A 229,029-nucleotide genomic window follows, 5' to 3' on the forward strand; every position below is an offset into this window, starting at 1 on the left:
TCGCACGGGCAGGTGCGCTCGCTGGCGGTCTCGATGTCCGTGAACGGCGGCGCCTCGTGGACGCGGGTCCCGGTCGAGAACGGCGCCGTCACGATCCGCAACCCGCAGGCGGGCACCGGGGTCTCCTTGCGCGCCGACCTGACCGACACCGACGGGAACACCCTCACCCAGACCGTCATCGACGCCTACCGCACTCAGTGACCCGTCGTCCGGGAAGGTGAACGGGCGATCGGGCCGACCCCACTGCCCGATCGCCCTCACTGCCGGATCGTCCCCACCGGCGGGCGCGCCCGATCGTGTATAACGGCAGGGAGCAGCAAGGGAGTTACCAGTCTTACCACTCGGGGAGGAGAGGCCGATGATCCGGTCCTGGACGAGACTGCGGCCCACCGCCGTGCTGCTGCTCCTGCTCCTCCAAGCCGTCGTCCTCGACACCGGCAGCCTCACCGCCGCCGTCGCCTTCGCCGCGACCGCCGCGGTCGGTTCCGCCCTCGCCGTCTGTGCGTTGATCGCCGCGTGCAGTGTGCCCGCCGTGGCCCCGACCCGCGTACGTACGGCTCTTCGCGACCGTGCGCATCGCACCGCGTTCCTGCCGCAACGGGACCCCGACGCCCCGGGCCGCAGGCGACCGCGGGCACCCGGACACGCCCTTCAGGCGACCGCCGCGTAGGCCACACACCGGTCCGTTCCCGTACGTACGTATCGGCGTACGCACGTTACGTATCCCGTACGCACCCACGTACGCACCGCCGTACGCCCACAGCCGAGTACGTGTGGCCCACGCGGGTCGTCATGCCGACAGCTCATCTCACCACCCCGGCACGACGAGACCCCGAAGGGCTCCCCATGTCCACGTTCCTGTCCGCGTTCGCAGGCCTGGTCGAGCGGCTGGCCGATCTGCTTCAGCCGCTCTTCCACGCCTCCTCGGCCGCCGCCGCGATCGTCCTGTTCACCGCGCTCGTACGACTCCTCGTCCACCCGCTGTCCCGGGCCGCGGCGCGCGGTCAGCAGGCGCGCGCGCAGCTCCAGCCGAAGATCGCGGAGTTGCGGAAGAAGTACGGCAAGAACCCGGAGAAGTTGAACAAGGCCGTCCTCGAACTGCACGCGGAGGAACGGGTGTCGCCGCTGTCCGGCTGCCTCCCCTCCCTGCTCCAGATGCCCGCGTTCTTCCTCCTCTACCACCTGTTCTCCAGCACGACGATCGGCGGCGAGAGCAACGGCCTGCTCGCGCACACCCTGTTGGCCGCGCCGCTCGGCGGCCGATGGGCCGACGCCCTCGGTGACGGCGGCCCCTTCGGCGCGGCGGGGCTTGTCTACCTCGGGCTGTTCGCACTCGTCGTGGCCGTCGCCACGTTCACCTACCGGCGTACGAAGCGGATGTCGGCCGCGAACCCGGTCCCGGCCGGTGACGGCACACAGGTGCCCGGCCTCGGCGCGGTCGCCAAGGTCATGCCGTTCTTCTCCTACTTCACCCTCGTCACCGTGGCGGTGGTGCCGCTGGCCGCCGCGCTGTACGTGGTGACCAGCGCGACGTGGAGCGCGGTCGAGCGGGCGGTGCTGTACCGCTGAACTCGGCTGCCGCTGAAGGGAGTCACAGCGTCACCGTCACACCCTCGCGTGCCGAGCGCCGGGCCGCTTCGAGGACGTCCAGGGCCGCGGCGGCCTCGTGCGCGGTGACCGGGTTCGGGCCGCCCTCGCGCAGGGCCCGCGCGATCGCCGCGTAGTACGCCGGGTAGTCGCCGGGCAGGGTCGGTACGGGGGTGCCGCCGCCGGTCAGCGGGGACTCCCCGGCGCCCACGCGGCCCCACAGCGGTTCGGGCTCCTCGCCCCAGCCGGGGCCGGGGCGCCCGCCCTCGCGCAGCGCCGCCTCCTGCGGATCGAGGCCGTACTTCACATAGCCCGCCTCGGCGCCCAACACCCGGAAGCGCGGCCCGAGTTGGGCGGTCGTCGCGGAGACGTACAGATGGGAGCGGACCCCGCTCGCGTGAGTGAGCGCGAGGAACGTGTCGTCGTCCGTCTCCGCACCCGGACGGCGGACGACCGTCTCGGCGTACACACCGGTCACGGGGCCGAAGAGCACGAGCGCCTGGTCGACGACATGGCTGCCGAGGTCGTACAGCAACCCCCCGATCTCCGCCGGGTCGCCGGACTCGCGCCAGCCGCCCTTGGGCCGGGGGCGCCAGCGCTCGAAGCGGGACTCGAAGCGCCAGACCTCGCCGAGTTCGCCCTCGGCCAGCAGCCTCCGCAGGGTCAGGAAGTCGTTGTCCCAGCGGCGGTTCTGGAAGACGGACAGCAGCAGGCCGCGCCGCTCGGCCAGTGCCGCGAGGCCGCGCGCCTCGGCTGCCGTGCCCGCGACCGGCTTGTCCACCACGACCGGCAGGCCCGCTTCGAGCGCGGCGGTCGCGAGGGGGACGTGTGTCCTGTTCGGGGCGGCGATGACGACCAGGTCCAGCTCGCCCGCCCGCGTCCACAGCTCGTCGGCCGTGGCGGCGAGGCGCACGTCCGGGAACTCGGCACGGGCCTGCTCCTGCCGCTCGGGCCGCGAGGTGACCACCGTGTCCAGGACGAGGCCCTCGGTGGCGGCGATCAGCGGCGCATGGAAGACGGAGCCCGCGAGGCCGTAGCCGACGAGGCCCACGCGGAGAGGGGTGCCAGTGCGCGGAGCAGGGGTTGTGCCAGTCATGGCTCTACTGTCGCAACCGCGGCGCGCGAGTGTGCCACCGGGTATTCCCTGCTGTCGCTTTCGGTGTCGATCCCCTGGCGATTCCCCTGTCCGTTCCACTGCGCTGATCGAGGGGACTTGGGCCGCCGACTCCGGCCCTCAGGGCGTGGCGTGCCCAGGGCTCCGCCACCCATGGTCGGTCATATTTTCATGCGACTGCCTAGAACCCTTCTCCCGTCCCGGCTCTCCCATCTGCCCCGCACCCTCCTGCTGCCCCGGCTGCCCCTGTTCCTGGCCTGCGCCCTGGCCGCCGTCGTCTTCTTCCTCCAGGCATCCGTCGCAGCGCTCCCGGCCGACTCGCAGCCCACCTGCGCCGCGCCCACCGGCAACGCCTTCCCGCTCACCACCCACATCCGCGGCGGCCCGGACCGCTACCGCGCCGGAGGCGACGACCACACCTGGTTCATCGACCTCAAGAACACGACCACCCGCTCCTGTGCGCACATCCACCCGGTGGTCGTCCTGGTCGACACCCATCACGCGCTGACGGCCGAGCAGCCCAAGCTGGAGTTCTTCGAGGGCGACCGCGCGCATCCGGTCGCCCTGCGCCGCACCGACCGCAGCGAGCTGGTCGGCGCCTTCGACGACGGCTTCGCGGGCTTCACCGTGGCTCCGGGCAAGACCGTCTCGGTGAAGGTGCGGCTCGCGCTCGCCCCCGACGCCCGGCAGAACGACGTCGTGGCGAACGCCGCGATCGTGCAGCGGCGCGGGGACGACGGCAGTTGGGTCGGCGAGTCGAACGAGTACCGCTTCCGGATCGAGCCCAAGGACGACGAGCCCAAGGACGACGAGGCCGACGGACACGACGCGCACAAGAAGACCCCGCACAAGAAGGGCGCCGGGAAGGAGAGTCCGGGCACGGCGAGCCCGGGGACACCGAGTCCGGGGACGGCGAGCCCCGGAAAGGGCGGCGAGGGGAAGAAGGGGGCCGGAGCGCAGCACAAGCAACCGGGGACGGCCTCGCCGAGCCCGCGGCCGAGCCCCTCCGGCAGCGCGCCGGCCCACGCCGGGCAGCGCGTCGCACACCGCCTCGACCCGTTGATCGGGGGGCTCCTCATGGTGGCGGGCGGTGTCCTCGTGGCGGGCTCCCCCTTCCTGCTCCACCGCGCGCGCCGCTGAGGCCCCTGCCGTCACCGCACCCACCGCCGAGCTTCCGGTGCCCGGTGGGATCAGGGCCGACCCGTGCTGATTACGCTGGGGCCGGGTGCACGCCGCGCACGCGGCATCCCCGTCGTTCCGGCGTTCCCGGTTCCCATGCGCACGGCAGGAGATCACAGATGGCAGAGCGCAAGCCCATCGAGTCCTGGCTCACCGACATGGACGGTGTGCTGATCCACGAGGGCGTGCCGATCCCCGGTGCCGACGCGTTCCTCAAGAAGCTGCGCGAGTCCGGCAAGCCCTTCCTGGTGCTCACCAACAACTCGATCTACACCCCGCGCGACCTGCACGCCCGCCTGACCCGGATGGGGCTGGACGTGCCGGTGGAGAACATCTGGACCTCGGCGCTGTCCACCGCCCAGTTCCTGGACGACCAGCGGCCCGGCGGCACCGCGTACGTCATCGGCGAGGCCGGTCTGACCACGGCCCTGCACGACATCGGCTACATCCTGACCGACCACGAGCCCGACTACGTCGTCCTCGGCGAGACCCGCACGTATTCCTTCGAGGCCATGACCAAGGCCGTCCGGCTGATCAAGAACGGGGCCCGGTTCATCTGCACCAACCCCGACGAGACCGGCCCGTCCGTCGAGGGCCCGCTGCCCGCCACCGGTTCGGTCGCGGCGCTGATCACCAAGGCGTCCGGCAAGCAGCCGTACTTCGCGGGCAAGCCGAACCCGCTGATGATGCGCACCGGACTGAACACGCTCCAGGCGCACTCCGAGACCAGCGCGATGATCGGCGACCGGATGGACACCGACATCCTCGCCGGGATGGAGGCGGGGATGCAGACGTATCTGGTCCTCACCGGGCTGACCACGCGGGACGAGGTCGACCGCTTCCCGTTCCGCCCGTCCCACGTCGTGGACTCGATCGCGGACCTCGTCGACCTCGTCTGAGGCCGGAGGCCGGGCAGCGCCCCCGCTGCCCGTACGGCGCAGGGGTCGCCCCCCGGACGGAGTAGCCGACGTCCCGTCCGGATGCGCCGGAGTGTCCGCGGAGAGAGCCTCCTGGTATCGGAGGTTCACCATGGGTTCACTACGGCTCACGCTCTGTGTGATAGCCATCATCGCGTCCGTCCTCGGACGCTCGGCGCTCAAGTCGGACGGACAGGACGTCTCCCTGACCCCCGCGTCTCCCGCGCCCGGCGGCGAGGTGCGGCTGACCGTGCGGGGATGTCCCGGTACGGCTACGACGGGCACCGCGACGTCGGACGCCTTCGTCACGGACGCGCGGCTCGTCGGCAAGAACGGCACGCTGACCGGTGACACGGTGGTCCGCGCCATGCTGGCGCCGGGGAGCTACGCCATCAAGGCTGACTGCGGCGGGCACAAGGCCGACGGCACCCTCACCGTCGACGGGGCGACAGCGTCCGGCCCCTTCGCTCCGACGGGCCCGGACAGCCCGGCGGGCTCCGCCCCGAGGGACGCGGGCAACCCCGTGGGATCCGCCCCGACCGGCCCCGACCGTCCGGCGGCCCCGTCCCTGCCGCACGCGCTGACCGATCTGCTCCGCCCGGCGGCGCCGCCCAGCGACCCGGCCTCCCGGCTCCGCCCCTCCTCGCCGACCGCCCCGGCCTCGCCCGTGGCGCCGGTCCACGCGGGCGGTGGTGGTGCGCGCCAGGCGGTGCTCTCCGAGGCCGAGGAGGCCCGCGACAGCAGCGGGCCCGGCGCCCGGGAGGCGGTCATCGGCCTCGTCCTCGTGAGTATCGCCGCCGGTGTGGTCGTCGTCCGCGGTGTCCGCCGAAGCCGGGGCAAGGAGTGAGCCGTGTCCGAGCGTGAACGTTCCTGTGGGACCGGGCGTCTGGTGATGGGGGTCATCTGGGTGGTTCTGCTGCTCGGGCTGTGGCTGTGGGGCCGCGAGATGACCGGCGTGCGCGAGGGCGTCTCCGGTCCGGCCACCGGGGACATGGCCGCCGCGGGCCGACCCGCCGACGTCGAACTGCCCTCCACCGTACGGCCGTTGGGGAAGGCAGCGCCGCGCCGCGTCGACATCCCCGTGATCGGGGTGCACGCACCGGTCGTCGCGCGCGGTCTGGACGCGCAGGGCGCGATCGAACCGCCGCCCTTCGAACAGCCGGGCGCGGTCGGCTGGTACGCGGCCGGCGTGCAGCCCGGCTCGGCCGGAACCGCGCTGTTCGTCGGGCACGTCGACACCCGGACCGGACCCGGGGTCTTCTACCGGCTCAGCGGGCTGCGGCCGGGCGCCACGGTACGGGTGGTCCGACAGGACGGTCAGGTCGCCGAGTTCACCGTGGAGGACGTCCAAGTCCTGCCCCGCGACGGCTTCGACGCCCGCCGGGCCTACGGGCCGCGCCAACAGGGCCGCGCCGAGCTGCGGTTGATCACCTGCGGCGGCACCTACGACGGGACGAGTCACGCCTACTCGGCGAACGTGGTCGTCTCGGCGTATCTGACGGGCAAGGGGGCGTGACAGCTCACGTGGGGAGCGGGGAGCGGGGAGCGGGGAGCGAGGAAGCGGGGCGGCGGAGGAGCGACGGACCGGCGCACGCGGGCCCGCGCTGTAACAGCTCGTCCACAACAGCCGGATCGCTCGTGGCGACGGTCCTGGTATGTCAGGCTTGGACCATAACGCGGTACACCCAAAGGGGAGTTGGATGTACGGAACGAGGGGCGCGGGGACACGGGCCGCCTTGGTCGCGGTGGGGGCCGCGCTGGTGCTGGCCGGTTGTTCCTCCTCCAAGGACGGGGACGGCAAGGACGACGGCAAGGACACCGCGATCACCCAACGGCCCAAGGACTCCACCCCGTTCTGGGTCAACCCGGACGGGAACGCGGCCCGGCAGGTCGCCGCCTTGGAGAAGGCCGGGAAGAAGACCGAGGCGGACCAGATCAGGAAGATCGCCCGGCAGCCGACGGGGGAGTGGATCGGCCCGGAGAACCCCGAGGCGGAGGCGCGGGGCTTCACCGAGGCCGCCGAGAAGGCGAACCGCACCGCGATCCTCGTCCTCTACGACATCCCGCACCGCGACTGCGGCCAGTTCTCGCAGGGCGGCGCGGCGGACGGCAACGCGTACCGGGCATGGATCGACGGCGTGGCCCGAGGCATCGGGGACCGTCACGCGACGGTGATCCTGGAGCCGGACGGGGTGCTGCACATGGTGGACGGCTGCACCCCGGAGGAGTTCCACGAGGAGCGGTACGACCTGCTCAAGGGCGCGATCGCCAAGCTCAAGGCGCTGCCGCACACCAAGGTCTATCTGGACGCGGGCAACGCGGGCTGGCAGCACCCCGACCAGATCTTCGAGCCGCTTCAACGGGCGGGCGTCGAGCGGGCGGACGGCTTCGCGGTGAACGTCTCCAACTTCTACTCGACGCGCGACTCGCTCGCGTACGGCAAGCAGTTGTCGGCGAAGATCGGCGGCAAGCACTTCGTGATCGACACCAGCCGCAACGGCAACGGCCCCTACACGGCGGGGGATCCGAGCCAGCGCTGGTGCAACCCGCCGGGCCGGGCCCTGGGCGAGCCCCCGACGACGAAGACGGAAGACCCGCTGGTGGACGCCTACTTGTGGATCAAGCGCCCCGGCGAGTCCGACGGCACCTGCAAGGGCGGCCCGAAGGCGGGCGACTGGTGGGCGTCGTACGCGCTCGACCTCGCGAAGGCGAAGGGCGCGTAGCCCTTCGTACGAACGCAGGGGGCGCCCCTCGTGGCGGAGGGCGCCCCCAACACGGCCCGGACTACGGCACCTTGATCCACTGCGCCTTGCTCGGCGTGCCCTCGTCGTCGTCCGCGAACAGCATGTACCAGCCCGACTGGACGAGGTTGCGGTTCTTCGGCACGGTCACCGTGAGCTTGTCCCCCTTCGTGGCGAAGTCCAGGGCGATCGAGCGCTGGTCGACGTCCGTGACATGCGTGGACGCGCTCGGGCGGATCAGCCGGACCTTCCTGATCGCCGACGCGTGCCGCGAGGTGAACGTGCCCGACGCGCCGCGCGCGATGGTCTGCGGGCCGCCGGACAGGGAGGGCCGTGCGTCCCGGTACAGATACGGCGGCTTGTAGATCTCCAGGCGCTGCTCGAACGTACCGGCCTTGGTGTTGGCCTTGTCGCCGTACAGCGAGTCGGAGCCGAAGAACAGCACGCGCCCGTCGGGCAGCAGGATCGAGCCGGAGTGGTAGTTGCGGCCCACCAGCGGATCGGCGACCCGCTGGAACGACTTGCTGTCCGGGTGGTAGAGCCGCGCCTGGTGGATGTTGGAGTCGCTGCGGCCCCGGTAGTCCTCCGAGCCGCCGGAGACCAGAACCGTGTCGTCGGGGAGGACCGAGGCCTGCGGGTAGCGGGTGCCCTTCTCCAGCATCGGGCCGTCCATGAAGCGCGGGTTCGGCGGCCGGAGGTCGATCAGCCGCGTCTTCTTGCTGGACAGCTCGGACTCGCCGACCCCGCCCCCGCCGATCACCAGGTACTTCTCGTCCTGCGCGGGCGGCAGCAGCACGGTGGCGGAGGTCTCCAGCCGGTCGGGGTCGCTGAGTCCGGGCAGCTCGGTGAACTTGTTGGTGTCGAGGTCCCAGATACCGGGGTCGCGGCCCACGTTGTCCGGGCCGTAGCCCGCGTTGGACCCCGAGTAGAAGATCTTGCCGTTCTGCATCAGGAACAGCGCCGGGTAGGTCGGGAACTGCCGGATCTTCGGGGTGTACGTCCACTTCCTGGTCTTCGGGTCGAAGATCTCGTTCTTGCCCGGGACCAACTGCCCGATGTCGTCGAGCCCGGAGACGCTGAGGACCTTGCCGTCGCTCAGCGTGGTGAGCGTCGGGTACCAGCGGGCCTCGTGCATCGGGTCGACCTTGATGTACTTCTCGGCGACCGGGTCGAACTCGAAGGAGTCCCGGATGCCTTGGAAGTCCTTCTTGTCGAGGCCGAGCTTGTTGGCGATGCCGTACGTGTTGCGCGCGTCGGCCCCCGTGAGGCCCCGCACGCTGTAGTTGTCCTCGGTGCCGGTCTCGTACTTCCGGCCGCTGCGCTGCGCCTCGACGTAGATACGGCCCACGCCGGGGTCGTTGCGCAGCCACTTGCCGGTCGCGGCGAAGACCTTCTTCGCGCGGGGCACGAGGACGGGGTCCTTGGAGACGAACGTCTTGCCGTTCACCTTGCCGGTGAATCTCGTCCCGGCGGGCAGCGTGATCGGCTTGTCCGGGTTCTCGTTGTGGACGATCATCAGGCCGCCGGCCTTGGTGACGTCCCCCTTCAGCTTCTCGTACCGCTTGGTGCCGCCCGCGATCAGCAGGTTGCCGCTCGCGAGTTGGGTGTGGCCGGTGCAGAACAGGTCGCTGGGCGTGGGGATCTTCTTGATCGTGCCCTTGTCCGGGTCCCAGAGCCGGGTGTCGAACTGCTTCTTGTCGAAGTTCTCCTGGTTGTTGCCCGACCCCGCCACCAGCAGCACCTTGCCGGTGTGCAGCAGCGCGGCGTGGATCGTGTCCTGCCGGTACTCCTCGGGGAACTCCAGGATCTCCCAGTGCCCGTTGTCCGCCTTGTACTCGGGCTTGTTGATCGTGTACTGGTGATACCGCTCGCTCCCGAACCGGTACAGCCACGGCCCGTTCATCCCGGCCAGTGCGAGGACCACCACCGTGCCGATCGCGAGACGGCGAGCGCGACGAAGGCCGGCCTGGTCTTTCACTTCTTGTGTCCTCCCGCGACGATCTGCATGGTCTGCTCGGTGCCCGCGTGTCCGGCCCAACTGGGCCGCCTGACCGGGGCGTGCGCGGCGGTCTGCGGCGGCGGCACCGCCGTGTCCCGCGGTTCGTCCGCGATGGCCGGGGCCGGGCGCTTCTTCTCCTGCCGCAGCGTCCAGCGCCAGACGAAGACGGGCGAGGCCGTGATCAGCAGGGCGAACGAGGCCCAGGTGATCATCGCGGGATGGGAGTGGCCGAGCAGGAAGCCCACGACGATCGAGCCGCCGAAGACCAGGATGAAGAACAGATGGATCCGGAAGGTCCCGAACAGGGTGTCGGGGCTCGTCGAATCACCCTTGGGCGTCACCACGAACCCGCTCTTGCGGCGCAGCACGGCGTCCATGAGCGAGCGGGCGTAGACCGGCGCGGACAGCGCCGACATCACCATGCCCGCCACCCCGCCGGAGCCCTCCGGCTCGTGCGGGGAGACGTTGTGCCGGCGGTTCCAGATGTACAGGCCGATCTGGAGCGCCGAGGCGTTGCCGTAGAGCATCAGCCAGACCGTCGGGTCGATGTTCACACCCGAGGCGCCGAGCCCCAGGAACAGCGCGCAACTCAGCGCGGCCAGCATCCAGTTGAGGGCCGACATCGGGTAGAAGACGATCATCATCGTGTAGTTGAAGAGCTTGCCCGGCGGCAGCGAGAAGAAGCCCTTCCAGTACTGCTTGAGGATCGTCTCGTAGGTCCCCCGCGACCAGCGCAGTTGCTGGGTGAAGAAGTCCGTCCAGGCACCGGGGCCCTCGCCGACCGCGAGCACGTCCGGGGTGTAGACCGACTTCCACTTCCGCCCGGTGAGCGGGTTGCGGTGGCGGTGCATCTCGAAGCCGGTCGCCATGTCCTCGGTGATCGAGTCGTACAGACCGCCGATCTGCTGAAGTGCCTTGATCCGTACGGCGTTGGAGGTGCCGACGAACATCGGGGCACCGTAGCGGTTGCCCGCCCGCTGGATCAGCGCGTGGAAGAGGAACTGCTGCGACTCGGCGGCCTTGGTGACGAAGGTGTCGTAATTGCCGTAGACCTGCGGGCCGATGACGAAGCCGACGTCCGGGTCGCGGAAGAAGCCGAGCATCCGCTCCAGGTAGTTGGGCAGCGGCACATGGTCGGTGTCGACGGAGGCGAAGTAGTCGTACGCGTCGCCGTGCGCCTGGAGCCAGGCGTTGTAGTTGCCGTGCTTCGTCCTGGCGCGGTGCGGGCCCTTCGGCTGGTTCCACCGCGCGACGCCCTTGCGGGAGAAGTGGTGGACGCCGAGGCGCGCGCAGACCGCCTTGACCTCGGGGTCGTCGCCCTCGTCGAGGAGCCAGACATGCAGCAGCCCCCGGTGCCGCAGCCGGACGGCTGCCTCCAGGGTCTTCGTCACCATCGACAGCGGTTCCTTGCCCGGGACATAGGTGGTGATGAAGGCGACTCGCGTGCCGCTCTCGGGCACCACCGGGATCGGGTCGCGGGCGACCAGCGTCGCGTGGGCGTTCGACAGGACGTTCATGCAGCGGAAGAACTCGATCAGGCCGATCGAGACGAGCATCACGATGTCGAGGGCCGGCAGGAAGCTGTAGGTGGGGTGGTCGCGTTCGGTCCAGTGCTCGGGCTGGAGCAGCCAGGCGAACAGCACCAGCGAAAGGAGCGGGGCCGCGCCGAGCATCAGCGCGGCGCGGATGCGGTGCGGCTCCTGGGAGAGCAGTGAGCGGTAGCGCACCCGGTACGGCTTGGTCGGGTCCGGCTGGGTGAGCGGTCCCGCCAGGCGGCTGTAGTGCTCGTAGTCGTATCTCGGCAGCGTCGTACGTATCCGGCGGAAGGCGCCGGTGTGGCCGGTGCGGTGCGATGGCCTCCTGAGCTGGGTCGTCTCTGACGGGTCTGAGTTCGGCCGGGCGCCCGTCGGCGTCATGAGCTGTCCCCCCGCGCGCACAGCGGCGCGTGTTCGTCGGTCGTTCGTCCGCGGTGGTCCTGCGTCGACCAGAGCGGACGGGTCAGTGGTGGGTCGGCGTCACGGTGTCCTTTTCCCCCATACCGACACAGAAACCCCACCTGCCGGTTGCAGTGGTGCCCCCCTCGGCATCCGTCAGGCGGGGCCCCCATCCCCACGCTGCGCAACCGGCCCGGCCCCCAACTGCCGTGCAGCGGTGGCCGCTTGCAGCCCAGGGTTCTACGGGGTCCGGCATGATCGCAAGACGCGAAACACGGTGTTTACCGGTCATACCGGTTCATTGGGGTGGTTGTTGGCGTCATTTGGTGCGGTTGGGGTCGCCCGTGTGTGCGGACGAGGGGGATCTGTTCCCTTACGGGTGCCTGGGGTACGTGCGCGTACCTGCGCGTGGGCGCGCCCCTCGGTCCGTACGACGACATGCGAGAAGGCCCCTCGCGTATGCGAGGGGCCTTCTCGGTCGTGCGCCGCCAGGGACTCGAACCCCGGACCCGCTGATTAAGAGTCAGCTGCTCTAACCAACTGAGCTAGCGGCGCCTGCTGACCTGCATAACTCTACCCGACGCCGAGGGGTGCTCCGAACCAGTGGGGGGACTGCTCCGGGCGGACGGAGCCTGTCCGTCGTTCGTGCCGTCGGCGGGCGGTTGCGGTGGCCGGGGCGGGGGGCGACGGATACGTACAAAGCAGGACGAATCCAAGCGGTGCGTTCGTTCGGTTGTGGACTCGTGGACTCGTGGACTCGTGGGCTTGTGGACGTGAGGGGCGTCATATGGGAGTGCCGGTGTTCGAGGGGGTCGGTCGCGCGAGAGGGCGTGGTCGTCCGGGGCGCGTTCTCCGGCGATGCCGTGGGGCCTCGGCGCTCGTCGTCGTCGCGGTCCTCGGTGCGGGTCAGGCGGCGCCCGCCGTCGCGACGGTGCACGGGCCGCCGCTGCCGGGCGCCCCCGCGGGCGGGGAGACCGCCGAGACCCCGCAGGGGCTTCCGGGGGCGCTGTTCGGGGGTCCGGGCGGGGTGCCGGGCCCGCCGCGCTCTCCCAGGACGACCCGCGCGGAGATCATCAAGCGGGCCAAGAGATGGGTCGCCGCGAAGGTCCCGTACCGCGTGGACGCGTACTGGCGGGACGGGTACCGGCAGGACTGCTCCGGCTTCGTCTCGATGGCCTGGAAGCTCGGCGCCAACGAATGGACGGGCAGCCTGGCCGCGCTCGGCGTGCGCGTCTCCAAGGCGAAGCTCCAGCCCGGCGACATCCTCCTCTTCCACAACCGGGCCAACCCCCGGAAGGGGTCGCACGCCGTCGTCTTCGGCGGCTGGACGAACCGCGCGCACACCTCGTACACCGCCTACGAGCAGACCCCACCGGCCACCCGACGACGCTCCACTCCCTACCGCTACTGGAACAACTCCGCCCGCTACGTGCCCTACCGCTACAAGTACGTCGTCGCGAGCAAGAGCGCCGAGAACGGCGGGGAGTGAGCGGTTCGCCGTCGACCGTCATTGGTATGGACATGGTCAACCGACGGTCCTACTCTGGGCCTTGGTCTAGACCTGCACGGCTCGATGAACCTCCCCCACGTTCTCCAGGAGCGGCAGTATGCGTACAAGGACCAAGTGGTACGCGGCCATGGTGGGCCTCGCCACCGCGGCTACGTTCGCACTCTCCGGCGGCACCGCCAGTGCCCATGGCTACACCGACCAGCCCCTGAGCCGGCAGAAGATGTGCGCCGCGGACGGCGGCATCGTCAGCGGCTGCGGCGCCATCCAGTGGGAGCCGCAGAGCGTCGAGGGCCCCAAGGGCTTCCCGGCGCTGGGCCCGAGCGACGGGCAGATCTGTTCGGCCGGGCACACCGAGTTCGGCGTCCTCGACCAGCCGAAGACACCCTCGGGCGCGGACTGGCCCACGACCAAGGTGACCGGCGGGCAGAGCTACACCTTCCGCTGGCAGTTCACCGCCGCGCACGCCACGACCGACTTCCGGTACTACGTCACCAAGCCGGGCTGGAACCAGGACCACGCCCTGACCCGCGCGGATCTCGACACCACGCCGTTCCTCACGGTCCCGTACAACGGCAAGCAGCCGCCGTACACGTTCAGCCACACCGGCACCCTGCCGACCGGGCTGAGCGGCCACCATCTGATCCTCGGGGTGTGGACGATCGCGGACACCGCCAACGCCTTCTATTCGTGCGCGGACGTCACGTTCTGAGCACTTCTTGAGTGGTGTCCGCACCGCGGGGTACGTTCACGCATGCCGTCATGATCATGACGGCATGCGTGGCGTCATGCCGACCGGGGGAACCATGGACATCGTCTTCTACGTGTTGCCGGGCTTGATCATCGCGGGCGCGCTGATCGTTGCGGCCCGGGTGGTCGGCCGCTCGCTCCAGCTCAGGAACAACTGGACCAGCGGCCTGACCGCCGAGGCGCGCTGTGTACGGACGTACACGAGGAGGGTCGACCTCGACCCGAACGTCCGCATGGCGCGGAGGATGCGGCACTACGTCTACGAGTTCACCACGCGCGACGGCCGCGAGATCAGCTTCGAGGAGGCGAACGGGCCGGGGGCGGAGGTGGGCGACAGCGTCACCGTCCACTACACGGCGACCCGCCCCGAACGCGCCACCGCCTACGCCCCCGCCCCGGGGAAGGCCCTCGTGGGGATCGTGGGCGTCATGATGTTCGTGGCGGTGCTGATCGCGTTCTGCGTCGCGTTCATGACCTCGTACACGGAGGTCTTCGCAGGGGACGACCTCTTCGCGGGGCTGTCGTAGAAGGGACCCACCGCCCACCCATGGGTATCCGCACCGGGCCCAGCGCCCACCGCGCGAAGTTGTCGTAGAAGGGGCCCAGCGACACCCAACGCCCACCGCGCGAAACCTGAAAGGGGGTGTGGGTGGCGAAGCCCCCACAACGCGCGGCGAAGCCGCGCAGAAACAGAAGATGGCGACCCGGTTCGCGCTGTCCGCGAACATGGGTCGCCATCGTCATCGTGCGCCGCCAGGGACTCGAACCCCGGACCCGCTGATTAAGAGTCAGCTGCTCTAACCAACTGAGCTAGCGGCGCAGACTCTGTCGCTTTCGGCTCTCGCGTTCGGCGACAAAAGAAATACTACCTGGTCCGCGGGGGTGGTTGTGACAGGGTTCGGCTTCACCGTCCGCGGTCAGAGCACCGCGCTGAGGAACTCCCGGGTGCGGGCGTGCTCGGGGTCGTTGAAGATCTTGTCCGGGGAGCCCGACTCGATGACCCGGCCGGAGTCGAACATCAGGACCTCGTCCGAGATGTCCCGGGCGAAGTTCATCTCGTGGGTGACGCAGAGCATCGTGATGTCCGTGCTGCGGGCGATGTCCCGGAGGACGTCGAGGACCCCGGCGACCAGTTCCGGGTCGAGCGCGGAGGTCACCTCGTCCAGCAGCAGCACCTGCGGGCGCATGGCCAGGGCGCGGGCGATCGCGACGCGCTGCTGCTGGCCGCCCGAGAGCTGGCCGGGGTACTTGTCCACGTGGTCACCGAGCCCGACCAGGTCGAGCAGCTCGCGCGCCCGCTCCTCGGCCTCGTCCTTCGACAGACCGAGGACGGTGACCGGCGCCTCGGTGATGTTGCGCAGCACCTTCATGTTCGGGAACAGGTTGAACTGCTGGAAGACCATCCCGATGTCCTTGCGGATCTCCCGGATCTGCTTCTCACCGGCCGGGAAGAGCTGCCGCCCGGCGACCGTGATCGTGCCCTCGTCGGGCTTGGCCAGGGTCATCAGCAGCCGCAGGATCGTCGTCTTCCCGGAGCCCGAGGGGCCGATCAGCGTGACGTGCTTGCCCGCGTCGACCGAGAAGCCGAGCCGGTCGAGGACCGTGTGGTCGCCGAAGCGCTTGGTGACCTGGTCGAAGCGGATCAGCTCACGGGTGGCCGCGGCGGGACCGGCCGGGGCGTCGGGTTGCTTCATGAGGGGAGTATCAGCGGACAAGACGTCGCTCCAGGGCTCGCAGGAGGAGGGAGGCGGGGTAGGCGATCAGGACGAAGGCCACCCCGATGACGGTGAGCGGCTCGGTGAACTGGAAGTGCTGCTGCGAGAAGAGCCGCGCCTCGCCGAGCATGTCGAGGACGGTGATCGCCATCAGCATCGGCGTGTCCTTGAGCATCGCGATCACGTAGTTGCCGAGCGCCGGGACGACCCGGCGGATCGCCTGCGGCAGGATCACCGCGGTCCAGGTGCGCCACGGCGACAGGCTCAGCGCGGTGGCCGCCTCCCACTGCCCGGCGGGCACGGCGTCGATACCGGCGCGGTAGACCTGCATCGTGTACGTCGAGTAGTGCAGACCGATCGCGACGACACCGGTGGTCAGCGCGGAGAAGGTGAGCCCCCACTCGGGCAGCACGTAGAAGAGGAAGAACAACTGCACCAGCAGCGGGGTGTCCCGGACGAACTCCGTCACGATCCCCACCGGCCAGCGCACCCACCGGGTGGGCGTGCGCATCAGCACCGCCCAGACCAGCCCGAGCGCGAACGAGATCAGCGAGCCGAGCGCCAGCGCCTGAAGGGTGACGAGCAGACCGTCCCAGAAGTGCGGCATGAAGTCGCGGACGGCATTCCAGTCCCAGGTCACGAGACACCACCTCCGACGGGCTGCGGAACGAAGACACGGGCCTGCGGCGCCTTGCCGGCCCGCACCTTGAGCCGGTGTTCGAGCAGCCGCATCAGCCGGGTGAGCGCGAAGGCGATCACGAAGTAGATGAGCAGGACGTACGCGTAGATCTCCGCGCTCTGCTGGAGCGCGAGCCGTACGAGGTTGCCGCTGAAGGCCAGGTCGCCCATGCCCATGACGGAGACCAGCGCGGTGCCCTTGAGCAGCTCCACCAGCAGGTTGCTGAACGACGGGATCATCTCGGGCACCGCCTGCGGCAGCAGGATCTTGCGCATCCGCTGCCAGGGCGTGAAGCCCAGCGCGATCCCGCCCTCACGCTGCGCCGGGTCGACGGAGTTCAGGGCGCCGCGCACGATCTCCGCGCCGTACGCCCCGTAGGTCAGCCCCAGCGCGAGCGTGGCCGCCCACATCGGCACCAACTGCCAGCCGAAGGCGAGCGGCAGCACGAAGAACACCCAGAAGATCATGATCAGGGTGGAGGTGCCGCGGAACACCTCGGTGTAGACACCGGCGACGAAGCGGACGATCCACAGCCGGTGGGTGCGCGCCATGCCGACGGCGAAGGAGACCGCCGTGGCGAGCAGCGCGCCGAACACGAGGAGCTGGAGGGTGGTCCAGACCCCCGAGAGTACGAGTTGCCACAGTCCCGAGGTCATCCGCCGCACAGCTCCTTCGCGGTCATGTCGGTCATCTCGGCCGAGGTGAAGCCGAACGGTCGTAGCACGCGCAGGAGTTCGCCGCTCGCCTTCATGCGCTTCAGTTCGGCGTTGAAGGCGTCCCGCAGCGCGGTCTCCGCGGAGCGGAAGGCGAACCCGCCGCCGTCCACGTGGGGTCGGCCCTTCACCAGCGGTGCGAACGGCTTCGTCGCCTCCGTCTTACGAGAGCCCCGGACGACCTCGCGGGTGGTGAGCGCGGTCCCGGCGAACGCGTCGACGCGCCCGGCCTCCACGGCGTTCAACCCGGCGACCTGGTCGGGGACGATCAGGATGTCGCTCTGCTTGTAGCCGGCCTCGACGGCGTACTGGATCTCGGCGTACCCGGTCCCGGTGGCGAACCTGGCCTTCTTCTCGACGATGTCCCGGTAGTCGTGCAGGCCCTTCGGGTTGCCCTTGCGCACGATGAAGGAGTCGAGCATCTGGTAGTCCGGGTCGGAGAAGATGACCTGCTCGCAGCGCTCCTGGTTGATGTACATCCCGGCGGAGACGACGTCGAACTGCTGGGAGTTCAGCCCCGGGATGAGCGAGCCGAACTCGGTCGGCACGGGCTGGACGCGGTCGACCCCGAGGCGCTTGAAGACGACCTTGGCCAACTCCGGTGCCTCGCCGGTGAGTTTGCCGTTCTTGTCGATGTAGCCGAACGGGATCTCCCCCGCGATGCCGAGGCGGACCACCCCCTGGGCCTTGAGCCGACTCAGCAGATCGCCGCCGTGCGTGCTCGACGCGGTGGCCACGCGGCTGCAGCCGGCGGCCCCCAGCGCACCGAACGCCGCGACACCGGCGAGCAGCGACCGGCGTGTGGCGCCGGGTTTCCCTACGTCATTCGTCCGTGGTGGAGCCATGGCCGCGCGGCTACCCGGGACCATGCGATGTATGCGGGGCGGGCGGGAATATCCGCACGGCGCCTTCGGTTGCCCGCGGCGGGAGCTACGACAGCCCCCGCAAGGGGCGAGCAGGAGGCATGGCGGTGGACGAGACGGCCGAGGTGGACGAGATCCGGGGCACGGTACGGGGCACCGCTCCCGTTCCCCTCTCGGTACTGGACCTGGTCACCGTGGGGGCGGGCAGTACCGCCTCCGACGCGTTGCGCACGAGCGTGGCCCTGTCCCGGCTCGCGGAGGCGCGGGGCTTCCACCGCTACTGGGTCGCCGAGCACCACTCCATGCCGGGCGTGGCCTCCTCCTCGCCCGCGGTGATCCTCGCGCACCTCGCCGCCCACACCGAGCGCATCCGGCTCGGCTCGGGCGGCGTGATGCTCCCGAACCACGCGCCGCTGGTCATCGCCGAGCAGTTCGGCACGCTGGAGGCCATGGCCCCCGGCCGTGTCGACCTGGGTCTCGGGCGTGCTCCGGGGACGGACGGCGGTACGGCCGCCGCTCTGCGCCGCGCCGACCGACTCCACGAGGGCGCCGAGGACTTCCCCCAGCAACTCGCCGAGCTGACGCGCTTCCTCGACGACGACTTCCCCGACGGCCACCCCTATGCCCGGATCCACGCGGTGCCGGGCCCGGTCCAGGGCAGCTCGCCCGGTGGCGTCCAGTCCCCGCACCGCCCGCCGATCTGGCTGCTCGGCTCCTCCGGGTTCAGCGCGCGCCTGGCCGGCACGCTCGGCCTGCCCTTCGCCTTCGCCCACCACTTCTCGGCGCAGAACACCGTTCCGGCGCTCGACCTGTACCGCGCGTCCTTCCGCTCCTCGCCGGTCCTCGACGCCCCGTACGCCCTCATCGGTGTCGCCGCGCTCGCGGCCGACGAGGAGAAGGAGGCCCGGCGGCAGGTGCGGGCCGCCGCCCTGAACATGATCCGGCTGCGCAAGGGGCGGCCCGGACTCGTCCCCACCCCCGAGGAGGCGGAGGCGTACGCGTTCGACCCGCTGGAGGAGGAGTTCCTGAGCAGTTGGACCGCCAACGTCGTGCACGGCACGGCGGACGAGGTCCGCTCCGGCCTGAACGACCTCCAGAAGCGCACGGGCGCCGACGAGCTGATGCTCACGTCCAACGCCCACAGCGGGGACGCACGCCTGCGCTCCTACGAACTGATCGCGGACGCCTACGAGTTGCCGACCGCGTGAGGTGTGAGGGTGCCGTCGGGGGCGGCACCCTCACGAGATCAGTTCCTGCGGCATGCCTCCGCGTCCACCAGCGCGGAGATACGATCCGGCGGCACCGGCCGTGAGTACAGCCACCCCTGGCCGGTGTCGCAGCCGATCCGGCGCAACCGGCTGGCCTGCGCGGAGGTCTCCACGCACTCGGCGGTGACCGTGAGCCCCAGCCGGTGGGCCAACTGGATCATCGCTTCCACGACCACCTCGTCCGCGGGGTTGGGATGTGCGTCCGTGCCCTCGTACTGGAAGCCGCGGACGAACGAGCCGTCCAACTTCAGTACCGACACCGGCAGTCGGCTGAGATAGGCGAGGTTGGAGTAGCCCGTACCGAAGTCGTCGATCGCGATCTGCACCCCCATGTCACTGAGCGCCTGGAGCACTTGGAGCGGACGCCCGGCCGAGCCCATCACCGCCGACTCCGTCAGCTCCAACTGGAGCAGATGCGGGGCGAGTTCGGTCTCGGCGAGGGTCCGCGCCACGTCCGCCACCAGGTCGGAGTCCCAGACCTGACGCACCGCCACGTTCACGCTCACGAAGATCGGCGGCTCGTCCGGGCGCTCCAACTGCCAGCGGCGCGCCTGTCGACAGGCGGTCGTCAGCACCCAGCGCCCGAGCTGCACGATCGAGCCGTCCTCCTCCGCCAGACCGATGAACCGATTCGGCGTCAGCGTGCCGAACTGGGGGTGATGCCAGCGCACCAGCGCCTCGACCCCGCGTACCCGGCCGTCCTCCAGACCCACCAACGGCTGGTACTCCAGGGCGAATTCACCCCGTTCGATGGCGGGCCGCAGACCGGAGGACAGGGCCTGGCGGGTCATGCGGTGGGCGTTGCGCTCGGGGTCGAAGAGGGTCCAGCGAGCCTTGCCGTCGGCCTTCGCCCAGTACAGCGTCGTATCGGCCGCCTGCATCAGACCGGTCGCCGTGGTCCCGGCGGCATGCCGCTCGACGACACCGATGGAGGCGGACACGGACAGACGCTGCCCGGACAGGTCGAACGGCGCCTGGAGCGCCGCCAGTACCGACTCGGCCAGTTCGGCGAGTTGATCGGTTCCGGTGGAGGCCTCGACGAGCAGCGCGAACTCGTCACCGCCCAGCCGGGCCACCAGCGGTGTGGTGGGCCGGGTGCGCCCCGCCTCCTGCGCGCAGTGCGTCAGACGCTCCGCGACGGCCGTGAGCAGCCGGTCGCCGACACGGTGCCCGAGCGTGTCGTTGACCGCCTTGAAGCCGTCCAGGTCCAGATAGCACAGCCCGATCCGGCCGGTGCCGCTCTCCTCGTACGCCTCCGCCTCCAGCGCGGCCGACAGGCGTTCGAAGAACAGGGTGCGGTTGGGCAGCCGGGTCATCGGGTCATGCATCTGCACATGCCGGAGCCGGGCCTGGAGTTCGCGGTGCGCGCTGATGTCGGCGACCGAGAGCAGGACCGGCTGTTCGGCCGCGGGCAGCGGGGTGGCCGTCACCCGCACCCACAGGGAGTGCCCGTCGGGGTGTTTGAGACGGCGTGTGCTGCGCAGCCGGGCCTGACGGCCGCGCAGCATCTCGTGGTACGCGTGAACCGTGCGGGCGTCGGAGGACAGGTCCAGCAGATCGGCGGCGACCTTGCCGACCAACCCGTCCGCACCGGTGCCGAGCAGCGAGCCCATCGCCTCGTTGGCGGTGGCGATCAGGCCCTCCCTGCTGACCACGGCCATGGCGAGCGGCGCGACCCCGAACACGGCGCCGTACGCGACGGGTTGAGGATCGGGGGCAGGGGCGAGCGAGAGCGGGTGCACCCCGGCGGGGGGCACCGGCGCGGACCTGCCGATCGGGGGATGTGTATGACTCTCTGTGACGGCCGGGCTGACGGGGTCTGCCGCGGGCGCCTGCCCTTCGGACGTTCCGCTCACCGCTCGCTCCCGGAGTGCACTCGTTCTTCGTACGGTTCTCGTGGGTCTCGCCGGGGCCGACGGCCGCGTGGTGAGTGGCCGTACCAGCCGTGTCCGTGCAGGAAAGTGTGCCGATCATAGAGGCTGACTCGGAGGCCTTCCAGCCACCGTCCAGTCTCCCGGACCGGGCACAGGTTCTGACAGATCGTTTCTGCCCGGACCTGGCCAGGTTCCTTCCGGCCACGATTGACTGTGACGTTCCGTGAGCGTTCCGGGCATCGGCCCATGTCGGCCGCCCCTCTCGATGCTCCAGCGTCATCCTTCGCTTCCGCTCCGTACCGCCCCCTCGGCGGCCGACGCGGCTCCCTCTGCCCTTTCCCCCGAGTGAGGCCATCTCACCCTTCTGGGGCAGGCAAACAGGGCATCGTAGTACAAGTACGACAAGGCTGGGTGGGGAGTTCCCTGAACCGCACCCGGAGGTCGCCGTGCTGCCCTTGCTGCGCACCGCCGCGGCCGTGTGCGCCGCGATGGCCGCGCTGGTGGCGACCTCGCTCGTCACGGGCCCCGCGCTCGCCGACTCCCCGGCCGCGCCCTGCGAACTCACGCGCAGTCAGGCCCATCACTCGGAGGGCCTCGACACCTGGAACGGCACATACACGCGCCCCACCCGCCCGCTCGACGCGGTCCTGGTGTTCCTGTCCTTCCCGGGCTCGGCGCCGACGACCACACCGGCCCAGCTCACCGCGGACTACTTCCCGGCCACCAGCCGGTTCTACGCACGCGCCTCCTATGGCCGATTCGCGCTGCGCCCGCACCCGGTGGGCCACTGGATGCGCATGCCGCACTCCGCCTCCTCCTACGCCATACAGCGCGACTGGGACCCGGAGCACCGGGACGCGTACTTGCGTGACGCGTTTGCCGTCGCGCAGAAGAAGGTCGACTTCTCGCGGTACGACATCGTGTACTTCGTGGCCGACCCGGACGCACCGGGTGTCGACTCGGACGCCACGAAGGTGGTCAACTTCGAGACGCCGCGGCGGGTGAGCGGCAAGGACGTCCACCGGGTGGTCACGGTCTTCGAGAAGCATCCGCCGGACCGGCTGGTCCTTGCGCACGAGACGGGCCATGTCCTCGATCTGCCCGATCTCTATCACCGCCCCATGGACGGCAAGGGCGACTGGGACACCTATGTCGGCGACTGGGACCTCATGGGCAGCCAGTTCGGCCTGGCGCCCGACCTGTTCGCCTGGCACAAGTGGAAGCTGGGGTGGCTGGACGACCGCCAGGTGGCGTGTGTTCGGGGTGCGGCGGGCGCCCGGCTGACATTGGAGCCGTTGGAGGCGGCGGCGACCGGGGCGCGGCAGGTGCCGGTGGCCGCGGGCGCGCCGCCGCCGGCTCCCGGGGTGCAGACGTTCGGCTCGGGGCGCGGCACCAAGCTGGCGGTCGTACGGACGGGGCCCGACACCGTGATCGCCCTGGAGGGGCGCGCCGCGCTGGGCAACGACGTGTCGGTCTGCAGGCAGGGGATCCTCGTCTACCGCGTCCACGGCGAGACGGAGTCCGGCGGCGGCCCGATCGAGGTCCTCGACGCCCACCCACACTCTGAGGCCTGCCGCACCACCTCGGTCTACCCCCAGCTCGGAGACGCCCCGGTGAGCGTAGGGGAGACCTTCACGGTCCCAGGAGACGGAGTCCGCGTAACAGTAGAGGACCGCACACCAACCGGAGCCTGGACAGTGAAGATCAAGAGAGGATGAACGACACACACACCTTCACAGGCCCACCGCGATACACCCGGCTCCAGGGCAGCGCCCTCCGCCGCCCCCAGAACACCAGACGTCCACCGCGATACACCCGGCTCCAGGGCAGCGCCCTCCTCCGAGCCCAGAACACTTGACGCCCACCGCGATACACCCGGCTCCAGGGCAGCGCCCTCCTCCGAGCCCAGAACACTTGACGCCCACCGCGCCATGCCCAAGGGGGTGTGGGTGGCAAAGCCCCCACAACGCGCGGCAAAGCCGCGCAAAACACGAAGATGACGACCCAGGTTCGCGCAGTCCGCGAACATGGGTCGCCATCGTCATCGTGCGCCGCCAGGGACTCGAACCCCGGACCCGCTGATTAAGAGTCAGCTGCTCTAACCAACTGAGCTAGCGGCGCCTGCTGACGTCGTAGACCTTAGCACTCTGGTCGGGGGGAGGAAAAATCGAAATCTGTGGGGTGGGGGAGGTGGCTGCGCGGGCCGCGCGGACGGCTGCCCACAGGACGACTTCCGGGCCCGGGAGCCAGGGGTGGCGGGTGTCGGGGGCGACGAGCCAGCGGGAGGCGAGCGGGGGCCGGTCGGCCGTGGTGTGGACCGCGGGGAGGGTCACGGCGTCGCCGGTGCCGTGGCACAGGAGCGGTGGCAGCGCGTGGGCGCGGGTGGTTCCGGTGGGGCTGCGGTGGTCGTTCCATTCCTCCCAGCCGAGCAGGGTGGGCAGCCGCTGGGCCGTGCCGGGCGCCGCGAACAGCAGCATGCGGCCCCGGTGGACGGCGACGGGCCCGGAGCCGGGACCCTCGTCCCAGAGCCGGTCCAGCATGCGGCGGCCGAAGATCGCGGGCGCGTTGACGATGTCGAACGCGGTGCCGCAGGGCAGTACGACCGCGGCGCCGGGGCGCTCGGCCCAGGAGTCCAGGGCGGCGCGGGGGCGCGCTTGCGCCGAGGCCAGCCATGCGGCGCCGTCCGGGGTGACGCCCATGAGGTCGTACCCCTCGGGCAGGGGCGTACGGACGGGGGCGGGGGACGGCGTTCGGCTGCTCATGCGGTCAGATCTACCGGCGGTGTGCGGCGGGCTCGCGAAAGTCGCGGAAATCCGGGACAGGAGGGGGCGGGGCCGGGTACCTTGCCGCCCGGTATATGCCGGGTCCGGTCCGTGTACCTGCCGTGTACCTGCCGGTCGGGTTCGTGTATATGCCGGGTCCGGTCCGGGCTCAGCCCAGGTTCTCCGGGCCGCTCGCGTCGCCGCCGCGCTGCAGATCGCGGCCGAACTCCACCATCTTCAGCGCGTAGTCCTCGGTCCACTCGGCGTGATCGCCGATGGCCGCCGGGCTCAGCCGGTCCAGGCGGCGCGGGTCGGCGAGCTGGGCCGCGGCGATCGCCTGGAACTCCACCGCACGGTCGGCGGCGGCGCGGAACGCCTGCGCCAGCTCCGTAGCGCGCGCCAGCAGGGTCCGTGGGTCCTCGATCGACTCCAGGTCGAAGAAGTGCTCCGGATCGGAGGCCGCTTCCGCGGGCTCGAAGAGCAGGGGCGCGGGGCGTAGCCGCGGCTCGTTCCGACGCGGCGTGGGCTCCGCCATGTCTTCTCCTCCTCGTACGGTTTCGGTGGCACCCTCGGGGTGCCACCGTCCATTGTCGCGCGACCGCACAAGGGGGCACCGGCGAGCGGGCGCGCCGGTCAGGGGCGCCAGGGCACCCGGTGCTCCGACCACTGGTCCCAGGTGGACATCATGGCCTCCCAGCCGTCCGGGAACTTCACCGTCACCCCCAGTTGCACCGGCTCCGTCGAGGGGTGGTCGTCCAGGAGCCGGGTCACCCCGGCGCGGCAGACCACGATGCACGCGTGCCGGTGCCGGGAGGCGAGGACGCACAGGCGGCCCGTCTCCAGGTGGAACGCGGTCGCGTCCGGGCGGCCCGACAGCGGATGCAGCACCACGGTCACATCGAACTCCCGGCCCTGGAGCCGGTTCGCCGTGTCCACCGTCACCTCCGGCACCCCGAGGTCCGCCAGTGCGGCGCGCACCGCCGCCGCCTGGTCCCGGTGGGCCGTGCCGACGGCGATACGGTCCGCGGTCAGCGCCACCGGCTCCGCGGACCGCTCCGAGGTCGCCGCCCCGCCCCGGTCGAGGAGCCGCCGTACGACCTGGGCCACCGCCCGTACCGCCTCGGGGTCCGTCCGCGGGGTGTGCCGGGCGGGCAGTTCCAGCAGCCCCCAGCCCGTCTCGGCCGCCTCGTCGATCACGCGGTCGGGGCCCGAGCCGTCCGAGGCCACCGCGAACGCGAGTCGCCGGTCCCCGTGGTCCGTACCGCTGCGGAAGCGCGTGTACGGATAGAAGGCGTCCGACACCAGCGGCGCCGCCGACGCCGGAAGCCGCCAGGACACCGGCAGCCGGTGCTGCGGCAGCTCGGGGTTGTGGGCCAGGAGCGTCGAGACCGCGGACGCCGACGGGTCGTACGACAGCCCGGCCCACTGCTCCGCGCCCACGATCGCGAACGGGTCCAACTGGCCGGGGTCGCCGACGAACAGCGCGCGTTCGAACAGCCCGGCCACGGCCAGCAGCGCGTCCGAGCGCATCTGGTACGCCTCGTCCACGATCGCGTGCCGCCACGGCTCGACGCCCTTGACGTGCGCCCACTTGGCCGCCGTCGAGATGACGACGTCCAGGCCCGCCAGGTCGCCCGCCTTCGCGGACTTGCGGACGTTCGGCAGCGCGTCGAGCGCCTTGTCGTACGGGTCGGGGTCGCTGCTGTGCAGTCGGCCGACCGGCAGGTCGGGGTTCTTCTCCGCCAGCCGCAGCACCAGATCGTCGACCTGCGCGTTGGTCTGCGCGATCACCATCAACGGGCGCCCGGCAGCCGCGAGTTCGAGCGCGGCGCGGACGACCAGCGTCGACTTCCCGGCGCCGGGCGGGGAGTCCACGACGACCCCGCGGTGGGTGCCGTGCAGCGTGTCGCGCAGGATCGCCTCGGTGGCGCGGGTGGCCTCGGCCCCCGGGTCGAAGGCACGGCCGCGGTCCCCGTCCGGCGCGTACAGCGTGGTCACAGGAGGTCCTCCTCGGTCACCGGGTCCGGATACGCCGTCGCGTCGGCCTCGCCCGGTGGCCCGCCGTGCGTCCACGGTGTCTCCTCCGGGTCGGGCAGCTTCGCCCCGCCGCGCTGCTCGTGCTCGAAGAGCGTGAAGCAGAGGCGGTCGCCCTTCTCGGGGACGGACCCGGCCTCCGGTTCCTTGCCGCGGCCCATCTTGTCGAGGACGCGCAGGACCACGAGCACGTCCGCCCCGTCCCCGCCCGGTCCCGCCGATCCCTCCGTGCCCTCGTATCCGACGAACTCGGCCGCCTGCGGCTTGCCGTTCAGCGACCGGTACACCTTCGTGCGCTCCCCGAGATGCGGCCGGTCCTCGGTCCGCAGGGTCACCAGGGGGCGCGGGCTCGGCCGCTTCCCCTCGCTGTAGGTCATCACCACGTCCAGCACCTCGCCCGCGAACGCCTCCCCGGCGAGCCGCCGTCCGGCCATGACGAGCGGGTCGTCCAGGGCCTCCTGGGCTTCCAGCCGGGCCTGTTCGCGCTCGCGCGTGGCGAGCTTGTTCGCCGCGGTGACCGCGTCGTCGCGGCGCGGCTGCGGCGGCTCCCCGGCGGCGACGCGGTCGCGGTGCATGGTGAACGACCAGCGGTCGCGCGTCCACCGGTCCACGACATGCTCCCCCTCGGGCAGCGCCCGCAGCAGATCGAGCCCGCGCCACACCGCGTCCCAGGTGGGGCGCGTACGACTGGCGACGAGAGCACGGATCTCCCGTTCGGCGGCGGTCAGTTCACCGAAGCGGTCGTCCGCCTCGACGCCGTCCTCGGCAGCGGCGAACCGGGTGCGCGCCCGGTCGTAGCGCTCGATGGCCGGGGCGAGCAGCTTGTTGTCGAAGGCCGGGTCGGTGGCGGGCCCGGCCGGTGGGCACAGCAACTGCCCGTCCGCGTCCCGCGCCAGCTCGGCCCGCACCGCCGCGTCCGCGCCCGAGCCGCCGTCCGGCGGGTCGATCCAGGCGAGCAGGGCGCCCAGATGCTGGTCCTCCAGGCTGGACTGGCCCGTCGCCCAGTGCCGCGTCAGCACCTCGGTGAGGGCGAGCAGCAGCGAGGAGCCGGGGACGCGGGCGCGCTCGCCGTAGTGCGTGAGCCAGCGGCCCAGCAGCGGGACGCGCGGCGGCGCCGGATGCGCGGTCTCGGGGTCCTGCTCGGCGGTGCGGCGAAAGCGCATGGAGCGGCCGAGGAGCCGTACGAACTCGATGCCCGCCCGGCTCGGCACGATGATCTGCGGGGCGTCCGCGCACAGGTCGACCTCGACCTTGACCCGCTTGCCGGTGGTCGGGTCGGTCTCGCTGCGCTCGGCGGTCTCGACCGCGTCGGCGTACGCGTCGACACAGGGCAGGACGATGTCCGCGAGGTCGGCGAGGAACGCGAACCGCAGGTCGCGGTCGCGCGGTTGGGGCACCACGAGCAGCCGGGGCGCGTCCCGTTCCGTGCCGACGAGCGCCCCGAGCGGGGCCCCGGCCTCGCCCGCGGTGGTGAGCGGTACGAGGACGAGAGGTCGCTCGGACAGATGCCGGTGCCGGACGGTGGCGGCGGGCTGGGCGCGGCCCGAGCGGACGGCCTCCAGCCGGGCGAGGGCGGTGATCAGCGACATACGGCGACCTCCTGGCCCGCGCGGGCCTCCGCGCCGCTCGCAAGGGCCTCCGTGCCGCTCGCGAGAGCTTCCGCGCTGCCCGCGAGGGCCTCCGCGCGCAGTTCGGCCGCCCGGCGCAGCGCCGCCACCGCCGGGTCGGCCGGGTCACCGGCCTCGCCGTGGGCGGCGGCCAGGACCTCGTCGACCGTCGTCAGACCGCCCAACTCGGCGCGCAGCGACCGCCCCACGGCCGTCACCGCACCTTGGGCGCGGGAGCGGGCGCGGCAGTGGAAGGCCAGTTCGCAGGCGGAGAGGCACTCGGGCGCGTACGCCGCGGGGACCGTCTCGACGGCGGCTTCCAGCGCCTCCTGGGGGAGGTCGGGCGCGAAGCACATGCCCTCGGGGAGGGTGTCGGTGATCTCCTCGATGCGCGTGAGGCGGGCCAGTTGGCGCCGGGTGACCGCGCGTTGCTTGCGGACGTCGACGGGGGAGGCCGTGGGCAGGTTGGAGAAGTCCTTGGGACAGACCAGCAGGACGCGGTGGCGGACCATGGACTCTTCGGCGGGACCGTCCTCGGTGCGCGCGCCCAGGCGGGCGGCGACCTCCTCCAGCGCCAGTACGTACACCGCGGACTGGCGGGCGGCGGCCCCTACCTTCGCCGGGTCGGCCGAACCGTCCAGCAGCGGGAAGGACTTGATCTCCACCACGCTCCATCTGCCGTCCGGATGGACGACCACCGCGTCCGGCTCCAGGAACGCGGGGGAGCCCGCCACGTCGAGGGCGAGCATGGGGTGGTCGAGCAGCGCCCAGCGGCGCGCCTCCGTGGCCTCGCGCAGCGCCAGTTCCGTACGGCCCGCGCGGCCTTCCGGGCCGACGGCCGTGAGGTCGGGGACGAGGGCGTCGGTGGGGGGCTCGGCGGTCGGGTCCAGCTTCTCGTGCACCAGGCGCAGCAGTTCGGCGCCGCCGTCCGCCTTGACCCGGGCCTCGAACGCGTTGCCGCGCATGAAGGCGAACTGCGACTGCCCGAACGACGAGGGCGCGCCCAGCGCGTCCGCCAGCGCCGCCTTGTTCACCCCCGCGCCGTCCAGGAGCGCGCGCCGTCTGCACCCGGGGTTCGCGGCGAGCGCGGCGAGGGCGCGCGCGTCGAGCGCCTTGAGAGGGACGGACGGGCCGCGCAGCTCAGCGAGTCGGTGCCGCAGCGTCGCCCGCGTCCGCGGGGGAGGCACCCGGTTCGGCTCCCTGCTCGTGGTCGGCGACGCGCTGTCGGGGAATTCGCTCACCCGTCGAAGTCTGGCATCCGCCACTGACAACGGGGGAACCGGCGGCCGTTGAGGGGACCGTGACGGGGGTGGACCGCGCCCGCAGCCGGGCCCTGAGCACCTGCTGCGCCCGCATCACCGGGCGGGTCAGCAGATAGCCGACGCCCATCACGGCACAGCCCGCGACCGCGTCGAGGAAGTAGTGGTTGGCGGTGCCCATCACGATGACGGCGGTCAGCAGCGGATACAGGACGCCGACGGTCTTGGCGGTGCGCGTGCCGCCGTGGCGCCACAGCATCACCCCGCACCACAGCGCCCAGCCGACGTGCAGGCTCGGCATCGCCGCGTACTGGTTCGTCATGCCGCCGAGGCCCCGCGGCGCGCTCGCCTCGCCGCCCCACCAGCCGTACGAGCTGTACTGGGCCATGGTGTCGACGAACCCGTGGGTGGCGTCGAGCAGGCGGGGCGGGCAGGTCGGCAGCAGGGTGAAGCCGATCAGGCCGATGAGCGTGGACGTCATCAGCCAGGTGCGGGCCGCGCGGTAGACGGCCGCCCGGCGTCGGTAGAGCCAGACGAGCACCACGGGGGTGACCAGGTAGTGCAGGGACGCGTACCAGAAGTCGGCGGGTATGCCGAGCCAGGCCTCGCGGGTGAAGAGACGGTTCAGCGGATGCTCCGCGTTGAGGCGGAGCGCCTGTTCTATGCGCAGGATCGCCAGGCCGTGGTCGACGGCGGTGGAGACATCGCCCCGCGCGAGGAGCCGCCCCGCGGAGTACGAGGCGTACACCACGAGGATCAACGGCAGCTCGGTCCACCAGCGCAGCAGGAGGGGTGGGCTCGCCCCGGTGCCCGGTGTCTCGGCCTGCGGCATCCGATTCCGCCCTCCCCCTCGCTGCTGTGTGTGACCCGGTGGTCCGGTCGTGCCACCTTACGGTCTGCGCGCCCACCCCCGTGGGGCGCCCCCGGACCTCATAGACGCCACATCGGCACCCTGGGTTGCTCTCTGGTGTCCCGGGCTCAGGAACGGCCCGACGCCTTCGCCGGTGCCGGGACGGTCGCGGAGGCGGTCCGCACGTGGGTGCGCGGCAGCGAGGTGTGGCGGTCCAGGAACGCCGACACTCCCGTCGCGCGGCGGTGCGGCAGCAGTACCCGGGCCGTGCCCGCCAGCATCGTCCGGATCCTGGACGACTGGACCTCCTCCAGCAGGGCCAGGACGCGCAGTCCGGCCGCCGCCGCCTCGTCGGGGTGGCCGCCGCGGGCCAGGTCGTCGGCCAGCTCCGCCGTGAACAGGGCGGTGTTCCGGGTGAAGTGCGGGTCCAGGAGCTGGGTGGCGCGCAGGGCGTGCCGGGCCGCGCGCGTCCAGTCGCCGAGCGTCGACCAGCACTGGGCCTCCAGCCCTTCCAGTTCGGCCTCCCCGAAGAAGGTCATCCACTCGGGGTCCGCGTCCGAGGAGCCCCGCCCGAAGAAGGCCTGCGCCCGGACCAGGGCCCGCTCGCAGCCCGCGCGGTCCGCGAGCCCCGCCCAGCCGCCCGCCTCGCGCAGCGCCAGCAGCGACAGCAGGCGGTGCGAGCCGAGCGGGCGGGCCGCGCGCTGGGCCGCCTGCGCCGCGCGTACGGCCTCCCGCGGCCGGCCCGCGTCGCGCGCGAGGAACGCCGTGTTGCAGAACGCGTGCGCCTCCAGGGCGGCGTCCCCGCACATCCGGGAGGTCGCGAGCGCCTCCGCGTAGTGCGAGCGGGCGTCGTCGAAGCGCCCCGAGTCGTGCGCCAACCACCCGACCGAGATGGCCAGTTCGCCCGCGCCCGCGTACAGCCGGTCGGTGACCTTCTGCCGGGTCGCCCCCGCGTCGAGCAGGGAGTACGCGGTACGCAGCGGCGCCGCGGCCCGCCGGTAGAGGCCGTCCGCGCCGTGCCGGTCGTCGAGGACGCGGATGCTGCGGACGGCGTCCTCGAGGGCGCTCGCCTCGGACGAACCCGCGCGGTGGACGGGACGGTCGGCGGCCGTCGCCGGGTCGTCGGACAGGAGCCCGAACGGGCCCAGGGAGACGGCCGCCACGGTGGCGGTGCCGCCGGTCATGAATGCGCGACGCCGCACGTCGCTCTCCTCGTGGTTCTGGTCGTCGTACGTGTGCTCGTCGTACGACGCGTGCGTCTCGTAGGTCTCTTGTGTGTCATACGTGGGGGGTGCCGGGGCGGTGGCGCGTGCCCCTCGGCCACGGACCGCGGAGCGGGGAGCGAAGCCCAGGTCCGCGAGCGTGTGGTCGGGGAACATATGCAGGAACACCCGTTCGTAGGCGTAGTTGGGGCAACGGATCTCTCCTGCCTCGACGCGTCCGATGTACCGCGCGTCACAACTGACCCGCTCGCCGATCTCGCGCGCGGCACGTCGTACGGCCGCGGCGAACTCGCTCGGGGAGCGCTGTCCGCGCAGCCGCCGGAAGGCGGGATTCGGCCGTGGTGGCCGGGGTGAAGGGGACGAGGTCATGGCCGGGCCCTCTCGTGCGAACCGTCGAACCACGCCGGATTCGGGATGAGTCGTCCGCGAGGTGCGTGGTGCCGGTGGCTGGAGGGCCACCGGTGGGTTCCCTGCGTCCGGCGGTGCAAGAACGTACCTGCCTCGCGGGTGTCATCATGCGAGGTTTAGCTACAAACCGGATATCTCGCGCGTGATCTGCCATGAACTGCCATCCTTTGCGGCAGTGTTGTGCCGTAGCCCTTGACGTCCCCGGGCGTTGGACTCCATGGACCGGGAGCCACCCGAACTCCCGACCCAGCTCACCTGTCGAGGAGGAGTTCAGTGTCGGACGCCGGGATGCAGACCAGGCAGAGCGCGCAGTTCCGTGTCCAGCCGTCGAGCGCGCGGCAGGTGCCGCAGCGCGGCGCACCTCCGCAGCAGGGCCCCGACCTGGTGACCGTACCGGCCCGGCAGGGCCTCGAAGCCGTCGACATCCTGCGCCGCGGGGCGGCCGACCGCGTCGGGCCCGTCCTCCACGACGACGACTGCGACACCCTCGGCTTCCTGGTCCCGCCCGGCACGGCGGACGCGTGGGACGTCCCGGGCAGCACCTGCACCCGGACCCAGGGCCGCGGCATGAGCCTCGTCGCCCCGGAACCCCCGCTCAAGGGCACGGGCTGGCTGCTCCCGCCCGGCGACGCGGACACGGCCACGGACCCGGCGATCCTGCGCGAGGCCCTCGGCGAGGCGGCCCGGCTGATCCGGGCGGCGGACGACTGCTGGTAGGCCTTCGGCGGTCCGGGCCTCACGAGCCGAGGTCTGCGCCGCGTGTGCCGGGCGACTTCGTACGGTCCCAAGTCCGGTTGCCCCACCCCCGGTTGACTGATACAGAGCAACTGTTCATCACCGGGGAAGGACAGCAGCGTGAGTTTCGGGGGACACAACCCGTATCAGCAGCCTTGGCCGCCGAACGGCGGTGCGTACGGTCCGTACGGACCGTACGCACCGCCCCCCGCGGGACCGGGGCCCTATGCGCCTCCGCACCCGTACGGTCCGCCGCAGCCGGGCCCGTACCCGTACCCGTTCCCGTATCCGCCGGCGCCGGGCCTGCCCCCGTACGGGCCGCAGCCGCCGTACGTTCCTCTCCGGCACCGGCTGCGCGACGAAGAATGGCCGACGCTCGGCGGGTTGCTCAGGGGCGGGCGGCAGCGGATCCACGGCTGTGTGTGGGCGGCGCTGCTGTTGCCGTGCACCTGGGGGCTGTTCATGCCGTTGCTGATCGCCTACCCGTTGGCCCGGTCGGCCCGCAACAGGGCCCGCCGGATCTTCCCGGCGCGGGCGCACCGTCGTATCGAGGACCCCGAGGTGATGCGCGTCCAGAAGGCGCGCGCCTGGAGCGCCGGTGTCATGTCGCTCCTCATCCTGGCCGCGTACGGCAAGCCGGGAGACGTGACCGAGGCCCAGGAACAGTTCTTCATGCGGCTGACGGTGACCCCGTGGCTGCTCCTGCTCACGGCCCCCGTCGTGGTCGCGCTGCTCTTCCGCTGGGCCCCGCCGCACGTGCGGCACGCCATGCGACCGCAGGTGCGCAGAGCGGGGCGATCGGCGCTCTGCTACTTCGGCGCCCTCTTCCTGATTCCCCTGCTCGGGTGGGCGACGATCCAGGCCATGCCGTGGACGGTGGCGCACGTCCGCTCTCCGCTCCTCCAAGCGCCCGCCGTGGCCGCCATGTTCATCCCCATGACCTGGTTCGTACTGTTCGTGGCGTTCGCCTCCCGGCCCGCCGTACGCAGCGCCTTCAACACCTCCGAGGTGCACGCCGCGCTGCCCGCGCTGCTCACCGGGGTGCTGGTGTGGGAGTTCATGATCATCGGCCTGTTCGCGGGTGGCCTGCCGCCCGGTCCGCCGTGGATCCAGACCGCGACGGTGATCGGCGGTCCCGCGTCCGTGACGGCCATCGCCTGGTGGGAGATCCGCCGACTGCGCACCCGCCACGGAGTCGTGCTGCGGGGCTACTGACCGGATGTGCCGTGACCGCCGACGCGCCCCGATAATAGGGAGATGGGCAGGTCACGGAACACACGGCGCAAGGAAGCCGTCGAGGTCGTCGTCGAAGCGGTGGACGGCGGGCTCGCGGAGCTGGTACCCGACCGCGACCGTGCGCGTGCCTGGACCCTCCTCATCGACGGGGCCCCGCAATCGCACGTCGACCTCGACGACCCCGCGTATCTGAGCTTCGAGTACCAGCGCCGCCTCGGCCATGTCATCGACCTGGCCGCCCCGCCCGGCCGTCCCCTGCACGTCGTGCATCTCGGCGGCGGCGCGTTCACCCTCGCCCGCTACACCGCCGCCACCCGCCCCCGCTCCACCCAGCAGATCGTCGAACGGGACGCCGCGCTGGTCCAACTGGTGCGCCGCGCCTTGCCGTTGGACCCGGGCGCCCGGATCAGGGTGCGCTCCACGGACGCCCGTGCGGGGCTCGCCAAGGTGCCCGACGGCTGGGCGGACCTGGTCATCACCGACGTGTTCAGCGGGGCGCGCACGCCGGCGCATCTGACCTCGGTCGAGTTCCTCACGGACGTCCGCAGGGCGCTGAAGGACGGCGGTCTGTACGCGGCCAACCTCGCCGACGGCCCGCCGCTCGCCCATCTACGGGGTCAGATCTCGACCGCGGCGGCCGTCTTCCCCGAACTCGCGCTCGTCGCCGACCCGGCCGTGCTGCGCGGCCGACGCTTCGGCAACGCCGTGCTCATCGGCTCCGGCCATCCGATCCCGGTCGCCGAACTGACCCGCCGAGCCGCCTCGGACCCGCACTCCGCGCGCGTGGAGCACGGCAGGGCGCTGACCGACTTCACCGGCGGCGCCCCGGCGGTCACGGACGCCGGGGCGGTGGCCTCCCCGGTACCCCCGCCCTCGGTCTTCCACTGACCCACCTCCCCATTGGCCCCACCGCTGGGGCGCGGCGGCCGGTCACCCGCGCCGCGCCCCGAGCGCTCAGCCCTCCAGCGGCGGCAGCTCCCCCGTTCGCGCCGCCCGCCCGTACCACCGCGCGCTCGCCTTCGGGGTCCGCTTCAGCGTCGCGTAGTCCACGTGCACGATGCCGAACCGCTTCGCGTAGCCGAACGCCCACTCGAAGTTGTCCATCAGGGACCAGAGGTAGTAGCCGCGCACATCCGCGCCGTCCGTGATCGCCCGCCGGATCGCGGCGAGATGGCCGTGCAGATACGCGATCCGCTCCGGGTCGTGCACCTGTCCGTCCGGGCCCGGCTCGTCCACGTACGCCGCGCCGTTCTCCGTCACGTACAGCGGCAGGCCCGGCGCCTCCTGGCTGTAGCGCATGAGCAGCTCGTGCAGCCCGGTCGGGTCGACGGTCCAGCCCATCTCCGTCTGCTCGCCCGGGGTCTGGTGGAACGCCACGTCGTCCGCCCCCGGCCACGGCGAGTACGCGCTCGCCCCGTGCCCGTCCGCCCGCGGTCCGTCCGGGTCCGCGTTCGAGGCCGCCGACACCAGCGCCGGGTGGTAGTAGTTGAGGCCCAGCGCGTCCAGCGGCTGGTGGATCGCCTTCAGGTCCCCGGCCTGGACGTAGGACCAGTCGGTGAGCCCCGCCGTCGAGTCCAGCAGGGTCTTCGGGTAGGCGCCGTGCAGGATCGGGCCGTGGAAGACGCCGTTGGCGAGGTCGTCGATCTTCCGGGCCGCCGCGAGATCCGCGGGCTCCTGCGAAACGGTGCGCACCACCGACGAGTTGAGGCTCACGGCGACCGTGTTGCGGGCCGGCATCACCGACCTGAGCGCGGTGGTGCCGAGCCCATGGGCCAGGTTCAGATGGTGCGCCGCCCTGAGCGCGGACACCGCGTCCGTACGGCCCGGCGCGTGCACCCCGGAGCCGTAGCCGAGGAACGCGCTGCACCACGGCTCGTTGAGCGTGATCCACTGCTCCACGCGGTCACCCAGCGCCTCGCCCACCATCTGCGCGTACTCGGCGAACCGGTACGCCGTGTCGCGCTGCGGCCAGCCGCCCGCGTCCTCCAACTCCTGTGGCAGGTCCCAGTGGTAGAGGGTGATCGCGGGCTTGATGCCATGGGCGAGCAGCTCGTCCACGAGGCGGCGGTAGAAGTCCAGGCCCCGCTGCACCGCGGGCCCCCGGCCCATCGGCTGCACCCGCGGCCAGGAGACCGAGAAGCGGTACGCCGTGAGGCCCAACTCGGCCATCAGCGCGACGTCTTCGCGGTAGCGGTGGTAGTGGTCGACGGCGGTGTCACCGGTGTCGCCGTCGGCCGTCTTGCCCGGCGTATGGCTGAAGGTGTCCCAGATGGAGGGGGTGCGGCCGTCCTCCCGCACCGCCCCCTCGATCTGGTACGCGGAGGTCGCCGCGCCCCAGAGGAAGGAGGAGGGAAAGGTCACCGGGGTAACGTTGTCAGACATGGAAGCGCTCCCATGGGTGGTCGTGGATAGCCGACGGATGGCCGGACAGGGGGGCGGACAGGGGGATCGCCGGACTGGGAATGGCCGGACTGGGATGGGCGGACAGGGGAGGGGCGGGGCCGGGGCGCCGGGGCCCAGCGCCCTGGCGGGCACCAGGCCCCGTGGATCGGATCAGGGCGTCAGCCCTTGACGGCGCCCTGCATGATGCCGCCCACGATCTGCTTGCCGAAGATCGCGAAGACCAGCAGCAGCGGCAGCGTGCCGAGCAGCGCGCCCGCCATGATCAGGGACTGGTCGGGGGTGTAGCCGCGGCCCAGGCCCGCGACCGCCACCTGCACGGTCGGATTGCCGTTCTGGGTCAGGACCAGGAACGGCCACAGGAAGTCGTTCCAGGTCTGGACGAACATCAGCATGCCGAGCACCGCCATCGCGGGCCGCGCCGCCGGGAACACCACGTGCCACACCACGCGCCAACTGCTCGCCCCGTCCACCCGGGCCGCCTCGATGATCTCGTCCGGCAGCGCCTGGATCAGATACTGCCGCATGAAGAACACACCGAACGCGCTGACCAGCGAGGGCAGGATCACCGCCTGCAACTGGTCGCTCCAGTCGAGCTTGGCGACCATCATGTACAGCGGGATCACGCTGAGTTGGGGCGGCACCATCATCGTGCCGATGACGATCAGCATCAGCGCGCCCCGGCCTCTGAAGCGCAGCTTGGCGAAGGCGAACCCGGCGATCGTCGACAGGAACACGATGGTCACGGCCGAAATGCCCGCCACCACCGTGGTGTTGAAGAACGCCTCGCCCAGATTGGCGTCCGACCAGGCGATCTTGAGGTTGTGGAACAGGTTCGCGCCGAACCAGAAGGGCGGAGGTGTCTGCGCCAGCCGGTTGTTGTCGCGCGAGGCCGCGATCGCCGACCACACCAGCGGGAACAGCGAACCGACGGCGAACAGGACCAGTACGACGTACGTGAGTGGACCGGCGTGGAGCTGCCCGCCGGCACGCGACGCCTTGGACCGGCCGACCCGCCGGGGCCGGGGCACCGCGTCCCCGCGTCGGGCGTCCTCGGGCTTCGTCAGGGTCCTCGTCACGACCGGTTCTCCCCACTACTGGCGCGCAACCGGCGCGAGATGACGTAGTTGACGATCCCGATCACGATGAGGATCAGGAACATCGTCCAGGCGATCGCGGAGGCCCGGCCCAGGTGCTGGTTCACCCAGCCCTGCTCGTACAGATACAGCCCCAACGTCTGGAACTGGTGCTCACCGCCGCCCGACGCGCCCTTGTTCGCGTCGAACAGCAGGGGCTCGCCGAAGAGTTGGCTCGCGCCGATGGTCGACACGACACAGGTGAACAGGATCGTCGGCCGCAGCGACGGCAGCGTGACATGGAAGAACTGCTGCCAGCGACCGGCCCCGTCCAGGGCCGCCGACTCGTACAGATCCTGCGGGATGGCCTGCATCGCCGCCAGGTAGATCAGCGCGTTGTAGCCCGTCCAGCGCCAGATGACGATCGAGGAGACGGCGAGCTGGGAGGGCCACTTGTCGTTCTGCCAGTCGACGGCGTCGATCCCGGCGAAGTGCAGCACCCAGTTGATCATCCCGTAGTCGCGCCCGAAGAGCAGCACGAACACCAGCGAGGCCGCGGCGATCGACGTCGCGTACGGGGCGAGCAGCACGACGCGGTAGAAGGTCGAGCCGCGCAGCTTGTAGTTGAGGACGTGGGCGAGACCCATCGCCATCAGCAACTGCGGGACGGTCGAGATGATCCCGATGGTCAGGGTGTTCTTCGCCGCGTTCCAGAAGAAGTCGTCGTCGAAGATCCGGGTGTAGTTGCGCAGCCCCGCCCACTCCATGTCCGTCGGCGCCGTCAGCTCCACCGTGTGCAGCGAGGCCCACGCGGTGTAGAGCAGCGGGAAGAGGCCGAAGGCGAGGAAGAGCAGGAAGAACGGCGAGACGAACGCGTACGGGCTGAAGCGCATGTCCCGACGCCAGCGGCGGGAGAGCCGCGCGCGACGCCGCAGTTCTGCCTCGGTCGGTGTCCCGGGCGAGCGGCCCGGGGCCGCGCCCCCCTTCGCGGGGGGCGCGGCGGACTCGTGCCGGGTGGACATGCCGGTCACTTGTCCAGGTTGTTGTCGATGGTCTTGGTGGCCGTCGCCCAGGCCTCCTCGGCCGACTTGCCCTTGGTCACGAGGAAGACGCCGTTGTCGGTCAGACCCTGCTGGATGATCTGGTCCTTCGGGCCGATCGGCTGGACCGGGCTGGACTTGGCGGCCTCGGCGAAGATCGTGCCGATCGGGGCGTCACCGGTCATCTCGTTCTTCGCGCCGGTGACTTCGGGAGAGCTGTACGCGCTCTGCGCGCTCGGGAAGCTGCCCTGGACACTGAACAGCTTCGCCTGCTGCGCGGGCGCGGTCAGCCAGGCGGCCAGCTCCTGGGCCTCCTTCACATGCTTGCCGGTCTTCGGCACGGTCAGGAAGGAACCGCCCCAGTTACCGGACTTGGGCGCGACCGCCACGTCCCACTTGCCCTTGGCGTCCGCCTGCGACTTGCCCTTGATGTAGCCGAGCATCCACGGCGGGCAGGCCATCGCGGCGAACTTCACGTTGGCGATCGTCTGGTCCCAGGTCGGCTGGAACTGGGTCTGGGAGCCGACCAGCCCCTCCTTGGTGGCCTTCGCGGTCAGATCGAAGGCGGCCTTGACGGCGGGGTTCGTCTTGTAGACGACCTCGCCGGAGGCGTCGTAGAACTTCTCCTTCTCGCTGCTGAGGATCGCGTTCAGCATGCCGCCGGGGGAGTCCATGAAGGTGGTGCCCTTCGGCGCCTTCTTCTGATACGTCTCACCGACATCGACGAGCTTGCTCCAGTCACCGGCCCACATCTTGCCGAGCTGGTCACGGTCTGTGGGCAGACCGGCCTTCTCGAAGAGGTCCTTGCGGTAGCAGATGGCCATCGGGCCGACATCGGTGCCGAGGCCGACCGTCTGTCCGTCCTTGGTGGTGGCCTGCTGCCACTTCCAGTCCAGGAAGTCGCTCTTGTCGACGCCCGGGGCCTTGGAGAGGTCCTCGAGCTTGGCCGCCTGGGTGCCGACCACCTCGGCGATGTTGCCGACCTCGACGCCCTGGATGTCCTGGAGGCCGCTGCCGGTGGTGAGGTGGTTGACGAGCGCCGGGTAGTAGTTCTCGTTCCGCTCGGTGACGTTCTCGGTGATCTTGATATCGGGGTGGGCCTTCTCGTACTCCGCGTAGAGTCCGGCCTCCTTGAAGCCGAAGGTGCCGAAGAGGCCGAGGCTGATCGTGGTCTTCCCCTTGCCGCCGCCGGAGTCGCCGTCGCTGCTGCTGCCGCTGTCGTCGGCGCAGCCGGTCAGCAGACCGGCGCCCAGCGCGGCGATCGCCGCGAAGGCCAACGCTCTGTGGACCGAGCGAGTACCTCGCATGTCGTCCTCCTGTTGCCCTGACGTACCGACCCCCCGGCCAACTACTGTGCTGCGCCCGTGAGTTGTCGCTGCGGCTCGGGCGGGGAACGTGCGGGATGTGTATGTGTCAGACGCTGTGGGAGCGCTCCCATGAGTGATGTGTTGAAGGGTCGTTGGTCAGAGCGGGGGTGTCAAGGGACCGGACGAAGCGAACTGCCTTCAGTTACCGGAACGTTGGCAAGCCCGGCCCCGAACGCCGGTCGCTGTCCCGCGAGTTGCCGCTGACGCCGCGAAGCCGTCCGGGCCCGCCCGCCGATCCGGCCGGGCGGCGGCCTCGACGCTGCTGTTACATTCCAGGCCGGCGGAGTGCGTGCGGTGACAGGAGGCGGCCATGGCAGGCCACGGAACGCGGGGCCGGAGTGGCCGGCGGCCGACCCTGGAAGAGGTCGCCGTGCTGGCCGGTGTGGGCCGTGGCACGGTCTCCCGGGTGATCAACGGTTCGCCCCGGGTCAGCGACGCGACCCGCGCGGCGGTCGAGGCGGCGGTCGCGGAGCTGGGGTACGTCCCGAACACGGCGGCGCGGGCGCTGGCCGCCAACCGTACGGACGCGATCGCCCTCGTCGTCCCCGAGCCCGAGACCCGCTTCTTCGCCGAGCCGTACTTCTCGGAGATGCTGCGCGGCGTGGGCGCGGAACTGGCCGAGACGGAGATGCAGTTGCTGCTGATCTTCGCGGGCGGCGACCGTGAACGGCGCAGGCTGGCGCAGTACCTGGCGGCGCACCGGGTGGACGGCGTCCTGCTGGTCTCGGTCCACGCGGCCGACCCGCTGCCGGACCTCCTGGCCCAACTGGACATCCCCACCGTGATCAGCGGCCCGCGCTCGGAGCGGGAGACGCTGCCGTCGGTGGACTCGGACAACCACGGCGGCGGACGCTCGGCGGTCGAGCATCTGATCGCCCGGGGCCGCCGCCGTATCGCCACGATCACGGGCCCCTTCGACGTCTACGGCGCCCAGCGGCGCATCGACGGCTACCGGGCCGCTCTGCGCGACGCGGGCCGCGAGGTGGACGAGGCCCTGATCGTCCCTGGTGACTTCACCGAGGAGGGCGGTCGCCGGGCGATGGCCCGACTGCTGGACCTCCGCCCGGAGGTGGACGCGGTGTTCGCGGCGTCGGACGTGATGGCGGCGGGTGCGCGCCAGGCGCTGCGCGCGGCGGGCCGTCGGATACCCGAGGACGTGGCGCTGGCCGGGTACGACGACTCGGTGATCGCCCGGCACATGGACCCGCCCCTGACGAGCGTGCGTCAGCCCATCGAGGAGATGGGCCGGGCGATGATCGACCTGCTCCTGGAGGAGATAGCGGACCACCGCCCGGCGGCCTCGCGGGGCCTGGACCGCCGCCAAGTGGTGCTGCGTACGGAGCTGATGGTGCGGGCGTCGTCCTGAGCGCGAGAACCGCACGAAGGTTGCCCACGTCATCGACACCGCGTAGCGAGACCCGGACCGGATGTGCGAACTGCCGTGCGAGCGTGGTGAGTTGGATCTAGGTTGGCCCCGAGACCCATTTCGCTCGGCTGAGGAGAGTCCGCCCATGACCGACCACGCGCCCCTGTCCGGACCGGTGGAGAGCCGCACGATCGACACGTCGATGCCGCATTCGGCGCGGGTCTGGAACTACTGGCTGGGCGGCAAGGACAACTACCCGGTCGACGAGGAGGCCGGTGACGCCTACGCCGCCGTCTTCCCCGGCATCGTCGACGTCGCGCGCGGCAGCCGCGCCTTCCTCGGGCGCAGCATCCGGTACCTGGTCACGGAGGCGGGCATCCGGCAGTTCCTGGACGTGGGGACCGGTCTGCCGACGGTGGACAACACCCACGAGGTCGCCCAGCGGCTCGCGCCCGAGTCCCGGATCGTCTACGTCGACAAGGACCCGCTGGTCCTCGCCCATGCCCGTGCCCTGCTCACCTCCACCCCGGAGGGCGCGACCGCGTATGTGGACGCCGATCTGTACGACCCGGAGCGCATCCTCGCGCATGCCGCCGAGACGCTCGACCTGACCCGGCCCACGGCACTGATCCTCAGCGGCATCCTCGGTCATGTCGCCGACTACGACGAGGCGCGCTCCATCGTCCGCCGGCTGATGGACGGCCTGCCCTCCGGCAGCTATCTGTCCGTGAACGACGGCTCCCTCGGCATCGACCCGGAGTACGAGCGGGCCCAGGAGGCGTACAACAAGAGCGGCGCGATCCCGTACATCCTGCGCACGGTCGAGCAGATCACGGGCTTCTTCGACGGCCTGGAGCTGGTGGAGCCGGGCGTCGTGACCCTGCCGCAGTGGCGGCCGGAGGACGGCGACGGGACCGCGACGGTCCTCGGTGAGCACGGCGGACTCGGCCGCAAGCCCTGACATCCCTGAAACGCAGATCAGCCGGTGACCCGTACTGCTCGGGTCACCGGCTGACTACTCAGGGTGAGTGACGGGACTCGAACCCGCGACATCCTGGACCACAACCAGGTGCTCTACCAACTGAGCTACACCCACCATGACCGGCGTTCTTCGGTTTCCCGTACCGGCCGAGAAAAAGTGTACAGGGTCCGAAGGGGTGCTCGCGCATGCGTTTCCCCGCGGCCCGTCCGGACCCTGCGCGGGACGTCAGTGCGCGCGCACGACGTGCTTGGCCGCGATCGCGCGGGCCGTCTCCGAGTCGGGGCCCGGCTGGGGTACGAAGATCGCCTCACGGTAGTAGCGCAACTCCGCGATCGATTCGCGGATGTCGGCCAGCGCCCGGTGGTTGCCGTTCTTCTCGGGGCTGTTGAAGTACGCCCGCGGATACCAGCGGCGGGCCAGCTCCTTGATGGAGCTGACGTCCACGATCCGGTAGTGGAGGTAGTCCTCCAGCGTCGGCATGTCGCGGCTCAGGAAGCCGCGGTCCGTACCGACGGAGTTGCCGCACAGTGGGGCCTTGCCCGGCTCCTTGACGTGCTCCCGTACGTAGGAGAGGACCTGCTCCTCGGCGTCGGCGAGCGTCGTGCCCGCCGCCAGCTCCTCGAGCAGCCCCGAGGCGGTGTGCATCTGGCGCACCACCTCCGGCATCGTCTCCAGCGCGGCGTCCGGCGGGCGGATCACGATGTCCACCCCCTCGCCGAGTACGTTCAGCTCGGAGTCGGTGACCAGCGCGGCCACCTCGATGAGCGCGTCGTCGGACAGCGAGAGTCCGGTCATCTCGCAGTCGATCCACACCATGCGATCGTTCATGTGTCCCACCTTATGGCCCAAGGGGTCCGGGCGGACCGGCCCTGCATGTGGGGAACATCGCGGACGGCACGCCGAAAGGGCGGGATCCGTGGTCCGCACCACATCGTGGATCCCGCCCGTGCTCGCGTGCTCGCGTTCTCGCTCTCTTCGGCTACGGCGCGCTGCGCTGGCCGGGCAGGCTCGGGCGGCCCGTCGAGTACAGCTCCGGCACACCCTTGCCCGGGTGCTCCGTGGACATGGACGCCGTCGGGCCGAGCGCGCTCGCCGCCGCCGTGCGGCGGGACTGCGCGGGGACCGGGGTGGCCTCCGGTACGACCTGCGGTGCCGCGGGCCCGGCCGGGCCGTCCGCCTCGACCGGCCGTTCCCCCTGCGGGCGGCGCGCCCGGTAGGCGGCACGGTAGGCCGCGGGCGAGGAGCCGAGCTGGCGCCGGAAGTGCCCGCGCAGCGCCACCGGGGAGCGGAAGCCGCAGCGCCCGGCCACCTCGTCGACCGAGTACTCGGAGGTCTCGAGGAGCCGCTGCGCCTGGAGCACCCGCTGGGTGATCAGCCACTGCAGCGGGGCGCTCCCGGTGAGGGAGCGGAAGCGGCGGTCGAAGGTCCGTCGGCTCATGTACGCGCGTGCGGCGAGCGTCTCCACGTCGAACTGCTCGTGGAGGTGCTCCAGGGCCCAGGCGACGACCTCGGCCAGCGGATCGGCGCCGATCTCCTCGGGTAAAGACCTGTCGAGGTAGCGCTCCTGGCCGCCGGTGCGGCGCGGCGGGACCACCAGACGGCGGGCGAGCGCACCGGCCGCCTCGTTGCCGTGGTCCGTGCGCACGATGTGGAGGCAGAGGTCGATTCCGGCCGCCGTGCCCGCGGAGGTGAGCACATCGCCGTCGTCCACGAACAGTTCGCGCGGATCGACATGCACCGACGGATAGCGCTTGGCCAGCGTCGGCGCGTACATCCAGTGCGTGGTGGCCGGGCGTCCGTCCAGCAGCCCGGCGGCGGCCAGGACGAAGGCGCCCGTGCACAGCCCGACTATGCGGGCCCCCTCGTCGTGCGCGCGGCGCAGGGCGTCGAGCGCCCCCTCCGGCGGCGGCGAGGTGATGGATCGCCAGGCCGGCACGACGACCGTGCCCGCCCGCGAGATCGCCTCCAGGCCGTGCGGCGCGGTCAGTTCCAGGCCCCCCGTGGTCCGCAGCGGGCCTTCCTCGCCTGCGGCGACCAACAGCCGGTAGCGCGGAACTCCCGCGTCCTGGCGGTCGATTCCGAACACCGAAAGCGGTATGGAACTCTCGAAGATGGGGCCGCCGCTGAACAGCAGCACCGCGACGATCTCCTTGCGGCGTCGCCCGGATAGCTTCCGGGCCGCGGCATCCGATGCGGCAGTGGAGTCGTGGCTCATCCTGCTAAGCCCCCCTCGGTGGTCGCGGCTCCTCGGTTGTGTCGCTCCTGCACGTTTCCCCTCGGTCCTGCACGAGTTCCCCGCCGTAAGACAGTCATGATCGAATCTACTGTGTCCCGTGGCGCCGGCGTGGCCAGTTCACGATCCGGCACATTGTCGACATGGCAACTTGGCGTGAAGCATTCGATCACGAAGCGTTGCACTCGCGCGCCGCGCAGGGAAGTGCGCCTCGTCCTCATGGCCAATCCCCGTAGGGTGCGCGAGCCCTTCGGGACCCTTTCAGTGCAGGTCGAACGGGGGGTAGGGGGCCGTTCGACCCTAAGTTGCAGGGGGGTGAGAACTTGGCTGAAAAGAGGCGGGGGCGTGCGCGGAAACCGGTCAGGTACGCGGGGTGCTTCTCTCGTTGCGCCTTCCGCTCCCGTGCGCTCTTGCCGCCGCGCCGCCCTGCCGTCCGCGGTATCGCGCCGCGCGCTCCGCGGCTCTCAGTCGGGCCGCGCCCCGCTCGGACTGGAGCAGCAGCAGACGGCACGTCCCGGTGACGGCCGCGAGCCCGAGCGTGGCGCTGATCGCGGCGGGGAACGAGATGCCGCAGCAGACGAGGATCACCGGAACCAGGCCGCAACTGAAGGCGGCCCAGCGAACCACGGCGTCCGCGGCGTTCGGCACGGGGTGTTGCCGGGATGCGGTGCGGGATACGGGCACGGGGTGCTCCCTGGGGCGTCGGTTCACCGGAGTCAACGGGCCCTCTCGCGGGCCGGTCACTCCCCGCCTCCTCGGTCGCGGCCATACCCGAAGTTTCGTCCTGTTCCTGGGTGAACACGGTGCAATCCACCACTACGAGGGGACGAGCATTGCGTTACGGGTCACCCTCGGGCATGCTCCCTGGAACCCCTGTGCGGTGTGCGCGGGATCTGGGCTGGGGATGCGTGCCGCCGTACCCTTGGGGGTATGGGGTTGGGAAGATGATTCCCGGACACAGCTCCGCCGCACACCGTTGCCCCCACCCATGAGGATCACAACGCCGAGACACCCATGGCCGGTCACGAATTCTCCGATCCCGCGGACCGCAAGCGCCCCGTCGCCGATCCCACGGCGGCCGAGCCCTTGGCGGCGGAAGAGTCACGCCCGTCCTGCGACCCCGCCTTCAAACACGGCGTGGTCGTCGGCTTCGACGGCTCCACTTCGAGCGAACGCGCCCTCGCGTATGCGATCGGCATGGCCTGTCGCTCGCGTACGGGCCTGATCATCGTCCATGTCGCCAACCGACTGCCCACCACGGTCTGGGCGGGCTGCGAGCCCCCCGTCTTCGTCGACGTCCCCGACCACCGCACGGAGGTCCTCGGTCTCGAACTGGCCTGCGCGGACCATCTGTCCGAGGTGCCGTGGATCCTCGTCGAGCGCGGCGGCGACATCTGCCACGAACTCGAAGAGGTGGGGCGGGAGTACGAGGCGGACGCGATCGTCGTCGGCTCCACACACGGCGTCGTGGGCCGCATCTTCGGCTCGGTAGCCGGCCGCCTGGCCAAGCGCGCGAAGCGGCCGGTGGTCGTCATTCCGTGAACTCGCCCTCGCGCGCGAGGTGCTGTGGCGTTCACACAGCAGGCACCCGCGGGCTGCGCCTTACTTGCTGTGCATGATCTGGATCAGGTTTCCGCAGGTGTCGTCCAGAACCGCGGTGGTGACCGGGCCCATCTCCAGGGGTTCCTGGGTGAAGTGCACCCCGAGCCTGAGCAGTCGGTCGAACTCCGCCTGTACGTCGTCCACGGCGAAGGAGGCGGCGGGGATGCCATCCTTGACCAGCGCCGTCTTGTACGGCTGCACCGCGGGATGGCCGGAGGGCTCAAGCAGCAGTTCGGTCCCGTCGGGATCCTCCGGCGAGACCACGGTCAGCCAACGGTCCTCGCCCACCGGGACGTCGTGCTTCTTCACGAAGCCCAGCACGGCGGTGTAGAAGCGCAGGGCCTTCTCCTGGTCGTCGACGAAGACGTGGGTGAGATGGATCCTCATGGGGTGCCCTCCGGTGTGTCGGGCCTGAGCCACCGAGTGACGATGTGCTCAAGGGGCCGGGTGTTCAGCTCGTGGAACTTGTAGCGGCCCTCGCGCCGCGAAAGGACCAGACCCGCGGATTCGAGTACAGCCAGATGCTGGCTGATCGCCTGGCGGGACAGGCCCAGATCGTGCTTGATCGCCAGCCGTGAGCAGATCTCGAACAGGGTCTGGCCATCGCGTTCCGCAAGCTCATCAAGGATGCGCCGACGTGTGGGGTCGGCCAGCGCCTTGAAGACATCCTCCGTCATGACCCCCACTATAGGCAAGTAGCGACTTGCGTATGGTGGGGGTACGCGGGTGACGTGCTGGCGACGCACCTCACGAGCGTCGAGGCAGTCATGGGATCCAGTGACATCGTCGCGTCAACGGCCGCAGCGGGCCCGGCAGTCGATAGCGTCACCGCAGTGAACACCGACATGCTCGCCGCGTACGAGGCCGACGCCGAACGGCTCCGCGACGCACTCGTAGACCAGATCCGGGCCAACGGCCACGCCCACATCGCCGAGGTCGAAGCCGCCCTGCGCACGGTGCCCCGGCATCTGTTCGTCCCCGACTCCTCCTGCCCGCCGGGCCGCTGGCCCTTCTCCTGGCAGAGCACCGCCCCGACGCAGACAGGGTGTCCGCGTTCGCTCTGGGACAGGCGAACCGGACACCCTGCTGAAGGACTTCGGCGGGGGAGTGGCTACTCCACCGTCACCGACTTCGCCAGGTTGCGCGGCTTGTCGATGTCGCGGCCCAGGGCCAACGCCGTGTGGTAGGCGAGGAGTTGCAGCGGGATGCCCATCAGGATCGGGTCCAGCTCGTCCTCGTTCTTCGGGACGACGATCGTGTGGTCGGCCTTCTCCTGCTCCTGGTGGGCCACCGCGAGGATCTGGCCGCTGCGGGCCTTGATCTCCTCCAGGGCCGCGCGGTTCTTCTCCAGCAGGTCGTCGTCCGGGACGATCGCGACCGTCGGCAGGGCGGGCTCGATCAGAGCCAGCGGGCCGTGCTTCAGCTCGGAGGCCGGGTAGGCCTCGGCGTGGATGTACGAGACCTCCTTGAGCTTGAGGGAGGCCTCGCGGGCCACCGGGTAGCCACGCACGCGTCCGATGAAGAGCATCGAGCGGGCATCGGCGAACTGCTTCGCCAGCTCCTTGATCTGCTCTTCCTGCTTGAGGACCTCGGAGATCTGGCCGGGCAGCTTCCGCAGGCCCTCGATGATCCGCTTGCCGTCGCGCACCGACAGGTCACGGGTGCGGCCCAGGTGCAGGGCCAGCAGCGCGAAGGCGACCGTCGTGTTGGTGAAGCACTTCGTGGAGACCACGCACACCTCGGGACCGGCGTGGACGTACATCCCGCCGTCCGCCTCACGCGCGATCGCCGAGCCGACGACGTTGACGATGCCCAGCACCCGCGCGCCCTTGCGCTTCAGCTCCTGGACGGCCGCCAGCACGTCGTAGGTCTCACCGGACTGCGAGACCGCGACGTACAGCGTGTCCGGGTCGACCACCGCGTTGCGGTAGCGGAACTCCGAGGCCGGTTCGGCGTCGGCGGGGATGCGCGCCAGCTCCTCGATCATCTGGGCGCCGATCATGCCCGCGTGGTACGAGGTGCCGCAGCCGAGGATCTTCACCCGGCGCACCGCGCGCGCCTCACGGGCGTCGAGGTTCAGGCCGCCGAGGTGCACGGTGGAGAACCGGTCGTCGATCCGGCCGCGCAGCACGCGGTCCACGGCGTCGGCCTGCTCGTGGATCTCCTTGTGCATGTACGTGTCGTGGCCGCCCATGTCGTACGACTCGGCCTCCCACTCCACGGTGGTGGGCTCGGCCGTCGTCCGGGTGCCCTCGGTGGTGTAGGTGCGGAAGTCGTCGGCCTTGAGCGTGGCCATCTCGCCGTCGTCCAGGGTGACTATCTGACGGGTGTGGGCGACCAGCGCGGCGACGTCGGAGGCGACGAACATCTCCTTCTCGCCGATGCCGAGGACGACCGGGGAGCCGTTGCGGGCCACCACGATCCGGTCCGCGAAGTCGGCGTGCATCACGGCGATGCCGTACGTGCCCTCGATGACCCGCAGCGCCTGGCGGACCTTCTCCTCCAGCGTCTCCGCCTCGGAGCGGGCGATCAGGTGGGTGAGGACCTCGGTGTCGGTCTCGGAGAGGAACTCGACGCCGTCCGCTTCCAGCTTCTTACGGAGGTCGGCGGCGTTGTCGATGATGCCGTTGTGCACGACGGCGACCTTCTGGTCGGCCGACATGTGCGGGTGGGCGTTCACGTCGGACGGGGCGCCGTGGGTGGCCCAACGGGTGTGCGCGATACCGGTGGTGCCCTTGAAGCGCGCCGGGACCTTGGCCTCCAGGTCGCGGACCCGGCCCTTGGCCTTGACCATCTTCAGACCGGCTGTCTTCGGGGAGGTCACCACGATGCCCGCGGAGTCGTAGCCGCGGTACTCCAGCCGCTGCAGGCCCTCCAGCAGCAGCGGTGCCACATCGCGCTTACCGATGTATCCGACGATTCCGCACATATGTTTCCTTATGTTCCTTGTGTACTCGTGAGCGTGAGGTGTCCGCCGGGCGCGTCTCAGCCGTAGACGATGCGCCGCAGTTGCCGGAGCGTGAGCTCGGGCGGTGCGACCGCGCGGTACTTCAGGTCCGCCTCGATCCGCTCGAAGATCGTCGCGTTCACCAGGCCCCGGGCCTGGAGTTCGCGATGGCGTCGGCGGACGAACTCCTCGGTCGTCTCGTCGAAGAAGGCGAGCACGTCCTGGACCACCCGCAGCGCCTCGCCCCGGCTGAGGGTCGTGGACCGCGTCAAATGATCAACAAGTTCGTCGTGCACCCGGTAGATCCTGGGGGACCGGCGACGGTAACGCAAGGAGCTTGCCCGATTTCGGGCAGATCGCCGCTGTAACTCTTTGTAAGTCTTATGGGTTCTTGTTCGCCGACCGGACATGCTGTGTCTTGCGGCACGTCGCCCGGGTGGGAGAACTTCGGGCGCCATCTGCTCCCTTTCGAGGGGATCACCGGCTTCAGTCGGTGGGGGAATCGAATCGGTCGCTGCGTCGCGGAGTGGCGCGGTGTCTCGCGCCGCAGGCGACTGCTCCACTCAGAGGGCAGAGTATTAGTCACGCGGCGCCTGTATAGTGATGGCGTGGCCGTGACCAGGAAGGTCCGCCGGTTCTCCGGCGGCATGTGCGACCTCGGACTCCACGTGGTGTGGTGTCCGAAATACCGCCGTCCGGTACTCGTTGGCCAAGTAGCCGAACGCCTGGACGAACTGATCCAGCAGAAAGCTGATGAGCGCGGGTGGGAGATCATCGCCCTGGAGGTGATGCCCGACCACGTGCACCTGTTCGTCAAGCACGACCCGAAGTCGTCGGCGTCGTACGTGGCGAACCAGTTCAAGGGCTTCACCTCGCGCGTGCTGCGGGAGGAATTCCCGCACCTGAAGTCGAAGCTGCCCACGCTCTGGTCGTCGTCGTACTTCGCCGCCTCGGTCGGCGCGGTGAGCGCCGAGACGGTGGAGAAGTACATCAACACCCAGTGGGAGTGGCCCTGGAAGAAGGCGAAGGGGGAACAGCCGTGATGCGCGCCTACAAGTTCCTCCTGCGCCCGACCCGGCGTCAGCAAGCGGCTCTCGGAGAGATGCTGCGGGACCACTGCTCCCTCTACAATGGGGCCTTGCAGGAACGACGCGACGCCTACCGGCACGCCTCCATGACATCGGTCAAGTACGGGCAGCAGTCCGCGCAGCTCAAGGAGATCCGCGCGTTCGATCCCGAGCGGCAGGGCCGCTGGTCGTTCTCCTCCCAGCAAGCCACTCTGCGGCGCCTGGAGGCGGCGTTCGGGGCGTTCTTCCGGCGTGTCAAGGACGGGCAGAACCCGGGCTACCCGCGTTTCAAGGGCATCGGCCGCTTCGACACCGTTACCTTCCCCAAGGACGGTGACGGCTGCCGCTGGGACTCCACCCCGCACGACACGCAGACCCGCGTACGTCTCCAAGGCGTCGGCCACGTCCGCGTGCACCGGCACCGCCCGGTCGAGGGCCGTGTCAAGACGATCTCGGTGAAGCGCGAGCAAAACCGCTGGTACGTCGTCCTCGCCTGCGACAACGTGCCCGCCGAGGAACTGCCGCCCACCGGGGCGATCGTCGGCATCGACATGGGCACCACCCACTTCCTGACCACGTCCGATGGCGGGCACGAAGCGAACCCGCGCTTCCTCGGGTCTGTGGCCGAGGAACTGGCCCAGGCCCAGCGGCACCTTGCGACATTCCCGAAGCGGACCCGGCAGCGCACCAAGCGGCACCGCGCCGCCGCGCGCAGGGTCGCCAAGCTGCACACCAAGGTGCGCAGAAAACGCCTCGACTTCCACCACAAGACCGCAAGCGCGCTCATTGCCGAGAACGACGTGATCGCGCACGAGCGGCTGAACACCGCCGGGATGACCAAGAGCCCGGCACCCAAGCCCGACCCCGACAACGACGGCGCGTTCCTCCCCAACGGTGCCGCTGCCAAGGCCGGGCTGAACAAGAGCATCCTCGACGCGGGTTGGGGACAGTTCCTCGGAATCCTGGCGAACAAGGCTGAGAGTGCCGGTCGCCTCGTGATCCCGGTGGACCCCCGCAACACCTCCCGCACGTGCCCGCCCAGCCTCGGCGGCTGCGGGCACGTTGCGAAGGAGAACCGCATCACCCAAGCGAAGTTCCAGTGCACGGCATGCGGATTCACCGCGAACGCGGACCACGTCGGCGCCTCGAACATCCTCGACAGGGCCGGGCTGGCCCTCTGTGCGGCGGCTTAGCCACCGACACAGGAAGCCCGCGCGTTCACGCGTGGGTGGAGTCACGGACACACCTCGCATGGGGCGTGCATGGGGCGTGGGGCGCATGGGAGTTGGGAGTACCGCAGCAGTTCGGCGCCCGGATGAGCATGGCGGAACAGCACGAATACCTGTGTACGAGATTCTCGCGGCGCACGGTGATCAGGGCCGGGGCCGTCACGGTCGGCGCGGTCGTGGGCGGCGCGTTCGTCGCCGGTGCCACCGCCCAGGCCGCGACCCCGGCCCCGAGCAAGGCTCCTTCGGCCGAGAAGGTCGACGGCGCCCTCGTCGCCCCCTTCGGCCGCCACCTCGCCTACGGAGGGCCAAGTAGGGCCACGCAGGGCCATGACCGCCGCGCCCGGTACGGGGCGCGGCGGCGGGCGGGGGGCCTCACATGCGCTTGAGGACCGCCTGCTTGGCCACCGTGAACTCCTCCTCCGTCAGCACGCCCGCCCGGTGCAGCTCGCCCAGTTCGCGCAGCCGACGCAGCAGGGCGTCGTGATCGCTCTCCGCGTCCGCGCGCTCAGCCGTCGGCGCGGCGGACTCCGGCACCGGCGGGGCGGGGGCCGCGGGCGCCGCGGGCGCCGACGGGTGCGGCAGCCGGGCCTGTACGGCCGCCGCGACGAGCGCCATCAGCGGGTCCTTCTTGAAGCCCCACAACTCCACCGCGTGCGGGTCGTACTTGGCCGGTGCCTCGGTCTCCACGCCGCGCACGGTGAAGCGGAGGAAGCCGTGCTCCAGACCCGCCGACGGCTGCCACCGGACGGCGGTGATGTCGGCCACGGGCAGCGTGCGGGCGCCCGCCGCCGCCTTCGCGTCGTCCGTCTTCCAGCCCCAGGTCAGGCGTACGTTCTCGCCGTCGAAGCTCACCGCACCGTCCCCGGCGGACACCGAGAGCGGCACCGCCGGTCCGGGCAGCAGATAGGTGTCGACCGGGTCGGACGGCACCTGGTTCAGCAGGAGCGCGGTACGGACCTCCTCCACCAGGTACTCGGCGACGCCGAGGCGGTCGGACTCGACCGTCAGCCGGTACGGGTCGTCGCTGTCGGAGAGCCCGCCGCGGGTCGCCTGGATCAGCGGGTCGGCGCCGTCGCGCAGCCGTAGTCTGAGCCGCCCGTTCCTCCGGCCCTGTTCGAGCGATATGCCCGCCAACGCGGCGAGCGGGACGGTGAGTTCACCCAGGGTGGCCCGTAGCAGCCCAACGCCCTTGTCCCGTCCGGGAGTCAGCCGCAGCGACTCCCCGTCGAAGGTCCATGTGCCGTCCTTCTGGATGATCTCCGCCATGGGAGTGATTGTTCCATCCGCGCGGCGGGCGCCCCGGTCGACCGTGACACCGGGGCGCCCACCCGTTCTTGCGGCGGATATGGCGGATATGGCGGGTGTGGCGGACGTGGCGACCGTGGCGGCTACCGCCCCGCGATCGGGTTGCGCAGGGTCCCCACGAGTTGCAGCGCCCCCGACGGATCGGTCAGGTCCACCATCTGCCGGTTGTCACGTAGTTGGAGCCGGTTGAGGCAGGACAGCGCGAACTCGGGCGCGAACAGGTCGTACGTCCGGAACCGGTCGGCCAGTTGAGGGTTCGCGTCCTGGTACTCGTGGGCGACCTCGGCGACCGTGCGCCAGAAGTCCTCCTCCGCCAGGGTGCCTTCGGCGGCGAGATGCGCGGCGACGAAGCGGAAGAAGCAGTCGAAGACGTCCGTGAACAGGGACAGCAGCCGCTGCTCCGCCGGGACCTCCACCCGGATCCGCTCGACCTCGGGCGGCAGTGCCGTGTCCGCTTCCATGACCGCGATCTCCTCGGCGATGTCCTTGAAGATCGCGCGCTGGACCACCCCGTCCTTCAGGACGAGGATCACGTTCTCGCCGTGCGGCATGAAGACCAGGCCGTAGGCGTAGAAGCTGTGCAGCAGCGGGGTGAGATAGGCCCGTAGGTAGCCGCGCAGCCACTCGGTGGGCGCGAGCCCCGACCGCTCGATCAGCGCCCCCGCGAACGACGCGCCCTCGTGGTCCACATGGGCGAGGGACGCCATCGTCGCCAGGGTCTCACCCTCCTGGAGGCGGGTCACCGGGCTCTCCCGCCACAGCGCGGCGAGCATCTTGCGGTACGGGGAGGAGCGGTCGGTGGCGGCCTCGTACTCCAGATGGCGATAGCCCACGGCGGCCCGCTCCCGGAGGATCGTCAGGCCCGTCGCCTTCAACACCGGGTCGGTCTCGATGAGTTGGGCCAGCCAGTCGTTGATCGCCGGGGTGGCCTCCATGTACGCGGCCGAGAGCCCGCGCATGAACCCCATGTTGAGGACCGACAGGGCCGTCTTCACGTAATGCCGCTCGGGGTGCGAGGAGTTGAAGAACGTCCGTATGGACTGCTGCGCCAGATACGTGTCGTCGCTCTCGCCCAGACAGACCAGGTGCCGACGGGCGAGCTCGGCGGCGAAGGTGACCGTGAGCTTGTTCCACCACTGCCAGGGGTGGACGGGGACAAGGAGGTAGTCGGCCGGGTCCAGGCCCTGATCGGTGAGCACACGGTGGAATCGCTCGACGGTCGCGTCCCCCAACTCCGCCCGTACGAACGGCTCGTACGCGATCCCCGCGCCGCCCGTGAACGCTGCCCGAGAGCGGTGCGCGGCCAGCCACACCAGCCGGACCGGGCTCGCCGTCTCCGGTGCGTACGACAGGTATTCATGGATGCCGAAGCCGAGGCGCCCGTTGTTGGCGACGAAGCACGGGTGGCCTTCGGTCATCCCGGTCTCGACGTCCTGGAACCCGCGCCGGGCCAACTCGGCGGAAGTGACCGGCGGCTTGGTGAGCTTGTAGCAGGTGCTGGAGAGCGTGGAGGAGATCTCCTCCAGATACACTGGGAGCACCTCGTCGCTCAGCCCGAGCTGCTTGCGGAACTCGAGGAAGAAGTCCAGGGCTGACAGGGGGAGTTGACCGCCCTCGCGGTGACGGCTGATCGAGTCGGGGTCGATCTCCCAGTGGTCGAGGGCGCGGACGGTGGCGGTGAACCGGTAGTGCGTGAGCCTGTCGTCGCCGCGGACGACGTACGCGCCCGGGTCCTCGGACCGCGGTGTGATCAGCCGCTCGTGGGCGAACTCGGCGAGCGCCTTGCGGACGAGGAGGCGTTCGGCGCGCTCCCAGTGCTCGGGGGAGAGATGGGAGACGGCGGCGGTGAGGCTCATACGGCGACCGCCTTCTCGAACCGCTCGCGGGTGCAGAAGCTGAGCAGCGCCGTCTTCTCCGGCTTCCGGATCTCGCGCTCGGGCACGAACCCGACCGCCGCGTTCAGCGCGTGCACGGCCGTGTTGCGCACATCGGGCTCCACGACGACGCGCGCGGTCGTCGGATCGGCGAACAGGCGCCGCATCACGGCGGTGATCACGGCCCGGGTGAAGCCGTGCACCGGTGTGTCGGTCGGTGCGACGAGGAAGTGCATCCCGACGTCACCAGGCTCCGGCTCGTACAGGCCGACCAGTTCGCGGTGCGCCGGGTCGTACGTCTCCATCAGGAAGGCGGGGACGCCGTCGCACAGCCCGAGGAACGCGTGATGGTGCTCGTCGTCGGCTATCGCCCCGTAGGCCCGCTCGACGTGTTCCGGCCGGGCGTCCCGCATCATCCAGAACGCGGCCTTCGGGTGGGTGACCCAGCGGTGCAGCAGCGCGGCGTCCCGGGCGGGGTCGACCGGGCGGAAGGCGAAGGCGCCGAGGGCGGCGGTACCGGTGCTCATACGGCGAACTCCTGGAAGGCGATGGACTTCTCGACGGGGTAGTACTCGCTGCCGAGCAGCTCCCGGATGATGGACGCGTTGCGGTAGGGGCCCATGCCCAGGTCGGGGCTGGTGACGCTGTGCGTGTGCACGCCGCCGTTCTGGAGGAAGACGCCCCGGCCCGTCACGTCGATGGCGTAGTTGCGCGCCACGTCGAAGTTGCCGTGCGCGTCGTAGCGCAGCCGGTCCCGGACGGGCCTCAGGAACTCCGGCTCGACGAAGGTGTAGCCGGTGGCGAGGACGAGGGCCTGGGAGCGCAGCTCGTAGCCCTTGTGCTGCTCCTCCTGGTGGAAGCCGAGCGTGAAGCCGCCGTCTTCGTGACGGGCGCTGGTGAGCGCCGAGTTGGTGAGCAGCCGGGTGGGGACCGGGCCGTCGAGGTTCTTCTGGTAGAGCAGGTCGAAGATCTCGTCGATCAGGGCGCTGTCGATGCCCTTGAACAGGCCCTTCTGCTCCTCGACGAGGCGGTAGCGGGTCTGCTCGGGCAGCGCGTGGAAGTAGTCGATGTACTCGGGAGAGGTCATCTCCAGCGTGAGCTTGGTGTACTCCAGCGGGAAGAAGCGCGGGGAGCGGGTCACCCAGTTCAACTGATAGCCGTGGAGGTCGATCTCGCCGAGCAGATCGCGGTAGATCTCGGCGGCGGACTGGCCGCTGCCGACCAGCGTGATCGACTCCTTGGCCTGGAGCGCGTGCTTGTGGTCCAGATAGCGCGAGGTGTGGATGACTTCGCCGTCCAACTCGCGGCAGAACTCGGGGAGATGGGGCGTGGTGCCGGTGCCGAGGACCAGATGGCGGGCCCGGTGGACGTCCCCGGCGTCGGTCCGTGCGACGTACAGCTCGTCCTCGTACGTCACCTCGGTGACCGTCGTGCCGAAGCGGACGTTGCTCAGCTTCGAGGCGGCCCAGCGGCAGTAGTCGTCGTACTCGACGCGCAGCGGGTAGAAGTTCTCGCGGATGTAGAACGAGTAGAGCCGGCCCCGCTCCTTGAGATAGGCGAGGAAGGAGTACGGCGACGTCGGGTCGGCCAGGGTGACGAGGTCCGACAGGAACGGGGTCTGGAGGTGGGCACCGTCCAGGAACATCCCGGCATGCCAGGAGAAGGACGGCTTCGACTCCAGGAAGACGCCGTCGAGTTCGGTGATCGGCTCGGTGAGGCAGGCGAGTCCGAGGTTGAACGGGCCGAGCCCGATCCCTACGAAGTCGTGGGTCCTGCCGGGCATTTCAGGAAGCGCGGTCAAGAGACTCTCCCAGGTACTGCTCGGCGTGGGCGGCGATCAGATCGAGTACGGCGGCGATGTCGTCCACCGTGGTCTCGGGGTTGAGCAGGGTGAACTTCAGGTAGTGGCGGCCGAGGACCTTGGTGCCCGCGACCACGGCGTCACCGGAGGCGAACAGGGCACTGCGGGCGGCGCGGTTGGCGCGGTCGATCTCCGCCGGGTCGGTGACGACCGGCGGGAGGTAACGGAAGACCAGCGTGGACAGTCGCGGCTCCACGACCACCTCGAAGCGCGGGTCGCCGGCCAGCAGCCGCCAGCCCTGCCACGCCAGGTCGCAGACCTCGTCGAAGAGCGCCCCGATGCCGTCGGCGCCCATCGTGCGCAGGGTCAGCCACAGCTTGAGGGCGTCGAAACGCCGGGTGGTCTGGAGGGACTTGTCGACCTGGTTGGGGATGCCCTCCTGGCGTGCGCGGCGCGGGTTGAGGTAGTCCGCGTGGTAGGTCGCATGGCGCAGGGTGGCGCCGTCCCGGACCAGCACGGCGGAGGAACTCACCGGCTGGAAGAAGGACTTGTGGAAGTCGACGGTCACCGAGTCGGCGCGTTCGACACCGGAGAGGAGGTCGCGGCGGCGGGGGGAGACGAGCAGTCCGCAGCCGTACGCCGCGTCCACGTGCAGCCAGGTGCCGTGGCGGGCGCACAGCTCGGCGATCTCCGGCAGCGGGTCGATCGACCCGAAGTCGGTGGTACCGGCGGTGGCCACGACGGCCATCGGCACCAGCCCGTCCCGCGTGCAGCGCTCCAACTCGTGGGCGAGAGCGACGGTGTGGAGGCGGTGGTCGCTGTCGACGGGGATCGTGACCACCGCGTCCGGGCTCAGCCCCAGCAGTTTCGCCGACTTGCGGACGCTGAAGTGGCTCGCCTCGGAGGCGAAGGTCCGCAGTCGGGCGAGGCTCGCCGGGTCCGCCCCGCCGGGGAGCGCCTCCTCGCGGGCCAGCAGCAGCGCCTGGAGGTTGGACTGGCTGCCGCCGCTGGTGAACACGCCGTCGGCGCCGGGGCCGAAGCCGATGCGCTCGGTGGTCCAGTCGACGATCCGGCGTTCGATGAGCGTGCCGCCCGCCGACTGGTCCCAGGTGTCGAGGGAGGAGTTGACGGCGGACAGGACCGCCTCGCCCACCAATGCCGGGATGACAACGGGGCAGTTGAGGTGGGCGAGGTAGCGCGGGTGGTGGAAGTAGACGGCGTCCCGGAGGTAGACCTCCTCCAACTCGTCCAGGGCTGCGGTGATCTCGCCCAACGGGCGGTCCAGGTCGACCCGGTCGAGGCGGGCGGTGAGGGCGTCGACCGTGACTCCGGTGAACGGGCCTTCGGCGGCGGCGAGTTGGGTGGCCACCCGCTCTACTCCTTCGGTCACGGAGCGGCGGTAGCCCTCCGTGGTCAGGTCATTGAGCAGGTGCGAGCGCATAGGGGGTCCTCCCGGTGGGGACGGTCCGTGCGGGACGGGGAAGCATCGGGGAGTTCAACTTAGGTAAGCCTAACCTAACTTTGATCTCTGTGAAGTTCGCCGGGCCGTGGCCGCCGTCACTCGATCCGGCCGCTGTCACACGCTCCGGCGGCCGTCTCTCGCTCCGGCCGCCGTCACGCGCGGGTGCGCAGCTCCTCCTCGCTCAGGCCCTGCCGCCAGTAGCCGACGAAGGTGACGCGACGGCGGTCGATCCCGCGCTCACCGACGAAGTGCCGGCGCAGCTCCTTGATGCGGCCTGACTCGCCCGCGATCCACACGTACGGGGCCCGTGCCTCGGGGAGTGCGGCGTCCCGCAGTGCGCTGAGCGCCGTGGGGGAGCCGGTGGAGCGGACCAGCCAGGTGATCTCGGTGGCGGAGCCCGTCGCGAGATCCTGGACGTCGCCGGGGCGACCGGCCTCCAGCCAGGCGCGGACGCGTGTGCGCGGGGGCAGCGAGGTGAGGATCGCGGAGGCGGCGGGCACGGCGGTCTCGTCGGCCCACAGCACCACGAGGTCGGTGTCCTCGGGCGGACGGAAGCGGATCGCGCGGTTGTCCTCGACCGCCGGTCCGAGCAGGACGACGCGGTCGCCCGCCGTGGCGCGGGAGGCCCAGCGGGAGGCGGGTCCGGCGGGAGCCTTCGAGTCCGGTGCCACGCCGTGCAGCACGAAGTCGATGTCGATCTCGTCGGGGTCGCGTCTGAGGGCGCGGAGCGTGTACGAGCGCATCACCGCCCGTACGTCGTCGGGCAGTTCGCGCCATTCCTGCCACCACCGGTCGCCGCGGTCGATCGGGACGACGGGCTCGGGCTGGCCGGGGTGCGGGAGGAAGAGGGACAGGCTCTGGTCGCGTCCCTCGGAGTGGAACGTCTTGAGGTCGTCGCCCGCGAAGGTGATCCGGACCAGGGACGGCCCGAGCCGCCTCGTCCGTGCGACCTGGAGGGAGAAGAAGCGGAACGGGGCGGCTGTGGCCGTCGTCATGGGTACTCCTGAGAGGGCGTCAGGGGGTCGACAGGGGGAGGTGTCAGCCGACCTTCTTGGCGTTCTCGATCGCCTGGGCCAGGTCCTCGAGGAGCGGCGCGCACTTGTCGTACGAGAGGATGGGCTCGGTGGTGCGGGCGACGACCTGGCCCGCCTTGACAGCAGGGAGCTTCTTCCAGGTCGCCTCGGTGATGTCGGCGGGCTGAATGGCCGAGGTGCGGTTGTCCATCAGGATGACGTCGGCCGGGTACTTGTCGACGTTCTCCCAGCTCAGGCTCTCGTACCAGCCGCCGCTCGCCTTGAGGGCGGAGGCGGAGGGCTCGACGATGTCGACGCCGAGCGCCTTGAAGTACTCCAGATCGATCGAGAGGTCGGAGCCGGAGACGTAGAACACCTCCTGGCTCGCGGAGCCGACCAGCACCCTGATGCCGGGGTTGGCCTTCGCGGCGGCGCGCAGCCGGGCCGCCGCGTCCTCGAACCGCTTCTTCGCCCGGGTGATCTTCGCGGACGAGGGGTCCGCGCCGAGCCCCTTCGCGAGCTGGAGCATGCGCTGCAGCGGCTCGGTCAACTGGCGGTCGTAGACGGAGATCCCGACGCTCGGCGCGCCGACGGCGAGGATCTTCTTCTTCGACTCGTCGGGCACGTACCAGAGGGTGCCCGCGTCGTCGAACATCGTGGTGACGAGCAGATCGGGGGCGAGGGCCGCGTACTTCTCGATGTCGAACTGGCCCCACTCGTTGCCGAGCAGCGTGAGCTTGTCGATGTCGAGGTCACCGGCCTGGACGTCGGCTTTGCCGGACTTCGTCCTCGTCGGCCCGAAGACACCCTTCACCTCGACCCCGTAGTCATGGAGCGCGGCGGCGACACTCACGAACGCGACGATGCTCGACGGGGTCCGGTCCGCCGTCGCGGTCTGCCCCCGGTCGTCCTTGAAGGACCAGGGCCCGGATGCCGCGGCGGTCGCCGAGCCGCTGCCGTCGGACGACTTGCCGTCCCCGCAGGCCGCGAGTGCGGCACCGAGGCCGAGGGCGCCACCGGCGGCGAGCAGACCGCGGCGGGTGGGGCGGAGGGCACGGATGTGGGACATGGGTGTGGCCTGCCTTCGAACAGGGCGGAGCGTCCGCCGGATGAATCCGAAGGAAGGTTAGCCTAACCTTAGTTATAGTCCCAGGGGTGGGGCGTTCCAGCCCCCCGCACGCACAAGGGCCCGCGCCAAGCGCGGGCCCTCGCACCGTACGGTCCCTACGGACTCAGTCCGTCAGCCCCAACTCCCGCGCGATCAGCATCCGCTGCACCTCGCTCGTGCCCTCGCCGATCTCCAGGATCTTGGAGTCGCGCCACATCCGGGCCACCGGATACTCGTTCATGAAGCCGTAGCCGCCGTGGATCTGCGTGGCCTCGCGGGCGTTGTCCACCGCGATCGTGGAGGAGTGGAGCTTGGCCAGCGCCGCCTCCTTCTTGAAGGGCTCGCCCGCGACCATCCGGGACGCGGCGTCACGCCAGGCCAGCCGGGCCGTGTACGCCTTCATCTCCATGTCCGCGATCTTGAACTGCACGGCCTGGTACGAGCCGATGGGCCGCCCGAAGGTCCGGCGCTCCTTGGCGTACTTCACCGACTCGTCCACACAGCCCTGTGCCAGACCCGTCGCCAGCGCCGCGATGGCGATCCGGCCCTCGTCCAGGATGCGCAGGAACTGGGCGAAGCCGCGGCCCTCCTCGCCCACCAGGTTCGCCGCGGGCACGCGGACGTCCACGAACGACAGTTCACGGGTGTCCGACGCGTTCCAGCCGACCTTCGAGTACGGGGCCGCGACCGTGAAGCCGGGGGTGCCCGACGGGACGATGATCGAGGAGATCAGCGGTCGGCCGTCCGGCTTGTGGCCCGTCACCGCGGTGACCGTCACCAGGCCCGTGATGTCCGTGCCCGAGTTGGTGATGAAGCACTTGGTGCCGTTGATGACCCATTCATCGGTCTCGGGGTCCAGCCGGGCCGTCGTACGGGTCCCGCCCGCGTCCGAGCCCGCTTCCGGCTCCGTCAGACCGAAGGCGCCCAGTATCTCGCCGGAGCACAGCCGCGGCAGCCACTCCCGCTTCTGCTCCTCCGTACCGAAGAGGTGGATCGGCATCGCGCCCAGGGAGACACCCGCTTCGAGGGTGATGGCCACGGACGAGTCGACGCGGGCCAGCTCCTCCAGCGCGAGGCCCAGCGCCAGATAGTCGCCGCCCATGCCGCCGTACTCCTCCGGGAACGGCAGCCCGAACAGGCCCATGCGGCCCATCTCGCGGACGATCTCGTACGGGAACTCATGGCGCTCGTAGAAGTCGCCGATCTTGGGGGCGACGACGTCGTGGGCGAACTCCTCGACCGTGCGCCGGAGTTCCTCCAGCTCGGGGGAGAGGCGGTGGTCCATGGGGATCACTCCTTGTGGGAGAGGGCTCGGACGGTACGGGACGGGCTGGGGCGGTCGAGGTGCGCCGCCATCCACACGCTGGTGGCGACCAGTCGGTCGAGGTCGACCCCGGTGTCGATACCGAGGCCGTGGAGCATCCACACCAGGTCCTCGGTGGCGAGGTTGCCCGTGGCGGACTTGGCGTACGGGCAGCCGCCGAGGCCGCCCGCGGAGGCGTCGACGGTCGTCACGCCGTGCTGGAGCGCGGCCAGGGTGTTGGCGAGGGCCTGGCCGTAGGTGTCGTGGAAGTGCACGCCGAGCGCGCTGGTCGGCACGCCCTCCTCGTTCAACTCGGAGAGCAGCTCCAGGACATGGCCCGGGGTCGCCACACCGATCGTGTCGCCCAGGCTCAGCTCGTCGCAGCCCATGTCCATGAGGGCCTTGCAGACGCGGACGACCTGATGGATCGGGACGGCGCCCTCCCAGGGGTCGCCGAAGCACATGGAGACATAGCCGCGCACCCGCGCCTTGCGGTCCTTCGCGCGCCGGACCACGGGGTCGAACATCCCGAGGGCCTCGTCCACCGTGCGGTTGAGGTTGGCCTTGGCGAAGGACTCGGTGGCGCTGGCGAAGACGGCGATCCGGCGGGCGCCCAGCGCGAGGGCCCGGTCCAGGCCGCGCTCGTTCGGCACGAGCACCGGAAGCTCCACCGGAAGATCGGCGACGAGCGGGAACAGCTCCTCGGCGTCGGCGAGTTGGGGCACCCACTTGGGGTGCACGAAGCTCGTGGCCTCGACGGTGGTCAGGCCCGCCTCGGCGAGCCGGCGGATGAAGTCCGCCTTCACCTCGACGGGGACCGTGCGCTTCTCGTTCTGCAGGCCGTCGCGCGGGCCGACCTCATGGATCCTGACCCGCGCGGGCAGGTCCTGGGCCGGTACGACCATGGGCAGATGCCGGTCGGTCATCGCTGCGCCTCCGTGGTCCCGGGGTCGGTCTCGTCCTCGTGGGGTGCGATCACGGCCAGCACCTGGTCCATGGCGACCGTCGTGCCGGGGGTGACGTCGAGTTCGGCGACGGTGCCCGCGTGCGGGGCGGAGATGACGTGCTCCATCTTCATCGCCTCCACCACCAGCAGGCTCTGTCCCGCGGTCACCTCGTCGCCCACGGCCACCTTGACGACGGTCACCGTGCCGGGCATGGGGGCGGTCAGCGAGTCCGTGCCCGCACGGGCCGCACCGGCCAGCGAGGCGGCGACCGGGTCGTGGTCGCGCACCTGCCAGGCGTCGCCGTCCCGGCCCAGCCAGGTGCCGTCCGCCGCGGTGGCGAAGGTGTGCGTCACTCCGTCGAGCGCGAACGTGAACCGGGACTTCGCGGCGCGGCCCGACGGCAGGACCGAGGGTCCGCGCAGCGGCTCCTTGCCGTCGAAGAGCACCTCGACGGCGCCGTTCGCCGTGCCGCGCACGCGCACGGTCACCGGGTCCTGGCCCGGCACCCGCAGCGGGTGGACCGTCCAGGCGCGTTCGCCGCCGAGGCGCCAGCCGTCGGGCACGGAGAACGGATCGACCCAGCCGCGCTCCTCGGTGCCCAGGGCGGCCTGGCGCAGCAGCGCCGCCGCCGCGTAGACCTCCTCGGGCACCTCGGTCGGCACGAGGCCGTCCATCTCGCGCTCCACCAGCCCCGTGTCCAACTCACCGGCCACGACCGCCGGATGGGCCAGCAGACGGCGCAGGAAGCCCGCGTTGGTCGGCACGCCCAGGGTGACGGTCCGGGCCAGCGCCGCCCGCAGCTTGCGCAGCGCGCTCTCGCGGTCGGGGCCGTAGGCGATGACCTTCGACAGCATCGGGTCGTAGAGGCTGCCGACCTCGGTGCCCTCGGACAGCCCCGAGTCCGTGCGCACCCCCTCGCCCTGCGGTTCGTGCAGCGAGAGCACCGTGCCGCCGCTGGGCAGGAAGCCGCGGGCCCCCTCCTTGACCGACACGGTCTCGGCGCAGATACGGGCCTCGACCGCGTGCCCCGTGAGCGTGATGTCCTGCTGTGCGAAGGGCAACTGCTCGCCCGCCGCCACCCGCACCTGCCATTCGACCAGGTCCAGGCCCGTGATCAGCTCCGTGACCGGATGCTCCACCTGGAGGCGGGTGTTCATCTCCATGAAGAAGTACGACGACGGGTCGCCGCCGGGCACGATGAACTCCACCGTGCCCGCGCCCCGGTATCCGCACGAGCGGGCCGCCTGGACCGCCGCCTCGCCCATCGCCGCGCGCGTGTCCTCGTCGAGGAGCACGCTCGGCGCTTCCTCGATGAGCTTCTGATGGCGGCGCTGGAGGGAGCACTCGCGCTCGCCGAGATGCACCACATGGCCGTGGCCGTCGGCCAGGACCTGGATCTCGATATGGCGGGGGCGGTCGATCCAGCGCTCCACGAGCAGCGTGCCGTCGCCGAAGGAGGCCGTGGCCTCGCGGCGGGCCGCCGCGATCTCGTCGGCCAGCAGCGCGGCGTCCCGCACCAGCCGCATGCCCTTGCCGCCGCCGCCCGCGCTCGGCTTCAGCAGCACCGGCATCCCGATCTCCCGGGCGGCATCGGCCAGTTCGGCGTCACTGAGACCGCTGCCGCTGGAGCCGGGGACGACCGGGACCCCGGCCGCCCGCACCGTCTCCTTGGCGCGGATCTTGTCGCCCATGAGCGCGATGGCGTCCGCCGACGGCCCGATGAAGACCAGCCCGGCCTCCTGGCACGCCCGCGCGAACTCGGCGTTCTCCGCGAGGAAGCCGTACCCCGGGTGCACCGCCTGGGCGCCGGTCCGCGCCGCCGCCTCCAGCAGCCGCTCCATGGACAGATAGCTCTCGGCCGCCGGAGCCGGACCGATCCGTACCGCCGTGTCGGCCTCCCGTACATGCCGGGCGTCCGCGTCGGCGTCGGAGAAGACGGCCACCGAGCGCACGCCCATCGACCGCAGCGTGCGGATCACGCGTACGGCGATCTCGCCCCGGTTGGCCACAAGCACCGTGTCGAACATGGACTCCCCCTTACATCCGGAAGACGCCGAACTGGGGCGCCGTGTAGTCCCTTTGGGAAAGCGGCGCGTTGGCGCACGCGGTCAAGGCCAGGCCCAGCACCTGCCGGGTGTCCATCGGGTCGATGACACCGTCGTCCCACAGACGGGCCGTCGCGTAGTAGGCGTTGCCCTGGCGCTCGTACTGCGCGCGGATCGGCGCCTTGAAGGCGTCCTCGTCCTCGGCGGGCCAGGACTCGCCGCGCGCCTCCAACTGGTCGCGCTTGACGGTCGCAAGGACCGACGCGGCCTGCTCGCCGCCCATCACCGAGATCTTGGCGTTCGGCCACATCCACAGGAAGCGCGGGGAGTACGCCCGGCCGCACATCGAGTAGTTGCCCGCGCCGAACGAGCCGCCGATCACCATCGTCAGCTTCGGTACGCGCGTGCACGCCACGGCGGTCACCATCTTGGCGCCGTGCTTGGCGATGCCGCCCGCCTCGTAGTCGCGGCCCACCATGAAGCCGGAGATGTTCTGCAGGAACACCAGGGGGATGCCGCGCTGGTCGCACAGCTCGATGAAGTGGGCGCCCTTCTGGGCCGATTCGGAGAACAGGATGCCGTTGTTGGCGACGATCCCGACCGGATGGCCGTGGATGCGGGCGAAGCCCGTGACGAGGGTCTGCCCGAACTCCGCCTTGAACTCGGCGAAGCGCGAGCCGTCCACCACGCGCGCGATGACCTCGCGGACGTCGTAGGGCGTACGGGAGTCGGCGGGGACCGCGCCGTACAGCCCCGCGGGGTCGGCCTTCGGCTCCACGGCCGGGACGACCTCCCAGGGCAGCGGCTCGCGCGCGGGGAGCGTCGAGACGATGGTCCGGACAATCCGCAGCGCGTGCGCGTCGTCCTCCGCGAGATGGTCCGTCACCCCCGACACGCGCGAGTGGACCTCGCCGCCGCCCAGCTCCTCGGCCGTGACCACCTCGCCCGTGGCCGCCTTCACCAGGGGCGGGCCGCCCAGGAAGATCGTGCCCTGGTTCCGCACGATCACCGCTTCGTCGCTCATCGCCGGGACATACGCCCCGCCCGCCGTGCAGGAGCCGAGCACGGCCGCGATCTGCGGGACACCGGCGCCGGACATCCGCGCCTGGTTGTAGAAGATCCGCCCGAAGTGCTCGCGGTCGGGGAAGACCTCGTCCTGGAGGGGCAGGAAGGCGCCCCCGGAGTCGACCAGATAGACACAGGGCAGGCGGTTCTCCAGCGCCACCTCCTGCGCCCTCAGGTGCTTCTTCACCGTCATCGGGTAGTACGTACCGCCCTTGACCGTGGCGTCGTTGGCGACGATCACGCACTCTCGGCCGCTGATCCGCCCGATCCCGGCGATCACTCCGGCGGCCGGTGCCTGCCCGTCGTACATCCCGTCGGCGGCGAGGGGCGCCAGCTCGAGGAAGGGCGAACCCGGGTCGAGCAGCGTGTCCACGCGGTCGCGCGGCAGCAGCTTGCCGCGCGCCGTATGCCGCGCGCGGGCCCTCTCGCCGCCGCCCAGCCGGGCCGCGGCGAGCTTGCCGCGCAGCTCCTCGACGAGCGCGCGATGCGCCTCCTCGTTGGCCCGCCAGGCCTCCGACGCGGGCTCGGCCGCGCTCGTCAGCTCCGGTGCCTCCTGCATCCTGCGATCCCCTCACCGTGTTAATGAGCGTTAACGCACACCCTTCAGGTTAACGACCGCTAACCTCCCTGTCTAGAATCGATTCCATGGCCACCAGAATCGACGGCCCCACCCGTCGTGAGCAGATCCTCAAGGAGGCCGCGCGGCTGTTCGCCGAGCGCGGCTTCCACGGCGTCGGGGTCGACGAGATAGGTGCCGCGGTCGGCATCAGCGGACCCGGCCTCTACCGCCACTTCGCGGGCAAGGACGCGATGCTCGCCGAGCTGCTCGTGGGCATCAGCGGGCAGTTGCTGACCGGGGCCAGGCGACGGCTCGCCGAGGCCGACGGGGGCGGGGACGGCACGGACCGGAACCCCGAGGAGGTCCTCGACTCGCTGATCGAGGGGCACATCGACTTCGCGCTCGACGACCGTCCCCTGATCACCCTGCACGACCGCGAGCTGGACCGCCTCCGCGACAGCGACCGCAAGCTGGTGCGCCAGCTCCAGCGGCAGTACGTCGAGCTGTGGGTGGAGATCGTCCGCGAGATGTACCCCGCGCTCGCCGAGCCGAGCGCGCGCTCGGCGGTCCACTCGGTGTTCGGCCTGCTCAACTCCACACCCCACCTGGGCCGCCCGGGCTCCCCCCTGCCCGGCCGTGACACGATGGCGACGCTCCTGCACCGCATGGCCAGGGGTGCCTTCGCCGCGGCCGGGACGGCGTGAGCCGGGCGGGCAACTCCCCGCGGCCTCAGCGGCCTCGGCGGAGCGCCGGGGCTGCTCCGGCAGCGTGACGAGCGTTACGGGCCCCACCGCTCCCTCGCTCTGGACTCCCGTCCTTACTCGCCGGTACGGTGCACTCTGAGCAAGCGCTTAGGCATAGCCCGATGGAGGTGGCGGCGGTGCGCCGTACGGTGTTCAACGAGGATCACGAGGCGTTCCGGGAGACCCTGCGCGCCTTCATCGAGGCCGAGGTCGTGCCGGTGTACGACGAGTGGTTCGCCGCCGGCCAGGCGCCGCGCGAGTTCTACTACCAGCTCGCCGAGCTGGGCGTCTTCGGCATCAACGTCCCCGAGGAGTTCGGCGGCGCCGGCCTGGACACCCACAAGTTCGAGGCCGTCATCTACGAGGAGACCGCCCGCGCGGGTGTCACCTTCGGCGGCTCGGGCGTGCACACGCTGCTCGGCCTGCCGTACATCAAGCTGCTCGCCACCGACGAGCAGAAGAAGCGGTACCTGCCGAAGTTCGTCTCCGGTGAGGAGATGTGGGGCATCGCGATGACCGAGCCGGGCACCGGCTCCGACCTCGCGGGCATGAAGACCACCGCCAAGCTCTCCGAGGACGGCACGCACTACGTCCTCAACGGCGCCAAGACCTTCATCACCGGCGGCGTCCACGCCGACCGCATGATCGTCTGCGCCCGCACCGACGCGCCCACCGCCGAGGACCGCCGCCACGGCATCTCCCTCTTCGTCGTCGACACCAAGGCCGAGGGCTACTCCATCGGACGCAAGCTCGACAAGCTCGGCCTGCGCGTCTCGGACACCGCCGAACTGGCCTTCGTGGACGTCAAGGTGCCCGCCGAGGACCTGCTCGGCGAGGAGAACAAGGGCTTCTCCTACCTCGGCCACAACCTCGCCTCCGAGCGCTGGGGCATCGCCTTCGGCGCCTACGCGCAGGCCAAGGCCGCGATCCGGTTCGCCAAGGAGTACGTCAAGGAGCGCACGGTCTTCGGCAAGCCCGTCGCCTCCTTCCAGAACACCAAGTTCGAACTGGCCGCCTGCCAGGCCGAGGTGGACGCCGCCGAGGCCGTCGTGGACCGCGCCACCGAGGCCCTCGACGCCGGTGAGCTGACCGCCGCCGAGGCCGCCTCCGCCAAGCTGTTCTGCACCGAGGTCGCGCACCGCGTGATCGACCGCTGCCTCCAGCTCCACGGCGGCTACGGCTTCATGAACGAGTACCCGATCGCCCGCCTGTACGCCGACAACCGCGTCAACCGCATCTACGGCGGCACCAGCGAGATCATGAAGTCGATCATCGCCAAGGACATGGGGCTCTAAGGCCCGCGACCGGATCGGCTCGCTCGTCGATGCCGTCCGTCAACTGACGCCATGACCCAGGCACTTCGGTCCCTGCTCGATCTGCTCGACCTGGAGCGGATCGAGCAGGACATCTTCCGCGGCCGGTCCCAGGCCGCCGTCGTCCCGCGCGTCTTCGGCGGGCAGGTGGCGGCCCAGGCGCTGCTCGCCGCCGGGCGGACGGTCCCCGCGGACCGGTTCGCGCACTCGCTGCACGCGTACTTCCTGGTCGCCGGGGACCCCGGCGCGCCCATCGTCTACACCGTCGACCGCATCCGCGACGGCCGCTCCTTCACCACCCGCCGGGTGGTCGCGATCCAGCACGGCCGGCCGATCTTCCATCTCTCCGCGTCCTTCCAGACGTACGAGGAGGGGATGGAGCACCAGGCGCCGATGCCGCCCGCGCCCGACCCGGAGACCCTGCCCAGGGGCGAGGAGCTGCTGCCGCGCTACGCCGACGTCTTCCGCGACCCGCAGGTCCTGGAGCGGCTGCTCGAAGCCCGCGCGGCCGTCGACCTGCGCTATGTGGACGAGCCGCCGTTCGCCACCGCCGGGACGGTCCGCGAGCCGCGCTCCCAGGTGTGGTTCCGCACCAACGGCAAGCTCGACGAGTACGCGGACGACCCGCTGCTGCACGTCGTCCTCGCCACGTACGTCTCCGACATGACGCTGCTCGACTCGATCCTGCTCGCGCACGGGCGCGGCGGCTGGACGACCGGCGACGTGGTCGGCGCCTCGCTGGACCACGCGATGTGGTTCCACCGCCCCTTCCGAGCCGACGAGTGGCTGCTGTACGACCAGGAGTCGCCGTCCGCGTCCGGCGGGCGCGGGCTCGGCCAGGCACGGATCTACACCCGCGACGGACGGCTCGCGATCTCGGTGATCCAGGAGGGCGTGGTCCGCGTCCCCCGCTGAGACCTCGTGTCTCGGACGGGCTCAGTGCTGAGACCCCGTGTCCCGGACGGGCTCAGTCGGTGGCCGTGAGACCGGCCTGTCCCAGCAGGTAGGCCGTCAGCGGGTCGTAGTAGCGGGGGCTCGCGACATGGTCGTCCAGCGGGACCGTCGCCTGGAGGGTGCCCTCCGCCTCCGCGAGGAACAGCGCCGGGTCGTTGCAGTCCGCGTACCCGACGGAGTCGATGCCGAGCTGTCCCGCGCAGCCCGCCCAGCCGTGGTCGGCGACGACGAGGTCGGGCAGCGGGCGGCCCTCGGCGTGCAGCCCGTTCAGGATCGCGCGCATCGGCTCGGGGGAGTGGGTGTGCCACAGCGTGGCGCCGTGCTCCAGGACGGCCACGTCGGCGAACTGCATCACGTACCCCTCGTCCGTCCGCAGCCCGTCCGGGATGACGACGATCTCGCACCCGGCCGCGCGCAGCGCCACCGCGGTGGCCCGGTGGACGTCGAGGAGCCCGCCGGGGTGCCCGGTGGCCAGCAGCACCCGCTGTTCGCCGTCGGCGGCCTTGCGCAGCCGGGCCGCGAGGCGCTCCACGGCGTCGACCGTCAGCTCCGGGTCGATGGTGTCCTGGCCGTAGCGGTGCTCGGGGTCGTCGCTGACTCCGCAGCGCTCCGCCATGACCGCGAGGACGTCCTGCTCGTCGCTCCAGCGGTCGCCGAACTCCAGGCCGAACCAGAACGCGCGGTCGCCGTTGGCCAGGCCCCGGTAGTGGGAGAGGTTGTTCTCACGGGGGGTCGCGACATGGCCCGCGATACGGGTCCGTACGAGGTGGTCGACGAGCTCGGCGCGGCTGGGCATCCCGGGTATCGGCATGGCACCCATTCTGCCGGTGCGCCGCCGCCCCTGTCCCGTGCGCTTCCCGCGCAGGCGGACGGACCGGACGGTCAGCTCGGGCCCGAGTGCCGCAGCGCGAACCACAGCTCCATGCGGACGTCCGGGTCGTCCAGGTCCGCCTCCAGCAACGCGGCACAGCGGGCGATGCGTTGGCGGACCGTGTTGCGGTGCACGGAGAGCGCCACCGCGGTGCGGTCCCAACTGCCGTGCAAGGACAGCCAGGTGCGCAGCGTCTCGGCCAGCGCGGGCGGCCGGGCGATCGGCGCGAGCAGCGTCCTTGAGTGCAGTGCGGCCTCCGCGGGCGGGACCAGGGCGGCCAGGCCCGCGCGTTCGCCGTGGCGCACCAGCGGCAGGCGCCTCGCGCGGGCGCGGGCCAGCGCGCCCGCGGCCTGCGCGTCGGCGCGGGCCCACGCGCCGGGCTCCGCCGCCGCGCTGACGCCGAGCGTCCAGCCGGGCTGGGCGGCCGGGACCCGCTCGGCCGGGACGAGGACGCGGACGACCTCACCGGCCGCGTCCACGAGCGCGGAGCCCAGCGCCGCGCCGAGCGCCGAGGCGGCCACCGCGTCCGGCGCGGGCTCGTCCCCGGCGGGCCGGGCGTGCACCACGAGCCACCGGTCCCCGCCGAGCAGCGGCGCGACCTCCTGGGGCGGGGCCCCGAGCAGCAGCCGGACGAGCGCCGAGGAGCGGGCCGCCCCGTCGGCGCTCTGGTGCTCGCCGGTGAGCAGGGACAGCAGTACGGCGGCGACCGAGGAGATCGTGTGGTCGCCCGGATCGCGGCGCGGGGAGGCGACCCCGAGGACGAAGCCCTGCCCGGTGCCGAGGGCGTACGCGGCGAGATGGGTACCGGCGACGGTGTCCGTGGCGGAGGAGGGAGCGGAGGACGGGGCGGACTCGGCTCCCCGCGGCCGTACCACCCCCGCCAGCTCCCGGAGGGCCCGGAGCGCCTGCTCCGGGGCCTGGCCCGCGCCCGCCAGCTCCGCTCCGTCCGGCCCGTACAGGACCGTACGGCCGCCCAGCCGCTGGGCCAGTCGGCGCAGCACCGAGGGCACCGGGGCCGGGCGCGCCGCCGCCGCGGCCAGGCTCTGCTGGGCCTCCGTGACCCGGCGCAGCTCGGCCAGCCGGGCCTGGGCCATGAGCTGCCACACGGCACGAGCCACGGCCGCGAACGTCGTGCGCGGCGGGACCTCGAGGAGCGGCAGCCCCTGCCGGTCGCAGGCCGCCACCAGCGCGGGCGGCACCGCGTCGTGCACGGGCGCCAGACCGAAGCCGAGCGCCGCGCCGCCCGCGGCCACGATCCGTGCGACGTAGTCATCGAAGAAGGCCGGGGAGTCCGCGGCCTCGGAGATCTGCATACCGGCCGTCAACAGCAGCTCGCCGCCCAGCAGATACGGATACGGGTCGGCCATCTCCGAGGTGTGCGCCCAGTGGACGACCGTGCCGGGGTCGGTCGGCCCGGCGATCTGCCGCAGGGCCAGGTCCTCCCGCGAGAGCAGCGCGGACAGCGGAACCGGCGGGGTGGGAGGCACCGCAGGGGAGAGTGGGTCACGCACGGTGGACGATTCCTCCGTTCCGGTCGCTTCGAGTGGAGGAAACGTACACTTCAGCGGCGTCGTGCGGCCACCTAGGGTCGGGTGCGGACCGGCAGCCGAGGCACGGGGGACGACCTGGCAGCCGAGCCACGGTTGACGACCTCGTGGACGACCTGGAGGAAGCCCGACGATGAGCAGCACCGAGAACCCGGCAATGGGCGGCGACCGGCCGCGCGGCCCCGTCGACTCGTCCCGCGTCCCGCGCTACGCGGGCCCCGCGACCTTCGCCCGGCTGCCCCGCCTGGACGAGGTCGGCGCCGCCGACGTCGCGGTGGTCGGTGTGCCGTTCGACTCCGGCGTCTCCTACCGCCCCGGCGCCCGCTTCGGCGGCAACGCGATCCGCGAGGCCTCCCGGCTGCTGCGCCCGTACAACCCGGCCCAGGACGCTTCCCCGTTCGCGCTCGCGCAGGTCGCGGACGCGGGCGACATCGCCGTGAACCCGTTCCACATCAACGAGGCCGTGGAGACGATCGAGGCCGCCGCCGACGAGCTGCTCGGCACGGGCGCCCGCCTGATGACGCTCGGCGGCGACCACACCATCGCGCTTCCGCTGCTGCGCTCGGTGGCGAAGAAGCACGGCCCGGTCGCGCTGCTCCACTTCGACGCCCATCTCGACACGTGGGACACGTACTTCGGCGCCGAGTACACCCACGGCACGCCGTTCCGCCGGGCCGTCGAGGAGGGCATCCTCGACACCTCCGCGCTCTCCCACGTCGGCACCCGCGGCCCGCTGTACGGCAAGCAGGACCTCACGGACGACGAGAAGATGGGCTTCGGCATCGTCACGTCGGCGGACGTCTACCGGCGCGGCGCGGACGAGGTCGCCGACCAGTTGCGTCAGCGCATCGGCGACCGCCCGCTGTACATCTCCATCGACATCGACTGCCTGGACCCGGCCCACGCGCCCGGCACGGGCACGCCCGAGGCCGGTGGTATGACCTCGCGCGAACTCCTGGAGATCCTGCGGGGGTTGGCGTCCTGCAACCTGGTCTCGGCGGACGTCGTGGAGGTGGCGCCCGCGTACGACCACGCGGAGATCACGTCGGTGGCCGCGTCCCACACGGCGTACGAGCTGACGACGATCATGTCCCGGCAGATCGCGGCGGCGCGCGGGGTGAACGCGGGCGCCTGACCGGTCAGTTCGCGGGGACCTCCGGGACCGCCTCCTGCGGCGTACTCGTGGGCACGTACGCCGCGGCGGCGGACGCCTTCGGCACCAGATCCTTGTGGATGGCCTTGGCCACGTTCTGGATCGTGGTGACGCCGTAGTTCATGGTGCTGTTGCCATGGGTGAGCACGGTGATCATGTAGTCGTGCCCGGCGCCCTTGAACGTACCGACGCTGTGCACGCGCCAGCCGTGCGTGGCGCGCGACAGCCAGCCGTTCTTGACGTGCACGGAGACACCGGAGGGTGTACCGGCGGGGGTGCCCCAGCGCTGCGAGGAGATGACCTTGCTCATCAACTTCAGGGCGTAGTCACGGGAGTTGTCGCTCAGTACGGAGTTCTTGGCGGTGAGGAGCTTCAGCAGCTTCTGCTCGTCCTGCACGGTGATCTGGGTCAGCCCCCAGTAGCCGCCCGCGCCCGGCTTGGTCTGGGTCATGCCCGCGGCCGAGAGGAAGCCCTTGATCTTCGTCATGCCGAGCTGCTTCCACAGCGTGCTCGTGGCGTTGTTGTCCGACTTGGTGATCATCGCTGTGGCGAGGGTGTTCTCGCGGCTCGTCAGATAGCGGTTGTGCTTCTTGGCGTCCCACAGGAGGGTGGCGAGCACGGTGACCTTGACGACGCTGGCGGAGTCGTAGGCGCTGGTGGCGCGCAGCGTGCAGGTGGTGTTGGTGCTGCGGTCGTAGAGCCCGATCGCGACGGTGCCCTTGCGGCTGCCGAGGGCCGCGGTGATGTCCTTCTTCAACTTGGCGGCGAGCCCTGCCGTGCCCGAGGTGCAACTGACGGTCGGCGCCGTGGCGGCAGCGGCGGGCGTGGCGGCGACCCCGAGCGGTATGAGCATCCCGGCCCCGAGCCCGGCGGCGAGTACACGGGCGCGCCGTGACGTGTGGTGAGTCATGAAGGGCTCCATTCCCTTGAGCGTCGGCAAGCGCGCTCCACACACGCTCGTCTCTACTGACTCATCGAGGGGACGGACAGTTGCACGCGCCCTCTTCGTCTTCGTGTTCTTCCAGGTCGTCGTACTCGAACGCGAGCAGCCGAGCCCCGCGGCTCTCGGCGATCCGGAGAACGTCGGTCAGCGAACGGTGCATCCCCGCGAGGAGATACCGGAGTTGGACCGAGGTCGCACTGTCGTCGGCGAGCATGTCGACCGCGTGCCCGAGCAGATCACCGGCCATCCCGAGCTGCACACGCTCGGCGGCGTCAGCCATCCGGGCCAGCCGCCCGGCGCCGTCCGTGATCAGGTAACAGGCCTTGCCGTCCATGCCGGTCCACGGCAGCAGCCGGGGAATCTCGATGCCGCTCATGTCGTCAACTCCTTGAATTCACCCTGGGGTCGCTATCTGTAGCAATCCACTCACAGCGTGAGACAGGCCTGGCTAGGCTCGCCAGAGAAGGGCTGGTGACGGCACTTAGGTCACAGGGAGTTGGCACATTGGGCACCATCTACGGCGACTGGCTCAAGGCGCAGCGCGAGGCCAGGGGGCTGACGCAGCAGGAACTGGCGGACATGGCGTTCATGACGCGTTCGCACATCGCGCACATCGAGGCGGGCCGTCGCGTCCCGTCCAAGGATGACGCGCGACGGCTGGACAAGGCGCTGGGCACGGGGGATGTGCTGACCAGCTTCCTGCCGGATCAGGATGTCGCGGCCCCAGACCACTTCGAGACAGTGCGACTACTGGAACAAGAGGCGGTGATGATCTGCGAGTTCGCCCTGTCGTTCGTCCCGGGCATCCTTCAGACAGAACGGTACGCACGTGCGGTTCTGAACAGACGCTTCCCTCCCGTGAGTGGAGAGGAGTGTGACAAGCGCGTCATCACGCGCCTTGAGCGCGCGCAGATCCTTGACGATCCGATGACACCCGTAGTGTGGGCTCTGCTGGACGAGGCTGTACTACGCCGTCAGATCGGTGGACCGGAGGTCATGGCAGGGCAGCTCGATCACCTTGTGCAACTCACGGAGAGCGGCCGGGTCCACGTGCACGTGATGCCGTTCACTCTTGGCAGTCACTCTCTCCTGAACAACATGGTCACCCTGATGTGGTTCGAGGACCAACCGCCTACGGCGTACACCGAGGGCCTCTACATGAGCAAGATCCACGATGACCCGTCCGTGGTCCAGGAAATGCAACATCGCTACGCTTTCGCACTGGGCGACGCACTCCCGCTCAAGGACTCACTGACTCTGCTCAGGACAACCGCAAGGGACTACGAACGTCATGGCTGACCGAACCATCTCGAACGCCGCCGCGCTGAAGGGCTGGCGCAAGTCGTCCCACAGCAACGAGAACGCCGGTAGCTGCCTCGAAGTCCTCGACGGTCACCCCTCTGGCGTCCCGGTACGCGACTCCAAGAACGTGCACGGCCCGGCGGTCGTCTTCTCCGCGGCCGACTGGTCGTCCTTCGTCACGGCCGTCAAGAAGGGCGAACTTCCCCGCTGATGGACTCCTGGTAGACGTCCGCGAAGGTGGGGGAGTCCTTGATCAGGTCGTCGCAGAACGCCGCGACGTCGTTGCCGGTGAGTTGCAGGACCCCCTTGCCCGCGGCGACACCCTCCTCGAAGAAGTCGACGATCCCGGGGAGCAGAGGTCCGTCTGGCAGGTCGACCGGTCCGACCTTGAACAGGTACCTCTGCATCTCCTTGTAGACGATCTGGTAGTCCGGCGGGAGCGCCTTGACCCGAGCCATGTGCGCCCGCCACTGCTTCTTGCCCTCGATGATGTCCTGGATGCTCACGTCAGCCTCCCAGTCGGCTCAGTTTCCTTGCGACGTTCCGGTTCAACTGCTCGCGCCACCGGTCGCGATAGGTTCGAGCGCCTTCGCCACCGGCCAGCGCCGCGCAGAAGCCGCGGATGTCGTCGCCGAGCACCTCGTGGACGCTCTGCCCGTCCGCCGCGGTCTCTTCGAGGAGCCCCAGGGCGGCGTCGAGGATCGGCATCAGATTGCGGCCGGTGAAGTCCCCGTAGGGGAAGAGATGGGCGATGATCTGTCCCCACGCTGCCCGGTAGTCGTCCGGCAGGACCTCGGCCCGAGCCTCGAACGCCTTCCATTCCCTGGTGAGATCGCTGCCTGTGACCTTCTCCCAGAAGTTCATCTCCCGCCCCCCTTGAGCTTGTCGATGCGTGATGAGACGTACTGCCACTTCGCCCAGAACTTCGCGAGCTCTTCGCGTCCGGCGTCGTTGAGCGCGTAGAACTTGCGCGGCGGACCGACCCCGGACGGTCGCTTGGTCACCTGGACGAGTCCATTCCGCTCCAGGCGCAGCAGGATGGTGTACACCGTTCCCTCGACGACGTCGGTGAAGCCCAGCTCGTTGAGCTGACGGGTGATGGCGTACCCGTAGGTCTCCTCGCTGCCGATGATCTGGAGCACGCACCCTTCGAGCGTGCCCTTCAGCATCTCCGTCAGGTCGTCCATCACCGGTCCTCCTCGACCCTGCTGGTACTACGTGATACCGAGTACCGCTATACGGTATCACCGGGTAGCGGAGGGTAGTAGCGTCTCCGCCTTGATCGTTCGCAGGGTCAGAGCGCGCGTCGGCTCCGTACACAGCGAGCTGTGCGAGCCGGGTGAACGCCCGTAAGTAGATGTCGAGTTCGCTCGGGGCCGTGATCGTCACCTTCGCCGCGAGCAGTTCCACGTGGATGCGTGAGTCATCGAAGACCGTGAACTGCTCAAGCGGCCACATGGCGCCTTCGTGAGCGGCCTGGGCGGTGGCACGGTCCGGCGGGAGGCCGTGGCCGCTCAGAACTACTCAATTCTGCGAGCGTGAAGTGTCACAGCCTTCTCTTCGACCTGAAGTCATTCAGCCACTCCTGGGTCGCCGCGAGGTCAGGGGCGGTGCCCACTACCTCGTACGAGAAGTCGTTCCACTCCTCCAGAACCCGCGGCTCGTCGGGGCGGAGGTGACCGGCGCCCCCGTTCACCGGCCGGTGACGGCGGTACTGGTCCATCGGTGGGCGCCGCCGCTTGTCGTACGCGGCGAGCGGGTCATCGGCGTCCACGCGCGGGACGGCACGCGACGGCTGGTTCGGAGGGCCGGGTCGGCGGTGCTTGCCCATGCGCTCGATGCTCTCAGATCGTCACCGGCTCCGCCGCCACCCTCACCCCCGCCGGGGCGGCGAAGGGGTCGGCGCCACCGAGGGATGAATTCCGCCCCCACCCGTGTTGGGAAGAGACGGCGAGGAAGATCGGCGTGGCGGAAGGGATCGGCGTGGCGGCGAACGAGGAGAAGCGCGGCTGGGCGCAGCGGCTCGCGGGTTATGCCTGGCGGTATCCCAAGGACGTCGTCCTCGCGCTCGGGTCCTCCCTCGGCGGTATGGCCGTCATGGCGCTCGTGCCGATGATCACCAAGGTGATCATCGATGACGTGATCGGTGACCACAGCCGGTCCATGGGGCCCTGGGCCGGTGCGCTGATCGGTGCGGCCGTCGTCGTCTACCTCCTCACCTACGTCCGGCGCTACTACGGCGGCAGGCTCGCCCTGGACGTCCAGCACGACCTGCGTACGGAGATGTACGGGACGATCACCCGGCTCGACGGGCGGCGTCAGGACCAGTTGTCCACCGGGCAGGTCGTCGGCCGGGCCACCAGCGATCTCCAGCTCATCCAGGGCCTGCTCTTCATGCTCCCGATGACCATCGGGAACGTCCTGCTGTTCCTGGTCTCCCTCGTCGTCATGGCCTGGCTGTCGATCCCGCTGACCCTGGTCGCGCTGGCCGTCGCGCCCGCCCTGTGGTTCATCGCCCGGCGCAGCCGCTCCAAGCTGCACCCGGCCACCTGGTACGCCCAGGCCCAGGCCGCCGCCGTGGCGGGCGTGGTCGACGGTGCCGTCAGCGGCGTCCGCGTGGTCAAGGGCTTCGGGCAGGAGGAGCAGGAGACCGGCAAGCTCCGCGAGGTCGGGCGCCGCCTGTTCGCCGGGCGGCTGCGCACCATACGGATGAACGCCCGCTTCACCCCCGCCCTCCAGGCCGTACCCGCCCTCGGCCAGGTCGCCATGCTCGCGCTCGGCGGCTGGCTCGCGGTGCGCGGGCACATCACGCTCGGTACCTTCGTCGCCTTCTCCTCCTACCTCGCCCAGCTCGTCGGCCCGGTCCGTATGCTCGCCGTGGTCCTCACCGTCGGCCAGCAGGCCCGCGCGGGCGTCGAGCGCGTCCTGGAGCTGATCGACACCGAGCCCTCGCTGCAGGACGGCACCCGCGACCTGCCCGCCGACGCCCCCGCGACCGTCGAGTTCGACGACGTCTCCTTCGCGTACCAGGGCAGCGCTACACAGAAGAGCACCCCGGTCCTCGACGGACTCACCTTCGAGATACGCCCCGGCGAGACCCTCGCCGTCGTCGGCTCCTCCGGCTCCGGCAAGTCGACGGTCTCGCTGCTGCTGCCCCGCTTCTACGACGTCACGCACGGTGCCGTCCTCATCGGCGGCCACGATGTGCGCGAGCTGACCCTCTCCTCGCTGCGCGCCGCGATCGGCCTGGTTCCCGAGGACTCCTTCCTCTTCTCCGACACGGTCCGCGCCAACATCGCCTACGGCCGCCCCGACGCGAGCGACGAGCAGATCGAACGGGCCGCCCGCGCCGCCCAGGCCGACCGCTTCATCACGGAACTGCCCGACGGATACGCCACCAAGGTCGGCGAGCACGGCCTCACCCTCTCCGGCGGCCAGCGCCAGCGCATCGCCCTGGCCCGCGCGATCCTCACCGACCCCCGGCTGCTGGTCCTCGACGACGCCACCTCGGCGGTGGACGCCCAGGTCGAGCACGAGATCCACGAGGCGCTGAAGCAGGTCATGGAGGGCCGTACGACCCTGCTGATCGCCCACCGGCGCTCCACGCTCAACCTCGCCGACCGCATCGCCGTCCTCGACGCCGGCCGCCTCGCCGACATCGGCACCCACGAGGAACTCCAGGAACGCTCCGCCCTGTACCGGCGGCTGCTCACCGACCCGGACGAACTCGGTGGAGTCTCGCCCGGCCACACTCTCCCCGCCACAGAGCAGGAGGGCACGACCCTCCGGGACGAGCTGGACGCCGAGTTCGACGCCGAGCGCGGGGTCACTCCGCGGCTGTGGACCGGTGACCGCGAGCCTCGCGACCACGCGCTGACCGGCACCCCGGCCACCCCCGAACTCCTCGCCCAGGTCGAGCAGTTGCCCCCCGCCACCGACACCCCCGACATAGACGAGGCCCGCGCGGCCCGCCCGGAGGAGTCGTACGGACTCACCCGGCTGCTGCGCGGCTTCGGCCTGCCCCTGCTGGCCAGCCTCGCCCTCGTCGCCGTGGACGCGGGCGCGGGCCTGCTGCTGCCGATCCTGATCCGGCACGGCATCGACCAGGGCGTCTCCCGGATGGCCCTCGGCGCGGTCTGGGCCGCGTCCCTGCTCGGCCTCGCCACCGTCCTCGTCCAGTGGGCGGCCCAGGTCGGCGAGACCCGGATGACGGGACGGACCGGCGAACGCGTCCTCTACGCGCTCCGGCTGAAGATCTTCGCCCAGCTCCAGCGGCTCGGACTCGACTACTACGAGCGGGAGTTGACCGGCAAGATCATGACGCGGATGACGACCGACGTCGACGCGCTCTCCACGTTCCTGCAGACCGGCCTCGTCACCGCCTTCGTCTCCGTCGTCACGTTCTTCGGCATCATGGCCGCGCTGCTGGTGCTCGACGTCCAGCTCGCCCTCGTCGTCTTCGCCACACTGCCCCCGCTGATCATCGGGACCGTCTTCTTCCGCCGGGCCAGCGTGAAGGCGTACGAACTCGCCCGTGAGCGGGTCTCCGGGGTCAACGCGGACCTCCAGGAGTCGGTGTCCGGGCTGCGCATCCTCCAGGCCTTCCGGCGCGAGCGGGACGGCGCGCGCAGGTTCGCGGAGGGCAGCGACGGCTACCGCCGGGCGCGCATCCGCGGCCAGTGGCTGATCTCCGTGTACTTCCCCTTCGTCCAGCTCCTGTCCTCGGTGGCCGCGGCGGCCGTGCTGATCGTGGGCGCGCACCGGGTGGAGGCCGGGACCCTGACGGCCGGTGCGCTGGTCGCCTATCTGCTGTACATCGACCTGTTCTTCGCGCCCGTGCAGCAGCTCTCCCAGGTCTTCGACGGATACCAGCAGGCCACGGTCTCGCTGGGCCGTATCCAGGAACTGCTCAGGGAGCCGACCGGCACGCAGGCCGCGAAGGAGCCGCTGCCGGTGGCGTCCGTGCGCGGCGAGATCGCCTTCGAGGACGTCGGCTTCGCGTACGGCGACGACGAGGAGGCCCTCACCGGGGTCGACCTGCGCATCCCCGCCGGGCAGACCGTCGCCTTCGTCGGCGAGACGGGCGCGGGCAAGTCGACGCTGGTGAAGCTGGTCGCCCGGTTCTACGACCCGACGCGCGGCCGGGTGCTGGTCGACGGCTCCGACATACGCTCCCTGGACCTGACCTCGTACCGGCACCGGCTCGGTGTCGTCCCGCAGGAGGCGTATCTCTTCCCCGGCACCGTCCGGGACGCCATCGCCTACGGGCGCCCGGACGCGAGCGACGCCGCGGTGGAGGCCGCCGCGCGAGCGGTCGGCGCGCACGAGATGATCGCCGGACTTGAGGGCGGCTATCTGCACGAGGTCGCCGAGCGCGGACGTAATCTGTCCGCCGGACAGCGGCAGTTGATCGCGCTGGCCCGCGCGGAACTGGTCGACCCGGACATCCTGCTTCTCGACGAGGCGACCGCCGCGCTCGACCTGGCCACCGAGGCGCAGGTCAACCAGGCGACGGACCGCCTCGCCGGACGCCGTACGACGCTCGTGGTCGCCCACCGGCTGACGACGGCCGCCCGCGCGGACCGGGTCGTCGTCATGGACCACGGCCGCGTCGCCGAGGACGGCACCCACGAGGAACTCCTGGCCAGGAACGGCCGGTACGCGCGACTGTGGCGCACCTTCGTGGGCGCACCGGAGCCGGAGGAGCCGGTCGGCTCGGCGGTGTGACGTCCGTCGCTGCAACCGCGCTAGCCCTCCCTGCGTCGTACATCAGTACGCCTGTGGTCTGGAGGGACAACCGTGGACAGTCTGGGGTTGGGGCGACGCCTGATGGTGGGCCTGGCCGTACTGACGGTGACCGGGCTCCTCGCGATGATCAGCCCGCAGAGCGCCGGGGCGGCGACCGGCACCGGCTACTGCCCCGGACGGAAGGTCCGTACGCTCCCGTTCTCCGCCGGCTCCGTGTGGGTCTTCAAGGGCAACGGCTATGTCTGCGCGGTGACGTTGGCGAAGAAGGCGGGCGCCGCCCGGCCCATGGCGGTCAGCGTGCAGGCGCGCGGCAGTCGCCCCGGCGTGGACAAGGGCCGCTACCGCCATCACGCCGGACCGGTGACCGTCCACGCCGGGCATCGCTGTGTCCGGGTACGCGGCTCGGTGGGGAAGGCCTCGGCCGACTCCGGTTGGATCCTGTGCTGACGAAGGACCGACAAGGGCTGACGAAACATTGACGCAACGTTGAATCGCCCCTGGTGCGACGGGAGTTGCTCCGCTAGGTTCCGGCGGACATCCGTGTTCAAGGGGAGGTTGCATGCGCAAGGCGCTCAGATGGCTGCTCGCGCTCATGGTGCTCATCGGCACCGTAGGCACAGCCGGGACGGCCACCGCGGCCCAGCAGGAGCCGAGCGACATCAAGGACCGGCTGCTCGCGATCCCGGGCATGAGCCTGATCGAGGAGAAGCCCTACACCGGCTATCGCTTCTTCGTCCTCAACTACACGCAGCCGACGGACCACCGGCATCCGGACCAGGGCACGTTCCAGCAGCGGATCACCGTGCTGCACAAGGACGTCTCGCGCCCCACGGTCTTCTACACCGGCGGCTACAGCGTCTCCACGACCCCGAGCCGCCGTGAGCCGACCCAGATCGTGGACGGCAACCAGGTCTCCATGGAGTACCGCTTCTTCACGCCCTCCCGCCCCGCCCCGGCCGACTGGTCCAAGCTCGACATCTGGCAGGCCGCGAGCGACCAGCACCGCATCTACGAGGCCCTCAAGCCGATCTACGGCGCCAACTGGCTCGCGACGGGCGGCTCGAAGGGCGGCATGACGGCCACGTACTACAAGCGGTTCTACCCGCGGGACATGGACGGCGTGGTCGCCTACGTCGCCCCGAACGACGTTGTCGACAAGGAGGACTCCGCCTACGACCGCTTCTTCGCGCAGGTCGGCACCAAGGAGTGCCGCGACCGGCTGAACGCGGTGCAGCGCGAGGGGCTGGTGCGCCGCAAGCCGTTGGAGAAGAAGTACCAGGCGTACGCGGCCGACAACGGCTACACCTTCGACACCATCGGCGGCCTCGACCGCGCGTACGAGGCGACGGTCCTGGACTACGTGTGGGGCTTCTGGCAGTACAGCCTGCTGTCGGACTGCGGCACGATCCCCGCGGACGCGAAGCACGCCACGGACGACGCGATCTGGAACTCGATCGAGACGATCTCCGGCTTCTCCGCCTACACCGACCAGGGCCTGGAGCCGTACACGCCGTACTACTACCAGGCGGGTACGCAGCTCGGCGCGCCGACGATCCACTTCCCCACCATCGAGAAGAAGTACATCCGTTACGGCTACCAGCCGCCGCGGAACTACGTGCCGCGCGCCATCCCGATGAAGTTCCAGCCGTCGGCGATGCGGGACGTGGACACCTGGGTCCGGCAGCACGCGGACCAGATGATGTTCGTGTACGGGCAGAACGACCCGTGGGGCTCGGAGCGCTTCCGGCTCGGCGCGGGCGCCCATGACTCCTATGTCTTCACGGCGCCGGGGATGAACCACGGGGCGAACGTCGCGGGCCTGGTGTCCGAGGAGAAGTCCCTGGCCACGGCCCGCATCCTGGACTGGGCGGGCGTCGCGTCCCCGGCGGTGACGTCGAACCCGTCGGTGGCGAAGCCGCTGGCGACCTACGACGCGAAGCTGGACCGTCGCGACATGACCCGCGAGCCCACGCTGCGTCCGTGACCATCTGACGTCACGTCACGAGTTGCGCCCGGTCGGTGTCCCGCCGACCGGGCGCAGCAGGCCTAGGACCTAGGACCTCTCGTACGACAGCCCGTACCCGAGGGGATACAGCACCTGCTCCGGGTCGTCCGCCCGCTGGACCGGCACCGGCAGCCGTCCCTGCGGCTTCACCTGTCCCGCGATCACCCGTGCTGCCGCGCGCAGTTCGACGTCCGTCCAGGAGTATGTCGCCAAGCAGGCGGCCACGTCGGGGAGTTGGGCCACGTCGTACGGGTTGCGGACGGCGACCGCGATCACCGGCTTCCCGGTGGCGACCAGTTGATCCACCAGCGTGCGCTGGGAGCTGGTCGCGCTCACGTTGTACGTGCCCACGACGACCGCGTCCGCGTCCTTCGCCGCCGCGACCGCGCTCGCGATCGTCGCCGCGGAGGGGGCCGTGCCCGTGGACCGCGCGGTGGCCGTGAAGCCCAGCGCCGTAAGGGAGTTGGCCAGTACGGTCGTGGGCGGGCCGTCGGTGCCGGACGGTGAGGCCGGGTCCGCGCCGAGGACCAGCAGCTTGCGATGCGTACGGCGGGAGAGCGGCAGCAGGTGCCGCTTGTTGACCAGCAGCGTGGTCGAGTCGTCCGCGACCCGGTCCGCGGCGCGCAGATGCGCGGGGATGCCGACCGTCTTGTCGACGCCCTCGGCGCTGACATAGGGCTGGTCGAGCAGCCCCCGCTTCGCCTTCAGCCGGAGGATGCGCAGCACCGACTCGTCGAGGCGTGCCTCGGTCAACTCACCGCCGCGCACGGCGTTCAGCACAGCGTTCCATGCGACGTCCAGGGACGGCGGGTTGAGCAGTTGGTCGACTCCGGCCTTGAGGGCGAGCACCGCCACCCGGTCGTCGCCGTACTTCTCGCGGACGCCCTGCATGCCCAGCGAGTCCGTCACCACGACGCCGTCGTAGCCCAGTTCCTCGCGCAGGATGCCGGTGAGGATCGGGTGCGACAGCGTCGCCGGGTCGCCGGAGTCGTCCAGCGCGGGGACCATGATGTGCGCGGTCATGATCGAGTCGATCCCGGCGCGGATCGCCGCGCGGAACGGCGCCGCGTCGAGCTTGTCCCACACCTCGCGGCTGTGGGTGATGACCGGGAAGCCGTAGTGGCTGTCGACGGCCGTGTCGCCATGGCCCGGGAAGTGCTTGGCGGTCGCGGCGACGCCCGAGTTCTGGTACCCGGAGACCTCCGCCGCGACCAGTCCGGCCACCGCGTCCGGGTCGGCGCCGAAGGACCGTACGCCGATCACCGGGTTGGCCGGGTTGACGTTCACGTCGGCGTCCGTGCCGTAGTCCTGGAGGATGCCGAGGGCGCGCAGTTCGGCCCCGGCGATCCGGCCGACCGTACGGGCATGGGCGCGCGAGCCCGAGGCGCCGATCGCCATCGCGCCCGGGAACAGGGTGGCGGGCTTGCCCACGCGCGCGACTATCCCGTGCTCCTGGTCCGTGGCGATGAGCACGGGCAGACCGCGGGGCAGGCCGAGGGAGGCGCGCTGGATGCCGTTGGACAGGTCCGCGATCTGGTGCGGATCACGGGTGTTGTGCGCCCAGGCGAAGTAGATGATGCCGCCCACGCGGTACTTGGCGACGAGTTCGGCGGCCGTCCGTACGCCGATCTCCTGGAGGTTGGCGTCGATGTCGGCCTGGTCGGGGGCGGTGGCCGAATGCCCGTAGACCCGCATCACGAAGAGCTGGCCGACCTTCTCCTCCAGCGTCATACGGGAGAGGAGGGCGGTCAGCCGCTTGTCGTCGCGCCCGGCGGTGTTGTCGGCAGCGCTCCCGGCGGCCAGGGCGGTGTCCGGGGCGAGGGCGAGGGTGGCGGCCACGCCCGCGGTGGCGGCGAGGACCGTACGTCTGGAGGGGTGTCTGGGGTGCTTGGGGTGTCTGGTGCTTCCCGTGCCGGAGTCGTGCACATGCGCTCCTTCCGGAGGAGATCGCTGAAGGAAACTTCCGAGGGGCCACGAATATCCGGAAAGTTTCTGCCAGTCAAGGCATCGCGCAGCCAAGGCAGCGCGCGGCAATCGCAGCGGCGATCGCAGCGTCGCGACCGCGTCCCCGCGAGGGACCGCCATCGGCGCTGTCGGAGGGGGCGCGCCGATGGCGGTGCGCTGCCGGCCGCGTGCGGCGGAGAGGGTGGTCAGCGTTCGCAGCCAGCGGCGAGGCCGACACCGCAGCGCGGAGACTCCTCCGGCAGCTTGCCGGTGGGACGAACCGGCACCCGGCGGGGTTCCCGGGAACCGGCCCGCCGCCGGAAGTCGGGACGTCTCGGGTCAGCGGGGCGCGTGTGCCGCGGTTCAGCGGGGCTCGTGTGCCGCGGCCTGGGGCCAGAACTCCTGCAGCGTGCGGACGGTCTCCGCGATCGCGGGTCGCCGGGCCGCGCCCGCGCGCCACAGCGCGTACAGCCGTCGTACGGGCATCGGGTCGAGCGGGACCTCGACGGCGCCCTCGGGCAACGGACCCCGGCCGAGGCGGGGGATGAGCGCGACGCCGAGCCCGGCGGCGACCAGCGCGACCAGGGTCGGGTTCTCCTCGGCCTGGTGGACGAGGTCCGGTTCGTGGCCGTCGGCGCGCAGGGTCCGTACGAGCCAGTCGTGGCAGACCCGGCCCGGCGGCTGGCAGACCCATCGCTCGCCGCTCAGCTCCTCGCGGCGCACGGAGGAGCGGCCTGCGAAGGGATGCCCTGCGGGGACGATCAGATCGCACAGGTCGTCGCCGATGACCGCCTGCTCGACCCCTGGCGGCGCGGGCAGCGGCGCGATGTCCCAGTCGTGCACGACGGCGAGGTCCACCATGCCCTTGGCGACGAGATCGACGGACAGATGCGGGTCGACCTCGGTGAGCCGGGCGTCCAGGGCGGGGTGCCGGGTGGCGAGGGCGGCGAGGACGGAGGGCAGCAGCCCGCGCGCGGCCGAGGCGAACGCGGCCACCGCCAGCCGCCCGGCGGGCCGCCCGCGCCGCTCCTCCAGCTCGGTCTCGGCGCGCTCCACGATCGCCAGCAACTCCTGGGCGGTGGCGGCCAGTTGATGGGCCTCCGGGGTGAGCCGCACGCCGCGCCCCTCCCGTTCGAGGAGTACGGTCCTGGTCTCCCGCTCCAGCTTGGCGATCTGCTGCGAGACGGCGGACGGGGTGTACCCGAGCGCGGTGGCGGCGGCGCCGACCGTGCCGTGGACGGAGAGGGCGTGCAGGGCGCGCAGACGCTGAAGATCGAGCAAGGCGGTGCTCCCGAATTAGCAATGCTTCATCCAACTATGCAGCAATCTTCGCTGGTGCTTCACGGTTGTCGGAGGTGATCCTCGACGCATGCGACCCGCACACCTTGCTCTCGCCGTCCTCGTCGCCGCCGTCTGGGGCGTGAACTTCACGGTCATCGAGGTCGGCCTCGGCCACTTCCCGCCGCTGCTGTTCTCGGCCCTGCGCTTCCTGGCCGCGGCCGTGCCCGCCGTGTTCTTCGTCGGCCGGCCCAAGGTGGCCTGGAAGTGGATCCTGGGCGTGGGGCTCGTGCTCGGCGTTGCCAAGTTCGGGTTGCTGTTCATCGGTATGGACGCGGGCATGCCCGCCGGTCTGTCCTCCCTGGTCCTGCAGATCCAGGCCGTCTTCACGGCCCTCATCGCCTTCGCCGTCCTCGGCGAGCGGCCCACCCGCCTGCGCGCGCTGGGCATGGCGGTGGCCCTCGGCGGGGTGGCGCTCGCGGCCGTGGACGAGGGCACGGCGGGCCCGCTCGGCGCGTTCGCCCTGGTCATCGGCGCGGCGGCCTGCTGGGGCGTGTCCAACGTGCTCACCCGCAAGGCGTCCCCGCCGGACTCGCTGAACTTCATGGTGTGGGTGTCCACCGTCCCCGTCCTGCCCCTGCTCGCCCTCTCCCTCCTGACCGAGGGCCCCTCCCGCGACCTGGACGCGCTGCGCGGCCTCGACTGGCAAGGCGTGGGCATCATCCTCTACGTCGCCTGGATCACCACGGTCTTCGGCTTCGGCGCCTGGGGCTGGCTGCTGCGCCGCCACCCCGCGTCCACGGTCGCCCCGTTCTCCCTCCTCGTCCCGGTCTTCGGCATGTCCGCCGCGACCCTGTTCCTCGGCGAATCGGTGAGCCCCCTGCGCTGGGGCGCGGCGGCACTGCTGGTGGGCGGGGTGGCCCTGACGTCGCTGGCCCCGGCGAAGTCCCGGACACGTACGGGGACTCCTTCGGCCGTCAGCGAGCCCGACGCGGTGCCGCGCGGCGACCGCCGGGAGAAGATCGCGCCGTGACCGGGCGGGCCGGGATATCCGATCGACGCTGCCGGACAGCGTGCGTCACACTCCCGCCATGACGTTCGTCCTGGAAGGACCCGTACTGGAGGGCGCGCTCGTGCGTCTGGAGCCGCTGGAGCGCCGTCATGCGACCGGCCTGGCGCTGGCGGCCGAGGAGGACCGGGACACGTACGCGTTCACGAGCGTGCCCCGGTCCCATGAGGTCGGCGCCTACATCGAGGCGCACCTCGCCCGCGCCGCCGCGGGACGGCTCGCGCCGTACGCGCAGATCGCCGTCGCCACCGGGCGGGTGGTCGGCACCACCTCGTACTGGGAGCCGCGCTGCTGGCTGTCGGAGGACCGACTCGACGCGATCGAGGTGGGGTTCACCTGGCTGGCCCGGTCGGCCCAGGGCACGGGCATCAACGCGGAGTCCAAACTGCTGCTGTTCCGGCACGCGTTCGAGGAGTGGGGCGTCGCACGTGTCGACCTGCTGTCCGACGCCCGCAACAGCCGCTCCCGCGCGGCCATCGAGAGTGTCGGAGCCCGCCTGGAGGGGGTACTGCGCAACTGGTCGCGCTCCTGGGCACCGGGCGACGAGAACCGCCTCCGGGACACCGCGGTGTACTCGATCACGGCGGAGGAGTGGCCGGAGTGCCGGGATCGACTGGAGGCGAGGGTAAGGAAGTCGGTTCTGGCGGTGGGCGGTTGAAACATCGTTCAAACTCGCTCTGCCGGTGCCGAGGGGCGGACGGTGGCAGGGTCCGCCACGGACGCGGAGCGGCGGACCAGGTCGGGCAGGACGGTGGCCAAGCCGATCACGGCCATGACCGCGCCGAGCCATAGCGGGCCACGCAAACCCCAGGCATCGATCACCACGGCGCCGATGGACGAGCCGAGGATGACCCCGAGCGTGATGAACGAGGTGTGGACGGTGTTGACCAGCGGACCGGCATTGCCGGTCCGCTGGACCCTGGTCACCATCGCCGGGTTCATGGTGACGCCGACCAGGCCTATCCCCATCATGCAGACGACGGCCGGGGCGGGCAGGTCGGCGAGGAGGGCGAAGGCGGTGAGGAAGGCCAGGTTGAGGACCAGGCCGAGGGCGAGTACGGGGACCGTGTGGCGGTCGGCGAAGCGGCCCACGACGGTGTTGCCGACGACGGTCGCGGCACCGTAGGCGATGAGCAGGAAGGGGACCGTGCCGGTGGAGAAGCCGGTGACCTCGGTGAGGACGGGGTTGAAGTAGCTGAATGCGGAGAAGGTGGCGCCGATGATGAACGTGCTGGTGGACAACACCAGCCACAGCTTGGGCTTCTTGAAGACGCCGATCTCCTCGCGGAATCCGCCACGGCCCTCGGCACGTTCGATACGGGGCACGCCGAGCAGCGTGGCCAGCGCGGCGATCACCGTGATCCCGGTGATGGTCCAGAACGCCGCGCGCCAACCGAAGTGCTCGCCGACGAGCGTGGAGAGCGGCAGGCCCAGCAGCGTGCCGAGCATCAGGCCGTTCATCGCCACGGCGATCGCCCGGCCACGGACCTCGGGGCGGGTGATCTGGGCACACATCGAGATGCCCACACCGAAGAAGGCCTGGGAGGCGATACCGGTGATGATCCGCGCGGCCAGCATCAGGCTGTAGCCGGTCGCGGTGGCGGCCAGCACGTTGCCCGCCAGGAAGATGACGAACAGCGTCAACAGGGCCGTGCGCGGCGGGAGCTTCATCAGCGCCACGGTCAGGAACGGCCCGCCCGCCGCCATGGCCACCGCGAACGCGGTGATGAGGTAGCCGATCTGCGGAACGGTCACGTTCAGACCCTCAGCCATCTGCGGCATCAGCCCGGCGACCACGAACTCACTGGTCACCATGGCGAAGATGCCGAGGGCCAGGACGTATACGGCACGAGGCACGGTGCGGGCTCCTTTGATTATGGATCGGTCAGTTCAAAACGAAGGTGTACGTGAACCCCGTACGAGCAGGCGCACGTGTCAGTGGATCAATGGATCAATGGATCAATGGATCGGTGGTCAGTGAGTCAGGGCGTCCAAGGTGACTTCGGCGATCGATTCCAGGGCGGCCTGGTCCGCGCCGCCCTGACTCGCGATGCGCATGCCGCCGATGGCCGCGTTGACGAAACGGGCCAGCGCCCCGGCGTCGCGGGTGGAGGTGATGCTGCCGTCTCGGCGGCCCTCCTCGATCACCGCACGCAGGGCTGCCAGTCGACGGGCGGTGTCACGCTCCAGCATCCGTGCCGCCTGCGCGTCCCGGCCGGCCAGTTCGACCGTGGTGTTCACCGTCAGACAGCCCAGGCTGCGGCCACCTGCCCGGTGCTCTGCCTCGCCCTCCACGATCACGGCGAGCAAGGTGCGGATGCGGTCCGCGCCGCTGAGTCGCGCATCCTCCAGAATGGCCCGTTGGTTGATCGTCGTGGTGTCGATGTAGTGGGCCAGCGCGCGTGTGAACAAGTCGTGCTTGCTCTTGAACGTGTTGTAGATGCTGCTGCGCCCCAGCCCCGTCGCCTCGCACAGGTCCTGGGTGGATGTGGCCTCGTAGCCCTTCTCCCAGAATGTGCGCATGGCCGCGCCCAGGGCCCGCTCTTCGTCGAACATCCGTGGTCGGGCCATGTGGTGAGCTTAGTCATTTTGGACCGTGCGTTGCAATACGGCGTGGACGGCTCGGGCGCGCTGGTCAAGCAGAGTCGTTCAGCAGCCGGTCCAGATGTTCCCGCCCCCGAGCGAGCAGTCCTGGCAGCGGTGTCACCGACTCGTACCACCGCTTCTCATACTCCCAGCACAGCCAGCCGTCCCAGTGGTGCCGGGAGAGGACGTCCACGCACTCGGTCAGCGGCAGTACGCCCGCGCCGAGCGGGAGCGGGGTGGTGTCGTCGGCGGACGCGATGTCCTTGACCTGTACATAGCCGAGGTACGGGGCCAGCGCGGCGTACGTCTCCTGCGGCTGCTCACCGCCCAGCCAGGTGTGCATCACGTCCCACAGCGCGCCCACGTACCGGTGACCGACCACCCCGAGGACGCGGGTCGCGTCGGCGCCGGTGCGGTGCGAGTCGTGGGTCTCCAGCAGGATCCGTACACCGAGACCGGCGGCGTACTCGGCGGCGACACCGAGGCGCCGGGCGGCGGTGGCATCAGCCTCTCCGGGCGGCTGGTCGGTGTCACCGCCGGGGAAGACGCGGACGAAGGGGGCGCCGAGGTCGCGGGCGAGGTCGAGAAGCGCGCGGATGTCGGTGAGTACGGGCTCGTCGTCACCGGGCGCGGCCACCCGGGTGTACCCCGCCACCGCCAGGATCTCGACCCCGGCGTCCCTGAATTCCCGTACCACGTCCGCTCGTTCGCCCGGCCCGATACCGGGGTGCACCGGCTCCTCCGGGTGCGCGCGCAGTTCGACACCGTGATAGCCGTGCGTGGCCGCGAGATGGACCACGTCACGTACGGGCAGCCCGGGGACGCCGAGGGTGGAGAACGCCAGCTTCATGCGCACGGACGCTACCCGTCGCCCGCGCCGTCCGCCCCCGGGCACGCCGCGTGGGTTCAGCCGCTGATGCGTCCTTCTTTGACGGCGGTGACGAACGAGGTCCAGCCGTGTGCAGAGAAGACCACGGCCGGACCCGTGGCGGCCTTGCTGTCGCGGACGGGTACGACGGCGTGGCCGGATGCGATCTCCACGCAGTCGCCGTTGTTGCCGCCGCTGTAGCTGGACTTGTACCACCCTGTGAGGGTGGACGCGTCGGAGACGGTGTGCTCACTGCTGACCATGTGCATGCTCCTCTGCTGCGCTGTGGCCGAGACTTCAGCCGTCGATGTGTCCTTCTTTGACGGCGGTGACGAACGAGGTCCAGCCGTGCGCCGAGAAGACCACGGCCGGGCCCGTGGTGGCCTTGCTGTCGCGGACGGGTACGACGGCGTGGCCACGGGCTACTTCGAGGCAGTCGCCTTGGCTGCCGCCGCTGTAGCTGGACTTGTACCACCCCGTGAGGATGGACGCGTCGGAGATGGTGTGTTCACTGCTGACGACCATGTAGGTGTTCCTCCGCTGCCGCTCTGACGAGGGCCAGTGACTCCTGTTGCGACAACGCGTCGCTCAGAGCCAGAGCGTAGGCGGTCTGACTGGCGGCCACCAATGCCGGATGGTCCATCAAGTTGCCAGTGAGGAAGCCTTCCACGTAGGCGACCGGGGCGGAGTCCTCGAAGCTCATGAGCGTGAGGTAACTCTCCAGCAATGCATGCGCCCCGGCGCCGTACGGAAGCACGTGCAGCCGCAGCCGCCCCGCCTCGGCCAGCTCTGCGATCTTGTGTAGTTGCTTGCTCATGACCTGCGGGCCGCCGACGCAGCGCCGCAACACAGCCTCGTCGAGCAGCGTCCAGATGACCGGCTGTGCGGGGCCTTCAAGGATGCGACGACGCCCTGTTCGGATGACAACAGCCTCGTCAAGTTCCTCGGTGGTGTAGTTGGCCCTGTAGGCGCGGAAGACGGCCCGCGCGTAGTCCTCGGTCTGGAGCAGTCCGGGAACCAGTGAGAGGGCGAACTGCCGGATCACCGCAGCCTGTTGTTCAAGCTCGGCCACGGTCGCGAAGAAGTCGGGGTGCTTCGACTCCAGGTCCTCCAACCACCGCTCGAAGAACCCGTCCGTCCCGAGCGCCCGATCGATCCGTCGTGCGTCGTCGGGCTTGGGCAGCCGCCTCCCCGCCTCGTAGTGACTGATCAGCGTGGGCGAGCACACGATGATCTCGCTCAGTTGCTCCTGTGTGAGCCCGGCCGCGATCCGCCGCAGCTTCAACTCCTCCCCGTACTTCTCGCGAGGCGTCCGAGGCGTACGACATGTGTTGTCCATGTGGGCCAACTCCCTGCTCTGACTGGCGCGATGTCATCCCCCGGCTACTGGCAGCGTAGCCAGCGCGGCGTCAGTCTGTGAGGGATTCGCTACTGAACGCAATGCCACGAAAGTGTGGCCGACCTGGAGAGCAGCTGAAGTGACAGACATCGGACGCCTGTTGCCCTGGACGAACGTGGAGGGCAAGCCCTGTTACCTCGTGGGTGGCGGGAAAGGCTACGTATCGCGCCTCGCGGACCAGATCGAGACCGTGCAGCTCGGCATGGCGGGCACCCTTCTCGGTCACGCCGACGAACTCCTGGCGGAGCGCCGGGTGACCGACGCGGAGCTGCACTATCTGGCCCGGCGGCTCAGCGAGTCCCTGCGAGACGTCAAGAGGGTCGCGGACAGCCGCGGGGCGCGGCTGGCGCGGTTGGCCATGGCGGCGGACGACGATGCGTCAGCGAAGGAAGCGCGCAGCACCCCGTGAACTGCCGTCCACCCAAACGTGCTTGGATCGTGGGACGTGGTCAACAGGCAAGGAACGGGGAACATGTTCAAGAGGCTTCGGGTCGCGGTCGTGGGAGTCGCGGCGGCGGCGCTGCTGACGGGGTGTGGCAGCGACAGCGGAGACACCGGTAAGAGCGCGGGCGACGACACGGGCAAGGCGCCCGCGTCGAAGACCGCTTCTCCGGCCGGCAAGTCGGGCGGGGCGACCCATGAGGTGACGCTCCAGGTGACCGGTAGCGGCACGACACAGGTCATGTATCACGCGGCCAGCAGCAGCTACGGGGAGCAGCAGCAGCTTCCGTGGACCAAGACGGAGACGGTCGAACTCACCGAGGCCGAGCAGAAGGTCGGCTACCTGGTGTTGGTCACGCCCGGCTCGGTCAAGGCGGCGGACGGGACACTGAAGATGGCCGGCTGCGTGATCAAGGTCGACGGCAAGCAAGTAGCCGACAACGACGACGGCAACACCGCCAAGCCCTGCAAGTACAAGATCAAGTAGCCGCCCCGGCGCGGGTGTGGCACATCCAGTAGACGTGCCACACCTGGCCTGAGGTGCAGGCGCGGGCTCAGGCGAGGCTGCGTGACTCCTGGGGCGTCCGGAAGTTGAGCTCATGGGCAAGGTTGGTTGCGACAGCGTGCGCGGACCGGCGGCTTGCTGGTGTTTAAGGAATTCCTTAACTTTGTGGTGTGGGTGCTGAGGAGAGTCGTTTTGGGCTGGGCGATCAAGGTGACCGATGAGTACGCGTAGTGGTTCAGGCTCCTGATCAAGGAGGATCTGGGTTCGGCCTCCCAGGTCGCGCAGGCTGTGGCCGCCCTGCGCGAGGCGGGGCCGACCTTGGGGCGCCCCCTCGTGGACCGGTTGAAGGGCTCGGAACTGCACCATCTGAAGGAGCTGAGGCCGGGGTCGGGTGGGCGCTCCGAGATCCGGATCGTCTTCGCCTTCGATCCGACTCGCTCGGCCCTGCTGCTCCTCGGCGGTGACAAGGCCGGAAGCTGGGAGCGCTGGTACCGCGACAACATCCCGCTGGCCGAGCAGCTCTACCACGATTACACCAGCGACGAGGACTGAGGGAGTGGGCATGCCCAGGAAGGCTGCGCAGGACTGGGAGGTCCTGGAGCAGGAGTTGTACGCGGCAGGCGTGAAGCCCGCCGAGGTGGAAGGAGGGTCTCGTCGGCTTCTTGCCGAGGCACGTGGCCACCAGCTCGCCGAGGCGCGCAAGCAGGCCGGGCTGGCCCAGCAGGAGGTGGCATCCCGCATGAGCGTCAGTGTCGCCCGGGTCTCCCAGATCGAGCACGGCGAAGGGGCCACCCTGGACGTCATCGCCCGCTACGTGGAGGCGCTCGGCGGAAGGCTGGACCTGGTCGCGGACTTCGGCGACCACACCCTGCGCATGCCGGCCAGCGGCAATCAGGGCAGCGCGGCGGCGTAGCAGCCGTTTCCCATCGAGCATGCGCCCCGTGCTGAAGACAGGTAGGTGATGTCCCCGACGAGCTTCGTGCCGGGCTCGGCGGCGGTGAAGTCGCGCCCGACCAGATCCGGCGCCGGGGCGGCCCGGCATCCCGCCCGGCCAGGTACCGGCGCTTGCGGCGGGTGAGGGGGAACTTCACCAGCACCCTCGCCGACCTGTGCGGACAGCTCACCGTCCACCGCGAGGCCCGCTCCGTTGCCTGCTTCCTCGACCTCACCGCAGTGGTATGTGACGACCCGTCAGAAGAAGACCCCGCAGCGAAGCAGCACGTTCGCGTACGGCCGTGCCTCGCCCGTACGCACGACCAGGCGCGCGTCCGCCGTCAGTTGCTTCAGCTTCTCGTGCGGGACCAGGTCCAGGTGCGGGAAGTGGTGGTCGAGGAGCGCGGACGCCTCCGGGTTCGCGTCGCGGATCTCCCGCGCCGCCGTCGCGCCCTCCACCACGAGTTCGTCCAGGAGGCCGTCCAGGACCTCCGCGAAGGACGGCACCCCGGCGCGGAACGCCAGGTCCACCACGCGCGGGCCCGCCGGGATCGGCATCCCGGCGTCGCACACCAGCACGCCGTCCGTGTGCCCCAACTCCGCGAGCGCGCCCGCGAGATGACGGTTCAGAATTCCGGCCTTCTTCACAGTGCCGCGACCTCCTTTGCGGTCGGGTAGGACTCCTGGGCGCCGGGGCGTGTGACCGCGATCGCGCCCACCCGGGCCGCGTACGCCGCCGCCTCCGTCGGTGCGGCGCCCGTGCCCAACTGCCAGGCCAGCGCCGCCGTGAACGCGTCGCCCGCGCCGGTCGTGTCGACCGCGTCGACCTTCACGGACGGCACCCGGGTCATGGTCTCGCCGCTCGCCACCAGCGCGCCCTCCGCGCCCAGGGTCACCACGACCGAGCGCGGACCGAGGGCCAGCAGCGCCTTCGCCCAGTCCTCGGGCGAGCCGTCCAGCGCACCGCCCGCGATGACCCGCGCCTCGTGCTCGTTCACGATCAGCGGGTCGCACGCGGCGAGCACCTCGGCGGGCAGGGGCCTCGGCGGCGAGGGGTTCAGTACGAAGCGGGTGTCGGACGGCAGGTTCCGTACGACCTCCACGACCGTCTCCAGCGGGATCTCCAACTGCGCCGAGACCACCCGGGAGGCGTGCAGCAGGCCGCTCGCGGCCCGGACGTCCTCCGGGGTGAGCCGCCCGTTGGCGCCCGGCGACACCACGATGCTGTTGTCCCCCGAGGGGTCCACCGTGATCAGCGCGACCCCGGTGGGCGCACCGCCGACCAGGACGCCCACGCTGTCGACACCGGCCGCGCGTTGCGTGTCCAGCAGCAGCTTGCCGTGCGCGTCGTCGCCGACCCGCGCCAGCAGCGCCGTACGGGCACCGAGGCGCGCGGCGGCCACCGCCTGGTTCGCGCCCTTGCCGCCCGGGTGGACGACCAGGTCGGAGCCGAGCACCGTCTCCCCGGCCGCGGGCCGTCGCTCCACCCCGATCACGAGGTCGGCGTTGGCCGAACCCACGACCAGGAGGTCGTAGTCGTACATGAACTGTCTCCCTACGGATCTCTACGGACCCCTACGGATCCCGCGGATTCCCATGGACTCGGTCGGAACCGACCGGTGCCACGGCCGCGGGCGGCGCGTCGTGCGCGGCCCGCGGCCATGGCGGACGGACGGGACTCGGATCAGCCGGTGAACTCGGCGACGTTGCCCTTGGTGACGACCTTGACCGGCACCTTCACCGTGCTGTCGATCTTCTTGCCCTTGGCGGCCTTCACCGCGTTCTCCACGGCGAGCTTGCCCAGCAGCTTCGGCTGCTGCGCCACCGAGGCGAGCAGGGTGCCGTCCTTGACCGCGGTCAGACCGTCGGGCGTGCCGTCGAAGCCGACGACCTTGACCGACTTGCCGGCCTTGCTGCCCAGGGCCTTGATCGCGCCGAGCGCCATCTCGTCGTTCTGCGCGAAGACGCCGTCCACGCCCGGGTGGGCCTGCAGCATGTTGGTGGTGACGTCCAGACCCTTGGTGCGGTCGAAGTCGGCCGGCTGAGAGGCGACGACCTTGATGCCCGGGTACGCCTTCAGGCCCTCGGTGAAGCCCTTGCCGCGCTCGTTGGCGGCGGAGGTGCCGGAGGTGCCCTGGAGGACGAGGATGCTGCCCTTGCCGCCGAGCGCCTCGGCGATGGTCTTCGCGGCGAGCTTGCCGCCCTCGACGTTGTCGGAGGCGACGGTCGTGGCGACATCGGCCTTGTTGACCGTGCGGTCGGCGGCGACGACGGGGATGTTCGCGTTGTTCGCGGCCTTGACGGACGGGCCCGCGGCGTCGGAGTCCACCGGGTTGATGATGATCGACTTCACGTTCTGGCTGGTGAAGTTCTGTATCTGGTTGCCCTGCTGCGAGGCGTCGTTCTGGGCGTCGGTGACGGTGAGGGAGACGCCTTCCTTCTTGGCCTCGGCCTGGGCGCCCTCCTTGAGCTGTACGAAGAAGGGGTTGTTGAGGGTGGAGACCGACAGGCCCACCTTCAGGTCGGAGGAGTCCGAGGACCCGGAGTTGCAGGCCGTGGCGGTGAGGGCGAGCGTGGCGACGGCGGCGACGGCGACCGAGATCTGCTTGGTGCGCATGGTTCTCTTCCTTGCGGGTGAGGGGTGATTCCGTGGGGAGGGGGAAGCGAGGGGCGAGGAGCCCGTTACGCGCGTCGGCGCAGCGTGTCCACGAGGACGGCGAGCGCGATGACGACACCGATGACGACCTGCTGCCAGAAGGCCGAGACCGAGAGCAGGTTGAGGCCGTTGCGGAGCACCGCGAGGATCAGCGCGCCGATGAGCGTGCCGGACGCCTTGCCGACACCGCCGGAGAGGCTGGCGCCGCCGATCACGACCGCGGCGATGGCGTCGAGTTCGTAGCCGGAGGCCGCCTGCGGCTGCGCCGAGGCCAGCCGGGAGGCGAGGACGATGCCCGCGACGGCCGCGAAGCCGCCGGCCAGCGCGTAGATGACGAGCTTCTGGCGCTTGACGCGGATACCGGAGAGCCGGGCGGCCTCCTCGTTGCCGCCGATCGCGTACATGGTGCGGCCGATGTACGTACGGTTCAGCACGACGGCGGTGATCAGACCCATCACGATCATCACCAGGACCGGCACCGGCAGCCAGCCGCCGATGGTGGTGCCGAGCCGGGACACCGAGTCGGGGAACGCGATCGGGCTGCCCTGCGAGATGACCAGGGAGAGGCCGCGGCCCACCGACAGCATGGCGAGGGTCGCGATGAAGGGCGGCAGCTTGCCGAAGGAGATGAGCGCGCCGCTGACCAGACCGCAGGCGACACCGGTGGCGAGGGCGAGCAGGACCGAGATCCAGACCGGCAGGCCCTGGGTGGTCGCGGTGTACGCGAGGACGGTGGCCGAGAGCGCGGCGACCGAGCCGACCGACAGGTCGATGCCGGCCGAGACGATCACGAAGGTGACACCGAAGGCCAGGATCGCGGTGACCGCCGCCTGGACACCGACGTTGAGCAGGTTCTGGGTGGCCAGGAAGTCCCCGGACAGGAACGACATCGCCACGGCCAGGACGATCAGGGCGGTGAGCGCGCCGTTGTCGGAGAGCATGCGGCGCAGCACGGCGGCCCTGCCCGTGTCCGTACTGCTCTTGAGCGTGTCAGTGGCCACGGGAGACCTCCACATCCTTTACTGCTGTGTTCGTTGTTGCTGCGGCGCTGACGGCCAGCGCCATCACGGCGTCCTGCGTCGCGTCCTGCGCGGCGAGTTCGCCCGCGATCCGGCCCTGGGACATGACCAGGACCCGGTCGCTCATCCCCAGGACCTCGGGGAGGTCACTGGAGATCATCAGAACGGCGTGACCGGAGGCGGTCAGTTCGTTGATGAGTTGGTAGATCTCGACCTTGGCGCCCACGTCGATACCGCGGGTCGGCTCGTCGAGGATGAGCACCTTGGTGTCGGCCAGCAGCCACTTGCCGATGACGACCTTCTGCTGGTTGCCGCCGGACAGGGTGCCCACCCGCTGGTGCAGCCCGGCCATCCGGACCTTGAGCTGCTCGGAGATCGTGGCGGCGGCCCGCCGCTGTCCGGCCCGGTCGACGAACCCGGCGCGGCTCGCGCGGCCGAGCGTCACCAGGCCGAGGTTCTCCTGCACGGTCGCGTCGAGCACCAGGCCCTGGCCCTTGCGGTCCTCGGGGACCAGGCCGATCCCGGCGTCCATGGCCGCGTTGACGTCGTGCCGACGCAGCGGCTTGCCCTGCACCTCGACGGTGCCAGAGTCATAGGGGTCGGCGCCGAAGACGGCGCGCACGACCTCGGTCCGGCCCGCGCCGACGAGGCCCGCGAGGCCGACGACCTCGCCGGCCCGCACCTCGAGGTCGACGTCGTGGAAGGTGCCGGCCCGGGTGAGCCCGCGGACCTTGAGCAACGGCGCCCCGGCGTCCCCGCGTTCGCGCGGGTACTGCTGCTCGATGCTCCGGCCGACCATGAGCCGCACCAGTTCGTCCTCGGGGGTGGAGGCGGGGACCTGGTCGATGCTGCGGCCGTCGCGCAGGACGGTGACGCGGTCGCCGAGGGCGGCGATCTCCTCCAGGTGGTGCGTGATGAAGACGATGCCGACGCCGTCCTCGCGCAGCTTGCGCACGATCCGGAAGAGCTTGTCGACCTCTTCGGTGGTCAGGACGGCGGTGGGCTCGTCCATGATCAGCACGCGCGCGTCGAGGCTCAGCGCCTTGGCGATCTCGACCATCTGCAGCCGGGCGATGCCCAGTTCACGGACCTTGGTACGGGGATCGACGTCGACGCCGACGCGGGCGAGGAGTTCGGCGGCCCCGCTGTTCATCCGCTTACGGTCGATGAACCCGAAGCGGCGCGGCTGACGGCCCAGGAAGATGTTCTCGGCGACGGTCAGGTCGGGAACGAGGTTGAACTCCTGGTAGATCGTGGCGATGCCGAGACGCTCGGAGTCCTGCGCACCCTGGATGCGCACCTCCTTGCCGCCGACCGTGATCCGCCCGGAGTCGGGGCGGTAGGCACCGGAGAGCATCTTGATGAGCGTGCTCTTGCCCGCGCCGTTCTCACCGAGCAGCACATGCACCTCGCCCCGGCGCAGATCGAAGTCGACGCTGTCGAGCGCCACCACGCCGGGAAAGGTCTTGCGTATGCCTTCGATGCGTAGCAACTCGTCCGGGTTGCTCACGACGTGCTCCTTTGCAGGGGGGAGGGCTGCGCGGTGGGGGTCTGCGCAGCGGACGGCTCGCCGCACGAGCGACGTACGACGAGACGGGCGGGGAGGGTGACGGACCGGGCGGTCCGTCCTTCGACGCGGTCGATGAGCGCGCGCACGGCGGCCCGTCCCAACTCGGCGGTCGGCTGGGCGATCGCGGTGATCGCCGGGTCGGTGTGCACGAACCAGGGGATGTCGTCGAACGCGGCGAGCGCGATGTCGTCCGGGATCCTCAGGCCGCGCGAGCGGATGGCGTCGAGCGCGCCGAGCGCCATCAGGTTGTCGGCGGCGAACACCACCTCGGGCGGTTCGGCCAGGTCGAGGAACCGCTCGGTGGCCCGGCGTCCGCTCTCCGCCTGGAAGTCGCCCTGGCCTATATAGGCATCGGGGAGGGGGAGTCCGTACTCGCCCATGGCCACGCGGAACGCCTGGACGCGTTCGCTGCCGGTGGTGGTCGCCGCCGGTCCCGCGATGATCGCGAGCCGCCGGTGGCCGAGCGCGTACAGGTGGGCGACCAGGTCGTGGACGGCGGCCCGTCCGTCGGCGCGTACGACGGGGACGTCGACGCCCGCGATCCAGCGGTCGACGAACACCATGGGGGTGCCGGTCTTCGCGGCGTTCAGCATGAGCGGGGAGCCGCCGTCGGTGGGGGAGACGAGCAGGCCGTCGATCCGCCGGTCCAGCAGGGTGCGTACGTGGTGGTCCTGGAGGTCGGGCCGTTCGTCGGCGTTGCCGATGATCACGCTGTAGCCGAGCGCGCGGGCCTCTTCCTCGACCGAGCGGGCCAAGTGCGCGAAGTACGGGTTGAGTACGTCGCTGATGACCAGGCCGAGGGTGCGGGTCTCATGGGTGCGCAGGGAGCGGGCGACGGCGTTCGGCCGGTAGCCCAGCGCCTCGACGGCGGCCCGGACGCGGGTCCGCGCGTCGCTGCTGACCGACGGGTGGTCATTGAGGACACGCGAGACCGTGGCGACAGATACGCCCGCCACGGCGGCAACGTCCTTGATGCTCGCCATCGCCGGAAACACCTCCTTGTGAGTCCGTTCGCGCAGACCGGCCGTGGAATCGTTTACACGGCCGATACGAAGGATTGGAATCGATTACATGAGGGTGAAGCAAGGGTGAACGGCGGGTCGAGACCTGATTGTGACCTCATGTGAGCAGGAGCGCTCAGATGAGCGGATCGGGGATGGCGATCCGTCACCGAGCGGAATCGCAACAGGACCTGGGCGTATCCCCGCCGGTCGGAACCCGGGCTTATCCCCCCCGCCCGTCCCCGGTTGTCGGACCCCGGCGGTAGCGTCGGATCATGCGCAAGGAGGCGAGCGGGGCGGGGCAGTCGAGCGGCGAGCGGCAGTGGTCCGTACTGGAGGGCGTCCTCGAGCGGATCACGTACGCCAACGAGGAGAACGGCTACACGGTCGCCCGGGTCGACACCGGCCGCGGTGCGGGCGATCTGCTCACGGTCGTCGGCGCCCTGCTCGGCGCGCAGGTCGGTGAGTCGCTGCGGATGGAGGGGCGTTGGGGCTCCCACCCCCAGTACGGCAAGCAGTTCACGGTGGAGAACTACACGACGGTCCTGCCGGCCACGGTCCAGGGCATCCGCCGCTATCTCGGCTCCGGCCTCGTCAAGGGCATCGGCCCCGTCTTCGCCGACCGCATCACGCGGCACTTCGGCCTCGACACCCTGACGATCATCGAGGAGGCGCCGAAGCGGCTCATCGAGGTGCCGGGGCTCGGCCCGAAGCGCACCAAGAAGATCGCCGAGGCCTGGGAGGAGCAGAAGGCGATCAAGGAGGTCATGCTCTTCCTCCAGACCGTCCAGGTCTCCACGTCCATCGCGGTGCGCATCTACAAGAAGTACGGCGACGCCTCCATCTCCGTCGTCAAGAACCAGCCCTACCGCCTGGCCGCCGACGTCTGGGGCATCGGCTTCCTCACCGCCGACAAGATCGCCCAGTCCGTCGGCATCCCGCACGACAGCCCCGAGCGCGTCAAGGCGGGCCTGCAGTACGCCCTGTCGCAGTCCGCCGACCAGGGCCACTGCTATCTCCCGGAGGAGCGGCTCATCGCGGACGCGGTCAAGCTCCTCCAGGTGGACACGGGCCTGGTCATCGAGTGCCTCGCCGAACTGGCCGCGCCGCCCGAGGGCGACGCCGACCCCGGTGTCGTACGGGAGAAGGTGCCCGCCCCCGACGGCGGCGACCCCGTCACGGCCGTCTATCTCGTCCCCTTCCACCGTGCCGAACTCTCCCTGTCCGCCCAGGTGTTGCGCCTGCTGCGCACGGACGAGGACCGGATGCCCGTTTTCCGGGACGTGGTCTGGGACAAGGCGCTCGACTGGCTCAAGGGGCGTACGGGCACGGACCTCGCGCCCGAGCAGGAGGAGGCCGTCCGGCTGGCGCTGACCGAGAAGGTGGCCGTGCTGACGGGCGGGCCCGGCTGCGGCAAGTCCTTCACGGTGCGGTCCGTGGTCGAGCTGGCGCGCGCCAAGCGGGCCAAGGTCGTGCTCGCCGCGCCCACCGGCCGGGCGGCCAAGCGGCTCTCGGAGCTGACGGGCGCCGAGGCGTCCACGGTGCACCGGCTGCTGGAGCTGAAGCCGGGCGGCGACGCGGCCTACGACCGGGACCGCCCGCTCGACGCCGACCTGGTCGTGGTCGACGAGGCGTCGATGCTCGACCTGCTGCTCGCCAACAAGCTGGTCAAGGCGGTGCCGCCGGGCGCCCATCTCCTCTTCGTCGGCGATGTCGACCAGTTGCCGAGCGTCGGCGCCGGGGAAGTGCTCAGGGATCTCCTCGCCGACGGCAGCCCGGTCCCCGCCGTCCGTCTCACCCGCGTCTTCCGCCAGGCCCAGCAGTCCGGCGTGGTCACCAACGCGCACCGCATCAACGCCGGGCAGCATCCCCTGACCGACGGTCTGAAGGACTTCTTCCTCTTCGTCGAGGACGACACGGAAGCGGCGGGCCGGCTCACGGTCGACGTGGCCGCGCGGCGGATCCCGGCCCGGTTCGGCCTCGACCCGCGCCGGGACGTGCAGGTCCTCGCACCCATGCACCGGGGACCCGCGGGCGCGGGCACGCTCAACGGCCTGCTCCAGCAGATGATCACCCCCGCCCGCCCCGACGTGCCCGAGAAGCGGTTCGGTGGCCGGGTCTTCCGCGTCGGCGACAAGGTCACGCAGATCCGCAACAACTACGACAAGGGCGAGAACGGCGTCTTCAACGGCACCGTCGGCGTGGTCACTTCGCTGAACCCCGACGAGCAGCGCCTGACGGTGCTGACGGACGAGGACGAGGAGGTCCCGTACGACTTCGACGAACTGGACGAGCTGGCGCACGCGTACGCCGTGACCATCCACCGCTCGCAGGGCAGCGAGTATCCGGCCGTGGTGATCCCGGTCACCACGGGTGCATGGATGATGCTCCAGCGCAACCTGCTGTACACGGCGGTCACCCGCGCCAAGAAGCTCGTCGTGCTCGTCGGCTCACGCAGGGCGATCGGTCAGGCGGTGCGCACGATGTCGGCGGGACGACGCTGCACGGCGCTGGACTTCCGGCTCTCGCCCCGGCCGGTGGAGGACTGACACGGGCCTTGGCGGGTCTCGGCGGGGTCTCGGTGGGGGCTGGGGCGGGGGCCCGGTGAGGGCCTCGATGGGGTCCCGGTGGGGGTCTCGGTGGGGCATCGTGAAAAATGATCGATCAAATGAGTCGGAAAGGTCACACAGCTCTTCCGGAACCGCTCAGCGGCGGGCAGGATGAGCAGGTTGGCGGCACTCAGTGCCGCGAATGAGCCCAATGGTCGACCCCGAGTGCACTCTCCTGCGCCAAATGGGGGATGGTAGAGACAGTCAGGGCACCTCGAAGATGAGGCACTATGTCGGTGAGGGAAGACGTGAGCGACAACTCTGTAGTACTGCGGTACGACGGCAGCGAGTACACCTACCCGGTGGTCGACAGCACCGTCGGCGACAAGGGCGTCGACATCGGGAAGCTGCGGGCCCATACCGGTCTGGTGACGCTGGACAGTGGGTACGGCAACACCGCCGCCTACAAGTCCGCCATCACCTATCTCGACGGTGAGCAGGGCATCCTTCGGTACCGCGGCTACCCGATCGAGCAGTTGGCAGAGCGCTCCACCTTCCTGGAGGTCGCCTACCTGCTGATCAACGGCGAGCTGCCGACGGTCGACGAGCTCTCCACCTTCAAGAACGAAGTCACGCAGCACACCCTGCTGCACGAGGACGTCAAGAACTTCTACAAGGGCTTCCCGCGCGACGCGCACCCGATGGCGATGCTGTCCTCGGTGGTCTCCGCGCTGTCCACGTTCTACCAGGACAGCCACAACCCCTTCGACGAGAAGCAGCGCAACCTCTCGACGATCCGGCTGCTCGCCAAGCTGCCGACGATCGCCGCGTACGCCTACAAGAAGTCGATCGGCCACCCGTTCGTCTACCCGCGCAACGACCTCGGCTACGTCGAGAACTTCCTGCGGATGACCTTCTCGGTCCCCGCCCAGGAGTTCGACCTGGACCCGGTCGTCGTCTCCGCGCTGGACAAGCTGCTGATCCTGCACGCCGACCACGAGCAGAACTGCTCGACCTCCACGGTCCGCCTGGTGGGTTCGTCGCAGGCCAACATGTTCGCCTCGATCTCGGCCGGCATCAACGCGCTGTGGGGCCCGCTGCACGGCGGTGCCAACCAGTCCGTCCTGGAGATGCTGGAAGGCATCCGCGACTCCGGCAACGACGTCGACACCTTCATCCGCAAGGTGAAGAACAAGGAGGACGGCGTCCGCCTGATGGGCTTCGGCCACCGGGTCTACAAGAACTTCGACCCGCGCGCCCGGATCATCAAGGCCGCCGCCCACGACGTGCTCTCCGCGCTGGGCAAGGACGACGAACTCCTCGACATCGCCCTCAAGCTGGAAGAGCACGCGCTGTCCGACGACTACTTCGTCGAGCGCAAGCTCTACCCGAACGTGGACTTCTACACGGGCCTGATCTACCGCGCGATGGGCTTCCCGACCGAGATGTTCACGGTCCTGTTCGCCCTCGGCCGGCTGCCGGGCTGGATCGCCCAGTGGCACGAGATGATCAAGGAGCCGGGTTCGCGCATCGGCCGTCCGCGCCAGATCTACACCGGCGTGGTCGAGCGCGACTTCGTGCCCGTCGAGGAGCGCTGAGCCGCTCCGCGGACACCTGAGGCGTACGCCGTCACCGCACAGCGGCGTATGCCGGGTTCGCCCCCGGCGACAACCGAAGAGTGAGAAGAAGCGGAAGGCGCCCTGACGCCGGTCCCCCCACGGGCCGACCTTCAGGGCGCCTTCCCGTGTCCCGGTGCGGATTCCCCCCACGGGATCCGGCCGGGCGTTACGGGACAGCGCCTGAATCGCTGTCGGCACACCGGGCAGCGCCCGGCATGCCTCCGCGGCGCGGTCTGCCGGGACGCGCACGGACGGGAGGGCCGCTCAAAGCTCCCCGGTGTACGTGCCCCGGCAACGCCGTTTCCCGGGAACGTCCCCCAAGACATCCCCAGATGTCAGCAACGCCCCCCAAGACGCCACTGACATCGCCAACTTAGACTCACGAACCCCACCGTTGGTTACGTTGACATCACTGTGATCTGCGTCTCTTGCGCAAGGTGCGACCATGCGAGGTGAACGAAGCCCCGGTCTGGCGAACAGGGGCCCAGCGTAAGGATGATGCGCGAACCTTGTGAAGAGCTTATGTGAGGCGCTCGTGGGACTCCAGTGCCCCGGCAGGCAACGTTCCGTACGCGAACACTTCCTGCCGGGGCGCTGGTGGTTCGGCCGCCCGTGCCGGGCCGCCGGGCAACGCGACAGGCCGTGCCGCGCCGACGTCGTCGGGGGACGAGGTCGGGCGCGACACGGCCTGTCGCGGAGGGTGCTGCGGGTGGTTCAGGCCTTGCCGACGAGCTCGTAGCCCGCCTCGTCGACGGCGGCGCGCACGGCCTCGTCGTCCAGGGGTGCGGCGGAGACCACCGTGACCTCGCCGGTCGAGGCGACGGCCGTGACCGAGGTGACACCGGCGATCTCGGAGACCTCGCTGGAGATGGCGCCTTCGCAGTGCCCGCAGCTCATGCCGCTCACCTTGTAGACGGTCGTCACGGAACCCGGGGTTTCGGTCTGCGCGCTCATGTCGTGCTCCTCAGTGAGGTGTGTGGCTGACGTTGCTCACACTATACCCCTAGGGGGTATCTGTCCACGAGGGTACCCGGCGGGTCAGGGAACGCACCCAGAGGAGGCCGAGCAGGCATACGGCGATCAGCTCGCCCGTGGAGAAGAACACGAAGAACTGCCGCTGCTCCGGCGTGGGAGCGGGGATCTGCCCCTGCGTGAAGAACGAGTGATCGAGCTGTGCGCCCGTCATCAGCGCGGACACCCAGATCGCGATGCCGTGGGCCGAGTTCCACAGCGCGTGCAGCAGGGAGACGCCGAGATAGGTGGTGATCACGGGGGCGGTGCAGGAGAAGCGCCCGTTGCGGCGCCGCAGGGAGAGCAGGGCGGCGCCCGCGATCGCCGTCCACAGGCCGTGCCCGAACGGGGCGAGGATGCCGCGCAGGATCTCGGTCTCCAGCAGCGCGTGCAGATCGATGCCCTCCATGGAGACCGCCGCGTTGAACGCGTACCCCGAACTCTCCAGGGCCGCGAAGCCGAAGCCGACGGTCGCACCCAGGACGAGGCCGGTGCGCAGCCCGCGCAGCCGGGTGTGCCGCCGCAGGACGAACATCAGGGCGGCGAGCTTCGCGGCCTCCTCGATCAGGCCGACGCCCGCGAACATCCACAGGGACGGGTGCAGCAGGTAGTACTCCATCATCGACGCGCCCAGCACGCCGAGCGTCCCGCCGGTCAGGAAGCAGCCGAGGATCACGTTCACACCGAGGTCGCGGCCGTGCTGCTCGTAGGCCCACAGTACGAAGGTGACGGGCGTCAGGAAGCTGCCGAGCAGGATCACGGTCGGCAGCAGGGTGGTGTTGTTCGTCGCGTACGTGACGATCGCGGTCAGGGTCCACAGGAGCAGGCCGCCCCACAGCGACCGTTTCCAGAGGCCGGCGCGGATGCGTGGGTAGCGCGGAGGGGGCTGGCGAGGGACCTGGACGCGCGCGGTCGGGGTGCCGGGTGGCGGGGACTGGGTCACTGCGGCTCCCTCGGTTCGGCCTCTTTGTCCGAACTTTAGGGTGGGGCCGAGTGTGTCGCAGTCTGGGATGGTTTCTTCGGGTGGGCGCTCGGCCGGTCGGGGCCGCGCGGGTGGCCCGCCCCGACGGGACGGGCCACGGGGCGGCTCAGGTCGCGCCGCGGTTGCGGTTGCCGGGGCGGGCGGCGACCCAGGCGCGGACCGTGTCCGCGTACCAGTACGGTCTGCCGCCCTCCACATGGTCAGGCGTCGGCAGCAGCCCGTGTTTTCGGTACGACCTCACGGTGTCGGGCTGCACGCGGATGTGTGCGGCGATCTCCTTGTAGGACCAGAGCCGACGGTCGGTCATCATCAAGCACCTCCCCGCGCGCGCCACGGCGGCGACCGGGGGAGGTCGTCCGGGGGAGCCGGGCGCTGCGCTGGCGATCACGAAGCCTGTGCTCGGTCAACGACGGGGCCGCGCGGACGGAAGGGCCTGTGAACCGGGTGTGACACAAGCCCTGCGGAGGCGGGACATCTGTGACAGCAGCGAGTTCTTTGTGACACAGATGATGAAATCCGGTGCGCGTGCCGCCGTTTCAGCGGTGTCCGCGCAGCACAAGGCGCCGCCCGCGCGGGAGGCGGACGGCGCCGTGGAGGCTCACCGGTGAGAGTGAGGGCGGTGGATGCCGGGCGCGAAGTGCCTGGCACCCCTGGGGCTACCAGCGGGAGACTCGGGCCCGCCGGTACAGGATCAGCCCGCCGGCCAGCAGGGCGACGCTGACGGCGGACGCGGCGATCATGTCCTCGCTGCCGGTCTCGGCCAGGGCGGGAGCCTGGTGCGAGAACGTGGAGGGGACGACGTCGGTGTGCGGGGCGGCGGGGGTGGACGGCGGCCGGTGTTCGCTGCGCTGCGGCGGGATCCGGTGGTGAACGAAGTGCCCGCCGTTCGGCGTGTGGTGGTGGTGTTCCACGGGGGCGGCCGGGGGGACGTCCGCGGCGATCGGAACGGCGGGGGCGTCGGGAGTATCGGCCCCGTTCGCACAGGAGTTGCCGAACGTCGGGTTCAGAAGGCCGATCACGTCCACCGAATTGCCGCAGGCATTGATCGGGATGTTCACCGGAACCTGGATCGTATTACCGGAGGCGACGCCGGGTGAATCGTTCGTGGCGCCTTCGGCGAGTGAGTCCGCGTACACCGGGTTGCCGCACAGGGACAGAATTCCTGTCGCGGCGGCAGCCGCGACCATTCCCCTGCTCAGGGTCTGTCGCAATCTCGTTGTCTTCCTGCTGGTAGTAGTGGGAGAACTAGGAAGGCCGGTGAGCCGGCAAACCGGCGAGCCGGCCCTGGAATCCGACGAGGGCACTCCAAGGCCGGCCGTGACACGGCCGGGCGACTGGCGAGACGCAGCAGCCGCTGCCGGCTACGGCGTCAGTGGTTCACGCAGGTGTTGCCGGCGGTCGGGTTCAGCAGCGCGATGATGTCGATGGAGTTCCCGCACAGGTTGATGGGGATGTCCACGGGCACCTGGATCACGTTGCCGGACAGGACGCCCGGGGAGTGGGCGGCGGCGGCCTCGGCGCCCGCGTCCGCCATGGCCGGGGCGGCCAGCCCGAGCGACATGATCGCGCCGGCGACAACGGCAGCGCTCTTCTTGTGCTTCACGAAGTTGTCCCTTCTGCAGTCGTGCCCCTGTTGACGGCCGAAACCGAGCGAGCGCAGCCTGAACGGCTCGCAACACGACGTGCGGACTGTGAAACGAGGAAATGGGGCCCGAAGCAACTCGGGAATGCGAAGCGCCGCGCAATTCACTCGAATGCTGCAGCCTGAATTACGCGGGAACGACAGCGCCCTTGCCGCCTTTCGCAGGGCGAGGCGGCAAGGGCGAGGGGGGAGCGGGAGCGGGGGCTAATCCTGGACGTCGTCCGGGAGCGACACCAGCCAGCGGGTGTCGCGGCGCGGACGCAGATACAGGGCCCAGTACACGGTGGCCACCGCGGTGATGCCGCCCGTCCACAGCAGGTAGCTCACCTCCTGCAGCGTGAGGACGTACACCAGGACCACGATCAGCAGGATGGGCACCGCGGGCCACAGCGGCATCCGCCAGGCGGCCTGGTGGCGGTGCGCGCCGCGCCGGGCGAGCAGGGCGGCGACCGCGACGAGCAGGTACATCGCGGTCACCGAGACGCCGGTGACGCCGTAGAGGGTGTCCAGGTTCACGAAGCACAGGAGCGCGCCGGGGACGCCGACCAGGAGGGTGGCGACCCAGGGGGAGCCGAACCGGCCGAGCCGGGACAGGGCGTTGTTGACGGGCTCGGGCCAGGCCTTGTCACGGGCGGAGGCGAACAGCACCCGGGAGTTCTGGATGACCATGACGATGCCCGCGTTGATGATCGCGAGGGCGACGCAGAGGCTCACGAAGGTGCCGACGGCGGAGTTGGACCAGGCGGTGACCATGCCGCTGAGGTCGCCCTCGGTCAGGGCCTTGATGTCGGAGGCGCCCATGGTGATCGCGACGACCGGGACCAGGATGATGACCGCGGAGATGGCGAGGGTGGCGAGGACCGTGCGGGCGACGTTGCGGCGCGGGTTCTCCAGCTCCTCGGAGAGGTAGACGGCGGTCGAGAAGCCCTGGGTGGCGAAGAGGGCGATGGCCAGACCGGAGATGACCAGCATGGCGGTCACGGTGTCGGTGTGGCCGCCGGAACCGGCGACCTGCATCGAGACGAGGCTGTCGACGCCGCGCTCGCTGTGCGCGAAGCCCAGCAGGGCGACGACGCCCGCGGCCACGACCTCGAGGACCAGGAAGATGCCGGTGATCCAGGCGTTGGCGCGCAGGTCCAGCAGACCGGCGAGGGTGGCGAGGAGCATGACGGCGGCGCCGGTCATGGCCGGGTCGAGGTGCACGATCGGGGTGAGGTAGTCCGCCGTGCCCATCGCGATCACCGGCGGGACGACCATGACGACCAGCAGGGACATCACGAAGACCAGCCAGCCGGCGAGGCGTCCGGCCAGGGTCGAGACCATGGCGTACTCGCCGCCCGCGCTGGGGATGAGGGTGCCCAGCTCCGAGTAGCAGAACGCCACGGCGATACAGAGGACGGAGCCGATGGCGATCGTGAGGGCGGTGGCGGTGCCGAGCGAGCCGAACAGGTCGGGGATGACCACGAAGAGCGTGGAGGCGGGCGTCACGCAGGACAGCGTGAGCAGAGTGCCCCCGACGACGCCGATGGAACGCTTGAGCTTCTGAGGACCCTGGGGGCTGTCGGACACCTCGAGGGTGGAGGCCTCGACAGGGCGGAGCGTGTCGGTCATACGTGGTTCCGATCGACTGGTGCAGGTGGTGTTCGGTCGGGAGCGCTATCGCCTCCGGCGGCTCGCGTGGAACTTCATTCGTCCGCTCCCGGCGCAGATGCAACCCTGCGAAAACCCTTGCGTCAATGGGTGTTTACCTTCGGAATCCGCACTCGCAGGGCGGCCTGTGAGGCATCGCATTCCCAGGGTCCGGCGCCCCAATGGCTCATTCATCAAGCCCTGTTGGTGCGTGACCTTGGTTTCAAAGGCCAAGGGTGCATCCTGCCTGGGGTACCCGTTTCATGCCTCGTACGCGGGAATCGCAGGGGTGGCGTTAAAAAAATGTCAGGCCGTCCGATATTCGGACGGCCTGACGGGCGTTCAGGGATACGCTCAGTGGTTGCGCGGGAACCCAAGGTCGACGCCCGCCGGGGCGTCCGCCGGGTCGGGCCAGCGGGTGGTGACCACCTTGCCGCGGGTGTAGAAGTGCGTGCCGTCGTTGCCGTAGATGTGGTGGTCGCCGAAGAGCGAGTCCTTCCAGCCACCGAAGGAGTGGTAGCCCACCGGTACCGGGATCGGCACGTTCACGCCGACCATGCCCGCCTCGATCTCCAACTGGAAGCGGCGGGCGGCGCCGCCGTCGCGGGTGAAGATCGCGGTGCCGTTGCCGAACGGCGAGGCGTTGATGAGGGCGACGCCCTCCTCGTACGTCTCGGCGCGCAGCACGCACAGCACCGGGCCGAAGATCTCGTCCTGGTACGCCTTCGCCGTCGTCGGCACCTTGTCGAGGAGCGAGATGCCGATCCAGTGGCCGTCCTCGTAGCCGTCGACCGTGTAGCCGGTGCCGTCCAGGACGACCTCGGAGCCCTCCGCCGCGGCGCCCGCCACGTAGGAGGCCACCTTGTCGCGGTGCGCCTTGGTGATCAGCGGGCCCATCTCGGAGGTCGGGTCGTTGCCCGGACCGATCTTGATCTTCTCGGCGCGCTCGCGGATCTTCTCCACCAGCTCGTCGCCGATCGAACCGACGGCCACCACCGCGGAGATGGCCATGCAGCGCTCGCCCGCGGAGCCGTACGCCGCCGAGACCGCCGCGTCCGCCGCCGCGTCCAGGTCCGCGTCCGGGAGGACCAGCATGTGGTTCTTCGCGCCGCCGAGCGCCTGGACGCGCTTGCCGTTCGCGGAGGCCGTGGTGTGGATGTAGCGGGCGATCGGGGTGGAGCCGACGAAGGAGACCGCCTTGACGTCCGGGTGCGCAAGGAGCCGGTCGACGGCCACCTTGTCCCCGTGGACGATGTTGAAGACGCCGTCCGGCAGGCCCGCCTCGGCCAGCAGCTCGGCCAGGCGCATCGCGGCCGAGGGGTCCTTCTCGGACGGCTTCAGCACGAACGTGTTGCCGCACGCGATGGCGATCGGGAACATCCACATCGGAACCATCGCCGGGAAGTTGAACGGCGTGATGCCCGCGACGACACCCAGCGGCTGCCGGATCGCCGCCACGTCCACCCGGCTCGCCACCTGCGTGGACAGCTCGCCCTTGAGCTGCACGTTGATACCGCAGGCCAGGTCCACGATCTCCAGACCGCGGGCCACCTCACCGAGCGCGTCGCTGTGCACCTTGCCGTGCTCGGCGGTGATCAGCTCGGCGATCTCGTCGCGGTGCGCGTCCAGCAGCGCACGGAACTTGAAGAGGATCGAGGTGCGCTGCGCCAGCGAGGAGCTGCCCCAGGTCCCGTACGCCTCCTTGGCCGCCGCGACGGCCGCGTCCACCTCGTCGACGCTCGCGAAGGCGACCTTCGTGGTGACCGCGCCGGTCGCCGGGTCGGTCACCGGCCCGTACGTACCCGACGCGCCTTCGACGGTCTTCCCGCCGATCCAATGGTTGACGATCTTCGTCATGCCCAAGAACTCCTTCACAGATGGCGGCGTCGGGTCGAGACGTGCCGGTCGTACTCCTCGCGCGCCTTGACCGCCGACGAGCGTGTCGCGGTCTCGGCCACGGGAACATCCCACCAGGCCTCGGCCGAAGGCGCTCCCGACACTGTGTCTGCGGTTTCGGTCTCCACGTAGACACATGTGGGAGTGTCGGCGTCGCGGGCCTCGGTGAGGGCGGCACGCAGGTCCCGTACGGTCGTGGCGCGCAGCACGCGCATGCCGAGACTGGCCGCGTTGGCGGCCAGGTCCACGGGCAGCGGCGCCCCCGTGTACGTACCGTCCGCCGCCCGGAAGCGGTAGTCGGTGGCGAACCGCTCGGCGCCCACCGACTCCGACAGGCCGCCGATGGACGCGTACCCGTGGTTCTGCACCAGCAGGACCTTGATCGGGATCCGCTCCTGCATCGCGGTGACGATCTCCGTCGGCATCATCAGATACGTGCCGTCGCCGACCAGCGCCCACACGGGACGGCCGGGCGCGGCCAGCGACACCCCGATCGCGGCGGGGATCTCGTAGCCCATGCACGAGTAGCCGTACTCGAGGTGGTACTGGTCGCGCGAGCGGGCCCGCCACAGCTTGTGCAGATCGCCGGGGAGCGAACCGGCCGCGTTGATGACGATGTCGGAGGCGTCCACCACTGCGTCCAGCGCCCCGATGACCTGCCGCTGCGTGGGCCGCGTGTCCGGCTGCCCGGCCGCGAGGCAGAGGTCCACCTGCCGCTCCCAGTTCCGCTTGCCCTCCGTGTACCGCGCGACGTACGCGGGATCGACGCGGTGGCCGTGTGCCTCCAGCGCCTCGGTGAGCGCTTCGAGAGCGCCGCGCGCGTCGGCGACCAGGGGCAGCCCGGCGAGCTTGTGGCCGTCGTACGGGGCGATGTTGAGGTTGAGGAAGCGGACGCCGTCGCCGGTGAAGAGGGTGCCGGAGGCGGTGGTGAAGTCGGTGTAGCGGGTGCCGACGCCGATCACCAGGTCGGCGGCGCGGGCCAGTTCGTCGGCGACCGCCGTGCCGGTGTGGCCGATCCCGCCGACGTCCTGGGGATGGTCCCAGCGCAGCGAGCCCTTCCCGGCCTGGGTGGAGGCGACCGGGATGCCGGTGGCCTCGGCGAAGCGGGCGAGGGCGTCCTCGGCGCGGCTGTGGTGGACGCCGCCGCCGGCCACGACGAGCGGACGCCGGGCGGCGCGGATCGCCCGGACCGCCTCGGCCAGTTCCACCGGGTCGGCGCCCGGACGACGTACCGTCCAGGTCCGCTCGGCGAACAACTCCTCCGGCCAGTCGAAGGCTTCGGCCTGTACGTCCTGCGGCAGCGCGAGCGTGACCGCGCCCGTCTCGACCGGGTCCGTGAGAACGCGCATCGCCTGGAGGGCGGCCGGGATCAGCGCCTCGGGGCGGGTGATCCGGTCGAAGTACGCCGACACCGGGCGCAGACAGTCGTTGACGGACACGTCCCCGGCGCGCGGGAACTCCAACTGCTGGAGCACCGGGTCCGCGGGGTGGGTGGCGAAGACGTCGCCGGGCAGCAGCAGCACCGGGAGGTGGTTGACGGTGGCCAGGGCGGCGCCCGTGACCAGGTTGGTCGCGCCGGGGCCGATGGAGGTCGTCACGGCATGGGCGGACAGCCGGTTCGACTGCCGTGCGTACCCGACCGCCGCGTGCACCATCGCCTGTTCGTTACGGCCCTGGTGATAGGGCATCACTGCGCCGTACTCGACCAGCGCCTGCCCGACCCCCGCGACGTTGCCGTGGCCGAAGACGCCCCACGTCGCCGCGATCAGCCGCCGACGCGCGCCGTCCCGCTCGGTGTACTGGGCGGCGAGGAAGCGTACGAGCGCCTGGGCGACCGTGAGCCTCGTCGTCGAGGTCATCGGTATCTCCCCGTACTGTCCGTACTGTCCAGGTGGTGCGGGTGGAAGCGGATCCGCCACTGGCGTTCCTCGCCCGGCCCGGCCATGACGTTCAAGTAGTACATCGGGTGACCGGGCTGCGCGACGGACGGGCCGTGCCAGCCGTCGGGGACGAGCACGGCGTCACCGGTACGGACCTCGGCGAGGACGTCGGATCCGCCCTCGCGCGAGGGGAAGACGCGCTGGTACCCGAAGCCGTTCGGGCCCTCGATCTCGAAGTAGTAGATCTCCTCCAGCTCCGTCTCCTCGCCGGGCCGCGTCTCGTCGTGCTTGTGCGGCGGGTACGAGGACCAGTGGCCGCCGGGGGTGACGACCTCGACGGCGATGAGCTTGTCGCACGGGAAGGCGTCGGCCGCGGCGAAGTTGCGCACCTGGCGGGCGCAACTGCCGTTGCCGCGGTCTTCGACGGGAACCTCCGGCGCGGGGCCGTAGCGGGCGGGGAGTCGTCGCTCGCACTTCGCTCCTGCCAGGGCGAAGCGGCCTCCCACGCCGGAGGCGATCTGGACCCGGGCGTCGCGGGGCACGTACGCGAAGTCGGACGCCCCCGCGAACACGCCTTCCCTGCCCAGGAGTTGGAGCTTCACATCCTCTGTGTGCACGGTACAGCCGCCCTGGAGGGGGAGCACGATCCACTCGCTGTCGCCGGTCGCGAAGGTGTGTGTGCCGCCGGGAGGGAGGTGCAGGATCCGCAGGGCGGAGTGGCGCCAGTGCGCTCGCGCGGGGTCGATGTGGAGGACGTAGTCGGCGGTGGCGGTGGTGCCGTGGGGGAGGTACAGCTCGGCCCTCTCCGTGCGCGTGCGCGTGGACGCCTCGCGGAGAGCGTGCGCCCCCGAGAGGCCGGACCCCGCGACCTGCTCGCGCCCGTCGAACTCCTCGAATTCCTCGAACTCCGTCATTCGAGTTCCCCTCACATCGGCTGCCCCCAGGTCTAGCCGCGCCCCGGGAACCCTGTCAATACTTTGTCCGGACATTCGGACCAGTCTCGAACCGTTCCGCGCCGCCCCTGCGCCGACCCCGGATCGGCCCTGAATCGGCCCTGAATCGGCCCCGGATCGATCTCGTCTCGGTCATTGCGCGGAGCCGGTGTCACTCCATCGAGGGATGAGGAGGGGCGGGATGTGTCGTAGAGGTCAAGCCCGGCAATTCAGTGGATCACCCCTTCGGGGGCGCAACTCGGGCGCGAGCCGCGCGTTGACTCAGCGTCGGGCATCCCGCCCGGCCGTTATGACGAACCCCAAGGAGCATCTCTCCATGTTGCGTATCGCCAAGGGCCTGGCCCTGACCACCGTTGCCGCCGCGGCCGTGGCGGGCACCGCCGGCATCGCTGCCGCCGACAGCGGCGCCGAGGCTGCTGCGGCCCACTCCCCGGGCGTCCTGTCGGGCAACGTCGTGGAGGTCCCGATCCACGTCCCGGTCAACGTGTGCGGAAACACGATCGACGTCATCGGCGTGCTGAACCCCGCGTTCGGCAACACCTGCGCCAACCACTGACGTTCGCGCGAACCCTGCCGCCGGCCGTCTCCCTCCGGGGAGGCGGCCGGTCGGCGTGTCACGGCACGGGCGCATGGGGTTTCCGTAGCCCCGAGGGCTCGTTAGCAGGGCGCAGCACTACCACCCCCGTCGGTGACGCGAGTCGCCACAGAAGGAAGAAGAACCCCGATGAAGCAGAAGCAGCAGACGAAGCAGATGAAGCAGATGAAGCAGATGAAGCAGGCGAAGCAGGCGAAGCAGATGAAGCCACTCAAGGCCGCCGCTGTCCTTGCCGGGTCCCTGGTCGTCGCCGGTGCCGCGGCCCCCGCCTTCGCCGCGGACGCGTCGAGCCCCGTACCCGCCGGTCTGGGCGGCGCGCTGGAGACCCTCACCTCCCAGCGGAACCTCGACGTACGTCACTTCCAGCACCAGTCCGACGCCCTGAGCACCGAGAACAAGCAGTCGGTCCTCCACACCGTGAACACGGCGACGGCCCGCCTCAACCAGCAGGGCACGGGCCGACTGCTGGGCGGTCTCCCTCTCCAGGGCCGATGAACCCACCTCGGCTCGACCTCGGTTCCGCTCACCCTGGGGGCCTCGCGATGCCGCCCCGGGGTGCGGGCCGGGCGAAGGGGAGAGGAGGGGGCACGGGATGATGGGCCGGGCGCGGGCGTGCCGCTCCTAGTTCATCTCCGACAGGTATGGATCGATCATGCGAGTTGCCAGTGTGTGGTCCGGCGGGTTCGGCACGAAGAGCCGACGCTGGACGGCCCTCGGCGCGGCAGTGCTGATATCGGTTTCCGGATATGTTTTCGTCGACGCCCACAGAATCGACTCCGGCCCCTACGCGAGCGACGCGAAGTGCGACGCGGTCCTGGACCGGCTGCCCGAAGAGGTTCTTTCGAATTCCCGGGACTGGGTGATAGGGGAGGGAACCGCGGCCTGGGGAGGGCGGGAGGTGACCCTCCGATGCGGAGTTCCCGAACTCGACCCCACCACTGACCTGTGCGTCAGTGCCGACGGCGTCGACTGGGTTCTTGACGAAGGAACCCTGAAGACATCGGGCAAGAGCGTGCTCACCACTTACGGCCGCTCGCCCGCGATCGAAGTGACGTACGTGGGGCGCCGCGAGAACGCGGGTGACGTCCTGACGTCATTGAAGTCTTCGGTCAGCTGGATCCCGCAGAATTCACGGTGCCTCGACCTGAACGACGTATAGACCTTCCGTACGCCCTCCCGGTCGGGAGGGCGTCGCGTGGCGCCCCCGGCAGGACTCGAACCTGCGGCCAAGCGCTTAGAAGGCGCCTGCTCTATCCACTGAGCTACGGGGGCCGGTGTGGTGGCTGGTCTGTGTGGGGATCGGGTGTGGGCCGATCCGTGACCTTGCCGGGGACAAGGATAGAGGTCCCTGGCCCTTGTCCCGTGCGCTTCGCCTCCGTGGCTCGATGTGGAGGTTCGGTGAAGCGGTCCCGATAATCGCAGGCAGGTGCGAATCACGCATCGCTTTTGACGCCTCGCGCTCCGGGTGTTGTGTACTCGTTATGCCTGCGTCCCAGTCGTCCCTTCCGTCCGCTGTGTCCTGTCGGCGCGCAGACGGCTCCATATGCTTCAGAAACCATCCAAAATTGGGCATTCTTCGCATGTGCTGACCTTGGATGTACGGCCTCAGCTTCTCAACGCACTCTCCGCCTTGCGTGACCGTGTCGCCGCGGCACGCTTCCCGCTGCCCCTGGCCGGGGCGCCCTGCGCGCGTGCACACCGGGACGAGCTTCTCGCGCAGCTCGACGACTACGTGGTGCCCCGGCTGAGAGAACCCGACGCGCCCTTGCTGGCAGTCGTCGGCGGATCCACCGGGGCCGGCAAGTCGACTCTCGTCAACTCCCTTGTGGGCCGCAAGGTCAGCGAGGCCGGTGTGCTGCGGCCCACCACCCGCGTGCCCGTGCTCGTCTGCCACCCCCAGGACCACCACTGGTTCGGCGACCGGCGCGTCCTGCCCGGCCTCTCCCGGGTGTGGGTGCCCCGGCAGGAGACCGGCGACGAACCGCACGGAGTCGTCGACCACGAGGATCGCGTCCTGCGCGTCGAGACCGCCGACACGGTTCCGCAGGGGCTCGCCCTCCTGGACGCCCCCGACATCGACTCCCTGGTCGCCGGGAACCGGACCCTCGCCGCCGAGCTGATCTGCGCCGCCGACATCTGGATCCTGGTCACGACGGCCGCCCGGTACGCCGACGCCGTGCCCTGGCACCTGCTGCGGACCGCCAAGGAACATCAGGCGACCTTCGTCACCGTGCTCGACCGGGTCCCGCACCAGGTCGTCACCGAGGTCTCCCAGCAGTACGGCGCCCTGCTCGACAAGGCCGGGCTCGGCGATGTGCCGCGCTTCACCGTGCCCGAGCTGCCCGAGTCGGCCTGGGGCGGAGGGCTGCTGCCCGCCACCGCCGTCGCGCCGCTGCGCGCGTGGCTCACGGGGCAGGTGCAGGACCCCGCCGCCCGGCAGGTCGCCGTGACCCGTACCGCGCACGGTGCCCTGGACTCCCTGAAGTCCCGCATGCCCGAGCTGGCCGGGGCCGCCGCCGCCCAGTACGCCGCCGCGCTGCGGCTCACCGCTGCCGTCGACACCGCGTACGACAGCGAGTACGCGCGCGTGCAGGAGCGTCTGCGGGCCGGGGCCGTCCTCGCCGGTGAGGCGCTGAAGCGGTGGCGCAGCTATCCGGTCGACTGCACCGCCGGTGAACTGATGGACGCCCTCGTCGAGAGCCTCGGCACCCTGCTGCTGTGCGCGGTCACGGCCGCCGACGAGCACGTCGACGAGGCCTGGCGCAACGAACCAGCCGCGAGCACGCCCGCGTTGATGAACCACGATCCGATCCTGGACAGCGCCGAGCACCGCATCGGGATGACCGTACGACGCTGGCGGCGCGTTCTCGAGGAGTACGCCGAGGACGAGGTACGCGATCTCGACAAGGGCGGCGCCCCGGACGCCGAGGTGGTCGCCGCCCTGGTCGCCACGGCTCTCCTGGGCGGACACCGGGCACGGGCGGCCGGCGAGAGGCTCGCCGAGCGGATCGGCGTGCAAGGGGCGCTGCGGCTGAGCGACCGCGCCACCCGCCTGCTCGCCGAGTATCTCGAACGGGCGCTGCGCACCGAACGCGAGCGCCGTCTCGCCCCTCTCGACGCCCTCGACGTCCGGGCCGAGCCCCAGGCCGAACTCATCGCCGCGCTGTCCGTACTGGAGAAGGAGAGGTGAGCCGGTGACTGCCGTCACTGACCACACCGACCGTTCCGAGCATCCCCAGCGTCCCCAGCACTCTCAGGGCGAGCCCTCGGACGAGCCCGCTTCCCTCGATGAGCCCGCTGTCCCCGATGAGGGAGAGGACGGCGCACACGCGCGCGTGGAGCGTGCTACAGGGCACGTCGGCGTTTCGGACTCGGGTCCCGACTCGGACTCGGGGCACTCGGACTCGGGGTCGAGTTCGGGCTCGGGCTCGGGCTCGGGGTCGAGTTCGGGCTCGGCTTCGGACGAGACGGGTGTGGAGGCGGTCGTCGGTGCGGCGGCCGAGTCCGTACCCGTACGCGCGGGCGACGATCCGGTGGCTCCCGCCGGGAGCGAGACCGTCTGGGACGACGGGCTGATCGCCAGGCGCATGCCCGCGACGGCCTCCGAGGCGGCCGTCACGCACGAGGCGGTCGCGATCGTGGAACCCCGCGGCAGAGCCGTACGACAGCCCGAGCCCCTGACCTACGAAGCACCCTTGCGATCACGGCTGGACGCGCTGCACGAGCTGGTGGGCCTGTCACGGACCCGGCTGGACAGCGACACGCTCGCCGAGGCGGGCCGGGTCCTGGACACGGCCGCCGAGCGCCGCAGGCTCTCCGGGGAGCACACCGTGATCGCCGTCGCGGGCGCCACCGGCAGCGGCAAGTCGACGCTCTTCAACGCGCTCGCCGGAGTGGCCATTTCGGAGACCGGCGTCCGCAGGCCGACCACCGCCGCGCCGATCGCGTGCAGTTGGAGCGACGGCGCCGGACCCCTCATCGACCGGCTCGGCATCCCGGGGAGGCTGCGCCGTCGCCCCGTACCGACCCCGGACGGCGAGGCACCGCTGAGCGGGCTCGTCCTGATCGACCTGCCCGACCACGACTCCGCGGCCGTACAACACCGGGAGGAGGTCGACCGCATCCTCGCGCTCGTCGACGCGGTCATCTGGGTCGTCGACCCCGAGAAGTACGCCGACGCGGTCCTCCACGAGCGCTATCTGCGGCCTCTCGCCGGACACGCCGAGATCATGTTCGTCGTTCTCAACCAGGTGGACCGGCTGCCCGGGGAGGCCGCCGACCATGTGCTCGACGATCTGCGCCGGCTGCTCGACGGCGACGGGATCGCCCTCGGGGAGTACGGAGAGCCGGGCGCGACCGTGCTCGCGCTGTCCGCGCTCACGGGCGAAGGCGTGGGCGAACTGCGCGAGGCGCTCGGGCAGTTCGTGGCGGAGCGCGGGGCCGCCGCGCGCCGCGTCGCCGCCGATGTGGACGGGGCCGCGGCCCGGCTGCGGCCCGTCTACGCGGCAGGTCAGCGCATGGGCCTGACCGAGGAGGCGCGCGAGGAGTTCGCCGAGCGGCTGGCGGACGCGGTGGGCGCGACCGCCGCGGGCGAGGCCGCCGAGCGCGCCTGGCTGCGCGACGCGGGTCGCGCGTGCGGTACGCCCTGGCTGCGGCTGTGGCGGTGGTGCAGGCATCGCAACGACCCCGCCACGGGACGGCTGTCCGTGCCCGCGTCCGCCGACGAGGAGGCGACCGCCCGGCAGCGCGTGGAGCAGGCCGTACGGACGGTGGCGGACCACGCCGCGAACGGGCTGCCCGCGCCCTGGGCCCAGGCGGTGCGCGAGGCCGCGGCGCGCGGCGCGCAGGAGTTGCCGGAGGCGCTGGACGAACTGGCGGCGCGGGTCGCCACGCCGCCGGAGCGACCGCCCCGGCCCGGCTGGTGGCCCGCCACCGTGCTCGCCCAGGCGTCGATGACGCTCTTCCAGGTCATCGGCACGCTGTGGTTGTTGGGGCAGGCCTTGGGGTTCATGTCGCCGAACCTGGGGGTGCCGGTGCTGCTGATGGCACTCGGTGTGGTCGGCGGCCCCGCCATCGAGTGGAGCTGCAGGACGGCCGCGCGCGCCCCGGCCCGGCGGTACGGGCTGGAGACGGAACGGCGCTTGCGGGACGCGGCTGCCGGGTGCGGGCGGGCCCGGGTACTGGATCCGGTGGCGGCGGAGCTGTTGCGGTACCGGGAGGTCCGGGAACAGTACGCGAAGGTCACGGGGGTGGGGGCGCGGGTGGGGTGAGCCGGTCCCGCCGCTGCATGAGCCTGTCCTGCCGCTGCACAGGGCAGCGGCGGAGGTCCTCGTTCGAGTGGGGGAGTTGTCCACAACCGGGCGGTAGCCCACAGCGCTCAGCGGACTCGGGCCGACGGAGGCAGTCTGATCACACGGCGATCGCGACGAGCGCGGTCGTCGTGGCGGCGGCGGTGTGCGCCAGGGCGTGACCGCCGCGACGGACGCAGCCGTACGGGACGGGCCCGTACGTGTTCTGGCCCGGCACGGGAGCCGGGGCGAGGGAGGGGTTGTGAACGAGACGATGGTGTGTGTGGTCGGCAACGTGGCCACGCAACCGGTGTATCTGGAGTCGGCGGCGGGGCCCACGGTGCGCTTCCGGCTGGCGGTGACGGCGCGTTATCTGGACCGGGGGAAGAACGTGTGGACCGACGGGCACACGAACTTCTTCACGGTGTGGGCCCGGCGCTCGCTCGCCACGAACGTCGCGGCGTCCGTGTCCGTAGGCGATCCGCTCGTCGTGCAGGGGCGGTTGAAGGTGCGCAGCGAGCAGCGCGAGGGGCAGGGCTGGTTGTCGGCGGACCTGGACGCGGCGGCGATCGGCCATGATCTGTCGCGCGGCACCTCCGCCTTCCGGCGGTCCTCCAGGCCCGAGGCACAGCCCGGGGCGGCGGCGCAGCCCGAGCCCACCTGGGAGACGACACCGGCAGGTCGGCAGGAGACGAGGGACGAGCCGCGGACATCGCGGGAACCTCAACCCGGCCTGGAACCAGTCGAAGTGACGTGACGTCAGCCACGATGAAGACTCGTTCGCCCTTCCTGTCCTCTCTGTCGGCTATGCGGGGTTGTGTAGGTCGAAGTGCGAAGAATCCCTGTGGATTTGTCGATAAGCACAGGTCGCAAACAGGGGGAGCGATAACGATTCCGAGTCGGATCGGCGATCCGACTATGTGATCGGGAGGTGGGGTGTGGGGCCTCCTTAGGATGCCGGACATAGCTCTCGGGGCTTCTGATTCTGCTGGCGGGACCGTGCCCCCCATGCCAACGGGTCCTGCTCGAAGGGGAATTCTGTGCTTTCTTCGCTTTCCGCGCCGTCCGTGCGCAGGCGTGGGGCTGCCCGCCTCGCCGACGCGACGCTGGTGTCCGGACTCGTCGCGGCGGGCCTGCTGGCCGCCGCGGGCGTGGCGGTCGCCGGCGGGACACCGCAGAGCGGGGGCGGCGCGACGGCGACCATCGGCGGCCTCAAGACCTACGGCACCGCGGTCATCCACGACGGGGACGCGAACGAGCAGGTCCCGGCAGGCCTGTTCGAGATGTCCGTCGACAACGGCGGCACCCTGCAGACCTACTGCATCGACCTCCACACCCCGACGCAGAAGGACGCCCGGTACCACGAGACGCCCTGGAGCGGTACGTCGCTGAGCGGCAACAAGAACGCGGGCAAGATCCGTTGGATCCTGCAGAACTCCTACCCGCAGGTGAACGATCTGGCGGAGCTGGCGGCCAAGGCCGGGGCCAAGGGGCTCACCGAGCAGGACGCGGCGGCCGGCACCCAGGTGGCGATCTGGCGCTACTCGGACGGCGCGGACGTGGACGCGGTCGACCCGCGGGCGGAGAAGCTCGCGGACTACCTGGAGGAGAACGCGCGCACCCTCGCGGAACCGGCCGCTTCCCTGACTCTCGACCCGCCCGCGGTCTCGGGTCACCCCGGTGAGCGGCTCGGTCCGGTCACGGTGCACACGAACGCGGACAGTGCCACGGTGAGGCCGCCGGCCGACGCCATGGCGAGCGGCGTGAAGATCGTCGACAAGCGCGGCAAGGCGGTCACGTCCGCGACCGACGGCAGCCGGATCTATGTCGAGGTGCCCAAGGAGGCGCAGGACGGCTGGGTCGACCTGTCCGTGCAGGCGTCGACCACCGTGCCGGTCGGGCGGGCCTTCGTCTCGGAGACCCGCAGCCAGACGCAGATACTCGCCGGGTCCAGCGAATCGACGGTCTCGGCCACGGCGACGGCGAACTGGGCCGTGGCGGGCGCGATACCCGCGCTGTCGGCCGTGCAGGACTGCGCCAAGAGCGCGGTGGACATCACCGCGGTGAACAAGGGCGACGAGCCGTTCACGTTCGCCCTGATGGGGGCCGAGCACACCATCGCGGCGGGCACGTCACAGACGGTGGCGATCCCGTTGCAGGAGGATCAGGCGTACGACTTCACGGTCAAGGGGCCGGGCGGCTACCAGAAGCGGTTCAAGGGTGTCCTCGACTGCAAGACCGAGGGGCGTACCGCCAACCTGACCACGCAGACGGTCAGCGAGCCCAGCCCGGCCACGGGGGGCGCCGCGGCGCCCACGGACACCAACCTCGCCGAGACGGGCACGTCGAGCGCGACCCCGTTCATCGCGGGCACGGCCATCGGCCTGGTGGTGATCGGCGGCGCCGCCCTCCTCCTGGTCCGCGCGAAGAAGACACCGAAGCGGGACTGAGCGGACGGCTTCGACCGTGGGGGCGCCCGACCGTGACGGCTGTGCTGCGGTTCGTGACGGTCGGGGGCCGGGTCGCACCCCGTGGGCCGGACTCGTTTTCGTCTTGGGGTGGCGGTCAGGCAAGATGGGATGTATCTGCCCACTGCCAGATTTCAAGCTGCCGGACGGTTTCTCTTGGCTGAGTTCATTTACACCATGCGCAAGGCGCGCAAGGCGCACGGCGACAAGGTGATTCTCGACGACGTCACCCTGAGCTTCTACCCGGGTGCGAAGATCGGCGTCGTCGGCCCGAACGGCGCCGGTAAGTCGACCGTCCTCAAGATCATGGCCGGTCTTGAGCAGCCGTCGAACGGTGACGCCTTCCTGACCCCCGGCTACAGCGTCGGCATCCTGCTCCAGGAGCCCCCGCTGAACGAGGAGAAGACCGTTCTGGAGAACGTCCAGGAGGGTGTCGCCGAGATCAAGGGCAAGCTCGACCGGTTCAACGAGATCGCCGAGCAGATGGCGGTCGAGTACACCGACGAGCTGATGGAGGAGATGGGCAAGCTCCAGGAGGACCTCGACCACGCCAACGCGTGGGACCTGGACTCCCAGTTGGAGCAGGCCATGGACGCCCTCGGCTGCCCGCCCGGCGACTGGCCCGTCACCACCCTCTCCGGCGGCGAGAAGCGCCGTGTCGCGCTGTGCAAGCTCCTGCTGGAGCAGCCCGACCTGCTGCTGCTCGACGAGCCCACCAACCACCTCGACGCCGAGTCCGTGAACTGGCTGGAGCAGCACCTGGCCAAGTACCCGGGCACCGTCGTCGCGGTCACCCACGACCGGTACTTCCTGGACAACGTCGCTGGCTGGATCTGCGAGGTGGACCGCGGTCGCCTCCACGGCTACGAGGGCAACTACTCCAAGTACCTCGAGACCAAGGCCGCCCGCCTCAAGGTCGAGGGCCAGAAGGACGCCAAGCGGCAGAAGCGCCTCAAGGACGAGCTGGAGTGGGTCCGCTCCAACGCCAAGGGGCGGCAGGCCAAGTCCAAGGCGCGACTGGCCCGTTACGAGGAGATGGCCGCCGAGGCCGACAAGATGCGGAAGCTGGACTTCGAGGAGATCCAGATCCCGCCGGGCCCGCGCCTGGGCAACATCGTGGTCGAGGTGGACCAGCTCAACAAGGCCTTCGGCGAGAAGGTCCTCGTGGACAACCTCAGCTTCACGCTGCCGCGCAACGGCATCGTCGGCGTCATCGGTCCGAACGGCGCGGGCAAGACCACGCTGTTCAAGATGATCCAGGGCCTGGAGCAGCCCGACACCGGTTCGATCAAGGTCGGCGAGACCGTCAAGATCTCGTACGTCGACCAGAGCCGCGAGAACATCGACCCGAAGAAGACGCTGTGGGAGGTCGTCTCCGACGGCCTGGACTACATCAACGTCGGCCACGTCGAGATGCCCTCGCGCGCGTACGTCTCCGCGTTCGGCTTCAAGGGCCCGGACCAGCAGAAGCCGGCCGGTGTCCTGTCCGGTGGTGAGCGCAACCGCCTCAACCTCGCGCTCACCCTGAAGCAGGGCGGCAACCTGCTGCTGCTCGACGAGCCGACCAACGACCTGGACGTCGAGACCCTGTCCTCGCTCGAGAACGCCCTCCTGGAGTTCCCGGGCTGCGCCGTCGTCGTCTCCCACGACCGGTGGTTCCTGGACCGCGTGGCCACGCACATCCTCGCCTACGAGGGCGAGTCCAAGTGGTTCTGGTTCGAGGGCAACTTCGAGTCGTACGAGAAGAACAAGGTCGAGCGGCTCGGCCCGGACGCCGCCCGCCCGCACCGTGCCTCCTACAAGAAGCTGACCCGGGGCTGATCTTGCGGCACATCTACCGCTGCCCGCTGCGCTGGGCGGACATGGACGCGTACGGGCACGTCAACAACGTCGTGTTCCTCCGCTATCTGGAGGAGGCCCGTATCGACTTCCTGTTCCGCCCGGACAAGGATTTCCAGCAGGGGTCCGTGGTGGCGCGCCATGAGATCGACTACAAGCGGCAGTTGGTCCACCGGCACGCGCCGGTGGACATCGAGCTGTGGGTCACGGAGATCAAGGCGGCGTCCTTCACGCTCGCCTACGAGGTCAAGGACCCGGACCAGGTCTATGTCCGGGCTTCGACGGTGATCGTGCCGTTCGACTTCGCGGCGCAGCGACCGCGCCGGATCACCGCGGAGGAACGCGAGTTCCTCCGGGAGTACACGGACGACAAGGAGGAGGCCGTCGTCGCATGACGGTGCTCCAGCTCACCGATGACCGGGAGGCGGCGGACCTGGCCGCCTTCCTGGCCCGGCTGATCCACTACGACCGCGGCGCCGCCGTACGCCTCCAGGCGACCGGCACGACGCTCGCGGTGTTCGGGCGACCGCCGTCGTTCGAGGTGCTCGCCATCCGTACGGTGCGGCTCGCCAAGCCCTACGAGGACGGGCTCGACACCCGGCTCGATGTGACCGTGTCGGCCGGTGAGCTGCTGGAGTCCCTGGACGAGGCGGCGGCCACGGCGGTCGTACCGACTGCCGTCACCGGGCCGCCGTGGGCCGGGGTCCTGCCCCCGCGCGGCGGCTGGCGGACGGTACCGCATCTGCCGTCGCCCGACGCGCTGCGGGCGGCCGTGGCCGCGGCGGTGGCCGAATTCCGGTCGCGGGCACGGGAGTTGGCGCCCGAGCGGCGGACGCGCCCCGTACTCGACCGGATCGGCCGGGAGATCTGGTCCCGCACGGTGGCCGACACGGGGCTTCCGGTGCGGGCCCTGCACGCCGCGCAGTCGCTGGGCTTCCTGCGCCCCGCCGCACCGGCATCGGCACCGGCATCCGGCGAGGAGCCGGTGGCGCTGTTCTCGTCGGGTGCGTGGCTTCGGCTGCGCACCCCGTACGGGTCGATCGCCGTACGGGGCAGCGGACTCGGCGCCCTGGACATCAGCGTCCGCTGACCCCCCGGTCGGCCCGGACAGGGCTCAGTCCGGCGCGTTCACCATCGCCTTGGCCGCGTACGTCAGGTAGTTCCACAGCGTCTGCTCGTGCTCCTCGGCGAGGCCGAGTTCGTCCATGGCGTCCCGCATGTGCTTCAGCCAGGCGTCGTGCGCGGCCTTGTTCACCGTGAACGGGACATGGCGCATGCGCAGTCGGGGATGGCCGCGCTTCTCGCCGTACGTCGTCGGGCCGCCCCAGTACTGGATCAGGAACAGCACGAGGCGCTCCTCGGCCGGACCCAGGTCCTCCTCCGGGTACATGGGCCGCAGGATCGGGTCCTCGGCGACTCCCTCGTAGAAACGGTGAACGAGTCGGCGGAAGGTCTCCTCCCCGCCGACAAGCTCGTAGAAGGTCTGCTCCTGAAGCGTGCCGCGCCGAATCTCTGTCACGTCATCCATGGTCTCAGACGCCGCGACGGAGGACTTCGGGCGGAGGACTTTCGGCTGAGGGGCTGAGGAGCTGAGGGACTGAGGGGCTCTGAGGGACTCGGGTCGCTCGGGCCGGGTCGCTCGGGTCGAGAGAGGGATTCAGCTCCGCGTCCGGTGCGAGTCGCTCGCGGTGCTCGTCCGCAGCACAGTGGAGACATGACCGCGCGCGCTCCCGACCACGACCTGGAGACCCTCGCCACATCCGCGCGGGCGCGCCTCGTCCAGGAGATCGACGCGAGCGGCGCCTGGGCCGCCGATCCCGTCTGGCGGGAGGCGTTCGCCGCGGTGCCGCGCCATCTCTTCGTACCCTCCTACTTCCTCCCCGACCCGGCGGGCGGCTACGAGCGCCGCTGGGGCGACGACCCCGATCCGCGGCGCCGGGAGGAGTGGCTGCGCGGCGCGTACGACGACACCCCGCTGGCCACCCGGGTACGCGACGGCGAGCTGCTCTCCTCCAGCAGCCAGCCCTCCCTGATGGCCATGATGCTGACCGAGCTGCGGGTCGAGGACGGGAACGCCGTGCTGGAGATCGGTGCCGGTACCGGGTACAACGCGGCCCTGCTCGCCCACCGCCTCGGCGACGACCTGGTCACCACCGTCGATCTCGACCCGGAGATCACCGAGTCCGGCCGGCAGCATCTGAGGGCCGCGGGGTACCACCCGGCCGTGGTCACGGGCGACGGGGCGCGCGGGGTACCGGCCCGCGCGCCGTACGACCGGATCATCGCGACGTGCGCGCTGCGGACGATCCCCGGGGCGTGGCCTGCCCAGTGCCGTCCGGGCGCGCGCATCCTCGCGCCCTGCGCGACCGGGCTGATCGCCCTGCGGGTACGGGACGCGAGGCGGGCCGAGGGCCGCTTCCTGCCCACGCCCGCCTACTTCGTACCGCTGCGCGGCTCCGCCCGGCCCGAGCCGCCGTCTCTCGGCGGGCTGCCGCGCCGGGCCCGGAACAACGACCTCTTCCGGTTCCTGCTGGAGCTGACGGCGGGCGGCCTCGACCCGTACGACGCGTACACGCTGTGGGAGCGCGAGGGGCGGCCCGCCCGCGAGCGGTACGGGATCACGGTCAGAGGCGAGGAGTCCCGGGCATGGCTGGACACCCCGCAGGGGCCGTACGTCTGGCCCCTGCCGTGACGCGGCCCCCTGCGGTGATCGCCCGTCCCGCCCTCAGTCCCGGCGGATCGTGATCGTCGTCCACGCGCCCACGTGCACCTGGTCCCCGTCGTGGAGGGGCACCGGCACGAAGGGCTGGATGGGCTCCTCGGCGCCGTTGACCGTCGTCCCGTTCGTGGAGTTCTGGTCGACGACCGCCCAGGTGCCGTCCGGCTGCTGGACCAGGACCGCGTGCTGGTGCGAGACGCCCGGGTCCTCCGGCGGCACCGACAGGTCGATGTCGGGGGTGTCGCCGGTGGAGTGGCGGCGGCGGCCGATGGTGATCTGCTGGCCGGTGAGCGCGCGCTGCTGCTCCGGGGAGTACGCCGGCAGGTTCAGGCCCGCGGCCTCGGGGCCGGAGCGCTGCATCATCGCCATGAAGTACTCACGGTCCGGGCCGACGGTCGCGGTCCACGTCGCCGGCTGTCCCTCGTGGGGGCGGGGCGGGGTGTGGCCGGAGGCGGGCTGCGCGGCGCCGAAGCCGCCGCCGTGCTGACCGCCACCGGAACCGCCGCCGGGCGCCTCGGTCGCCGGGGACGAGGGCGGGGAGATCACCCAGTCGTCGTCACCGCCGCCGAAGGACGGGCCCTCCGGCTGCTGCGGAGCGGCGGGCGGGAAGCCCTGGACCTGCGGCGGGGGAGGCGGACCGGGCCGCTGGAACGAGGGAGCGGGCGGCGGGCCGCCCTGCTGGAAGGCCTGGGGAGCCGCGGGTGCGCCGTTCTGGGGGGCGCCGGGACCGCCACCGGGACCGCCGGGGCCACCACCGGGGCCACCGTGACCACCGTGACCACCGGGGCCGCCGGGGTTGCCCGGACCACCAGGACCCCCCGGACCACCAGGACCCCCCGGACCGCCCGGACCGCCCGGCGTGGGCCCAGGCGGCGGCGGAACCGGTCGCGAAGGGTCGGAGCCGAACGCGGGCGGGCGCGGGGCGTTCCCGCCGAAGGGCGCGGGTCCGGACGGCTCGCCGCCGAACGACGGGCCGGGCGGGATCGGTTCGGCGGGACGGTTCACCTGCGAGGGCCGCGACCCCTGGTAGTCGTACCCCTCATGGCCGGGCCCCGGCCCACCGCCCTGCGCGAAGCGCGCCGCAGGGTTCGGGGCCGACGGGCGCGGTGCCGCCGGGGTGTACGAGGTCGCCTTGTTGGTCAGGAAGTTCCACCGGCACTCCTCGCAGAACGGCGCGCCGCCCTCACGGGGCGTGCGGCACTGCGGGCACAGCTCCGGCTCGCGGCCCGGCGCACCGGGCATCGGCGGCCGTCCCGCGCCCTGCCCCGGCACACCCGGCGGGGGCGAACCCGGCGCCGGGTAGCCGTAACCCGCGCCGGGCGGCGGCGGTGGCGGGGGTGGGGGCACGGCACCGGCCATACGGTGACCACAGACCTCGCACCAGTCGTCGGAACCCGACTGGTGTCCGTTCGGGCAGGTCGGCATGTCGGCGCTTCCCCCTCTCCTTCGTCCGGTCCTCGGGACCGGCGTGGTTCTCCGGCCCCTGAGGGCCGGGCTCGTCGCTCTCGGGTCTTGCTACGTCACTTCTTCACGCGAACAGTCTTGGTGGACCGGGTCTCGAGAGTCATCTCGTCGGCCTCCGCGACCTTCGCTTTCAGTCGCACAGTACCTGTCGCGACATCGACCACGTCCACCACCTTCGCAAGCAGTTTCGCAGTATCCGCGTTCCCCGAAGCGTCGGCGAGCTGAACGGCCCGTCCCAGCTTGGCCGTTGCGCCGTCGAAGTCACCCGCTTTGCGCAGGTCCAGCCCCTGTTGGATGACTTGTGCCAGTTCGGCCTGGCCTGTGTAGTGGGCGACCTGGGGGTTGAGCGACGTGGACGCCGACATGTCGTCCGTCCACACCGCCCGTACGAGTCCGGGGGCGCCGAGGCTGTGGGCGCCGCCGTCCCCGCCCTGCGGGATCACCAGCGAGACACGGGCCGCGAGCATCTCCTGGCCTATGCCGGCCGGGGGGACCTGGACGCACACGTGGTAGTCGCGGGACTCGTCGCCCCAGGAGCCGGTCGGGTAGTCCCCGGCGCGCGGGCTCGCGTCGACCCGGCGGCCGGTCAACTCCTCGACCGTGGGCGCCACTTGCTTGACGAACTTGATCTCCGTCCCGACGGGCGTCCACAGCCGCAGCGCGACGTCCGCGACCTCCTTGCCCATGGCCGTCTCCATCATCTGCGTGAAGTCGGCGGCCAGGGCGGCCGGGTCGGCGACGATGTCGGCGGTGCCGAGCAGCGCGGAGGCGATGGCCGTGACCTCCTTGACCTCCCAGTCGGTGCCCACGCCCCGCGCGTCACAGGTGAACCGGCCGGCGCAGGCGTCCAGTGCGGCCTTCAGATCCTCGGGCGACTCGTGTTCGTTGCGGCCGTCGGTGAGCAGGATGCCGTGCCGGATGGGGACGTCCACCGAGGACAGCAGCCGGTCGGCCAGCCGCAGCCAGGTGCCGATCGCCGTGCCGCCGCCCGCGCTGAGCTTGCGCAGCGCCGTCTTGGCATGCCCGCGGGTGGTCGCGTCGGCGACGGCGAGCCGGCCGCCGCCCGGGTAGACCTCCGTGGCCACATGCGTGCCGCCGACCACCGCGAAGTGCACACCGTCGCGCAGGGTGTCGATGGCGGCGGCCGTCGCGTCGCGAGCGTTGCGCATCTTGACCGGCGGGTAGTCCATCGACCCGGAGCAGTCGACCATGATCGCCACGGCGGCGGCCGGGCCCTGCCCCGGTGAGTAGAGGTGGGGTGCCGTGATCGCGCTGCCGATCGTGCCGCCGCCGGTCGCCGTCACCGTCACGATGGCGTTGACCTCGCTGCCGCCCTCCGGCAGGTACTCGTTCTGGTAGACGTCGACCGAGAACTGCGGCACGTCGGACTTCGAGAAATTGGCCATGGCTTCTGTGATCCCCCTCGGACCCCGGCGCTGCGGGGGTGACGACTGGTTGCGGGCCGGTCCCCCGCGGTCCGGGGCCCGACCCCCGTCGGCCGCCGGACCGTCCAGGGACGCTCCTCAGGCGGATCCTGCCCCCGGCGGCGGCGCCGGGAACGGAAGGACCGCCACTGTTACGTTGTCGTGGCCCCCGCCGTCCAGCGCGTGGCCCACCAGGACCTGGGCGCTGTGCAGGGGGCGCCGGTCGGCGTCGAGCGGCAGGACCTCGGCCATCTCCTCGGCGGCTTCCGCGTAGTTCCACAGCCCGTCGGTGCACACCACCACCACACCCGGCCCGTCCGGTTTGAACGAGGCCGTGTGCGGCTCCAGTTCGTAGGCGTCCGCGCCGAGCCAGCCCGTGATCGCGTGGGCGCGCTCGTCGGCGTAGGCCTCGGCCTCGGTCATCAGGCCCGCGGCGACCATCTGCGCGGCCCATGAGTCGTCCTCGGTGAGCCGGGCCGGGGGCGCGGCGCGGTCCACCGGCACCCAGTAGGCGCGGCTGTCGCCGACCCAGCCGATGATCAGCAGCCGGTCGGTGACGACGGCGCCGACGAGGGTGCAGGCGGGCGAGTTCTGATGCGGGGCGTGCTCCTGGGCCGTGTCCGGCTCGGCGGCCAGCGCGTTGACGGCCTGCGCGGCGGCCACGATCGCCTCGTGCATGGCTTGTTGGGGGTGGATGCCCGTCGGCAGGGCCTCCCGCAGCGTGCGGCCCGCCGCGCGGGACGCGGCGAGGGAGGCGTCGTCGGGCCGCGTCGCCGAGGAGACGCCGTCGCAGACGATCGCGACGACGGCGGGCGAGCCGTCGGGCAGCCGGGCCTCGGAGACCGTGAACGCGTCCTCGTTGCGATGGTGGCGCAGGCCTCGGTCGCTGACCGCGGCGACCGCCGTCAACTCCTCTTCCATGTGGTCGCGTTCGCGGGGCTGGGCGTGGCCGCAGTTCTCGCAGTAGCCGTCGTCGTCCACCGTGCCCGCGCGGCAGGCCACGCACGTCTTCGAACCGGCGGCGGGCGTCGGCGGTACGAGCGTGCGCGGGTCGACGGGCGCGTCCGCGCCCACGGCGGCGGGCGCCGGGGGTTCGGGGGAGGCCAGGTGGTAGTCCTCGGACTCCTTGGGGCCGCTCGACGGCGGGGCGGCGGCGGGCCGGTCCATCGAGGCCGCCTGCTCGGGGAGGTGCCCCGAGGAGCCGTTCACGGCCGACGCCGGGGCGCATTGCGGCGGGGCGGGCACCGCCGACAGGTCGTACCCACAGGCGCCGCAGAAGCGGTCACCCGACTCGACGGGCTCCTCGCAACTGGGGCACCTCGAAAGGGCCGTCCGCTGGGACATCTGCGACATCGATCACACCCACGTTCGGGGGCGGTAACGGTTGGCACGTTCCACCAGGTCGATCCTCTCCTCGCCGCCCTGCGCGAGCCTGGCCAGCGTCCGATAGGAGCGCTCCAGGCCGAAGCGAAGGCCGCGTTCGTCCAGTTCGCTGCCGAGCAGCACCGGTCCGCCCGGCGTGGGCGGCACGGCACTCCGGTTTCCGGAGAGTATCCAGTCCAGCGCGCAGCCGAGGACCTCTGTGGACAACTGCTCGCGGCGCACGGCGTCCAGGCCGTACGCCTCCAGCGCCTGGACCTGTCCCGCGGCGGCGACGAGGTCGTCCAGGAAGGCCGGGTCCTGGCCCTGGCCGTGGCTCTGGCCCTGTTCGTGATCCTGACCCGTACGTTCGCGCAGGCGCGCCCGTACGGCGGCGACGCGGGCCGCGGTGTAGTGGATGGACGCCTCCGGCACCGACTCCAGGGTGCGGACGGCGCCCTGCCGGTCCCCGGCGGCGAGTTGCACCCGGGCCAGGCCGAACGCCGCGCTGACATAGCTGGGGTCGGTCGTCCAGACCAGGCGGTAGTACTCGGCCGCGTTGTCGAGCTGGCCGAGGACCTCCGCGCACAGGCCGAGGGCCAGCTTGGGCGCGGGCTCTCCGGGGAACGCGTCGTAGATCGCGTCGAAGGAGAGTGCGGCCGACGCGTGGTCGCCCGTGACGAGCGCGGTGATGCCGCGGTACCACACCACCCGCCAGTCGTCGGTGTGGTCCGCCTCCAGGGCGGCGAGGGTCCGGCCCGCCCCGGCCGCGTCGCCCATGTCCAGCCGGGCCCGCAGCTCGCGCAGCCGCAGCTCCAGCGAGGGGGCGGGCGCGGCACCCAGCGCGGCGATCAGCTCCGCGGGCGCGGAGGCCATGAGACCGGCGAGGAAGCCCGCGTTGGGGTCGCCGGGGTCGACACGGGGGACTGGCAGGGCGAGCGCGGCGGCAGCGGTGTCCAGCGGCCTGACCAGACCGTTCGCAGGAGAACCACCCGAACCACCTGGCCCCGCACTCGCGCCACCCGGTGCCGCCGGAAGCGCGGCACGGCGGCGCTGCGGGACCACCCGTGCCCCCAGCCGCGACACGTCCCCCTCCAGCGGTACGAACAACTCCGTGTCCGTGACCTTGAGTTCGGGACCGAAGAGCGTCGACAGCGCGGGGCGCGGGCGGCCCGTCTGGACGGCGACGACCTCCCGCAGCACCCCGGTCAACTGCTCCGCCATCTCCTGCGCGGAGGCGAACCGGCGGGCCGCGTCCGGGTCCGTGGCGCGGACCAGCAGCCGGTAGAAGGACTCGTAGCGGCGGAAGACCTCGATGGTGTCCGGGTCGGGCAGGGAGTCCACGAAGACGTTCGTATAGCCCTGGAAGTCGAACGTGAGCACGGCGAGGGTGCGCGCGACCGTGTAGAGGTCGCTCGCCACCGACGGACCGGCCTCCGCGACCTCGGGCGCCTGGTACCCGACCGTGCCGTAGATGGCCGACTCGTCGTCGTCCATCCTGCGCACCGCGCCCATGTCGATCAGCTTGAGCTGGTCCTCGGTCTGGATCGCGTTGTCGACCTTGAAGTCGCAGTACAGGAGGTTGCGGCTGTGCAGATGGCCGAGGGCCTCCAGCGCCTCGACGCCGTACGCGCACGCCTGCTCCACCGGCAGCGGATCGCGCCTCCCGTCCGGCGTGCGACGGGAGTTGGCGATCTCCTTGAGCGACTTGCCGCCGATGTACTCCATGACGATGTAGCCGTCGAGCGAGCCGGTGTTCTGGTCGAGGTGCTCCACGAAGTTGTAGATGCGCACGATGTTGGAGTGCTCGATCTCGGCGAGGAAGCGCCGTTCGGAGATCGCTGCGGCCATCGCGTCCTGGTCGCCGGTGTCCAGCAGGCCCTTGAGGACCACCCAGCGGTCGGCGACCGCCCGGTCCACGGCCAGGTAGATCCAGCCGAGCCCGCCGTGCGCGAGGCAGCCCACGACCTCGTACTGGCCGTGCACGACGTCCCCGGGGTTCAGCTTCGGCATGAACGAGTACGGGTGGCCGCACTTCGTGCAGAACCCCTCCGTGCGCCCCGCGCGCTCGCCGCGCGAACGCCCCACCGGGGCCCCGCAGTCGGCGCGCGAGCAGAACCGCTTGCGCTCGGGCACCTCGGGGTTCTCCAGCACCATCGCGCGCGGGTCGGGCCGGGGCACGTCCGGGACGCGCACCAGGCCGAGGCCCAGCCGGCTGCGCGCCGAGCCCGTGGACGCCGTGCCCGAACTGCGCACCGACACCGAGCGGCCGGTGGTCCGGCCGGTCAGCCGGCCCGACACCGAGCGCCGGGACCGGGACGAGCGTGACGACGTCCGGGAGCTGGCCCGCGAGCCGCTGCTCGCCGAACCGCGCGAACCCTTGCCGCTCACGGTGATCCCCGTGGCCGGCGAGCCGACCATCCCGGTCGTGGAGACGACCGGCGCCAGACCGCAGGTGTCGCAGTACAGTTCGCCGCCGCCGACGTCCTCGTAACGTCCCTCACAGCCCGGCCGCTGACAGTTCTTCCCCGCCTGGCTCATCGCTCCCCCCTCCGGTCGGCCGGTGCGCCCCGCTCGGGCACCCGCGGCCCGAGCTGCTCGGCGGCTGCCTGCTGATAGCGCAGGACCGCCTGTTCGGCGACCCTCAGGTCGCAGGGCGCGCTCCACAGCATCCGCCGCGCCACGTCGTACCGCTCGACCAGCAGCGGGTCCTCCGCCAGACCGTGCCGGGCGATCTTCGCCTTGTACGCGTCCAGTCGGCCGCGCAGCTCGGCGCGGACCGCGAGCGGCGCGGTGACCGCCGTCAACGACTCGCGGGCGCGCAGCAGTTCGTCCTCCGCCTTCTGCTCCAGGGACTCCAGCAGCGGCGAGAGGCGGTGCCACTGGGCCTGTCGGCGGTACTCCGCGGCCGTCGCCAACTGCTCCTGGAGCACGGTCGGCGGGCCGCTGACCGCGGGTACCTCGGAGGCGGCGATCTTCGCGAGGACCTCGCCCCGCGCGCTGCGCGCCTCCGCCAGCGTGCGGTCCGCGCGGCTGAGCACGTCACGCAGCCGCACCAGTCGCGCCTCGGCATCCTGACGTACCGTCAGGACGGCCTCGATCTCCCGGCGTACGTCCTCCAGGGCGCGCGCCTCGCGGTCGTAGACCGTCGTGTCCGGACGGCCGCCGCCGGGTGCCGAACTCCCTTGCGCGGGCGCCCAGTACGCCAGCGGATCGCTGACCACCTGCTCCCGCAGACCGGTCAGCGTGCGCGTGATCCGTTCCAGGTCGTCGCCCGCCGGATGCTCGCCGGGGCGTACGCCCACCGAGTGCGCGAGGGCGCGCGTGCGCTGCAACTCGGCGGCCAGCAGGTCGATTCGCGCGGGCAGCGCCGACCACACCGCGTCGGCGGCGACGACCATGTCGAGCGAGGACGCGTACAACTCGTTCATGCGCTCGACGAGTTCGGCCAGGGTGAACTGCTCGCTGAGCTTGGCGTTGCTCGCGAGCGTCGGCGCGTTCGCCGTCGCCACGGCACCGCCCGACACGGTGACGCAGGGGCCGCGCAGCAGTTCGGTCAGCTCGGCCAGGTCCTCGCGGCTGGACCAGCGCCGCCGGGAGCGGATCTCGCGCGCGGTGCGCAGCGTGGCCGTATAGGCGTCGAAGTACGTCCACAGCAGGGTGATCGACGCCTCCGCGGAGGTCCAGCGCTCCCGGGTGAGGCCGGTCAGCTCGGCGCCTTCGAGGAGTCTGCGGCCCGCGTGGTCCTGGAGGGCGAGGAGCGAGGTCTCTATGGCCTCGTGCTCCGCGCCGAGCCGCGCCAGCGCACGGTCCACCTCGTCCCGGTCCAGTACCGGCCCGGTGGGTCCCGTGACGCCCATCGATCACCTCTCGCTCTCGTCGTGCCCTGGGCGCGTGTCCGGTGCGCCGGGGTAACTCTCCAGTGGCTTCGGGCCGTTGCCCCGTCAGGAGGACGGCGGTCGGGACGACGCCGAGTCGGTGCCCAGCGTCTGGGACAGCCACTTCTGGTACGAGGCCTCCCAGCCGATCCTGCCCTTGCTCTTGCGGTAGTCCACGAGGACCTGGTTGACCCGGCGTACCAGATCCTCCGCGTGCTTGTTCATCGCCACGCCGTAGTACTCGGTCGTGAAGGGCTTCCCCTTGAGTTCGACGGTCGGGTCCTGGGCCGCCTGGCTCGCGGCGAGCGCGCCGTCGGTGACGATGGCGTCCACCTCGCCGAGCTGGAGCTTGACCAGGCAGTCGAGTTGGTTGGGGACGGTGGTGGAGATGTCGGCGGAGGACGGCAGCCGACCGCCGCTCGCCTTGTCCTCGGTCAGCAGGGCCTCGGCGGTCGAACCCGCCGCCGAGCAGATCCTCTTGCCCGCGAGAGACGCGTTGTAGCCCGTGACACCAGGGGTGTCGGACGTCTTCGGGGCCAGGATCTGCTGACCGGTCGTGAAGTACGGGTCGGAGAAGGCGACGTCCTTCAGGCGGTCGCAGTTGATGGTCATCGTGCGCACCACCATGTCCACCTGACCGCTCTGGATCGCCGGGATGCGCTGGTTGGTGGGGATGGCGTGGAAGCGGACCGCCTTCGGGTCGCCGAGGATCTGCCGCGCGATCTCATGGGCGAGGTCGATGTCGAAGCCCTCCAGATCACCGCCCTCGGCGTTGGGGTCGCGATAGCCCCAGCGGTAGCTGTTCTGGTCGACGCCCACCGAGAGATAGCCGCGCTTCTTGATGGCCGTGACCGAGGGACCGCTCTCGTCGCCGGACGGGGCGGGGCTCAGCTTCTCGGGGTGGTCGCCGCAGGAGTCGGCCGTCGCCTGGGTCGCCTCGGCGATGCCCGGACCGCCGGTCTGCGGGGCACCGTCCCCGCGCGTGCCGAGCGGCGGCAGCAGCAGGACGAAGGCCAGGGCGAGAGCGCACGCCGCGAGCATCGTCCCGACACCGCCCCAGCCCCTCAGACTCGCCCGCAGACGCCGTGTGTTCATCGCCGCTCCCCCTCTCACCGGTACTCCGACAGCCTGCGCCCGATGCCCAGCACCGCGCCGGACGCGCCCAGCACCGCGAGGACCGCCGCGCCGACCGGGAGCCCGGTCATCGCGTCCCGTCCGTCGCCCGCCGCCTGCTGGAACTGGCTCTCCTCGTGGGCCAGCGCCTTCGCCAGACTCCTGTCCACGGCGTCGAAGCGCTCGCCCGTCGGATGGTCGTCCTCGGAGCCGATGATCTTCTTCAGCGCCGCCTGGTAGTCGCCCTCGTCGTCGGCGGTCCGCGCCTCCTGGTGGCGCTGCTGCCACAGCTTCACGGCCGTCCTGGCATCCTTCACCGGCTGCTCACCCGCCCGGTCGTCGGCGAGGGACTCGGCCTCGGCCAGGCCCGTGATCAGCGTCTTCATGTCCTGCTTGAACGCGTAGTCGTAGGCGTCGACGGTCGACCCGTCGGGCAGCTTCTTGGTCTCGGCGCCCCGGCTGACCAGCGTGAGGTTCTCGTTGCCGCGCGCGTTCAGGGACGCGATGCGCGCGTCGTGCAGCACGTTCAGCGAGCGGACCGCGTGGTCGTAGGAGGAGTCGAGCCCCGCGCGGGCGACACTGTGCCCCACGACCAGCCACAGCAGGACGATCGCCGAGGCGGTGGTGGCCGCGACCAGGCCGTGGTTGAGCACCCGGTTCGTGCGCCGGTAGTGCCGCCGCTGCGCCCAGCCCAGCGCGCCCAGCGCGACCACACCGAGGGCGAGGGCGAACCAGGGGTACGGCGTCGCGTCCCCGTAGTCGGCGCGCAGCCGCTGGTTCTCCTTGGTGTACAGGTCCTGCGCGGCCGGGAGCATCTCCCGCTGCATCTTCTCGTTCGCCGCCCGCAGATACGCGCCGCCCACCGGATACCCCTGCCGGTTGTTGGCGCGCGCCCGCTCGATGAGGCCCTTGTACTCCGGCAGCAGCTTGTTGAGCTGGGCGATGGTCTTCGCGGAGGGGGAGCCGGGCTCGGTGCTGGCCGCCGCCGTGACCAGACCCGCCGCAGCGTTCTCGATGTCCTTCTCGTACCGCCGGGTGGTCGAGGGCGGCTCCTGGCCGCCCGACAGGAAGCCGCTCGCGGCGGCCGTGTTGGCGTCGGCGAGCGAGCGGTAGATGTCGGCGGCGCCCGCGCTGAGCGGCTGGCTGCGGTGCAGTACGTCGTCCGCGGCGCTGGAGCGGTCGGACATCTGCCAGGCGGTGACCGCCCCGAACGCGAGGACCAGAAGGGCGAGTACGGCGCCGATGGCGCGCAGTCGGCCGGGCTCGGTGACGGCGGCGGCCCGCAGCCGGTCGACACCCTCCGCGAAGGCCGTACGGCGCGGCGCGGCGGGCGGCGGCGGTGCCTGCGGCGCCGGGGACGCCTGCGTCACGGGCCCCCTGGACTGCGGCGGCACCGCGGGCATCGTGGGCGACGCCGATGGCGCGCCGCCCTGCTGCCAGTGAGTCACGTGACCTCCCCCGTGGTCATGCGTCGGTCGTCTCCGCCCGGTGCGGGGAGCGGGCGCGGGTGCACGGCGGCCAGTATTCCCCTCCGCGTCGGTATCCGCACCGGCCTTCACACGATCTTGTACCGGATCACCGCGCGCCGACGGATGCCGACCTCCGCACGCCCTGTCGCACCCTTCCCTCTTATGAATACGTCATGCACTCCATGTCGGTTCCCCGGTTCCCTCCTAGGAGTTACGCACGTATCAGCGCACGTATCAGCGCACGTATCGCGCACGCATCACGCGCGCTCGTAGTACGCCCGCACGCGCGCGTGCGCTTCCCGCGGCGCCCGCTGGTGGTCGAGGCCGAGCAGGGCCGCGCCGAGGACCGGGCGGGCCGCCACCACCTGAGGCAGCGCCCTGGGCGCGCGGTCCGCCAGCACCTCCCGTATCCGGTCGTCGAGTCGGGGATGGCGGGCGGCCAGGACGCTGCCGCCGAGCAGGACGGGGGTCTCCTGTGCGAGCAGGTCGAGACGGGTCAGCGCGACCGTGGCCATGGCGACGATCTCCTCGGCGAGCCGGTCGACGATCGCGCGGGCGACCGGGTCGCCGTCCTGGGCCGTCGCGAACAGCACCGGGGTCAGCTCATGGCGCCGCCCGTACGCGATGTGCTCCAGGTGGAGCGCCTCGATCAGCGCGTACATGGAGTCAAGACCGAAGTGCGCGGGCAGGGTGCGTGCCAGGGCGGTGGGACCGCCCCGGCCGTCCTCCGCGCGCGCCGCCCACCACAGCGCCTCCTCCGCGAGCGCCCAACCGCCGCCCCAGTCACCGGAGATTCTGCCGATCGCGGGGAAGCGGGCGGTGCGCCCGTCGGGGCGCATCCCGACGCAGTTGATGCCCGCGCCGCACACGACCGCCACTCCGCGCGGCTCGGCCACGCCCGCGCGCAGGACGGCGAACGTGTCGTTGCGCACCTCCACCGTCGCGGCCCACGCGCGCGCGTGCAGCGCCTGGCCCAACTGCTCCTCCTCCACCGGGAGATCGGCGTTGGCGAGACAGGCCGAGACATGGCCGACCGAGGTGACCGACGCCTTCGCGAAGGCCTCGTCGACCACCTCGGCCAAGGCGTCCACGGCCGCCCGCACACCCACGACCGGCGGTCGGAACCCCCCGCCCCGTGCGGTGGCGAGGACGTCGCCGTCGGCGGTCACGACGGCGACGTCGGTCTTGCTGTTGCCCGCGTCGATGGCGAGGACGCTCGTGCTCAGGCCCACGCGAGATGCTCCCGGTTGTGCGCGATCAACTGGTCGGTGAGGGTGTCGGCGTACGCGTACTGCCCGACGAGGGGGTGGGCGAGCAGCGCCCGGAACACCCGGTCGCGGCCCCCGCGCAGCGCGGCGTCGAGAGCGAGGTCCTCGTACGTGGTCACGCTCGCCATCAGCCCCGCGTACAGCGGGTCCACCGGGGCCACGGGCAGGGGCGCGGCACCCTGCGGGCCGACGGCCGCCTGGACCTCGATCACCGCGTCGTCCGGCAGGAAGGGCAGCGTGCCCCGGTTGTACGCGTTCACCACCTGGTACGGGGAGCCCCCGCCGCCCAGCAGCGCGGCGGCGAGGTCGACGGCCGCCTCGGAGTAGAAGGCGCCGCCCCGCTTGGCCAGCAGCGCGGGCTTCTCGTCCAGCGACGGGTCGCCGTACATCTCCAGCAACTCCCGTTCCATGGCCGCCACTTCGGCTGCACGGGACGGCTTGGTGCGCATCTCCCGCACCACCTCGTCGTGGGTGTAGTAGTAGCGCAGGTAGTAGGAGGGGACCACGCCCAGCCGGTCCAGGAGGGCGGGCGGCAGGCGCAGATCGGCGGCTATCGCGGCGCCGTGCTCCGCGAGCAGTGCGGGCAGGACGTTCTCGCCCTCGGGGCCGCCCAGACGCACACCTGTCTCCCAGGTGAGGTGGTTGAGGCCCACATGGTCGAGATGGACCTCGGCGGGCGCGACACCGAGCCGGGCGGCGAACTTCCGCTGCAGGCCGATGGCCACGTTGCACAGGCCGACGGCGCGGTGGCCCTCCTGGAGCAGGGCGCGGGTGACGATCCCGACCGGGTTGGTGAAGTCGATGATCCAGGCCTTCGGGTTGGTCCGGCGGACCCGTTCGGCGATGTCGAGAACCACCGGCACGGTGCGCAGCGCCTTGGCCAGACCGCCCGCGCCCGTCGTCTCCTGGCCGACGCAGCCGCACTCCAGCGGCCAGGTCTCGTCCTGCTCGCGCGCGGCCTGCCCGCCGACGCGCAGTTGGAGCAGGACGGCGTCCGCGTCCGCCACGCCCGCGTCCAGGTCGGAGGTGGTGACGACCCGGCCGCCGTGCCCCTGCTTGGCGAAGATGCGCCGCGCCAACCCGCCCACCAGCTCAAGCCGTTCGGCCGCGGGGTCGACGAGGACCAGCTCCTCGACGGGCAGGGTGTCCCGCAACCGGGCGAATCCGTCGACGAGTTCGGGCGTATAGGTCGACCCTCCGCCGACCACGGTGAGTTTCATCAGTCGCTACCCCTTTACTCCGGTGAGAGTGACCCCCCGTACGAACGCCTTCTGGGCGAAGAAGAACACGAGGATCACGGGGGCCATGACCAGGACGGTCGCGGCCATGGTGAGGTTCCAGTCGGTGTGGTGCGCGCCCTTGAACGACTCCAGGCCGTAACTGAGCGTCCAGGCGCCTGGGTTCTCCGACGCGTAGATCTGCGGGCCGAAGTAGTCGTTCCAGGCGGTGAAGAACTGGAAGATCGCGACGGCCGCGATGCCCGGCCGGGCCATCGGCAGGACGACCCGGAGGAGCGTTCGCAGCTCCCCGCAGCCGTCGACCCGCGCCGCGTCCAGGTACTCGTCGGGGATGGTCAGCAGGAACTGCCGCAGCAGGAAGACGGAGAACGCGTCGCCGAACGCCATCGGGACGATCAGCGGCCACAGCGTGCCCGACAGGTCCAGTTGCTTCGCCCAGAACAGATACATCGGGATGATGACGACCTGCGGGGGCAGCATCATCATCGAGATGACCAGCATCAGGCACAGACTCCGGCCCCGGAAGCGGAACTTGGCGAGGGCGTAGGCGACCGGGACCGAGGAGACGACGGTCAGGACGGTGCCCGCGCTCGCGTAGACCAGGGTGTTCTTCCACCAGGTGAGGAAGCCTGGCGTGTCGAACACCTTGCGGTAGTTGCCCCACTCCCAGGTGTGCGGGACGAGATCGCGGCTGAGCGCCTGGGCGTCGCTCATCAGCGAGGTCAGGAACACGAACACGAAGGGCAGCGTGAAGAAGAGGGCGGCGGCCACGCCGAGCGAGTGGACCGCGATCCACTCCAGAACGGCCCTGCGGCGGGCGGTGCGTTCACCGGGCGCGACGGGCGCGCTCGGGGTCACCGGCCGGTCGAGTACGTCGGTCACGGCCGGTCACCCGCCAGGTCGAGACCGCCGCCGCGCCGCATCAGCACCGCGGTGAACAGCATCGACAGCGCGAAGAGCACGAGGGCGACCACACAGGCGGCGCCGTAGTCGAAGCGCTGGAAGCCCAGGTTGTAGACGAGTTGGGGCAGCGTGAGCGTGGACCGGTCGGGGTAGCCGGGCTCGAACCGCGTCCCCGCGCCCTGGATGACCCCCGAGGCGACCTTCCCCGCGATCAGCGGCTGGGTGTAGCACTGCATGGTCTGGATCACCCCGGTGACCACCGCGAACAGCACGATCGGCGCGATGTTCGGCAGGGTGACGTAGCGGAAGCGCTGCCACGCCGACGCGCCGTCCAACTCGGCTGCCTCGTACTGCTCTTGCGGTACGTCCAGCAGCGCGGCCATGAAGAGGACCATCAGGTCGCCGACGCCCCACAGTGCGAGCAGGGTGAGGGCGGGCTTGGACCAGGCGGGGTCGCTGAACCACCCGGGAGCGGGGAGACCGGCCCGTTCGAGGAGTGAATCGACCGGCCCCGTACCGGGGTTGAGGAGGAAGGCGAAGGCCATCGTCGCGGCCACGGGCGGGGCGAGGTAGGGGAGATAGAAGAGGGTGCGGAAGACACCCGTGCCCGTCTTGATCTTCGTGACCAGCAGTCCGACGCCGAGCCCGAAGACGACCCGCAGGCTCACGGTCACGAGGCCCAGCCACAGCGTGTTGCGCACCGCGGGCCAGAACAGCGGGTAGTTCTCGGCCACGTACGTCCAGTTCTTCGTCCCGCTCCAGGTCGGCGGCCGGAAGCCGTCGTAGTGCAGGAAGGAGAAGTAGACCGTCGAGAGCAGCGGGTACGCGAAGAAGACCGCGAAGCCGATCAGCCAAGGCGAGAGGAAGGCGAGGGTGCGCAGGGCCGCCCGGCGGCGTTTGGCGGCGAGGGTGAGCGTGGTCACCGCTGCTTCGCCTGTGCGATGTCCGTGTCGATCTGCCGGGCCGTGCTCGCCAGGCCCGCCTTGAGGTCCTTGGCCCGGCCGCTCTCGTAGTCGTAGCCGAACTGCTGGAGCGTCAGGAGGTATTGACCGCCGTCGACGGAGGCGGGGGACGTGGTCGAGTGCGGGTCGGCCGCGATGTCGAGGAACGTCTTGAAGCGCCGGTCGTAGGTCAGCTTCGGGGACTTGAGCGCGGCGAGCGTGGACGGCACGTTGTGGATGTCGTTGGCGAAGCCGACCACCGCGTCCGTGTCCGTGGTCATGTACTTCACCAGCTCCCAGGCGGCGTTCTGCTTGCTGCTGGTGGCGGCTATGCCGGTGACGGTGCCGGTGATGTAGCCCTTGCCGTACTGGTCGATACGGTCGTCGGGCACGGGCAGCGGAGCCACTCCGACCTCGAACGCCGGCTTGGCGGCGAGGGCCATGCCGAGGCGCCACTCGCCGTCGAGTTGCATGGCGACCTGCCCGGTGTGGAACGGGTGCCGCGGACCCCACTCGTCGCCCAGCCCGGCGCGGAACCTCTCCAGCTTCCGGAACCCGCCCAGTTCGTCCACCAGCCGCTTCTGGAGCGTGAATCCGGCGGCGACGGCCGGATCCTCGGCGACGGTCGATCTGCCGCGGCTGTCGAAGTACGTCGGGGAGAACTGCCCGAGGTAGTGCTCGGCCGTCGTCTCCCAGCCGTGGTAGTCCGGCATGAAGCCGAGCTGCCGGTAGCCGTCGCCGTCCGGGACGGTGAGCTTCTTCGCGTCGGCCTCGAACTCGGACCAGGTCATGGGCGGTCGGGCGATGCCCGCCTTCTCGAACGCCGTCTTGTTGTAGTAGAGCCCGTACGCGTCGCCCAGCAGCGGTGCCGTGCAGCGGCGTCCGTCGAACCGGGTGTAGTCGTTCATCGCCTTCGGGAAGGTGGTCGCCGGGTCGATGCCCGACTTCTCGAAGAAGGGGGTGAGATCGACCAGCGCGCCCGAGGCACAGAAGGGGCCGACGTTGTTGGTGGTGAAGGAGGAGATGACGTCGGGGGCGTTGCTGCCGCCGGTGCGCAGGGCCTGGTTCATCTTGTCGTCGGTCATGTCGCCGACGACGGTGACATGGATGTTCGGGTGCGCCTTCTCGAACCCCGCGATCAGGGAGTTCACGGCCTTCGTCTCGGAGGGCGCGCTCCAGGCGTGCCAGAAGGTGAGGGTGGTCTCCTCGGACGGGTCGTCGTGCGCGCCGGAGGTGGGGTGGCCGGTGCACGCGGTGGCGAGGAGGGCGACGGCCGCGGCGGTCAGGGCGCGAGCCGTCTTCCGGAACACTTCGGGCATGACTGGGGACTCCCTCTGAAGGGCGGGCGGGTGGGGCGACCGGAGCGGACACCGGACCTGTGGCGGGGCCCGGCGGATGTCGTCTGTTCGTCTGTTCAGAGCGCCGAGGCGGTTCGGCCGTTCAGCGCGAGGTGTCGAAGACCTCGTCGCGGGTGGTGGCGAGCGCGCTCTCCAACGCGCCGCGCAGCACGGGTCGTTCGCGTACGCCGCCGAGGACGAGGCGTGGCTGGGAGGCGGCCAGGTCCGCGAGTTCGGCCTGGAGCAGGGTGCGCAGCGGCTCGCCTCCGGCGGTGAGGCAGGCGCCGCTGAGGAGGACGAGTTCGGGGTCCAGTACGGAGGCGAGGGCGGCGAGACCGGTGGCGAGCCGGGTCGCGTAGGCCTCCAGGAGACGGCGGTGGGGGCCGGTGGCGCTGTCGGCGCCGCGGGCGACGAGGGCGGCGGTGACCTCGGCGTCGGAGCCGGTGGGCAGGTCCTCGATGCCGAGGTCGCGGGCCAGGCGGGGGAGGACGTGGCAGCCCGCGAGTTCCTGGTAGCCGCCATGGCCCGTCCGGCTCACCTGGCGGGCCAGGGGCGCGCCGGGCACGGGCAGGAAGCCGACCTCGCCCGCGCCGCCGGTCCAGCCGCGATGCAGCCGGCCGCCGAGGACGAGGGCGGCGCCGAGGCCGCCCTCGCTCCACAGCAGCACGAAGTCGTCGTGGCCCCGGGCCGCGCCGAGCCGCTGCTCGGCGAGGGCGACGAGGTTGACGTCGTTGTCGTACTCGACGGGCGTCACGAGCGCGGCGGCGAGGTCGTCGTGGAGTGCGGGGGAGTGCCAGCCGCGCAGATGAGAGGCGTAGCGCAGCCGACTGGTGCGGGGGTCGAAGGCGCCCGGGGTGCCGATGACGACGCGGCGCACGGCGGAGCGGTCGAGCCGGGCGGCCCGCACGGCACCGTCGAGCGCGTCGCTGACCTGCTGCACGACGGACCGCGCCGGGCGGCGATCCGGGGTGGGCAGCTCGTACGCGCCCACCACGGCGCCGGTGAGGTCGGCGACGGCGGCGAGGATGCGCTCGGGGGTGACATCGAGCCCGGCGACATGGGCGACACCCGGGTTGATCGCGTACAACTGCGCGCCGGGCCCCGGCCGCCCCTCACTGGTCCCCGTCATCACGACGAGCCCCGCGGCTTCGAGCCGGGCGAGAAGCTGGGACGCGGTGGGCTTCGACAGCCCGGTCAGCGCGCCGATCCGGGTACGACTGAGCGGCCCGTGCTCCAGCAGCAGCTCAAGAGCGGCCCGATCATTCATGGCACGCAACACGCGCGGGGTACCGGGTACACCAGCGGAACCACCCATGTACGAAGCCCCCACCCCTGCTGTTAGGAAGGTTTCCTGTTGGTGAGGGGACGGTAGTGGGCGCGAGGAGAGAGCGTCAATACCGTGCGTCAGGGGTGGGGAGAGGTGCTCAGGGCCGGGTAGGGGCTCGGCAGGGTGAGCGGTTCGCCGAGGTGCACCTTGGACTCGTTGCCGTAGTACGCCTTGGTGGGGTCGTCGCCGGGGAGGGTCGGGTCCGTGAAGCAGTGGGCCGTCGCGGCGTTGCGGTTGATCAGAGCGTAGACGGGCACACCGGCGGCGGCGTAGGCGCGCAGCTTCGGGCCCGTGTCGGTCTCGTGGTTGGTCGAGGTGACCTCTCCGACGAGGGCGATCATGTCGATGGGGTACCAGCCCTTGTGGGTCCTGCGGTAGGACTCGTCCAGGTCGGTGGGCTCGCGGCGCAGGACGTAGAAGTCGGGGACGAGCAGGGCCATGGTGTTGCCGTTCTGGTGAGCGGCGCGGAACCCCATTCCCGCACCTGCCAGTTCGAACCCGGCAAGGTGCAACGTGACAGCGGCCCTGAAAGCAGTGTCAGAGTGGTTATCGCTTGGAGGCTGCGGCACGATGGCCGTCCCTTCGATGTACTCCGGACGAATCGGCGTCGGAGACGCCGCCTCTTCGAACGCGATCAACAGCTCAGTGGGTTCCATGGCGGGAGCATGTGCGACGCTGATGAGCTGCAAGGCGCCCAGTTCACTCGAACGTGTGTGCAGAACCGTTCCGCCCCCGCACACACGAAGAGGCGGCACCCGGAGCACCCGGATGCCGCCTCTCGTCTCGGCTACGCGCTACTTCCTCGCCGGTCGGGACGGGGGTATCGGGGACGCCGCCTTCGTCTGGGCGGACTCCGCGTTAGCGAAGGCCGACGGGGCCGCGACCGTTGCCGTCGGGTCCGGGGCGGGGTCCTCCTCCGGGGCGGGGTCGAGGCCGCCGACGATGCGGATGCCCGCCTCGTCGAAGGCGCGCTTGATCCGCCAGCGCAGTTCGCGCTCCACCGACGTCGCCTTGCCCGGCATCGTCTTCGCGGAGACGCGGACCACCATCGAGTCCAGCAGCACGCTGTCCAGGCCGAGCACCTCGATCGGGCCCCACAGGCGCTCGTTCCACGGCTCGTCCTTGGCCATCTGCTCGGCCACCGCTTCGATGGTCTGCTTCACCTGGTCCAGGTTCTCGGACGAGCGGACGGTCACGTCCACCCCGGCCGTCGCCCAGCCCTGCGAGAGGTTGCCGATGCGCTTGACCTCGCCGTTGCGGACGTACCAGATCTCGCCGTTGTCGCCGCGCAGCTTCGTCACGCGCAGGCCGACCTCGATCACCTCGCCGGAGGCCACCCCCGCGTCGATCGTGTCACCGACGCCGTACTGGTCCTCGAGGATCATGAACACACCGGAGAGGAAGTCCGTCACGAGGTTGCGCGCGCCGAAACCGATCGCCACACCGGCCACACCGGCGGACGCCAGCAGCGGCGCCAGGTTGATCTGGAACGCGGACAGCACCATCAGCGCCGCCGTACCGAGGATCATGAACGACGCCACCGAGCGCAGCACCGAGCCGATCGCCTGCGAGCGCTGGCGGCGGCGCTCCGCGTTCACCAGCAGACCGCCGAGCGCCGTGCCGTCCACCGCCTCGGCCGTACGGCTCATCCGGTCGACGAGCTTGGTGAGCGCCCGCAGCACGATCACTCTGAGCACCGTCGCGATCACCAGGATCAGGACGACCCGGAGGCCTATCGCCAGCCAGGTCGACCAGTTCTCCTCGATCCAGCTCGCCGCGTTCGTCGCGCTCTCCTGCGCGTCCTGGAGCGAGGGGACCACCGGAGTGGTCGACTCCGAGGGTGACGGGGACGGTGCGACGCCGGCGGCCAAGGGCGCGGGCAGGGACACGGAAGGTACCTCCTGGTGCAAGTGCGCCTCCGGTGCGAGCGGTGCGGGTCACGGGAAGGTCACCGGACGGGGCAGGGTTACCACACTAACGGTGCATCGCCGGGGAGCGGGGGGTGATGCCCGAAGGTGAGGCCATGCTCACCCGCCGAGCCAAGGCACGCGGGACGGCGGATGTGCCTGGTGTGCTCCACAACACTCCCAGGCCGTTACCGGGACATGGTGGCGCTACCACCAGGCAAGAGGGGAGACTTACTCCAGATCGTCCCGGCGCGAGCCACGCGTCGCCGGCGTACAAGGAGGCATCCGTGCCGCATGTCCTGGTCCTCAACGCGTCGTACGAGCCACTCGGCGTCGTACCGCTCCGCCGCGCGCTCGTCCTCGTCCTCGAGAACAAGGCCGTATGCCTCGAGGAGTCCGGCGCCTATATGCACAGCGCGACCGTCACTGTCCCCGCACCCAGCGTGGTCCGGCTCAAGCGATTCGTACGGGTTCCCTACCGGGGCCCCGTCCCTCTCACCCGGCGCGCGCTCTTCGCCCGCGACGGAGGCCGGTGCATGTACTGCGGTGGCGTCGCAACCAGCGTCGACCACGTCATCCCGCGCAGCCGCGGTGGTCAGCACGTCTGGGACAACGTGGTGGCGTCCTGCCGCCGCTGCAATCACGTCAAGGCGGACCGGCATCTCTTCGAGATCGGCTGGCGGCTCCGTCACACCCCCGCCCCACCCACGGGTCTGGCTTGGCGCATCATCGGCACCGGCCATCGGGACCCGCGCTGGTTGCCCTACTTGCGGCCCTACGGCGCGGACGACGCCTTGGCCCGGATCGACGGCATCTCCGCCTGACGATCCGGGCTTTCGCGTATTCCGGCGGGCCCCGTGTCTCAGGCGCGGGGCCCGTCCGGGCGTGCCCCGCGCACCACATACAGGGCGCCGCCCACCGCGAACGCGGCGAGGGCCGCCGCCCATGCACCCGACTGCGCCCCCGGCTGCATCGGCCACGCCCACACCGTGACCGCCCGGCCCCGCGCCCCGGCGGAGCCCAGATACACCGCGCTGACGTAGCCGAAGGCGGGCAGCCAGCTCGACCGGGCGCCGAGCAGGACGGCCGCGGCGGCCGTGAGCCCCGTGCAGCCCAGCGTGTTGCGGATCATCGCCGGAGGGCCGAAGGTGTGTGCTTCCCCGAGCACGGCCGCCGGGAGCAGCGCCGACGCGAGCGCGGTGAGGGCCAGCAGATGGGTCAGCCGCCGCGGCCACCAGGGGCGTACGGCCGTACGGTCCAGCTCCGCGGAGTCCGTGTGCAGGCTCACGCCGATCACGGCGGCGGCCAGGAGCGGGGCCAGGGCCACGACCGGCACCCGGCGGTCCGGGTCCAGATAGGCGTCCAGCAGGCGCGCGGCCCACACGGCGAAGGCCGTGGTCCCGGCGAGCGCGGCGAGGGTGACCGGCAGCGCGCGCGAGCGCGCGTACAGCAGGGGTCCGGAGGTCGTCACAGGGACGGCACCCCCTTCGGGTCGCAGCGGCCCGTCGACGCGAAGTACGCCGACAGCCAGGCGCGGCGCTCCTTCTCACCCATCGACGCCAGGTGGGCGCGGGCCGCGAGCCTGGCCTTCAGGTCGGCGCGGGCGGCCCGGTCGCCCTGAGCGTCTTGGGCGTCGAAGTCCTTCTGTGAGGGTGAGGGCGCCAGGTAGTACTGGACGGCGTCGTCCGCTCGGGCCACGCGCGCGTCCACCCGCTCGCACTCGCCTCGGCCCTCCAATTGGGACACGGCCTCCCACGCGTACTGCTCGGGATCGGTGAGCCGACCCCGTACGAGATACCAGCCGAGCGGTGTCAGCATGGGCAGCTCCACCTCGTCGCGGTGCGGCGCCCCCGCGTGGTCCTCGAAGCGGACCGGCAGGTTCCGTACGCCCTCCAGGCGGCCGGTGACTTCCGAGAGAGCCTCGGTGACCTGCGGCAACACCTCTCCGTAGCGGGCGTTCACACAGATCTGGGGTGTGGTCGAGGTGTCGCACACCTGGCGGCGGGCGAGCGGGTTCTCGTGCCACAGGCCCTCCCCGGTGTGCACGAGCAGGGCGCCCGCGATCGTCGCCGCCGCCAGCGGCAGCAGGGCCGTGTACCGGCGGCGGGCGGCGTACGCCAGGACCGCGGTCGCCGCCAGACCGGCCCCCCAGACCGCCATCGCCACCGGCTGCCACCAGACAGGGTCCATCGCGTCCGGAACCGGGAAGGCGGGGTTGAGCCGACCCCCGGCACCCGGACCGGCCGCCGCCCTCGGAATGCCCAGCGCGACGTACCCGGCGATCGCCAGCAGCGGAGCCATCGGCCGCCACGCCGTCAGCCGTCCCACCACCTGCCCGGCCACCGCGCTCGCCGCCAGCACCACCGCGTCCGCGGGCAGCAGGGCGAGGTGCGGCCGGTCGCCGCGCGCGTACGGCCAGGTGGCGAGCAGCGCCCCGGCCGCCGCGAGGACGTACCCGGCGGCCACCCAGAGCGCGACGGGCAGGGCGGAGGCCAGGAACCGCGCGAGCGGGCCGCGTACGGCCGTCCGCCACAGCTCCTCGGTATGGCGCCGGTGCTCCCGCCCGCCCTGGAGACAGCCGATGGCCGCCGCGAGGGGCACGCCGATCAGCAGCACGTCGTGCAGCTCCGCGCCGGTCTCCGCCCAGCCGCCCTGCCAGCGCGCGGACGCGCCCGCCAGCAGTACGGAGCAGGTGAGCAGGAGGGCGGCCCCGGCCCACGGGCCGAAGCCGTGGAGGGCCTCGGCTCGCAGGGGGTGGCGCCGGGCGGGGCGGTGCGGTCGCTTCTCGGCCAGGAGGGTCATCGCGTCACCTCCCCGGGGGCGCGATGGGCGCCCAGCGCCGCCGTGTACCCGCGCTCCAGGGGGCTGTCCCCGCGCGCGCCCGTGGACGCGCCGAGCGCTGCGAGCGCGGCGGGCGTGCCCCGGTAGGCGACCCGGCCCCGTTCGAGGAGGGTGACCTCGGTGCAGGCGGAGGCCACGTCCTCCACCAGGTGGGTGGAGACGATCACCGCGGTGGTGGCGCCCAGCTCCCGCAGCAACTCACGGAACTCCACGCGCTGTTCGGGGTCGAGCCCGGCGGTCGGCTCGTCGAGCAGCAGCACGCGCGGATCGTTGACGATGGCCTGGGCGATCCCGACGCGCCGGACCATGCCGCCCGACAGCGTCCTGACCTTCGCGTCGATACGGTCGGCGAGGCCCACGCGGGCCACGGCCCGTTCGACGGCGGCGTCGGTCCCGGCGGCGGGCATCTCCTTCAGCCAGGCGACATAGGCGACGAACTCGCGCACCGTGAAGCCTGGGTAGTAGCCGAACTCCTGCGGCAGATAGCCCAGATGACGGCGCACTCTGCCACGCGGCCCGCGGTCGGCGACGTCCTCGCCGAGGATCTCCACGCGCCCGCCGTCCGGTTCGGCGACCGTGGCGAGGACGCGGATCAGGGAGGTCTTGCCCGCCCCGTTGGGACCGAGCAGGCCGTGCACACCCGGCCCGAAGGCGAGGTCGACCCCGTCCAGGGCGAGGGTCCTGCGATGCCGTACACGCAGACCGGTCACTCGTATCGTGCTCACTGCTTCTCCCGTACGTGGGTGGTGCTCGATCGGGGTCACCGCTGCTCCAGGCGGTCGTAGGCGGGGCGGCGGACGACCAGCAGGGCGGCGCAGAGCCCGGCCGCGACCGCCCAACCGCCCTGGGCCGAGGCGCCGTCGAGACAGCGGGAGACCTGCGCGGCGAGACGGGCCGTCAGGTTCGCACCGGGGTCGGCGAGCGGAGGGGCCAGGACGGCGCACAGCCAGCCGCCCCCGATGACGGCCGTCGCGATACGGCAGCCGACGTACGAGGCCAGGGCCAGCGAGGCGAGCGTCAGCGCGAGCCCCGGCAGCAGCCAGGCAGCGGCACCCGGCGCACCCGAGGCGGGCAGCAGCAGCCCGGTGAGGGTCAACAGCGGGAGGCTCACGGCCAGTACGGCGGTCGTACGCGTCAGGACCAGCCGCAGTCCGCCGGAGGGGGTGGCGGCGGCGATCTCGTGCAGTGGGTCGGCGTGCGCGCCGTAGGAGAGGGCGACCCCGGCCACGGGTACGACGGGCGCGATGGCCAGCAACAGGGGCCGGGCGCCCGCGAATCCGCCCCCGTACGCGAGCGCGATCGCGCCGACGGCCACGAGCAGGACGGCGGGCGGCCAGGCCCCGCGGACGGCGGGTCCGGCGGCCCAGAGGAGGCGGGCGAGTCGCGCCTTGGATGTGAGCGCCGGGGATGCCGTGGGCGCCGCGGCCCTCGCGGGGGCCGCGGGGGCCGCCCCGAGGACCGCCGTCCGTACGTCCGCCACGACCGCCCCCGCGGCCGTCGCCCGCACCGCCCGCGACACACGGGCCGCGCAACTGCCGCAGCTCTCCAGGTGCTTCTCCAGCGACCACGCGTCCGGCTCCGGCAGCGAGCCGTCCGTGTAGCGCGTGACCAGGTCGTCGGATGCGTGCCAGCGGGTCATGCCGGGCCTCCCAGCGGGGTCGGGCTCAACTGGGCGAGGGCGGCGCGCAGTTCGGCGCGGGCGCGGCGGGCGCGGGTCTTGACCGTGCCTTCGGGGATGCCGAGCAGGCGGGCGGTCTCCCGGGTGGTCAGCCCGTCGACGACGGTCGCGCGCAGTACGTCGCGCAGTTCGGGGGAGATCCGGTCGAGGGCGGTGCCCACGTCGCCGAACTCCAGCCCCGCGAGCACCCGTTCCTCCGCGGACGGCGCGGCCACCACGGGATCGTGCTCGACCCGCGTGGCGTCCACCGAGGCCGTCTCGATCCGGGCGGCCCGCTCCCGCGCGCGGCGCGCGTCGACGAGCCTCCGCGCCGCGATGGTCCACAGCCAGCCCCCGGCCTCCGCACCGCGGTGCGCCGCCGCCGAGCGCCACACCGTCACGAAGGTGTCCTGGAGGACGTCCCGCACCACCTCGGGATCGGCACAGCGCCGCGCGAGCCGCGCGTGCAGCCACCCCGCGTGCCGGTCGTACAACGCGGCCATGGCCACCGCGTCCCCGTCCGCGACGGCGCGCAACAGGGCGGCGTCCGTGTCCTTCTCCCGGTGGCCCCCGACGGGGCGGAACAGTCTCACAACTCTGTCTATCGGTCCGGGTGAGACTGCCGGTTCACATGCGGGCAGTCTTCCGTCCATCGTCCACGTCATCAGAGTTCGTGTGCAGGAAGCACGGCTTGCGCCCGGTGCAGGCGCAAGCCGTGCTCACTGCTCCACGTCTGGCCGCTGTACGACTACCTCGTGGTCTCGCCTGCCGCCTTCAGGGCCTCACGGCCCCGGCGCGTACGTCGGTACATGATCGTGTCGAACTCCCTGGGCGCCCTTTCCCCGTTGATGTACCGCAGGGCGATCATCGACGCGAGGACGGCGCCGACAAGGTCGTTCGTCCCCTCGTCCCAGCCGTGCTTGTCGTCACAGGTCGTCAGGCCTTTGAGGCCGTGCACGGCGTGCATCGCCTCCCCGGCCTCCTCGGCGACTTTGCCGACTTGCAGGGCCTTCAACACCCTTCGGTGCTGCGGCGCTGGCCAGCGAGTCCGCACTGATCCTGCGCGACCTCGGCCGACTGGATGAGGCACTGACGTACGCCGAGCAGACAGCGACACTGAGAGAGGCAGGGCGGGCTCGGTCGTTGGCCTTGAGCCGAATCGCTCTGGTAGACATCCACGTACGCCGCGGTGATCTCGACGCCGCATCATCCCGCCATCCCCGGGAGGTACCGCCGCATGAGGCCCATACCGACTCCTGCTGACCCCGAAGCATGGACCGCCTATCTCGCAGAGGGAAACGCCAAACAGGCCCGCAAGCGTGTGGCCGCCGATGTCCTCTTGCGTGACGCCACCGGGCGCGTGCTCCTCGTGAACCCCACCTACAAACCCGGTTGGGATCTGCCTGGCGGCATGGCTGAGGAGAACGAGGCTCCGGACGATGCGGTGACCCGAGAGCTGATCGAAGAACTCGGCTACCGGGTAGCCGTTTGCCGTCTCCTGGTGGTGGACTGGGTAGCCCCACACGGCCCTTGGGATGATCAGCTCGCGTTCATCTTCGACGGGGGCACCCTCGACGAGAGAGCGGCTGCCGCGCTTCGGCCCCGGGACGAGGAATTGTCCGAGGCTGTCTTCGTCGCGCCTGACGAGGTGCTGCGCCGGGTCGGTGACCGTATGCGGCGACGGTTCACGGCCGCTTTGGACGCGGTGGCGGATGGCCGCCCGCGCTACCTCCGCGACGGCGTAGCCGTGGCATAGGCCCGCCAACCGGAAGAAGCGCCGGGCTCGTCGTCCGCGTCGCCCAAGTGTGAGCCGAATAGGGTGAAATGGATCATTCGCCCTACTTGGAGAAGGCGTACCGAGGATCTCGGTGGCAGGGGTACGTCGTCTCGTTCCGTACGTCTGTGAACGCGCTCGCTGGGTAGGCGTCTGCCCTCACCCGCATCCGTCGTGCGACGACTTGGAGGCCTCCGTGGCCACACCGGCTCCCCTCCCGCTTCCGGCCCCCTCCCGACCCGAAGCGGAACCGTCCATCGCTCCGTATCTCCATGCGGAGGGCGTGCAGACCGAGGCCCCGCTCACCAGCGAGCCGCCCCTGCCGGACGCGGGGCCCCTCACCAGCGAACCCCCGCTCGCCGATCTCACGCCGCTGACCAGCGAGCCCTGCTCTCTGGGGCACTGGAGATGACGCCATGATCGTGATGCCGCGCGGAGCGGAGGCCCCGTAGCGGGACCCCGCGCGCGCGGCCCGTTCGGGCGTTCGCTACGTTGGCACCGTGGACAAGAAGAACGCCCTGCGCGCCGGCGCCCTGGCCGCCGGTACGACGCTGATGATGCTGCTCATGACGTCTCCCGCGCTCGCGCTGACCCGCGACGACGGCGACGACCCCGGCCCCGGCTTCAGCGTGGCCGAGACGCTGGGGTACTTCGTGGCTGCCCCGATCGTGCTCTTCCTGGTCATCGCGGGTCTCGTGATGCTCCTGGACAAGTCGCGCAAGCAGGCCAAGCAGGGCTGACGCCCGACACACACTTCCGTCGAGGGAGCCCGAACACCGTCCGGTGCGTGGGCTCCCTCGACGTGTTTCGTCGCCGAGCCCGATTCACCCGCTCGTACGAACATCATCCGCATATGTGCGCGTACGGGTGCGGGAGTGGCGCGCGTCAGGGGTGCGGTGCCGTGAGGTAGCGCCGCACTGTCGGGGCCAGCCAGGCGATGACCTCCTCGCGGGCCAGGGCGACCGCCGCCGGGAGCTTCAGTACGTACCGTGCGAGCGCCATCCCCAGGATCTGTGACGCGACGAGCCCGGCGCGGGCGGGCGCCTGCTCGGGGTCCGGACAGATGTGCCGGGCGACCGGCAGCAACTGGTCCCGGAAGATCCGCTGGAGGCGTTCGGCGCCCGCCGGGTTGGTGACACTCACGCGCAGCATCGCCGTGAGCGCGTCGTTGTTCTCCTCCCAGAGGGTGAGGAAGTGGCCCACCAGGGTCTCGCCCACGGTGTGTTGGCGCAGTTCCCGGGGGTCCGGGATGTGTAGATCGACGTCGAGGGCCGCGTCGAAGAGGCCCTCCTTCGAGCCGTAGTAGCGCATCACCATGGACGGATCGATCCGGGCGTCCTTGGCGATCGCGCGGATCGTGGCGCGCTCGTAGCCGTCGGAGGCGAAGCGCTCGCGTGCGGCGACGAGGATCGCGGTGCGGGTGGCGTCGGAGCGGCGCGGTGGTCTGTCGGGCATGCAACAAGCGTAGGCCAACAGGCATTGGCCAACAATCGTGGACCCGCAAGCGTTGGCCAACAAGTGTGGGCCAACAGTCGTTGACAGTCCGATGCGGGCGTTCTACCTTGACAACAGGTGTTGGTCAACGAATGTTGGCCAACGGCCGCGGACCACAGGAGGCCGTCATGAAGGGCACGCCCCGCACCCCCGCTTCCAGCACCGACGCCACGCCCACGCCCACCCCCGATGTGATCGTCGTCGGCGCCGGCCCCACCGGGCTCCTGCTCGCGGGTGACCTCGCGACCGCCGGACTCGCCGTCGCCCTGGTCGACAAGCGCCCCCGCAAGATCAGCAACCTCTCGCGCGCCTTCGTCCTGCACGCCCGCACCCTGGAGCAGCTCGACGCCCGCGGCCTCGCGGACGAGTTGGAGGCCAAGGGACGCCCCCTCGACGACATCCGGCTCTTCGACGGCCTCCGTCTGCGCTTCGACACCCTCCCCTCCCGCTTCAACCACGCCCTCGTCCTGCCGCAGTACGAGGTGGAGAGCGCCCTGGAGCGACGCGCGCGGCAGGCAGGGGTGCGGTTCGTGCCCGAGACCGAGGTCACCGGACTGAGCCAGGACACCGACGGCGTGACGCTCCGGGTACGGCGCCCGGACGGGGAGCGCGCCGAGATGCGCGCCGCGTACGTCGTCGGCGCCGACGGGATGCGCAGCGCCGTGCGCCAGGCCATCGGCCAGCCCTTCCCGGGCAAGTCCGTCATCCGCTCCGTCGTCCTCGCCGACGTCCGGCTGGACGAGGAGCCCGCGCAGACGCTGACCGCCCGCGCGGTCGGTGACGCCTTCGCCTTCTTCGCGCCCTTCGGCGACGGCTACTACCGGTTCATCGGCTGGTGCCGCGACCGCGACGTCCCCGACAGCGCGCCGCTCGACCTCGACGAGGCCCGGGAGATCGCCCGCCGCGCGTTCGGTCACGACTACGGCATGCGGGACGCCCGCTGGATGTCCCGCTTCCACAGTGACGAGCGCCAGGCGCCCGCGTACCGCGTCGGCCGTGCCTTCCTCGCCGGGGACGCCGCGCATGTGCACACCCCGGCGGGCGGGCAGGGCATGAACACCGGTCTGCAGGACGCCGCGAACCTCTCGTGGAAGCTCGCCGCCGTCCTGCGGGGCCACGCCGACCCCGCGCTCCTCGACACCTACCAGTCCGAGCGCCACCCCGTCGGCAGGTCCGTCCTGCGCAGCAGCGGCGGGATCATCCGGCTCGCGATGGCCAAGCGCCCCTGGACCCGGGCCCTGCGCGCCGCACTGACCGCCGTCCTCAACCACGTCGGCCCGATCCGGCGGCACGTCCTGGCCCAGGTCAGCGGAATCGGCTACGCGTACACCGCCCCCCGCGGCGCCCACCCGCTCACCGGCAAGCGCGCCCCCGACATTGCCCTCGCGGGCGGCGGCCGACTCCACGAGTCCCTGCACACCGGCCGATTCGTCCTGATCACCCCACAGCCGTACGCCACCACCACCCCCAACGACCGCCTCACGGTGGAGCATTGGGCGAGTGACCGCCACACGACGGTGCTGGTACGCCCCGACGGCTACATCGCCTGGGCGTCGGACACCCCCGACCCGACTGGGCTGGAGGCGGCGTTGGACCGCTGGACGGGCCGGAGCTGACCGAACGAGGACGCCAACGGCAGGGCTTCAAGACCATGCTCGGTCAGGCCCAGGCCGGCGGCGTCCGCTCCAGATCGCTCTTCCTGTATCGAACCCTCCTTCACGCTCAGGACATACGAGGAACCTTCAGGGGCCTCGAATCGCAGACCGATTCCTCCTTTTGGGTGGGAAGCGAACAGCTTGTCTTGAGCTGAGTCGAGCAGTCCGACACCATGCGGTGGTCGTTCAACAGCGAGTTCGGAGTGTCCATGCCCTGTCGCACCGCAGGAGCAGCACTGGCCTTGGCGACGTGGTCGTCACCGTTGCCGCAGCTCCGGCACCCGAAGTCCCGTCTGGAGCAAGTGACGTCGACCTCTCTACTACCTTGGCCGACCACGTCCATGTGTCGCGCTCGACCGGTCTGCCCGAAGCTGCTGCGCATGGCTGGTGGAAGGGGCAGTCCGGGTATGCCGCCAAGCCCGGCGTAAGGGCTTCCGTGACGTATGGCTTCAGGTCAAAGGTGCTGACGGTCAGTGGAAGCAGGTAGCAAAAGGCTACAAGACCGTGTTGTCGGGTGGTGGGAGCGGCAAGCGCGCGACGGCCAGGAAGGCTTGCCGGGGAGTTACCCGAACCGCATGGCGCAGCGTGGTCGATGTCGATGTGCCGGGAGGAGCTGATTCACCACGGAAGCTGACCACAGTGGCACAGAACCTTCGGTGCGGTGCTGGAATTTGAGTGCCAGGACGTCCCCGGCCATGACCCCGTGGATGCCATGAACGAAGGACTGCTCGTGGCTCTGCATGGTCGGCACGTGTCGCACCCGTGGCTGGCGGAGCCGACCGAGGACCTGTACTCGCTGGCGTTCAAACAAGCCGCGGCCTATGGCTGGTCCTTTCCCCTGGACTCCGGCCACTCGCCCCCCGAAGGACAGCGGTGGGCGCAGTACGAGGCCGGTGGCGCCGACCCCACCACTTCGGCACAGGCCGACGAACTGGCCTGGATCCAGGCAGGAGTGCACTCCTTGCCAGGCCAGTCTCTGCCCATCGTGCCCGTGGCGGCCGTCCTGCTGCGCGCCCTCGACAGGCTGGGCACCACCGTACCGACCGGACTCCACGTTCTCGCCCCGCTTTCGTACGGCGCGACGGCGCCCACCCGCCCCTGCTACGGCACTCTTCTGCACGCCGATGTCCTGGCCCTCGCCGACCCCGGCGCGGAGACCGACGTCGCCGTCGGCATCGCCCTTCCGGACTCCGGCGCGGGCACCAGGGCACTGCAAGCCATCAGGGAATGGACACCGGACGTCTCACAAGCTCTGCTCGGCGTGGTGCCCTGCACAGGCACGGGCCTCACACCGGCGGCCCGGTCACGCGCTCGCGCCTACGCGCTTGCGCCCGTCCTGACCTGCCGGATGCGCCTGACCGATTGGTCGCTCGAAGCCGCCGCATGGCTCGCCACCTATCTGGCCGAGTGTCTGGGCTCCGCGGACGTCGGGGAGTCGGCCCTCATCGAGGTGCTCAAGGAAGACGATCAGCGGCAACGCCAACGGCTTGCTATGGCATCCGGCTGAGAAGCCTTGGCATTGCCGCCTGGCCTCAGTCGAGTGACGAGGTGAACTCCGCCCAGGCGTGGGGGGCGAGGCGGAGCATCGGGCCGTCGGGGGCCTTGGAGTCGCGGACGGCTACGACGTCGGGGACGTTGCGGGCGACCTCGACGCACTCGCCGGCGGTGCTGCTGTAGCTGGACTTCACGAAGTCGAACTCGTGCATGAGATCAGATCTCCTTGCGAATGGTGTCGATCAGCAGGGCCGAATCGCGCTGGGCGAGACCGAGCCGGGCCGTGCGCTCGAAGAAGGCGCCGTACGCCGTGCTGTCGGCCCTGTTCTCCACCCACACGGTGGACTTGATGGTGTCCGTGTGAACCACGTCCACCGCCTCACTCTCGGCGAACGAGATGATGGTAAACGAAGCGGGGAGACACGGGTGTCCGCCTGCGTGGAACGGCAGTACCTGCAAACGGACGTTGGGCAGTTCGGCCAGCTTCTGCAGATGCTCCAACTGCGCGCGCATGACGCCGGGGCCACCGATCAACTGCCGGAGTGCCGCCTCCCAGACGATGGCGTACACCTCAAGTGGGCGCTCGCTGCACAGGCGTTGCTGGCGGCGCATCCGGATCTCCACCAGACGCTCGATCTCGTCCGGGTCCTCCCAGACGCCCGCGCCTTCACTGACCGCGAGCGCACGAGCGTACTCGGCGGTCTGGAACAGGCCTGGGACCAGGGAGAGTTGCCAGGTGCGCACCCGGCTGGCGGCGGCCTCCAGTGCGATGTACTCCGTGAGCGTGCCCGGGTGGGGCGAGTCCTGCCACCAGCCCTTCGCCTTGCGGCGCTCGCGGTCCAGCCGGGCCAGGTTCAGCAGTCTGCTCACGGCTTCGCGATCGTCCAGGCCGTAGAACTCGCAGAGCACGCGGATGTCCGGGTCCCGCATCGGGACCCAGCCTTGCTCCATCTTCACGATCTTCGAGTTCGTCGCGTTGATCGCCTCGGCGGCCTGCCGTTGGGTCTTGCCTGCCGCGTCGCGGAGCCGCAGCAGTTCACCACCGAGCCTGCGGCCCAGGACAGTTGACGTTCGGTTACCCGGGAATGAGCTACGAGTCACGGAGTCAAGTCTGCCTCACACCGGACTCGCACCGAACAGCACTTCACTCGTTGGAGACAATTACCTCCGTAGAGATTGCATCTAGAACTCGGACATCGCTACGTTCGGCTTCCGATCGGCCACTCAGTGAATCCGCCGGAGGTCCCCTCGTGACCGACGTCACCCCCGCCTGCCTCATCCACGAAGACCAGCTCGACTACACCCCCGTCCTGCGCTGCGTCCCCCTCGCCCGCCGCCGGGCCGCACGCCTCGTCATCGAGTGGGGGTATCCGCACCTCGCCGAGGACGTAGCCCTCGTGGTCAGCGAGCTGATGACTAATGCCCTGCTGCACGGCAGCCTGCGGGACCGGCTCATCCGGCTGCGCGTCAGCACCACGCCCGCCGCACTCCGCGTCGAGGTCAGCGACCCGCGCGGCGAACGCTGGCCGAGCCCTCGTACGGCGACCGGAGAGGAGCAGTTCGGGCGCGGGTTGTCGCTGGTCGAGGCGCTGTCGGACGACTGGGGTGCGGGGCCGCGGACGGGTGTCGGCAAGACGGTCTGGGCCCAGTGGAGCCTCGCCCTCTGTGACTGACGCAGCGGGTCGGTGCGACATCGCCGCGGGGCTCGGCCTCAGGGGACGCGCGCGACGTCACGCGCGGCCGGGTTGCAGCACGCGGGTGATGGTGCGGCCCCTGTCATAGGTCACCGTTGGCGAGTCATGGGCGCCACCGCCTCGATCTGATTACTCTCCGCTGTCGTACTGCCGCGCGGCGCATACCGCATGCGGAGCACCGCGTATCGCGTATCGCGATTCATTGGCCGACAGGCTTAGGAGGCCTGAACTGAGATGAGGAACCGACCGAGCCTTGCCGCTCTCCTGGTGGGGTGTTTCATCGCACTGGCCATGACGGTCGGGGCCGCGCCCCCGGCCGCCGCGGCAAGCGTCATTCACGTCGCGCCCAACGGAACCGACACGCCGGGGTGCGGCACGGTGGCCGCGCCGTGCGCCTCGATCCCGTTCGCCTACAACGAAGCGGCCCCGGGGGACACCATCAGGGTCGAGGCCGGCACCTATGTGATGACCACTCCTCTGGTCATCCGGAAGGCCAACCTGCGCTTCCAGGGGGCCAAAGCGGGTGTGGACGCCCGCACCCGCACGCCCGGCGGGCCCGGTGAAACGGTGATCACGTCCGCCTTCCCGCCCCCGAATGCAGTGGACATGTGGGTGGTCAGTGCCGACGGAGTGTCGATCGATGGGTTCACCTTCACCGGCAACGCCAGTGGAGCAGGGGTGTCCACCAGCGAGAACTTCAGTGGATACGTCGTCCAGAACACCATCTTCAGTAACAACCTCAAGGGATTCGCCCCTTCGTCCAACGGCGTGAACCCCTCGGTCTTCCGGCAGAACTACTACTTCGACAACGACAACGCCACGCTCCATCCCGGTACCGAGGGAAATGGCGTCTTCACCTTCCGGCCGCTGGCCAACGCCGTGTTCGAGGACAGCAAGTTCCAGGACAACGACAACTCCCCGATCAATATCTCCGGCGGTGAAGTGGCCGGCGGGACGAGGAACATCACCATCCGCAACAACGAGATGCCAGGCGAGTTCCCCGTCGTCCTCGTCGCCGTCTCACAAGTCGTCATCACGCAGAACAGCATGGTCGGCGGCTTCAGCGGTGTTCAGGTGTCGGGTGCCTGCCAGGACATCCAGATCACACACAACACGATCACGGACAAGACCCACGGCGCGATTCTGCTCTTCACCGGGTTCGCGGCGGTGACGAACACCGGCATCACCGTGGCGGACAACACCATCGAGCGGACCGCGACGGTAGCCGGCCGCTTCGGCGTGGAGATCTCCCGGAGCAGCGACGTCACCGTGCGCCACAACGTCATCGCCGACACCGGTCAGGACGCCATCGGCTTCACCCTGCGCGGTCAGACCGTACCCAGTTCCGACGCGACGATCACCCAGAACACCATCATCAGGTCAGGCGGCTCGGGCATCGTCGTCCAGGCCGGCGCCTACACCGGCACGATGGCGGTGAACAAGAACCGGATCGTCGACAGCGGCTCCGGAAACGGCCTGGTCAACGACGCGGCTGACGCGCAGATCGACGCCACGCTCAACTGGTGGGGCTGCAACGACATGCCGAACGGCGCGGGGTGCGATCACCTGGCCGGGACCGCGGTCGGGCAGATCGACTTCAGCCCCTGGTTGATCCTGACGATCAGTTCCGTGCCCGCGGACATCGCGGCCGGACAGCAGGCCCGGATCACGGCCAGCCTTCAGCACGACTCCAACGGCAACACTGTTCCCGGTCCGTTCTTCCAGCCGGTGCTGGTGGACTTCAGCACGACCGTCGGCACGGTGACGCCCAACCCGGTGTTGACCGACCCGTCGCTGAACGCCACCACCACCTGGCCCGCCGGCCAGCCCCGGCCCCAGAGCATCTGTGCCACGGTCGACAACCAGACGGTCTGCCTGAACTTCGAGCCCGTGCCCGGGACCGGCTCGGTCATCGCGAAGGTCGTCACCGGCAAGTCAAAAGCCCCTGTCCCGGGCGTCGAAGTGAACGTCGTCGACCCGGGCGGCCAGGTAGTGGGTACTTGCACCACTGACGCCGCCGGCACCTGCGATGTCCTGGATCTGCAGCCGGGCACGTACCGCGTCTGCGTCGTCAACGTTCCCCACGGCTTCAACCGGCCCAAAGAACCCTGCACCGGTCCGGTGACCGTCGTCGCGAACGAAGAGACGACGGTCGTCATCGCCCTCCGGAAGATCGAGCACAAGAGGCCTGAGCACAAGAGGCCTGAGCACAAGAGGCCTGAGCCGCACTGCCACAAGTGGACGTGCAGGTGATCGGAGTACGCGCACGCCCAGGCATCTGAACAAGGCAGGGGGCGCCCAGGCACCGCCGGGCGCCCCCTGTCATGCCAGAGATCAGACCGCGTCCGCCGCCTGGGCCTTCAGCGCGCGCTCGACGCCCGCGCGGGACTCCGAGATCAGGCGGCGCAGGGCCGGGACCGGCTCCGTCGCCGTCAGCCAGGTGTCCGTCTTCGTCAGGGTCTCCTCCGAGACCTGGAGCGCCGGGTACAGGCCGGTCACGATCTGCTGGGCGATCTCGTGGGAGCGGGCGTCCCAGATGCCCTTGACCACCTCGAAGTACCGGTCCGTGTACGGGGCGAGCAGCTCGCGCTGGTCCGTCTGGACGAAGCCCGCGATCACCGCCTCCTGGACGGCGTTCGGCAGCTTGTCGTCCTCGATGACCGACGCCCACGCCTCGGCCTTGGCCTCCGCGGTCGGACGGGCCGCGCGGGCGGTGGCCGCGTGCCGCTCACCGGCCGCCGTCTTGTCCCGCTCCAGCTCGCCCGCGATCTCCGTCTCGTCGAACCGGCCCACCGCCGCGAGCCGCTCCACGAACGCCCACCGCAGCTCGGCGTCCACGGCCAGCCCCTCGACGGTCTCCGAACCGTCCAGCAGCCCCTCCAGCAGGTCGAGCTGCTCCGGGGTGCGGGCGGTCGCCGCGAAGGCGCGTGCCCACGCGAGCTGGTGGTCGCCGCCCGGCTCGGCCGCGCGCAGATGGGCGAGCGTCGCGTCCGTCCACCGGGTCAGCAGCGCCTCGCGGGTGGACGGGTCGGCGTACTGGTCGATGGCCAGCTTCACCTGGCGGTGCAGCGACTGCACCACACCGATGTCCGACTCCTTGCCGATGCCGGACAGGACCAGGGAGAGGTAGTCACGGGTCGCCAGCTCCGCGTCCCGCGTCATGTCCCAGGCCGAGGCCCAGCACAGCGCCCGCGGCAGCGACGACTCGAAGTCGCCCAGGTGCTCGGTGACGAAGGCCAGCGACCGCTCGTCCAGGCGGACCTTCGCGTACGACAGGTCGTCGTCGTTGAGCAGGACCACGTCCGGACGGCGCTGCCCCACGAGCTGCGCCACGGCGGTCAGTTCGCCGTCGACGTCCAGCTCGATCCGGCCGTCCTCGGCGCGGACCAGCTTGCCGTCGACCAGGTTGTACAGGCCGACGGCGATACGGTGCGGACGCAGCGTCGGCTCACCCTTCGCACCGGCCGGGAGCGCCGGGGCCTCCTGGCGGATGGCGAAGGACGTGATGACGCCGTCCTCGTCCGTCTCGATCTCCGGACGCAGGACGTTGATGCCCGCCGTCTCCAGCCATTTGCGCGACCACGTCTTCAGATCGCGGCCCGAGGTCTTCTCCAGCGCGCCCAGCAGGTCGGACAGCCGGGTGTTGGCGTACGCGTGCTGCTTGAAGTACGCCTGCACACCCGCGAAGAACTCGTCCATGCCGACGTAGGCGACGAGCTGCTTGAGGACCGAGGCGCCCTTGGCGTACGTGATGCCGTCGAAGTTGACGAGGACGTCGTCCAGGTCGTTGATCTCGGCCATGATCGGGTGCGTCGAAGGCAGTTGGTCCTGCCGGTACGCCCACGTCTTCATGGAGTTGGCGAACGTGGTCCAGGAGTGCGGCCACCGGCTCTCGGGGTGGTACGCCTGGCAGGCGATGGAGGTGTAGGTGGCGAACGACTCGTTCAGCCACAGGTCGTTCCACCACTCCATGGTCACGAGGTCGCCGAACCACATGTGGGCCAGCTCGTGCAGGATCGTCTCGGCGCGCACCTCGTACGCGGCGTCGGTGACCTTGGACCGGAAGACGTACTGGTCGCGGATCGTGACCGCGCCCGCGTTCTCCATCGCGCCCGCGTTGAACTCCGGCACGAAGAGCTGGTCGTACTTCTCGAACGGGTACGCGTAGTCGAACTTCTCCTGGAACCAGTCGAAGCCCTGCCGCGTCACCTCGAAGATCGCGTCGGCGTCGAGGAACTCGGCGAGCGAGGGGCGGCAGTAGATGCCGAGCGGGACGCGCTGCCCGTCCTTCTCGTACACGCTGTGCACGGACTGGTACGGGCCCACGATCAGCGCGGTGATGTACGTCGAGATCCGCGGCGTGGGCTCGAAGGCCCACACGTCGTCCTTGGGCTCGGGCGTCGGCGAGTTGGAGACGACGGTCCAGCCGCTCGGCGCCTTCACCGTGAACCGGAAGGTGGCCTTGAGGTCCGGCTGCTCGAACGACGCGAACACCCGGCGCGCGTCCGGCACCTCGAACTGCGTGTAGAGATACGCCTGCTGGTCGACCGGGTCGACGAAGCGGTGCAGGCCCTCACCGGTGTTGGTGTACGCGCAGTCGGCGACCACACGGAGGACGTTGCGCCCCTCCAGCAGGCCGGGCAGCGCGATCCGCGAGTCCTTGAAGACCGCCGCGGGGTCCAGCGGATGGCCGTTGAGGGTGACCTCGTGGACGGCCGGAGCCACCAGGTCGATGAAGGACTCCGCGCCGTCCTCGGCGGAGTCGAAGCGCACCGTGGTCACGGACCGGTAGGTTCCTCCCTCCTGCGCGCCGGAGAGGTCGAGATCGATCTCGTACGAGTCAACGGTGAGCAGCTTCGCCCGCTGCTGCGCCTCTTCGCGAGTCAGGTTTGTGCCAGGCACGCGGTCATCTCCTCGTTATGTGTCGGTTGCGTCATCCTTGCACGCCCTGATCACCCACGGCGATGAACGGGGCCTGTCCCACGGTCCGCCCCCGCGGCGCTCCGGAACGTCACGTCCGAAATCCGCCGGATATCCGCGCGGGCGGGCGGGAGCCTGGGGTCATGACGACGTACTCACCTCGCCCCATCGAACCGACCGTCCTGAAGGAGCTGCGCACCACTGATGACGCGGGCCGTCCGACGGCGCCCTTCACGGACGACGAGGGCGGCTCGCCCCTGCGCTGCTGCCTGCGCCGCAGCACGCCCGGTGAGCGGATCGCCCTCGTCTCGTACGCGCCCCTGCGGCGCTGGGCGGCCGAGACCGGCGCCGACCCCGGCGCGTACGAGGAGGTGGGGCCGGTCTTCGTGCACGCCGACGCGTGCGCGGGCCCTGACACGGCACTGGCCGACTACCCGTTCGCCAACGCCCACCGCACCGTGCGCCGTTACTCCCGGGACGGTCACATCCTCGGCGGCCGACTGGTCGATACGGGCCTCGAAGCCGCTGTCACGGAGGCGTTCGACGACCCGGACGTGGCGCTCGTCCATGTCCGGGCCGTGGAGTACGGGTGCTTCCTGTACGAGGTCCGCCGGGACTGACCGCCCCGCTGTCGGCACGTCGAAGGGGCGTGCCCCGCCGTCGGTGCACGCCCCTTCTGTCCGTGGGGTGAGGCTCGCTGCCCGTGGGTCAGCGCTCGTTCAGTTCCGCCGCCACCAGCTCCGCGATCTGCACCGCGTTCAGGGCCGCGCCCTTGCGGAGGTTGTCGTTGGAGACGAACAGGGCGAGGCCGTTGTCCACCGTCTCGTCGCCGCGGATGCGGCCCACGTACGACGCGTCCTTGCCCGCCGCCTGGAGCGGGGTCGGGATCTCGGAGAGGGCCACGCCCGGCGCGGCGGCCAGCAGCTCCGTCGCGCGCTCCACCGACAGCGGGCGCGCGAAGCGGGCGTTGATCTGGAGGGAGTGACCGGAGAAGACCGGGACGCGCACGCACGTGCCGGAGACCTTCAGCGCGGGGATCTCCAGGATCTTGCGGGACTCGTTGCGGAGCTTCTGCTCCTCGTCGGTCTCGTGCAGACCGTCGTCCACGAGGTTGCCCGCGAAGGGGAGGACGTTGAAGGCGATCGGGCGCTTGTAGACCGCGGGCTCGGGGAAGTCGACCGCCTCGCCGTCGTGGGTCAGCTTGTCGGCGTCGGCGACCACCTTCTGCGTCTGGCCGTGCAGCTCGGCCACGCCCGCGAGGCCCGAGCCGGACACGGCCTGGTACGTGGCGACCACCAGCGCTTCGAGGCCCGCCTCCTCGTGCAGCGGCTTCAGGACCGGCATCGCGGCCATCGTCGTGCAGTTCGGGTTGGCGATGATGCCCTTGGGGCGGTTCACGATCGCGTGCGGGTTCACCTCGGAGACGACCAGCGGTACGTCCGGGTCCCGGCGCCAGGCGGAGGAGTTGTCGATCACCACGGCGCCCTGCGAGGCGACCTTCTCGGCCAGTGCCTTCGAGGTCGCGCCGCCCGCGGAGAACAGCACGATGTCCAGGCCCGCGTAGTCGGCCGTCGACGCGTCCTCCACGGTCACGCCGTCCAGGACCGTCCCCGCCGAACGGGCGGACGCGAACAGGCGCAGCTCCGTGACCGGGAAGTTCCGCTCCGTGAGGATCTTGCGCATGACCGTGCCGACCTGACCGGTGGCTCCGACGATTCCGACCCTCACGGCGACTCCCTCTACGTGTGCTGTCCGTGCCTGTTGCTCGGCCGAGGCCTCTCCATCATGCGGCCGACCCCGGCCCGTCTGTCCAATTCTGTGCACTGTGTGCCCACGGTGTGGGACGTGAACGTCCGGCCGCGCGGTTGCGAGAGCCCGGCATACCCCTGCTGAGCTGGGGAAACGCGTATGTCGGCACTACGTGCCGCACCCTGTGCTGACTCGCCCCTGCCCCTCGCCTCCCGCCGCACACGCGGTGTGACGTACACCTCAGTCATGTACGCGTCGACGCCGGTCGGACGGTGCCGGACGGCGACGGCCGAAACTCGCCCACCTCCCGCCCCGCCGATCAACCATCGCGCCCCCGCCCTCGGTCTGTCCCGCTGACCACGCTCGACCACGAGAAGGGGGAAGACATGTCCCTGCGCAGCGGACTGACAGGAGCGGTGGCGACGGTGGCGGTCACGGCGGTGGCCCTCACCGTCCCGGCCGCCGCCGCTCCCCGCGCGGCCGACCATGCCGACCACACCGCGACCCGGCAGGCCATGGACGCAGCCGTGACGGCCGGGGTGCCCGGCGTGACGGCCACGGCGCGGCAGGGGAGCATCACCTGGCGGGCGACCTCGGGGGCCGGCGATCTGCGGACGGGCGCGCCGCGTTCACCGCAGGACCACTACCGCGTCGGCAGCATCACCAAGACGTTCGTCTCGACCGTGCTGCTCCAACTGGAGGCGGAAGGACGGCTGTCCCTGGACGACACGGTGGAGAAGTGGCTGCCGGGCACGGTCCGGGGCAACGGCCACGACGGCCGCCGGATCACCCTCCGCAACCTGCTGAACCACACCTCGGGGATCTTCAGCTACACGGCGGACGAGCCCTTCGCCCGCACGCACACGCTGGACGGCTTCCTGGAGCACCGTTACGACACCCTGAAGCCCGAGGAGTTGGTCGCGGTCGCGATGTCCCACGAGCCGGACTTCGCGCCGGGCGCCTCCTGGAACTACTCCAACACCAACTACGTCGTGGCCGGGATGGTGATCGAGAGCGTCACGGGCCACTCCTACGCACAGGAGATCCGCGAGCGCATCATCAAGCCACTGGGCCTGCACGCCACCTCGGTGCCGGGTACCAGGAGCACGGTCCCGCAGCCCAGCAGCCGCGCCTACGGCAAGCTCGCCACCACGGCCACGGGGGCGACGTACGACGTCACGGAACTCAATCCGTCCATGGCCTCCTCGGCGGGCGAGATGATCTCCGACTCGGCGGACCTGAACCGCTTCTACTCGGCCCTGCTGACGGGCAAGCTGCTGCCGCCGAAGCAGTTGAAGGAGATGAAGACGACGGTCCCGGCCCGGGGCATCCCGAACGTGCGTTACGGCCTCGGCCTGACGGACCGCACCCTGAGCTGCGGCGTCCATGTCTGGGGCCACGGCGGCGGCATCCACGGCTCCGTGTCCGAGGCCGTCACCACGGCCGACGGCCGCCACTCCCTCGCCTTCAACTTCAACGGCGACTGGACGGGGGACAGCGACGCGGTGATCGAGGCCGAGTACTGCGGCAAGTGAGCCGACCCGGTGCCGGAGCCCACGCGGGCTCCGGCACCGGGGCCGACGACAGGCCCTGGGTCAGACGGCCGCGTCGCACGCCTGGCCGCGCAGGGTGCGGGCCAGGTCGTCACGGGCCTCCAGGACCAGGCGGCGCAGGGCGGGCGGCGCGTCCTCGTGCGTGGTCAGCCACGCGTCCGTCGCGTCCAGCGTCTCCCGCGAGTCCCGCAGCGCCGGGAACAGGCCCTTCACCACGTCCATCCCGATCTGGATGGACCGCTCGGCCCACACCCGCTCGATCGCCGCGAAGTACTTCTCCGTGTACGGCGCGAGCAACTCCCGCTGCGACGGCTGCGCGAAGCCCGCGATGGTCGCCTCCACGAGCGCGTTCGACAGCGTGTCCGCCTCGACGACCTGCGCCCATGCCTGCGCCTTGACCTCGGCCGAGGGGCGCGCGGCCAGACAGCGGACCTGGTGGCGCTTGCCGGACGCGGTGTCGTCGCGGGCCAGTTCCGCCGCGAGCACCGACTCGTCCGCCACGCCGTGCGCGGCCAGCGGCGTCAGGAACGCCCAGCGCAGCTCCTGGTCCACCTCCAGACCGTCGATCTTCGCCGTGCCCTCCAACAGCCCCTGCAGCAACCGCAGATCGGCCTCGCCGGACGCCACCGCCGCGAAGAACCGCGCCCACGTGAGCTGATGCTGGCTGCCCGGCTCCGCCTGCCGCAGCTCCCGCAGCGCGCCCTGGGCCAGCAGGTCCCCGCCGGTCTCGCGCCACGCGGGCGACGCGTAGTACGTCAGCGCGGAGTTCGTCCAGGTGTGGAGCTGCTGGAGCACACCGATGTCGCTCTCGCGCCCGGCGAACCGCAGCACCAGGTCGATGAAGTCCCGGGCCGGCAGCAGCGCGTCGCGCGTGAGGTTCCACAGCGCCGACCAGCACAGCGCCCGCGCGAGCGGGTCGGTGAGGTCGCCGAGGTGGTTCCTGAGGGTGGCGAGCGAGGCGTCGTCGAAACGGATCTTGCAGTACGTGAGGTCGTCGTCGTTGACCAGGACCAGTTCCGGGGCCTCGGAGCCCGCGAGTTCACCGATCACCGTACGCGGACCGTCGACGTCCACCTCGGCGCGCGCGTACCGCACGAGCGCGCCCGCCTCGCTGCGGTACAGGCCCACCGCCACCCGGTGCGGGCGCAGTTCGGGATGCGAGGCGGCGGCCTCCTGGACCACGGCCAGCTCCGCGATCCGGCCGTCCTCGCCCAACTCCACCTGCGGAGTCAGGGAGTTGACGCCCGCCGTCTGCAGCCAGGACCGTGCCCAGGCGCCCATGTCCCGGCCGCTCGTCTCCTCCAGGACCGACAGCAGATCACCGAGGCGCGTGTTGCCGTACGCGTTCCGCTTGAAGTAGCGGCGCGCGCCCTCCAGGAACGCCTCCCGGCCCACGTACGCCACCAACTGCTTGAGCACGGACGCGCCCTTGGCGTAGGTGATGCCGTCGAAGTTGAGCTTCGCGTCCTCCAGGTCGCGGATGTCCGCCGTGACCGGATGCGTGGACGGCAACTGGTCGGCGCGGTAGGCCCACGCCTTGCGGTTGTTGGCGAAGGTGATCCAGCCGTCGGTGAAGCGGGTCGCCTCCACCTGCGAGAAGGCGCCCATGAAGTCCGCGAAGGACTCCTTCAGCCACAGGTCGTCCCACCACACCATGGTCACCAGGTCGCCGAACCACATGTGCGCCATCTCGTGCAGGATCACATTGGCGCGGCGCTCGTACGACGCCTGGGTGACCTTGCCGCGGAAGATGAACTCCTCGCGGAAGGTGACCATGCCGGGGTTCTCCATCGCACCGAGGTTGTACTCGGGCACGAACGCCTGGTCGTACTTCCCGAACGGGTACGGGTAGTCGAAGTGGTCGTGGAAGAAGTCCAGGCCCTGCTTGGTGACCAGGAAGACGTCGTCCGCGTCGAAGTGCTTCGCCAGACCCTTGCGGCACATCGCGCCGAGCGGGATCTCCAGCGTCGTACCGTCGTCGAACGTACGGGAGTAGCTGTCGGTCACGTAGTGGTAGGGACCGGCCACGACGGCGGTGATGTACGTGGAGATCGGCTTGGTCTCCGCGAACCGCCATACCCCGCCCGCCCGTCGCCCACCACCACCCTTCTGCGGAAGCGCTTCGCGCACTTCTTCGATCTGTTCGCCGGCGCCGTTGCTCCACACCGTCCAGCCCTCGGGGGCGCGGACCTCGAAGCGGAAGGGGGCCTTGAGGTCCGGCTGCTCGAAGTTCGCGAAGACCCGACGGGAGTCGGCGGGCTCGTACTGCGTGTACAGGTACACCTCGCCGTCCTCGGGGTCGACGAAGCGGTGCATCCCCTCGCCCGTACGGGAGTACGCGCACTGGGCGTCGACGACCAGCTCGTTCTCGGCGGCCAGGTCCTCGAGCCGGACGCGGGTGCCGTCGAAGACCTCGCCGGGGTCGAGGTCCTTGCCGTTGAGCGAGACCGCGGTGACGCTCGGGGCGATCAGGTCGGCGAAGCTCGTGGCGCCCGGCTCGGCGCAGCGGAAGCGGATCGTGGTGACCGAGCGGAAGGTGCGCGGCCCGGTCTCGGGTCCGTCGCCCACGGCCGAACGCAGGTCGAGCGACACGTCGTACCCGTCGACGGACAACAGAGCGGACCGCTCCTGGGCCTCGTCACGGGACAGGTTCTCACCGGGCACGGGCGGCACTCCCTCTATACGGCTGGGTGGGGTGAACAGCACCGATCCTGCCATGCGCTCCTGACGCGGGGCAGTGGGGCGCACCTCGGCAAGTGCGGTGGGCCCTGGGGGACGGCCTCGGGAATGGCGCGGACGGTCCGTACGTTGCCCGGAGGTCAACCGCGTTCCGAGGAGAGCCATGTCCACGACCATGACTACGTCCGGCAAGACCGCTTCCGGCAAGACCCCCGTCGACTTCTGGTTCGACCCGCTGTGCCCCTGGGCCTGGATGACCTCCCGCTGGGTCCTGGAAGTGGAGAAGCTCCGGGACATCGAGGTCCGCTGGCACATCATGAGCCTCGCGGTGCTCAACGAGGACAGGCTGGACGACCTGCCCGAGGAATACCGGGAGATGCTCGCCACCAAGGCCTGGCAGCCGGTCCGCGTGGTGACCGCGGCATGGCAGAAGCACGGCGCGGAGGTCCTCGGCCCGCTGTACACCGCGCTCGGCAACCGCTTCCACAACCGGGGCGAAGGCGCGACCGTCGAGGCGATCGCGGAGGCGCTGGCGGACGTCGGTCTCCCGGCCGATCTGATCGACTACGCCGACCAGCAGGACTTCGAGTTCGACGCCGAACTGCGCGCCTCCCACAAGGAGGGCATCGACAAGGTCGGCCAGGAGGTGGGCACCCCGGTGATCGCGGTCCCGGGCGCCGACGGCGAGCAGCTCGCCTTCTTCGGCCCGGTGGTCACCCCCGCCCCCAAGGGCGAGGAGGCCGCACGGCTGTGGGACGGCACCCTGGCGGTCGCCTCGGTCCCGGGCTTCTTCGAGATCAAGCGCACGCGGACGAAGGGCCCGGACTTCAGCAACCTGTAGGCGCCGGAGGGGTGCCGGTCCGCCGGGGCCCGGCACCGGGGGGCGGACCTCAGCGGCCCTCAGTCCAGGAGCGGCACGCGCATGGACCGGGCGAACGGCTTCTTGTTCATGCCCGTACGAAGATTCCGGCATTGCTTCTTGGTCTCGGAGTCCAGTTCGGCTTCGCACATCAGGAACTCGCGCACACTCGCGCGGCCCAGCCGCTCCTTGAGCCAGTCCTCCTCGGCCCGGCTCAGGGGCCGGTGCGGCTGGTCGGCATCGCAGGTGAAGCAGTACGTCAGCTTCGGCATACGGCCAGCATCACCCGGAGCCCCCGCTACCGGAAGACCCCGCCGCCGCCCGTCCGGGCTGCAAGGCCGGGAAGCGGGAACTTCCCGGCCCCTTCGCACGTTTGCGGGGGCGACCTGATCGTTGGAAGAAGTGAGCAACTGATGGCCATGGTGGGCCTGTTCTGGATCGCCGAGGGCGACGTGTACGTGGGCGCGAAGCCGTCCGGTCTGGCTCCCGGGGTCCGCCTGACCGCCGAGGGCGTACTGGCCCTCGGCGACGGGCAGTCCGGTCTCTGCCTGTGGGAGGACGTGCGGTCCCTGACGGTCGCGGACGTGCCCGTGAAGTCCCTGAAGCGGCAGGTCGGCGCGGTCAAGGACCTGGCCCTGAACGCGGTGATGGAACTGGCCCTGCCCGCGGGCTCCGGCTGGGCGGAGGAGGGCCCGGCGCTGATGACGGTGCAGGTGGAAACCGCCGAGGGCACCCATGAGTTGGGGGCCTACGCCGCGGCGGCCGTCGGCTACACCGCCACCGAGGCGGACCTCTCCCGCACCCTCCTGACCCGCCTCACGGAAGGCGCCGCGACATCGGGGACCACCCTCGCGGCCATGGCGCAGTGGGGCCGCGCCCAGGAAGGCGGCTCCCCGCGCTCGGCGGACCGGGAGAAGCTGCTGCGGGAGTGGCTGGGCTAGGGCCTTTCGCAACAGGCCCCGACCCCGGGTGTGCCGAAAGGGCCCTCACGTACGTGACGTGAGGGCCCTTTCGGTATCTGCGGTCAGATCAAGCGTCGTACCTGAGCCGGGTCAGACGCGGCTGCGCTTCCGCTGCCACGCGTAGCCGACCGCCGCCAGGAACAGGGTCATGCCGCCGGTCGAGTAGAGCTGTACACGGGTGTCCGGCTGGCGCCACATCAGGACGGTGATCGCCGCCATGCACGCCAGCGCCACCCAGGTCAGCACCGGGAACGCCCACATGCGCACCACCAGCTTCTCGGGTGCCTCCCGCTCCATCCGGCGACGCAGCCGCAACTGCGAGGCCCCGATGGAGAACCAGACGACGAGGATCACCGCGCCGATCATGTTCAGCAGCCACAGGAAGACGTCGTGCGGACGCCAGTAGCTGAGGACGACGCAGACGAACCCGAAGACGGACGAGGCGAGAACGGCCGCGCGCGGGACGCCCGCGGAGACCTTGCCCAGCGCCTTGGGGCCCTGGCCGCGCTCCACCAGCGAGTACGCGATACGGGAGGCGCCGTAGATGTTGGCGTTCATCGCGGACAGCAGCGCGACCAGCACCACCACGTTCATCAACTGCCCGGCGCCCGGGATGCCCAGGTGGTCGAGGGTGGCCACGTACGGGCCCTTCTCGACGACCTCGGGGTTGTCCCAGGGCACCAGCGTGACGATGACCGCCATCGAGCCGATGTAGAAGAGCGCGATGCGCCACATCGCCGTACGGACCGCGCTCGCCACGCCCTTGACCGGGTCCTCGGACTCGGCCGCCGCGATGGTGACCGTCTCCAGACCGCCGTACGCGAACAGCGACGCGAGCAGACCGATCACCAGGCCCTGGCTGCCATGGGGCAGGAAGTCACTGAGGTTCGAGGCGCCGGGGGAGCCCGTGCCGGGCAGGACGCCGACGATCGCCAGCACACCGAGCAGCAGGAAGAGCGTGATCGCGCCGACCTTCAGCGCTGCGAACCAGAACTCGAACTCGCCGAAGTTCTTCACCGCCGCGAGGTTCGAGGCGCAGAAGACCACCATGAACAGCGCCACCCACGCCCACTCGGGCGTGCCCGGCAGCCAGCCGGTGACGATCTTCGCGGCGCCGATGCCCTCGAGACCCACGGCCGTGCAGAGCACGACCCAGAACGCCCAGCCCGCGGTGAAGCCCGCCCACGGCCCGAACGCCCGCTCGGCGTGCGCCGAGAAGGAACCCGACGACGGATAGGCGGCCGACATCTCGCCGAGCATCCGCATCACCAGCATGACGAGCAGACCGGAGACGGTGTACGCGATCACGATGGACGGGCCGGCGGCGGCGATCCCCGCACCGGAGCCGACGAACAGACCGGCGCCGATCACGCCACCGAGGGCGATCATCGACAGATGGCGCTGTTTCAGGCCGTGCGAGAGGGAGGAGGCATCGGCCGAGGGCGATGTCTCGACGGTGGTGCTGCTGGGCATCTGGCTGCGACCCCGTTCCGTGCGGGAGAAGGACCCGCACAGTCTCGGCGTCCTGTTCATGGCAAGCGAGGGGCTGCCCACCATGCGGACAGGCGCGGTACGGAAGGTGAGAGCGCGCTCACGCGGCGCCCGGCGGCGGCGGTGGCGCTAGGACGGGGGAAAGCACGATTGGCTAAACCCTACAGTCTCGGCCTCTCGCGACGATGCCTGAAGAGCGCTGCATCCCCAGTGACTAGCATCACCTCGCCCGAGGTGTAGCCAACGTCCTTTGTGCAGAGCCCACCAAGCCGTCGTCCCCCCCTTTGTCGACCGCGACCGATGATCACCCCTGGGCGCCTGGGATAGCGTCACCGTGTTCCGTACCGTCCCCACCGCCGGAGTGAGTCCTCATGAGCACTGCCACCGCCACTGCCCGCCCCGGCGAGGTCCTCGCCGACCTGCTGCCGACCTCCCGCGTCCTCGACGCCACCCTCGTCCTCGGCGGCGCCGCGCTGACCGGGCTCGCCGCGCAGATCGCGGTGCCGATCCCCGGCACCCCGGTGCCGGTGACCGGACAGACCTTCGCCGCGCTGCTCGTGGGCACCGCGCTCGGCGCCCGCCGCGGCTTCCTCGCGCTCGCCCTGTACGCGCTCGCCGGTATCGCCGGTGTGCCGTGGTTCGCCGACGGCGCCTCCGGCGCGGGCGGCGCCTCCTTCGGCTATGTCCTCGGCATGCTGCTCGCCTCGGCCGCCGTGGGCGCCCTGGCCCGCCGCGGCGCGGACCGCTCGGCGGTGCGCATGGCCGGTGTCATGCTGCTCGGCGAGGCGATCATCTACGCGGTCGGCGTTCCCTACCTGGCCCTCGTGACCGGCATGTCCCTCCCGGCGGCGCTCGCGGCCGGCTTCGTCCCGTTCCTGATCGGCGACGTCCTCAAGGCCGCCCTGGCGATGGGCCTGCTGCCCACCGCCTGGAAGCTCGCCGGGAAGTGACCCGGTAGTTCCCGATCCACGCGGAAGGGCCCCGCAGGCGTCGTACGCCGCAGGGCCCTTCCGTATGAGTGCGTGTGCGTGGGTGCCGGTCAGGCGCCGACCTTCGCCGGTGCCTCGTCGGCGTCCGCGTCCTTGCCCGCGACCGCCTCGGGGGCCCGGCCGCGGCCCAGCTTCTGCTTCACCAGCGCGACCCCCACCACCACGGCGGCGACGAGCAGCGACAGCGACACGGTCGTCCGGCCGTTGTGCTCGGTGTCCGTCAGCATGTAGGCGAGAACGGCGAGCATCAGCGCCGTCGTGGCCCACGTCAGATACGGGTACAGCCACATCTTCACGGTCAGCTTCTCGGGCGCCTCGCGCTGAATGATCTTGCGCATCCGAAGCTGCGAGAAGCAGATCACCAGCCAGACGAAGATGGCGACCGCACCACTGGAGTTGACCAGGAAGAGGAAGACCGTGTCCGGGAACTTGTAGTTGAAGAAGACGGCGAGGAAGCCGAAGAGGACGGAGACGAGAATCGCCGCCCGCGGCACACCACGACGGGTCGTCTGCGCGAAGGACTTCGGCGCGTCGCCGCGCTGACCGAGCGAGAAGGCCATCCGGGAGGCCGTGTAGAGCCCGGAGTTGAGACAGGACAGCACCGACGCCAGCACGATGAAGTTCATGATCTGGCCGGCGTGCGGGATACCGAGGGAGTCCAGGGCCGCGACGTACGAGCCCTTCTTCTCGATCGCCGGGTCGTTCCACGGGATCAGACAGATGACCACGAAGATCGAGCCCAGGTAGAAGATGGCGATACGCCAGATGATGCTGTTCGTGGCCTTGGTCACGGCCCGCTGCGGGTCCTCCGCCTCGCTCGCCGCCAGCGTCGGGATCTCACTGCCCATGAAGCAGAAGACCACCAGCAGCACACCGGTGAGGATGGCGCCGGGACCATGGGGCAGGAAGCCGCCGTGCGCGGTGAGGTTGCTCAGGCCCGCCTGGTCGCTGTGGACACCCGGCAGCACGCCGAAGACCGCGAGACCGCCGACGACGATGAACGCACCGATCGCCACGACCTTGATCCCGGCGAACCAGAACTCGAACTCACCGTAGGAGCCGACCGAGACGAGGTTGGTCGCGGTCAGGACGACCATGACGATGAGCGCCCAGCCCCACTGCGGTACGGCCGGGATCCAGCCCTCCAGGATCTTGGCGCCCGCGGTGGCCTCCACGGCGAGCACGACCACCCAGAAGAACCAGTACAGCCAGCCGATCGAGAACCCGGCCCAGCGGCCGAGCGCGCGGTCCGCGTGCGCCGAGAAGGAACCCGAGGTCGGATTCGCCACGGACATCTCGCCCAGCATGCGCATCACCAGCACCACGAGCGTGCCGACCAAGGCGTAGGAGAGCAGGATGCCGGGACCCGTGGTGGCGATACCGGTACTGGAACCGACGAAGAGACCGGCGCCGATGACACCGCCGATGGCGATCATCGACAGATGACGGTTCTTCAGTCCCGCCTGAAGGCCGCCACCGGATTCTCCGGGGCGGCCAGGGTCGGTTCCGGCCTTCGCAGGCGGCGGCAGTGAGGTCATAGGGGAATTTCCTTCGCGCCGAGTGGGGGTGGAGGACAGGCGTGCGTGCGGGCACATCTGCCCTGACGAGCGGAATACAGGCCCTCAACGAGCGGAGTGGGGGAGGCTCGTGCGATCGGTGGATCCGATCGGTGGCTCAGTGGAACAGCGTCGGTCCAGTGAATCCGAGGCTAATGAATTCGGGAACCTTTGAATCCCGATTGTTACTTCAATTTCGCCCGAAGATCTGTAGCGCGGCTCACATGTGGGATGAAAGACACCCGGCGAGACCGCCCCCCGGCAGCCGTGTCACACTCGGTCCATGCGCGTGTACCTCGGCTCAGACCATGCCGGCTTCGAACTGAAGAACCACCTCGTCGAGTGGCTCAAGGCAGCCGGCCACGAGCCCGTCGACTGCGGGCCCCACATCTACGACGCCCAGGACGACTACCCGCCGTTCTGCCTGCGCGCCGCGGAGCGCACGGCCGCGGACACCGACGCCCTCGGCATCGTGATCGGCGGCTCCGGCAACGGCGAGCAGATCGCCGCGAACAAGGTCAAGGGCGTCCGTGCGGCCCTCGCCTGGAGCGAGGAGACCGCGGCGCTCGGCCGCCAGCACAACAACGCCAACGTCGTCGCCGTGGGCGCGCGGATGCACACGCAGGACGAGGCGACGAAGTTCGTCGAGACGTTCCTGAACACCCCGTTCTCGGGCGACGAGCGCCACGTGCGGCGCATCGACATGCTGGCGTCGTACGAGACCACGGGCGACCTGCCGCCGATCCCTCCCCACCACCCGCAGGGCTGAGACACCACAAGCGAACACGGGGGCGGCGGACGGCCGGGGTTCCGAACGGAGCCCCGGCCCCTGACGTTCACCGCAGTCCCCGACGTTCACCGGGAGGGAGCACGACCGTGCCGGAGGGGCACACCATTCACCGGCTCGCCGAGGACTACGCGGCGCGGTTCGCGGGTGGCGCCGTCACCGTACGCAGCCCCCAGGGCAAGTTCGCCGACGCCGCGGCCCTCCTCGACGGGGCCGTACTGCGCACCGCCGACGCCCACGGCAAGCACCTCTTCCTCGGCTTCCGGGGCGCCGAGTGGGTGCACATCCACCTCGGCCTCTTCGGCAAGGTCACCTTCGGGGACGCCCCCGCGCCCCCGCCCACCGACACGGTCCGCCTCCGGCTCGCGAACCCGGTCTCGTACGTCGATCTGCGCGGCCCCACCACCTGCGCCCTGATCACCGACGACGAGAAGTCCGCCGTGCACGGGCGCCTCGGCCCCGATCCGCTGCGCGCCGACGCCGACCCGGACGCCGTGTACCGCCGGGTCTCCCGCAGCCGCACCACCATCGCCGCCCTGCTGATGGACCAGAAGGTCATCGCCGGTGTCGGCAACGTCTACCGCGCCGAGGTCCTCTTCCGGCACGGCATCGACCCCTACCGCCCCGGCAAGGACCTCACCCGGGCCGAGTGGGACGCGATCTGGGCCGACCTGGTCGACCTCATGCGCGAGGGTGTGCGCAACAACCGCATCGACACCGTCCGCCCCGAGCACACCCCCGAGGCCATGGGCCGTCCCCCGCGCGTCGACGATCACGGCGGCGAGGTGTACGTGTACCGCAGGGCGCACCTGCCCTGCCACATCTGCGGCGGCGAGATCCGCACCGCCGACCTCGCCGCCCGCAACCTCTTCTGGTGCCCGACCTGCCAGAAGGCCTAGCCAGGGCTCAGTTCGGCTCTAGAACTCGTGCGGCAGCCACGGGGCCACCGTCGAGCCGAACGCCGACGACGCCTCCGCCAGCGCGCCTTGGCGCAGCTCCCGTACCCGTCCCGCCGCCGCCAGCGCCGTGAGCGAGATGCCGCCGAGATAGGCCGACCCCAACTCCCGTACGGACAGGGCGAGATCGGCGGCGTCCGTGGTCCGCTCGCAGGACGCGCCCTTCGCGTCGCCCGTCAGCCGCCAACGCCCCTCGTTCCAGGGGCAGAACGCGTCCTCGACCTCGAACACCAGGTCCACCGGCGCCTGGTACGTACGCGCCTGGAGCGCCGCGCCCACGTCCACCAGCCGGACATGGAGCGAGTCCTTCGTCCGGAGGTCGCAGCGGCGGATGTCCGACACCTGGTGCTGCCAGGCCTCGTCCACCGGCCGCCCGAGCGCGACGACCCGCGACGTCAGATCGATGTCGAGGAGGAACCGCCACAACGCGGAACGGGCCGCCGCGTCCAGGCCCTCCAACTGCTGCACGAGCACCCTGCCGTCGGCGCTGGCGTGGCTCCACTCCGGCTTGACCCGGAAGCGCGTGTAGCCCACGATCTCGCCGTCCCGCTCGGCGACCACGCACTGCAACGGCGAGGCCCCCTCCCGCGAGCGCTCCGGATCGAGCAGTTCGAGCCGCTTCCAGTGGGGCTGGCGCGCCAGCATGCCCGGCCGCTCCGGCACCAGACGCGCGTACACCGCCTCGCACGCGTCGTGGACCTCGGCCGGAGCGGCGTACCGCAGCCGTACGTCGTCCGTGCCGGGCGGCACCGACAGCCGTACGCGACGGCTGTCGATCTCCACGTTGACATGGAACGTGCCGATGCCGTACCCGAACCGGCCGTAGATCGCGGGCTCGGACGCGGTCAGCACCGCGAGCGGCTCTCCCCAGGAACGGACGTCGTCGAGCTGTCGGCGCATCATCGACGTCAGCACCCCGCGCCGACGGTGGGTGGCCGCGACGCTCACTCCGGTGACGCCCGCCGCGGGGACCGAGGCGCCGCCGGGGACGGTGAGACGGAAGCTGAACGCACCCGCCGTACCGATAAGTTCCTCTTCGTCCCATGCTCCCAAGAAGCGGTCGTATTCGCACAGTTGGTGCAAGAATTCACGCGCTTCGGGTGCTTCGTCCACTCCGCCGAAGGCGCGGAGGAGGTTGTCGTACCAACTGTTCCACTCGTCTTGTCGCAGCGGTCGCACATCTGTTGCCATAAGCCATGCCTACCAGGGCGTTGAGGGACGGGCGACGTAATTTCGCCCCGGTCATCGGGCCCGGATCGGTGTGAAGTTCAGCGCTCGGAGGGGGGACAAGTGGGACCTCCCGTGCCAAGCGACCGGTCGGATGGATAGGGTCCCGAACGATGGCAGCAGGACGAGAGAGGCGCGCGGAAGCCGACACGTTCACGGCCCGGTTGAAGAAGCAGTGGCACCGGGTCCGTATCGGCCTGCGCAGATCCGCCGTGGACTACTTCCGCGGGGACGGCTCGGACTGGATCGCGCTGACCGGTCTGCTGCTGTCGGTTCCGCTGATCGCGGCGACAACGTTGGCCGATCCCGTGTGGTGCTCACCGGCCGTGCTGGTCCTGCCGATCGTGGCGGGCGGCCTGCTGCTGCGGCCCTCCAGCCTGCTCGGCCTGTACGCCGCCGCGGCCACCGCGCTGATCATCGAGTCCGTCCGGCTCGGGCCGTACACCGAGGGGCCCTCGCGGGTCACCCCCGGCATCGTGCTCGTGGTCGCGGCCTGCGGCTTCTTCGGGCTGCTGATCGCCCAGTTCCGCAGCCGGGTCGGCGTGCCCTGGCGGCGCGGCGGCACCATGCTCTTCGACCTGCGCGAACGCATCCGGGTCCAGAGCAAGTTGCCGAGACTGCCACGGGGCTGGCACCACGAGATGGCGCTCAGACCGGCCGGAGGGCAGTCGTTCTCGGGCGACTTCGTGGTCGCGGCCCGTACGAACGGGGGCCGCACGCTGGAGGTCGTCCTCACCGATGTCTCGGGCAAGGGCATGGACGCGGGCTCACGCGCACTGCTGCTGTCCGGGGCGTTCGGCGGCCTGCTGGGGTCGCTTCCCCCGCATGCGTTCCTGCCCGCGGCGAACGGCTATCTGCTCCGCCAGGACTGGGACGAGGGCTTCGCGACCTCCATCCATCTGGTCCTCGACCTGGACTCGGGCGACTACGAGCTGTACTCGGCCGGACATCCCCCGGGCCTCCAGCTCAGCGCGGGCACCGGACGCTGGGAGGAGAAGGCGGCCGAGGGGCCGCTCCTCGGGGTCTACGACGGCGCCCAGTTCGACTCGGTGAAGGGCTCGCTGCGCTCCGGAGATGTCCTGATGCTGTTCACGGACGGCCTGGTGGAGACCTCCGAACGCGACATCGTCGAGGGCATCGACCGCCTCACGGGCGAGGCCGACCGCTATGTGACCGGCGGCTTCCACGGCGCGGCCTGGCATCTCATCGAGGCGGTGGCCAAGGACGTGAACGACGACCGGGCACTGCTGCTGATCTGCCGGGAGGGCCCGACGGCCCAGGCCGTGCGCTGAGCCGGCAGCGCGTGCGTACGCGAGAGGGGCCGCGGTTCCCCACGGCCCCTCTCCGCACCTCTTCGTACGCTTCGCTCAGGACTTCACGCGCTCCCGAGCGATCTCGGCGGCGTCCCTCTTGAACGCCCAGTCCATCGTGGGCTCCATCGCGAAGCGGAAGACCCGTCGCACCGGGGCCGTGCACAGGACCGTCACCAAGGAGGCCGCGAGGAGGGTCACGCAGAGCGCGCCGAGGGGCCCGTGCAGCCAGTCCGCCTCCAGCCAGCCCCGGAAGTCCGCGGTCTTGGTGAAGAAGCCGTGCAGCAGATAGCCGTACAGCGTGCCGGTGCCCAGCGTGGTGAACCACATCGTCCGGCCCGGCACCCAGGCGAAGAAGCAGGCCGTGAGCACCAGCGAGGCGGCCAGCAGCCCGAGGACCATCACCGGGCCGCACCACCAGGGCGCCGCCAACTCCTGTGCGGCGTCACGGTGGTAGAACCAGGCCGGATTCATCCGCGGCACCGCCCACCACGCCACGGCCGCCGCGGCGGCGATCACGGGCAGCGACAGGAGCCGGGCGCCGCGGCGGCGCACCGCCTGGAAGTGCTCCGGCTTCATCGACAGACCGATGACGAAGAACGGCATGAACTGGAGCACCCGCTGGAGGTCCAGGTCGTCGCCGATGTCGGGTGACATGGACGCCAGCAGGGCGATCGCGATGGACACCGGGACGGGGTGGCGGACCAGCTTCCACAGGGGGGTGGTCAGCCGCCAGACGAACAGCGCGACCAGGAACCACGTCAGATACCAGGGGTCGAGCAGGCTGATCGGCATATCGGGGTCGTCGCCGACCGCGCGCTCGAAGAGGGTGTACGCGGTCTCGAACACGACGTAGGGCACGAGCACGCCGGTCACGAGGCGCTTCAGCTTCGCGGGGCGCATGTCGAAACTGCGTGAGAAATAGCCGGAGATGACGATGAAGGCCGGCATGTGGAAGGCGTAGACGAACATGTACGCGGCTTGGAGCGTACGACTGTCGCCCTTCAGCGGCTCCCAGGCGTGGCCCATGGCCACCAGGACGATCGCCAGGTACTTGGCGTTGTCGAAGAAGGCGTCACGCCGCTTACCGGGCGGTGTGGCGGACTGTGGATCGCGCGGACTCGGCTCTGCGTCGGGTGCTGACTGCTCCGGGGGCGCCGACGACGGGCCCGGTGCTCTTGTGGAGGACGAGGCGGCGGGAAACATTTGAGGAACCCTAACGCGGTCTGTGGGCTGCGTAAAACGCCCGCGGCGTATACCGCTTATCACCTGCGCATACCCGGGATTCGCGAAGGACGGCATTGCGGGAACGTGTTCTTGAACACACCGAAGCGGCCGTCCAGGGCGCGGATTTGAATTCCCTGTGAACCCGATGTGTGGAAATGGAAACGCTCGTTGTGATGCCCGTTGCGATGACCGTCGTTGCGCCCGCTGTTCCGCCGGGTGCGGGACATGGGTGAAATACCGGGAGGGGAAGGTGCGTTCACCGTCGTCCGTCGGCGGGTCCGGGGTCCCGTGCGGCACGGGCGACAGCCGATGTCCCACGAGCCGCATACCTGGGGCCTGTTGGTGGCACGATGGTTCTGGCGGGGGTGCGTGGGGACGGCGTGCCCGGCCGGGAGAGCGGACCGACCGAGGGTGTGATCGTTGTGGCCATTTCACTGTCAGTGGTGCTGCTGTTGGCAATCATCCTGGTGGTGATGATCCGAGGGGGCTCGATGAAGCCCGGACCGCTGATCGTGGCGATCCTCTTCGGCTTCTTCCTCGCCTCGACCGGCATGGCACCCTCCATCAACCGCTTCCTGAACTCGATAGCGGAGACGATCAACTCGATCAGATTCTGACCGGCCGCGACCACGGCGTCGACTGCAACGCACGGCGCCGACTGCAACGTACTGGCACCGACTGCAACGTACTGGCACCGACTGCGATGTAGGGCGTCCGACAGGTCACGCGGTGCACACCCGGCAGTTGCGCACCGTACGCCGAAGGCCCGGTGAGAGAGTCGATCTCTCACCGGGCCTTCGGCGGATGGAGCGGGCGACGGGAATCGAACCCGCGTAGCTAGTTTGGAAGACTAGGGCTCTACCATTGAGCTACGCCCGCAACAGGTCGCGCCGCAGGTCATCGACCGCGGCACTGGAGGCATCGTAGCGGGTCGCCCGCCCCGTAGGCCAACGTGTTGATCCGCGCGGTGGTCGGGGGAGGAAAGCGGCCGACGCGGGCTGCGCGGGCATGTACCCTACGTGTCGCACCAGACGGGGTGTGGCGCAGCTTGGTAGCGCGTCCGCTTTGGGAGCGGAAGGCCGTGGGTTCAAATCCCGCCACCCCGACCACCATCACTTCGGTCCGGCACCGGCTCTCAAGATCACCTTTTGGGGCGAGTACCGCCTGCGGTTACTATGCAAGCTGCGCGCCCGTGTGTCTGCATTGTTACGTCTCTCAGGCAGGGGCCCGCTGATCCGCCGCAGTCCCACCCTCCCGGGTGGATCAGCTCGGCAGAACCCCCAAGAAGTCAGCCACAAGGAGACCGAACCGTGAAGAGCGCCGTGGAGACCCTGAACCCGACCCGGGTTCGGCTCACTGTTGAGGTGCCCTTCGAGGAGCTCAAGGACAGCCTCGACGCGGCGTACAAGAAGATCAACCAGCAGGTCACGGTCAAGGGCTTCCGCAAGGGCAAGATCCCGGCCCGCGTCATCGACCAGCGCTTCGGCCGTGGTGCCGTGCTGGAAGAGGCCGTCAACGACGCGCTGCCGAAGTTCTACACCGAGGCGGTCAACGAGGCCGAGCTGAACCCGCTCGGCCAGCCCGAGGTCGACATCAAGGAGCTGAAGGACAACGAGGTGCTGTCCTTCACCGCCGAGGTCGACGTCCGCCCGGCCCTCGAGATCCCGGACTACTCCGGCATCGAGGTCGAGGTCGACGCCATCGAGGTGACCGACGAGGACATCGAGAAGTCGGTCGAGCAGCTCCGTGAGCGCTTCGCCTCGTCGACCCCGGTCGAGCGCGCCGCCGAGGACGGCGACGTGGTCACCGTGGACCTGGAGGCCAAGGTCGACGGCGAGGTCCTGGAGGACGGCGTCGCCGCCGGCGTCTCCTACACCATCGGCTCCGGTGAGCTGCTGGACGGCATCGACGACGCCGTGAAGGGCCTGTCCGCCGACGAGGAGGCCACCTTCACCTCCGAGCTGAAGGGCGGCTCGGCCGCGGGCAAGGAGGCCGAGGTGACCGTCAAGGTCACGCAGGTCGCCGCCCGTGAACTGCCGGAGCTGGACGACGAGTTCGCGCAGCTCGCCTCCGAGTTCGACACGCTGGAGGAGCTGAAGGCGGACAGCCGCAAGCGCCTCACCGACATGAAGCAGTACGACCAGGCGACGCAGGCCCAGGAGCGCGTCCTGGAGAAGCTGCTGGAGCTCGTCGAGGTCCCCGTCCCCGAGAAGCTCCTCGAGGACGAGGTCAACACCCGTAAGCACAACCTCGAGCACCACCAGCTCGGCCAGATGGGCCTGACCCTCGACAAGTACCTGGAGATCCAGGGCAAGACCGCCGAGGAGTTCGACGCCGAGACGCGCGAGGCCGCGATCAAGGGCATCAAGACCCAGTTCGTGCTCGACGAGCTGGTCAACAAGGAGAAGCTGAACGTCAACCAGGAGGAGCTCACCGAGCACCTCATGCGGCGCGCTGCCTCCTCCGGCATGTCCCCCGACCAGTTCGCCCAGGCGGTCGTCGAGGGCGGCCAGGTCCCGATGCTGGTCGGCGAGGTCGCCCGCGGCAAGGCGCTGGCCGTCGTGGTCGAGGCCGCCACGGTCAAGGACACCAACGGTGAGATCGTCGACATGAGCGACGACGAGGCCGAGGCCGAGACGGCCGAGACCGGGACCACCGAGGCCGCCGCCGAGGAGAAGCCGGAGGCGTAACCCTCCGCTCGGCACAGGAGCCGTACGACGGGCCCCGGGACGCACAGCGCCCCGGGGCCCGTCGCCGTTCGTACGCACCTGCCGACGTCCTCCCGGTGATCCACCGCCGACGCGCCCTCCGGAGCGCCCGCGGCGACAATGGACCCGGGGTCCGGGCTCGGCCCGGCCCGCATCCGGCCGGTCACCGGACCCGCCGCCGCCCGGGGCCCATGCGCTGACAGCGAACACCCGCAGAAGCGGGATGGCACCCGACTGCCTGCGCGTTAGGGTCCATGAATACGAGGGCAGGGGAGTACCCGAAGCCGCCCCGGCACCAGGGGCCACACGGGGCCCCACGCCCCGGTAGAACACGTGAGACGGCCCCGCGCCGTCGCAAGACGAGCAGGTGGATACGTGACGAATCTGATGCCCTCCGCCGCCGGCGAGCCTTCCATCGGTGGTGGCCTCGGTGACCAGGTCTACAGCCGGCTGCTCAACGAGCGGATCATCTTCCTCGGCCAGCCGGTGGACGACGACATCGCCAACCGGATCACCGCACAGCTTCTGCTCCTTGCCGCCGACCCGGACAAGGACATTTACCTGTACATCAACAGCCCCGGCGGCTCCATCACGGCCGGCATGGCGATCTACGACACGATGCAGTACATCAAGAACGACGTCGTGACGATCGCCATGGGCATGGCGGCCTCCATGGGACAGTTCCTGCTCAGCGCGGGTACGCCGGGCAAGCGCTTCGCGCTGCCGAACGCCGAGATCCTGATCCACCAGCCCTCGGCGGGCCTCGCCGGCTCCGCGTCCGACATCAAGATCCACGCCGAACGGCTGCTGCACACCAAGAAGCGGATGGCCGAGCTGACCTCCTTCCACACCGGTCAGACGGTCGAGCAGATCACCCGCGACTCCGACCGCGACCGCTGGTTCGACGCCGACGAGGCGAAGGCGTACGGCCTGATCGACGAGGTCATCACCACCGCTGCCGGCATGCCGGGCGGCGGCGGCACCGGGGCGGGCTCGTAACGGCTCACCGGGTCCGTACGACCGGCCGGGACCCGGCAGCGGCGTTCCCGGCCCGGACGGCCACCGGCGAGGGCCACCAGCGCCTCTCCAGGGCCGTCCCGGCCCACGAGGGCCGGTCGACCCGGCCCCGAAGGCCGCGAGGGCCTCTCGAAGGCTCCAGCGCCCCACAAGCCCCAAGCCACCGCCTCAGCCCTTATCAGGAGATATCGTGAACGACTTTCCCGGCAGCGGCCTCTACGCCCGTGCGCGCGCCGAGTACACGGCCCCGGTGGCCGAGTCCCGCTACGTCATCCCGCGCTTCGTGGAGCGCACCTCGCAGGGCGTGCGTGAGTACGACCCGTACGCGAAGCTCTTCGAGGAGCGCGTGATCTTCCTCGGCGTCCAGATCGACGACGCCTCGGCCAACGACGTCATGGCGCAGCTCCTGTGCCTGGAGTCGATGGACCCCGACCGGGACATCTCGGTCTACATCAACAGCCCCGGCGGCTCCTTCACGGCGCTCACGGCCATCTACGACACGATGCAGTTCGTGAAGCCGGACATCCAGACGGTCTGCATGGGCCAGGCCGCCTCGGCCGCCGCGGTGCTGCTGGCCGCGGGCACCCCGGGCAAGCGCATGGCGCTCCCGAACGCCCGTGTGCTGATCCACCAGCCCTACAGCGAGACCGGCCGCGGCCAGGTCTCGGACCTGGAGATCGCCGCCAACGAAATCCTGCGGATGCGCTCGCAGCTCGAGGAGATGCTGGCCAAGCACTCCAGCCAGTCGATCGAGAAGGTCCGCGAGGACATCGAGCGTGACAAGATCCTCACGGCCGAGGAGGCGCTGGAGTACGGCCTCATCGACCAGATCGTCTCGACCCGGAAGATGAACAACACCTCGGTCCGCTGACCCGCATCACGCGATGCGTCGATCGGGCCTGTATCGTCTGCCGCTCCCCCCGGGCACGGTTCGACACGGCGCACCTCTCGGTGAACCGTGCCGAGGGGGGCCCGAACAGGGGGCTCGGCAAGGTACCGTCGGACATAAGGCAGGACCAGGAGCCGCTGGATCCAAGGCGTCTCCCAGGCGAAGGGGAAGCACACCGTGGCACGCATCGGTGACGGCGGCGATCTGCTCAAGTGCTCGTTCTGCGGCAAGAGCCAGAAGCAGGTCAAGAAGCTCATCGCAGGCCCCGGTGTGTACATCTGCGACGAGTGCATCGACCTCTGCAACGAGATCATCGAGGAAGAGCTGGCAGAGACCAGCGAGGTGCGCTGGGAGGAACTCCCCAAGCCCCGCGAGATCTACGAGTTCCTCGAGGGGTACGTGGTCGGCCAGGAGGCCGCCAAGAAGGCCCTCTCCGTCGCGGTGTACAACCACTACAAGCGGGTCCAGGCCGGGGAGAACGGCGGCGCCCAAGGCCGTGACGACGCCATCGAGTTGGCGAAGTCCAACATCCTGCTGCTGGGCCCCACGGGCTCCGGCAAGACGCTGCTCGCGCAGACCCTGGCGCGCATGCTCAACGTCCCCTTCGCCATCGCCGACGCGACGGCGTTGACGGAGGCGGGATATGTGGGCGAGGACGTCGAGAACATCCTCCTGAAGCTCATCCAGGCCGCCGACTACGACGTCAAGAAGGCCGAGACGGGCATCATCTACATCGACGAGATCGACAAGGTGGCCCGCAAGAGCGAGAACCCGTCGATCACGCGCGACGTCTCGGGCGAGGGCGTCCAGCAGGCGCTGCTGAAGATCCTCGAGGGCACCACGGCCTCGGTCCCGCCGCAGGGCGGACGCAAGCACCCGCACCAGGAGTTCATCCAGATCGACACGACGAACGTCCTGTTCATCGTGGGCGGCGCGTTCGCGGGCCTGGAGAAGATCATCGAGTCGCGGGCGGGCGCGAAGGGCATCGGCTTCGGCGCCACCATCCGCTCGAAGCGCGAGCTGGAGTCGAAGGACCAGTTCCAGGACGTGATGCCCGAGGACCTGGTGAAGTTCGGCATGATCCCGGAGTTCATCGGCCGCCTCCCGGTCATCACCTCGGTGCACAACCTCGACCGCGAGGCGCTCCTCCAGATCCTCGTCGAGCCGCGCAACGCGCTGGTGAAGCAGTACCAGCGCCTCTTCGAACTCGACGGTGTGGAACTGGACTTCGAGCGCGAGGCACTGGAGGCGATCGCGGACCAGGCGATCCTGCGCCAGACCGGAGCGCGGGGCCTGCGCGCCATCATGGAGGAGGTCCTCCAGGCGGTGATGTACGAGGTCCCGTCCCGCAAGGACGTGGCCCGCGTGGTCATCACGGCGGACGTGGTCCTGTCGAACGTCAACCCGACGCTGATCCCGCGGGATGTACGGGGGCGCGGGGCGGGGGAGCAGAAGACGGCGTAACTGCCGCGCTGTACACGGCTGTTCATGGGAGAGGGGCCCCGGTTCACCGGGGCCCCTCTCCCATGTCACGCGCCTGGCATCAGGCCTTGACGCGGACTCCCTTGCGGAACTTGGCGGTGATTTCGGCTGTGCCCTGCAGGTCGGCACTCTTGCCGGACATGGCGTCGGCCGCGCTCAGGTGGATGATCCATCCGATCGTGCTGTGGTCGCCCCAGATACACACAGGCACGTGGATCTCGCCCGGACCCTTGGCGGCGCCGCTGCCCGACGAGTCCTGCTTGACCTTCATCTCCTGGCACTTGAGGACCGCACCGTCGAGGCCGCTCGGCTTGTAGGTCTGCGGGCTGCCGACGACCTCGCCGCCGCCGTCCTTCGCGGCGTTCTTCTTGGCCTCGGCGAACAACTCGTCGACGACCTTCTCCGGGTCGGAGATCTCACCGTAGACGCCCTGGAACTTCAGCAACTTCATGGCCAGCGGGTTGGCCTCGTCCCCTGCTTGGTAGTCGGCGTGCACCTCCGTCGCGTTCTTCACGCCGTACTTCTCGGCGTCCTTGAGGTCGCTGCTGCTCAAGCCGCCGCCGTCGTCACTCTCGGCGTTGCCCTTCTTGTACTGACCGTCGAGAACCGTCGCCGGCGTGATCAGCTTGTGCGGCCCGTCGTCCGCGATGGAGCTGCCGCCGCCCCCCCCGATCAGGAAGTACGCCCCCACCGCGATCGCCGCGACGACCGCCACCCCGCTGATGATCAGGGCCGTCTTCTTCTTGCCGCCGCCGGTGGCCGGGGGCGGCGGTACGGCGCCGTAGGGCGGCTGCTGGCCGTACTGCGGCTGCTGCTGGCCGTAAGGGTTCGGCTGGGGCGGCATGCCCTGCGAGGGCTGCGGCTGGCCGTAAGGGTTCTGCTGCGGCGGGACGCCCTGCTGCGGCTGCTGCGGGTAGCCGTAGCCGGGCTGCGGCTGGGGCGGCGGGGGCTGCTGGGGGTATCCGTAGCCGGGCTGGGGAGCCTGCGGCTGCTGGCCGTACGGCCCAGGCTGCCCCGGCTGACCGTACGGTCCGGGCTGTTGGGGCTGCCCGCCGTACGGGCCCGGCTGGTTGTGGCTCATTACTTGGGTTCCCCTCCAAGGCGCTTATACGTTCATGACATCCTTTCGCAGAAATGGCGCGCGCACGTCATCGGGGGCCCACCCGTTACCAAACAATCGTGTTTCGGGACCAGGCCGGGACACCTCTAAACTGGGCCCGTGACCGACAACGCTCAGCAGCAGCCCACCGCGCCCCCCACCGAACTGCCGACCCAGTACGCGCCGGCCGACGTAGAGGGGCCGCTGTACGAGCGCTGGGTAGAGCGGGGGTACTTCGAGGCGGACGAGAAGAGCGACAAGCCGCCCTTCACCGTCGTCATCCCGCCGCCGAACGTCACCGGCAGCCTGCACCTCGGGCACGCCTTCGAGCACACCCTCATCGACGCCCTCACCCGCCGCAAGCGCATGCAGGGTCACGAGACGCTGTGGCAGCCCGGCATGGACCACGCCGGTATCGCCACGCAGAACGTCGTCGAGCGGGAGCTGGCCAAGGAAGGCAAGTCGCGCCACGACCTGGGCCGCGAGGACTTCGTCCAGCGCGTCTGGCAGTGGAAGTCCGAGTCCGGCGGGCAGATCTCCGGTCAGATGCGGCGCCTGGGAGACGGCGTCGCCTGGTCGCGTGAGCGCTTCACGATGGACGAGGGCCTGTCGCAGGCCGTCCAGACCATCTTCAAGCGGCTCTACGACGACGAACTCATCTACCGCGCCGAGCGCATCATCAACTGGTGCCCGCGCTGTCTGACCGCCATCTCCGACATCGAGGTGGAGTACCAGGACGACGACGGCGAGCTGGTCTCCATCCGCTACGGCGAGGGCGACGCCTCGATCGTCGTCGCCACCACCCGCGCGGAGACCATGCTCGGCGACACCGCCATCGCGGTGCACCCGGACGACGAGCGCTACCGCCACATGGTCGGCACGGAGATCGAGCTGCCGCTCACCGGCCGCCGTATCCCCGTGGTCGCCGACGCGCATGTCGACCCCGAGTTCGGCACGGGCGCCGTCAAGGTCACCCCGGCCCACGACCCGAACGACTTCGAGATCGGGCAGCGGCACAACCTCCCCTCCGTCGCCGTCATGGACGAGCACGCGGTGATCACCACCCACGGCCCCTTCCAGGGCCTGGACCGCCTGGAGGCCCGCTCCGCGATCGTCGCCGCGCTGCGCGCCGAGGGTCGGATCGTGGCCGAGAAGCGGCCCTACGTCCACTCGGTGGGCCACTGCTCGCGCTGCAAGACCACCATCGAGCCGCGCCTGTCCATGCAGTGGTGGGTCAAGGTCGGACCGCTCGCGCAGGCCGCCGGTGACGCGGTCCGCGACGGCAAGGTCAAGATCCACCCGCAGGAGATGGAGAAGCGGTACTTCGACTGGGTCGACAACCTCCACGACTGGTGCATCTCGCGGCAGTTGTGGTGGGGCCACCGCATCCCCGTCTGGTACGGCCCCGGCGGCGAGGTCGTCTGCGTCGGACCGAACGAGGAACCGCCGACCGGCGAGGGCTGGCACCAGGACACCGACGTCCTCGACACCTGGTTCTCCTCCGGCCTGTGGCCGTTCTCCACGCTCGGCTGGCCCGAACAGACCGAGAGCCTCGCGAAGTTCTACCCGAACTCCGTCCTGGTCACCGGCTACGACATCCTCTTCTTCTGGGTCGCCCGGATGATGATGTTCGGCCTGTACGCGATGGACGGCACCCCGCCGTTCCACACCGTCGCCCTGCACGGCATGGTCCGCGACCAGTTCGGCAAGAAGATGTCGAAGTCCTTCGGCAACGCGGTCAACCCGCTGGACTGGATGGACAAGTACGGCTCGGACGCGCTGCGCTTCACGCTGGCGCGCGGCGCCAACCCCGGCGTCGACGTCCCGATCGGCGAGGACTGGGTCCAGGGCTCCCGCAACTTCGCCAACAAGATCTGGAACGCCACCCGCTTCGCGCTGATGAACGGCGCGACGGTCGAGGGCCCGCTGCCGGATGCGTCGAAGATGTCCGCGACCGACCGCTGGATCCTGTCCCGGCTGAACTCGGTCGTGGCCGAAGTCGACGCGTATTACGACGACTTCCAGTTCGCCAAGCTGTCCGACACCCTCTTCCACTTCGCGTGGGACGAGGTCTTCGACTGGTACGTCGAGCTGTCGAAGACGACGTTCCAGGCGGGCGGCGAGGCGGCCGAGGTCAGCCAGCGCGTCCTCGGTGAGGTCCTCGACGTCACCCTCAAGCTGCTGCACCCGATCGTGCCGTTCGTCACGGAGACGCTGTGGACCACCCTGACCGGTGGTGAGTCCCTCGTCATCGCCGACTGGCCCAAGGACAGCGGCTTCCGCGACGAGGCGGCCGAGCGCGAGATCGAGACCCTCCAGTCGGTCATCACCGAGGTCCGCCGCTTCCGCGCCGACCAGGGCCTCCAGCCCGGCCAGCGCGTCCCGGCCCGGCTGACCCTCGACGGCACGGCGCTCGCTCCGCACGAGGCGGCCATCCGTCAACTGCTGCGCCTCCAGCCGGAAGGCGAGGGCTTCACGGCGACGGCGACCCTGCCGGTCTCGGGCGCCACGGTCGCCCTCGACCTGTCGGGCACGATCGACGTGGCGGCCGAGCGCAAGCGTCTGACCAAGGACCTGGGCGCCGCACAGAAGGAGCGGCAGCAGGCCGAGGCCAAGCTCGGCAACGAGGCCTTCCTCGCGAAGGCCCCGGACCACGTCGTGGAGAAGATCCGCACGCGGCTCGCGAAGGCCGACGAGGACATCACGCGCATCGAGAACCAGCTCGCCAAGCTCCCGGCGAACTGATCCACCGGCACGTCCCGCGGGCCCGACGCCACACAGGCGCCGGGCCCGCGGCCGTGTTACGTAGACTGGCCCTCGTGAGTGACCTGCCCCCGCGCGACCCCAACGAGAGCGACCCCTTCGAGCAGATCGTCGCGGACGAGACCGGGCGTGACCCCGATCTCGCCGTGATCGAGGCCGGCAGCCGCACCCTGCGTACCCAGGGCGGCCCGCCCCAGGCCGACGTACCCACGCGGCCCACCGACCCCGAGGTCGACAAGGCGCTCCGCGTGGTCGAGGCCGAGCTGGCCACCCGCTGGGGCGAGACCAAGCTGGAGCCGTCCGTCAGCCGTATCTCGGCCCTGATGGACGTGCTGGGCGAGCCGCAGCGGGCATACCCCTCGATCCACATCACGGGCACCAACGGCAAGACGTCCACCGCCCGCATGATCGAGGCCCTCCTCGGCGCCTTCGACCTGCGCACCGGCCGCTACACCAGCCCGCACGTGCAGTCGATCACCGAGCGCATCAGCCTCGACGGCGCCCCCGTCTCCGCCGAGCGCTTCATCGAGACGTACGACGACATCAAGCCGTACGTCGAGATGGTCGACGCCCGGCAGGAGTACCGGCTCTCCTTCTTCGAGGTGCTCACGGGCATGGCGTACGCGGCCTTCGCGGACGCGCCCGTCGACGTCGCCGTCGTCGAGGTCGGCATGGGCGGAAGCTGGGACGCCACGAACGTCATCGACGGCGATGTCGCCGTCATCACCCCCATCGACCTCGACCACACCGACCGGCTCGGCGGCACGCCCGGCGAGATCGCCCAGGAGAAGGGCGGCATCATCAAGCAGGACGCCACGGTGATCCTCGCTCAGCAGCCGGTCGACGCGGCCCAGGTGCTGCTGAAGAAGGCCGTGGAGGTGGACGCCACCGTGGCCCGCGAGGGTCTGGAGTTCGGCGTCGTCTCCCGGCAGGTGGCGGTCGGCGGCCAGCTTCTGACCCTGCGCGGCCTCGGCGGCGAGTACCCCGAGGTCTATCTGCCCCTGCACGGCGCCTACCAGGCGCACAACGCCGCCGTGGCGCTCGCCGCGGTCGAGGCGTTCTTCGGCGTCGGCTCCCAGCGCCCCGAGCCGCTGGACGCCGACACGGTCCGCAAGGCCTTCGCGACGGTGTCGTCCCCCGGCCGCCTGGAGGTCGTACGGCGCTCCCCGACCGTCGTCCTGGACGCCGCGCACAACCCCGCGGGCGCCCGCGCCACCGCAGACGCCGTGACCGAGGCGTTCGACTTCAGCCGGCTGATCGGTGTCGTCGGCGTGAGCGGCGACAAGAACGCGCGCGGCCTGCTGGAGGCGTTCGAGCCGCTGTGCGCCGAGGTCGTCGTCACCCAGAACTCCAGCCACCGCGCGATGGACGTGGACGAGCTGGCCGCGATCGCCGTCGAGGTCTTCGGCGAGGACCGCGTCCAGGTCGAGCCCCGGCTGCCCGACGCGCTGGAGGCCGCGATCACCCTCGCCGAGGAGGAGGGGGAGTTCGCGGGCGCCGGCGTCCTCGTCACCGGTTCCGTCATCACCGTCGGCGAGGCCCGACTGCTCCTGGGAAGGGGCTGACATCCCGTGCGTACGCTCTGCGCTTCGACCCTGATCGGCGAGTTCTTCGTCATCGGCTTCGCCGGGCTGGTCGCGATGAAGGACCCTGATCTGTCCATGGCCACCGTCTGGACGGTCAGCGGCGTCGCCATGGCGCTCAGCATCCTGCTGTGCGGCATGCTCACCCGCCCCGGCGGCGTCCAGCTCGGCTGGGCCCTGCAGATCGCGCTGATCGCCTCCGGGTTCTTCGTGACGACGATGTTCTTCCTCGGCGCGGTCTTCGCGGCCCTGTGGTGGGCGTCCGTGCACTACGGCAGGAAGATCGACGAGGCGAAGGCACGGTTCGCCGCGAGCGCCGATGAGGGCAGCCCGGCCTAGGACCTTCCGACCGGAGAACTTGACGCTGCGTAACGTTCACCACAGCCTGCCCTGTAGCCTCTACGCACCGCACCACCGCGACCTGTAAGGAGCCATCCCCGTGACCCAGCGCACCCTCGTCCTCCTCAAGCCCGACGCCGTTCGTCGTGGTCTGATCGGCGAGATCATCAGCCGTATCGAGCGCAAGGCCGGCTGGACCATCAGCGCGCTGGAGCTGCGTTCCCTGGACCAGGACACGCTGGAGCAGCACTACGGCGAGCACAAGGGCAAGCCCTTCTACGAGCCGCTGGTGGAGTTCATGTCCTCCGGCCCGGTCGTCGCGCTCGTGGTCGAGGGCGAGCGGGTCATCGAGGGCGTGCGCGCGCTCGCCGGTCCGACCGACCCGATCGCCGCCGCGCCCGGCTCCATCCGCGGTGACTTCGGTGTGATCGTGCGCGAGAACCTGATCCACGCCTCCGACTCCGAGGAGTCCGCCGAGCGCGAGCTGAAGATCTTCTTCCCTGGCCGCTTCTGATTCCCGGCCACTTCTGATCCCCGGCCGCTTCCGGGCACACGATCACACCGCGCTGAACTCGTTCGGTGCATGGCTTCTGAGGGTGCGTCACATCACTCGGAAGCTTGAACGGGGGCGATCGCGGCACGCGACCCCGAAATCCCGGCCGTTCCCCGGCATATGCGTGCCGTTCGGGGGAACGGCTACCCCCGAACGATCGTCTCCTGGAGCGAGGAGGCCCGTGATCTGCTGACAATGGCAGCGACCCTCGCGTTGTGCGCGTGCGGGCGAGACTACGATGGAAGCCTTCGCGTCACAGCACCCACTCCGCCGCCCCGACAGAGCTGTCCACAGCTCCGCCCGGGAAGGCCAGACGAATCCTGATGGGGAACTCAATGTCGTTCATCGGCCGTGACATGGCTGTCGACCTCGGGACCGCCAACACGCTGGTGTACGTCAGGGGTCGCGGGATCGTACTCAACGAACCGTCCGTCGTCGCGATCAACACCAACACCGGTGGCATCCTCGCGGTCGGCGCGGAAGCGAAGAAGATGATCGGCCGGACGCCCGGCAACATCGTGGCCGTGCGCCCGTTGAAGGACGGCGTGATCGCCGACTTCGAGATCACCGAGCGGATGCTCCGCTACTTCATCCTGAAGATCCACAAGCGGCGGTATCTGGCTCGTCCGCGGGTCGTCGTCTGTGTGCCCTCGGGCATCACGGGCGTCGAGCGCCGCGCCGTGATCGAGGCGTCCTCCCAGGCCGGTGCCCGCCAGGTCCACATCATCGAGGAGCCGATGGCCGCGGCCATCGGCTCCGGCCTGCCGGTCCACGAGGCCACGGGCAACATGGTGGTGGACATCGGCGGCGGCACCACGGAGGTCGCGGTCATCTCGCTCGGCGGCATCGTCACCGCCCAGTCCATCCGCGTCGCGGGCGACGAGCTGGACAACGCGATCATCCAGCACGTCAAGAAGGAGTACTCGCTCCTCCTCGGCGAGCGGACGGCCGAACAGATCAAGATCACGATCGGTTCCGCGTACGAACTCGACGCCGACGAGCACACCGAGATCCGCGGCCGGGACCTGGTCTCCGGGCTGCCCAAGACCGTGGTCATCTCGGCGGCCGAGGTCCGCAAGGCCATCGAGGAACCGGTCAACGCGATCGTGGACGCGGTCAAGACGACCCTCGACAAGTGCCCGCCGGAGCTGTCCGGCGACGTCATGGACCGGGGCATCGTCCTCACCGGCGGCGGCGCCCTGCTGCGCGGCCTCGACGAGCGGCTGCGCCGCGAGACCGGGATGCCGATCCACATCGCCGAGGACCCGCTGGACAGCGTGGCGCTCGGTTCCGGCAAATGTGTCGAGGAGTTCGAGGCACTCCAGCAGGTACTGGACGCCCAGCCTCGCCGATGACACCCCCCAGCGATCCCGCCGTACGAGACGAACTCCCCTCGTGCGGCGGATCGTTGATATAGAGGCATAAGCTCCCCCATAACATCCCCGGAATCCCGCCCACCGGGTCGCGCCTCGCCAGGTACGGCCTGCCGGGTTCGTACCCACCGGGCATCGCGGACCCCGGGGCCCGCCCCACACATTCCGACGAGGAAGGCACGGCCGCCGCACGTGAGGGACACACGAGAGAGCCGGCTGCTCCTGGTGCTGCTGATCGCCATCGCGTTCGCACTGATCACGGTGGACATCCGCGGCGGTCAGGACTCACCGGTCGAAGGTGCCCGCCAGGCCGCTGCCACGGTCTTCGGCCCGATCGAGAACGGGGTGTCGTCCGCCGTCGACCCCGTGGGCAACGCGATCGACGCCGTACGCGACTCGGGCAGCAGGCACGATCGCATCGCCCAGCTCGAACGCGCCAACGCGGCGCTGAAGGCGAAGCTGGGCAGCGACGACCGCAACCGCAGCCGCGTCAAGCAACTCGACAAGATGATCCGGGTCGCCGGCGAGGGCCAGTACGGGATCAAGGGCGCCCAGGTCATCGCCATAGGAGCGGCCCAGGGCTTCTCCTGGACCGTCACCATCGACCTGGGCGCGAGCGACGGCATCAAGCGCGACATGACCGTCCTCAACGGTGACGGACTGGTCGGCCGTGTCACCACCGTCGGCCCCAGCACCTCCACCGTGCTCCTGGCCAACGACCCGGACTTCAGCGTCGGCACCCGCATGGAGAACAGCGACGAACTCGGCTTCGCCTCCGGACAGGGCGACCGCGCGCTGCGCGTCCAACTCCTCAACGCCAAGGCCGATGTGAAGAAGGGCAACCGCCTCGTCACCTTCGGCTCGGAGGCCGACAAGCCCTTCGTGCCCGGTGTCCCGGTCGGTGTGGTCTCCCGGGTCGACCCCTCCGGCGGTGACCTGACCCGCACGATCTATGTGAAGCCGTTCGTCTCCTTCAGCAAGCTCGATGTCGTCGGCGTCGTCGTCCAGGCACCGAAGAGGGACCCGCGCGACACGGTCCTGCCCCCGAAGCCCCAGCCGACGCCGACGCCGACCGTGACGGTCACCGTCACCCCCTCGACCGCCGCGTACGAAGAAGACGGCGAGCCGTCGGACTACTAGGAGCCGAACCAGATGCGCCTCAACCGGATTCTGCTCGCCACGCCCCTGGTGATCGTCGCCCTCGTGATCCAGGTGAGCGTGCTCGCCCGCCTCCATCTCCCCGGCGCCGTCCCCGATCTGGTGCTGCTGACCGTCGTCGCCCTCGCCCTGGTCTACGGGCACGTCGGCGGCAGCCTCATCGGCTTCGGCGCCGGGCTGCTCTCCGACCTCGCCCCGCCCGCCGACCACGCCGCCGGCCGCTACGCCCTCGTGCTCTGCGTCATCGGCTATCTCGCCGGGCTCGCCCGGCCCGAGAACGGCCGCCCCAGGTCCGCGACCGGCCCGATGGCCGTCGTGGTCGCCGCCGCGATCGGCTCGACCCTGCTGTACGCGAGCGTGGGCGCCCTCGTCGGGGACACCGCCGCCCGCCATGTGGGCCTGGGCGGCCTGCTGTTCACGGCCGCGGTGTACGACCTGCTGCTCGCGCCCTTCGTGGTCCCCGGACTGATGGCGCTGGCCCGCAAGCTCGACAACGACCCCCTCGCCGAGACCGGCGGCTCAGCCAAGGCGGCCGATGTCGCCTCCGGCCGGCTCTCCTCCGGTACCGGGCTGAGCCTCGGCGGCCGACGCGGCGGACTGCGCGTCAGGGCGGCCAAGGCGCGGGTGGCGCGCGCGGGCCGCATCAAGGGGGTCAAGCGGCTGTGACCAACCTTCCCGAGACCGGACGTACCCCCCGCGTCCAGATCCGCCTCGTCGTCGTCCAGATCCTCGTCCTCTCCCTCCTCGGCACCCTCGGTGGCCGTCTCTGGTACCTCCAGATCCGCAACGGCGCGCAGTACGCCAAGGAGGCCTCCGGCAACCACGTCCAGCAGGTCGTCCAGCCCGCCGTGCGCGGCGAGATCCTGGACGCGCGCGGTGTCCCGCTCGCCGACAACGAGACCCGGCTCGTGGTCTCCGCCTCCCGCACCGACCTGCTGAAGCTGAAGGACGGCGGCAAGGACGTCCTCACCAGGCTGGCGGGCGTCCTCGGCATGAAGCCCCAGGACGTCATGGACAAGGTCCGCCTCTGCGACTCCAAGACGCCCCAGCCCTGCTGGAACGGCTCCCCGTACCAGCCCATCCCCATCACCGACGACGCCACCCCCCGCCAGGCCCTCCAACTGCGCGAGCGCTCCGAGGACTTCCCCGGTATCACCGCCGAGCCCGAGGCCGTCCGCCGCTATCCGAGCCCCGGCGAGGCCAACACCGCCCAGGTCCTCGGCTATCTCTCGCCGGTCACCGACGACGAGATCCAGCGGGCCAAGGACACCGAGGCGCCGTACCTGCGCTCCGACCAGGTCGGCCGCTCCGGCCTCGAGCACCAGTACGACCGGGTGCTGCGCGGCAAGGCGGGGGTCACCCGCTACGAGGTCGACAACCTCGGCCGGGTCATCGGCAAGGCCAGGAGCGATGCCGCCGAGCCCGGCTCCAACCTGGTCACCAGCATCGACGCCCGCGTCCAGCGGGTCGCCGAGTACGAGCTGAACGAGGCGATGAAGGCCGCCCGCGGTCAGTTCGACAAGATCACGGGCAAGAACTACAAGGCCGACTCCGGCGCCGTCGTCGTGATGGAGGCCAAGACCGGCCGTGTCGTCGCCATGGCCTCCAACCCGGCCTACGACCCGAACGTCTGGGTCGGCGGCATCTCCGCCAAGGACTACAAGAAGCTCACCGGCAAGAAGGCCGACAATCCGCTGCTGAACCGGGCCATCCAGGGCCAGTCGGCGCCCGGCTCCACCTTCAAGGTGGTCTCCACGGCCGCCGCCGTCGAGGCCGGCTACAAGTTCGACGGCGAATACCCCTGCACCAGCGACTACACGGTCGGCACCCAGGTCTTCAAGAACTTCGAAGGGGAGAACTTCGGCCCGATCTCGCTCGGCCGGGCGCTGGAGGTCTCCTGCGACACCGTCTTCTACGGCCTCGCGGACAACGAGTGGAAGAAGGACGGCGGAATCAATCCCAAGAAGGGGCAGCCCAAGGACTACTTCTTCAAGGCCGCCCACCAGTTCGGACTCGGCAGGACCACCGGGATCGACCTGCCGAACGAGGTCACCGGCCGCGTCCCCGACCGCCAGTGGAAGCAGCGCTACTGGGAGGCCAACAAGGACGACTGGTGCAAGACCGGCAAGAAGGACGGCGACTACGTCGAGCAGATCGCGTACGAGAACTGCATCGAGGGCAACAAGATGCGCGAGGGTGACGCGATCAACTACTCCATCGGGCAGGGCGACACCCTGGTGACCCCGATCCAGGAAGCCGTCATCTACTCGGCCATCGCCAACGGCGGCACGCTGTGGAACCCGAGCATCGGCAAGGCCGTCGTCAGCGCCGACGGCAAGCGGATCAGCGAGATCCAGCCCAGGTCGCACGGGCGGCTGCCGATCGACAAGAAGACACGGGACGTCATGGAGGAAGCCCTCGCGGGCGTCGTCACCCGCGGTACCGCCGCCTGGAAGTTCGGCGGCTGGCCACAGGACAAGATCCCGCTGCACGCCAAGACCGGTACCGCCGAGGTCTACGGCAAGCAGACGACGTCCTGGCTGTCCACGTACTCCAAGGACTACGCGGTCATCATGACCATCTCCCAGGCCGGTACGGGTTCGGGCGCCTCCGGTGAGGCCATCCACAACATCTACAACGCCCTGTACGGCGTGCAGAAGGACGGCTCGATCGACAAGAAGAAGGCCCTGCTGTACACCCCGCAGCGAGACCTCCCGAAGATCGAGCCCGACGGCACGATCGTGGCCCCGAAGATCGAGAAGTACGACCCGCGTGCCCAGCAGGCCGACGAACAGGCCGACCGGCAGGGCGGGCAGGACACGCCCGCGGACGACCCGGCCGCCACCGTGCCCCCGCCGAACGACAACGACCGCACCCGCAGGCGCACGGACCGCCCGCGGAAGAGGCGGAGGACCCTCACGTGACCGGCGCGAACAACTTCTCCGTCTCCGGGTACGGCCCGGAGCGGGCCAACTGGACCCGGGTCTTCGCCCGGGACGGCCTCGCCCGCCGCCTCGACTGGCCGATACTGCTGTCGGCCATGGCCCTGTCCATGATCGGCGCCGCCCTCGTCTACTCGGCCACCCGGGGCCGTACCGAGATCAACCACGGTGACCCGTACTACTTCCTCGTACGGCATCTGATGAACGTCGGCATCGGCTTCGCCCTGATGGTCGGCACGATCTGGCTCGGCCATCGCACCCTGCGCAACGTCGTACCGATCCTGTACGGCCTCTCGCTGGTCGGCGTGCTGCTGGTGCTCACCCCGCTCGGCGCGACCATCAACGGCAACCGCAACTGGCTCGTCTTCGGCGGCGGGTTCTCCCTCCAGCCCTCCGAGTTCACCAAGATCACCATCATCCTGGGCATGGCGATGCTGCTCGCCGCCCGGGTCGACGCGGGGGACAAGGAGTACCCCGACCACCGGACCGTGGCCCAGGCCCTCGGGCTGGCCGCGATCCCGATGGCGATCGTGATGCTCATGCCCGACCTCGGCTCGGTCATGGTCATGGTGGTCACGGTGCTGGGCGTGCTGCTCGCCTCCGGCGCCTCCAACCGCTGGATCTTCGGCCTGCTCGGCGCGGGCGCCGTGGGCGCGATCGCCGTCTGGCAACTGCACATCCTGGACGAGTACCAGATCAACCGCTTCGCCGCCTTCGCCAACCCCAGCCTCGACCCCTCCGGCGTCGGCTACAACACCAGCCAGGCACGGATCGCGATCGGCTCCGGCGGACTGACCGGCGCGGGCCTCTTCCACGGCTCGCAGACGACCGGTCAGTTCGTCCCCGAGCAGCAGACCGACTTCGTCTTCTCGGTCGCGGGCGAGGAACTCGGCTTCGTCGGCGCGGGCCTGATCATCGTGCTCCTCGGTGTCGTCCTGTGGCGCGCCTGCCGCATCGCCCGGGAGACCACCGAGCTGTACGGCACGATCGTCGCGGCCGGGATCATTGCCTGGTTCGCCTTCCAGTCCTTCGAGAACATCGGGATGACGCTCGGCATCATGCCCGTCGCCGGTCTGCCACTCCCGTTCGTGTCGTACGGCGGCTCGTCCATGTTCGCCGTCTGGATCGCGGTGGGCCTGCTCCAGTCGATCCGGGTCCAGCGGCCGATGTCTGCGTAGACGGGGTGAACGTCGCCCGCGGCGGCACTAGATTCGGTGCATGGCGGACACCAAGCGCGAGATCGAGCGGAAGTACGAGGCCGCGGCCGAGGACGAGCTGCCCGAGCTGACCGGTGTCGGCGGGGTCGAAGCCGTCACCGACCAGGGCGTCGCCGTACTCGACGCCACCTACTACGACACGGCCGATCTGCGGCTCGCCCGCGCGGCGCTGACCCTGCGTCGCCGCACCGGAGGCGACGACGCGGGGTGGCATCTCAAGCTGCCGGTCGCCGACGACGTCCGCGACGAGATCCGCGCCCCGCTCTCCGACACCGTGCCCCCGGCCCTGCTCGCCCTCGTCCGCTCCCGGGTCCGGGACGCCCCGCTCGTCCCCCTCGTACGGCTGCGCTCCGAGCGGGACGTCCGCCATCTCCTCGACGCCGACGGCGCCCTGCTCGCCGAGGTCAGCCTCGACCGCGTCCACGCCGAACGCCTCAGCGGCGGCTCCGGCACCGCCGCCTGGACCGAGATCGAGGTCGAGCTGGCGGACGACGGCGACCCCGCCTTCCTCGACCGGGTCGACAAGGCGCTCCGCAGGGCCGGGCTGCGCCGCTCCTCGGCCCCGTCCAAGCTGGCCAGGGCTCTCGCGGAGACGGGCGGGGACGCCGAGCCCGCCGCCCCGCCGCGCAAGCCGGTCACCGCGGGCGACCATGTCCTCGCCTATGTCCGCGCCCAGCGCGACGCCATCGTGGAGCTGGACCCCGCCGTGCGCCGGGACGTCTTCGACTCCGTGCACTCCCTGCGCGTCGCCACCCGCCGACTGCGCGGCGCGCTGCGCTCCTACGGCACAGTCCTGGACCGTACCGTCACCGACCCGATCGCCGACGAGCTGAAGTGGCTGGCCGGTGAGCTGGGCGCGGACCGCGACCGCGAGGTGCTGACGGAGCGTCTGACCACGGCCCTGTCCGAGCTGCCGTACCACCTGGTCGTCGGCCCGGTCCGGGCGCGCCTTCGCACCTGGTCGGACACCCGGCGCGGCGGCACCCGGGGCCGGCTGACCGCCGCCCTGGACAGCGAGCGCTGCCGGGCGCTGCTGGACACGCTGGACGCCCTGGTCGAGGAACCGCCGTCGCTCGAGGCCGCCGCCCGCAAGCCGTCGAAGGTGCTCGGGAAGGCCGTACGCAAAGACTTCGGCAAGCTCTCCGCCCTGGTGGGCCGGGCCCTGGACCTGCCGCCGGGGCACGACCGCGATGTCGCGATGCACGAGGCCCGCAAGAAGGCCAAGCGCACCCGGTACGCGGCCGAGGCCGCCGCGCCCGCGCTCGGCAGACCGGCCGAGGCCCTGGTCAAGGCGCTGAAGTCCGTACAGACCCTGCTCGGCGACCACCAGGACAGCGTCATGGCCCGCGGCGCCCTGCGCGAGCTGGCGGCCGAGGCGCGCACGGCGGGGGAGGACACCTTCACCTACGGCGTGCTGTACGGGCGCGAGGAGCAGCGGGCCGCCGCGTACGAGGCGGCGCTGCCCACCGTGTGGAAGGCGGCCGTGAACGAGGGAGAAGGGTTGCTGCGCACCCGTTACGCTTGAGAGTCCCGCTGTCAGCTCACGAAGGTCCGCACGATGCCTGCCGAGTCCGTCTTCCCTCAGCTTGAGGCACTGCTGCCACACGTGCAGAAGCCGATCCAGTACGTAGGCGGTGAGCTGAACTCGACCGTCAAAGCATGGGACGAGTGCGACGTGCGCTGGGCGCTCATGTACCCCGACGCGTACGAGGTCGGCCTGCCCAACCAGGGCGTCATGATCCTCTACGAGGTCCTGAACGAACGGCAGGGCGTCCTCGCCGAGCGCACCTACAGCGTGTGGCCGGACCTCGAGGCGCTGATGCGGGAGCACGACGTCCCGCAGTTCACGGTGGACAGCCACCGCCCGGTGAAGGCCTTCGACGTCTTCGGCCTGTCCTTCTCCACGGAGCTGGGCTACACGAACATGCTGACGGCCCTGGACCTGGCGGGCATCCCGCTGGAGTCCAAGGACCGCACCCTGGACGACCCGATCGTCCTCGCGGGCGGCCACGCGGCCTTCAACCCCGAGCCCATCGCGGACTTCATCGACTGCGCGGTCATCGGCGACGGCGAGCAGGCCGTCCTGGAGATCACCGAGATCATCCGCGCCTGGAAGGCGGAGGGCCGTCCCGGCGGCCGTGAGGAACTGCTGTTCCGCCTCGCGAAGACGGGCGGGGTCTACGTCCCGGGCTTCTACGACGTCGAGTACCTCCCCGACGGCCGTATCGGCCGGGTCGTCCCCAACAAGTCGGGCGTGCCGTGGCGGGTGTCCAAGCACACGGTCATGGACCTGGACGAGTGGCCCTACCCCAAGCAGCCCCTCGTGCCCCTGGCGGAGACGGTCCACGAGCGCATGTCCGTGGAGATCTTCCGCGGCTGCACCCGCGGCTGCCGCTTCTGCCAGGCGGGCATGATCACCCGCCCGGTGCGCGAGCGCTCCATCACGGGCATCGGCGCGATGGTCGACCAGGGCCTGAAGGCGACGGGCTTCGAGGAGGTGGGCCTGCTCTCGCTGTCGTCCGCGGACCACTCCGAGATCGGCGACATCGCCAAGGGCCTCGCGGACCGTTACACGGACGACAAGATCGGCCTCTCGCTGCCGTCGACCCGCGTGGACGCCTTCAACATCGACCTCGCCAACGAGCTGACCCGCAACGGCCGCCGCTCCGGTCTCACCTTCGCCCCCGAGGGCGGTTCGGAGCGCATCCGCAAGGTCATCAACAAGATGGTCTCGGAAGACGACCTGATCAGGACCGTCGCGACGGCCTACGGCAACGGCTGGCGCCAGGTGAAGCTGTACTTCATGTGCGGCCTGCCCACGGAGACCGACGACGACGTGCTCCAGATCGCCGACATGGCGACGCGCGTGATCCAGAAGGGCCGCGAGGTCTCGGGCTCCAACGACATCCGCTGCACGGTCTCCATCGGCGGCTTCGTCCCCAAGCCCCACACCCCCTTCCAGTGGGCGCCCCAGCTCTCCGCCGAGGAGACGGACGCCCGTCTGGAGAAGCTCCGCGACAAGATCCGCGGCGACAAGAAGTACGGCCGCTCCATCGGCTTCCGCTACCACGACGGCAAGCCGGGCATCGTCGAGGGCCTGCTCTCGCGCGGTGACCGCCGGATCGGCGCGGTGATCCGCGCGGTCTACGAGGACGGTGGCCGCTTCGACGGCTGGCGCGAGCACTTCTCCTACGACCGCTGGATGAACTGCGCGGACAAGGCCCTCGCCCCCCAGGGCGTGGACGTCGACTGGTACACGACCCGCGAGCGCTCCTACGAGGAGGTCCTGCCCTGGGACCACCTGGACTCCGGCCTCGACAAGGACTGGCTCTGGGAGGACTGGCAGGACGCCCTGGACGAGAGCGAGGTCGAGGACTGCCGCTGGACGCCGTGCTTCGACTGCGGTGTCTGCCCGGCGATGGACACATGGCCACAAGTGAGCGACAGCGGGAAGAAGTTGCTGCCGCTGACGGTCAAGAAGTCGGCTCCGACCAGCTAATACGGAGCGATGACGTGAGTGAGCCGCTGCGGCGCATCGCCGATGCTGTGACAGATATCACAGAGGAGGAGATGGCTGCAGTGCTCACCGCGCTCGGGAACCTGAAGGGCCGGGAGCGGTGCGTTCGGGAGACGGCAAGAACGCCGCTGCCGAGCCCTAGGAGCGCTTCCGGTATCCAATCCGAGGTGGAGTGGATCTGAGCGGCGAACGCCCCTCAGGCGGTCATTCGCAGTCTCTGTGGCTTGGTGTCTCGTGATCCCGTTGGCGAAGCTTCAGGCTTCGGTGCTCGTTGAGCCTGGTGTGGATCTCACCTCTGCACAGATGGCAGAGCTAGCGTGTCGACCCCTGGTCAAAGACCGTCTGGACATCACCGGCGCCCGCTGGGGCCTTTCCGGAGCTGAAGTCGTGCTCAAGCTGCGTGCCGTCCGCGCCAGCGGCGACTTCGACGCCTACTCGGCCTGGCGCCAGCAGTAGGAGTTCATCCGCAACCAGTAGGTCCGCTACTGCGACCAGGTCATGACCACTGCCTCGTCGGCAGCACCCTCACTGAATCTGCACCCAAAGGATAAATGTAGCAATAAGGTAAAGCAGGGATCAATCAGGAGGAAAGGTGCAGTCAATCAATTCAAGCCAAAGATGCAGTAAACCGTTGGTGATTCTTTGCAAACAGTCCGGCATGGCGAATGATCTTGCTCGGCACCAAGAGTACAACAAGGGGAGATTATGAAGAGATCGGCAAGGCTTCTCGCGTCGGCTGCCGTGGTCGGCATGGCTGCGACGGGGGCTCTGTCCACTGCGGGCTCGGCTGCCGCCTCTCAGTCGCAAGTGCACGTCGCCACCTACAAGTCCACCGAGGGGGCCCCGCCCGAGTTTCTGCTCGGACCGAATGGCGAGGTTCCCACCGAGTGGGGCGTGGCCACCTTCCCGACGGATGTCGAATTCGACTCCGACAGCATGATCACCCCGAAGGTGAGTAAGGGTGGCGGGACCTGGAACTACGGGACCGGCATGGACGGCGCCTACAAGGGGTGCTACTCCAACTACATCCACCCCACCAAGAAGCACTCGGCCTCGGTGGCCATAGCGGCGAATACCGACAAGGACATTCGGAACGCCGACATCTGGGCGAAGGCGTACGCGACGGCCGGTGTCGCGTACACGTGCAACGCCTACTGGGGCGTGTACTGATCTCGCCGGTCTAATCACGGCCTAACCAACTGAAGCACCAGTCGCCCTAGACCTGCGAATGGTGCTTCATGCCCTTATCGTCTCACATCTTTGTCAGCACCCACTCCTTCCCACCGTCTCTCGCGAGGTTGTCCCAGTATGCGCACGCTGCCACTTGTGTCGTTAGCCATCGTCACGGGCGCAGCCGTGGGAATTGGCGGCCCCCTCCTCGATGCATCCGCTAGCCCATCGGCAAGCGCGCTTGGGGCCGTCCTGGTCGCCGGCTGGTGCTACGCAGCTATCCCCTTTTGCCTCGGCATGGCAAGCACATCCAAATTGAAGGCCGCCACTGTTGGCACGACTGCATTGCTCATCACTGTGGTCTCCTACTACTCAATCAAGGCCGCGAAGGGTGATTTCAGGACAGTCGATCTCTCGGAGACCAGTGGCAGAGAGTTCTTCTCATGGGGTGAATTCGCCAGCACGACGTTGTTTTGGTGCCTCGCAGCCATAATCTTGGGACCGCTTCTCGGTGTGGCGGGTTGGATGGCACGCCAAGGCGTGATTCGCCTCCCATTCCAACTTTGCGTCCCGATTATCACACTTGCCGAGACAATAATGCGGTTGCAAGTCGAAGCGTCCAGGGCCTCATCGCCAGCGGTTTGGGTCTGGGAGTCTGTTTGCGCAACGTCGATAGCACTGATCGTGCTCCTCATCGGCGTGGCGGCATGGAAAAAGCGCGATCGTCGTTCGCCTGCGTAGCTCGATGGTGAGTGACCCCATTGTGTGAAGGTGGCCGAGGCCAAGCGCCTGGGCCACTGGTCTCGGGCGGAATGGGAAGCGAGTCTCGACCAGCCTCCGAGCGCATAGCCGCGTGTAGTGTGCGGGGCTGTCGTAACGGCCCCTCGTTTCGTAGCCCTCACCCCGATACGGTCGGAGTCGTGTCCGCGTACGTCGGGGTTGGTCACCCAGTGGCGTGCGCTGGTTGATCGCGCGCGACTAGGGGAGCTGGTACGGGCATGGCGGTTGGCGCTGCTCGAACGCAAGAGGGGTTCACGTCGGCGGGGGCTGCGCGGGTTATGGCCGCCGCGTGCCGGGCTGCGGGGCTCGATGACAGAGGCGCGGAGCTGATCAGGTTGGGGGAGAACGCTCTCTTCCGGCTGGCCTCCGTGCCGGTGGTCGTGCGGGTGGGGCGGGGTGAAGAGTGGCTGTCCATCGCGCGTACCGAGGTGGCTGTGTCGCGGTGGCTAGCGGATGAGGGGTTCCCTGCCGCTCGCGTCATCGATGATCTGGAGCAGCCGTTCTTGACTGATGGCCACCCCGTGACGTTCTGGCATCTGATTGTTGAGGGCGGCCGTAAGGCGACGTACGGGGAACTGGGTGGGGTCCTGCGGGACCTGCGCTCGCTGACCATTCCGGACGGTCTTGTACTGCCGTCGTTCGAGCCCTTCGGCAAGCAACAGCTACGGCTCGACCGTGCGGTGATCCCGGGCGACGACAAGGTCTTCTTGCGGAAGCGGTGGCGCGAACTGCAAGACCGGTATGCCGAGTTGAGGTTCGAGTCGCCGAAGGGGCCGGTGCATGGGGATGCCCATGTGCAGAATCTCATGGTGGACGATCAGGGGCGCGTGAAGCTGATCGACTTCGAGTGCTTCAGCTACGACCATCCCGAGTGGGATCTCATGGTTACGGCGGTCGAGCACCACAGCCTTGGCTGGCAGACCGACGAACAGTACGCCGATTTCGTGGCCGCGTACGGGCGCGACCTGTACGACTGGCCGGGGTACGAGACGTTGCGGGGCATCCAAGAGTTCGGGATGACGACCTGGCTCATGCAGAACGTTCGGGAGGACGAGGGAACCGCGGCTGAGTACCGTCGGCGCATCGCTGGCCTGCGCAATGACGATGCGCCGCGTGATTGGCGGCCCTGGTAGCTGCTACTCGTCGTCCTCGTCCAGTCGGGCTAGCGCGTCGTGCACCTTCTCGTTGAAGGCGGCCACGGCAGGGTTCGCCGCGTGCACGCTGACCTCGTTCTGGAAGTCGGTTACGTAGCGCTGGAAGCGAGTGGACTGGAGAGAGTCGCCGCCATCGACTGCGAGGCTCGCAGTGGTGACAGCGGCTTCCAAATCGCCGTTCAGTAGCTGACTCTGGGCAAGCACCATGCGGCAGAAGCCGAGTGTGCGGGCGTACTTCGGGTCGGTGCTGTCCACGGCGCGTTGGGCCTGTTCGACGGCTTCACAGCGCATCTTGAGGTCGCGGAAGCAGTGGCAGAGTTCGCCCATGAGTTCTGCTTCGTCGAAGTAGCTCAGCCATGCCGGGTCTTCGGTGGTGTCGGCGCGCTCGAAGTGGCGTTCCGCCTCCCTCATGGCCCGGCTTGCTGAGATGCGGTCGCCTGCGTTGGACAGGGCGCGGGCCTCCATCGCCGCGTAGTTGGCCATGGCGCGTGGGGTGGCCTGTCCCTTGGCGCCTTCGACGGCTGCGCGGGCCAGTTGGATGGCCTGGGCGTGGTTGCCGAGGTAGTTGGCCTGGTGGCTGAGGTTGCCCAGAAGGCGGGCGCCGAACATGCGGTCGTCAATGACCTGGGACAGGCGCAGCGTGGACGTGAGGTAGCGATGGGCAAGGCGGTGATTACCAGCGTCGTACGCGGTCCACGCGAGCAACTGGGAGACCTCGGAGGCGGCGCCGTACAAGGCGGTCCCTACCTTCTCGCTGTAGCTCGCGTCCAGCAGTGGCAGCACCTCGTGCCGGAAGTAGTGGCGCAGCGCCTTGTGGCCGTGGCCTCCGCCGTACTTGAAGTCGAGTGCCATGAACGTTCCGGCGGCGTCCCTGATCGCACGCACGTCGCGCATGCCGACTCGTTGGGTGGCGGGCCTGTCGGCTTGGATGCCATCGGGACGCGAAATCATCCACGACAGGACGGCTGAGCTGAGGTCGGCGTCCGCAACGGTCAGTTGGTCCGAAGTGGGCGCGTCGGCGCGCTCCTGGGCGAGTCCGTCAAGCGTGGACAGGATGTCGGGGACGGTGCTCGGGTAGCCGATGGGCTCAGGGGCTGTCGGCTTGGTGTGGTCGAAGAAGCCGAGGTCGCCCGGCGTGATGCGGCGCCCGAGCTTGGTCGAGAGAACGTCTGCCATGATCGCCGCTGTCTGCGGCCTGATGCCCGCGCCGTCTCGCCATCGCTTCACCGCGATGTGTGTCGTCCCCAGGTCCATGCCACGCTGGTCGGCCTCGTCCGTCATGCGTTTCGCAAGGCCCTTGTTCGAGACCTTCGCTTCGTCCATGACAGCGATCAACTGCACGTTTGGCTCTCGGCTCATGCTCCCCTGCCAACCCGAGAATTACAGCGAGTATCCATCTGTCACAGAAATGCCATCTTGGGGGTTCATTGGTGAACCCCCTTCGTGTTTGCCGGTGTTCATGTGAACCCCCTGGTGAACGTTCCCGTCGCCGCGTCCCGCGTCGTGTACTGGCTTGGCCACAGCAAGCCGCGTGCAGAGGCCGTCTGAGGTCCGAAAGGGGACGTGATGGGCACGAGGGAAGCCGAGCAGTATGAGTACTTGGCGAGCGAACTGGATGCGTACACGCACTGGTTCGCGGCGCCGGACCCGTATTCGGGCGGGTTCTTCCTGGCGTTCACGCTCTTCGCCGAGTTCTCCGACACCGCACGTACGGCGCGAGACATGACTGCTTCCTTCCTTCGGGGCGCAGGCGCTGATCAGATCGTGGGTGACGCCCAGCTCGTCGTGTCGGAACTCGTCGGCAACGTGGTGAATCACGCGATGCCGGACCACCGCTTGGCGCGCCCTGGCGGCTGTCGGCGCATCGATGTGACGTTCAAGATGTGGCCGAAGTGGCTGTTCATCGGCGTTGCCGATGAGGACTCGACGCCTCCCATGCTCCCGGTCGGCGAGTCCTTCGCCCCGCAGTTGGCGGGAGAGCTGTCGGAGGCGGTATTGCCCGACAGCGGTCGCGGACTGCTGATCGCTCAGCGGCTCGCTACTTCGGTCTGGTGGACGCCGGAAGACAAGGGCGGCAAGACCGTGTGGTGCCGCTTCGACCTCGATGGCGGGAGCGAGGGTGAACCGCTCCCTTGATCTCCGGGCCGTCGCCCCTGCACTGCTCCCTCGCGATCGGGAGCGGGTGACGGTCCGGGCCTGGGCCGGAGGCTGACCTCTCCGGCCACGGAGCGCGGCTCCTCTGAACCCCAGGGGTCGCCCTCCCCGAACGGGGGGCCGCGCTTCACAACCTCATACCGAGACCGGACCACCCCCGCGCCGGGAAGCAACCGGGGTGGTCCGGGAGGGGACGCAGCGGTCCCCGGTGCCTGATGGTACCGGGGTCGTTGCGCTGTGTCGCATCTGGCTCTGGACCAAAGCGAGTTGATGGCCCGTGAGTTGAAGCAGGGTTGAGGTGGACAAGGTGACTGGCGAGGGTGAGAACTGGCTCAGCGATGGCTTGGACGACATCGCGGGCACGGACTCCGGTCTGTGGGTACCCGGCGTCGACTACATGACGGGCTGGAAGGAAGCGCGAGAGGTTGCGGACCGACTCAACCGCGCGCTCTTGGACGTGGGCTTCGAGCTGTCCGTCGTGCGGGCCGTGGCTGCGACGAACGAGGACGGCCGTGGGGTCGTACGCCTGGCGGGCTGGCCGGATGCCGTGAACCGGCTCGCCCAGCTTTTGGAGGTGCGCGCAGACGGCCGCGGTGGTGCGGCGTGAGGCGTCTTTTCGCTGGTGAGCGGTGCAGGTGGGCACGTCGCCGGCCGGAGAGACTTTGGGCTGGAGCTGCCATGGGGCGAGTGAACAGGGGGCCTTACGCTGGCCCGGCGAATCGGGCAGGCACTGGTCCTGCCCGCGTTTGTGCCCGATGGGCCCCCTGTTCTTCGAGGCTCGCCCCATGGTGGCTGCCTAAAGTCTCGGAGGCCGTCGACCCCCAGCCCCGTGAGCCCCGATCTGCCGCGACCGGTCGACGCCTCGACTCCTTGGGCGTACTGCGGTCTGGGGCGCCTGGCGACCGGACGGGACCGGCGGCCACGCCGCACGCCCGGCCGGGGCGACCGGGCGCCCCGGCGCGCCGCAGGCGCGCCCTTGAGGAAGTAAAGGCTGCTTCGACCGATGCCCTTTGCTGGTCAGGCGCGGGCGCGTCGCGTGGCCTGCTTGTCGGCGGTGATCCGGTAGGCGAGTTCGGCACGGTCCGCGCCGAAGCGCAGCTCTTCGAGAAACAGTGGGCGGCCGTCGGTACCGTGCGCGACGCGGGCGACGTGCAGAACCGGGGTGGCGTCGGGGAGTTGGAGCGTGGTCCGCTCGTCTGGCAGAGGCATGTGAGCGCGTACGGTCTCTGCCCAGGTCAGCTTGTGGCCGTCCTGCGTGAGCAGCCGGTAGATCTCGGCCGGGTGCATGCACGGCTCCTCGGCAAGCAACGGCACGGCTTCGGCCACCTCGAAGGGGAGCAGGGTTCGGTGCAGCGCACGTGTGCCGGTTCCGGGGTCTACGAGCAAGCGGTCACAGCCGAACAAGGCCTCTTCGCCGCCGAGTTGGAGCAGTCGACCGGTGGCCTTGGTGGTGCGGGTGCGGTAGGTGCTCGGCTCCTCCGCTTCCTGCCAGATGTCGCCGCCCGGCATGACGAACGTGCCGTCGGCGGTACGGCTGATGCCGCGCTCGATGGTGAGAACGGGCTGTCCGCTGGAGCGCACGAAGCTGCCCTTGCCGTGGCGGACGTCGATCAGGCCTTCCGCGCGCAGAGCCGCGATCGCGTTGCGGACGGTCGGCCGCGAGACGCCGTAGCGGGCCATGAGCTGCGCTTCGGACGGCAAGAGGGAGTCGGGCGCGAACTCGCCGGACAGGATCGCTTCTCGGATCGCTGCGGCTACCTGCTGGTAGAGGGCTCCGGGGCGCTGGATCTCCGACATCTCGATCTCTCCGGGTTCGTGTCGTAGGCACGTCGCACGCGCGACATCACTCGTCAGCATAAGTACTTGCGCACCCGCCGTACAGAGCTCCATAGTCATCACTCGTAAGGACAAGTGACGTCAGCACCTTGCTGCCGTCCCGAATGGCCAGGGAGGCCAACAAGATGCAGTCCATTCCCGTGGACACGACACGACTGGGCGTACTGCGGTGCGCCATCGCACCGGAAGCGAAGATCAGCAACCCCGAGACGCAGGAGGTGAAGAGGGACCGGGACGGCAACCCGGTCTGGACCGTGGCGGTCACCGTGCGGCAGGACAGGCGGCGGATCTCCGTCATCGAGATCGCAGTCAGCGGTCACCCCAAGGGCATCGAGGAAGGGCAGGTCGTCAAGGTCACTGGGCTGACGGCGTTCATGTGGTCGATGGGTGACCGGCACGGCGTCAGCTTCCGCGCCGACGCGATCACGCCCGTACCGAGCGGTCCGGCGAACGCCAAGGGCGGTGACGCCTGATGAGCCCGATCCTCCTCGCCTTCGCGCTCGCCGCGCTGGCCTGGGTGCTGGTCGTCGGGGACCTGGTGCAGCGGTGCCGTCCGGCCTGGCACTGGTACGTCGTCGGCTACCCCGTCACCGCATGCCGGATGGTGTTCACCTGGCGCAAGGTCGCCATGCTCAACGACCTCGCAGTCTCCCGACGTCCATCGCGCGGTCTGCTCGGGGACCTGGTGGTGAAGGGTGATCCACTGCGGCCGGTAGCTCCGCGGACCTCGTTCCCACGTGCCACGCGCATGGGAATGACCGTGATCGTGCGTCTGCACGCGGGCCAGACCCCGGCGACGTACATGAAGGCGGCCGATGCCCTCATGCACGCCTGGAAGGTTCACGCGGTGCGGGTCACCTCGCCGGAACGCGGAATCGTGCTCCTGACCGCGACAGCCAGTGATCCGCTGGAGCGGCCCGGCTTGGCCACGGCTCCGGCCGAACTCCTCTCAGCGCTGATCGGGGTCCTGGAGAGCGGCGGCGCCTGGGTGATGAACCTGCGGCTTGTCCCGCACTGGCTCATCGCTGGGGCCACTCGCTCGGGCAAGTCCACCTTGCTGGCCCGGCTGATCACACAGTTGGCGACCCAGCCGGTTGCCTTGGTCGGTATCGACTGTAAAGGCGGCATGGAACTCGGCTTGTTCGCCGGTCGGTTGAGCGCAGTGGCCACCTGCCGAAAGGAAGCGGTCGCCGTGCTCTCCGCGCTGGTGGTCGACATGCGGGATCGAATGAGCGCGTGCCGGTCGGCGGGGGTGCGCTCGATCTGGGAACTGCCCGAGAAGCTGCGGCCGGTGCCCGTCGTCGTGATCGTGGACGAGATCGCCGAACTGTACCTCTCGGACGGGACACGAGAGAGCAAGGTGGAAGCAGACCAGTGCTCCACGCTCCTGCTGCGCCTGGCCCAGCTCGGGGCCGCGCTCGGCATCCACCTGGTCGTTGCCGGACAACGGGTCGGCTCCGATCTCGGCCCCGGCGTCACCGCCCTACGCGCCCAGCTCGGCGGCCGGATCTGCCACCGCGTCAATGACCCCGGCACAGCAGAGATGACCCTCGGCGACCTGAACAAGGACGCCGTGGCCGTCGCCCAGTCGATCACCGCAGAGGAACGCGGTGTCGCGGTCTGCACCGGCCCGGATGGCGGCTGGAGCCGCGCCCGCTCCCACCTCACCCCCACGGAAGAGGCCGTGTCGACGGCACTGAAGTACGCCGCGATGGCTCCCGAACTGCCCGCCATAGACCGCGCGCTCGCGGTACTGGAAGGAGACGGCAAGTGATCAACGAAGGCACGGCGTTCACGTTCGCGGTGATCTTCGGGATCATCACCGTCCTCCTCCGCTCCCGCGACGTTCGCGCCTGGGACGCGGTCTGCGTCGGCCTCTTCGGCATCTACCTCGGCCAGACCCCCGTGTTCCTCACCGTCCACGAACTCGTCACCTGGCTCATCAACGGCTTCTCCCACACCTGAGCAGAAGGGATCCATCCCATGACCATGCGCCGCGTGAGGTGCCCCCACTGCAAGGGCGACGGGGCCCGCAAGACCTGGGCCGGACGACTTCGCCGCTGCCGCGTCTGCCGAGGCACCGGAAGCATCCGCTGAACCCGCGATCCCCGCAACCGGCCACGCACGAAAGGAGCACATCCCATGGACGACACCGCGCCACCAACCCTCATCCGTGCCGCTTCGGCGGCCCGCCCCGGAAGGTCACCACCATCACCCCGCAGTACACCCCGGCTGACAGGCGCGCCGTCCTCGACCGCGCGGCGCGCCTGCGTCAGCTCCCCGAAGCAGACCGCGACGCCATCCGTCTCGCCCAAGACCCCAAGTTCCCCCGCTGGCTGGAGCAGATCACCGCAACCGGCGGCTGCGCCCACCCCGTCCACCTCTCCGGTTCGACCACCACCCTGGACAGCACAACCGGCGAGATCATCCGCCACTACGACACCCGCGACGAACCCGGCGAACGCCTCCTCGTCCGCTGCCGCAACCGCCGCGCAACCATCTGCCCCGCCTGCTCCCGCCTCCACGCCGGAGACACCTACCACCTCGTCCGTGCCGGACTCCTCGGCGGCAAGAACATCCCCATCACCATCCGCAATCGGCCCCGGCTCTTCGTCACCCTCACCGCCCCCTCCTTCGGCCCAGTCCACCGCGCCGGAGATCGCTGCCGACCCCGCCGCAACGGCGGCACATGCGAACACGGGCGGCCCCTCGGCTGCGGCGCCCTCCACGCTCCGGACGCAGCCGTGGTCGGCCAACCGCTCTGCCCCTCCTGCTACGACTACACCGCCCACGTCCTCTGGCACGCCCACGCATCCAAGCTGTGGGACCGCTTCGTCATCGACGTCCGGCGGCGCCTCGCCTCCTCGGTCGGCCTCGTGCAGTCCCGCTTCGCCCGGCACGCCCGGCTGTCTTTCGCCCGCGTCGCCGAGTACCAGAAACGCGCGGCTGTCCACGTCCATGCTGTCGTCCGCCTCGACGGCCCGGCCGGACCTGACGACGAACCCCCGGCCTGGGGCTCCGCTGACCTGCTCAGCGACGCCGTGCACGCCTCCGCCCGGCGCGTCCTGGTCCACACGCTCTACAGCTCGGCCGTGGGAGAACTGGCCCTGCACTGGGGCGCCCAAGTCGACGCCCGACCCCTGAGCGCTCAAGGTGACGGACCCGACGATGACGCCGTGGCCGCGTATGTCGCCAAGTACGTCACCAAGGGAGCGAGTGAGACCGGCGCTGGCACTGACCACCCGCTCACCGCCTGGGAAGACATCGAGTCGGCACCCGTCAGCGGACACGTACGCACCCTCATGCGCACCTGCTGGCGCCTCGGCGAACTCCCCGAATACGAGCCGCTCCACCTGCGCACCTGGACTCACACCCTCGGCTACCGCGGCCATATCCTCACCAAGTCCCGCGCCTACTCAACGACGTACGCAGCACTCCGCGCCGAACGAGCCCACCACAAGGGCCACGCCGACATGCCCGACATGGTCACTGAAAGGCACTGGCGCTACGTCGGTTCCGGCCACACCCCCGGCGCCGCGCTCATCGCGGCCGGTGTCGCCGACGACCTTGCAGAGTCTCGACGGCTGGGCCGGGAAGCGAAGCAACAAGGGAAGGGGCGCCGATAGCTGCCCCGCCTGAACACGATCTTCGTCGGTCCGGGGGCCTGCCGTTGCCCCGGCGCGGTGACGACAAGACTGCGAGCCTGATCGAAAGCGAGATCGTGATTGTTGACGACGACGGCACGGAAGAGCCGTTCGATCCGGTGACCTGGTTCAAGTGACACGAGAGGCCGCCCCCGAATACCTCGGGAGGCGGCCTTTCTCGCGCCGTGCCTGGGCTGTGTCAGAAAACCTGCGCGAAGTCGTCCTGCTTGATGATCAGACGCTCTCGCACGTCCTTGGGGATCAGGAGTTTCATATGGATCTGCGGGGCGCGGATGCCCTTGATCTTGGTCCGCGTGATCTTGCACTTCACGCCAACCCGCATGAGGTCCGCGGCCATGGCCTCCATGCCGCCCTCCTCCCAGCGTTCCCGGAAGGTCTTGCCGTCGTGGACGTTCACCCAACGGTCCTTGGTCGTCTCCGGGTCGATCGCCTCGAGGTCGCTGATCAGCTTGTCCAAGGTCTTCTCGGCCTGCTCCTTGGTGAACCGCGTCTTCGTGTACCGGCCGCCTGGCTCCAACTCCCGCATGTAGTAAGCGATGGAGCCCTCCAGCCGCTCGACCTCCTTGCGGGCCTCGGCGCCCTTGGCGTACTCCCGCGTCTGTACTGGCTCGTCCCCGAGGACGGACAGTACGTCGGCAACAAGTTGCTCGTAGATCGCCATGGGGTTGGGCGCGCCACGTCCACCGCTCTTGCATTTCTGGCAACGGAGGTACTGGTAGATGCCGAAATCGTTCCTGGTCACCTGCACCATCATGTTGCTCTCGCAGTCGGTGCAGATGAGTACGCCGAGGAACTTGGTTGCTCCGCTCGGCTGGCGGGGCGGCTGGTTCTTCATGCGCCTGTCGAGTGCCGCACCGAGAGTGTCGAACTCGTACTCGGTGAAGACGGGCTCGGCGACCTTGATGGGCTTGCCGTCATTACCGAGGACAACCTTCGATCGGCGCTGACCGCCGTTCTTCAGCTCCTCCACTCGGTATCCCAGGAGAGCGGGGTTCCTGAGCCTGCGGAGCAGAGTGGACGTAGTGAGACCCGCACCGCACAGCCCGGATCGAACGAGGACCGTGACCATGCGATTGGCGGACACTCCACGGATCGCCATGCGGCGCGCCCAGTGCAGAGCGCGGTACGCGATGGGGTCGTGGACCAGAACGACCTTCCCGTTCTTGTCCCTGGCCGTCATGTAGCCGTAGGCCGGTTTGCCGATGATCCAGTCTTCCTGGGTCTTCGCGTAGTCCCACAGACTTGTCACACGGGTGCTGGTGTTTGCGGCCTCGATCTCCGCGATGCCACCGATGATGGTGACCATGATCTTCCCGGCCGTGGTGGTCAGGTCGATGCTGTCGTTCTTGGAGATCAGGTTCTTCTCGTACTTCAGGCACCAGTCGATCATGGTCGACAGGTCCGAGAGCCGACGTACGAACCGGTCGAGCTTCCAGAACAAGAGGACGTCGAACTCGGGTGCCCGGTTGTTGAGCCAGTCGCCGAGCTGCTTGCGCTTCCACGGCGGAACCTTCGTCGCGCTGACGTTCAGGTCACTGGCTACGCCGACGACGCGACACCCCTTCTCTCTGGCCAGCATGCGGAGGTCGAGTTCCTGGCGTACGGGAGACGTGGTGTCGTCCGTGAGCACGGACAGGCGGACGGATAACAGGGCCCTCGGAGCGTTCTTCGGTAACAACGCCTCTGCCCTCTTCAGCTCCTCTAACAACGCCAGATCGGTGGCCGTCCACTCAGTCTCAACGTTGTACGTTTTCTGCTCGGCGGCGGTGCGCCTACGTGAGTGTTTTCCCATGTCAGGGAGGCTAGAGTTGGTTTTGGACCTGTGTCCATATGCCCGGCCATGGACACGAGCATCCAGATCGGTCCGACCGGCAAGAAGCTGCTCCCGCTGACGGTCAAGAAGTAGCCGGCCGAACGCTCGAGAAGTATCTGACGGAACGCAACGCCGCCGCGGCACGTACTCTTGGTAGCAGTACGACCGCTCTCACGAAGGACTGAACGACACTGGGCAAGCGACAGCCCGAAGGCCCGCCGCCCGCACCCGCGGTGCAGCGCATCCGACTGCGCTACACCAAGCGTGGCCGCCTCCGGTTCACCAGCCACCGTGATTTCCAGCGCGCCTTCGAGCGTGCGTTGCGCCGTGCCGAGGTGCCGATGGCGTACTCGGCGGGGTTCACACCGCACCCGAAGGTGTCGTACGCCAATGCCGCACCCACCGGCACGGGCAGTGAGGCGGAGTACCTGGAGATCGCGCTCACCGAGGCGCGTGATCCGGACAGGCTGCGTGAACTGCTCGACGCGTCGCTGCCCGCCGGGCTCGACATCGTCGACGCGGTCGAGGCCCGTACCTCCGGGCTCGCCGACCGGCTCACGGCATCGGTGTGGGAGCTGCGCCTGGACGGCGTGGACCCCGCGGACGCCGAGCGTGCTGTGGCCGCCTTCACGGCCGCCGACACCGTCGAGGTCCAGCGCAGGACCAAGAACGGCATCCGTACCTTCGACGCCCGTCCGGCCGTCGCGGACCTCGCCGCCCGTGAGGGTGCGAAGGCGGAGAGTTCGCAGGCTGATAGGCCGAGTGACCGGCCCTGTGCGATACTGCGGCTGGTTGTTCGGCACGTGACGCCTGCCGTACGACCCGACGACGTCCTGTCCGGTCTTCGCGCCGTGGCCGACCTGGCGCCGCCGGTCCCCGCAGCGGTGACCAGGCTGGCGCAGGGGCTGTTCGATGAAGAGACCGGCGCGGTGACCGACCCGCTCGCGCCCGACCGCGAGGCAGCGGCGACCGAGCCGGCAACGGCCACCGCCACTGCCGCCGCGAAGGCGCCGGTGTAAGGAAGGCCGCTCAGGAACGGACGTCGTAGCGCCGCCCTCGTACTCGGGAGCCACCTGGGTCGGGCAGCGCACCGACCAGAAGACTTTCGCCAGGCCGTACGTACATGGCGTACGGAACCGGCGAGACAGGACTACAGAAAGCTCCCGTGCGGCGCCCGCGCCCCGGACGGCGGCACCGCGCAGCGCGCGAGCCGCGGACGTCACCGGCCCAGGCCGGACCAGGCGCGGCGCCCGGGAGCCTGACGGGAGAAACGCCCGCATGCTCGAACCGACCGAGCCCATCAAGGGTTCCGAACACAACACCCCCAGCGACACCCTGCCCCCGCGTCGCCGCCGCCGTGCCGCGTCGCGTCCGGCGGGCCCGCCGACGGTCGCCGCCGATGCCGCGACGACCGAGGTCGTGACCGCGGTGGCGCCTGCCATACCGGCCACGGAGATCGCCGGGGCCGAGAGCGAAGAGAAGGCTCCCGCGGTCGAGGAGGCGGCGCCGCGTCGCGCGCGCCGTCGTGCCACGCGGAAGGTGACGTCGCCGACCGAGGCCCCTGTGGCCGTCGAGGAGACCGAGGCTCCTGTGGTTGAGACGCCTGCCGAGGCGCCTGCCGCCGAGGAAGCCGCTCCGCGCCGTACGCGCCGTCGCGCCACCCGCAAGGGGACGTCGCCGGTCGACGCCCCCGTGAACGAGGAGACCGAGGCCCCCGCCGAGGAGGCTCCCGTCGAGGCGCCTGCCGTCGAGGAGGCCGCTCCCCGTCGTACGCGCCGTCGTGCCACCCGCAAGGTGACCTCGCCGACCGAGGCCGAGGTGGAGACCGAGGCCCCTGTGGCCGTCGAGGCGCCGGAGGAGACCGAGGCCCCCGTCGAGGAGGCTCCCGCCGAGGCGCCCGCCGCCGAGGAAGCCGCTCCCCGTCGTACGCGCCGTCGCGCCACCCGCAAGGTGTCCGCGCCCGCCGAGGCCGAGGCCGTCGAGACCGTCGAGGTAGCCGCCGCTCCCGTAGCCGCCGCGCCGGAGGTGGAGCCGGTCGCCGAGGCCGCTCCGCGCCGCTCCCGCCGCCGCGCCACCCGTAAGGCCGCCGGTGGCTTCTCCGAGCCCGCGCAGCCCGCCGCCGCGGAGTCGGCCGAGGCCGCGCAGCGCCCCGCGCGTCCCGCCGTCCCCACGTTCCAGGCGCCGGTGTTCGCCGCGCCCATGTTCCAGACCCCGGAGCGGGCCGCCGCTGCCGCCGCCGCACAGGCCGCCGTGCAGGAGGAGGCCGTCGCCGAGGAGGAGACCGTCGCTCCGCGCCGCCGCCGTCGTCGCCGTGGTGACGAGGAGCCCGTGGCCGTGACGCCCGAGACCACCGAAGAGGTGGCCGAGGCCGAGGAGCCGGAGGAGACCGCCGAGCCCGAGGACACCGAGGAGGCGGGCGAGGCCGGTTCGCGCCGTCGCCGTCGCCGCGGTGGCCGTCGCCGCCGTCGTGGCGAGTCCGCCGAGGGCGAGTCCGCGGAGACCGAGGAAGTCGCCCCCGAGCAGGCCGCGCAGGACGCCGAGGACACCGCCGAGCAGGTGGAAGAGGACGTCGAGGAGGCGGAGGAGGAGCGCGACGAGGAGTCGTCCTCCAGCGCCACCAGCCGTCGCCGCCGTCGGCGCCGCCGCCGGGCCGGTGACACGGCCGTCGACGCCGAGCCGTCCTCCGACGACCCGGAGCGCACGGTCGTCAAGGTCCGCGAGCCCCGCAAGAAGGAAGAGCGGGACGGCGCCGACGAGGTGCAGTCCATCAAGGGCTCCACGCGTCTGGAGGCCAAGAAGCAGCGCCGCCGTGAAGGCCGCGAGCAGGGCCGCCGGCGTGTCCCGATCATCACCGAGGCCGAGTTCCTGGCCCGCCGCGAGGCCGTCGAGCGTGTGATGGTCGTCCGCCAGAGCGGCGAGCGCACGCAGATCGGCGTCCTGGAGGACGGCGTGCTCGTCGAGCACTACGTCAACAAGGAGCAGTCGACCTCGTACGTCGGCAACGTCTACCTCGGCAAGGTGCAGAACGTCCTGCCGTCGATGGAGGCCGCCTTCATCGACATCGGCAAGGGCCGCAACGCCGTGCTGTACGCGGGCGAGGTCAACTTCGAGGCGCTGGGGATGGCGAACGGGCCGCGCCGTATCGAGTCCGCGCTGAAGTCCGGGCAGTCCGTGCTCGTCCAGGTCACCAAGGACCCGATCGGCCACAAGGGCGCCCGGCTGACCAGCCAGGTCTCCCTGCCCGGCCGCTACCTGGTCTACGTGCCCGAGGGCTCGATGACCGGCATCAGCCGCAAGCTGCCCGACACCGAGCGGGCCCGGCTGAAGACCATCCTCAAGAAGATCGTCCCCGAGAACGCGGGCGTCATCGTGCGCACCGCCGCCGAGGGCGCGAGCGAGGACGAGCTGCGCCGGGACGTCGAGCGGCTCCAGGCGCAGTGGGAGGAGATCCAGAAGAAGTCGAAGAGCGGTGGCGCGCCGACGCTGCTGTACGGCGAGCCGGACATGACCGTCCGCGTGGTCCGCGACATCTTCAACGAGGACTTCACCAAGGTCCTGGTGAGCGGCGACGAGGCCTGGCAGACCATCCACGGGTACGTCTCGCACGTGGCGCCCGACCTGACCGACCGGCTCCAGAAGTGGACGAGCGAGGTCGACGCCTTCGCCACGTACCGGATCGACGAGCAGCTCGCCAAGGCGCTGGACCGCAAGGTCTGGCTGCCCAGCGGCGGGTCGCTGGTGATCGACCGGACCGAGGCGATGGTCGTCATCGACGTCAACACCGGCAAGTTCACCGGTCAGGGCGGCAACCTCGAGGAGACCGTCACCAGGAACAACCTGGAGGCGGCCGAGGAGATCGTCCGCCAGCTCCGGCTGCGCGACCTCGGCGGCATCATCGTCATCGACTTCATCGACATGGTGCTGGAGTCCAACCGGGACCTGGTGCTGCGGCGCCTGCTGGAGTGCCTGGGCCGGGACCGTACGAAGCACCAGGTCGCCGAGGTGACCTCGCTGGGCCTCGTCCAGATGACGCGCAAGCGCGTCGGACAGGGTCTGCTGGAGTCCTTCTCCGAGTCCTGCGTCCACTGCAACGGCCGTGGTGTGATCGTGCACCTCGACCAGGCCGCCGTGACCGGCGGTGGCGGCAAGCGCAAGAAGCGCGGTCGGGGCGGCGCCGCCGAGCACGAGACGCACGAGGCCGTGGTCCCGGAGGTCGAGGAGACGGCCGTGGCCGCACCGGCCGCCGAGACCGAGGCCGAGGTGGTCGCCGAGGCCGCGGCTCCGGTCGCGCTGCCCGAACCGGCGTTCGCGCCCGACGAGGAGCTGTACAGCAGCGTCGCCGAGGCCGAGGCCGCTGCTTCCCGCGGCCGTTCGCGGCGCCGGGCGACCCGGCGGGCGTCGGCCCCGGCGGGCGCGCCGCGGACCGAGGAGCGTGCCCCGAAGTCCCGTAAGGACGAGCGGGCGGCGAAGGCGCAGAAGGCCGCGGAGGCGCAGCCGGTGGCGACCGAGGACCCGGCCGTCGAGGCCCCCGCACCTGCCGCGCCCGTCGCGCCTGTCGAGGCGGAGGCCGCGCCCAAGGGCCGTACGCGCCGCCGGGCGACCCGCAGCGTGTCGGCACCGGTCGGTTCGGACGCGGAGGTCGTGGTGACGGTCGCCGAGCCCGCACCGCAGGCTCCGGCCGAGCCGGTCGAGGCCCCCGCGCCGGCCCCCGTCGAGGACGCCGCTCCGGCCCGTCCGCGCCGCCGTGCCGTCCGCAAGGCCACCGCGCCCACCTCGTCCGAGGCCACCGCGGTCGTGGTCGTCCCGTCGACGACGGAGGCCCCCGCGGAGCCGCAGGCCGAGCCGGAGGCACCGGCCCCGGCCAAGAAGGCGACGCGCAAGACCGCCGCCAAGAAGGCCACGGCGAAGAAGGCCACGACCAAGAAGGCGACGGCGAAGAAGGCCACCGCCGAGAAGACGGCAGCCAAGAAGACCGCCGCCAAGAAGACCGCCGCGAAGAAGACGACGGCCAAGAAGGCGACGGCGAAGAAGACGGCGGCCAAGAAGACGGCGAAGAAGGAACCGACGGTTCCGGCCACACCGGAGGCCTGACCCGTCCTCGGCATCTGAGAACGCCGCGAGCGAAGAAGCGCGGGACACCGACGAGCTGGTCGGTGTCCCGCGCTCTGTCGCGAACTCTCGCGGCAGTGACGGGCAGTCGCGGTCAAACGTCGGCCTGACCTTGGTTCAAACGTCCACCTGGGCTCGGTTTGACCTGCTCGATCCTGCCCCGTAACCTTGACCGTCGGCGTGTCCACTGACGTGCCACATCCCCGTAAACCTCTTCCTCCTGGGCGCCGGGCGTCTCGGAGAGGCTGTCCTTGTCGGGCGGCTGGACTGCGGGGGTGCCGTTTCCCGAGTGAGAGAGTGAGATCCGCGTGTACGCCATCGTGCGCAGCGGTGGTCGCCAGCACAAGGTTGCTGTCGGCGACATCGTTGAGGTTGACAAGATTTCCACCGCCAAGGTTGGCGACACGGTCGAGCTCTCGACCCTGCTCGTGGTCGACGGCGACGCCGTGACCAGCGACCCGTGGGTGCTGGCCGGTATCAAGGTCCAGGCGGAGGTCGTGGACCACCACAAGGGCCAGAAGATCGACATTCTGCGCTACAAGAACAAGACCGGTTACCGCCGTCGCCAGGGCCACCGCCAGCAGTACACGGCGATCAAGGTCACCGCGATCCCCACGGCTGCGAAGTAAGGGACTGAGGAGAGATGGCACACAAGAAGGGCGCATCGTCCACCCGGAACGGTCGCGACTCGAACGCCCAGCGGCTCGGCGTGAAGCGCTTCGGCGGTCAGGTCGTCAACGCGGGTGAGATCCTGGTCCGCCAGCGCGGCACCCACTTCCACCCCGGCGCGGGCGTCGGCCGTGGCGGCGACGACACGCTGTTCGCGCTGCAGGCCGGTGCGGTGGAGTTCGGTACCCACCGTGGCCGCAAGGTCGTGAACATCGTCCCGGTCGCCTGACCGGACGTCTTCACGCGTCTTCGCGGGTAATTTCGCGAACACTTCGCGAGGCGGACCTCACTTTCCCGGTCGGGAAGGCGGGTCCGCCTTCGCGCGTTTCAGAAGAGACACTTGTTTCGGAAGAGACACCTGTGTTTCGGAAGAGACACTGTGACGGGGGACATCTCCCCTGCGATTTCCCCTACGTTTCTGGAGGCACTGCACCATGACCACCTTCGTGGACCGCGTCGAACTGCACGTCGCCGCGGGTAACGGAGGCCACGGCTGTGCCTCCGTCCACCGTGAGAAGTTCAAGCCGCTCGGCGGCCCCGACGGCGGCAACGGCGGCCGTGGCGGCGATGTGATCCTCACCGTCGACCAGTCCGTCACCACGCTGCTCGACTACCACCACTCGCCGCACCGCAAGGCCACCAACGGCAAGCCCGGTGAGGGCGGCTTCCGCTCCGGCAAGGACGGCCAGGACCTGGTGCTGCCGGTGCCGGACGGCACGGTCGTGCTGGACAAGGCGGGCAATGTGCTGGCCGACCTCGTCGGGCACGGCACCTCGTACATCGCGGCGCAGGGCGGTCGCGGCGGTCTCGGCAACGCGGCGCTGGCCTCGGCCCGCCGCAAGGCGCCCGGCTTCGCGCTGCTCGGCGTGCCCGGTGACCTCCAGGACATCGTCCTGGAGCTGAAGACGGTCGCGGACGTGGCCCTCGTCGGGTATCCGAGCGCGGGCAAGTCCTCGCTGATCTCCGTGCTGTCCGCCGCCAAGCCGAAGATCGCCGACTATCCGTTCACCACGCTCGTCCCGAACCTCGGCGTGGTCACCGCGGGCTCGACCGTGTACACCGTCGCCGATGTCCCGGGTCTCATCCCGGGCGCCAGCCAGGGCAAGGGCCTCGGCCTCGAGTTCCTGCGGCATGTCGAGCGGTGCAGCGTGCTCGTGCATGTACTGGACACGGCGACGCTGGAGTCCGAGCGCGACCCCGTCAGCGACCTCGATGTCATCGAGGAGGAGCTGAAGCAGTACGGCGGCCTCGGCGACCGTCCGCGCCTCGTCGTCCTCAACAAGATCGACGTACCCGACGGCCGGGACCTGGCCGAGATGGTGCGGCCGGACCTGGAGGCCCGCGGATACCGCGTCTTCGAGGTGTCCGCCGTGGCCCATCTCGGGCTCAAGGAACTGTCGTTCGCCCTCGCCGAGCTGGTCGGTGCGGCGCGCGCCGCGAAGCCGAAGGAGGAGTCGACCCGTGTCGTCATCCGGCCGAAGGCCGTGGACGACGCCGGCTTCACCGTCGTCCAGGAGGGCGACGGCCTCTTCCGCGTGCGCGGCGAGAAGCCCGAACGCTGGGTGCGCCAGACCGACTTCGCCAACGACGAGGCTGTCGGCTACCTCGCCGACCGGCTCAACCGCCTCGGTGTGGAAGAGAAGTTGATGAAGGCCGGCGCACGGGCCGGTGACGGTGTCGCCATCGGACCCGAGGAGAACGCGGTCGTCTTCGACTGGGAGCCGTCGGTGATGGCGGGCGCCGAGATGCTCGGCCGACGCGGTGAGGACCACCGGTTCGAGGAGGCCCGGCCGGCCGCGCAGCGGCGCCGGGACCGGGAGGCCGAGCGGGACGAGGTCCAGCGGGAGTTCGACGGCTTCGAGCCGTTCTGACCGAGGGCCGATCAGCGGTGGACAGGGGCCGGCCAGGGGCGATGACGCCGTTGGCCGGCCCTTCGCGTCGCGTTCCCGGGGCCGCTCGCCCGCCCGCAGGGCCCTCGGCGGCCTTCTCCGCCCACTCGCGGCTCCCTCGGCGGCCTCTCGGTCACGGAGCGATCGGGTCCCTGCGCATTCCGTGAGTACGCCCCGGCCCGCGGCTGATTGTGACAGGAATGCTACATACGGAAATCCGTGGCGGAAATTGGCGAGAAATCTACGGGGTCACTCGCTGCAAATTCGGACAATTCGGCCGGGTGCTCGGTCAAGGCGAGGGGTAATCGAGGGCCGATGGTAAATAGGGGGTTGCGGTTGCATATGTGACAGACGTCTCCCGTCTTGCACTTGCGTAACGGAAAGTGGCACGATCCAAAGGTTCCCTGAAGCACCGAGGTAGGTCGCCCGTGTCTGAGTGCATATCAAAGCCCCGTACGGCCGCAGTGATCCTGGCGGGCGGAACCGGCCAGCGAGTGGGTCTGTCGATCCCGAAGCAGCTTCTGAAGATCGCCGGCAAGGCGGTGATCGAGCACACCCTGACCACCTTCGAGAACGCGGACTCGATCGACGACGTCATCGTGCTGATGGCGCCGGGCTATGTGCCGGACGTCGAGAAGATCGTCGCCAAGGCGGGCCTGCGCAAGGTGACGCACGTCATCGAGGGCGGCGCCACGCGCAACGAGACGACGGAGCGGGCCATCGCGCTGCTGGGCGAGGGCCTGGCCGAGGGCGAGGACCGCAACGTCCTGTTCCACGACGCCGTACGCCCCCTGCTGTCGCAGCGTGTCATAGACGACTGTGTGGCGGCCCTGGAGCGCTACCAGGCCGTGGACGTCGCCATCCCGTCCGCCGACACCATCATCGTGACCCGGACGCACGGTGAGGACGGCGAGTTCATCACCGAGATCCCGGACCGTTCCCGGCTGCGCCGCGGCCAGACCCCGCAGGCGTTCAAGCTGTCCACGATCCGCCGGGCCTACGAGGTCGCCGCGAGCGACCCCAACTTCCAGGCCACCGACGACTGTTCGGTCGTGCTCAAGTACCTGCCCGACGTGCCGATCCACGTCGTCGCGGGTGACGAGTACAACATGAAGGTCACGCAGCCCGTCGATGTCTTCATCACCGACAAGCTGTTCCAGCTCGCCTCCACCGCCGCGCCCGCGCAGAACGGCGAGGAGGCCTATCGCGAACTCCTCACCGGCAAGACGGTCGTCGTCTTCGGCGGCTCCTACGGCATCGGCAAGGACATCGCCGAACTCGCCCGGTCCTACGGCGCCTCGGTGTACGCGCTGGGCCGCTCCACCACCGGGACCCATGTGGAGAATCCGGAGGAGGTCGACGACGCGCTGTCCACCGCGTACGCGGAGACCGGGCGTATCGACTACGTCGTCAATACCGCCGGTGTGCTGCGGATCGGCAGGCTCGCCGAGACCGACAACGCGACCATCGAGGAGGCGCTGAAGGTCAACTACCTCGCACCGGTGCAGATCGCGCGTTCCGCCTATAAGTATCTGGCGGAAACGAAGGGGCAGTTGCTGCTCTACACCTCCAGCAGTTACACCCGGGGCCGTGCCGAGTACAGCCTCTACTCCTCGACCAAGGCCGCCATGGTGAACCTCACCCAGGCGCTCTCCGACGAGTGGGCGGGCGACGGCGTCCGCGTCAACTGCATCAACCCGGAACGCACCGCGACGCCCATGCGCACCAAGGCCTTCGGCCAGGAGCCCGCGGGCACGCTGCTGTCCTCGGAGGCGGTGGCGCGCACCTCGCTCGACGTGCTCGTGTCCGAGCTGACCGGCCATGTCATCGACGTACGTCAGCAGGACCCGACGGCGAGCGCGGGCAAGGCGTCCGGCTTCGAAGCGGCCCTGGCGACCGTCCTCGACCGCCAGAGCGACGTCTCCTAGCCGACGTCACGACGGAATCCCGACGTCGCGCCGGAATCCAGACGTCGCGCGGGGATCCCGAATTCAGGCCTCTGTGATCGCGTGAACGACCGCGCGAGCGCAGGGGCCTGAATCAGTGACATTCGAGCCGGAATCCCGGACCGCCCCCACGACGGCTTCTCTTTACCGTCCCTTACCCATCCCTTTTACCGCATCCCCGCAATCATTTCCCTCGTGTCACCACCGGTATCCCACCAAGAGCAGGTTCCTCCGTGATTTCCACCGCTATACGCATGGCCCGGGTGGGCAGCGCGACCGAGCTGGCCGCGGCGGCCCTCATGGCGCTCGGTTATCCCGCGCTGATCGTGGCCGCACTCATCCCGAGTGTCGGCGCCTTCGCGGCCGCGGCCGCAGTGACGTACCTGGCGGACCACTATCTGCACCGCCGGGGCAGCTATCTGATCAGCCGCCTCAGCAAGGTGCGGGCCGGACTCTCCATCCGGTTCCTGATCCGGCAACTGCTGCTGGTCCTGCTCCTGGCCCGCACCGACTTCTCCGACCATCTGGTCTTCTACGCGGCCATCGGCTGCTTCCTCGTCTTCTACGCCTTCCAGGCCCCGCACGGCGCCCTGGCCACCGTGATCCGCAACCGCCGCAGGCTGCCGGTGGCCACCCGCAACGTGGACCTCGGCGCCCGGGTGCGCATCCCGGACGCCCCGCCGCGCCGACTGCTGCACCGCGCCGCGGAGAAGATCCTCCACCTCGACCTGGCCTCGGTCGTCGGCATCCTCCTCACGGTGGCCACCGGTGACGCCGTCTACGGCTTCGTGGGTATCGCCCTCACCCTGGCGCTGGGCTTCCTCTACGTGGCCGCCCTCGTCCCGTATCTGCGCGGCAAGCGGGTCCCGCCGACGCCGGAGAAGGTGCTGGAGGCCGTCGACGGCTGGCTGCGCGAGTACCGCCCCGAGACGGCGCTGTACTTCTCCGGCTCCAAGGACTCGGCCTACCAGGTCAACATGTGGCTGGAGACCATGGAGCAGTTGGAGACCCGGCCGCTGATCATCCTGCGAGAGCGCGCCATCCTCCAGAACCTGGCGCCCACCACGGTCCCCGTCCTCTGCGTGCCCGGTGGCGTGCATCTGATGAACATGGACCTGTCCACGCTGCGGGTCGCGCTGTACGCGGCGAACGTCGGCAAGAACATCCACATGCTGCGCGTCCCCACCGTCAAGCACGTCTTCATCGGCCACGGCGACAGCGACAAGCTCGCCAGCGTCAACCCGTACAGCAAGGTGTACGACGAGGTGTGGACCGCGGGCCGCGCGGGCCGGGACCGCTACGCCATCGCCGACGTCGGCGTCCGTGACGAGGACATCGTGGAGGTCGGCCGCCCGCAGCTCGCGCCCATCCAGTCCTGGCAGGGGGTGCCCGAGGGCCGGATCCCCACGGTCCTGTACGCGCCCACCTGGGAGGGCTGGGACGACAACCCCGGCAACACCTCGATCCTGCTGGCCGGCGAGAACATCGTGAAGAAGCTGCTCGCCGCCGACCAGCCGGTGCGCGTGCTGTACAAGCCGCACCCCTTCACCGGCACCCGCAGCGCCGAGGCCGGTGCCGCCCACCGGAGGATCACCGCGCTGGTCGAGAAGGCCGCCGCCGAACGCGCCGCCGACGCCCGCTTCACGGCCGGTACCGACGCCGAGGCCCAGCGGCAGGCCGCCGCCGAACTCGCCCGTATCGAGGCCCGGCTCGCCGAACTGGCCGGTCCTGCGGGCGACAAGGGCGACGAGGCCGTGCAGTCGCGCGACGGCGTGGTCGACATGGCCCGGCACGAGGAGGTCGCCCGGCTGCGCGCCGAGTGGAACGACGCCTACTGGCGTTCCTTCGGTACCTGGGAGCACCGCGTCATCACGGGCGCCGAGCCGCGGCTGTACGACTGCTTCAACGTCTCCGACGCGATGGTCTCCGACATCTCCAGCGTGGTCTCCGACTTCATCGCGAGCGGCAAGCCGTACGCCGTCACCGACTCCGCGGAGCTGGGCGTCGAGGAGTTCAAGCGGCAGAACACCGCGGTGCGCGCCGCCGTGATCCTGTCGAACTCGGCGCGCGAGCTGGACGAGCTGCTGGCCGCCGTCCGCGACCCGGAGGCGGACCCGCTGGCCGCCGACCGCCGGGAGCTGAAGCGGTATCTGCTCGGGCCGGACGAGCCGACCTCGATCGAGCAGTTCAACACGGCCGTGCACGACCTCGCACGGAAGGCCGAGGCCCGCAACCGCGGCCAGGAGCCCGACTCCCGGGCGGGCGCGACCGAGCCGACGGGCACGGTGCCCGGCCAGCGCACCACGTCGGCCGCCGAGACCGACGGAGCCGTCAAGAGCTGACCGGCCAAGGACCAACTGGCCAAGAGCGGACCGGCCAAGAGCTGACCGGAGCGGCCAGGAAGCGGGCCCCGAGGACCACTCCTCGGGGCCCGCTTCCTTTCCCGCCTCTTACCCCCGTGCCGTACCGTCGCCAACCGACCTGTGGCGCGCGGTTCGACCGCCGTGTGATCACTGTGTGACCTCCACCACAAGGCGCGCGCGTGAAGGCAACCGTCGCGCCCCCACCCTTGTCTTCCCAGCAGAGCATGAGCGAGATATGGGGAAATCCCATGACAGTGGGGGGAAGCGTGAGCGCTGCGGAACCTGATGTGAGCATCGTCATCGGCGCGTACGAGGCGATGCCGTATCTGGTCGAGTGCCTGGAGTCCGTAGAGGCCCAGACCATCGATCCGTTAAGGCTGGAGGTGATAGCCGTCGACGACGGTTCGACGGACGGCACCGGGGCCTACCTGGAGGAGTTCGCCGAGCGCGCGCCGATGGCGGTCACGGTCATCCGGCAGGAGAACTCCGGCGGCCCGAGCGGCCCGCGCAACGTGGGCCTCGGCAAGGCCCGCGGACGCTACGTCTTCTTCCTCGACGCGGACGACCGGCTCGGCCCCGAGGCGCTGGAGCGCATGGTCGCCATGGCCGACGAGCAGGCGACGGACGTGGTGCTCGGGAAGATCGTCGGCGTCAACCGCGGGGCCCCGAAGTCGATGTGGGGCAAGACCTTGCCCCGTACCGACGTCTTCTCCTCGAAGATCAAGTTCACGCTGAGCGCGCAGAAGCTCTTCCGTCGCGAGCTGCTCACCCGGCACAGCATGCGGTTCGACGAGTCGCTGAAGACCGGCGAGGACGCCCTGTTCACGCTGGAGGCCTACCTCCGCGCCGACGGCGTCTCCGTGATCGCCGACTACCCCTGCTACTACCTGGTCGGCCGCGACGACGGCAAGCACGTCACCAAGAGCGGCAGTTACACCCTGCGCTTCGACTCCGCCCGCGCTCTGATGAACCTCATCACCGAACTCGTACCGGCCGGACCGCGCCGTGACTCCCTCATGCTGCGGCCCTTCCTGATCACCCTGCTCCCGCAGTTCGGGCCGGTCTTCCTGCGCGACAGCGAGGAGGTACGGGCCCACAAGCTGGAGCTGGCCAAGCCGCTGCTGGAGGCCCACTGGCACGAGGGCGTCGCCCGGCGGATGAAGGTCCACGAGAAGCTGCGGATGCACCTGGTGGCGCAGGGCCGCGCCGATCTGCTCGTCGACGTCGTGAAGTTCGTCAAGGAGAAGAAGGCCCCGACGGCCTTCATGGATCCCGGCGGTGCCGGGGCCTACCTCGCCTATCCGCACTTCCGCGACCGCGCGGCGGGCCTGCCGGACGAGTGGTTCACCCCGACCGTCCGCGAGACCGTCGCCATCGAGGCCTTCAAGCCGCTCGGGCCGACCGGCTTCCGGAAGCGGCTGCGGCGGGCGGCCCGACGGGTCCTGAAGGCGCGCTGAGCGGCCTGACAGGCGGGTGCCGCGCGTCCGGGTGCTGGACCGGTACGCGGCACCCGTGTCCCTTCGCGTAGATTGCCGCGCGGGAGCCGGACCGACGACGCGCGAGGGGACGAGCAGAGGTGGCAGGGGCAAGGCAGGCCGTGGCACAGGCCCACCGGATCGTGGTCAAGGTGGGGTCCTCCTCGCTGACCACGGCCGCGGGCGGACTCGACGCCGACC

At 70.3% G+C, this 229,029-nt stretch carries 204 protein-coding genes, 7 tRNA genes and 3 pseudogenes (2 of these 214 running past the window's edge); 104 read left to right on the forward strand and 110 right to left on the reverse strand.

The window, feature by feature from the left end:
* From NGF19_RS00530 to NGF19_RS00540, 3 genes are all read left to right on the forward strand, one after another.
* Positions 1-201: the 3' portion of a serine protease gene (locus NGF19_RS00530; protein WP_252421354.1), read on the forward strand. The gene continues 1,365 nt to the left of window position 1, outside the view; the window shows 201 of its 1,566 coding nt (coding positions 1,366-1,566); the start codon falls outside the window, past its left edge; the stop codon is at positions 199-201.
* 157 nt (positions 202-358) lie between these two features.
* On the forward strand, positions 359-670 hold the full coding sequence (locus NGF19_RS00535; RefSeq protein ID WP_252421355.1) for a DUF6412 domain-containing protein: 312 nt from the start codon (positions 359-361) through the stop codon (positions 668-670).
* 176 nt (positions 671-846) lie between these two features.
* Positions 847-1,569, forward strand: coding sequence for a YidC/Oxa1 family membrane protein insertase (locus NGF19_RS00540; protein ID WP_252421356.1), 723 nt, complete (start codon positions 847-849; stop codon positions 1,567-1,569).
* 22 nt (positions 1,570-1,591) lie between these two features.
* Here the strand turns inward: NGF19_RS00540 and NGF19_RS00545 are convergent, their stop codons facing one another.
* Complete coding sequence (locus NGF19_RS00545) at positions 1,592-2,683, reverse strand: Gfo/Idh/MocA family protein (protein WP_252421357.1); 1,092 nt, start codon at positions 2,681-2,683, stop codon at positions 1,592-1,594.
* A 189-nt stretch (positions 2,684-2,872) separates the two neighbouring features.
* On the opposite strand from NGF19_RS00545, the gene NGF19_RS00550 reads away from it, so the two are divergent.
* From NGF19_RS00550 to NGF19_RS00570, 5 genes are all read left to right on the forward strand, one after another.
* Positions 2,873-3,841 (forward strand): hypothetical protein, encoded by a 969-nt coding sequence (locus NGF19_RS00550; protein WP_252421358.1) that lies wholly within the window; start codon positions 2,873-2,875, stop codon positions 3,839-3,841.
* Positions 3,842-3,999: 158 nt separating this feature from the next.
* On the forward strand, positions 4,000-4,779 hold the full coding sequence (locus NGF19_RS00555) for an HAD-IIA family hydrolase (RefSeq protein WP_252421359.1): 780 nt from the start codon (positions 4,000-4,002) through the stop codon (positions 4,777-4,779).
* 157 nt (positions 4,780-4,936) lie between these two features.
* The gene (locus tag NGF19_RS00560) at positions 4,937-5,644 is read left to right on the forward strand and encodes a hypothetical protein (protein WP_252421360.1); all 708 of its coding nucleotides are present in this window, start codon (positions 4,937-4,939) and stop codon (positions 5,642-5,644) included.
* Positions 5,645-5,647: 3 nt separating this feature from the next.
* Positions 5,648-6,313 carry a class F sortase gene (locus NGF19_RS00565; protein ID WP_252421361.1) on the forward strand — a complete coding sequence of 222 codons (666 nt, stop codon included), beginning with the start codon at positions 5,648-5,650 and terminating at the stop codon, positions 6,311-6,313.
* 184 nt (positions 6,314-6,497) lie between these two features.
* Positions 6,498-7,520, forward strand: coding sequence for a glycoside hydrolase family 6 protein (locus NGF19_RS00570; protein WP_252421362.1), 1,023 nt, complete (start codon positions 6,498-6,500; stop codon positions 7,518-7,520).
* A 61-nt stretch (positions 7,521-7,581) separates the two neighbouring features.
* On the opposite strand, the gene glxA is transcribed toward NGF19_RS00570, so the two are convergent.
* The 3 genes from glxA to NGF19_RS00585 form a co-directional block, all read right to left on the reverse strand.
* Positions 7,582-9,516 carry a radical copper oxidase GlxA gene (glxA, locus tag NGF19_RS00575; RefSeq protein ID WP_252421363.1) on the reverse strand — a complete coding sequence of 645 codons (1,935 nt, stop codon included), beginning with the start codon at positions 9,514-9,516 and terminating at the stop codon, positions 7,582-7,584.
* On the reverse strand, positions 9,513-11,453 hold the full coding sequence (locus NGF19_RS00580) for a glycosyltransferase family 2 protein (protein ID WP_252421364.1): 1,941 nt from the start codon (positions 11,451-11,453) through the stop codon (positions 9,513-9,515). Before NGF19_RS00580 ends, glxA begins: the two co-directional genes overlap by 4 nt.
* A 499-nt stretch (positions 11,454-11,952) precedes the next feature.
* A tRNA-Lys gene (locus NGF19_RS00585) sits at positions 11,953-12,026 on the reverse strand.
* Positions 12,027-12,258: 232 nt separating this feature from the next.
* On the opposite strand from NGF19_RS00585, the gene NGF19_RS00590 reads away from it, so the two are divergent.
* The 3 genes from NGF19_RS00590 to NGF19_RS00600 all read left to right on the forward strand — a co-directional run bounded on the left by NGF19_RS00590 (position 12,259) and on the right by NGF19_RS00600 (position 14,255).
* Positions 12,259-12,960: an NlpC/P60 family protein gene (locus NGF19_RS00590; RefSeq protein ID WP_372505532.1), complete on the forward strand. Its 702-nt coding sequence runs from the start codon at positions 12,259-12,261 to the stop codon at positions 12,958-12,960.
* A 118-nt stretch (positions 12,961-13,078) separates the two neighbouring features.
* The gene (locus NGF19_RS00595) at positions 13,079-13,690 is read left to right on the forward strand and encodes a lytic polysaccharide monooxygenase auxiliary activity family 9 protein (RefSeq protein WP_252421365.1); all 612 of its coding nucleotides are present in this window, start codon (positions 13,079-13,081) and stop codon (positions 13,688-13,690) included.
* A gap of 64 nt (positions 13,691-13,754) precedes the next feature.
* The gene (locus tag NGF19_RS00600) at positions 13,755-14,255 is read left to right on the forward strand and encodes a DUF3592 domain-containing protein (RefSeq protein ID WP_252421366.1); all 501 of its coding nucleotides are present in this window, start codon (positions 13,755-13,757) and stop codon (positions 14,253-14,255) included.
* Positions 14,256-14,474: 219 nt separating this feature from the next.
* Here NGF19_RS00600 and NGF19_RS00605 read toward each other — a convergent pair.
* The 5 genes from NGF19_RS00605 to ehuB form a co-directional block, all read right to left on the reverse strand.
* A tRNA-Lys gene (locus NGF19_RS00605) sits at positions 14,475-14,548 on the reverse strand.
* Positions 14,549-14,645: 97 nt separating this feature from the next.
* A complete protein-coding gene (ehuA, locus tag NGF19_RS00610; protein WP_252421367.1) occupies positions 14,646-15,422 on the reverse strand; it encodes an ectoine/hydroxyectoine ABC transporter ATP-binding protein EhuA in 777 nt (258 codons plus the stop codon).
* Positions 15,423-15,432: 10 nt separating this feature from the next.
* Entirely contained in the window at positions 15,433-16,083 is a 651-nt protein-coding gene (gene ehuD, locus NGF19_RS00615; protein ID WP_252421368.1) for an ectoine/hydroxyectoine ABC transporter permease subunit EhuD, read from the reverse strand.
* Complete coding sequence (gene ehuC / locus NGF19_RS00620) at positions 16,080-16,778, reverse strand: ectoine/hydroxyectoine ABC transporter permease subunit EhuC (protein ID WP_252421370.1); 699 nt, start codon at positions 16,776-16,778, stop codon at positions 16,080-16,082. Before ehuC ends, ehuD begins: the two co-directional genes overlap by 4 nt.
* The gene (ehuB, locus tag NGF19_RS00625; protein WP_252421372.1) at positions 16,775-17,680 is read right to left on the reverse strand and encodes an ectoine/hydroxyectoine ABC transporter substrate-binding protein EhuB; all 906 of its coding nucleotides are present in this window, start codon (positions 17,678-17,680) and stop codon (positions 16,775-16,777) included. Before ehuB ends, ehuC begins: the two co-directional genes overlap by 4 nt.
* A 119-nt stretch (positions 17,681-17,799) precedes the next feature.
* On the opposite strand from ehuB, the gene NGF19_RS00630 reads away from it, so the two are divergent.
* Positions 17,800-18,906, forward strand: coding sequence for an LLM class flavin-dependent oxidoreductase (locus NGF19_RS00630; RefSeq protein WP_252421373.1), 1,107 nt, complete (start codon positions 17,800-17,802; stop codon positions 18,904-18,906).
* Between the two features lie 38 nt (positions 18,907-18,944).
* On the opposite strand, the gene NGF19_RS00635 is transcribed toward NGF19_RS00630, so the two are convergent.
* The gene (locus tag NGF19_RS00635) at positions 18,945-20,708 is read right to left on the reverse strand and encodes a putative bifunctional diguanylate cyclase/phosphodiesterase (protein WP_372505546.1); all 1,764 of its coding nucleotides are present in this window, start codon (positions 20,706-20,708) and stop codon (positions 18,945-18,947) included.
* A 581-nt stretch (positions 20,709-21,289) separates the two neighbouring features.
* Between NGF19_RS00635 and NGF19_RS00640 the strand changes: the two genes are divergently transcribed.
* On the forward strand, positions 21,290-22,558 hold the full coding sequence (locus tag NGF19_RS00640; protein WP_372505547.1) for a M6 family metalloprotease domain-containing protein: 1,269 nt from the start codon (positions 21,290-21,292) through the stop codon (positions 22,556-22,558).
* A 329-nt stretch (positions 22,559-22,887) separates the two neighbouring features.
* Here NGF19_RS00640 and NGF19_RS00645 read toward each other — a convergent pair.
* The 8 genes from NGF19_RS00645 to NGF19_RS00680 all read right to left on the reverse strand — a co-directional run bounded on the left by NGF19_RS00645 (position 22,888) and on the right by NGF19_RS00680 (position 30,944).
* Positions 22,888-22,961 (reverse strand) — tRNA-Lys (locus NGF19_RS00645).
* The gene (locus NGF19_RS00650) at positions 22,952-23,602 is read right to left on the reverse strand and encodes a bifunctional DNA primase/polymerase (RefSeq protein WP_372505533.1); all 651 of its coding nucleotides are present in this window, start codon (positions 23,600-23,602) and stop codon (positions 22,952-22,954) included. The genes NGF19_RS00645 and NGF19_RS00650 overlap by 10 nt, the downstream gene beginning before the upstream one ends.
* A gap of 169 nt (positions 23,603-23,771) precedes the next feature.
* Complete coding sequence (locus NGF19_RS00655) at positions 23,772-24,137, reverse strand: DUF8844 domain-containing protein (RefSeq protein ID WP_252421375.1); 366 nt, start codon at positions 24,135-24,137, stop codon at positions 23,772-23,774.
* A gap of 98 nt (positions 24,138-24,235) precedes the next feature.
* Complete coding sequence (locus NGF19_RS00660) at positions 24,236-25,600, reverse strand: AAA domain-containing protein (RefSeq protein WP_252421376.1); 1,365 nt, start codon at positions 25,598-25,600, stop codon at positions 24,236-24,238.
* Complete coding sequence (locus NGF19_RS00665; protein WP_252421377.1) at positions 25,597-27,225, reverse strand: hypothetical protein; 1,629 nt, start codon at positions 27,223-27,225, stop codon at positions 25,597-25,599. Before NGF19_RS00665 ends, NGF19_RS00660 begins: the two co-directional genes overlap by 4 nt.
* Positions 27,216-28,430, reverse strand: coding sequence for a hypothetical protein (locus NGF19_RS00670; protein ID WP_252421719.1), 1,215 nt, complete (start codon positions 28,428-28,430; stop codon positions 27,216-27,218). Before NGF19_RS00670 ends, NGF19_RS00665 begins: the two co-directional genes overlap by 10 nt.
* Positions 28,384-29,334 (reverse strand): phosphatase PAP2 family protein, encoded by a 951-nt coding sequence (locus NGF19_RS00675; RefSeq protein WP_252421378.1) that lies wholly within the window; start codon positions 29,332-29,334, stop codon positions 28,384-28,386. Before NGF19_RS00675 ends, NGF19_RS00670 begins: the two co-directional genes overlap by 47 nt.
* A gap of 146 nt (positions 29,335-29,480) precedes the next feature.
* A complete protein-coding gene (locus NGF19_RS00680; RefSeq protein WP_252421379.1) occupies positions 29,481-30,944 on the reverse strand; it encodes an NsdA family TPR-like regulatory protein in 1,464 nt (487 codons plus the stop codon).
* Positions 30,945-31,271: 327 nt separating this feature from the next.
* Here NGF19_RS00680 and NGF19_RS00685 point away from each other — a divergent pair, with 327 nt between their 5' ends.
* From NGF19_RS00685 to NGF19_RS00695, 3 genes are all read left to right on the forward strand, one after another.
* Positions 31,272-31,700 carry a hypothetical protein gene (locus NGF19_RS00685; protein ID WP_289733871.1) on the forward strand — a complete coding sequence of 143 codons (429 nt, stop codon included), beginning with the start codon at positions 31,272-31,274 and terminating at the stop codon, positions 31,698-31,700.
* A gap of 402 nt (positions 31,701-32,102) precedes the next feature.
* Complete coding sequence (locus NGF19_RS00690) at positions 32,103-32,933, forward strand: hypothetical protein (protein ID WP_252421381.1); 831 nt, start codon at positions 32,103-32,105, stop codon at positions 32,931-32,933.
* Positions 32,934-32,975: 42 nt separating this feature from the next.
* Positions 32,976-33,842 carry a spermidine synthase gene (locus tag NGF19_RS00695; RefSeq protein ID WP_252421383.1) on the forward strand — a complete coding sequence of 289 codons (867 nt, stop codon included), beginning with the start codon at positions 32,976-32,978 and terminating at the stop codon, positions 33,840-33,842.
* Between the two features lie 66 nt (positions 33,843-33,908).
* On the opposite strand, the gene NGF19_RS00700 is transcribed toward NGF19_RS00695, so the two are convergent.
* The 4 genes from NGF19_RS00700 to NGF19_RS00715 form a co-directional block, all read right to left on the reverse strand.
* Complete coding sequence (locus tag NGF19_RS00700) at positions 33,909-35,336, reverse strand: GH1 family beta-glucosidase (protein ID WP_252421385.1); 1,428 nt, start codon at positions 35,334-35,336, stop codon at positions 33,909-33,911.
* Positions 35,337-35,515: 179 nt separating this feature from the next.
* Positions 35,516-36,433: a carbohydrate ABC transporter permease gene (locus NGF19_RS00705; RefSeq protein ID WP_252421387.1), complete on the reverse strand. Its 918-nt coding sequence runs from the start codon at positions 36,431-36,433 to the stop codon at positions 35,516-35,518.
* Positions 36,430-37,452 carry a carbohydrate ABC transporter permease gene (locus NGF19_RS00710; RefSeq protein WP_252421721.1) on the reverse strand — a complete coding sequence of 341 codons (1,023 nt, stop codon included), beginning with the start codon at positions 37,450-37,452 and terminating at the stop codon, positions 36,430-36,432. The genes NGF19_RS00705 and NGF19_RS00710 overlap by 4 nt, the downstream gene beginning before the upstream one ends.
* A gap of 5 nt (positions 37,453-37,457) precedes the next feature.
* A complete protein-coding gene (locus NGF19_RS00715) occupies positions 37,458-38,777 on the reverse strand; it encodes an ABC transporter substrate-binding protein (protein WP_252421388.1) in 1,320 nt (439 codons plus the stop codon).
* 370 nt (positions 38,778-39,147) lie between these two features.
* On the opposite strand from NGF19_RS00715, the gene NGF19_RS00720 reads away from it, so the two are divergent.
* Positions 39,148-40,203, forward strand: a complete 1,056-nt coding sequence (locus NGF19_RS00720) for a LacI family DNA-binding transcriptional regulator (protein WP_252421390.1) — start codon at positions 39,148-39,150, stop codon at positions 40,201-40,203.
* 145 nt (positions 40,204-40,348) lie between these two features.
* Positions 40,349-41,164, forward strand: coding sequence for an SAM-dependent methyltransferase (locus NGF19_RS00725; RefSeq protein WP_252421392.1), 816 nt, complete (start codon positions 40,349-40,351; stop codon positions 41,162-41,164).
* A gap of 62 nt (positions 41,165-41,226) precedes the next feature.
* Here the strand turns inward: NGF19_RS00725 and NGF19_RS00730 are convergent.
* From NGF19_RS00730 to NGF19_RS00745, 4 genes are all read right to left on the reverse strand, one after another.
* Positions 41,227-41,299 (reverse strand) — tRNA-His (locus NGF19_RS00730).
* A gap of 111 nt (positions 41,300-41,410) precedes the next feature.
* Positions 41,411-42,013 (reverse strand): oligoribonuclease, encoded by a 603-nt coding sequence (orn, locus tag NGF19_RS00735; protein WP_252421394.1) that lies wholly within the window; start codon positions 42,011-42,013, stop codon positions 41,411-41,413.
* A gap of 151 nt (positions 42,014-42,164) precedes the next feature.
* Positions 42,165-43,400, reverse strand: coding sequence for a helix-turn-helix domain-containing protein (locus tag NGF19_RS00740; RefSeq protein WP_252421396.1), 1,236 nt, complete (start codon positions 43,398-43,400; stop codon positions 42,165-42,167).
* Positions 43,401-43,778: 378 nt separating this feature from the next.
* Positions 43,779-44,102 (reverse strand): hypothetical protein, encoded by a 324-nt coding sequence (locus NGF19_RS00745; protein WP_252421398.1) that lies wholly within the window; start codon positions 44,100-44,102, stop codon positions 43,779-43,781.
* Between the two features lie 330 nt (positions 44,103-44,432).
* On the opposite strand from NGF19_RS00745, the gene NGF19_RS00750 reads away from it, so the two are divergent.
* A complete protein-coding gene (locus NGF19_RS00750; RefSeq protein ID WP_252421400.1) occupies positions 44,433-44,960 on the forward strand; it encodes a universal stress protein in 528 nt (175 codons plus the stop codon).
* Between the two features lie 60 nt (positions 44,961-45,020).
* Here NGF19_RS00750 and NGF19_RS00755 read toward each other — a convergent pair whose 3' ends face one another.
* Positions 45,021-45,407 carry a VOC family protein gene (locus NGF19_RS00755; RefSeq protein ID WP_252421402.1) on the reverse strand — a complete coding sequence of 129 codons (387 nt, stop codon included), beginning with the start codon at positions 45,405-45,407 and terminating at the stop codon, positions 45,021-45,023.
* Entirely contained in the window at positions 45,404-45,697 is a 294-nt protein-coding gene (locus NGF19_RS00760) for an ArsR/SmtB family transcription factor (RefSeq protein WP_252421403.1), read from the reverse strand. Before NGF19_RS00760 ends, NGF19_RS00755 begins: the two co-directional genes overlap by 4 nt.
* A gap of 81 nt (positions 45,698-45,778) precedes the next feature.
* On the opposite strand from NGF19_RS00760, the pseudogene NGF19_RS00765 reads away from it, so the two are divergent.
* Positions 45,779-46,009, forward strand: a pseudogene (locus NGF19_RS00765) (methyltransferase, FxLD system); the annotation flags it as partial.
* A gap of 122 nt (positions 46,010-46,131) precedes the next feature.
* On the opposite strand, the gene glmS reads toward NGF19_RS00765, so the two are convergent.
* Positions 46,132-47,949, reverse strand: a complete 1,818-nt coding sequence (glmS, locus tag NGF19_RS00770) for a glutamine--fructose-6-phosphate transaminase (isomerizing) (RefSeq protein WP_252421404.1) — start codon at positions 47,947-47,949, stop codon at positions 46,132-46,134.
* 56 nt (positions 47,950-48,005) lie between these two features.
* Complete coding sequence (locus NGF19_RS00775) at positions 48,006-48,263, reverse strand: hypothetical protein (RefSeq protein ID WP_252421405.1); 258 nt, start codon at positions 48,261-48,263, stop codon at positions 48,006-48,008.
* A gap of 351 nt (positions 48,264-48,614) precedes the next feature.
* Between NGF19_RS00775 and tnpA the strand changes: the two genes are divergently transcribed.
* The 3 genes and pseudogenes from tnpA to NGF19_RS00790 form a co-directional block, all read left to right on the forward strand.
* A complete protein-coding gene (gene tnpA / locus NGF19_RS00780; RefSeq protein ID WP_252421723.1) occupies positions 48,615-49,010 on the forward strand; it encodes an IS200/IS605 family transposase in 396 nt (131 codons plus the stop codon).
* Positions 49,007-50,227: an RNA-guided endonuclease InsQ/TnpB family protein gene (locus NGF19_RS00785; RefSeq protein ID WP_252421725.1), complete on the forward strand. Its 1,221-nt coding sequence runs from the start codon at positions 49,007-49,009 to the stop codon at positions 50,225-50,227. Before tnpA ends, NGF19_RS00785 begins: the two co-directional genes overlap by 4 nt.
* Before the next feature lie 92 nt (positions 50,228-50,319).
* A pseudogene (locus tag NGF19_RS00790) lies at positions 50,320-50,577 on the forward strand (phosphoesterase); the annotation flags it as partial.
* A 58-nt stretch (positions 50,578-50,635) separates the two neighbouring features.
* On the opposite strand, the gene NGF19_RS00795 reads toward NGF19_RS00790, so the two are convergent.
* The 11 genes from NGF19_RS00795 to NGF19_RS00845 all read right to left on the reverse strand — a co-directional run bounded on the left by NGF19_RS00795 (position 50,636) and on the right by NGF19_RS00845 (position 64,745).
* Positions 50,636-51,529 carry a DUF4429 domain-containing protein gene (locus NGF19_RS00795; protein WP_252421406.1) on the reverse strand — a complete coding sequence of 298 codons (894 nt, stop codon included), beginning with the start codon at positions 51,527-51,529 and terminating at the stop codon, positions 50,636-50,638.
* 122 nt (positions 51,530-51,651) lie between these two features.
* Positions 51,652-53,424, reverse strand: a complete 1,773-nt coding sequence (locus NGF19_RS00800; protein ID WP_252421407.1) for an IucA/IucC family protein — start codon at positions 53,422-53,424, stop codon at positions 51,652-51,654.
* A complete protein-coding gene (locus NGF19_RS00805; protein ID WP_252421408.1) occupies positions 53,421-53,969 on the reverse strand; it encodes a GNAT family N-acetyltransferase in 549 nt (182 codons plus the stop codon). Before NGF19_RS00805 ends, NGF19_RS00800 begins: the two co-directional genes overlap by 4 nt.
* Complete coding sequence (locus tag NGF19_RS00810) at positions 53,966-55,243, reverse strand: lysine N(6)-hydroxylase/L-ornithine N(5)-oxygenase family protein (protein ID WP_252421409.1); 1,278 nt, start codon at positions 55,241-55,243, stop codon at positions 53,966-53,968. Before NGF19_RS00810 ends, NGF19_RS00805 begins: the two co-directional genes overlap by 4 nt.
* Positions 55,227-56,684, reverse strand: coding sequence for a pyridoxal phosphate-dependent decarboxylase family protein (locus tag NGF19_RS00815; RefSeq protein WP_252421410.1), 1,458 nt, complete (start codon positions 56,682-56,684; stop codon positions 55,227-55,229). Before NGF19_RS00815 ends, NGF19_RS00810 begins: the two co-directional genes overlap by 17 nt.
* 173 nt (positions 56,685-56,857) lie before the next feature.
* Positions 56,858-57,700 (reverse strand): siderophore-interacting protein, encoded by an 843-nt coding sequence (locus tag NGF19_RS00820; protein WP_252421412.1) that lies wholly within the window; start codon positions 57,698-57,700, stop codon positions 56,858-56,860.
* 43 nt (positions 57,701-57,743) lie between these two features.
* The gene (locus tag NGF19_RS00825; protein WP_252421414.1) at positions 57,744-58,787 is read right to left on the reverse strand and encodes an ABC transporter substrate-binding protein; all 1,044 of its coding nucleotides are present in this window, start codon (positions 58,785-58,787) and stop codon (positions 57,744-57,746) included.
* A 163-nt stretch (positions 58,788-58,950) separates the two neighbouring features.
* Entirely contained in the window at positions 58,951-60,111 is a 1,161-nt protein-coding gene (locus NGF19_RS00830) for an acyl-CoA dehydrogenase family protein (protein WP_252421416.1), read from the reverse strand.
* A gap of 5 nt (positions 60,112-60,116) precedes the next feature.
* Positions 60,117-61,055: a hydroxymethylglutaryl-CoA lyase gene (locus tag NGF19_RS00835; protein WP_252421417.1), complete on the reverse strand. Its 939-nt coding sequence runs from the start codon at positions 61,053-61,055 to the stop codon at positions 60,117-60,119.
* Positions 61,052-63,103, reverse strand: coding sequence for an acetyl/propionyl/methylcrotonyl-CoA carboxylase subunit alpha (locus tag NGF19_RS00840; protein WP_252421418.1), 2,052 nt, complete (start codon positions 63,101-63,103; stop codon positions 61,052-61,054). Before NGF19_RS00840 ends, NGF19_RS00835 begins: the two co-directional genes overlap by 4 nt.
* Before the next feature lie 10 nt (positions 63,104-63,113).
* Positions 63,114-64,745 (reverse strand): carboxyl transferase domain-containing protein, encoded by a 1,632-nt coding sequence (locus tag NGF19_RS00845; RefSeq protein WP_252421419.1) that lies wholly within the window; start codon positions 64,743-64,745, stop codon positions 63,114-63,116.
* Between the two features lie 86 nt (positions 64,746-64,831).
* Here NGF19_RS00845 and NGF19_RS00850 point away from each other — a divergent pair, with 86 nt between their 5' ends.
* From NGF19_RS00850 to NGF19_RS00860, 3 genes are all read left to right on the forward strand, one after another.
* A complete protein-coding gene (locus NGF19_RS00850) occupies positions 64,832-65,449 on the forward strand; it encodes an SACE_7040 family transcriptional regulator (RefSeq protein ID WP_252421420.1) in 618 nt (205 codons plus the stop codon).
* A gap of 176 nt (positions 65,450-65,625) precedes the next feature.
* Positions 65,626-66,783, forward strand: coding sequence for an acyl-CoA dehydrogenase family protein (locus NGF19_RS00855; protein ID WP_252421727.1), 1,158 nt, complete (start codon positions 65,626-65,628; stop codon positions 66,781-66,783).
* 51 nt (positions 66,784-66,834) lie between these two features.
* Positions 66,835-67,716, forward strand: coding sequence for an acyl-CoA thioesterase (locus NGF19_RS00860; protein WP_252421421.1), 882 nt, complete (start codon positions 66,835-66,837; stop codon positions 67,714-67,716).
* Positions 67,717-67,768: 52 nt separating this feature from the next.
* On the opposite strand, the gene NGF19_RS00865 is transcribed toward NGF19_RS00860, so the two are convergent.
* Positions 67,769-68,566, reverse strand: a complete 798-nt coding sequence (locus tag NGF19_RS00865; protein ID WP_252421422.1) for a phosphatase — start codon at positions 68,564-68,566, stop codon at positions 67,769-67,771.
* Positions 68,567-68,637: 71 nt separating this feature from the next.
* The gene (locus tag NGF19_RS00870) at positions 68,638-70,137 is read right to left on the reverse strand and encodes a PucR family transcriptional regulator (protein ID WP_252421423.1); all 1,500 of its coding nucleotides are present in this window, start codon (positions 70,135-70,137) and stop codon (positions 68,638-68,640) included.
* A 193-nt stretch (positions 70,138-70,330) separates the two neighbouring features.
* Between NGF19_RS00870 and speB the strand changes: the two genes are divergently transcribed.
* Positions 70,331-71,308 carry an agmatinase gene (gene speB / locus NGF19_RS00875; protein WP_252421728.1) on the forward strand — a complete coding sequence of 326 codons (978 nt, stop codon included), beginning with the start codon at positions 70,331-70,333 and terminating at the stop codon, positions 71,306-71,308.
* Positions 71,309-71,312: 4 nt separating this feature from the next.
* Here the strand turns inward: speB and NGF19_RS00880 are convergent, their stop codons facing one another.
* Both NGF19_RS00880 and NGF19_RS00885 read right to left on the reverse strand, forming a co-directional pair.
* Positions 71,313-72,236, reverse strand: coding sequence for a serine hydrolase (locus NGF19_RS00880; RefSeq protein WP_372505534.1), 924 nt, complete (start codon positions 72,234-72,236; stop codon positions 71,313-71,315).
* Between the two features lie 61 nt (positions 72,237-72,297).
* Complete coding sequence (locus NGF19_RS00885; RefSeq protein WP_252421424.1) at positions 72,298-72,645, reverse strand: hypothetical protein; 348 nt, start codon at positions 72,643-72,645, stop codon at positions 72,298-72,300.
* 128 nt (positions 72,646-72,773) lie between these two features.
* On the opposite strand from NGF19_RS00885, the gene NGF19_RS00890 reads away from it, so the two are divergent.
* Both NGF19_RS00890 and NGF19_RS00895 read left to right on the forward strand, forming a co-directional pair.
* On the forward strand, positions 72,774-73,568 hold the full coding sequence (locus tag NGF19_RS00890) for a helix-turn-helix domain-containing protein (RefSeq protein ID WP_252421425.1): 795 nt from the start codon (positions 72,774-72,776) through the stop codon (positions 73,566-73,568).
* A complete protein-coding gene (locus NGF19_RS00895) occupies positions 73,561-73,782 on the forward strand; it encodes a DUF397 domain-containing protein (protein WP_252421426.1) in 222 nt (73 codons plus the stop codon). The genes NGF19_RS00890 and NGF19_RS00895 overlap by 8 nt, the downstream gene beginning before the upstream one ends.
* Here the strand turns inward: NGF19_RS00895 and NGF19_RS00900 are convergent.
* From NGF19_RS00900 to NGF19_RS00920, 4 genes are all read right to left on the reverse strand, one after another.
* Positions 73,757-74,077, reverse strand: a complete 321-nt coding sequence (locus NGF19_RS00900; protein WP_252421427.1) for a DUF1048 domain-containing protein — start codon at positions 74,075-74,077, stop codon at positions 73,757-73,759. The two genes, NGF19_RS00895 and NGF19_RS00900, sit on opposite strands and share 26 nt — an antisense overlap.
* A 1-nt stretch (position 74,078) precedes the next feature.
* Positions 74,079-74,435: a DUF1048 domain-containing protein gene (locus NGF19_RS00905; protein WP_252421730.1), complete on the reverse strand. Its 357-nt coding sequence runs from the start codon at positions 74,433-74,435 to the stop codon at positions 74,079-74,081.
* Positions 74,432-74,758 carry a PadR family transcriptional regulator gene (locus tag NGF19_RS00910; protein ID WP_252421428.1) on the reverse strand — a complete coding sequence of 109 codons (327 nt, stop codon included), beginning with the start codon at positions 74,756-74,758 and terminating at the stop codon, positions 74,432-74,434. The genes NGF19_RS00905 and NGF19_RS00910 overlap by 4 nt, the downstream gene beginning before the upstream one ends.
* Before the next feature lie 359 nt (positions 74,759-75,117).
* Positions 75,118-75,345 (reverse strand): DUF6087 family protein, encoded by a 228-nt coding sequence (locus NGF19_RS00920; protein ID WP_252421429.1) that lies wholly within the window; start codon positions 75,343-75,345, stop codon positions 75,118-75,120.
* Positions 75,346-75,536: 191 nt separating this feature from the next.
* Between NGF19_RS00920 and NGF19_RS00925 the strand changes: the two genes are divergently transcribed.
* The 3 genes from NGF19_RS00925 to NGF19_RS00935 all read left to right on the forward strand — a co-directional run bounded on the left by NGF19_RS00925 (position 75,537) and on the right by NGF19_RS00935 (position 81,303).
* Positions 75,537-79,298 carry an ABC transporter ATP-binding protein gene (locus NGF19_RS00925; protein WP_252421430.1) on the forward strand — a complete coding sequence of 1,254 codons (3,762 nt, stop codon included), beginning with the start codon at positions 75,537-75,539 and terminating at the stop codon, positions 79,296-79,298.
* 72 nt (positions 79,299-79,370) lie between these two features.
* Positions 79,371-79,766, forward strand: coding sequence for a hypothetical protein (locus tag NGF19_RS00930; protein WP_252421431.1), 396 nt, complete (start codon positions 79,371-79,373; stop codon positions 79,764-79,766).
* Between the two features lie 112 nt (positions 79,767-79,878).
* Positions 79,879-81,303 carry a S28 family serine protease gene (locus NGF19_RS00935; RefSeq protein WP_252421432.1) on the forward strand — a complete coding sequence of 475 codons (1,425 nt, stop codon included), beginning with the start codon at positions 79,879-79,881 and terminating at the stop codon, positions 81,301-81,303.
* Between the two features lie 69 nt (positions 81,304-81,372).
* On the opposite strand, the gene NGF19_RS00940 is transcribed toward NGF19_RS00935, so the two are convergent.
* Entirely contained in the window at positions 81,373-83,250 is a 1,878-nt protein-coding gene (locus NGF19_RS00940) for a glycoside hydrolase family 3 protein (protein WP_252421433.1), read from the reverse strand.
* A 381-nt stretch (positions 83,251-83,631) separates the two neighbouring features.
* Positions 83,632-84,549: a LysR family transcriptional regulator gene (locus NGF19_RS00945; protein WP_252421435.1), complete on the reverse strand. Its 918-nt coding sequence runs from the start codon at positions 84,547-84,549 to the stop codon at positions 83,632-83,634.
* An 88-nt stretch (positions 84,550-84,637) separates the two neighbouring features.
* Between NGF19_RS00945 and NGF19_RS00950 the strand changes: the two genes are divergently transcribed.
* Together NGF19_RS00950 and NGF19_RS00955 are read left to right on the forward strand one after the other, a co-directional pair.
* On the forward strand, positions 84,638-85,579 hold the full coding sequence (locus NGF19_RS00950) for an EamA family transporter (RefSeq protein ID WP_252421437.1): 942 nt from the start codon (positions 84,638-84,640) through the stop codon (positions 85,577-85,579).
* Positions 85,580-85,637: 58 nt separating this feature from the next.
* Positions 85,638-86,273: a GNAT family N-acetyltransferase gene (locus tag NGF19_RS00955; RefSeq protein ID WP_252421438.1), complete on the forward strand. Its 636-nt coding sequence runs from the start codon at positions 85,638-85,640 to the stop codon at positions 86,271-86,273.
* 8 nt (positions 86,274-86,281) lie between these two features.
* Here the strand turns inward: NGF19_RS00955 and NGF19_RS00960 are convergent, their stop codons facing one another.
* The 6 genes from NGF19_RS00960 to NGF19_RS00985 form a co-directional block, all read right to left on the reverse strand.
* Positions 86,282-87,472 carry an MFS transporter gene (locus NGF19_RS00960; protein ID WP_252421440.1) on the reverse strand — a complete coding sequence of 397 codons (1,191 nt, stop codon included), beginning with the start codon at positions 87,470-87,472 and terminating at the stop codon, positions 86,282-86,284.
* Between the two features lie 117 nt (positions 87,473-87,589).
* Complete coding sequence (locus NGF19_RS00965) at positions 87,590-88,186, reverse strand: TetR/AcrR family transcriptional regulator (protein WP_252421441.1); 597 nt, start codon at positions 88,184-88,186, stop codon at positions 87,590-87,592.
* Positions 88,187-88,250: 64 nt separating this feature from the next.
* A complete protein-coding gene (locus tag NGF19_RS00970; protein WP_252421442.1) occupies positions 88,251-89,051 on the reverse strand; it encodes a sugar phosphate isomerase/epimerase family protein in 801 nt (266 codons plus the stop codon).
* Positions 89,052-89,107: 56 nt separating this feature from the next.
* Positions 89,108-89,332, reverse strand: a complete 225-nt coding sequence (locus tag NGF19_RS00975; protein WP_252421443.1) for a DUF397 domain-containing protein — start codon at positions 89,330-89,332, stop codon at positions 89,108-89,110.
* A gap of 34 nt (positions 89,333-89,366) precedes the next feature.
* Positions 89,367-89,594, reverse strand: coding sequence for a DUF397 domain-containing protein (locus NGF19_RS00980; RefSeq protein WP_252421444.1), 228 nt, complete (start codon positions 89,592-89,594; stop codon positions 89,367-89,369).
* Complete coding sequence (locus NGF19_RS00985; protein WP_252421445.1) at positions 89,578-90,408, reverse strand: helix-turn-helix domain-containing protein; 831 nt, start codon at positions 90,406-90,408, stop codon at positions 89,578-89,580. Before NGF19_RS00985 ends, NGF19_RS00980 begins: the two co-directional genes overlap by 17 nt.
* A 139-nt stretch (positions 90,409-90,547) precedes the next feature.
* On the opposite strand from NGF19_RS00985, the gene NGF19_RS00990 reads away from it, so the two are divergent.
* The 4 genes from NGF19_RS00990 to NGF19_RS01005 all read left to right on the forward strand — a co-directional run bounded on the left by NGF19_RS00990 (position 90,548) and on the right by NGF19_RS01005 (position 92,327).
* Positions 90,548-90,877, forward strand: coding sequence for a hypothetical protein (locus tag NGF19_RS00990; protein WP_252421446.1), 330 nt, complete (start codon positions 90,548-90,550; stop codon positions 90,875-90,877).
* 63 nt (positions 90,878-90,940) lie between these two features.
* A complete protein-coding gene (locus NGF19_RS00995; RefSeq protein ID WP_252421447.1) occupies positions 90,941-91,396 on the forward strand; it encodes a hypothetical protein in 456 nt (151 codons plus the stop codon).
* Positions 91,397-91,657: 261 nt separating this feature from the next.
* A complete protein-coding gene (locus NGF19_RS01000) occupies positions 91,658-91,966 on the forward strand; it encodes a type II toxin-antitoxin system RelE/ParE family toxin (RefSeq protein WP_372505548.1) in 309 nt (102 codons plus the stop codon).
* A 10-nt stretch (positions 91,967-91,976) separates the two neighbouring features.
* A complete protein-coding gene (locus NGF19_RS01005) occupies positions 91,977-92,327 on the forward strand; it encodes a helix-turn-helix domain-containing protein (RefSeq protein ID WP_252421448.1) in 351 nt (116 codons plus the stop codon).
* Between the two features lie 278 nt (positions 92,328-92,605).
* Here the strand turns inward: NGF19_RS01005 and rbsD are convergent, their stop codons facing one another.
* The 5 genes and pseudogenes from rbsD to NGF19_RS01030 form a co-directional block, all read right to left on the reverse strand.
* The gene (gene rbsD / locus NGF19_RS01010) at positions 92,606-92,995 is read right to left on the reverse strand and encodes a D-ribose pyranase (protein ID WP_252421449.1); all 390 of its coding nucleotides are present in this window, start codon (positions 92,993-92,995) and stop codon (positions 92,606-92,608) included.
* Positions 92,992-93,891, reverse strand: a complete 900-nt coding sequence (locus tag NGF19_RS01015) for a ribokinase (RefSeq protein ID WP_252421450.1) — start codon at positions 93,889-93,891, stop codon at positions 92,992-92,994. The genes rbsD and NGF19_RS01015 overlap by 4 nt, the downstream gene beginning before the upstream one ends.
* 140 nt (positions 93,892-94,031) lie before the next feature.
* Positions 94,032-96,004: pseudogene (locus NGF19_RS01020) on the reverse strand (ABC transporter permease/substrate-binding protein).
* Positions 95,994-97,532, reverse strand: coding sequence for a sugar ABC transporter ATP-binding protein (locus NGF19_RS01025; protein WP_252421451.1), 1,539 nt, complete (start codon positions 97,530-97,532; stop codon positions 95,994-95,996). Before NGF19_RS01025 ends, NGF19_RS01020 begins: the two are co-directional and overlap by 11 nt.
* Positions 97,529-98,575, reverse strand: coding sequence for a LacI family DNA-binding transcriptional regulator (locus NGF19_RS01030; RefSeq protein WP_252421452.1), 1,047 nt, complete (start codon positions 98,573-98,575; stop codon positions 97,529-97,531). The genes NGF19_RS01025 and NGF19_RS01030 overlap by 4 nt, the downstream gene beginning before the upstream one ends.
* Positions 98,576-98,868: 293 nt before the next feature.
* Here NGF19_RS01030 and recD2 point away from each other — a divergent pair, with 293 nt between their 5' ends.
* Together recD2 and NGF19_RS01040 are read left to right on the forward strand one after the other, a co-directional pair.
* Complete coding sequence (gene recD2, locus NGF19_RS01035) at positions 98,869-101,142, forward strand: SF1B family DNA helicase RecD2 (RefSeq protein WP_252421453.1); 2,274 nt, start codon at positions 98,869-98,871, stop codon at positions 101,140-101,142.
* Between the two features lie 308 nt (positions 101,143-101,450).
* Positions 101,451-102,740: a citrate synthase gene (locus NGF19_RS01040; RefSeq protein ID WP_252421454.1), complete on the forward strand. Its 1,290-nt coding sequence runs from the start codon at positions 101,451-101,453 to the stop codon at positions 102,738-102,740.
* Between the two features lie 735 nt (positions 102,741-103,475).
* On the opposite strand, the gene NGF19_RS01045 is transcribed toward NGF19_RS01040, so the two are convergent.
* From NGF19_RS01045 to iolB, 9 genes are all read right to left on the reverse strand, one after another.
* A complete protein-coding gene (locus NGF19_RS01045; protein WP_252421455.1) occupies positions 103,476-103,715 on the reverse strand; it encodes a heavy-metal-associated domain-containing protein in 240 nt (79 codons plus the stop codon).
* 49 nt (positions 103,716-103,764) lie between these two features.
* Positions 103,765-104,715 carry a PrsW family intramembrane metalloprotease gene (locus NGF19_RS01050; protein ID WP_252421456.1) on the reverse strand — a complete coding sequence of 317 codons (951 nt, stop codon included), beginning with the start codon at positions 104,713-104,715 and terminating at the stop codon, positions 103,765-103,767.
* Positions 104,716-104,860: 145 nt separating this feature from the next.
* Positions 104,861-105,061: a helix-turn-helix transcriptional regulator gene (locus tag NGF19_RS01055; RefSeq protein WP_308288439.1), complete on the reverse strand. Its 201-nt coding sequence runs from the start codon at positions 105,059-105,061 to the stop codon at positions 104,861-104,863.
* A 349-nt stretch (positions 105,062-105,410) separates the two neighbouring features.
* Complete coding sequence (locus NGF19_RS01060) at positions 105,411-105,965, reverse strand: chaplin (RefSeq protein ID WP_252421459.1); 555 nt, start codon at positions 105,963-105,965, stop codon at positions 105,411-105,413.
* 158 nt (positions 105,966-106,123) lie between these two features.
* The gene (locus tag NGF19_RS01065; RefSeq protein WP_252421732.1) at positions 106,124-106,315 is read right to left on the reverse strand and encodes a chaplin; all 192 of its coding nucleotides are present in this window, start codon (positions 106,313-106,315) and stop codon (positions 106,124-106,126) included.
* Between the two features lie 285 nt (positions 106,316-106,600).
* Positions 106,601-108,007 (reverse strand): APC family permease, encoded by a 1,407-nt coding sequence (locus NGF19_RS01070; RefSeq protein WP_252421461.1) that lies wholly within the window; start codon positions 108,005-108,007, stop codon positions 106,601-106,603.
* 372 nt (positions 108,008-108,379) lie between these two features.
* Entirely contained in the window at positions 108,380-109,882 is a 1,503-nt protein-coding gene (gene mmsA / locus NGF19_RS01075; protein WP_252421463.1) for a CoA-acylating methylmalonate-semialdehyde dehydrogenase, read from the reverse strand.
* A gap of 14 nt (positions 109,883-109,896) precedes the next feature.
* Positions 109,897-111,780 (reverse strand): 3D-(3,5/4)-trihydroxycyclohexane-1,2-dione acylhydrolase (decyclizing), encoded by a 1,884-nt coding sequence (gene iolD, locus NGF19_RS01080; protein ID WP_252421464.1) that lies wholly within the window; start codon positions 111,778-111,780, stop codon positions 109,897-109,899.
* The gene (gene iolB / locus NGF19_RS01085; RefSeq protein WP_252421465.1) at positions 111,777-112,715 is read right to left on the reverse strand and encodes a 5-deoxy-glucuronate isomerase; all 939 of its coding nucleotides are present in this window, start codon (positions 112,713-112,715) and stop codon (positions 111,777-111,779) included. The genes iolD and iolB overlap by 4 nt, the downstream gene beginning before the upstream one ends.
* 355 nt (positions 112,716-113,070) lie before the next feature.
* Here iolB and chpG point away from each other — a divergent pair, with 355 nt between their 5' ends.
* The 3 genes from chpG (at position 113,071) to NGF19_RS01100 (ending at position 114,508) form a co-directional block, all read left to right on the forward strand.
* Positions 113,071-113,310, forward strand: a complete 240-nt coding sequence (gene chpG / locus NGF19_RS01090; RefSeq protein WP_252421466.1) for a chaplin ChpG — start codon at positions 113,071-113,073, stop codon at positions 113,308-113,310.
* 240 nt (positions 113,311-113,550) lie between these two features.
* Complete coding sequence (locus NGF19_RS01095) at positions 113,551-113,844, forward strand: hypothetical protein (protein WP_252421733.1); 294 nt, start codon at positions 113,551-113,553, stop codon at positions 113,842-113,844.
* A 157-nt stretch (positions 113,845-114,001) separates the two neighbouring features.
* The gene (locus NGF19_RS01100) at positions 114,002-114,508 is read left to right on the forward strand and encodes a DUF3515 family protein (protein WP_252421467.1); all 507 of its coding nucleotides are present in this window, start codon (positions 114,002-114,004) and stop codon (positions 114,506-114,508) included.
* Positions 114,509-114,545: 37 nt separating this feature from the next.
* Here the strand turns inward: NGF19_RS01100 and NGF19_RS01105 are convergent.
* Positions 114,546-114,621 (reverse strand) — tRNA-Arg (locus NGF19_RS01105).
* A gap of 271 nt (positions 114,622-114,892) precedes the next feature.
* Here NGF19_RS01105 and NGF19_RS01110 point away from each other — a divergent pair.
* From NGF19_RS01110 to NGF19_RS01140, 7 genes are all read left to right on the forward strand, one after another.
* On the forward strand, positions 114,893-116,539 hold the full coding sequence (locus tag NGF19_RS01110; RefSeq protein ID WP_252421468.1) for a dynamin family protein: 1,647 nt from the start codon (positions 114,893-114,895) through the stop codon (positions 116,537-116,539).
* Positions 116,540-116,543: 4 nt separating this feature from the next.
* Entirely contained in the window at positions 116,544-118,619 is a 2,076-nt protein-coding gene (locus tag NGF19_RS01115) for a GTP-binding protein (protein ID WP_252421469.1), read from the forward strand.
* Positions 118,620-118,899: 280 nt separating this feature from the next.
* A complete protein-coding gene (locus NGF19_RS01120) occupies positions 118,900-119,394 on the forward strand; it encodes a single-stranded DNA-binding protein (protein WP_252421470.1) in 495 nt (164 codons plus the stop codon).
* A 283-nt stretch (positions 119,395-119,677) separates the two neighbouring features.
* Positions 119,678-121,087 carry a Cys-Gln thioester bond-forming surface protein gene (locus NGF19_RS01125; RefSeq protein WP_252421471.1) on the forward strand — a complete coding sequence of 470 codons (1,410 nt, stop codon included), beginning with the start codon at positions 119,678-119,680 and terminating at the stop codon, positions 121,085-121,087.
* Between the two features lie 174 nt (positions 121,088-121,261).
* Positions 121,262-122,926 carry an energy-dependent translational throttle protein EttA gene (ettA, locus tag NGF19_RS01130; RefSeq protein ID WP_252421473.1) on the forward strand — a complete coding sequence of 555 codons (1,665 nt, stop codon included), beginning with the start codon at positions 121,262-121,264 and terminating at the stop codon, positions 122,924-122,926.
* A gap of 2 nt (positions 122,927-122,928) precedes the next feature.
* Positions 122,929-123,339 carry an acyl-CoA thioesterase gene (locus NGF19_RS01135; protein WP_252421475.1) on the forward strand — a complete coding sequence of 137 codons (411 nt, stop codon included), beginning with the start codon at positions 122,929-122,931 and terminating at the stop codon, positions 123,337-123,339.
* Positions 123,336-124,034 carry a DUF8185 domain-containing protein gene (locus NGF19_RS01140; RefSeq protein ID WP_252421477.1) on the forward strand — a complete coding sequence of 233 codons (699 nt, stop codon included), beginning with the start codon at positions 123,336-123,338 and terminating at the stop codon, positions 124,032-124,034. Before NGF19_RS01135 ends, NGF19_RS01140 begins: the two co-directional genes overlap by 4 nt.
* Before the next feature lie 24 nt (positions 124,035-124,058).
* Here the strand turns inward: NGF19_RS01140 and NGF19_RS01145 are convergent, their stop codons facing one another.
* The gene (locus tag NGF19_RS01145) at positions 124,059-124,472 is read right to left on the reverse strand and encodes a globin (RefSeq protein ID WP_252421478.1); all 414 of its coding nucleotides are present in this window, start codon (positions 124,470-124,472) and stop codon (positions 124,059-124,061) included.
* Between the two features lie 186 nt (positions 124,473-124,658).
* Between NGF19_RS01145 and NGF19_RS01150 the strand changes: the two genes are divergently transcribed.
* Positions 124,659-125,636 carry a methyltransferase domain-containing protein gene (locus tag NGF19_RS01150; RefSeq protein ID WP_252421480.1) on the forward strand — a complete coding sequence of 326 codons (978 nt, stop codon included), beginning with the start codon at positions 124,659-124,661 and terminating at the stop codon, positions 125,634-125,636.
* Positions 125,637-125,669: 33 nt separating this feature from the next.
* Here the strand turns inward: NGF19_RS01150 and NGF19_RS01155 are convergent, their stop codons facing one another.
* From NGF19_RS01155 to NGF19_RS01225, 15 genes are all read right to left on the reverse strand, one after another.
* Complete coding sequence (locus NGF19_RS01155; RefSeq protein ID WP_252421482.1) at positions 125,670-127,088, reverse strand: FHA domain-containing protein; 1,419 nt, start codon at positions 127,086-127,088, stop codon at positions 125,670-125,672.
* Positions 127,089-127,183: 95 nt separating this feature from the next.
* The gene (locus NGF19_RS01160) at positions 127,184-128,533 is read right to left on the reverse strand and encodes a VWA domain-containing protein (protein WP_252421483.1); all 1,350 of its coding nucleotides are present in this window, start codon (positions 128,531-128,533) and stop codon (positions 127,184-127,186) included.
* A gap of 117 nt (positions 128,534-128,650) precedes the next feature.
* The gene (locus NGF19_RS01165) at positions 128,651-129,904 is read right to left on the reverse strand and encodes a PP2C family protein-serine/threonine phosphatase (protein ID WP_252421484.1); all 1,254 of its coding nucleotides are present in this window, start codon (positions 129,902-129,904) and stop codon (positions 128,651-128,653) included.
* 3 nt (positions 129,905-129,907) lie between these two features.
* A complete protein-coding gene (locus NGF19_RS01170) occupies positions 129,908-132,451 on the reverse strand; it encodes a serine/threonine-protein kinase (protein WP_252421485.1) in 2,544 nt (847 codons plus the stop codon).
* Positions 132,448-133,770, reverse strand: a complete 1,323-nt coding sequence (locus tag NGF19_RS01175) for a coiled-coil domain-containing protein (protein WP_252421486.1) — start codon at positions 133,768-133,770, stop codon at positions 132,448-132,450. The genes NGF19_RS01170 and NGF19_RS01175 overlap by 4 nt, the downstream gene beginning before the upstream one ends.
* 84 nt (positions 133,771-133,854) lie before the next feature.
* Complete coding sequence (locus NGF19_RS01180; RefSeq protein ID WP_252421487.1) at positions 133,855-134,883, reverse strand: glutamate ABC transporter substrate-binding protein; 1,029 nt, start codon at positions 134,881-134,883, stop codon at positions 133,855-133,857.
* A 14-nt stretch (positions 134,884-134,897) separates the two neighbouring features.
* Positions 134,898-136,304, reverse strand: coding sequence for a GlnX family signal transduction membrane protein (locus NGF19_RS01185; RefSeq protein ID WP_252421734.1), 1,407 nt, complete (start codon positions 136,302-136,304; stop codon positions 134,898-134,900).
* A gap of 323 nt (positions 136,305-136,627) precedes the next feature.
* Positions 136,628-137,602 (reverse strand): N-acetylglucosamine kinase, encoded by a 975-nt coding sequence (locus tag NGF19_RS01190; protein ID WP_252421488.1) that lies wholly within the window; start codon positions 137,600-137,602, stop codon positions 136,628-136,630.
* On the reverse strand, positions 137,593-138,858 hold the full coding sequence (locus NGF19_RS01195) for a 6-phospho-beta-glucosidase (RefSeq protein ID WP_252421489.1): 1,266 nt from the start codon (positions 138,856-138,858) through the stop codon (positions 137,593-137,595). Before NGF19_RS01195 ends, NGF19_RS01190 begins: the two co-directional genes overlap by 10 nt.
* 6 nt (positions 138,859-138,864) lie before the next feature.
* Positions 138,865-139,758: a carbohydrate ABC transporter permease gene (locus tag NGF19_RS01200; RefSeq protein ID WP_252421490.1), complete on the reverse strand. Its 894-nt coding sequence runs from the start codon at positions 139,756-139,758 to the stop codon at positions 138,865-138,867.
* Complete coding sequence (locus tag NGF19_RS01205) at positions 139,755-140,702, reverse strand: carbohydrate ABC transporter permease (RefSeq protein ID WP_252421492.1); 948 nt, start codon at positions 140,700-140,702, stop codon at positions 139,755-139,757. The genes NGF19_RS01200 and NGF19_RS01205 overlap by 4 nt, the downstream gene beginning before the upstream one ends.
* A complete protein-coding gene (locus tag NGF19_RS01210) occupies positions 140,699-142,039 on the reverse strand; it encodes an ABC transporter substrate-binding protein (RefSeq protein WP_252421494.1) in 1,341 nt (446 codons plus the stop codon). The genes NGF19_RS01205 and NGF19_RS01210 overlap by 4 nt, the downstream gene beginning before the upstream one ends.
* Positions 142,040-142,160: 121 nt before the next feature.
* Positions 142,161-143,372 (reverse strand): ROK family transcriptional regulator, encoded by a 1,212-nt coding sequence (locus tag NGF19_RS01215; RefSeq protein WP_252421495.1) that lies wholly within the window; start codon positions 143,370-143,372, stop codon positions 142,161-142,163.
* 89 nt (positions 143,373-143,461) lie between these two features.
* The gene (locus NGF19_RS01220) at positions 143,462-144,040 is read right to left on the reverse strand and encodes a Uma2 family endonuclease (protein ID WP_252421496.1); all 579 of its coding nucleotides are present in this window, start codon (positions 144,038-144,040) and stop codon (positions 143,462-143,464) included.
* 138 nt (positions 144,041-144,178) lie between these two features.
* Complete coding sequence (locus NGF19_RS01225) at positions 144,179-145,273, reverse strand: mechanosensitive ion channel family protein (protein WP_252421497.1); 1,095 nt, start codon at positions 145,271-145,273, stop codon at positions 144,179-144,181.
* Between the two features lie 305 nt (positions 145,274-145,578).
* Between NGF19_RS01225 and NGF19_RS01230 the strand changes: the two genes are divergently transcribed.
* Positions 145,579-146,115, forward strand: a complete 537-nt coding sequence (locus NGF19_RS01230) for an HNH endonuclease (protein WP_252421498.1) — start codon at positions 145,579-145,581, stop codon at positions 146,113-146,115.
* Positions 146,116-146,153: 38 nt separating this feature from the next.
* Here the strand turns inward: NGF19_RS01230 and NGF19_RS01235 are convergent, their stop codons facing one another.
* The 6 genes from NGF19_RS01235 to NGF19_RS01260 all read right to left on the reverse strand — a co-directional run bounded on the left by NGF19_RS01235 (position 146,154) and on the right by NGF19_RS01260 (position 150,804).
* Positions 146,154-146,762 carry a hypothetical protein gene (locus NGF19_RS01235; RefSeq protein WP_252421499.1) on the reverse strand — a complete coding sequence of 203 codons (609 nt, stop codon included), beginning with the start codon at positions 146,760-146,762 and terminating at the stop codon, positions 146,154-146,156.
* Positions 146,759-148,093 (reverse strand): hypothetical protein, encoded by a 1,335-nt coding sequence (locus tag NGF19_RS01240; RefSeq protein WP_252421500.1) that lies wholly within the window; start codon positions 148,091-148,093, stop codon positions 146,759-146,761. Before NGF19_RS01240 ends, NGF19_RS01235 begins: the two co-directional genes overlap by 4 nt.
* On the reverse strand, positions 148,090-148,857 hold the full coding sequence (locus tag NGF19_RS01245; protein WP_252421501.1) for an ABC transporter ATP-binding protein: 768 nt from the start codon (positions 148,855-148,857) through the stop codon (positions 148,090-148,092). Before NGF19_RS01245 ends, NGF19_RS01240 begins: the two co-directional genes overlap by 4 nt.
* Before the next feature lie 35 nt (positions 148,858-148,892).
* Entirely contained in the window at positions 148,893-149,771 is an 879-nt protein-coding gene (locus tag NGF19_RS01250; protein ID WP_252421502.1) for a zf-HC2 domain-containing protein, read from the reverse strand.
* Complete coding sequence (locus NGF19_RS01255) at positions 149,768-150,382, reverse strand: RNA polymerase sigma factor (RefSeq protein WP_252421503.1); 615 nt, start codon at positions 150,380-150,382, stop codon at positions 149,768-149,770. The genes NGF19_RS01250 and NGF19_RS01255 overlap by 4 nt, the downstream gene beginning before the upstream one ends.
* Positions 150,383-150,537: 155 nt before the next feature.
* The gene (locus tag NGF19_RS01260; RefSeq protein ID WP_252421505.1) at positions 150,538-150,804 is read right to left on the reverse strand and encodes a nucleoside triphosphate pyrophosphohydrolase family protein; all 267 of its coding nucleotides are present in this window, start codon (positions 150,802-150,804) and stop codon (positions 150,538-150,540) included.
* A gap of 222 nt (positions 150,805-151,026) precedes the next feature.
* On the opposite strand from NGF19_RS01260, the gene NGF19_RS01265 reads away from it, so the two are divergent.
* From NGF19_RS01265 to NGF19_RS01275, 3 genes are all read left to right on the forward strand, one after another.
* On the forward strand, positions 151,027-151,545 hold the full coding sequence (locus tag NGF19_RS01265; protein ID WP_252421506.1) for an NUDIX domain-containing protein: 519 nt from the start codon (positions 151,027-151,029) through the stop codon (positions 151,543-151,545).
* 214 nt (positions 151,546-151,759) lie between these two features.
* Positions 151,760-151,975, forward strand: coding sequence for a hypothetical protein (locus NGF19_RS01270; RefSeq protein WP_252421507.1), 216 nt, complete (start codon positions 151,760-151,762; stop codon positions 151,973-151,975).
* An 88-nt stretch (positions 151,976-152,063) separates the two neighbouring features.
* On the forward strand, positions 152,064-152,303 hold the full coding sequence (locus NGF19_RS01275; RefSeq protein WP_252421508.1) for a hypothetical protein: 240 nt from the start codon (positions 152,064-152,066) through the stop codon (positions 152,301-152,303).
* A gap of 145 nt (positions 152,304-152,448) precedes the next feature.
* On the opposite strand, the gene NGF19_RS01280 is transcribed toward NGF19_RS01275, so the two are convergent.
* Positions 152,449-153,018, reverse strand: coding sequence for a TetR/AcrR family transcriptional regulator (locus NGF19_RS01280; RefSeq protein WP_252421509.1), 570 nt, complete (start codon positions 153,016-153,018; stop codon positions 152,449-152,451).
* Between the two features lie 167 nt (positions 153,019-153,185).
* On the opposite strand from NGF19_RS01280, the gene NGF19_RS01285 reads away from it, so the two are divergent.
* Both NGF19_RS01285 and NGF19_RS01290 read left to right on the forward strand, forming a co-directional pair.
* Positions 153,186-154,673, forward strand: coding sequence for an FAD-dependent oxidoreductase (locus tag NGF19_RS01285; RefSeq protein WP_252421510.1), 1,488 nt, complete (start codon positions 153,186-153,188; stop codon positions 154,671-154,673).
* Between the two features lie 700 nt (positions 154,674-155,373).
* Entirely contained in the window at positions 155,374-156,219 is an 846-nt protein-coding gene (locus tag NGF19_RS01290) for a hypothetical protein (RefSeq protein WP_252421511.1), read from the forward strand.
* A 25-nt stretch (positions 156,220-156,244) separates the two neighbouring features.
* Here the strand turns inward: NGF19_RS01290 and NGF19_RS01295 are convergent, their stop codons facing one another.
* Together NGF19_RS01295 and NGF19_RS01300 are read right to left on the reverse strand one after the other, a co-directional pair.
* Positions 156,245-156,418, reverse strand: coding sequence for a DUF397 domain-containing protein (locus NGF19_RS01295; RefSeq protein ID WP_252421512.1), 174 nt, complete (start codon positions 156,416-156,418; stop codon positions 156,245-156,247).
* Between the two features lie 4 nt (positions 156,419-156,422).
* On the reverse strand, positions 156,423-157,307 hold the full coding sequence (locus NGF19_RS01300; RefSeq protein WP_252421513.1) for a helix-turn-helix domain-containing protein: 885 nt from the start codon (positions 157,305-157,307) through the stop codon (positions 156,423-156,425).
* A 149-nt stretch (positions 157,308-157,456) separates the two neighbouring features.
* Between NGF19_RS01300 and NGF19_RS01305 the strand changes: the two genes are divergently transcribed.
* Entirely contained in the window at positions 157,457-157,879 is a 423-nt protein-coding gene (locus tag NGF19_RS01305; RefSeq protein WP_252421515.1) for an ATP-binding protein, read from the forward strand.
* Positions 157,880-158,134: 255 nt separating this feature from the next.
* Positions 158,135-160,153 carry a right-handed parallel beta-helix repeat-containing protein gene (locus NGF19_RS01310; protein WP_252421516.1) on the forward strand — a complete coding sequence of 673 codons (2,019 nt, stop codon included), beginning with the start codon at positions 158,135-158,137 and terminating at the stop codon, positions 160,151-160,153.
* A gap of 81 nt (positions 160,154-160,234) precedes the next feature.
* On the opposite strand, the gene pepN (NGF19_RS01315) is transcribed toward NGF19_RS01310, so the two are convergent.
* Positions 160,235-162,802, reverse strand: a complete 2,568-nt coding sequence (pepN, locus tag NGF19_RS01315) for an aminopeptidase N (RefSeq protein ID WP_252421517.1) — start codon at positions 162,800-162,802, stop codon at positions 160,235-160,237.
* A 161-nt stretch (positions 162,803-162,963) separates the two neighbouring features.
* Between pepN (NGF19_RS01315) and NGF19_RS01320 the strand changes: the two genes are divergently transcribed.
* Positions 162,964-163,440: a DUF1203 domain-containing protein gene (locus tag NGF19_RS01320; protein ID WP_252421518.1), complete on the forward strand. Its 477-nt coding sequence runs from the start codon at positions 162,964-162,966 to the stop codon at positions 163,438-163,440.
* 88 nt (positions 163,441-163,528) lie between these two features.
* Here NGF19_RS01320 and NGF19_RS01325 read toward each other — a convergent pair whose 3' ends face one another.
* Positions 163,529-164,548 (reverse strand): aspartate-semialdehyde dehydrogenase, encoded by a 1,020-nt coding sequence (locus NGF19_RS01325; protein ID WP_252421519.1) that lies wholly within the window; start codon positions 164,546-164,548, stop codon positions 163,529-163,531.
* A gap of 407 nt (positions 164,549-164,955) precedes the next feature.
* Between NGF19_RS01325 and NGF19_RS01330 the strand changes: the two genes are divergently transcribed.
* Positions 164,956-166,104, forward strand: coding sequence for a serine hydrolase domain-containing protein (locus NGF19_RS01330; protein ID WP_252421520.1), 1,149 nt, complete (start codon positions 164,956-164,958; stop codon positions 166,102-166,104).
* A gap of 60 nt (positions 166,105-166,164) precedes the next feature.
* On the opposite strand, the gene pepN (NGF19_RS01335) is transcribed toward NGF19_RS01330, so the two are convergent.
* Entirely contained in the window at positions 166,165-168,786 is a 2,622-nt protein-coding gene (gene pepN, locus NGF19_RS01335) for an aminopeptidase N (protein ID WP_252421735.1), read from the reverse strand.
* A gap of 178 nt (positions 168,787-168,964) precedes the next feature.
* Here pepN (NGF19_RS01335) and NGF19_RS01340 point away from each other — a divergent pair, with 178 nt between their 5' ends.
* Positions 168,965-169,642, forward strand: a complete 678-nt coding sequence (locus NGF19_RS01340) for a mycothiol-dependent nitroreductase Rv2466c family protein (protein WP_252421521.1) — start codon at positions 168,965-168,967, stop codon at positions 169,640-169,642.
* 59 nt (positions 169,643-169,701) lie between these two features.
* On the opposite strand, the gene NGF19_RS01345 is transcribed toward NGF19_RS01340, so the two are convergent.
* Positions 169,702-169,932: a hypothetical protein gene (locus NGF19_RS01345; protein ID WP_252421522.1), complete on the reverse strand. Its 231-nt coding sequence runs from the start codon at positions 169,930-169,932 to the stop codon at positions 169,702-169,704.
* 141 nt (positions 169,933-170,073) lie between these two features.
* Between NGF19_RS01345 and NGF19_RS01350 the strand changes: the two genes are divergently transcribed.
* The gene (locus NGF19_RS01350; RefSeq protein ID WP_252421523.1) at positions 170,074-170,601 is read left to right on the forward strand and encodes a hypothetical protein; all 528 of its coding nucleotides are present in this window, start codon (positions 170,074-170,076) and stop codon (positions 170,599-170,601) included.
* A gap of 111 nt (positions 170,602-170,712) precedes the next feature.
* Here NGF19_RS01350 and NGF19_RS01355 read toward each other — a convergent pair whose 3' ends face one another.
* Positions 170,713-172,095 carry an amino acid permease gene (locus tag NGF19_RS01355; RefSeq protein WP_252421524.1) on the reverse strand — a complete coding sequence of 461 codons (1,383 nt, stop codon included), beginning with the start codon at positions 172,093-172,095 and terminating at the stop codon, positions 170,713-170,715.
* A 389-nt stretch (positions 172,096-172,484) separates the two neighbouring features.
* Here NGF19_RS01355 and NGF19_RS01360 point away from each other — a divergent pair, with 389 nt between their 5' ends.
* Positions 172,485-173,063, forward strand: coding sequence for a biotin transporter BioY (locus NGF19_RS01360; RefSeq protein WP_252421525.1), 579 nt, complete (start codon positions 172,485-172,487; stop codon positions 173,061-173,063).
* 89 nt (positions 173,064-173,152) lie between these two features.
* On the opposite strand, the gene NGF19_RS01365 is transcribed toward NGF19_RS01360, so the two are convergent.
* Complete coding sequence (locus tag NGF19_RS01365; protein ID WP_252421526.1) at positions 173,153-174,640, reverse strand: amino acid permease; 1,488 nt, start codon at positions 174,638-174,640, stop codon at positions 173,153-173,155.
* Positions 174,641-174,941: 301 nt separating this feature from the next.
* On the opposite strand from NGF19_RS01365, the gene NGF19_RS01370 reads away from it, so the two are divergent.
* Both NGF19_RS01370 and NGF19_RS01375 read left to right on the forward strand, forming a co-directional pair.
* The gene (locus NGF19_RS01370) at positions 174,942-175,427 is read left to right on the forward strand and encodes a ribose-5-phosphate isomerase (protein WP_252421527.1); all 486 of its coding nucleotides are present in this window, start codon (positions 174,942-174,944) and stop codon (positions 175,425-175,427) included.
* Between the two features lie 107 nt (positions 175,428-175,534).
* Complete coding sequence (locus NGF19_RS01375; protein WP_252421528.1) at positions 175,535-176,344, forward strand: Fpg/Nei family DNA glycosylase; 810 nt, start codon at positions 175,535-175,537, stop codon at positions 176,342-176,344.
* An 18-nt stretch (positions 176,345-176,362) separates the two neighbouring features.
* Here the strand turns inward: NGF19_RS01375 and NGF19_RS01380 are convergent, their stop codons facing one another.
* The gene (locus tag NGF19_RS01380) at positions 176,363-177,592 is read right to left on the reverse strand and encodes a GNAT family N-acetyltransferase (RefSeq protein ID WP_252421529.1); all 1,230 of its coding nucleotides are present in this window, start codon (positions 177,590-177,592) and stop codon (positions 176,363-176,365) included.
* Positions 177,593-177,741: 149 nt separating this feature from the next.
* Between NGF19_RS01380 and NGF19_RS01385 the strand changes: the two genes are divergently transcribed.
* Complete coding sequence (locus tag NGF19_RS01385) at positions 177,742-178,920, forward strand: PP2C family protein-serine/threonine phosphatase (protein WP_252421530.1); 1,179 nt, start codon at positions 177,742-177,744, stop codon at positions 178,918-178,920.
* A gap of 75 nt (positions 178,921-178,995) precedes the next feature.
* Here the strand turns inward: NGF19_RS01385 and NGF19_RS01390 are convergent, their stop codons facing one another.
* Complete coding sequence (locus tag NGF19_RS01390; protein ID WP_252421531.1) at positions 178,996-180,144, reverse strand: acyltransferase family protein; 1,149 nt, start codon at positions 180,142-180,144, stop codon at positions 178,996-178,998.
* A gap of 443 nt (positions 180,145-180,587) precedes the next feature.
* Here NGF19_RS01390 and NGF19_RS01395 point away from each other — a divergent pair, with 443 nt between their 5' ends.
* Positions 180,588-180,782: a hypothetical protein gene (locus NGF19_RS01395; protein ID WP_252421737.1), complete on the forward strand. Its 195-nt coding sequence runs from the start codon at positions 180,588-180,590 to the stop codon at positions 180,780-180,782.
* 188 nt (positions 180,783-180,970) lie between these two features.
* On the opposite strand, the gene NGF19_RS01400 is transcribed toward NGF19_RS01395, so the two are convergent.
* Positions 180,971-181,044, reverse strand: a tRNA-Gly gene (locus tag NGF19_RS01400).
* A 153-nt stretch (positions 181,045-181,197) separates the two neighbouring features.
* Between NGF19_RS01400 and NGF19_RS01405 the strand changes: the two genes are divergently transcribed.
* The 5 genes from NGF19_RS01405 to clpX all read left to right on the forward strand — a co-directional run bounded on the left by NGF19_RS01405 (position 181,198) and on the right by clpX (position 186,243).
* Positions 181,198-181,274: transfer RNA gene (locus NGF19_RS01405), tRNA-Pro, on the forward strand.
* A gap of 201 nt (positions 181,275-181,475) precedes the next feature.
* Positions 181,476-182,855, forward strand: coding sequence for a trigger factor (gene tig, locus NGF19_RS01410; RefSeq protein ID WP_252421532.1), 1,380 nt, complete (start codon positions 181,476-181,478; stop codon positions 182,853-182,855).
* 405 nt (positions 182,856-183,260) lie between these two features.
* Entirely contained in the window at positions 183,261-183,872 is a 612-nt protein-coding gene (locus tag NGF19_RS01415) for an ATP-dependent Clp protease proteolytic subunit (protein WP_252421738.1), read from the forward strand.
* A 208-nt stretch (positions 183,873-184,080) separates the two neighbouring features.
* A complete protein-coding gene (locus NGF19_RS01420) occupies positions 184,081-184,761 on the forward strand; it encodes an ATP-dependent Clp protease proteolytic subunit (RefSeq protein ID WP_308288438.1) in 681 nt (226 codons plus the stop codon).
* 195 nt (positions 184,762-184,956) lie between these two features.
* Positions 184,957-186,243: an ATP-dependent Clp protease ATP-binding subunit ClpX gene (gene clpX / locus NGF19_RS01425; RefSeq protein WP_252421533.1), complete on the forward strand. Its 1,287-nt coding sequence runs from the start codon at positions 184,957-184,959 to the stop codon at positions 186,241-186,243.
* A 79-nt stretch (positions 186,244-186,322) separates the two neighbouring features.
* Here clpX and NGF19_RS01430 read toward each other — a convergent pair whose 3' ends face one another.
* Entirely contained in the window at positions 186,323-187,342 is a 1,020-nt protein-coding gene (locus NGF19_RS01430) for a hypothetical protein (protein ID WP_252421534.1), read from the reverse strand.
* 138 nt (positions 187,343-187,480) lie between these two features.
* On the opposite strand from NGF19_RS01430, the gene NGF19_RS01435 reads away from it, so the two are divergent.
* The 16 genes from NGF19_RS01435 (at position 187,481) to NGF19_RS01505 (ending at position 205,888) form a co-directional block, all read left to right on the forward strand.
* The gene (locus NGF19_RS01435) at positions 187,481-190,105 is read left to right on the forward strand and encodes a valine--tRNA ligase (RefSeq protein WP_252421535.1); all 2,625 of its coding nucleotides are present in this window, start codon (positions 187,481-187,483) and stop codon (positions 190,103-190,105) included.
* Between the two features lie 74 nt (positions 190,106-190,179).
* Positions 190,180-191,688, forward strand: a complete 1,509-nt coding sequence (gene folC, locus NGF19_RS01440; protein ID WP_252421536.1) for a bifunctional tetrahydrofolate synthase/dihydrofolate synthase — start codon at positions 190,180-190,182, stop codon at positions 191,686-191,688.
* Between the two features lie 6 nt (positions 191,689-191,694).
* Complete coding sequence (locus tag NGF19_RS01445; protein WP_252421537.1) at positions 191,695-192,045, forward strand: DUF4233 domain-containing protein; 351 nt, start codon at positions 191,695-191,697, stop codon at positions 192,043-192,045.
* Positions 192,046-192,145: 100 nt separating this feature from the next.
* Positions 192,146-192,559 carry a nucleoside-diphosphate kinase gene (gene ndk / locus NGF19_RS01450; protein WP_252421538.1) on the forward strand — a complete coding sequence of 138 codons (414 nt, stop codon included), beginning with the start codon at positions 192,146-192,148 and terminating at the stop codon, positions 192,557-192,559.
* Positions 192,560-192,933: 374 nt separating this feature from the next.
* Positions 192,934-193,953: a rod shape-determining protein gene (locus NGF19_RS01455; RefSeq protein ID WP_252421539.1), complete on the forward strand. Its 1,020-nt coding sequence runs from the start codon at positions 192,934-192,936 to the stop codon at positions 193,951-193,953.
* 210 nt (positions 193,954-194,163) lie between these two features.
* The gene (gene mreC, locus NGF19_RS01460) at positions 194,164-195,111 is read left to right on the forward strand and encodes a rod shape-determining protein MreC (protein ID WP_252421540.1); all 948 of its coding nucleotides are present in this window, start codon (positions 194,164-194,166) and stop codon (positions 195,109-195,111) included.
* 12 nt (positions 195,112-195,123) lie between these two features.
* Complete coding sequence (gene mreD / locus NGF19_RS01465; protein ID WP_252421541.1) at positions 195,124-195,795, forward strand: rod shape-determining protein MreD; 672 nt, start codon at positions 195,124-195,126, stop codon at positions 195,793-195,795.
* Positions 195,792-198,053, forward strand: a complete 2,262-nt coding sequence (gene mrdA / locus NGF19_RS01470; protein WP_252421542.1) for a penicillin-binding protein 2 — start codon at positions 195,792-195,794, stop codon at positions 198,051-198,053. Before mreD ends, mrdA begins: the two co-directional genes overlap by 4 nt.
* Positions 198,050-199,249 (forward strand): rod shape-determining protein RodA, encoded by a 1,200-nt coding sequence (gene rodA / locus NGF19_RS01475; protein WP_252421543.1) that lies wholly within the window; start codon positions 198,050-198,052, stop codon positions 199,247-199,249. The genes mrdA and rodA overlap by 4 nt, the downstream gene beginning before the upstream one ends.
* Positions 199,250-199,289: 40 nt before the next feature.
* Positions 199,290-200,813, forward strand: a complete 1,524-nt coding sequence (locus tag NGF19_RS01480) for a CYTH and CHAD domain-containing protein (RefSeq protein WP_252421544.1) — start codon at positions 199,290-199,292, stop codon at positions 200,811-200,813.
* Positions 200,814-200,846: 33 nt separating this feature from the next.
* Positions 200,847-202,787 carry a TIGR03960 family B12-binding radical SAM protein gene (locus NGF19_RS01485; RefSeq protein WP_252421545.1) on the forward strand — a complete coding sequence of 647 codons (1,941 nt, stop codon included), beginning with the start codon at positions 200,847-200,849 and terminating at the stop codon, positions 202,785-202,787.
* Positions 202,788-202,801: 14 nt separating this feature from the next.
* Positions 202,802-202,987 carry a hypothetical protein gene (locus NGF19_RS01490; RefSeq protein ID WP_252421546.1) on the forward strand — a complete coding sequence of 62 codons (186 nt, stop codon included), beginning with the start codon at positions 202,802-202,804 and terminating at the stop codon, positions 202,985-202,987.
* A gap of 121 nt (positions 202,988-203,108) precedes the next feature.
* Entirely contained in the window at positions 203,109-203,261 is a 153-nt protein-coding gene (locus tag NGF19_RS01495) for a hypothetical protein (RefSeq protein ID WP_372505549.1), read from the forward strand.
* A gap of 294 nt (positions 203,262-203,555) precedes the next feature.
* The gene (locus NGF19_RS01500; protein ID WP_252421547.1) at positions 203,556-203,975 is read left to right on the forward strand and encodes a lactococcin 972 family bacteriocin; all 420 of its coding nucleotides are present in this window, start codon (positions 203,556-203,558) and stop codon (positions 203,973-203,975) included.
* A gap of 138 nt (positions 203,976-204,113) precedes the next feature.
* The gene (locus NGF19_RS31080; protein ID WP_372505538.1) at positions 204,114-204,716 is read left to right on the forward strand and encodes a DUF6518 family protein; all 603 of its coding nucleotides are present in this window, start codon (positions 204,114-204,116) and stop codon (positions 204,714-204,716) included.
* Between the two features lie 257 nt (positions 204,717-204,973).
* Positions 204,974-205,888 carry an aminoglycoside phosphotransferase family protein gene (locus tag NGF19_RS01505; RefSeq protein ID WP_252421548.1) on the forward strand — a complete coding sequence of 305 codons (915 nt, stop codon included), beginning with the start codon at positions 204,974-204,976 and terminating at the stop codon, positions 205,886-205,888.
* A 3-nt stretch (positions 205,889-205,891) separates the two neighbouring features.
* On the opposite strand, the gene NGF19_RS01510 is transcribed toward NGF19_RS01505, so the two are convergent.
* Positions 205,892-207,268: an NsdA family TPR-like regulatory protein gene (locus NGF19_RS01510; RefSeq protein ID WP_252421550.1), complete on the reverse strand. Its 1,377-nt coding sequence runs from the start codon at positions 207,266-207,268 to the stop codon at positions 205,892-205,894.
* Between the two features lie 207 nt (positions 207,269-207,475).
* On the opposite strand from NGF19_RS01510, the gene NGF19_RS01515 reads away from it, so the two are divergent.
* Both NGF19_RS01515 and NGF19_RS01520 read left to right on the forward strand, forming a co-directional pair.
* Complete coding sequence (locus NGF19_RS01515) at positions 207,476-208,045, forward strand: ATP-binding protein (protein ID WP_252421552.1); 570 nt, start codon at positions 207,476-207,478, stop codon at positions 208,043-208,045.
* 325 nt (positions 208,046-208,370) lie between these two features.
* Positions 208,371-208,670: a DEAD/DEAH box helicase family protein gene (locus NGF19_RS01520; protein ID WP_252421554.1), complete on the forward strand. Its 300-nt coding sequence runs from the start codon at positions 208,371-208,373 to the stop codon at positions 208,668-208,670.
* Positions 208,671-209,080: 410 nt separating this feature from the next.
* Here NGF19_RS01520 and NGF19_RS01525 read toward each other — a convergent pair whose 3' ends face one another.
* The gene (locus NGF19_RS01525; RefSeq protein WP_252421555.1) at positions 209,081-209,860 is read right to left on the reverse strand and encodes a GntR family transcriptional regulator; all 780 of its coding nucleotides are present in this window, start codon (positions 209,858-209,860) and stop codon (positions 209,081-209,083) included.
* A 164-nt stretch (positions 209,861-210,024) separates the two neighbouring features.
* On the opposite strand from NGF19_RS01525, the gene NGF19_RS01530 reads away from it, so the two are divergent.
* From NGF19_RS01530 to NGF19_RS01545, 4 genes are all read left to right on the forward strand, one after another.
* Positions 210,025-210,372: an SCO3933 family regulatory protein gene (locus NGF19_RS01530; RefSeq protein WP_252421557.1), complete on the forward strand. Its 348-nt coding sequence runs from the start codon at positions 210,025-210,027 to the stop codon at positions 210,370-210,372.
* Positions 210,372-211,673, forward strand: a complete 1,302-nt coding sequence (locus tag NGF19_RS01535) for an FtsK/SpoIIIE domain-containing protein (protein WP_252421559.1) — start codon at positions 210,372-210,374, stop codon at positions 211,671-211,673. The genes NGF19_RS01530 and NGF19_RS01535 overlap by 1 nt, the downstream gene beginning before the upstream one ends.
* On the forward strand, positions 211,670-211,864 hold the full coding sequence (locus tag NGF19_RS01540) for a hypothetical protein (protein ID WP_252421561.1): 195 nt from the start codon (positions 211,670-211,672) through the stop codon (positions 211,862-211,864). Before NGF19_RS01535 ends, NGF19_RS01540 begins: the two co-directional genes overlap by 4 nt.
* A gap of 302 nt (positions 211,865-212,166) precedes the next feature.
* A complete protein-coding gene (locus NGF19_RS01545) occupies positions 212,167-213,525 on the forward strand; it encodes a replication initiator (protein ID WP_252421740.1) in 1,359 nt (452 codons plus the stop codon).
* 217 nt (positions 213,526-213,742) lie between these two features.
* On the opposite strand, the gene NGF19_RS01550 is transcribed toward NGF19_RS01545, so the two are convergent.
* Positions 213,743-215,356, reverse strand: a complete 1,614-nt coding sequence (locus NGF19_RS01550) for a recombinase family protein (protein WP_252421563.1) — start codon at positions 215,354-215,356, stop codon at positions 213,743-213,745.
* Between the two features lie 254 nt (positions 215,357-215,610).
* On the opposite strand from NGF19_RS01550, the gene NGF19_RS01555 reads away from it, so the two are divergent.
* From NGF19_RS01555 to proB, 9 genes are all read left to right on the forward strand, one after another.
* Positions 215,611-216,396: a TIGR03936 family radical SAM-associated protein gene (locus NGF19_RS01555; protein ID WP_252421565.1), complete on the forward strand. Its 786-nt coding sequence runs from the start codon at positions 215,611-215,613 to the stop codon at positions 216,394-216,396.
* A gap of 259 nt (positions 216,397-216,655) precedes the next feature.
* A complete protein-coding gene (locus NGF19_RS01560) occupies positions 216,656-220,468 on the forward strand; it encodes an Rne/Rng family ribonuclease (protein WP_252421566.1) in 3,813 nt (1,270 codons plus the stop codon).
* Between the two features lie 326 nt (positions 220,469-220,794).
* The gene (gene rplU, locus NGF19_RS01565) at positions 220,795-221,115 is read left to right on the forward strand and encodes a 50S ribosomal protein L21 (protein ID WP_071367434.1); all 321 of its coding nucleotides are present in this window, start codon (positions 220,795-220,797) and stop codon (positions 221,113-221,115) included.
* 14 nt (positions 221,116-221,129) lie between these two features.
* Complete coding sequence (rpmA, locus tag NGF19_RS01570; RefSeq protein WP_023550764.1) at positions 221,130-221,384, forward strand: 50S ribosomal protein L27; 255 nt, start codon at positions 221,130-221,132, stop codon at positions 221,382-221,384.
* A 205-nt stretch (positions 221,385-221,589) separates the two neighbouring features.
* Positions 221,590-223,026 (forward strand): GTPase ObgE, encoded by a 1,437-nt coding sequence (obgE, locus tag NGF19_RS01575; RefSeq protein ID WP_252421567.1) that lies wholly within the window; start codon positions 221,590-221,592, stop codon positions 223,024-223,026.
* A 446-nt stretch (positions 223,027-223,472) separates the two neighbouring features.
* The gene (locus tag NGF19_RS01580) at positions 223,473-224,972 is read left to right on the forward strand and encodes an SDR family NAD(P)-dependent oxidoreductase (RefSeq protein ID WP_252421568.1); all 1,500 of its coding nucleotides are present in this window, start codon (positions 223,473-223,475) and stop codon (positions 224,970-224,972) included.
* 272 nt (positions 224,973-225,244) lie between these two features.
* Positions 225,245-227,332 carry a hypothetical protein gene (locus tag NGF19_RS01585; RefSeq protein WP_252421741.1) on the forward strand — a complete coding sequence of 696 codons (2,088 nt, stop codon included), beginning with the start codon at positions 225,245-225,247 and terminating at the stop codon, positions 227,330-227,332.
* Between the two features lie 269 nt (positions 227,333-227,601).
* Positions 227,602-228,810, forward strand: coding sequence for a glycosyltransferase family 2 protein (locus NGF19_RS01590; RefSeq protein WP_289733802.1), 1,209 nt, complete (start codon positions 227,602-227,604; stop codon positions 228,808-228,810).
* 119 nt (positions 228,811-228,929) lie between these two features.
* Positions 228,930-229,029, forward strand: the beginning of a protein-coding gene (gene proB / locus NGF19_RS01595; protein ID WP_252421570.1) for a glutamate 5-kinase. Its footprint extends 1,082 nt past the window's final position; the window shows 100 of its 1,182 coding nt (coding positions 1-100); it begins with the start codon at positions 228,930-228,932; the stop codon falls past the right edge of the window.

Source organism: Streptomyces macrolidinus, from assembly GCF_023887685.1.
GTDB lineage: Bacteria > Actinomycetota > Actinomycetes > Streptomycetales > Streptomycetaceae > Streptomyces > Streptomyces macrolidinus.

Excerpts from the sequence above, each read along its gene's own strand:
- NGF19_RS01240 (WP_252421500.1), bottom strand. The coding sequence starts at position 148,093 with ATGACCCTCCTGGCCGAGAAGCGACCGCACCGCCCCGCCCGGCGCCAC.
- NGF19_RS00630 (WP_252421373.1), top strand. The coding sequence starts at position 17,800 with ATGGCGGTGGACGAGACGGCCGAGGTGGACGAGATCCGGGGCACGGTA.
- NGF19_RS00965 (WP_252421441.1), bottom strand. The coding sequence starts at position 88,186 with ATGGCCCGACCACGGATGTTCGACGAAGAGCGGGCCCTGGGCGCGGCC.
- NGF19_RS01320 (WP_252421518.1), top strand. The coding sequence starts at position 162,964 with ATGACGACGTACTCACCTCGCCCCATCGAACCGACCGTCCTGAAGGAG.
- NGF19_RS00650 (WP_372505533.1), bottom strand. The coding sequence starts at position 23,602 with ATGAGCAGCCGAACGCCGTCCCCCGCCCCCGTCCGTACGCCCCTGCCC.
- NGF19_RS00985 (WP_252421445.1), bottom strand. The coding sequence starts at position 90,408 with ATGGACAACACATGTCGTACGCCTCGGACGCCTCGCGAGAAGTACGGG.
- NGF19_RS01340 (WP_252421521.1), top strand. The coding sequence starts at position 168,965 with ATGTCCACGACCATGACTACGTCCGGCAAGACCGCTTCCGGCAAGACC.
- NGF19_RS01045 (WP_252421455.1), bottom strand. The coding sequence starts at position 103,715 with ATGAGCGCGCAGACCGAAACCCCGGGTTCCGTGACGACCGTCTACAAG.
- NGF19_RS00905 (WP_252421730.1), bottom strand. The coding sequence starts at position 74,435 with ATGAACTTCTGGGAGAAGGTCACAGGCAGCGATCTCACCAGGGAATGG.
- ehuC (WP_252421370.1), bottom strand. The coding sequence starts at position 16,778 with ATGACCTCGGGACTGTGGCAACTCGTACTCTCGGGGGTCTGGACCACC.
- NGF19_RS00995 (WP_252421447.1), top strand. The coding sequence starts at position 90,941 with ATGTTCAAGAGGCTTCGGGTCGCGGTCGTGGGAGTCGCGGCGGCGGCG.
- NGF19_RS01140 (WP_252421477.1), top strand. The coding sequence starts at position 123,336 with ATGACGGTGCTCCAGCTCACCGATGACCGGGAGGCGGCGGACCTGGCC.
- NGF19_RS01170 (WP_252421485.1), bottom strand. The coding sequence starts at position 132,451 with ATGAGCCAGGCGGGGAAGAACTGTCAGCGGCCGGGCTGTGAGGGACGT.
- NGF19_RS00555 (WP_252421359.1), top strand. The coding sequence starts at position 4,000 with ATGGCAGAGCGCAAGCCCATCGAGTCCTGGCTCACCGACATGGACGGT.
- NGF19_RS01310 (WP_252421516.1), top strand. The coding sequence starts at position 158,135 with ATGAGGAACCGACCGAGCCTTGCCGCTCTCCTGGTGGGGTGTTTCATC.
- mreD (WP_252421541.1), top strand. The coding sequence starts at position 195,124 with ATGCGCCTCAACCGGATTCTGCTCGCCACGCCCCTGGTGATCGTCGCC.
- NGF19_RS00860 (WP_252421421.1), top strand. The coding sequence starts at position 66,835 with ATGACCCAGGCACTTCGGTCCCTGCTCGATCTGCTCGACCTGGAGCGG.
- NGF19_RS01175 (WP_252421486.1), bottom strand. The coding sequence starts at position 133,770 with ATGGGCGTCACGGGACCCACCGGGCCGGTACTGGACCGGGACGAGGTG.
- NGF19_RS01345 (WP_252421522.1), bottom strand. The coding sequence starts at position 169,932 with ATGCCGAAGCTGACGTACTGCTTCACCTGCGATGCCGACCAGCCGCAC.
- NGF19_RS00830 (WP_252421416.1), bottom strand. The coding sequence starts at position 60,111 with ATGGACCACCGCCTCTCCCCCGAGCTGGAGGAACTCCGGCGCACGGTC.
- NGF19_RS00970 (WP_252421442.1), bottom strand. The coding sequence starts at position 89,051 with ATGAAGCTGGCGTTCTCCACCCTCGGCGTCCCCGGGCTGCCCGTACGT.
- NGF19_RS01480 (WP_252421544.1), top strand. The coding sequence starts at position 199,290 with ATGGCGGACACCAAGCGCGAGATCGAGCGGAAGTACGAGGCCGCGGCC.
- NGF19_RS00750 (WP_252421400.1), top strand. The coding sequence starts at position 44,433 with ATGGCCGGTCACGAATTCTCCGATCCCGCGGACCGCAAGCGCCCCGTC.
- NGF19_RS01365 (WP_252421526.1), bottom strand. The coding sequence starts at position 174,640 with ATGACCTCACTGCCGCCGCCTGCGAAGGCCGGAACCGACCCTGGCCGC.
- NGF19_RS01165 (WP_252421484.1), bottom strand. The coding sequence starts at position 129,904 with ATGTCGCAGATGTCCCAGCGGACGGCCCTTTCGAGGTGCCCCAGTTGC.
- NGF19_RS01030 (WP_252421452.1), bottom strand. The coding sequence starts at position 98,575 with ATGGCGAGCATCAAGGACGTTGCCGCCGTGGCGGGCGTATCTGTCGCC.
- NGF19_RS01265 (WP_252421506.1), top strand. The coding sequence starts at position 151,027 with ATGAGGCCCATACCGACTCCTGCTGACCCCGAAGCATGGACCGCCTAT.
- NGF19_RS00840 (WP_252421418.1), bottom strand. The coding sequence starts at position 63,103 with ATGTTCGACACGGTGCTTGTGGCCAACCGGGGCGAGATCGCCGTACGC.
- NGF19_RS01015 (WP_252421450.1), bottom strand. The coding sequence starts at position 93,891 with ATGTACGACTACGACCTCCTGGTCGTGGGTTCGGCCAACGCCGACCTC.
- NGF19_RS00655 (WP_252421375.1), bottom strand. The coding sequence starts at position 24,137 with ATGGCGGAGCCCACGCCGCGTCGGAACGAGCCGCGGCTACGCCCCGCG.
- NGF19_RS01360 (WP_252421525.1), top strand. The coding sequence starts at position 172,485 with ATGAGCACTGCCACCGCCACTGCCCGCCCCGGCGAGGTCCTCGCCGAC.
- iolB (WP_252421465.1), bottom strand. The coding sequence starts at position 112,715 with ATGACGGAGTTCGAGGAATTCGAGGAGTTCGACGGGCGCGAGCAGGTC.
- NGF19_RS01525 (WP_252421555.1), bottom strand. The coding sequence starts at position 209,860 with ATGTCGGAGATCCAGCGCCCCGGAGCCCTCTACCAGCAGGTAGCCGCA.
- rpmA (WP_023550764.1), top strand. The coding sequence starts at position 221,130 with ATGGCACACAAGAAGGGCGCATCGTCCACCCGGAACGGTCGCGACTCG.
- NGF19_RS00540 (WP_252421356.1), top strand. The coding sequence starts at position 847 with ATGTCCACGTTCCTGTCCGCGTTCGCAGGCCTGGTCGAGCGGCTGGCC.
- NGF19_RS01535 (WP_252421559.1), top strand. The coding sequence starts at position 210,372 with ATGAGCCCGATCCTCCTCGCCTTCGCGCTCGCCGCGCTGGCCTGGGTG.
- NGF19_RS00675 (WP_252421378.1), bottom strand. The coding sequence starts at position 29,334 with ATGCCGCAGGCCGAGACACCGGGCACCGGGGCGAGCCCACCCCTCCTG.
- NGF19_RS01585 (WP_252421741.1), top strand. The coding sequence starts at position 225,245 with ATGGCCCGGGTGGGCAGCGCGACCGAGCTGGCCGCGGCGGCCCTCATG.
- NGF19_RS00805 (WP_252421408.1), bottom strand. The coding sequence starts at position 53,969 with ATGAGCACCGGTACCGCCGCCCTCGGCGCCTTCGCCTTCCGCCCGGTC.
- NGF19_RS00695 (WP_252421383.1), top strand. The coding sequence starts at position 32,976 with ATGGGCAGGTCACGGAACACACGGCGCAAGGAAGCCGTCGAGGTCGTC.
- NGF19_RS00710 (WP_252421721.1), bottom strand. The coding sequence starts at position 37,452 with ATGTCCACCCGGCACGAGTCCGCCGCGCCCCCCGCGAAGGGGGGCGCG.
- NGF19_RS01055 (WP_308288439.1), bottom strand. The coding sequence starts at position 105,061 with ATGACCGACCGTCGGCTCTGGTCCTACAAGGAGATCGCCGCACACATC.
- NGF19_RS00885 (WP_252421424.1), bottom strand. The coding sequence starts at position 72,645 with ATGAGCGGCATCGAGATTCCCCGGCTGCTGCCGTGGACCGGCATGGAC.
- NGF19_RS00845 (WP_252421419.1), bottom strand. The coding sequence starts at position 64,745 with ATGCAGGAGGCACCGGAGCTGACGAGCGCGGCCGAGCCCGCGTCGGAG.
- NGF19_RS01355 (WP_252421524.1), bottom strand. The coding sequence starts at position 172,095 with ATGCCCAGCAGCACCACCGTCGAGACATCGCCCTCGGCCGATGCCTCC.
- NGF19_RS00680 (WP_252421379.1), bottom strand. The coding sequence starts at position 30,944 with ATGACCTCGTCCCCTTCACCCCGGCCACCACGGCCGAATCCCGCCTTC.
- NGF19_RS01210 (WP_252421494.1), bottom strand. The coding sequence starts at position 142,039 with ATGCCCGAAGTGTTCCGGAAGACGGCTCGCGCCCTGACCGCCGCGGCC.
- NGF19_RS01515 (WP_252421552.1), top strand. The coding sequence starts at position 207,476 with ATGGGCACGAGGGAAGCCGAGCAGTATGAGTACTTGGCGAGCGAACTG.
- NGF19_RS00955 (WP_252421438.1), top strand. The coding sequence starts at position 85,638 with ATGACGTTCGTCCTGGAAGGACCCGTACTGGAGGGCGCGCTCGTGCGT.
- glmS (WP_252421404.1), bottom strand. The coding sequence starts at position 47,949 with ATGTGCGGAATCGTCGGATACATCGGTAAGCGCGATGTGGCACCGCTG.
- NGF19_RS00760 (WP_252421403.1), bottom strand. The coding sequence starts at position 45,697 with ATGACGGAGGATGTCTTCAAGGCGCTGGCCGACCCCACACGTCGGCGC.
- NGF19_RS01095 (WP_252421733.1), top strand. The coding sequence starts at position 113,551 with ATGAAGCCACTCAAGGCCGCCGCTGTCCTTGCCGGGTCCCTGGTCGTC.
- NGF19_RS00950 (WP_252421437.1), top strand. The coding sequence starts at position 84,638 with ATGCGACCCGCACACCTTGCTCTCGCCGTCCTCGTCGCCGCCGTCTGG.
- NGF19_RS00975 (WP_252421443.1), bottom strand. The coding sequence starts at position 89,332 with ATGGTCAGCAGTGAGCACACCGTCTCCGACGCGTCCACCCTCACAGGG.
- NGF19_RS00895 (WP_252421426.1), top strand. The coding sequence starts at position 73,561 with ATGGCTGACCGAACCATCTCGAACGCCGCCGCGCTGAAGGGCTGGCGC.
- NGF19_RS01380 (WP_252421529.1), bottom strand. The coding sequence starts at position 177,592 with ATGGCAACAGATGTGCGACCGCTGCGACAAGACGAGTGGAACAGTTGG.
- NGF19_RS01220 (WP_252421496.1), bottom strand. The coding sequence starts at position 144,040 with ATGGAACCCACTGAGCTGTTGATCGCGTTCGAAGAGGCGGCGTCTCCG.
- NGF19_RS01285 (WP_252421510.1), top strand. The coding sequence starts at position 153,186 with ATGAAGGGCACGCCCCGCACCCCCGCTTCCAGCACCGACGCCACGCCC.
- NGF19_RS01160 (WP_252421483.1), bottom strand. The coding sequence starts at position 128,533 with ATGGCCAATTTCTCGAAGTCCGACGTGCCGCAGTTCTCGGTCGACGTC.
- NGF19_RS00755 (WP_252421402.1), bottom strand. The coding sequence starts at position 45,407 with ATGAGGATCCATCTCACCCACGTCTTCGTCGACGACCAGGAGAAGGCC.
- NGF19_RS00535 (WP_252421355.1), top strand. The coding sequence starts at position 359 with ATGATCCGGTCCTGGACGAGACTGCGGCCCACCGCCGTGCTGCTGCTC.
- ehuB (WP_252421372.1), bottom strand. The coding sequence starts at position 17,680 with ATGGCTCCACCACGGACGAATGACGTAGGGAAACCCGGCGCCACACGC.
- NGF19_RS01385 (WP_252421530.1), top strand. The coding sequence starts at position 177,742 with ATGGCAGCAGGACGAGAGAGGCGCGCGGAAGCCGACACGTTCACGGCC.
- speB (WP_252421728.1), top strand. The coding sequence starts at position 70,331 with ATGGGCGGCGACCGGCCGCGCGGCCCCGTCGACTCGTCCCGCGTCCCG.
- tnpA (WP_252421723.1), top strand. The coding sequence starts at position 48,615 with ATGTGCGACCTCGGACTCCACGTGGTGTGGTGTCCGAAATACCGCCGT.
- NGF19_RS00590 (WP_372505532.1), top strand. The coding sequence starts at position 12,259 with ATGGGAGTGCCGGTGTTCGAGGGGGTCGGTCGCGCGAGAGGGCGTGGT.
- NGF19_RS01280 (WP_252421509.1), bottom strand. The coding sequence starts at position 153,018 with ATGCCCGACAGACCACCGCGCCGCTCCGACGCCACCCGCACCGCGATC.
- NGF19_RS01590 (WP_289733802.1), top strand. The coding sequence starts at position 227,602 with ATGACAGTGGGGGGAAGCGTGAGCGCTGCGGAACCTGATGTGAGCATC.
- NGF19_RS00715 (WP_252421388.1), bottom strand. The coding sequence starts at position 38,777 with ATGCGAGGTACTCGCTCGGTCCACAGAGCGTTGGCCTTCGCGGCGATC.
- NGF19_RS00550 (WP_252421358.1), top strand. The coding sequence starts at position 2,873 with ATGCGACTGCCTAGAACCCTTCTCCCGTCCCGGCTCTCCCATCTGCCC.
- NGF19_RS00685 (WP_289733871.1), top strand. The coding sequence starts at position 31,272 with ATGCAGACCAGGCAGAGCGCGCAGTTCCGTGTCCAGCCGTCGAGCGCG.
- NGF19_RS01390 (WP_252421531.1), bottom strand. The coding sequence starts at position 180,144 with ATGTTTCCCGCCGCCTCGTCCTCCACAAGAGCACCGGGCCCGTCGTCG.
- NGF19_RS01430 (WP_252421534.1), bottom strand. The coding sequence starts at position 187,342 with ATGAGCCACAACCAGCCGGGCCCGTACGGCGGGCAGCCCCAACAGCCC.
- NGF19_RS00910 (WP_252421428.1), bottom strand. The coding sequence starts at position 74,758 with ATGGACGACCTGACGGAGATGCTGAAGGGCACGCTCGAAGGGTGCGTG.
- NGF19_RS01195 (WP_252421489.1), bottom strand. The coding sequence starts at position 138,858 with ATGAAACTCACCGTGGTCGGCGGAGGGTCGACCTATACGCCCGAACTC.
- NGF19_RS00880 (WP_372505534.1), bottom strand. The coding sequence starts at position 72,236 with ATGACTCACCACACGTCACGGCGCGCCCGTGTACTCGCCGCCGGGCTC.
- NGF19_RS00980 (WP_252421444.1), bottom strand. The coding sequence starts at position 89,594 with ATGGTCGTCAGCAGTGAACACACCATCTCCGACGCGTCCATCCTCACG.
- NGF19_RS01560 (WP_252421566.1), top strand. The coding sequence starts at position 216,656 with ATGCTCGAACCGACCGAGCCCATCAAGGGTTCCGAACACAACACCCCC.
- NGF19_RS01005 (WP_252421448.1), top strand. The coding sequence starts at position 91,977 with ATGCCCAGGAAGGCTGCGCAGGACTGGGAGGTCCTGGAGCAGGAGTTG.
- NGF19_RS01110 (WP_252421468.1), top strand. The coding sequence starts at position 114,893 with ATGCTTCAGAAACCATCCAAAATTGGGCATTCTTCGCATGTGCTGACC.
- NGF19_RS01185 (WP_252421734.1), bottom strand. The coding sequence starts at position 136,304 with ATGCCCGCGGTGCCGCCGCAGTCCAGGGGGCCCGTGACGCAGGCGTCC.
- NGF19_RS01510 (WP_252421550.1), bottom strand. The coding sequence starts at position 207,268 with ATGAGCCGAGAGCCAAACGTGCAGTTGATCGCTGTCATGGACGAAGCG.
- NGF19_RS01250 (WP_252421502.1), bottom strand. The coding sequence starts at position 149,771 with ATGACCCGCTGGCACGCATCCGACGACCTGGTCACGCGCTACACGGAC.
- obgE (WP_252421567.1), top strand. The coding sequence starts at position 221,590 with ATGACCACCTTCGTGGACCGCGTCGAACTGCACGTCGCCGCGGGTAAC.
- NGF19_RS00800 (WP_252421407.1), bottom strand. The coding sequence starts at position 53,424 with ATGAGCCTCACCGCCGCCGTCTCCCATCTCTCCCCCGAGCACTGGGAG.
- NGF19_RS00720 (WP_252421390.1), top strand. The coding sequence starts at position 39,148 with ATGGCAGGCCACGGAACGCGGGGCCGGAGTGGCCGGCGGCCGACCCTG.
- NGF19_RS01330 (WP_252421520.1), top strand. The coding sequence starts at position 164,956 with ATGTCCCTGCGCAGCGGACTGACAGGAGCGGTGGCGACGGTGGCGGTC.
- NGF19_RS00580 (WP_252421364.1), bottom strand. The coding sequence starts at position 11,453 with ATGACGCCGACGGGCGCCCGGCCGAACTCAGACCCGTCAGAGACGACC.
- NGF19_RS00935 (WP_252421432.1), top strand. The coding sequence starts at position 79,879 with ATGCGCAAGGCGCTCAGATGGCTGCTCGCGCTCATGGTGCTCATCGGC.
- NGF19_RS00665 (WP_252421377.1), bottom strand. The coding sequence starts at position 27,225 with ATGTCGCTGATCACCGCCCTCGCCCGGCTGGAGGCCGTCCGCTCGGGC.
- NGF19_RS01350 (WP_252421523.1), top strand. The coding sequence starts at position 170,074 with ATGGCCATGGTGGGCCTGTTCTGGATCGCCGAGGGCGACGTGTACGTG.
- orn (WP_252421394.1), bottom strand. The coding sequence starts at position 42,013 with ATGAACGATCGCATGGTGTGGATCGACTGCGAGATGACCGGACTCTCG.
- NGF19_RS00725 (WP_252421392.1), top strand. The coding sequence starts at position 40,349 with ATGACCGACCACGCGCCCCTGTCCGGACCGGTGGAGAGCCGCACGATC.
- NGF19_RS01500 (WP_252421547.1), top strand. The coding sequence starts at position 203,556 with ATGGCTGCGACGGGGGCTCTGTCCACTGCGGGCTCGGCTGCCGCCTCT.
- NGF19_RS01485 (WP_252421545.1), top strand. The coding sequence starts at position 200,847 with ATGCCTGCCGAGTCCGTCTTCCCTCAGCTTGAGGCACTGCTGCCACAC.
- mmsA (WP_252421463.1), bottom strand. The coding sequence starts at position 109,882 with ATGACGAAGATCGTCAACCATTGGATCGGCGGGAAGACCGTCGAAGGC.
- NGF19_RS00545 (WP_252421357.1), bottom strand. The coding sequence starts at position 2,683 with ATGACTGGCACAACCCCTGCTCCGCGCACTGGCACCCCTCTCCGCGTG.
- chpG (WP_252421466.1), top strand. The coding sequence starts at position 113,071 with ATGTTGCGTATCGCCAAGGGCCTGGCCCTGACCACCGTTGCCGCCGCG.
- NGF19_RS01180 (WP_252421487.1), bottom strand. The coding sequence starts at position 134,883 with ATGAACACACGGCGTCTGCGGGCGAGTCTGAGGGGCTGGGGCGGTGTC.
- NGF19_RS01155 (WP_252421482.1), bottom strand. The coding sequence starts at position 127,088 with ATGCCGACCTGCCCGAACGGACACCAGTCGGGTTCCGACGACTGGTGC.
- NGF19_RS00835 (WP_252421417.1), bottom strand. The coding sequence starts at position 61,055 with ATGACCGACCGGCATCTGCCCATGGTCGTACCGGCCCAGGACCTGCCC.
- NGF19_RS00795 (WP_252421406.1), bottom strand. The coding sequence starts at position 51,529 with ATGGCGGAGATCATCCAGAAGGACGGCACATGGACCTTCGACGGGGAG.
- NGF19_RS00815 (WP_252421410.1), bottom strand. The coding sequence starts at position 56,684 with ATGCGCTCGCACCTGCTCAATGACCTGACCACGGAGGGCTACCGCCGC.
- NGF19_RS00850 (WP_252421420.1), top strand. The coding sequence starts at position 64,832 with ATGGCCACCAGAATCGACGGCCCCACCCGTCGTGAGCAGATCCTCAAG.
- NGF19_RS00595 (WP_252421365.1), top strand. The coding sequence starts at position 13,079 with ATGCGTACAAGGACCAAGTGGTACGCGGCCATGGTGGGCCTCGCCACC.
- NGF19_RS01145 (WP_252421478.1), bottom strand. The coding sequence starts at position 124,472 with ATGGATGACGTGACAGAGATTCGGCGCGGCACGCTTCAGGAGCAGACC.
- NGF19_RS01150 (WP_252421480.1), top strand. The coding sequence starts at position 124,659 with ATGACCGCGCGCGCTCCCGACCACGACCTGGAGACCCTCGCCACATCC.
- NGF19_RS01495 (WP_372505549.1), top strand. The coding sequence starts at position 203,109 with ATGGCAGAGCTAGCGTGTCGACCCCTGGTCAAAGACCGTCTGGACATC.
- NGF19_RS01550 (WP_252421563.1), bottom strand. The coding sequence starts at position 215,356 with ATGGGAAAACACTCACGTAGGCGCACCGCCGCCGAGCAGAAAACGTAC.
- NGF19_RS01530 (WP_252421557.1), top strand. The coding sequence starts at position 210,025 with ATGCAGTCCATTCCCGTGGACACGACACGACTGGGCGTACTGCGGTGC.
- NGF19_RS00740 (WP_252421396.1), bottom strand. The coding sequence starts at position 43,400 with ATGAGCCACGACTCCACTGCCGCATCGGATGCCGCGGCCCGGAAGCTA.
- NGF19_RS01065 (WP_252421732.1), bottom strand. The coding sequence starts at position 106,315 with ATGTCGCTCGGGCTGGCCGCCCCGGCCATGGCGGACGCGGGCGCCGAG.
- NGF19_RS01415 (WP_252421738.1), top strand. The coding sequence starts at position 183,261 with ATGCCCTCCGCCGCCGGCGAGCCTTCCATCGGTGGTGGCCTCGGTGAC.
- NGF19_RS01455 (WP_252421539.1), top strand. The coding sequence starts at position 192,934 with ATGTCGTTCATCGGCCGTGACATGGCTGTCGACCTCGGGACCGCCAAC.
- NGF19_RS00570 (WP_252421362.1), top strand. The coding sequence starts at position 6,498 with ATGTACGGAACGAGGGGCGCGGGGACACGGGCCGCCTTGGTCGCGGTG.
- NGF19_RS01505 (WP_252421548.1), top strand. The coding sequence starts at position 204,974 with ATGGCGGTTGGCGCTGCTCGAACGCAAGAGGGGTTCACGTCGGCGGGG.
- NGF19_RS01370 (WP_252421527.1), top strand. The coding sequence starts at position 174,942 with ATGCGCGTGTACCTCGGCTCAGACCATGCCGGCTTCGAACTGAAGAAC.
- ehuA (WP_252421367.1), bottom strand. The coding sequence starts at position 15,422 with ATGAAGCAACCCGACGCCCCGGCCGGTCCCGCCGCGGCCACCCGTGAG.
- NGF19_RS00600 (WP_252421366.1), top strand. The coding sequence starts at position 13,755 with ATGCGTGGCGTCATGCCGACCGGGGGAACCATGGACATCGTCTTCTAC.
- NGF19_RS00700 (WP_252421385.1), bottom strand. The coding sequence starts at position 35,336 with ATGTCTGACAACGTTACCCCGGTGACCTTTCCCTCCTCCTTCCTCTGG.
- iolD (WP_252421464.1), bottom strand. The coding sequence starts at position 111,780 with ATGACCTCGACGACGAGGCTCACGGTCGCCCAGGCGCTCGTACGCTTC.
- NGF19_RS01070 (WP_252421461.1), bottom strand. The coding sequence starts at position 108,007 with ATGACCGACACGCTCCGCCCTGTCGAGGCCTCCACCCTCGAGGTGTCC.
- NGF19_RS00820 (WP_252421412.1), bottom strand. The coding sequence starts at position 57,700 with ATGACGACGGCCACAGCCGCCCCGTTCCGCTTCTTCTCCCTCCAGGTC.
- NGF19_RS00865 (WP_252421422.1), bottom strand. The coding sequence starts at position 68,566 with ATGCCGATACCCGGGATGCCCAGCCGCGCCGAGCTCGTCGACCACCTC.
- NGF19_RS01100 (WP_252421467.1), top strand. The coding sequence starts at position 114,002 with ATGCGAGTTGCCAGTGTGTGGTCCGGCGGGTTCGGCACGAAGAGCCGA.
- NGF19_RS01295 (WP_252421512.1), bottom strand. The coding sequence starts at position 156,418 with ATGCACGAGTTCGACTTCGTGAAGTCCAGCTACAGCAGCACCGCCGGC.
- NGF19_RS01215 (WP_252421495.1), bottom strand. The coding sequence starts at position 143,372 with ATGGGTGGTTCCGCTGGTGTACCCGGTACCCCGCGCGTGTTGCGTGCC.
- NGF19_RS31080 (WP_372505538.1), top strand. The coding sequence starts at position 204,114 with ATGCGCACGCTGCCACTTGTGTCGTTAGCCATCGTCACGGGCGCAGCC.
- NGF19_RS00825 (WP_252421414.1), bottom strand. The coding sequence starts at position 58,787 with ATGTCCCACATCCGTGCCCTCCGCCCCACCCGCCGCGGTCTGCTCGCC.
- recD2 (WP_252421453.1), top strand. The coding sequence starts at position 98,869 with ATGCGCAAGGAGGCGAGCGGGGCGGGGCAGTCGAGCGGCGAGCGGCAG.